Annotated in this window: 188 protein-coding genes and 6 tRNA genes (2 of these 194 running past the window's edge); 73 read left to right on the top strand and 121 right to left on the bottom strand. The window is 72.1% G+C overall.

Going from position 1 to position 230,686, the window contains the following annotated elements; translation table 11 throughout:
• The 9 genes from ABT053_RS04865 to argC all read right to left on the bottom strand — a co-directional run.
• Positions 1-498, bottom strand: the 5' portion of a protein-coding gene (locus ABT053_RS04865) for a DNA-3-methyladenine glycosylase (protein ID WP_350967522.1). It extends 162 nt beyond the left edge of the window; 498 of the gene's 660 nt are visible here — the first part of the coding sequence; its start codon is at positions 496-498; the stop codon falls past the left edge of the window.
• 249 nt (positions 499-747) lie between these two features.
• Positions 748-2,166, bottom strand: coding sequence for an argininosuccinate lyase (gene argH / locus ABT053_RS04860; RefSeq protein ID WP_350967521.1), 1,419 nt, complete (start codon positions 2,164-2,166; stop codon positions 748-750).
• Positions 2,167-2,198: 32 nt separating this feature from the next.
• The gene (locus ABT053_RS04855) at positions 2,199-3,407 is read right to left on the bottom strand and encodes an argininosuccinate synthase (protein ID WP_350967520.1); all 1,209 of its coding nucleotides are present in this window, start codon (positions 3,405-3,407) and stop codon (positions 2,199-2,201) included.
• 223 nt (positions 3,408-3,630) lie between these two features.
• Positions 3,631-4,137, bottom strand: a complete 507-nt coding sequence (locus ABT053_RS04850) for an arginine repressor (RefSeq protein WP_350967519.1) — start codon at positions 4,135-4,137, stop codon at positions 3,631-3,633.
• A 5-nt stretch (positions 4,138-4,142) separates the two neighbouring features.
• Positions 4,143-5,144 (bottom strand): ornithine carbamoyltransferase, encoded by a 1,002-nt coding sequence (argF, locus tag ABT053_RS04845; RefSeq protein ID WP_350967517.1) that lies wholly within the window; start codon positions 5,142-5,144, stop codon positions 4,143-4,145.
• Positions 5,134-6,285 carry an acetylornithine transaminase gene (locus ABT053_RS04840; RefSeq protein ID WP_350967538.1) on the bottom strand — a complete coding sequence of 384 codons (1,152 nt, stop codon included), beginning with the start codon at positions 6,283-6,285 and terminating at the stop codon, positions 5,134-5,136. Before ABT053_RS04840 ends, argF begins: the two co-directional genes overlap by 11 nt.
• Positions 6,286-6,341: 56 nt before the next feature.
• Entirely contained in the window at positions 6,342-7,319 is a 978-nt protein-coding gene (gene argB / locus ABT053_RS04835; protein WP_350967516.1) for an acetylglutamate kinase, read from the bottom strand.
• Positions 7,316-8,470: a bifunctional glutamate N-acetyltransferase/amino-acid acetyltransferase ArgJ gene (argJ, locus tag ABT053_RS04830; RefSeq protein WP_350967515.1), complete on the bottom strand. Its 1,155-nt coding sequence runs from the start codon at positions 8,468-8,470 to the stop codon at positions 7,316-7,318. The genes argB and argJ overlap by 4 nt, the downstream gene beginning before the upstream one ends.
• Positions 8,467-9,489, bottom strand: coding sequence for an N-acetyl-gamma-glutamyl-phosphate reductase (gene argC, locus ABT053_RS04825; protein WP_350967537.1), 1,023 nt, complete (start codon positions 9,487-9,489; stop codon positions 8,467-8,469). The genes argJ and argC overlap by 4 nt, the downstream gene beginning before the upstream one ends.
• Before the next feature lie 292 nt (positions 9,490-9,781).
• Here argC and ABT053_RS04820 point away from each other — a divergent pair, with 292 nt between their 5' ends.
• Together ABT053_RS04820 and ABT053_RS04815 are read left to right on the top strand one after the other, a co-directional pair.
• Positions 9,782-11,443 (top strand): class I adenylate-forming enzyme family protein, encoded by a 1,662-nt coding sequence (locus tag ABT053_RS04820; RefSeq protein ID WP_350967514.1) that lies wholly within the window; start codon positions 9,782-9,784, stop codon positions 11,441-11,443.
• 245 nt (positions 11,444-11,688) lie between these two features.
• The gene (locus ABT053_RS04815; RefSeq protein ID WP_350967513.1) at positions 11,689-12,993 is read left to right on the top strand and encodes an MFS transporter; all 1,305 of its coding nucleotides are present in this window, start codon (positions 11,689-11,691) and stop codon (positions 12,991-12,993) included.
• Positions 12,994-13,243: 250 nt separating this feature from the next.
• On the opposite strand, the gene ABT053_RS04810 is transcribed toward ABT053_RS04815, so the two are convergent.
• The 17 genes from ABT053_RS04810 to ABT053_RS04730 all read right to left on the bottom strand — a co-directional run bounded on the left by ABT053_RS04810 (position 13,244) and on the right by ABT053_RS04730 (position 30,618).
• Complete coding sequence (locus tag ABT053_RS04810; RefSeq protein ID WP_350967512.1) at positions 13,244-13,489, bottom strand: hypothetical protein; 246 nt, start codon at positions 13,487-13,489, stop codon at positions 13,244-13,246.
• Positions 13,490-13,684: 195 nt separating this feature from the next.
• Positions 13,685-16,267 carry a phenylalanine--tRNA ligase subunit beta gene (locus tag ABT053_RS04805; RefSeq protein WP_350967511.1) on the bottom strand — a complete coding sequence of 861 codons (2,583 nt, stop codon included), beginning with the start codon at positions 16,265-16,267 and terminating at the stop codon, positions 13,685-13,687.
• Positions 16,267-17,316, bottom strand: a complete 1,050-nt coding sequence (gene pheS / locus ABT053_RS04800) for a phenylalanine--tRNA ligase subunit alpha (RefSeq protein ID WP_350967536.1) — start codon at positions 17,314-17,316, stop codon at positions 16,267-16,269. Before pheS ends, ABT053_RS04805 begins: the two co-directional genes overlap by 1 nt.
• 121 nt (positions 17,317-17,437) lie before the next feature.
• The gene (locus ABT053_RS04795; RefSeq protein ID WP_350967510.1) at positions 17,438-18,520 is read right to left on the bottom strand and encodes a sensor histidine kinase; all 1,083 of its coding nucleotides are present in this window, start codon (positions 18,518-18,520) and stop codon (positions 17,438-17,440) included.
• Positions 18,521-18,599: 79 nt separating this feature from the next.
• Positions 18,600-19,415: a TrmH family RNA methyltransferase gene (locus ABT053_RS04790; protein ID WP_350967509.1), complete on the bottom strand. Its 816-nt coding sequence runs from the start codon at positions 19,413-19,415 to the stop codon at positions 18,600-18,602.
• Between the two features lie 81 nt (positions 19,416-19,496).
• Positions 19,497-19,880, bottom strand: a complete 384-nt coding sequence (gene rplT / locus ABT053_RS04785; protein ID WP_012892552.1) for a 50S ribosomal protein L20 — start codon at positions 19,878-19,880, stop codon at positions 19,497-19,499.
• Positions 19,881-19,904: 24 nt separating this feature from the next.
• Positions 19,905-20,099, bottom strand: coding sequence for a 50S ribosomal protein L35 (gene rpmI / locus ABT053_RS04780; protein ID WP_030920046.1), 195 nt, complete (start codon positions 20,097-20,099; stop codon positions 19,905-19,907).
• A gap of 130 nt (positions 20,100-20,229) precedes the next feature.
• On the bottom strand, positions 20,230-20,847 hold the full coding sequence (gene infC / locus ABT053_RS04775) for a translation initiation factor IF-3 (RefSeq protein WP_502991701.1): 618 nt from the start codon (positions 20,845-20,847) through the stop codon (positions 20,230-20,232).
• 348 nt (positions 20,848-21,195) lie between these two features.
• The gene (locus tag ABT053_RS04770; RefSeq protein ID WP_350967534.1) at positions 21,196-22,020 is read right to left on the bottom strand and encodes a shikimate dehydrogenase; all 825 of its coding nucleotides are present in this window, start codon (positions 22,018-22,020) and stop codon (positions 21,196-21,198) included.
• Positions 22,017-23,192, bottom strand: a complete 1,176-nt coding sequence (gene mltG, locus ABT053_RS04765; RefSeq protein ID WP_350967508.1) for an endolytic transglycosylase MltG — start codon at positions 23,190-23,192, stop codon at positions 22,017-22,019. The genes ABT053_RS04770 and mltG (ABT053_RS04765) overlap by 4 nt, the downstream gene beginning before the upstream one ends.
• A gap of 163 nt (positions 23,193-23,355) precedes the next feature.
• A complete protein-coding gene (gene mltG / locus ABT053_RS04760) occupies positions 23,356-24,393 on the bottom strand; it encodes an endolytic transglycosylase MltG (protein ID WP_350967507.1) in 1,038 nt (345 codons plus the stop codon).
• Complete coding sequence (ruvX, locus tag ABT053_RS04755; RefSeq protein ID WP_350967506.1) at positions 24,390-24,887, bottom strand: Holliday junction resolvase RuvX; 498 nt, start codon at positions 24,885-24,887, stop codon at positions 24,390-24,392. Before ruvX ends, mltG (ABT053_RS04760) begins: the two co-directional genes overlap by 4 nt.
• 52 nt (positions 24,888-24,939) lie before the next feature.
• Positions 24,940-27,609: an alanine--tRNA ligase gene (alaS, locus tag ABT053_RS04750; protein ID WP_350967505.1), complete on the bottom strand. Its 2,670-nt coding sequence runs from the start codon at positions 27,607-27,609 to the stop codon at positions 24,940-24,942.
• Position 27,610: 1 nt separating this feature from the next.
• A complete protein-coding gene (locus ABT053_RS04745; protein ID WP_350967504.1) occupies positions 27,611-27,865 on the bottom strand; it encodes a hypothetical protein in 255 nt (84 codons plus the stop codon).
• Positions 27,862-28,254: a DUF948 domain-containing protein gene (locus ABT053_RS04740; protein ID WP_350967503.1), complete on the bottom strand. Its 393-nt coding sequence runs from the start codon at positions 28,252-28,254 to the stop codon at positions 27,862-27,864. The genes ABT053_RS04745 and ABT053_RS04740 overlap by 4 nt, the downstream gene beginning before the upstream one ends.
• Before the next feature lie 67 nt (positions 28,255-28,321).
• Positions 28,322-29,716: an isoprenylcysteine carboxylmethyltransferase family protein gene (locus ABT053_RS04735; protein ID WP_350967502.1), complete on the bottom strand. Its 1,395-nt coding sequence runs from the start codon at positions 29,714-29,716 to the stop codon at positions 28,322-28,324.
• Positions 29,713-30,618, bottom strand: a complete 906-nt coding sequence (locus ABT053_RS04730) for a hypothetical protein (RefSeq protein WP_350967501.1) — start codon at positions 30,616-30,618, stop codon at positions 29,713-29,715. Before ABT053_RS04730 ends, ABT053_RS04735 begins: the two co-directional genes overlap by 4 nt.
• A 118-nt stretch (positions 30,619-30,736) precedes the next feature.
• Between ABT053_RS04730 and ABT053_RS04725 the strand changes: the two genes are divergently transcribed.
• Positions 30,737-31,381, top strand: coding sequence for a TetR/AcrR family transcriptional regulator (locus tag ABT053_RS04725; protein WP_350967500.1), 645 nt, complete (start codon positions 30,737-30,739; stop codon positions 31,379-31,381).
• A 275-nt stretch (positions 31,382-31,656) separates the two neighbouring features.
• Here ABT053_RS04725 and ABT053_RS04720 read toward each other — a convergent pair whose 3' ends face one another.
• Together ABT053_RS04720 and ABT053_RS04715 are read right to left on the bottom strand one after the other, a co-directional pair.
• The gene (locus ABT053_RS04720) at positions 31,657-32,967 is read right to left on the bottom strand and encodes a replication-associated recombination protein A (protein WP_350967499.1); all 1,311 of its coding nucleotides are present in this window, start codon (positions 32,965-32,967) and stop codon (positions 31,657-31,659) included.
• A 75-nt stretch (positions 32,968-33,042) separates the two neighbouring features.
• Entirely contained in the window at positions 33,043-33,504 is a 462-nt protein-coding gene (locus tag ABT053_RS04715; protein WP_350967498.1) for a DUF2231 domain-containing protein, read from the bottom strand.
• A 202-nt stretch (positions 33,505-33,706) separates the two neighbouring features.
• Here ABT053_RS04715 and ABT053_RS04710 point away from each other — a divergent pair, with 202 nt between their 5' ends.
• Complete coding sequence (locus ABT053_RS04710) at positions 33,707-34,591, top strand: peptidylprolyl isomerase (RefSeq protein WP_350967497.1); 885 nt, start codon at positions 33,707-33,709, stop codon at positions 34,589-34,591.
• A gap of 451 nt (positions 34,592-35,042) precedes the next feature.
• On the opposite strand, the gene aspS is transcribed toward ABT053_RS04710, so the two are convergent.
• From aspS to ABT053_RS04695, 3 genes are read right to left on the bottom strand one after another with little or no spacing between them, the layout of a single operon-like run.
• A complete protein-coding gene (gene aspS / locus ABT053_RS04705; RefSeq protein WP_350967496.1) occupies positions 35,043-36,779 on the bottom strand; it encodes an aspartate--tRNA ligase in 1,737 nt (578 codons plus the stop codon).
• Complete coding sequence (gene hisS / locus ABT053_RS04700) at positions 36,776-38,041, bottom strand: histidine--tRNA ligase (RefSeq protein WP_350967494.1); 1,266 nt, start codon at positions 38,039-38,041, stop codon at positions 36,776-36,778. The genes aspS and hisS overlap by 4 nt, the downstream gene beginning before the upstream one ends.
• A 4-nt stretch (positions 38,042-38,045) precedes the next feature.
• Positions 38,046-38,792 carry an MBL fold metallo-hydrolase gene (locus tag ABT053_RS04695; RefSeq protein WP_350967493.1) on the bottom strand — a complete coding sequence of 249 codons (747 nt, stop codon included), beginning with the start codon at positions 38,790-38,792 and terminating at the stop codon, positions 38,046-38,048.
• Between the two features lie 147 nt (positions 38,793-38,939).
• Here ABT053_RS04695 and ABT053_RS04690 point away from each other — a divergent pair, with 147 nt between their 5' ends.
• Positions 38,940-39,800, top strand: coding sequence for a peptidylprolyl isomerase (locus ABT053_RS04690; RefSeq protein ID WP_350967492.1), 861 nt, complete (start codon positions 38,940-38,942; stop codon positions 39,798-39,800).
• A gap of 65 nt (positions 39,801-39,865) precedes the next feature.
• The gene (locus ABT053_RS04685) at positions 39,866-41,095 is read left to right on the top strand and encodes a DUF349 domain-containing protein (RefSeq protein ID WP_350967491.1); all 1,230 of its coding nucleotides are present in this window, start codon (positions 39,866-39,868) and stop codon (positions 41,093-41,095) included.
• Positions 41,096-41,345: 250 nt separating this feature from the next.
• On the opposite strand, the gene ABT053_RS04680 is transcribed toward ABT053_RS04685, so the two are convergent.
• The 18 genes from ABT053_RS04680 to pgsA all read right to left on the bottom strand — a co-directional run bounded on the left by ABT053_RS04680 (position 41,346) and on the right by pgsA (position 60,805).
• The gene (locus tag ABT053_RS04680) at positions 41,346-43,541 is read right to left on the bottom strand and encodes a RelA/SpoT family protein (protein ID WP_350967490.1); all 2,196 of its coding nucleotides are present in this window, start codon (positions 43,539-43,541) and stop codon (positions 41,346-41,348) included.
• A gap of 237 nt (positions 43,542-43,778) precedes the next feature.
• Positions 43,779-44,297, bottom strand: coding sequence for an adenine phosphoribosyltransferase (locus ABT053_RS04675; RefSeq protein ID WP_350967489.1), 519 nt, complete (start codon positions 44,295-44,297; stop codon positions 43,779-43,781).
• A 181-nt stretch (positions 44,298-44,478) separates the two neighbouring features.
• Positions 44,479-45,567, bottom strand: a complete 1,089-nt coding sequence (secF, locus tag ABT053_RS04670; RefSeq protein WP_350967487.1) for a protein translocase subunit SecF — start codon at positions 45,565-45,567, stop codon at positions 44,479-44,481.
• Entirely contained in the window at positions 45,567-47,342 is a 1,776-nt protein-coding gene (secD, locus tag ABT053_RS04665) for a protein translocase subunit SecD (RefSeq protein WP_350967486.1), read from the bottom strand. Before secD ends, secF begins: the two co-directional genes overlap by 1 nt.
• A gap of 84 nt (positions 47,343-47,426) precedes the next feature.
• On the bottom strand, positions 47,427-47,795 hold the full coding sequence (yajC, locus tag ABT053_RS04660) for a preprotein translocase subunit YajC (protein ID WP_350967485.1): 369 nt from the start codon (positions 47,793-47,795) through the stop codon (positions 47,427-47,429).
• A gap of 225 nt (positions 47,796-48,020) precedes the next feature.
• Positions 48,021-49,079 (bottom strand): Holliday junction branch migration DNA helicase RuvB, encoded by a 1,059-nt coding sequence (gene ruvB / locus ABT053_RS04655; RefSeq protein ID WP_350967483.1) that lies wholly within the window; start codon positions 49,077-49,079, stop codon positions 48,021-48,023.
• 112 nt (positions 49,080-49,191) lie between these two features.
• Positions 49,192-49,812: a Holliday junction branch migration protein RuvA gene (gene ruvA / locus ABT053_RS04650; protein ID WP_350967482.1), complete on the bottom strand. Its 621-nt coding sequence runs from the start codon at positions 49,810-49,812 to the stop codon at positions 49,192-49,194.
• On the bottom strand, positions 49,809-50,393 hold the full coding sequence (gene ruvC / locus ABT053_RS04645; RefSeq protein WP_350967533.1) for a crossover junction endodeoxyribonuclease RuvC: 585 nt from the start codon (positions 50,391-50,393) through the stop codon (positions 49,809-49,811). Before ruvC ends, ruvA begins: the two co-directional genes overlap by 4 nt.
• A gap of 128 nt (positions 50,394-50,521) precedes the next feature.
• The gene (locus tag ABT053_RS04640) at positions 50,522-51,799 is read right to left on the bottom strand and encodes a cation:proton antiporter (RefSeq protein ID WP_350967480.1); all 1,278 of its coding nucleotides are present in this window, start codon (positions 51,797-51,799) and stop codon (positions 50,522-50,524) included.
• A 74-nt stretch (positions 51,800-51,873) separates the two neighbouring features.
• Positions 51,874-52,626 (bottom strand): YebC/PmpR family DNA-binding transcriptional regulator, encoded by a 753-nt coding sequence (locus ABT053_RS04635; protein WP_350967479.1) that lies wholly within the window; start codon positions 52,624-52,626, stop codon positions 51,874-51,876.
• A gap of 3 nt (positions 52,627-52,629) precedes the next feature.
• Positions 52,630-53,220, bottom strand: a complete 591-nt coding sequence (pdxT, locus tag ABT053_RS04630; protein WP_350967477.1) for a pyridoxal 5'-phosphate synthase glutaminase subunit PdxT — start codon at positions 53,218-53,220, stop codon at positions 52,630-52,632.
• A gap of 170 nt (positions 53,221-53,390) precedes the next feature.
• Positions 53,391-55,082, bottom strand: coding sequence for an alkaline phosphatase D family protein (locus tag ABT053_RS04625; RefSeq protein WP_350967476.1), 1,692 nt, complete (start codon positions 55,080-55,082; stop codon positions 53,391-53,393).
• 164 nt (positions 55,083-55,246) lie between these two features.
• Entirely contained in the window at positions 55,247-56,161 is a 915-nt protein-coding gene (gene pdxS / locus ABT053_RS04620; RefSeq protein ID WP_350967475.1) for a pyridoxal 5'-phosphate synthase lyase subunit PdxS, read from the bottom strand.
• 151 nt (positions 56,162-56,312) lie between these two features.
• Positions 56,313-57,326, bottom strand: a complete 1,014-nt coding sequence (locus ABT053_RS04615; RefSeq protein ID WP_350967474.1) for a DUF3048 domain-containing protein — start codon at positions 57,324-57,326, stop codon at positions 56,313-56,315.
• A 115-nt stretch (positions 57,327-57,441) separates the two neighbouring features.
• Positions 57,442-57,981, bottom strand: a complete 540-nt coding sequence (locus ABT053_RS04610) for a LemA family protein (RefSeq protein ID WP_350967473.1) — start codon at positions 57,979-57,981, stop codon at positions 57,442-57,444.
• Positions 57,978-59,183 (bottom strand): glycosyltransferase family 4 protein, encoded by a 1,206-nt coding sequence (locus ABT053_RS04605; RefSeq protein WP_350967472.1) that lies wholly within the window; start codon positions 59,181-59,183, stop codon positions 57,978-57,980. The genes ABT053_RS04610 and ABT053_RS04605 overlap by 4 nt, the downstream gene beginning before the upstream one ends.
• Positions 59,180-60,175, bottom strand: a complete 996-nt coding sequence (locus ABT053_RS04600; RefSeq protein ID WP_350967470.1) for a phosphatidylinositol mannoside acyltransferase — start codon at positions 60,173-60,175, stop codon at positions 59,180-59,182. Before ABT053_RS04600 ends, ABT053_RS04605 begins: the two co-directional genes overlap by 4 nt.
• A gap of 12 nt (positions 60,176-60,187) precedes the next feature.
• Positions 60,188-60,805 (bottom strand): phosphatidylinositol phosphate synthase, encoded by a 618-nt coding sequence (pgsA, locus tag ABT053_RS04595; RefSeq protein WP_350967469.1) that lies wholly within the window; start codon positions 60,803-60,805, stop codon positions 60,188-60,190.
• Positions 60,806-61,093: 288 nt separating this feature from the next.
• Between pgsA and ABT053_RS04590 the strand changes: the two genes are divergently transcribed.
• The 3 genes from ABT053_RS04590 to ABT053_RS04580 all read left to right on the top strand — a co-directional run bounded on the left by ABT053_RS04590 (position 61,094) and on the right by ABT053_RS04580 (position 67,376).
• Positions 61,094-63,226, top strand: coding sequence for an elongation factor G-like protein EF-G2 (locus tag ABT053_RS04590; RefSeq protein WP_350967467.1), 2,133 nt, complete (start codon positions 61,094-61,096; stop codon positions 63,224-63,226).
• A 158-nt stretch (positions 63,227-63,384) separates the two neighbouring features.
• The gene (locus tag ABT053_RS04585) at positions 63,385-64,965 is read left to right on the top strand and encodes a glycoside hydrolase family 10-like protein (protein WP_350967466.1); all 1,581 of its coding nucleotides are present in this window, start codon (positions 63,385-63,387) and stop codon (positions 64,963-64,965) included.
• A gap of 104 nt (positions 64,966-65,069) precedes the next feature.
• A complete protein-coding gene (locus ABT053_RS04580) occupies positions 65,070-67,376 on the top strand; it encodes a hypothetical protein (protein WP_350967465.1) in 2,307 nt (768 codons plus the stop codon).
• On the opposite strand, the gene ABT053_RS04575 is transcribed toward ABT053_RS04580, so the two are convergent.
• Positions 67,319-67,870, bottom strand: a complete 552-nt coding sequence (locus ABT053_RS04575) for an HIT family protein (protein ID WP_350967463.1) — start codon at positions 67,868-67,870, stop codon at positions 67,319-67,321. The two genes, ABT053_RS04580 and ABT053_RS04575, sit on opposite strands and share 58 nt — an antisense overlap.
• 425 nt (positions 67,871-68,295) lie before the next feature.
• Positions 68,296-68,571, bottom strand: a complete 276-nt coding sequence (locus ABT053_RS04570) for a hypothetical protein (RefSeq protein WP_350967461.1) — start codon at positions 68,569-68,571, stop codon at positions 68,296-68,298.
• Positions 68,572-68,719: 148 nt separating this feature from the next.
• Here ABT053_RS04570 and ABT053_RS04565 point away from each other — a divergent pair, with 148 nt between their 5' ends.
• Complete coding sequence (locus tag ABT053_RS04565; protein WP_350967460.1) at positions 68,720-69,121, top strand: Asp23/Gls24 family envelope stress response protein; 402 nt, start codon at positions 68,720-68,722, stop codon at positions 69,119-69,121.
• Between the two features lie 257 nt (positions 69,122-69,378).
• On the opposite strand, the gene thrS is transcribed toward ABT053_RS04565, so the two are convergent.
• Complete coding sequence (gene thrS / locus ABT053_RS04560; protein WP_350967458.1) at positions 69,379-71,460, bottom strand: threonine--tRNA ligase; 2,082 nt, start codon at positions 71,458-71,460, stop codon at positions 69,379-69,381.
• Positions 71,461-71,529: 69 nt separating this feature from the next.
• Positions 71,530-72,135 carry a glycoside hydrolase family 25 protein gene (locus tag ABT053_RS04555; RefSeq protein WP_350967457.1) on the bottom strand — a complete coding sequence of 202 codons (606 nt, stop codon included), beginning with the start codon at positions 72,133-72,135 and terminating at the stop codon, positions 71,530-71,532.
• Positions 72,136-72,228: 93 nt separating this feature from the next.
• On the opposite strand from ABT053_RS04555, the gene dapD reads away from it, so the two are divergent.
• Together dapD and ABT053_RS04545 are read left to right on the top strand one after the other, a co-directional pair.
• A complete protein-coding gene (dapD, locus tag ABT053_RS04550) occupies positions 72,229-73,206 on the top strand; it encodes a 2,3,4,5-tetrahydropyridine-2,6-dicarboxylate N-succinyltransferase (protein ID WP_350967456.1) in 978 nt (325 codons plus the stop codon).
• Between the two features lie 170 nt (positions 73,207-73,376).
• On the top strand, positions 73,377-73,994 hold the full coding sequence (locus tag ABT053_RS04545; protein WP_350967454.1) for a phosphatase PAP2 family protein: 618 nt from the start codon (positions 73,377-73,379) through the stop codon (positions 73,992-73,994).
• Between the two features lie 169 nt (positions 73,995-74,163).
• On the opposite strand, the gene ABT053_RS04540 is transcribed toward ABT053_RS04545, so the two are convergent.
• The 8 genes from ABT053_RS04540 to ABT053_RS04505 all read right to left on the bottom strand — a co-directional run bounded on the left by ABT053_RS04540 (position 74,164) and on the right by ABT053_RS04505 (position 89,251).
• The gene (locus ABT053_RS04540; protein WP_350967453.1) at positions 74,164-75,060 is read right to left on the bottom strand and encodes a TIGR03564 family F420-dependent LLM class oxidoreductase; all 897 of its coding nucleotides are present in this window, start codon (positions 75,058-75,060) and stop codon (positions 74,164-74,166) included.
• 94 nt (positions 75,061-75,154) lie between these two features.
• Positions 75,155-75,817 (bottom strand): potassium channel family protein, encoded by a 663-nt coding sequence (locus tag ABT053_RS04535; protein WP_350967452.1) that lies wholly within the window; start codon positions 75,815-75,817, stop codon positions 75,155-75,157.
• Positions 75,818-75,954: 137 nt separating this feature from the next.
• A complete protein-coding gene (gene recQ / locus ABT053_RS04530; protein ID WP_350967450.1) occupies positions 75,955-77,898 on the bottom strand; it encodes a DNA helicase RecQ in 1,944 nt (647 codons plus the stop codon).
• Positions 77,899-78,123: 225 nt separating this feature from the next.
• Positions 78,124-81,726 carry a galactose-binding domain-containing protein gene (locus ABT053_RS04525; protein ID WP_350967449.1) on the bottom strand — a complete coding sequence of 1,201 codons (3,603 nt, stop codon included), beginning with the start codon at positions 81,724-81,726 and terminating at the stop codon, positions 78,124-78,126.
• Between the two features lie 1,225 nt (positions 81,727-82,951).
• Entirely contained in the window at positions 82,952-85,948 is a 2,997-nt protein-coding gene (locus tag ABT053_RS04520) for a helix-turn-helix transcriptional regulator (RefSeq protein WP_350967448.1), read from the bottom strand.
• A gap of 54 nt (positions 85,949-86,002) precedes the next feature.
• Positions 86,003-87,085 (bottom strand): ParB/RepB/Spo0J family partition protein, encoded by a 1,083-nt coding sequence (locus tag ABT053_RS04515; RefSeq protein ID WP_350967447.1) that lies wholly within the window; start codon positions 87,083-87,085, stop codon positions 86,003-86,005.
• Between the two features lie 533 nt (positions 87,086-87,618).
• Positions 87,619-88,605 (bottom strand): AraC-like ligand-binding domain-containing protein, encoded by a 987-nt coding sequence (locus ABT053_RS04510; RefSeq protein WP_350967446.1) that lies wholly within the window; start codon positions 88,603-88,605, stop codon positions 87,619-87,621.
• Positions 88,606-89,179: 574 nt separating this feature from the next.
• Positions 89,180-89,251: transfer RNA gene (locus ABT053_RS04505), tRNA-Val, on the bottom strand.
• A 472-nt stretch (positions 89,252-89,723) separates the two neighbouring features.
• Between ABT053_RS04505 and ABT053_RS04500 the strand changes: the two genes are divergently transcribed.
• A complete protein-coding gene (locus ABT053_RS04500) occupies positions 89,724-90,140 on the top strand; it encodes an SsgA family sporulation/cell division regulator (protein WP_184547867.1) in 417 nt (138 codons plus the stop codon).
• Between the two features lie 179 nt (positions 90,141-90,319).
• Here the strand turns inward: ABT053_RS04500 and ABT053_RS04495 are convergent, their stop codons facing one another.
• Entirely contained in the window at positions 90,320-90,952 is a 633-nt protein-coding gene (locus ABT053_RS04495; protein WP_350967445.1) for a DUF305 domain-containing protein, read from the bottom strand.
• Between the two features lie 70 nt (positions 90,953-91,022).
• Between ABT053_RS04495 and ABT053_RS04490 the strand changes: the two genes are divergently transcribed.
• Positions 91,023-92,435: a hypothetical protein gene (locus tag ABT053_RS04490; RefSeq protein ID WP_350967443.1), complete on the top strand. Its 1,413-nt coding sequence runs from the start codon at positions 91,023-91,025 to the stop codon at positions 92,433-92,435.
• Positions 92,436-92,518: 83 nt separating this feature from the next.
• Here ABT053_RS04490 and ABT053_RS04485 read toward each other — a convergent pair whose 3' ends face one another.
• From ABT053_RS04485 to ABT053_RS04475, 3 genes are read right to left on the bottom strand one after another with little or no spacing between them, the layout of a single operon-like run.
• Positions 92,519-93,349, bottom strand: coding sequence for an aminotransferase class IV (locus ABT053_RS04485; protein ID WP_350967441.1), 831 nt, complete (start codon positions 93,347-93,349; stop codon positions 92,519-92,521).
• Positions 93,346-94,365: a chorismate-binding protein gene (locus tag ABT053_RS04480; protein ID WP_350967440.1), complete on the bottom strand. Its 1,020-nt coding sequence runs from the start codon at positions 94,363-94,365 to the stop codon at positions 93,346-93,348. The genes ABT053_RS04485 and ABT053_RS04480 overlap by 4 nt, the downstream gene beginning before the upstream one ends.
• 4 nt (positions 94,366-94,369) lie before the next feature.
• Entirely contained in the window at positions 94,370-95,272 is a 903-nt protein-coding gene (locus ABT053_RS04475) for a LysR family transcriptional regulator (RefSeq protein WP_350967439.1), read from the bottom strand.
• A gap of 57 nt (positions 95,273-95,329) precedes the next feature.
• Here ABT053_RS04475 and ABT053_RS04470 point away from each other — a divergent pair, with 57 nt between their 5' ends.
• A complete protein-coding gene (locus tag ABT053_RS04470) occupies positions 95,330-96,733 on the top strand; it encodes an NAD(P)-binding domain-containing protein (RefSeq protein ID WP_350967438.1) in 1,404 nt (467 codons plus the stop codon).
• A 119-nt stretch (positions 96,734-96,852) separates the two neighbouring features.
• On the opposite strand, the gene hutH is transcribed toward ABT053_RS04470, so the two are convergent.
• Positions 96,853-98,400, bottom strand: coding sequence for a histidine ammonia-lyase (gene hutH, locus ABT053_RS04465; protein WP_350967437.1), 1,548 nt, complete (start codon positions 98,398-98,400; stop codon positions 96,853-96,855).
• A 153-nt stretch (positions 98,401-98,553) separates the two neighbouring features.
• Between hutH and ABT053_RS04460 the strand changes: the two genes are divergently transcribed.
• From ABT053_RS04460 to ABT053_RS04450, 3 genes are all read left to right on the top strand, one after another.
• A tRNA-Gly gene (locus ABT053_RS04460) sits at positions 98,554-98,625 on the top strand.
• A 27-nt stretch (positions 98,626-98,652) separates the two neighbouring features.
• Positions 98,653-98,723, top strand: a tRNA-Cys gene (locus tag ABT053_RS04455).
• 14 nt (positions 98,724-98,737) lie between these two features.
• Positions 98,738-98,812: transfer RNA gene (locus ABT053_RS04450), tRNA-Val, on the top strand.
• A 212-nt stretch (positions 98,813-99,024) separates the two neighbouring features.
• Here ABT053_RS04450 and ABT053_RS04445 read toward each other — a convergent pair.
• A complete protein-coding gene (locus ABT053_RS04445; protein WP_350967436.1) occupies positions 99,025-103,383 on the bottom strand; it encodes a type VII secretion EssC family protein in 4,359 nt (1,452 codons plus the stop codon).
• A gap of 21 nt (positions 103,384-103,404) precedes the next feature.
• On the bottom strand, positions 103,405-103,755 hold the full coding sequence (locus ABT053_RS04440) for a WXG100 family type VII secretion target (protein ID WP_350967435.1): 351 nt from the start codon (positions 103,753-103,755) through the stop codon (positions 103,405-103,407).
• A 166-nt stretch (positions 103,756-103,921) separates the two neighbouring features.
• On the opposite strand from ABT053_RS04440, the gene ABT053_RS04435 reads away from it, so the two are divergent.
• From ABT053_RS04435 to ABT053_RS04425, 3 genes are read left to right on the top strand one after another with little or no spacing between them, the layout of a single operon-like run.
• Entirely contained in the window at positions 103,922-104,287 is a 366-nt protein-coding gene (locus ABT053_RS04435; RefSeq protein ID WP_350967434.1) for a hypothetical protein, read from the top strand.
• A 1-nt stretch (position 104,288) separates the two neighbouring features.
• Entirely contained in the window at positions 104,289-105,149 is an 861-nt protein-coding gene (locus ABT053_RS04430) for a hypothetical protein (protein ID WP_350967433.1), read from the top strand.
• A complete protein-coding gene (locus tag ABT053_RS04425; protein ID WP_350967432.1) occupies positions 105,149-105,862 on the top strand; it encodes a hypothetical protein in 714 nt (237 codons plus the stop codon). The genes ABT053_RS04430 and ABT053_RS04425 overlap by 1 nt, the downstream gene beginning before the upstream one ends.
• A 57-nt stretch (positions 105,863-105,919) precedes the next feature.
• Here ABT053_RS04425 and ABT053_RS04420 read toward each other — a convergent pair whose 3' ends face one another.
• The 5 genes from ABT053_RS04420 to ABT053_RS04400 all read right to left on the bottom strand — a co-directional run bounded on the left by ABT053_RS04420 (position 105,920) and on the right by ABT053_RS04400 (position 113,037).
• Positions 105,920-107,986: a transglutaminase TgpA family protein gene (locus ABT053_RS04420; protein ID WP_350967431.1), complete on the bottom strand. Its 2,067-nt coding sequence runs from the start codon at positions 107,984-107,986 to the stop codon at positions 105,920-105,922.
• Positions 107,983-109,137 (bottom strand): DUF58 domain-containing protein, encoded by a 1,155-nt coding sequence (locus tag ABT053_RS04415; RefSeq protein WP_350967430.1) that lies wholly within the window; start codon positions 109,135-109,137, stop codon positions 107,983-107,985. The genes ABT053_RS04420 and ABT053_RS04415 overlap by 4 nt, the downstream gene beginning before the upstream one ends.
• A complete protein-coding gene (locus ABT053_RS04410; RefSeq protein WP_350967427.1) occupies positions 109,134-110,102 on the bottom strand; it encodes an AAA family ATPase in 969 nt (322 codons plus the stop codon). The genes ABT053_RS04415 and ABT053_RS04410 overlap by 4 nt, the downstream gene beginning before the upstream one ends.
• Positions 110,099-112,210 (bottom strand): serine/threonine-protein kinase, encoded by a 2,112-nt coding sequence (locus ABT053_RS04405; protein WP_350967425.1) that lies wholly within the window; start codon positions 112,208-112,210, stop codon positions 110,099-110,101. Before ABT053_RS04405 ends, ABT053_RS04410 begins: the two co-directional genes overlap by 4 nt.
• A 158-nt stretch (positions 112,211-112,368) precedes the next feature.
• The gene (locus tag ABT053_RS04400) at positions 112,369-113,037 is read right to left on the bottom strand and encodes a hypothetical protein (protein ID WP_350967424.1); all 669 of its coding nucleotides are present in this window, start codon (positions 113,035-113,037) and stop codon (positions 112,369-112,371) included.
• 105 nt (positions 113,038-113,142) lie between these two features.
• On the opposite strand from ABT053_RS04400, the gene ABT053_RS04395 reads away from it, so the two are divergent.
• The 3 genes from ABT053_RS04395 (at position 113,143) to ABT053_RS04385 (ending at position 117,019) form a co-directional block, all read left to right on the top strand.
• Positions 113,143-115,758, top strand: coding sequence for a PASTA domain-containing protein (locus ABT053_RS04395; RefSeq protein ID WP_350967423.1), 2,616 nt, complete (start codon positions 113,143-113,145; stop codon positions 115,756-115,758).
• A 141-nt stretch (positions 115,759-115,899) separates the two neighbouring features.
• Entirely contained in the window at positions 115,900-116,022 is a 123-nt protein-coding gene (locus ABT053_RS04390; RefSeq protein ID WP_350967422.1) for a hypothetical protein, read from the top strand.
• A 79-nt stretch (positions 116,023-116,101) separates the two neighbouring features.
• The gene (locus ABT053_RS04385; protein ID WP_350967420.1) at positions 116,102-117,019 is read left to right on the top strand and encodes an NAD(P)H-binding protein; all 918 of its coding nucleotides are present in this window, start codon (positions 116,102-116,104) and stop codon (positions 117,017-117,019) included.
• A 344-nt stretch (positions 117,020-117,363) separates the two neighbouring features.
• Here the strand turns inward: ABT053_RS04385 and ABT053_RS04380 are convergent, their stop codons facing one another.
• Both ABT053_RS04380 and ABT053_RS04375 read right to left on the bottom strand, forming a co-directional pair.
• Positions 117,364-118,032 (bottom strand): response regulator, encoded by a 669-nt coding sequence (locus tag ABT053_RS04380; protein ID WP_350967419.1) that lies wholly within the window; start codon positions 118,030-118,032, stop codon positions 117,364-117,366.
• A gap of 238 nt (positions 118,033-118,270) precedes the next feature.
• Positions 118,271-119,395 carry a sensor histidine kinase gene (locus ABT053_RS04375; RefSeq protein WP_350967418.1) on the bottom strand — a complete coding sequence of 375 codons (1,125 nt, stop codon included), beginning with the start codon at positions 119,393-119,395 and terminating at the stop codon, positions 118,271-118,273.
• A gap of 555 nt (positions 119,396-119,950) precedes the next feature.
• Between ABT053_RS04375 and ABT053_RS04370 the strand changes: the two genes are divergently transcribed.
• Complete coding sequence (locus ABT053_RS04370; RefSeq protein ID WP_350967417.1) at positions 119,951-121,171, top strand: carboxymuconolactone decarboxylase family protein; 1,221 nt, start codon at positions 119,951-119,953, stop codon at positions 121,169-121,171.
• Here ABT053_RS04370 and ABT053_RS04365 read toward each other — a convergent pair.
• Positions 121,077-122,621 carry an MFS transporter gene (locus ABT053_RS04365; RefSeq protein WP_350967416.1) on the bottom strand — a complete coding sequence of 515 codons (1,545 nt, stop codon included), beginning with the start codon at positions 122,619-122,621 and terminating at the stop codon, positions 121,077-121,079. The two genes, ABT053_RS04370 and ABT053_RS04365, sit on opposite strands and share 95 nt — an antisense overlap.
• A gap of 247 nt (positions 122,622-122,868) precedes the next feature.
• On the opposite strand from ABT053_RS04365, the gene ABT053_RS04360 reads away from it, so the two are divergent.
• Positions 122,869-123,888 (top strand): TetR/AcrR family transcriptional regulator, encoded by a 1,020-nt coding sequence (locus ABT053_RS04360; protein WP_350967414.1) that lies wholly within the window; start codon positions 122,869-122,871, stop codon positions 123,886-123,888.
• A gap of 237 nt (positions 123,889-124,125) precedes the next feature.
• Here ABT053_RS04360 and rfbC read toward each other — a convergent pair whose 3' ends face one another.
• The 5 genes from rfbC to ABT053_RS04335 all read right to left on the bottom strand — a co-directional run bounded on the left by rfbC (position 124,126) and on the right by ABT053_RS04335 (position 130,099).
• The gene (gene rfbC / locus ABT053_RS04355) at positions 124,126-124,719 is read right to left on the bottom strand and encodes a dTDP-4-dehydrorhamnose 3,5-epimerase (protein WP_350967413.1); all 594 of its coding nucleotides are present in this window, start codon (positions 124,717-124,719) and stop codon (positions 124,126-124,128) included.
• A gap of 700 nt (positions 124,720-125,419) precedes the next feature.
• Positions 125,420-126,382: a DUF1996 domain-containing protein gene (locus ABT053_RS04350; RefSeq protein ID WP_350967412.1), complete on the bottom strand. Its 963-nt coding sequence runs from the start codon at positions 126,380-126,382 to the stop codon at positions 125,420-125,422.
• 765 nt (positions 126,383-127,147) lie between these two features.
• Positions 127,148-127,825 carry a LuxR C-terminal-related transcriptional regulator gene (locus tag ABT053_RS04345; RefSeq protein ID WP_350967411.1) on the bottom strand — a complete coding sequence of 226 codons (678 nt, stop codon included), beginning with the start codon at positions 127,823-127,825 and terminating at the stop codon, positions 127,148-127,150.
• Entirely contained in the window at positions 127,822-129,120 is a 1,299-nt protein-coding gene (locus ABT053_RS04340; protein WP_350967410.1) for a sensor histidine kinase, read from the bottom strand. Before ABT053_RS04340 ends, ABT053_RS04345 begins: the two co-directional genes overlap by 4 nt.
• Positions 129,121-129,133: 13 nt before the next feature.
• Positions 129,134-130,099: a hypothetical protein gene (locus tag ABT053_RS04335; RefSeq protein WP_350967409.1), complete on the bottom strand. Its 966-nt coding sequence runs from the start codon at positions 130,097-130,099 to the stop codon at positions 129,134-129,136.
• Positions 130,100-130,516: 417 nt separating this feature from the next.
• Between ABT053_RS04335 and ABT053_RS04330 the strand changes: the two genes are divergently transcribed.
• The 4 genes from ABT053_RS04330 to ABT053_RS04315 all read left to right on the top strand — a co-directional run bounded on the left by ABT053_RS04330 (position 130,517) and on the right by ABT053_RS04315 (position 133,711).
• Positions 130,517-130,669, top strand: coding sequence for a hypothetical protein (locus ABT053_RS04330; protein WP_350967408.1), 153 nt, complete (start codon positions 130,517-130,519; stop codon positions 130,667-130,669).
• Positions 130,666-131,769, top strand: a complete 1,104-nt coding sequence (gene manA, locus ABT053_RS04325; RefSeq protein WP_350967407.1) for a mannose-6-phosphate isomerase, class I — start codon at positions 130,666-130,668, stop codon at positions 131,767-131,769. The genes ABT053_RS04330 and manA overlap by 4 nt, the downstream gene beginning before the upstream one ends.
• Positions 131,770-132,348: 579 nt before the next feature.
• Complete coding sequence (locus ABT053_RS04320) at positions 132,349-132,555, top strand: hypothetical protein (protein ID WP_350967406.1); 207 nt, start codon at positions 132,349-132,351, stop codon at positions 132,553-132,555.
• Between the two features lie 241 nt (positions 132,556-132,796).
• Positions 132,797-133,711 carry a hypothetical protein gene (locus ABT053_RS04315; RefSeq protein WP_350967405.1) on the top strand — a complete coding sequence of 305 codons (915 nt, stop codon included), beginning with the start codon at positions 132,797-132,799 and terminating at the stop codon, positions 133,709-133,711.
• 149 nt (positions 133,712-133,860) lie between these two features.
• Here the strand turns inward: ABT053_RS04315 and ABT053_RS04310 are convergent, their stop codons facing one another.
• From ABT053_RS04310 to ABT053_RS04285, 6 genes are all read right to left on the bottom strand, one after another.
• Positions 133,861-134,136, bottom strand: a complete 276-nt coding sequence (locus tag ABT053_RS04310; RefSeq protein ID WP_350967404.1) for a hypothetical protein — start codon at positions 134,134-134,136, stop codon at positions 133,861-133,863.
• Complete coding sequence (locus ABT053_RS04305; RefSeq protein ID WP_350967403.1) at positions 134,133-134,804, bottom strand: GmrSD restriction endonuclease domain-containing protein; 672 nt, start codon at positions 134,802-134,804, stop codon at positions 134,133-134,135. Before ABT053_RS04305 ends, ABT053_RS04310 begins: the two co-directional genes overlap by 4 nt.
• A gap of 365 nt (positions 134,805-135,169) precedes the next feature.
• Complete coding sequence (locus ABT053_RS04300; protein ID WP_350967402.1) at positions 135,170-135,511, bottom strand: hypothetical protein; 342 nt, start codon at positions 135,509-135,511, stop codon at positions 135,170-135,172.
• Between the two features lie 214 nt (positions 135,512-135,725).
• Complete coding sequence (locus tag ABT053_RS04295) at positions 135,726-137,051, bottom strand: M23 family metallopeptidase (RefSeq protein WP_350967400.1); 1,326 nt, start codon at positions 137,049-137,051, stop codon at positions 135,726-135,728.
• Between the two features lie 24 nt (positions 137,052-137,075).
• On the bottom strand, positions 137,076-137,834 hold the full coding sequence (locus tag ABT053_RS04290; protein WP_350967399.1) for an aggregation-promoting factor C-terminal-like domain-containing protein: 759 nt from the start codon (positions 137,832-137,834) through the stop codon (positions 137,076-137,078).
• A 28-nt stretch (positions 137,835-137,862) separates the two neighbouring features.
• Positions 137,863-138,966, bottom strand: a complete 1,104-nt coding sequence (locus ABT053_RS04285) for a right-handed parallel beta-helix repeat-containing protein (RefSeq protein WP_350967398.1) — start codon at positions 138,964-138,966, stop codon at positions 137,863-137,865.
• Positions 138,967-139,270: 304 nt separating this feature from the next.
• Here ABT053_RS04285 and ABT053_RS04280 point away from each other — a divergent pair, with 304 nt between their 5' ends.
• Positions 139,271-140,017 (top strand): hypothetical protein, encoded by a 747-nt coding sequence (locus tag ABT053_RS04280; protein WP_350967397.1) that lies wholly within the window; start codon positions 139,271-139,273, stop codon positions 140,015-140,017.
• Positions 140,007-141,710 carry a serine/threonine protein kinase gene (locus ABT053_RS04275; protein ID WP_350967396.1) on the top strand — a complete coding sequence of 568 codons (1,704 nt, stop codon included), beginning with the start codon at positions 140,007-140,009 and terminating at the stop codon, positions 141,708-141,710. Before ABT053_RS04280 ends, ABT053_RS04275 begins: the two co-directional genes overlap by 11 nt.
• Positions 141,711-141,848: 138 nt before the next feature.
• On the opposite strand, the gene ABT053_RS04270 is transcribed toward ABT053_RS04275, so the two are convergent.
• Positions 141,849-142,817, bottom strand: a complete 969-nt coding sequence (locus tag ABT053_RS04270; RefSeq protein ID WP_350967395.1) for an NAD(P)-dependent alcohol dehydrogenase — start codon at positions 142,815-142,817, stop codon at positions 141,849-141,851.
• A 264-nt stretch (positions 142,818-143,081) separates the two neighbouring features.
• On the opposite strand from ABT053_RS04270, the gene ABT053_RS04265 reads away from it, so the two are divergent.
• Complete coding sequence (locus tag ABT053_RS04265; protein WP_350967394.1) at positions 143,082-144,650, top strand: protein kinase domain-containing protein; 1,569 nt, start codon at positions 143,082-143,084, stop codon at positions 144,648-144,650.
• A 180-nt stretch (positions 144,651-144,830) separates the two neighbouring features.
• Here ABT053_RS04265 and ABT053_RS04260 read toward each other — a convergent pair whose 3' ends face one another.
• On the bottom strand, positions 144,831-145,721 hold the full coding sequence (locus ABT053_RS04260) for a hypothetical protein (RefSeq protein ID WP_350967393.1): 891 nt from the start codon (positions 145,719-145,721) through the stop codon (positions 144,831-144,833).
• A gap of 502 nt (positions 145,722-146,223) precedes the next feature.
• Here ABT053_RS04260 and ABT053_RS04255 point away from each other — a divergent pair.
• The 5 genes from ABT053_RS04255 to ABT053_RS04235 all read left to right on the top strand — a co-directional run bounded on the left by ABT053_RS04255 (position 146,224) and on the right by ABT053_RS04235 (position 153,129).
• Positions 146,224-147,237 (top strand): LacI family DNA-binding transcriptional regulator, encoded by a 1,014-nt coding sequence (locus tag ABT053_RS04255; RefSeq protein ID WP_350967392.1) that lies wholly within the window; start codon positions 146,224-146,226, stop codon positions 147,235-147,237.
• A gap of 829 nt (positions 147,238-148,066) precedes the next feature.
• Positions 148,067-149,587, top strand: a complete 1,521-nt coding sequence (mmsA, locus tag ABT053_RS04250; protein ID WP_350967532.1) for a multiple monosaccharide ABC transporter ATP-binding protein — start codon at positions 148,067-148,069, stop codon at positions 149,585-149,587.
• Positions 149,584-150,882 carry a multiple monosaccharide ABC transporter permease gene (gene mmsB / locus ABT053_RS04245; protein ID WP_350967391.1) on the top strand — a complete coding sequence of 433 codons (1,299 nt, stop codon included), beginning with the start codon at positions 149,584-149,586 and terminating at the stop codon, positions 150,880-150,882. Before mmsA ends, mmsB begins: the two co-directional genes overlap by 4 nt.
• A 65-nt stretch (positions 150,883-150,947) precedes the next feature.
• On the top strand, positions 150,948-152,069 hold the full coding sequence (locus tag ABT053_RS04240; protein ID WP_350967390.1) for a substrate-binding domain-containing protein: 1,122 nt from the start codon (positions 150,948-150,950) through the stop codon (positions 152,067-152,069).
• A 307-nt stretch (positions 152,070-152,376) separates the two neighbouring features.
• The gene (locus tag ABT053_RS04235) at positions 152,377-153,129 is read left to right on the top strand and encodes a hypothetical protein (RefSeq protein ID WP_350967389.1); all 753 of its coding nucleotides are present in this window, start codon (positions 152,377-152,379) and stop codon (positions 153,127-153,129) included.
• A gap of 62 nt (positions 153,130-153,191) precedes the next feature.
• On the opposite strand, the gene ABT053_RS04230 is transcribed toward ABT053_RS04235, so the two are convergent.
• Positions 153,192-154,091 carry a LysR family transcriptional regulator gene (locus tag ABT053_RS04230; RefSeq protein ID WP_350967388.1) on the bottom strand — a complete coding sequence of 300 codons (900 nt, stop codon included), beginning with the start codon at positions 154,089-154,091 and terminating at the stop codon, positions 153,192-153,194.
• Between the two features lie 79 nt (positions 154,092-154,170).
• On the opposite strand from ABT053_RS04230, the gene ABT053_RS04225 reads away from it, so the two are divergent.
• Together ABT053_RS04225 and ABT053_RS04220 are read left to right on the top strand one after the other, a co-directional pair.
• Positions 154,171-155,430, top strand: a complete 1,260-nt coding sequence (locus tag ABT053_RS04225) for an MFS transporter (RefSeq protein ID WP_350967387.1) — start codon at positions 154,171-154,173, stop codon at positions 155,428-155,430.
• 202 nt (positions 155,431-155,632) lie between these two features.
• Entirely contained in the window at positions 155,633-156,517 is an 885-nt protein-coding gene (locus ABT053_RS04220; protein ID WP_350967386.1) for an SDR family oxidoreductase, read from the top strand.
• A gap of 158 nt (positions 156,518-156,675) precedes the next feature.
• Here the strand turns inward: ABT053_RS04220 and ABT053_RS04215 are convergent, their stop codons facing one another.
• Positions 156,676-157,551, bottom strand: a complete 876-nt coding sequence (locus ABT053_RS04215) for a dihydrodipicolinate synthase family protein (protein WP_350967385.1) — start codon at positions 157,549-157,551, stop codon at positions 156,676-156,678.
• 71 nt (positions 157,552-157,622) lie between these two features.
• Between ABT053_RS04215 and ABT053_RS04210 the strand changes: the two genes are divergently transcribed.
• Positions 157,623-158,567 (top strand): LysR family transcriptional regulator, encoded by a 945-nt coding sequence (locus ABT053_RS04210; protein ID WP_350967384.1) that lies wholly within the window; start codon positions 157,623-157,625, stop codon positions 158,565-158,567.
• Between the two features lie 30 nt (positions 158,568-158,597).
• Here ABT053_RS04210 and ABT053_RS04205 read toward each other — a convergent pair whose 3' ends face one another.
• The 3 genes from ABT053_RS04205 to ABT053_RS04195 all read right to left on the bottom strand — a co-directional run bounded on the left by ABT053_RS04205 (position 158,598) and on the right by ABT053_RS04195 (position 160,662).
• Positions 158,598-159,317 carry a cation efflux transmembrane domain-containing protein gene (locus tag ABT053_RS04205; RefSeq protein ID WP_350967383.1) on the bottom strand — a complete coding sequence of 240 codons (720 nt, stop codon included), beginning with the start codon at positions 159,315-159,317 and terminating at the stop codon, positions 158,598-158,600.
• Positions 159,317-159,652, bottom strand: a complete 336-nt coding sequence (locus tag ABT053_RS04200) for an ArsR/SmtB family transcription factor (RefSeq protein ID WP_350967382.1) — start codon at positions 159,650-159,652, stop codon at positions 159,317-159,319. The genes ABT053_RS04205 and ABT053_RS04200 overlap by 1 nt, the downstream gene beginning before the upstream one ends.
• A gap of 407 nt (positions 159,653-160,059) precedes the next feature.
• On the bottom strand, positions 160,060-160,662 hold the full coding sequence (locus ABT053_RS04195) for a class I SAM-dependent methyltransferase (protein ID WP_350967381.1): 603 nt from the start codon (positions 160,660-160,662) through the stop codon (positions 160,060-160,062).
• Positions 160,663-161,306: 644 nt separating this feature from the next.
• Here ABT053_RS04195 and ABT053_RS04190 point away from each other — a divergent pair.
• From ABT053_RS04190 to ABT053_RS04180, 3 genes are all read left to right on the top strand, one after another.
• Positions 161,307-162,281 (top strand): hypothetical protein, encoded by a 975-nt coding sequence (locus tag ABT053_RS04190; protein ID WP_350967380.1) that lies wholly within the window; start codon positions 161,307-161,309, stop codon positions 162,279-162,281.
• A 201-nt stretch (positions 162,282-162,482) separates the two neighbouring features.
• A complete protein-coding gene (locus ABT053_RS04185; RefSeq protein WP_350967379.1) occupies positions 162,483-163,451 on the top strand; it encodes a GlxA family transcriptional regulator in 969 nt (322 codons plus the stop codon).
• A 397-nt stretch (positions 163,452-163,848) separates the two neighbouring features.
• Positions 163,849-164,490, top strand: coding sequence for a hypothetical protein (locus ABT053_RS04180; RefSeq protein WP_350967378.1), 642 nt, complete (start codon positions 163,849-163,851; stop codon positions 164,488-164,490).
• Between the two features lie 116 nt (positions 164,491-164,606).
• Here ABT053_RS04180 and ABT053_RS04175 read toward each other — a convergent pair whose 3' ends face one another.
• On the bottom strand, positions 164,607-165,554 hold the full coding sequence (locus ABT053_RS04175; protein WP_350967377.1) for a TauD/TfdA dioxygenase family protein: 948 nt from the start codon (positions 165,552-165,554) through the stop codon (positions 164,607-164,609).
• 388 nt (positions 165,555-165,942) lie between these two features.
• Between ABT053_RS04175 and ABT053_RS04170 the strand changes: the two genes are divergently transcribed.
• Together ABT053_RS04170 and ABT053_RS04165 are read left to right on the top strand one after the other, a co-directional pair.
• The gene (locus tag ABT053_RS04170; protein ID WP_350967376.1) at positions 165,943-167,766 is read left to right on the top strand and encodes an ABC transporter ATP-binding protein; all 1,824 of its coding nucleotides are present in this window, start codon (positions 165,943-165,945) and stop codon (positions 167,764-167,766) included.
• 365 nt (positions 167,767-168,131) lie between these two features.
• A complete protein-coding gene (locus ABT053_RS04165) occupies positions 168,132-169,820 on the top strand; it encodes a PQQ-dependent sugar dehydrogenase (RefSeq protein WP_350967375.1) in 1,689 nt (562 codons plus the stop codon).
• Here the strand turns inward: ABT053_RS04165 and ABT053_RS04160 are convergent.
• Positions 169,799-171,169 carry an MFS transporter gene (locus ABT053_RS04160; protein ID WP_350967374.1) on the bottom strand — a complete coding sequence of 457 codons (1,371 nt, stop codon included), beginning with the start codon at positions 171,167-171,169 and terminating at the stop codon, positions 169,799-169,801. The two genes, ABT053_RS04165 and ABT053_RS04160, sit on opposite strands and share 22 nt — an antisense overlap.
• An 82-nt stretch (positions 171,170-171,251) precedes the next feature.
• On the opposite strand from ABT053_RS04160, the gene ABT053_RS04155 reads away from it, so the two are divergent.
• Positions 171,252-172,184: a LysR family transcriptional regulator gene (locus tag ABT053_RS04155; RefSeq protein WP_350967373.1), complete on the top strand. Its 933-nt coding sequence runs from the start codon at positions 171,252-171,254 to the stop codon at positions 172,182-172,184.
• A 41-nt stretch (positions 172,185-172,225) separates the two neighbouring features.
• On the opposite strand, the gene ABT053_RS04150 is transcribed toward ABT053_RS04155, so the two are convergent.
• The 3 genes from ABT053_RS04150 to ABT053_RS04140 all read right to left on the bottom strand — a co-directional run bounded on the left by ABT053_RS04150 (position 172,226) and on the right by ABT053_RS04140 (position 175,484).
• On the bottom strand, positions 172,226-172,549 hold the full coding sequence (locus ABT053_RS04150) for a DUF4387 domain-containing protein (RefSeq protein WP_350967372.1): 324 nt from the start codon (positions 172,547-172,549) through the stop codon (positions 172,226-172,228).
• Positions 172,542-173,966: an acyclic terpene utilization AtuA family protein gene (locus ABT053_RS04145; RefSeq protein ID WP_350967371.1), complete on the bottom strand. Its 1,425-nt coding sequence runs from the start codon at positions 173,964-173,966 to the stop codon at positions 172,542-172,544. Before ABT053_RS04145 ends, ABT053_RS04150 begins: the two co-directional genes overlap by 8 nt.
• A 102-nt stretch (positions 173,967-174,068) precedes the next feature.
• The gene (locus ABT053_RS04140) at positions 174,069-175,484 is read right to left on the bottom strand and encodes an MFS transporter (RefSeq protein WP_350967370.1); all 1,416 of its coding nucleotides are present in this window, start codon (positions 175,482-175,484) and stop codon (positions 174,069-174,071) included.
• 98 nt (positions 175,485-175,582) lie between these two features.
• Here ABT053_RS04140 and ABT053_RS04135 point away from each other — a divergent pair, with 98 nt between their 5' ends.
• The 4 genes from ABT053_RS04135 (at position 175,583) to infA (ending at position 179,739) form a co-directional block, all read left to right on the top strand.
• On the top strand, positions 175,583-176,317 hold the full coding sequence (locus ABT053_RS04135) for a GntR family transcriptional regulator (protein WP_350967369.1): 735 nt from the start codon (positions 175,583-175,585) through the stop codon (positions 176,315-176,317).
• Between the two features lie 343 nt (positions 176,318-176,660).
• On the top strand, positions 176,661-178,334 hold the full coding sequence (locus ABT053_RS04130) for an FAD-binding dehydrogenase (RefSeq protein WP_350967368.1): 1,674 nt from the start codon (positions 176,661-176,663) through the stop codon (positions 178,332-178,334).
• A gap of 258 nt (positions 178,335-178,592) precedes the next feature.
• On the top strand, positions 178,593-179,390 hold the full coding sequence (locus ABT053_RS04125; protein WP_350967367.1) for a GNAT family N-acetyltransferase: 798 nt from the start codon (positions 178,593-178,595) through the stop codon (positions 179,388-179,390).
• Between the two features lie 124 nt (positions 179,391-179,514).
• Entirely contained in the window at positions 179,515-179,739 is a 225-nt protein-coding gene (infA, locus tag ABT053_RS04120; protein ID WP_350967366.1) for a translation initiation factor IF-1, read from the top strand.
• Between the two features lie 184 nt (positions 179,740-179,923).
• Here the strand turns inward: infA and ABT053_RS04115 are convergent, their stop codons facing one another.
• Entirely contained in the window at positions 179,924-180,358 is a 435-nt protein-coding gene (locus ABT053_RS04115; protein ID WP_350967365.1) for a DUF5980 family protein, read from the bottom strand.
• A 963-nt stretch (positions 180,359-181,321) separates the two neighbouring features.
• On the opposite strand from ABT053_RS04115, the gene ABT053_RS04110 reads away from it, so the two are divergent.
• The gene (locus ABT053_RS04110) at positions 181,322-182,146 is read left to right on the top strand and encodes a hypothetical protein (RefSeq protein ID WP_350967364.1); all 825 of its coding nucleotides are present in this window, start codon (positions 181,322-181,324) and stop codon (positions 182,144-182,146) included.
• A 5-nt stretch (positions 182,147-182,151) separates the two neighbouring features.
• On the opposite strand, the gene ABT053_RS04105 is transcribed toward ABT053_RS04110, so the two are convergent.
• Complete coding sequence (locus tag ABT053_RS04105) at positions 182,152-183,393, bottom strand: NsdA family TPR-like regulatory protein (RefSeq protein ID WP_350967363.1); 1,242 nt, start codon at positions 183,391-183,393, stop codon at positions 182,152-182,154.
• 519 nt (positions 183,394-183,912) lie between these two features.
• Between ABT053_RS04105 and ABT053_RS04100 the strand changes: the two genes are divergently transcribed.
• Both ABT053_RS04100 and ABT053_RS04095 read left to right on the top strand, forming a co-directional pair.
• Positions 183,913-183,989: transfer RNA gene (locus ABT053_RS04100), tRNA-Pro, on the top strand.
• A 388-nt stretch (positions 183,990-184,377) separates the two neighbouring features.
• Positions 184,378-184,599 (top strand): tyrosine-type recombinase/integrase, encoded by a 222-nt coding sequence (locus tag ABT053_RS04095; protein ID WP_350967362.1) that lies wholly within the window; start codon positions 184,378-184,380, stop codon positions 184,597-184,599.
• A gap of 83 nt (positions 184,600-184,682) precedes the next feature.
• On the opposite strand, the gene ABT053_RS04090 is transcribed toward ABT053_RS04095, so the two are convergent.
• Positions 184,683-184,759 (bottom strand) — tRNA-Pro (locus ABT053_RS04090).
• Positions 184,760-184,869: 110 nt separating this feature from the next.
• On the opposite strand from ABT053_RS04090, the gene ABT053_RS04085 reads away from it, so the two are divergent.
• From ABT053_RS04085 to ABT053_RS04070, 4 genes are all read left to right on the top strand, one after another.
• Positions 184,870-185,331: a hypothetical protein gene (locus ABT053_RS04085; RefSeq protein WP_350967361.1), complete on the top strand. Its 462-nt coding sequence runs from the start codon at positions 184,870-184,872 to the stop codon at positions 185,329-185,331.
• A 340-nt stretch (positions 185,332-185,671) separates the two neighbouring features.
• On the top strand, positions 185,672-186,382 hold the full coding sequence (locus ABT053_RS04080) for a hypothetical protein (RefSeq protein WP_350967360.1): 711 nt from the start codon (positions 185,672-185,674) through the stop codon (positions 186,380-186,382).
• A gap of 5 nt (positions 186,383-186,387) precedes the next feature.
• Positions 186,388-187,260 (top strand): hypothetical protein, encoded by an 873-nt coding sequence (locus tag ABT053_RS04075; RefSeq protein ID WP_350967359.1) that lies wholly within the window; start codon positions 186,388-186,390, stop codon positions 187,258-187,260.
• Positions 187,261-187,262: 2 nt separating this feature from the next.
• On the top strand, positions 187,263-187,460 hold the full coding sequence (locus ABT053_RS04070) for a hypothetical protein (protein ID WP_350967358.1): 198 nt from the start codon (positions 187,263-187,265) through the stop codon (positions 187,458-187,460).
• 761 nt (positions 187,461-188,221) lie between these two features.
• Here ABT053_RS04070 and ABT053_RS04065 read toward each other — a convergent pair.
• Together ABT053_RS04065 and ABT053_RS04060 are read right to left on the bottom strand one after the other, a co-directional pair.
• Complete coding sequence (locus ABT053_RS04065) at positions 188,222-188,722, bottom strand: ATP-binding protein (protein WP_344746503.1); 501 nt, start codon at positions 188,720-188,722, stop codon at positions 188,222-188,224.
• 74 nt (positions 188,723-188,796) lie between these two features.
• Entirely contained in the window at positions 188,797-189,573 is a 777-nt protein-coding gene (locus ABT053_RS04060) for a SigB/SigF/SigG family RNA polymerase sigma factor (protein ID WP_350967356.1), read from the bottom strand.
• Between the two features lie 195 nt (positions 189,574-189,768).
• Between ABT053_RS04060 and ABT053_RS04055 the strand changes: the two genes are divergently transcribed.
• The gene (locus tag ABT053_RS04055; protein WP_350967355.1) at positions 189,769-190,140 is read left to right on the top strand and encodes an STAS domain-containing protein; all 372 of its coding nucleotides are present in this window, start codon (positions 189,769-189,771) and stop codon (positions 190,138-190,140) included.
• A 230-nt stretch (positions 190,141-190,370) separates the two neighbouring features.
• Here the strand turns inward: ABT053_RS04055 and ABT053_RS04050 are convergent, their stop codons facing one another.
• Positions 190,371-191,090 carry an ANTAR domain-containing response regulator gene (locus ABT053_RS04050; protein ID WP_350967354.1) on the bottom strand — a complete coding sequence of 240 codons (720 nt, stop codon included), beginning with the start codon at positions 191,088-191,090 and terminating at the stop codon, positions 190,371-190,373.
• A 125-nt stretch (positions 191,091-191,215) separates the two neighbouring features.
• On the opposite strand from ABT053_RS04050, the gene ABT053_RS04045 reads away from it, so the two are divergent.
• From ABT053_RS04045 to ABT053_RS04035, 3 genes are all read left to right on the top strand, one after another.
• Positions 191,216-193,075 (top strand): SpoIIE family protein phosphatase, encoded by a 1,860-nt coding sequence (locus ABT053_RS04045; protein ID WP_350967353.1) that lies wholly within the window; start codon positions 191,216-191,218, stop codon positions 193,073-193,075.
• 268 nt (positions 193,076-193,343) lie between these two features.
• Positions 193,344-194,297, top strand: coding sequence for an anti-sigma factor RsbA family regulatory protein (locus tag ABT053_RS04040; RefSeq protein WP_350967351.1), 954 nt, complete (start codon positions 193,344-193,346; stop codon positions 194,295-194,297).
• A 140-nt stretch (positions 194,298-194,437) separates the two neighbouring features.
• Complete coding sequence (locus tag ABT053_RS04035; protein ID WP_350967350.1) at positions 194,438-195,592, top strand: glycosyltransferase; 1,155 nt, start codon at positions 194,438-194,440, stop codon at positions 195,590-195,592.
• A 367-nt stretch (positions 195,593-195,959) separates the two neighbouring features.
• Here ABT053_RS04035 and ABT053_RS04030 read toward each other — a convergent pair whose 3' ends face one another.
• A complete protein-coding gene (locus tag ABT053_RS04030) occupies positions 195,960-196,910 on the bottom strand; it encodes a hypothetical protein (protein WP_350967349.1) in 951 nt (316 codons plus the stop codon).
• 112 nt (positions 196,911-197,022) lie between these two features.
• Here ABT053_RS04030 and ABT053_RS04025 point away from each other — a divergent pair, with 112 nt between their 5' ends.
• Positions 197,023-197,772 carry a glycoside hydrolase family 16 protein gene (locus ABT053_RS04025; protein ID WP_350967348.1) on the top strand — a complete coding sequence of 250 codons (750 nt, stop codon included), beginning with the start codon at positions 197,023-197,025 and terminating at the stop codon, positions 197,770-197,772.
• Positions 197,773-197,956: 184 nt separating this feature from the next.
• Here ABT053_RS04025 and ABT053_RS04020 read toward each other — a convergent pair whose 3' ends face one another.
• A complete protein-coding gene (locus ABT053_RS04020; protein WP_350967347.1) occupies positions 197,957-199,045 on the bottom strand; it encodes a PucR family transcriptional regulator in 1,089 nt (362 codons plus the stop codon).
• Positions 199,046-199,121: 76 nt separating this feature from the next.
• Here ABT053_RS04020 and ABT053_RS04015 point away from each other — a divergent pair, with 76 nt between their 5' ends.
• Positions 199,122-200,048 carry a proline dehydrogenase family protein gene (locus ABT053_RS04015; RefSeq protein ID WP_350967346.1) on the top strand — a complete coding sequence of 309 codons (927 nt, stop codon included), beginning with the start codon at positions 199,122-199,124 and terminating at the stop codon, positions 200,046-200,048.
• Positions 200,048-201,727: an L-glutamate gamma-semialdehyde dehydrogenase gene (pruA, locus tag ABT053_RS04010; RefSeq protein ID WP_350967345.1), complete on the top strand. Its 1,680-nt coding sequence runs from the start codon at positions 200,048-200,050 to the stop codon at positions 201,725-201,727. Before ABT053_RS04015 ends, pruA begins: the two co-directional genes overlap by 1 nt.
• A gap of 287 nt (positions 201,728-202,014) precedes the next feature.
• On the opposite strand, the gene ABT053_RS04005 is transcribed toward pruA, so the two are convergent.
• Positions 202,015-202,428: a type II toxin-antitoxin system VapC family toxin gene (locus ABT053_RS04005; protein WP_350967344.1), complete on the bottom strand. Its 414-nt coding sequence runs from the start codon at positions 202,426-202,428 to the stop codon at positions 202,015-202,017.
• Positions 202,425-202,649, bottom strand: coding sequence for a FitA-like ribbon-helix-helix domain-containing protein (locus tag ABT053_RS04000; RefSeq protein WP_350967343.1), 225 nt, complete (start codon positions 202,647-202,649; stop codon positions 202,425-202,427). The genes ABT053_RS04005 and ABT053_RS04000 overlap by 4 nt, the downstream gene beginning before the upstream one ends.
• A 396-nt stretch (positions 202,650-203,045) precedes the next feature.
• On the opposite strand from ABT053_RS04000, the gene ABT053_RS03995 reads away from it, so the two are divergent.
• The 3 genes from ABT053_RS03995 to ABT053_RS03985 are packed head-to-tail and all read left to right on the top strand — an operon-like array spanning position 203,046 to position 204,839.
• Complete coding sequence (locus ABT053_RS03995) at positions 203,046-203,615, top strand: NADPH-dependent FMN reductase (protein WP_350967342.1); 570 nt, start codon at positions 203,046-203,048, stop codon at positions 203,613-203,615.
• Entirely contained in the window at positions 203,612-204,052 is a 441-nt protein-coding gene (locus ABT053_RS03990; protein WP_350967341.1) for a MarR family winged helix-turn-helix transcriptional regulator, read from the top strand. The genes ABT053_RS03995 and ABT053_RS03990 overlap by 4 nt, the downstream gene beginning before the upstream one ends.
• Before the next feature lie 22 nt (positions 204,053-204,074).
• Positions 204,075-204,839 carry an SDR family NAD(P)-dependent oxidoreductase gene (locus ABT053_RS03985; RefSeq protein ID WP_350967340.1) on the top strand — a complete coding sequence of 255 codons (765 nt, stop codon included), beginning with the start codon at positions 204,075-204,077 and terminating at the stop codon, positions 204,837-204,839.
• A gap of 398 nt (positions 204,840-205,237) precedes the next feature.
• On the opposite strand, the gene ABT053_RS03980 is transcribed toward ABT053_RS03985, so the two are convergent.
• From ABT053_RS03980 to ABT053_RS03940, 9 genes are all read right to left on the bottom strand, one after another.
• Positions 205,238-205,414, bottom strand: a complete 177-nt coding sequence (locus ABT053_RS03980; RefSeq protein ID WP_350967339.1) for a hypothetical protein — start codon at positions 205,412-205,414, stop codon at positions 205,238-205,240.
• A 75-nt stretch (positions 205,415-205,489) separates the two neighbouring features.
• Positions 205,490-205,657 (bottom strand): hypothetical protein, encoded by a 168-nt coding sequence (locus tag ABT053_RS03975; protein WP_350967338.1) that lies wholly within the window; start codon positions 205,655-205,657, stop codon positions 205,490-205,492.
• Positions 205,658-205,688: 31 nt separating this feature from the next.
• Positions 205,689-205,862 (bottom strand): hypothetical protein, encoded by a 174-nt coding sequence (locus tag ABT053_RS03970; protein ID WP_350967337.1) that lies wholly within the window; start codon positions 205,860-205,862, stop codon positions 205,689-205,691.
• Positions 205,863-205,952: 90 nt separating this feature from the next.
• Complete coding sequence (locus ABT053_RS03965; RefSeq protein WP_350967336.1) at positions 205,953-206,135, bottom strand: hypothetical protein; 183 nt, start codon at positions 206,133-206,135, stop codon at positions 205,953-205,955.
• Positions 206,136-206,199: 64 nt separating this feature from the next.
• Positions 206,200-208,365, bottom strand: coding sequence for a peptidase domain-containing ABC transporter (locus tag ABT053_RS03960; RefSeq protein ID WP_350967335.1), 2,166 nt, complete (start codon positions 208,363-208,365; stop codon positions 206,200-206,202).
• Positions 208,365-212,129, bottom strand: a complete 3,765-nt coding sequence (locus ABT053_RS03955; RefSeq protein WP_350967334.1) for a type 2 lanthipeptide synthetase LanM family protein — start codon at positions 212,127-212,129, stop codon at positions 208,365-208,367. Before ABT053_RS03955 ends, ABT053_RS03960 begins: the two co-directional genes overlap by 1 nt.
• A 205-nt stretch (positions 212,130-212,334) precedes the next feature.
• Positions 212,335-215,268, bottom strand: a complete 2,934-nt coding sequence (locus ABT053_RS03950) for a helix-turn-helix transcriptional regulator (protein ID WP_350967333.1) — start codon at positions 215,266-215,268, stop codon at positions 212,335-212,337.
• Positions 215,269-215,308: 40 nt separating this feature from the next.
• Positions 215,309-215,554 (bottom strand): hypothetical protein, encoded by a 246-nt coding sequence (locus ABT053_RS03945; protein WP_350967332.1) that lies wholly within the window; start codon positions 215,552-215,554, stop codon positions 215,309-215,311.
• Entirely contained in the window at positions 215,544-218,579 is a 3,036-nt protein-coding gene (locus ABT053_RS03940) for a type 2 lanthipeptide synthetase LanM family protein (protein WP_350967331.1), read from the bottom strand. The genes ABT053_RS03945 and ABT053_RS03940 overlap by 11 nt, the downstream gene beginning before the upstream one ends.
• A gap of 436 nt (positions 218,580-219,015) precedes the next feature.
• Here ABT053_RS03940 and ABT053_RS03935 point away from each other — a divergent pair, with 436 nt between their 5' ends.
• The 5 genes from ABT053_RS03935 to ABT053_RS03915 all read left to right on the top strand — a co-directional run bounded on the left by ABT053_RS03935 (position 219,016) and on the right by ABT053_RS03915 (position 227,202).
• Entirely contained in the window at positions 219,016-222,003 is a 2,988-nt protein-coding gene (locus ABT053_RS03935; RefSeq protein WP_350967330.1) for an aminotransferase class V-fold PLP-dependent enzyme, read from the top strand.
• A 7-nt stretch (positions 222,004-222,010) separates the two neighbouring features.
• Complete coding sequence (locus tag ABT053_RS03930; RefSeq protein ID WP_350967328.1) at positions 222,011-223,330, top strand: cytochrome P450; 1,320 nt, start codon at positions 222,011-222,013, stop codon at positions 223,328-223,330.
• Positions 223,331-223,369: 39 nt separating this feature from the next.
• The gene (locus ABT053_RS03925; RefSeq protein WP_350967327.1) at positions 223,370-224,827 is read left to right on the top strand and encodes an anthranilate synthase component I family protein; all 1,458 of its coding nucleotides are present in this window, start codon (positions 223,370-223,372) and stop codon (positions 224,825-224,827) included.
• Between the two features lie 211 nt (positions 224,828-225,038).
• Entirely contained in the window at positions 225,039-225,611 is a 573-nt protein-coding gene (locus ABT053_RS03920) for an anthranilate synthase component II (protein WP_350967326.1), read from the top strand.
• A 163-nt stretch (positions 225,612-225,774) separates the two neighbouring features.
• Entirely contained in the window at positions 225,775-227,202 is a 1,428-nt protein-coding gene (locus tag ABT053_RS03915; RefSeq protein WP_350967325.1) for a class II 3-deoxy-7-phosphoheptulonate synthase, read from the top strand.
• 254 nt (positions 227,203-227,456) lie between these two features.
• Here the strand turns inward: ABT053_RS03915 and ABT053_RS03910 are convergent, their stop codons facing one another.
• From ABT053_RS03910 to ABT053_RS03900, 3 genes are all read right to left on the bottom strand, one after another.
• Complete coding sequence (locus tag ABT053_RS03910) at positions 227,457-228,464, bottom strand: glutathione S-transferase family protein (protein ID WP_502991700.1); 1,008 nt, start codon at positions 228,462-228,464, stop codon at positions 227,457-227,459.
• Between the two features lie 196 nt (positions 228,465-228,660).
• Positions 228,661-229,890 carry an MFS transporter gene (locus ABT053_RS03905; RefSeq protein WP_350967324.1) on the bottom strand — a complete coding sequence of 410 codons (1,230 nt, stop codon included), beginning with the start codon at positions 229,888-229,890 and terminating at the stop codon, positions 228,661-228,663.
• On the bottom strand, positions 229,887-230,686 hold the 3' portion of the coding sequence (locus ABT053_RS03900; protein WP_350967323.1) for an NAD-dependent epimerase/dehydratase family protein. It continues 544 nt past the right edge of the window; 800 of the gene's 1,344 nt are visible here — the last part of the coding sequence; the start codon falls outside the window, past its right edge; its stop codon occupies positions 229,887-229,889. The genes ABT053_RS03905 and ABT053_RS03900 overlap by 4 nt, the downstream gene beginning before the upstream one ends.

The following is a 230,686-nucleotide window of genomic DNA, read 5'->3' as shown; positions in this document are numbered from 1 at the left end:
GGGGCCGCAGGCGTCGAGCCCGTTGTGCTCGCGGGTGAGGCCGAGCGCCACCGCCAGTCGTGCCGGCCCCCTGGCGAGATCGTTTTCCCTGACGGGACGGGCGCTTCCCGCGCTCCGGCGGGCCAGGGCGGTCTCGACACCGGAGATCACCTCTCCGGCCCGCAGCAGCACCCCGGAGCCGACCCCCTCGGGAAGGCAGGTGAGGTTGGCGCAGAAGTGCATGCCGTACGTGAAGTAGACGTACAGGTGGCCAGGTGGGCCGAACATCACCGCGTTGCGCGGTGTCCGGCCCCGGTAGGTGTGCGACGCGGGATCCTCGCCCGGCACCCCGTACGCCTCGGTCTCGGTGATCCGCAACGCGACCGGCCCGTGTACGAGCACCCGTCCCAGCAGGTCGGGGGCGACCTCGTGGGCGGGCCGGTCGAAGAAGTCGCGTGCCAGCGGCGTGGACGCGGCGGGCGGTCGCCCGCCGTCCTCGCCGTCCTCGTCAGCGGCCATCGCCCGGACCTCCCGCGGCCGAGCGACCACCACACGGATCGCCGGCGATCAAGCGGCCGTCCCCCAGACCTCCCGCGGCCGGACGACCACCACAAGGATCGCCGATGATCAAGCGGCCGTCCCCCGGCCCCCCTGCGACCGGACGACCGGCGCACGGATCCTCGGCGACCGGACGACCACCGTACAGATCACCGATGATCGAACGACCGGCTCCCAGGCCCCTGGCGGCCGAACGGCCGGCGCCGGGCATCAGCTTCCGCTCGCCCAGGCGGCCTGGGCGTCGACGATGTCGCGCAGCGCGATGAGCTGGTCACGGACCCGGTCGGGGGCCGTGCCGCCGTGCGCCTTGCGGGCGGCCAGCGCGCCGGGCACCGAGAGGACCTCGCGGGAGTCGGGCGTGAAGTGCGGCGATACCTTGGCCAGCTCCTCGTCGGTGAGCTCGCCGAAGTCCTTGTCGTTGACCTGGCACCAGACGACCAGGTGCCCGACCGCCTCGTGGGCCTCGCGGAAGGCGACGCCCCTGCGGACCAGCAGCTCGGCCAGGTCGGTGGCGAGCGCGAACCCGTCGGGGGCCGAGCTCTCCAGCTTGGCGGTGTTGACGCGCATGGTCGCGACGAGCCCGGCCATCGCGGGCAGGACGAGCAGCAGGCTGTCGACGGAGTCGAACACCGGCTCCTTGTCCTCCTGCAGGTCGCGGTTGTAGGTCAGCGGCAGGCCCTTGAGCGTCGTCAGCAGCGCCATGAGGTTGCCGATGAGGCGGCCGCTCTTGCCCCGGGCGAGCTCGGCCACGTCGGGGTTCTTCTTCTGCGGCATGATCGACGAGCCGGTGGAGTAGGCGTCGTCCATCTCGATCCAGCGGAACTCCTGCGAGGCCCACAGGACGATCTCCTCGCCCAGCCGCGACAGGTGCACGCCGATCATCGCCGCGTCGAACAGGAACTCGGCGGCGAAGTCGCGGTCGGCGACGGCGTCCATCGAGTTGGGCGCTGCGGAGTCGAAGCCGAGCTCCCCGGCCACGGCCCGCGGGTCGAGCGGCAGGGAGGATCCGGCCAGCGCCCCCGCGCCCAGCGGGGAGACGGCCGCGCGCCGGTCCCAGTCGCGCAGGCGGTCGATGTCGCGGGCGAAGGCGTGCACGTGCGCCAGGAGCTGGTGGCCGAACGAGACCGGCTGGGCGTGCTGCAGGTGGGTCATGCCGGGGGCCGCCGTCTCGGCGTGCTCCTCGGCCTGGCTCATCAGCGCGGTCTCCAGCTCCACCAGCCGGGACACGATGTGCCTGACGTGGTCGCGCAGGTAGAGCCGCAGGTCGGTGGCGACCTGGTCGTTTCGACTGCGCCCGGCCCGAAGCTTGCCGCCGAGTGTGCCGAGGCGCTCCAGCAGGCCGCGCTCCAGCGCGGTGTGGACGTCCTCGTCGGCGACGGTCGGCCGGAACTCGCCCTCCTTGCAGGCGCGCTCCAGGTCGTCCAGGGCGCCGATCATGCGCTCCAGCTCGTCGTCGCTCAGCAGGTTCGCGCGGTGCAGCACCCTGGCGTGCGCGCGCGAGGCCAGCAGGTCGTACGGCACCAGCCGCCAGTCGAAGTGGACGCTCACCGAGAGCCTGGTCAGCGCGTCGGCCGGACCTCCCTCGAACCGGCCGCCCCACAGCCGCATGGGCTTGCCACCATCAGTCACCGTTGTTCTCCCTCCCCATTCAATCCGCGACCTTAGCCCAATCGGCCCAGCCGGGCGTCCCGGGCCGAGGCAATCTTGGAGGGCAGGCTCCATAGCTCGACGAAGCCCTTGGCCAGGGACTGGTCGAAGGTGTCGCCGGTGTCGTAGGTGGCGAGGCCGAAGTCGTACAGCGACGCCTCGGAGCGGCGTCCTGTGACGGTGGCCCGGCCGCCGTGCAGGGTCATCCGGATCTCACCGGTGACGTGCTCCTGGGCCTCGGCGACGAAGGTGTCGAGGGCCTTCTTGAGCGGGGAGAACCACAGGCCGTCGTAGACGAGCTCGCCCCAGCGCTGGTCCACCGACCGCTTGAAGCGGGCGAGGTCGCGCTCGACGGTGACGTTCTCCAGCTCCATGTGGGCGGTGATCAGGGCGATGGCGCCGGGCGCCTCGTAGACCTCGCGGGACTTGATGCCGACGAGCCGGTCCTCGACCATGTCGAGGCGGCCGACGCCCTGGGCGCCCGCGCGGCGGTTGAGCTCCTCGATGACCTGGAACGGGGTGAGGTGGCGTCCGTCCAGCGCGACGGGGACGCCCTTGACGAAGCTGACGATGACCTCGTCCGCCTCACGCGGCTGCGCCGGGTCGGCGGTGTAGGCGTAGACGTCCTCGATCGGGCCGTTCCAGATGTCCTCCAGGAAGCCGGTCTCGACGGCCCTGCCCCAGATGTTCTGGTCGATGGAGTACGGGTTCTTCTTGGTGGTCTCGATCGGCAGGTTCTTCTCCTCGGCGTAGGCGATCGCCTTGTCGCGGGTCCACGCGTAGTCGCGGGCCGGGGCGATGACCTTGAGCTCGGGGTGCAGGGCGGCCAGTCCGGCCTCGAACCGGACCTGGTCGTTGCCCTTGCCGGTGCAGCCGTGCGAGACGTGGGTGCCGCCGAACTCCTTGGCAGCCGCGGCCAGGTGCTTGACGATCAGCGGCCGCGACAGGGCGGAGACCAGCGGGTAGCGGTCCATGTAGAGGGCGTTGGCCTGCAGCGCGGGCACGCAGAAGTCGGTGGCGAACTCCTCGCGGGCGTCGACGACGACGGACTCCACCGCGCCGCAGTCGATGGCGCGCTTGCGGATGGTCTCCATGTCCTCACCGCCCTGGCCGACGTCGACGGCGACGGCGACGACCTCGGCGCCGGTCTTCTCGGCGAGGAAGGGAATGGCGACGGAGGTGTCCAGGCCTCCGGAGAACGCGAGTACGACCCGATCGGTCATGATGGGTATCTCCAAGATCTTTGTTGGTCACAGGTGCCGGACGATGTCGTCACGGCTGTCGGATGTCGCCGTCACGGGCGCCGGATACAGCCGTCACAGCTGTCGGACGACCGCCGTCACAGGCGTCGGGTACAGCCGTCACAGGCGTCGGGTGCAGCCGTCACGGCTGTCGGATACCGCTGTTACGGGCGGGATGCCGCCGGGGATGGCCCGCGTGAGCGGGCTAGATACGTCGGTCGGCGTGCCGGAGCAGTCCTTCGGCGACCGCCGCCCCGCCCAGCGGGTCGCGGCTGATGACGAGGATCGTGTCGTCTCCCGCGACCGTGCCGAGGATGGACTCCCAGTCGGCGTGGTCGATGGCGGAGGCGAGGAACTGGGCGGCGCCCGGCGGGGTGCGGACGATGACCAGGTTGGCGGAGGCCTCGGCGGAGACGAGCAGCTCCTCCGCGAGCCTGCCGAGCCTCGCGGCCGGGGACTCGCCGGTGCCGAGCCTGGCGAGCCGTATCCGGCCGCCGCCCTCCCCGGGCAGGGCGTAGACCAGGGAGCCGTCCTCGGCGCGCAGCTTGAGCGCGCCGAGTTCATCCAGGTCGCGGGAGAGCGTGGCCTGGGTGACCTCGACCCCGCTCTCCAGCAGGAGCTTGGCCAGCTCGGGCTGGGACCTGACCGGCTGCCGCTGCAGCAGGTCGGTGATCCGCGCCTGGCGGGCGACCTTGGTCATCGGGATCGTCATGCGGGTCACCCGCCTCCGGACGCGTCGCCGCCGCGCGGGAAGCCGTACCCGCTGTCCCGGCCCGCGACCGCGACCAGCCAGTGCAGCAGGGCCTTCTGGGCGTGCAGCCGGTTCTCCGCCTGGTCCCACACCAGGCTCCGCGGGCCGTCGAGGACCTCCGCGGTGATCTCCAGGTCGCGGTAGGCGGGCAGGCAGTGCAGGACGACGGCGCCGGGCGCCGCCCGGCTCACCAGCGCGGCGTTGACCTGGTACGGCATGAGGTCGGCGATGCGCTGCTCCTTGCCCTCCTGTCCCATGGAGACCCAGGTGTCGGTGGCGAGCACGTCCGCGCCCGCGGCGGCCTCGGCCGGGTCGGCGAGGACGGCGACCGAGCCGCCGGTCTCCGCGGCGACCTCGGCCGCCCGCCGGAGGATCTCCGGGTCGGGCCGGTATCCGGCGGGGGCGGCGACCCGCACGTGCATGCCGGCGACGGCCCCGCCGAGCAGGTAGGAGTGGGCCATGTTGTTGGCCCCGTCGCCGAAGTAGGCGAGCGTGATCCCCGCGGTCCTGCCGAAGCGCTCCCTGACGGTCTGCAGGTCGGCGAGGATCTGGCAGGGGTGGAACTCGTCGGTGAGGGCGTTGACCACCGGCACCGAGGACGCCGAGGCCATCGCCTCGATCCGCTCCTGGCCGGAGGTGCGCCACACGATGGCGCCCACCTGGCGCTCCAGGACTCGGGCGGTGTCCTCGATCGACTCGCCCCGGCCCATCTGGGAGGACCCGGCGTCGAGGATCAGGGGGAGGCCGCCGAGCTCTCCGATGCCGACCGCGAAGGAGACGCGGGTGCGGGTGGAGTGCTTGTCGAAGAGGACGGCGACGGTCTGCGGCCCCTCGAAGGGCCGGTAGGCGTAGCGGTCCTTCTTCACGGCCTCGGCCAGGTCGAGCACCTGGGCCTGCTCCGCGGGCGAGAGGTCGTCGTCCTTCAGGAAGTGCCTGACGTGTGCCCGTCCGGCGTGGTTACTGGGCATCTGCGGCCTCGTCGAGGATCGCGGGGAGCGCGGCGACGAAGGTCGCCACCTGGGCCGAGGTGATCACCAGCGGGGGCGCGAGCCGTACCGCGTCGGGCTGGAGGGCGTTGACCAGGAAGCCCGCGCGCTGGGCGGCGGCCTGGACCTGGGCGGAGCGGGCGTCGGTCAGCACGACGGCCCGCCACAGGCCCCGGCCGCGGATCCCGGCGAGCAGCGGGTGGCCGATCGCGGCGACGCCCTCGGCGAGCTCGGCGCCGACGGTGCGGGCGCGCTCCAGCAGGCCGTCCCGGTCGATGGTGTCGAGCACGGCGAGCGCGGCGGCGGCCGAGACGGGGTTGCCGCCGAAGGTGGACCCGTGGTCGCCCTGGGCGAAGACGGTGCCCGCCGCGCCGAAGCCGACGCAGGCGCCGATCGGCATGCCGCCGCCGAGGCCCTTGGCCAGGGTGAGCACGTCGGGCACGACGCCCTCGTGCTGGTGGGCGAACCAGTGCCCGGTGCGGCCGATCGCCGACTGGATCTCGTCGGCGATCAGCAGCGCGCCGGTGGCGTCGCAGATCTCCCTGGCGGCCGTGAAGTAGCCCTCGGGCGGGGGGACGACCCCGGCCTCGCCCTGGGTGGGTTCGAGGAAGACCGCGGCGCACTCTCCGGTGACCGCGCTCTTGAGGGCGTCGGCGTCGCCGTACGGGACGAAGCGGACATCGATCGAGAACGGCCCGAACTGGTCGCGGATGGCGGGCTTGCCGGTGAGGGCGAGCGCGCCGAGGGTGCGGCCGTGGAAGCCGTTCTCCGCGGCCACGAAGTAGGTGCGGCCGTTCGCCTTGGCGTACTTGAGGGAGAGCTTCAGCGCGGCCTCGTTGGCCTCGGTCCCGGAGTTGCTGAGGAACACCCTGGCCGGGGCGCCGAGCAGGCCGAGCAGGCGCTCGGCGAGCAGCACCTCGGGCTCGTGCAGGAAGAGGTTGCTGGTGTGGGCGAGCGTGGCGACCTGCCGGGAGACGGCCTCCACCAGGGCGGGGTGGGCGTGGCCGAGCGAGCTGACCGCGATGCCGCCGATCAGGTCGAGGTACTCGCGGCCGTCGGCGTCCCAGACCCTCGCGCCCTCGCCGCGGGCCAGCGCCACCGGGGGCACGCCGTAGTTGGGCATGAAGGCGGCCTCGAAGCGCCTGGCGAGCGCCTCTCCTGCGGGGCTGTCCTGCGGGCTCACTGGTGGTTCTCCTTCAGCTGGGCGGGGGCCTCGGGCCGCCGCCTGACCGGCTCGGGCGCGGCGGCCGCCTCGGGGGCGTCCGGCAGCACCATGGTTCCTACGCCCTCGTCGGTGAAGACCTCCAGCAGCACCGAGTGGGGCACCCTGCCGTCGAGCACGTGGGCCCGTGGCACGCCGCCCTGGACGGCGGTCAGGCACGCCTCCATCTTGGGGATCATGCCGCTGGACAGTCCCGGCAGGAGTTTCTCCAGCTCGGTGGCCGACAGCTGTTCGATGATCTCGTTCTCGTCGGCGTCGGGGCGCCAGTCGCGGTACAGGCCCTCGACGTCGGTCAGGATGATCAGCTTGGACGCGTCGAGCGCCACGGCGAGCGCGGCGGCGGCGGTGTCGGCGTTGACGTTGTAGACGGTGCCGTCCTCGCTGCGCGCGATGGAGGAGACCACCGGGATCCGCCCGTCGTCCAGCAGGGCCCGCACGGCTCCGGCCTCGACCCTGACGATGTCGCCGACCTGGCCGATGTCGACGCCGACGCCGTCGACGAGGGCGTGCTTGCGTACGGCGGTGAACAGGTGGGCGTCCTCGCCGGACATGCCGATCGCGAACGGCCCGTGCCGGTTGATCTGGCCGACCACGTCGCGGTTGACCTGGCCGACGAGGACCATCCTGACGACCTGCATGGCCTCGGGGGTGGTGACCCTGAGCCCGGCGGTGAAGGTGGACTCGATGCCGAGCAGGTCGAGCTGGGCGTTGATCTGCGGTCCTCCCCCGTGCACGATCACCGGCTTGAGCCCGGCATAGCGCAGGAAGACGACGTCGGCGGCGAACTTCTCGCGCAGGTGCTCCTCGGTCATCGCGTGGCCGCCGTACTTGATGACGACGGTCGCGCCGTGGAAGCTCGCGAGCCAGGGCAGCGCCTCGATCAGCGTGGCGGCCTTCTTCAGGGCCTCGGCCCGTCTCGTCTCAGCGCGTCTCATGAGGAGTACGCCGAGTTCTCGTGGACGTACACCGTGGTGAGGTCGGTGGTGTGGATCGTCGCCGAGTGCGGTCCCGCCGACAGGTCGATGATGATCGTCACCTCGCGCGGGGTGAGGTCGACCTTGGAGCGGTCGTCGCCCACGGCGCCGCCCCGGCAGATCCAGATGCCGTTCATGGCCACGTTGAGCCGGTCGGGCTCGAAGACGGCGTCGGTGGTGCCGACGGCCGACAGCACCCGGCCCCAGTTGGGGTCCTCACCGTACATGGCGCACTTGAAGAGGTTGGAACGGGCGACGGCTCGGCCGACGGTGACCGCGTCGTCCTCGGAGGCGGCGCCGACGACCTCGATGGCGATCGCCTTGGAGGCGCCCTCGGCGTCCAGCAGCAGCTGGCGGGCGAGGTCGGCGCAGACCGCGAGGAGGACCTGCTCGAACTCGGCGAGGTCGGGGACGACTCCGGAGGCGCCGCTGGCCAGCAGCAGCACGGTGTCGTTGGTGGACATGCAGCCGTCGGCGTCGAGCCGGTCGAAGGTGACCCGCGTCACCTTGCGGAGCACCGCGTCGAGCTGGTCGGCGGGCAGGTCGGCGTCGGTGGTGATCACCGACAGCATGGTGGCGAGGCCGGGGGCGAGCATGCCCGCGCCCTTGGCCATGCCGCCGACCATGTAGCCGCCCGCGCCCTTCCTGAAGGAGATCTTCGAGACGGTGTCGGTGGTGCGGATGGCGTCGGCGGCGGCGAGGCCGCCGTCCCTGGCGAGCTGGGAGACCGCGAGGTCGACCCCGGCCAGCAGCGGGTCCATCGGCAGCCGCTCGCCGATCAGCCCGGTGGAGCAGACCGCGACCTCCCCGGCCGAGTCTCCGAGGGCTTCGGCCACCTTCTCCGCGGTGGCGTGGGTGTCCTGGAAGCCGAGCGGCCCGTTGCAGGCGTTGGCGCCGCCGGAGTTGAGGACGACGGCGTGGACCCGGCCCCCGGCCAGCACCTGCGCGGACCACAGGACCGGCGCGGCCTTCACCCGGTTGCTGGTGAAGACCCCGGCGGCGGCGCGCGAGGGACCGTCGTTGACGATCAGCGCTAGGTCGCGCTCGGCGCTGGACTTGATCCCGGCGGCGACACCCGCCGCGCGGAAGCCGAGAGGGGCGGTCACGCTCATGGGGCGACTCCGTTGAGAGGAAGGCCGAGCTCTTCCGGCAGGCCGAGGGCGAGGTTGGCGCTCTGGATCGCGCCGCCGGCCGTGCCCTTGGTGAGGTTGTCGATGGCGACGACGGCGACGACGCGGCCCGCGCGCTCGTCCAGGGCGACCTGGAGGGCGGCGGTGTTGGCGCCGAGGGTCATCGAGGTCGCGGGCCACTGGCCCTCGGGGAGCAGCCGCAGGAACGGCTCGTCCTTGGTGGCGACCTCGTAGGCCTCGCGCAGGACCGCCTGGGTGAGGCCGGGCCTGGCGGGGGCGGTGCAGGTGGCGAGGATGCCGCGGCTCATCGGCACGAGCACGGGGGTGAAGGAGACGGTGACCGGCCCGCCCGCCAGCGGGGAGAGGTTCTGCTCCATCTCGGGGGTGTGGCGGTGGACGCCGCCGACGCCGTACGCGCTGGCGGAGCCCATCACCTCGCTGCCCAGGAGGTTCGGCTTGGGCGCCCTGCCCGCCCCGCTGGTGCCGCTGGCGGCGACCACCACCACGTCGGGCTCGACGAGACCGGCGGCGAAGGCGGGGAACATGGCCAGGGTGACGGCCGTCGGGTAGCACCCCGGCACGGCGATCCTGCGGGTGGCGCGCAGCTCCTCGCGCCGCCCCGGCAGCTCGGGCAGCCCGTACGGCCAGGTGCCCGCGTGGGCGCCGCCGTAGAAGTGCTCCCAGGCGGCGGGGTCGGCGAGCCGGAAGTCGGCGCCGCAGTCGACCACGAGGACGCCGTCGCCGAGCTGCTCGGCGACGGCGGCCGACTGGCCGTGCGGCAGGGCGAGGAAGACGAGGTCGTGGCCGCCGAGGGTCTCGGCGCTGGTCTCCTGCAGGATCCTCCCGGCCAGCGGGGCCAGGTGTGGCTGGTGGGCCCCGAGGGCGGTGCCCGCGCTCGACGCCGCCGTCAGCGCGCCGATCTCGATGCCGGGGTGGGACAGCAGCAGGCGCAGGAGCTCACCTCCGGCGTAGCCGCTGGCACCCGCGATCGCCGCTCTCATCCGTCCCCCCGTTGTCTGCATGCTTATGCATTGTTGCTCATGGACTTACTAGAAAGATTATGCATCGCGGAGGATTGCCATGCAAGCCGATAAGACGCGGGCCCGGCTGTCCAGAAGTACATCACGCGGCGGAAAAACCATGAAGACCATGCTTTATCGGCTCGTGAACAGGGGCACGATCGGCTCGCGAACGAGGACACGAGACCATCGGTCATGTTTCGGCACTGTTGCGCGTACCTACCGGTCGGTATCGTGACGGTTCCGGCCCCTCCACCTCCGGGAGTACGAACGCATGACTGTCACCCACGCCCAGGTCCAGGCCCAGCTCACCGCCCCGGGGCAGCTTTTCGAGACGGAAGAGGTCCTCAGCCACGGCGGGACCGTCAGAACCTGGAAGCACGCGCCCCGCGACTTCCGGGCCCTCCTGGAGACGAGCAGGTTCCACGGGGACAAGGTCTTCCTCACCTACGAGGACGAGCGCATCACCTACGAGGAGCACTTCCGGCGGGCCGCCACGCTCGCGCGGCGGCTGGTGGACGAGTACGGCGTGGTCAAGGGCGACCGGGTGGCGATCGTCATGCGCAACTATCCCGAGTGGGTGATCGCCTTCTCGGCCGCGCTGGCCGCCGGGGCGATAGCCGTGCCGCTCAACGCGTGGTGGACGCCGCAGGAGCTGGAGTACGGGCTGTCGGACTCGGGGGCCAAGGTGCTGATCGCCGACGGCGAGCGGGCGGCCGGGCTCGCGGACCTGGCCCCGGCGCTGATCGTGACCCGGGGGGAGACGCCCGCGGGCGCCCGTTCCTTCGCGGACGTGCTGGGCGAGGTGGAGGCGGACGTGACGCTGCCCCCGGTCGAACTCTCCCCCGAGGACCCCGCGACGATCTTCTACACCTCCGGCACCACGGGCCGCCCCAAGGGCGCGCTCGGCAGCCACCGCAACCTCGGCCAGTCGCCGATGACCGTCGCCTACGGCCTGTACCGCGCCGTGATCAAGGCGGGCAAGGACCCGGGCGACGCGGCCGGGCAGCGCCGCGTCACCCTGCTCACCGTGCCGCTCTTCCACGTCACCGGCTGCTTCGCGGTGATGACCACCACCATGTTCACCGGCGGCGGCCTGGTGCTGATGTACAAGTGGGACCCGGGCCGCGCGCTGGAGCTGATCGAGCGCGAGAGGATCACCGGGCTCACCGGCGTGCCCACCAACGTGTGGCAGCTCCTGTCCCACCCCGACCTGGACAAGTACGACATCTCCAGCCTCAGCGGCCTCGGGTACGGCGGCGCCCCCGCCCCGCCGAAGCTGCTGGAGCGCATCACCGAGCAGCTGCCCAACCGCGCCCCCTCCAACGGGTACGGCATGACCGAGACCACCGCCCTCGCCATCAGCAACGCCGGGGCCGACTACCTGGCCAAGCCCGACAGCATCGGCCTGCCGATGGCCGTGGTCGAGGTGAAGATCGCCGACCCCCTCGGCGGCGAGCTGCCCGCAGGCACGGTCGGCGAGCTCTGCCTGCGCGGCCCGAACGTCATCCTGGGCTACTGGAACCGGCCCGAGGCCACCGCGGAGACCTTCGTCGGCGGCTGGCTGCACACCGGCGACCTGGCCAGGGTGGACGAGGACGGGTTCGTGTTCATCGTGGACCGGGCCAAGGACATGGTCATCCGCGGTGGCGAGAACGTCTACTGCGCCGAGGTCGAGGCCGCCCTGTTCGAGCACCCGGCGGTCGAGGACGCCGCGGTGATCGGGATCCCCCACGACGAGCTGGGCGAGGAGGTCGGCGCGGTGGTCCGGCTGTCGTCCCCGGTCACCGACGAGGAGCTGCGGGCCTTCCTGAGCGAGCGGATCGCCCACTTCAAGGTGCCGGTCAGGTTCTGGGCACGCGAGACGGAACTTCCCCGCAACCCCGGCGGCAAGATCCTCAAGACCCGGCTGCGCCAGGAGGTCCTGGGCCCCTGAGGCCCGCGGACGACACTCCCCGACTCGTCCCCTCGCGTCCCCGTCGCCGTGGCCGCCACCGTCGTCGTCATCGCCGCCGGAGAACGTCACCCCTCCCGGTCGCCCCGTCACCCGTCTCCCGCGGGCGTCCGGCGCCGGGAGGGTCTCTTCACGCCGGACGCCCGCGACGAGCTGCCGGTGACGTGCCGGTGACCTGCCGGAAAATGATTTGCCTTCACGTAGATCACCATCGAAACTAGCTGTTCGTGCCGGAAAACGCCGATCGACCGATCAAGACCCTGCTCCGCCGTCTGGCGATGGATCTCAGCCCCCTCCGTGACTCGCGCGACTTCCGGCTGCTCTTCGGCTCCGGCGTCATCACGATGTTCGGCACCTTCCTGACGCTGGTCGCGGTGCCGCTGCAGATGAAGGAGCTCACCGGCTCCTACCTGGCGGTCGGCCTGGTCAGCGTGGCCGAGTTCGTCCCGATGGTGGTGTGCGGGCTCTGGGGCGGTGCGATCGCCGACGCCCTCGACCGGCGCAAGATCATTCTTCTCACCGAGGTGGGTCTCTGCGTCACGGTCGCGATCCTGACCGTCAACGCGCTGCTGCCGAACCCGCAGGTCTGGGTGCTGTACGTGGTCGGCGCCCTCTCGGCCGGCCTGGGCAGCCTGCAGCGGCCCAGCCTGGAGTCGCTGATGCCGCGCGTGGTCAGGCACGACCAGCTGACCGCGGCCGCCGCCCTCGGCGCCTTCCGGTGGAACCTGGGCGCCATCGTCGCCCCGGGCCTCAGCGGCCTGATCGCGGCCTGGTTCGGCGTCGCCGTCGCGTACGGCATCAACGTGGTGACCTTCCTGGCGTCCCTGGTCCTGCTCTGGATGGTCCGGGCCCAGCCGCGCCCGGAGGACACCCAGGCGGCCTCGATCAGGTCCCTGGTCGAGGGGGTCCGCTACGCCGTGGGCCGTCCTGACCTGATGGGCACCTACCTGGTCGACATCGCCGCGATGATCTTCGCGTTCTCCACCGCGCTGTATCCGTTCCTCGCCGACGAACTGGGCGCCCACGAGGCCCTGGGGCTCTTCTACTCCGCCTCGGCCATCGGCTCGCTGATCGCCTCGGTCACCTCCGGCTGGACCGCGCACGTGCACCGGCACGGCCTCGGCGTGATCATCTCTGCGGCCGTGTGGGGGGTGGCGGTGGCGCTGGCCGCGCTGATGCCCAGCGTCTGGGGCATCTTCGCCTTCCTCGCCGTGGCCGGGGCCGCCGACATGATCAGCGGCGTCTTCCGCTCGACCATCTGGAACCAGACCATCCCCGACGAGTTCCGCGGCCGCCTGGCGGGCATCGAGCTGCTCTCGTACACCAGCGGCCCGATGCTCGGCAACGCCAGGGCCGGTCTGATGGCCGGCATCGGCGGCACCCGCTTCTCCCTGGGCGTCGGCGGCCTGCTGTGCGTCGGCGCGGTGGCCGCGATGGCCGCCCTGCTACCGAACTTCCGCACCTACGACGCCCGCGTCGACGAGCACGCGATCAGGGAGCGCGCCCGCCGCGAGCAGGCCGCCCGCGCCTGACACGGGCACCGGCAACCCCCCTCACGGATTCGACGTTGACATCGACCTGACGAGGATCGACCGGCTCTAGGGTCCGGCCCCGGGGGGCAGCGCTCACCACCGCCCGGGGCGGGCTCCGGCCGCACCGCCCGGGCATCCCCCGCTCACCGCTCCACCCGGACGTTCCGCCGCCCGCGGCGAACTTCCCCGCTCTGCCCGACCGTCACGGGCTCACCTCTCCGCGCGAGAGTCCGCCGGACGAGGCCGCGTCTCACCCGCTCTCGCGCCAGCCCTCGTACTCCTCGGCCAGCGCCTCCAGGCGGGCCACGCCCTCCGGAGGCAGCGCGCCGGAGGGGTCCTCGACCACCACGAGCCACTGGGCGTCCTCGGCGTCGTCCTCGCCCGCGAGGGTCTCCCTGACCACCGCGGGCACGCCGACCAGCGGGAACTCCCCGGCCACGGTCTCGGCGACCTCCTCGGCGTCGTCGCGCTCGGCGAACACCAGCAGATGCCTCATCGCCCCCTCCCGGGGAAAGGCGCTCCTTCGCCCCGGGCGGACGGCCCGCCCCGAGCGACCGGCGGGTACGTCATCGTCGCCTCCTGAAGGGGAATCCACCCGGACCGCGAACCTCCCGGCCGTCCGTACCGCGACATTCCGGCCCGGTACGGCGAAAAGGGGCCCGGGACACGCCCCGGGCCCCTCGTGAACCGGTCAGACGCCGCGCAGCCGCGCCCCGGTGCGCTCCCCGGCCAGGGCCACGGCCGCGTCGCGGGCCGCGGTGGTCTCCTCCACGGTGAGCGTCCGGTCGGGCGCCCGGAAGCGCAGCGAGTAGGCGAGGGACTTCTTGCCCTCGCCCGCCTGGGCCCCGGTGTAGACGTCGAACAGCCGGATCGACTCCAGCAGCGGGCCCGCGCCCTCGCGCAGCGCCGCCTCCACGGCGGCCACCGGGGTCGCCGCGTCGACGATGAGCGCGACGTCCTGGCCCGCGACGGGGTACGCGGAGATCGCCGGGGCCTGCGGCGGACCCGCGGCCAGCGGCTCCAGCCGGGTCAGCTCCAGCTCCATCGCGCAGGTGCGCGGCGGCAGGCCGTAGGCCTCGACGACGCGCGGGTGCAGCTCACCGGCGTGGCCGACGAGCACGTCACCGGCGTACAGCGCGGCGCAGCGGCCCGGGTGCCAGGGCTCGTGCCGGTCGGCGCGGACGTCGAGGGTGACCCCGGCCTCGGCGGCCACCACCCGGGCCGCCTCGACGGCGTCCGCCCAGCCGGCCGCGCGCCCCCTGCCCCACCAGCCGGACGGCTCGAACTCCCCGGCCAGCACCGCCCCGACCCGGAGCGGCTGGGCGGGCAGCGCGGACTCGATCGAGGCGAGCTCCTCCGCGGTCGGCCTGCGGTCGACGCCCAGCACGGGGGCGACGGCGGGCGCGCCGGAGGAGGGCCGGTAGACCAGGCCCGCCTCGAAGAGCGCCACGTCGCCGAAGCCCCGGCCCACGTTGCGGACCAGCGTCTTGAGCAGGCCGGGCAGCAGGGTCGTCCGCATCAGCGGCTCGTCCTCGCTGAGCGGGTTGGCCAGCCGTACGGCCAGGCGGCGCGCGTCACCGGCGGGCAGCTGCAGGTTGTCGAAGTCGCGCTCCCCGTTGAACGGGTAGGCGAGGATCTCGACGTAGCCCGCGGCGGCGAGGGCGCGGCCGACCCGGCGGCGCAGGCGCTGGCTCTCGCTGAGACCGGCGCCCGCGGGGGCGGCGGGCAGGATCGAGGGCAGGTTCTCGTAGCCCTCCAGCCTGATGACCTCCTCGGCGAGGTCGTTCGGGTCGGTCAGGTCGGGCCGCCAGGTGGGCGGGGTGACCGCCAGCATGTCGTCACCGGTGACCGCGAGCCTCGCGGCGATCCCGGCGGAGGCGGCGTCGCCGGTGGCCGCGGTGCCGCCGGCCGTGCCGCCCGTCACCGGGCCGGTCCCGGCGGTGGCGCTCTCGGTGGTGCTCTCGACCGTGCAGCCGACCTGCTCCAGGCGGCGGATCACCGTCTCACGGTCGTAGGCGGTGCCCGCGACCCGGCCGGGGTAGTCGCTCGGGACGGCGACGCGGACCGGCTCGACCGCCACCTCGGCGTGGGTGACGCCCGGCTGGATCGTGCCGCCGCCGAGCTCGGCCAGCAGCCGGGCCGCGCGCCAGGAGGCGTACAGCGGCAGCTCCCTGTCGACGCCGCGCTCGAAGCGCTTGGAGGCCTCGCTGACCAGGTTGTGCCGGCGCGACATGCGGGCGGTGCCGCTGGCGGAGAAGTGGGCCGCCTCGATCACGATGTCGGCGGAGGCGTCGGAGATCTCGGTGTGCAGGCCGCCCATGGTGCCGGCCATCGAGATCGCGCCCGACCCGTCGGTGATCAGGATGTCGTCGGGGTGGAGCTTGCGGACCACGTGGTCGAGCGTCTCCAGCGTCTCGCCCGGCTCGGCCCTGCGTACCACGATCTCGCCGGTCAGCCTGGCCGCGTCGAAGGCGTGCAGCGGCTGGCCGAGCTCCAGCATGACGTAGTTGGTGACGTCGACGGCGAGGGAGACCGGGCGCATGCCGGCCCGCGACAGCCGCGCGCGCATCCACAGCGGGCTCGGCGCGGACGGGTCGAACCCGCGGATCTCGCGGAGCACGAAGCGGTCGCAGGCCGTCGGGTCGGCGATCGAGGCCGGGTAGGACGGACCGTCCTCGGCGGGCGGGGAGACGTCGGCGGGGTCGGCGAACGCCGAGTCGAAGGCGGTCGCGGCCTCGCGGGCCACCCCCCGGATGGAGAGGGCGTAACCGATGTCGGGGGTGATCTCCAGCTCGATCACGTCGTCACGCAGGCCGAGCAGCTCGACCACGTCCGCGCCGATCGGGGTGCCCGCGGGCAGCACGAGGATGCCGGGCGAGGAGTCGGCCACGCCGAGCTCCGCCTCCGAGCAGATCATGCCGTCGGACAGCCGCCCGTAGGTCTTGCGCGAGGCGATCTCGAATCCGCCGGGCAGCACGGCGCCGGGCAGCGCGACCGGGACGCGGTCACCGGCCTCGAAGTTGGTCGCGCCGCAGACGATCTCGCGCGGCGCGGCCTCCCCCACCTCGACCTGGCAGTGCCGGATGGGCTTCTTGAACCCCTCCAGCGTCTCGATGGAGATCACCTCGCCCACGACGACGTTCTTGATGTCGTGGCCGTAGGAGATGACGGACTCGAGCTTGAGCCCGGCGGCGGTGAGCTTCTCGGCGATCTCGTGCGCCGTGACGGCGGGGAGATCGACGTACTCCCGCAGCCATGAAAGCGGGACCTTCATCAGACCTCCATTCCGAACGGAAGGGTGAAGCGGACGTCTCCCTCGACCATGTCGCGCATGTCCTCGGCGTTGTGGCGGAACATCAGGGTGCGCTCGACGCCCATGCCGAAGGCGAAGCCGCTGTAGCGGGCGGGGTCGACGCCGCAGGCGATGAGCACCCTCGGGTTGACCATGCCGCAGCCGCCCCACTCGATCCAGCCCTCCGACCTGCAGGTGCGGCAGGGCGGGTTGCCGGGCACCGCGGAGGCGCCCCGGCAGACGAAGCACTTCAGGTCCATCTCGGCGGAGGGCTCGGTGAACGGGAAGTAGTTGGGGCGGAACCGGGTGGTGATGCCCTCGCCGAACATGACCTCGGCGAACCGGTCGAGGGTGCCCTTGAGGTGGGCCATGGTCAGGCCCTCGTCGATCGCCAGGCCCTCGACCTGGTGGAAGACCGGGGTGTGGGTGGCGTCGAGCTCGTCGGTGCGGAACACCTTGCCCGGCGAGATCACGTAGACCGGGAGCTCCCTGCCGAGCAGTGCCCGGATCTGGACGGGAGAGGTCTGGGTGCGCAGCACCTTGCCGGAGTCGACCGACTCCACGAAGAAGGTGTCGTGCTCCGAGCGCGCCGGGTGGTCGGCGGAGATGTTCAGCGCGTCGAAGTTGAACCACTCCCCCTCCAGCTCGGGGCCCTCCGCCACCTCGTAGCCCATCGCGACGAAGGCGTCGGCGATGCGCTCCTGGAGGGTGGTCAGCGGGTGCCTGGCGCCTCGGGACGCGCGGGCGGAGGGCAGCGTGACGTCGACGGTCTCCTCGACGAGGACCCGCTCGTCACGCTCGGCCTCCAGCTGCGCCTGCCGCTCGGCGAGGGCGTCGGCGACCGCCTTGCGGGCGCCGCCGATGCGCTTGCCCGCCTCGGAGCGGGCCGCCGGGGGCAGCGCGCCGATCTCGCGGTTGGCCAGGGCGATCGGTGAGCGGTCACCGGCGTGCGCGAGGCGCACCTGCTTGAGTTCTTCGAGGTCGCGCGCCGCCTTGACGGCGTCGAGCGCTTCGGCCCGCATGCGCGCCATCTCGTCGGCGTGCAGCGGGGTCACCTCGACCGGGTCGTAGTTTGACAAGAGAGAGCTCCGAATCCAGGGCTTGAGCGGCCATGAGTCTAGTCGGATGAGCCCACCGGGCCGACATTCGCGATCAGGCGAAGTCGGGGGTGCCGGTGGGCACCATAAATCGGAACTCGGCGCCGCCCTCGGGCCCGCGCTGCACGGAGATGGTGCCGCCGTGCGCCTCGATCAGCCCCTTGACGATGAACAGGCCGAGCCCGGTGCCGCCGCGGCGGCGGGCGTTGCCCCGCCAGAACTGCCGGAAGACGCGCGTGACCAGCTCGGGCGGGATGCCCTCCCCCTGGTCGCGGACGGACACGGCCACTCCCCATTCGCTCGGCTCGACGACTATTGTCACCGTACCGCGCCCGTGACGCACCGCGTTTTCCATCAGGTTGGCGAGCACCTGGTCGATCTTGTCCTGGTCGAGCCAGGTCTCGGGCAGCTCGCCGCGCACCTGGAGCACGAAGCGGTCCTCCGGCTCCCCCGCCGCCACCCGTCCCGCGATGATCCTGGAGATCCTGGCCGGGACGTCGACCACCTGGCGGTGGATCTCCAGCCTCCCCGACTCGATGCGCGAGACGTCGAGCAGCTCGGTGATCAGTCGGGTCACCCGGTCGGCGTCGGCGTTGACGGTCTCCAGCATGACGAGCTTCTGGTCGTCGGTGAAGCGGGTCCACTTGGCCAGCAGGGTCGCGGTGAAGCCCTTCACGCTGGTCAGCGGGGAGCGGAGCTCGTGGGCGACGGTGGAGACCAGGTCGGCGCGGCTGCGCTCCAGGCGGGCGCGGGCCCCGGCGTCGCGCAGCGTGATGACCACCCGGACGACCTCCCCGCCCCGCCGGGGCTCGCGCACCAGGCGGGCGGCCACCAGCAGCTCCTGGCCGCCGGGGGTGCGCAGCGGCAGCTCGGGCTGGCGGGCGCGGCTGGAGAGCCCGCCGTAGGTGTCGAGCCACTTCCACCAGTCGCGCCCGTCGTGGTCGCGGAAGGAGAACACGTCGCGCAGGTGCCGCCCCGTGGCCCGCTCGCGGGTGACACCGGTCAGCAGGGCCGCGGCCCGGTTGACGGTGAGCACGTGGCCGTCGCCGTCGGTCACCACGAGGCCGTCGGGAAGCTCGTCGACGTCGATCACAGAAGCGGCATCGGTGCTCCGCTCGCCGGTGTGTTCGCCGTGCACGACCCCGCCTCCTCGACGCTACATGGCCGACAATAGCGGGTTTCCCGCACCGTACGGCAGCCTCGCTGGGCCGGGAGCCTCACGTGGAGCCGGCGCCGGTGCGCTGAGAACGGGCAGATGCGTACAGACAGACCGCGGCGGCGGTCGCGAGGTTCAGGCTCTCGGCCCGTCCGTAGATGGGGACCCTCACGACCTCGTCGGCGAGCTTCAGGATCTCCTCGGGAAGCCCCCACGCCTCGTTGCCGAAGATCCAGGCCGTCGGTCCCGACAGGTCCACGTCGTCGAGGGTCCGCCCGCCCGCGCCGTCGGCGGCGAGCACCCGCAGCCCGCTCCCCTTCAGGTGCTCCACGGCCCGCGCCACCGGGACGCCCGTGCTGACCGGGAGGTGGAACAGGCTTCCGGCGCTGGCCCGCACGCACTTGCCGTTGTACGGGTCGACCGAGGCGTCGGTGAAGACGACGGAGTCGGCGCCCGCGGCGTCGGCCGTACGCAGCACGGTGCCCGCGTTGCCGGGGTCGCGGACGTGGGCCAGCACCGCCACCAGCCTGGAGCCGGGGACGACGGAGGCGTCCAGGGGCACGTGCACGAAGCGGCACACGGCCAGCAGCCCCTGGGGGGTGACGGTCTGGGCCAGCTCGGCCATGACCTCGCCGCTGGCCCGGTGCAGCGGCACCCCCGCGGCGGTGGCGGCGCCGACGACGTCGGCGTGACGCAGCTCGGCCTCGGCCGTGGCGAACAGCTCCACCACGACGCCGTCCAGCGCGAGCGCCTCGCGGACCGCCTGCGGCCCCTCCGCCAGGAAGGAACGGTCGCGGTCCCTGAAGGCCCGCTTCGTCAGCCGCCGCGCGGCCTTGACCCGCGGCGACTTGATGTTGGTCAGCTCAGACCCGGCCATGCCCGTCCCCCAAGAACCCCAAGAATGCGAATGCGGCCCGCAGCGATATCGCTGCGGGCCGCACGGTCGTCAGTGCCTCGCTCAGCCGGCGACCGGCGCGTTCACGTCGGCCGGGAGCGCCTTCTTGGCGGCCTCGACCAGCGTCGCGAACGTGGCGGCGTCGTTGACCGCGAGGTCGGCGAGGATCTTGCGGTCGACCTCGATGGAGGCGAGCCGCAGGCCCTGGATGAGCCTGTTGTAGGTGATGCCGTTCTGGCGGGCAGCGGCGTTGATGCGCTGGATCCAGAGACGGCGGAAGGTGCCCTTGCGGTCCTTGCGGTCGCGGTAGGCGTACGTCATCGAGTGGAGCATCTGCTCCTTGGCCTTGCGGTACAGCCTGGATCGCTGACCCCGGTAGCCCTTCGCCCGCTCGAGAACGACCTTGCGCTTCTTCTTGGCGTTGATCGCCCGCTTCACGCGTGCCATGTGTATCTATCTCCCCGGGGGCGGTTACTTAGCGAGCAGCTTCTTGATCTTCTTGGAGTCGGCGTCGGAGAGCACGACCTCGGGCTTGAGACGACGCGTCAAGGTGGACGGCTTGTGCTCGTTGTAGTGCGCACGGTTGGCGCGGCGGCGCACAAGCTTGCCGGAACCCGTGAGCCTGAACCGCTTCTTCGCACCGCTGTGCGTCTTCATCTTCGGCATCTCAGCCGTCTCTCCCTCGATCGTGCCGATGTCCCGGGCCGGTAACCCAAGTCAAGGGCGTGCCTGACTACGAGACCGGACCCGGTCTCGGACTGATCTCGCGACTACCTGACGATCCAGGCTATGCGAGTTACTCCTGCGGAGCCGCCACCGCTCCGCTGACGGACACCTCGTCGTTGACGCGCGTCTCGCCGTCGGCCGGTGACCCGTCACCCGAAGGGGTCTCGTCATGCCGTGCCTTGGCCGCCGCCTTCTCGGCCTTGGCCTCGGCCTTCTTCTTGTGCGGGCCGATCACCATGATCATGTTTCGGCCGTCCTGCTTGGGCTGGGACTCGACGAAGCCGAGCTCCGTCACGTCCTCCGCCAGCCGCTGCAGGAGCCGGAAGCCCAGCTCGGGCCGGGACTGCTCCCGGCCGCGGAACATGATGGTGACCTTGACCTTGTCGCCGGCCTTGAGGAACCGCACCACGTGACCCTTCTTGGTCTCGTAGTCGTGCGGGTCGATCTTCGGCCGGAGCTTGATCTCCTTGATGATGGTGTACGCCTGGTTACGGCGCGCCTCGCGTGCCTTCATCGCGGACTCGTACTTGAACTTGCCGTAGTCCATGAGCTTGCACACGGGCGGGCGGGCCGTTGCCGCGACCTCGACCAGGTCGAGGTCGGATTCTTGAGCCAGCTTCAAGGCATCGCCGATGGAGACGATGCCCACCTGCTCGCCGTTCGGGCCGACGAGGCGGACCTCGGGCACGCGAATGCGGTCATTGATGCGGGGCTCGGCGCTGATGGGGCCTCCTAGGTTGCGATCCGCGGCCGTCCTGGAGGAGGCCGCAACATGCTCGATCGTGCCGGGAGGTCGTAGAACGCACACCCTGTTGAGGGCGTTCGAACGCAAGATGCCCCGCACGTCACGCATGCGGGGCCACATGAACTCGAAGGCTTCACGCCGTTAAGCTCTCCGGGAATTCACCCCGGTTGTGATCCTGACCTGTCAGCCTTGCGGCCGACGAGGTGGGAGGACGACCTCCGCTTGCGCGTCCAGCAGGCACGCCGGACCGATCGAGTCGTTACTCTACCACAACAGCCCACTCACGCAGAATCATCCCGCCGGGGCGGCACGCCTGACGATCTCGGCCTTTCCCGCCTCGCGCATCGCCTCCACCGGCACGTCCGCGCGGCCGGTCATCATCTCGACCTGCCGGACCGCCTGGTGCAGGAGCATCGGGAAGCCGCCGACGACGATCCCGCCCCGCCCGGCCACGGCCGCGGCCGGGCGGGTGGGCCAGGGCGAGTAGACCACGTCGAAGAGGGCGGGCACGTCCGCCAGCGTCGCGGCGAGGTCGTCGGCCGCGCCGGAGGGCAGGGTCGAGACGACCAGGTCGACCTCCAGCGCGGTGTCGAGCTTGTCGAGGGTCCGCACCGACAGGTCCATGCCCAGCCGCCCGGCGACCTCCGCGGTCTCCCACGCCCTCGCGGGGTCGCGGACCACGAGGGTCGCCTCGCCGAGGCCCAGCTCGCGCAGGGCCGCCAGCGCGGAGGCCGCCGTCGCGCCGCCGCCGAGGACGGTCGCCGCCCTCGGCGGGGCCACGCCCGCCTCGGTGAGCGCCTGGACGATGCCGTACACGTCGGTGTTGTGCCCGTACCGGGCGCCGTCGCGCAGGATCACCGTGTTGACCCCGCCCACCTGGACCGCGAGCTCGGAGACGGTGTCGAGCAGCGGCATCACCGCCCGCTTGAGCGGCATCGTGAGCGAGAGCCCCGCCCAGTCGCCGTCCAGCCCGGCGAGGAGGCCGGGGAGCCCGGCCTCGTCGCACTCGATCGCCTCGTAGTGCCAGTCGAACAGCCCCATGCCCTGGTGGGCGGCGCGGTGCAGGTGCGGGGAGAGCGAGTGGACGATCGGCGATCCCAGGACCGCCGCCCTCAGCACCCGTTCACCTTGTTCCTCTCGTACTCCTGCTTGATCAGGGCGAACTCGGACTCCAGCGTGACGAACTTGGTGATGCCCTTGGCCGGGCAGGTGGTCACGAAGAAGAGCCAGGTGCCCTTGGTGGGGTTGAGCGCCGCCTGGATGGCGTCGTCGCCCGGGTTGGCGATCGGCCCCGGCGGCAGGCCCGGACGGTTGTAGGTGTTGTAGGGCGAGGTGCTCTCGAGGTCCTTGTGGGAGGACTCGATGCCGTACTTGTTCAGCCCGTACATCACCGTGCTGTCCATCGACAGGTTGAGGGGCGGGTCGCGGTCGAGCCGGTTGTAGATGACACGGGCCACCTTGCCCATGTCCTCCTTGGTGCCCGACTCGGCCTGGACGATGCTGGCGATCGTCATGATCTCGTGCGAGGTGTGCCCGAGGGCCTTGGCCTTGCCCTGGAGGTCGTCCTTGTCGGCGGTCTGGTTGAAGCGGTCGACCATCTTGGTGAGGATGTCCGAGGCCGTCATCTTGGGCGTGATCTCGTAGGTGGCCGGGAAGGCGTAACCCTCCAGCTTGCCCCTGGCGTACGGGGGCAGGCCGAGCTCGCGGACGTTCCTGGCGGCCTCCTGGAACTCGCGCAGCGGCTTGCCCGTCTCCTTGGAGAGCTGCTTGAGGGTGTCGACCAGGCGCAGCCCCTCCTTGAGGGTGACCCTCTCCCGCAGCCGCTTGTCCGGGTCGAGGAGCTTGACGGCCTCCGCGGCCGCCATCTGCTTGCGCATGGTGTACTCGCCCGGCTGCAGGGAGGAGCTCTTGCCCGCCGCGCCGACGGCGTCGACGAAGGCCTTGACGCTCTTCACCACGTCCTGGTCCTGCAGGGTCTGCGCGATGTCGGAGGCGCTCTGGCCGTCCTTGATCTCCACGACGACCTCGCCGGACCCCTGGCCGGTGTAGTCGTCGGGGGTCATCACGTCGCGGACCCAGGTGTAGCCGTAGAAGCCGGCGGCGCCGACGCCGCCGATCAGGACGATGATCGCGAGCATGGGGGCGAGGAAGCCGCCCCGGTTGCGGCGGCGCTTCCTGCGGCGGCCGCGCCGCCCGCCGGAGTCGCGGCCTGGGGACGTGTTGGATCCTCGGCGCGACCGACCTTCGTCGTCGGAACCGACCAGGAAGTCCATATCGAGATCGTTCATAGCGTCGCTGGCCAATCTCCCGCTAGAGACGGCCTGGCGTCAAGCGGGTGTGCCGAACCGAAGGAGGGCACCCGTCCAGACGTCCCGGGGCTCCGGGAGCCGTCGTCTGAACCGCGGGTGCGGGTCGCCGCCTGCGGCGGAACGGAGGGGATTCCGCCGGGCATCAACGCTTCCCGAGGTATCTGTTCAGCTCTTCCCGGTATCTCACAAACTCACTCTCTTTGTCAGTGAATTTCGTGATTCTATGCTCCGGATTGGTAGTGACAAACCAGAACCAATCACCTTGGTCTGGCTGGAGTACCGCGATCAACGCCTTCTCCCCGGGGTTCGCGATGGGCCCGGGTGGCAGGCCGGGTTTGAGATAGGTGTTGTACGGAGACCTCACCTCGGTGTCCCTGTCGGAGACCTCCAGGGTCCTGCGCCCCTGTGCGTACAGCACCGTGGTGTCCAGCTGGAGCGGCGTCCGGGCCCTGATCCGGTTGTAGATCACTCTAGCGATCTTCGGATAGTCCGGATCCCGCCCGCCCTCCGCCTGGACGATGCTCGCCATCGTGACGGCCTCCCGGGGCGAGAGCCCCTCCTTCGCCGCTCGTTTCCGCAGGTTTAGCTTCGCCGCCACCTGTTTGTAACGTTCCACCATCGTGGCGAGCAGGGCCGGGGCGCTCGTGCCCGGCTCGATCTCGTAGGTGGCGGGGAACAGGAAGCCCTCGGCGCTCCCGGCGTACCGGGGCAGGCCCAGCGCCCGCCCGTCGGCCGCGGCCCTGACCAGGTCGGCCCGGCGCATGCCGGTCCCCTCGGCGAGCCGGGCGAGCAGCTCGGGCAGGCGGAGCCCCTCGGGGACGGTGACCGTGCGGACCACCCGCGACGCGGGCGCCACCAGCATGCCGAGCGCCGACAGGGCGGCCATGCCCCTGCGGAGCCTGAAGCGGCCGGGGGGCAGGTCGCCCGTCCTGGCCTGCTCCTTCGCCGCCGTGACGAACGCCCTGGCGCTGGCCACCACCCCGGCGTCGGCCAGCACCAGCCCGATCTGGGCCGCGCTCGCCCCCCGGGGGATCTCGACGACGACCGAGCCGGAACCCGGCCCCTCGAAGTCGGCGGGCACGAGATAGGGACGGATCACGAGGAACCCGGCCGTCCCGGTGGCGGCGGCGAGCACGGACGTCCCGGCCACCCACAGCCACATCGGCCGCAGACGGCTCACCGGGCGGTCCCGCCGCCCGGCCGGCCGGCGTCCCCGCCCTGGGGAGGCCCGGCGGGCACCCCGGGGGGCCTGCCGGTGGCGCGCTCGGCGTCCAGCGCGGCCTGGAGCAGCACGATGGCGGCCGCCTGGTCCACCACGCCGCGCTGGTTCCTCGCCTTCACCCCGCTGGCCCGCAGGCCCTGCTGGGCGGTGACGGTGGTCAGCCGCTCGTCGAACAGCCGCACCGGGACGGGCGCCAGCCGCAGCGAGATCCGGTTCGCGAAGTCGCGGGCGGCCTCCGCCGCCTGCCCCTCGCGCCCGGAGAGCGAGGTCGGCAGGCCGACCACCACCTCGACGATCTCGTACTCGGCCGCGATCTCCGCGAGCCGGTCGAGGTCGCCCTTGCCGCGCCGGACGGTCTCCACCGGCGTGGCCAGCAACCCCGAGGGGTCGCTGCGGGCCACGCCGATGCGGACCGAACCGACGTCGACGCCCAGCCGAATGCCGTTTCTCATCGTTCCCGTCTCCGCCCGCGCGCCGGACCCGGCGCGCGGGCGTCGTTCCTGGTCAGGTGAGCGTCTGCGCGATCGCCTGCTCGACGGCGGCGAGCGCCTCGCCGATCGCCTCGGGGCGCACCCCGCCTCCCTGAGCGACGTCATCCTTGCCGCCACCGCCACCTCCGAGCGCCTTCGCGGCGACGCCGACCAGGCGGCCCGCCTTCAGGCCCCGGCCGCGCCCCGCCTCGTTGACCGCGGCCACCACGACCGGCCGGTCACCGGGGACACCGGCGACGACGACCACCGCGGCGCGATCACCCGGGAACCGGCCGCGCACGTCAAGCGCGAGCTTACGCAGGTCGTCGGGGGAGGTGCCATCAGGCGCGCGGTGCGTCACGACGGACACTCCGTGCAGGTCGACGGCGCCCTCCGCCATCTGCCCCGCACCGGCGAGCGCCTGGGCCGAACGCAGCGCGCCCAGCTCCTTCTCCGCGGCGCGCAGCCGGGTGACGATGCCCTCGATGCGCTCGGGCAGCTCCTCCCTGCGGGCCTTGAGCTGCTCCGACAGCTGGGCGACGAGCACGCTCTCCCTGGCCAGGAAGCGGAACGCGTCGAGGCCGACCAGGGCCTCCACCCGGCGCACGCCCGCGCCGATCGAGGCCTCGCCGAGCACCTTGACCAGGCCCAGCTGCCCGGAGCTGGCGACGTGGGTGCCGCCGCAGAGCTCGCGGGAGTATTCGCCGACCTCGACGATGCGGACGGTGTCGCCGTACTTCTCGCCGAACAGGGCGAGCGCGCCCATCGCGCGGGCCTCCGCCTGGGAGGTGTGGAAGGCGTTGACCCGCAGGTCGTTGATGAGGACGGCGTTGACCTCGTCCTCGACGTCGCGCAGCACGCTGGGCGGCACGGCGCCCGCGGCGGTGAAGTCGAAGCGGAAGCGGCCCGGCGAGTTCTCCGAACCGGCCTGCGCGGCGGTCTCGCCCAGCGCGTTGCGGAAGCCGCGGTGCACCAGGTGGGTGGCGGTGTGGCTGCGCGAGATGGCCCGGCGCCGCTCGACGTCGATCTCGGCCTGGGCCTGGTCGCCCACCCTGATCTCTCCCGAGCGGACCTTGCCTCGGTGCACGACGACGCCGGAGACCGGGGACTGCACGTCCAGGATCTCCACCTCGGCCCCGCCGGTGCGGATGACGCCCTGGTCGGAGAGCTGGCCGCCGCCCTCGGCGTAGAAGGGGGTGCGGCCCAGCACGACCTCGACCGACGTGCCCGCGCCCGCGGCGGGCACGGAGGCGCCGTCGACGAGGAGGCCGACGACCTCGGCCTCGGCCGTCACGTGGTCGTAGCCGAGGAACTCGACCCTGCCGGTCTTCTCCAGGAGCGTGCCGAAGATCGAGATGTCGGCGTTTCCGGTCTTCTTGGAGGCGGCGTCGGCCTTGGCGCGGTCGCGCTGCTCCTTCATCAGCCGGCGGAAGCCCTCCTCGTCGACCTGCAGCCCCTGCTCGGAGGCCATCTCCAGGGTGAGGTCGATCGGGAAGCCGTAGGTGTCGTGGAGCTGGAAGGCCTGGTCGGCGGCGAGCGTCGCCCTGCCCTTGCGCTTGGTCTCCTCGGCCGCCACGTCGAAGATCGCGGTGCCGGTGCGGAGGGTGCCGAGGAAGGAGGCCTCCTCGGCGTCGATGACGCCGTGGATCTGCGGGGCGTCGGCCCGGAGCTCCTCGTACTGCTCGCCCATCACCTCGACGGTCACGGCGGTGAGCTCGTGCATGTAGCGCTCCTCGCCCGCGCCGAGCAGGCGCAGGTTGCGGATGGCGCGGCGCAGGATGCGGCGGAGCACGTAGCCCCTGCCCTCGTTGGAGGGCAGCACCCCGTCGGCGACGAGCATCACGCCGGTCCTGACGTGGTCGGCGACGACCCGCAGCGACACGTCGGCGCGCCCGTCGCGGCCGTAGCGCGTCTTGGTGAGGTCGGCGGCCCGGTCGAGGATCTTGTACGTGGTGTCGATCTCGTAGATGTTGTCGACGCCCTGCAGGATCGCGGCCATGCGCTCCAGGCCCATGCCCGTGTCGACGCTCTTGGCGGGCAGCTCACCGGCGATGTCAAAGTCGATCTTGGTGCGTACCGCGCTGAGCTGGTACTGCATGAAGACGTTGTTCCACACCTCGAGGTAGCGGTTCTCGTCGGCGATCGGGCCGCCCTCGCGCCCGTACTCGGGGCCGCGGTCGTAGTAGATCTCGCTGCACGGGCCGCCGGGGCCGGGCACGCCCATGTGCCAGTAGTTGTCGGCCAGGTCACGGCGCTGGATGCGCTCCTGCGGCACCCCGGCCTTGCGCCAGATGTCGGCGGCCTCGTCGTCGTCGAGGTAGACGGTGGCCCAGAGGCGGTCCTCGGGGAAGCCGAACCCACCCTCGGACTCGGGCCTGGTCAGCAGCTCCCAGGCGAACGGGATCGCCTGCTCCTTGAAGTAGTCGCCGAAGGAGAAGTTGCCGAGCATCTGGAAGAAGCTGGCGTGCCTGGTCGTCTTGCCGACCTCGTCGATGTCGAGGGTCCGCACGACCTTCTGCGCGCTGGTGGCCCGCTTGTAGGGCGGCTTCTGCTGGCCCAGGAAGTAGGGCTTGAAGGGGACCATGCCCGCGTTGACCAGAAGCAGCGTCGGGTCCTCGGCGATGAGGCTGGCCGAGGGCACAACGGTGTGCCCACGCTCCTCGAAGAAGCGCAGGAAGCGGCGGGCGATCTCTGCCGACTCCATGTCAGCGGCCATCCTTTACGTTTGAGTGATAGGTGTTTTCCACGGTGTCGAGCCCGAACCTGGACCGCAACTCGATTTCCCGCTCGGCCGCGCCCCGCAGGGCCTCCCCGGCGAGGTCGCGCGCCTGCTCCAGGGCGCCGCCGGCGTTGCGCACGGCCCTTCTGGCCAGGTGGTTCGGGTGCAGCGCCTGGAGCTTGCGCATGACCCATACCGCGCCGAACGCGCCCAGGCCCATGTAGAACAGCCTGCGGATCATCGCGGACGCCTCTCCAGCGCCTGCGCGGCGGGCCTGGCCCGCCGGCGCGAGCCCAGGGCCCTGCGGACGCCGTGGGTGAGGGCCGCGACCTTGATCATCGGCCCGGTGACCAGGTTCTGGGTGACGTCGCTGACCTTGGCCACGTGCCCGCTGACCTGCTTGACGTCCTTGGTGATGGCCTCGATCGCGACCAGTTGCCGGTTGGTCTCGCCGACGGCGGCCGACACGTCCTCCAGCAGCGGCACGACGCGGTCGCCCAGCTGGGAGACCATCTTGGTGGTCTCGGTGAGCAGCCGGGCCAGCCTCACCATGACGACGGCCGTGAAGGAGACCAGGATCGCCCAGGCCATCGCGGCGATCAGCCCCGCGACCTCTCCTGCGGTAAGCATCTGCGGACCCGCTCCCCTCATAGGTTCATAGGTGACCCCGGCCATGGTCGGGCGGATTGGCAAAACCCTATCGTGCCCGATACCACTCATCCCCGCTTACCGCGCGCCCCGGGGACGGGCACCCGGGGTCGGCGCGGACCCTCCAGCCGTTCCCGGCTTCCCCGGGCTCGGCTTCCCCGGGCTCGGCTTCCCCGGGCTCGGCTCCCGCGGGTGCTTCTTTGTCCGGGTCCGGCCGGTACGGCGGGCGCGGCGCTCGCGGGCCGTACCCGAAGGCGTCCACGCACAGCTGCGCGAACCAGGTGATCCCGGGGAGCATCAGGAACCAGCCGGCCAGCGCCCAGCCGAGGTGGATGTGGGTCAGGACGTGCGCGACCGCCGCCACGCCCTGGAACGCCCGCCCGTCCGCGCGCTCGTAGGTGATCCTGCGAAGTCCCCCCGGGCGGTCCCCGGCCGCCAGCAGGCGCAGCCCCGAAGGTTTCCTGGCGGCGATCCACCGTCCCAGCTCCGAGCAGGTGGAGCAGCCGGTGTCCACGTACACCGAGGCCGGGGGCATAACGGGCCGCGGGCGCGGCACCCAGGGGCGCACCGCCCGCCGGTAGCCCGCCCACTCCGCGCCGAAGCGCGCGGTCAGCTGCTCCCCCTCGTGCCAGGCCGCCAGGCCGGCGCCGTAGGCGACGACGACCGGCACCGCGGCGAGGAATCGCGCGTCGAGCACACCGAGGACGAGATAGGCGCCGGCCATCGAGACCTGCATGGGATTGCGCACGTACCCGTAGGGCCCGGTGGTCACCAGCCTTCTCGGAGGGTCGTACGGCAGGGGGGTGCCACGCCCGGAGACCGCGAACTCTCGCGCCGCGGCCACGCCGAGCAGCAGCGGCACGGCGAGCGCCTGGACGAGGAGGCCGAGCGCCCAGCCCTGCTGCCGCCAGACTCCGGTCAGCACGACGGGCAGGACCACTCCCAGCCCGCCCGCGAGGACGACCTGCGCCAGGGAACGGGCGAACAGCCCCCGGTCGTCCACCGTCCAGCGGGCCAGCAGCAACCCCGGGACGAGGCACGCCGCGATCGCGGTCGCCTCGCCCGCGAGCCAGTGCTCGCCGAGGACGACGACGGGCTCGCCCAGCGGCATCACCGCCAGGTCCAGCCAGGCCGCCACGGCGGCCGTCAGCGGCAGCGGCGCCCTGGGCGCCACCAGGACGGGGAGCGCGCCCCACAGCAGCGCCCAGCCCAGCAGCAGGTCCAGCGGGACCCCCCGGTAGACGGCGCCCTCGGCGTGGAAGCGCCACCAGCCCAGGTGCGCGGCGAGGGCGTTGACGGCGGCGAGCGTCAGCAGGTTCCAGGCCGTGGCGACGATCACCGCGGCGACCTCGCGCTCCCCCGGCCTGCGCCGCGCCGCCGCGGCCAGCACGGCGGCGACGGGCACCATGAGCGCCAGGCCGCGGACCAGGGCGGGGTCGCTCACCGGGCGAAGGTCCCGGCCAGGTATCCGGCGGCCTCGGCGGCGGCGTACCGCTGGAGGGGGTCGAAGTACCAGCCGGGGTCGAAGGTGCGGCCGTAGCGAAGTGTCACGGAGAGCCGGTCCCCGCCCCAGGCGAACTCCGCCTCCCGCAGGTCCATCCAGCGCGCCACGGTGGTGTCGCGGACCACCGAGAACGTCACCCGCTCCGGCGACCGCTCCTTGATTCGGAGGGTCATCGAGCGCGGCTCGGGGAGGGCGCCGACGCCCAGGGGGCGGCGCGGGGTGAAGGTGATCTCCCGCTCGTCCCCGACCTCCAGCCCCGCCCCCTCGGCGCGTACCGGCGCGGGGAAGCCCAGCCGCAGGAACGGCGAGCCGACGCGGCCGAACCTCGGGGCGACGGCCAGTGCCCGTTCCACCCGTGCCCCCGAGGCCGGGCGGACGACGGTCACCTCGCTGTCGCGCGGCGGCGCGACCATCTCGCCGCCGCCGCCGAGCGCCGCCAGCAGCACCAGCGGGGCGACGAGGCCGTTGGTACCGCGTCTCCTGGAGTGGTCGACGGCGAGCCCGATCAGCAGGCCGACGAGGTAGAAGATCGGGGCCGCGAAGAGCAGGCAGACGACCCCCTCGTTGAGCAGGGGCCCGGCGATGGCGAGGGCGACCGTGATCACCGCCATGATCAGCCCCGTGACGGTCCTGGGCCTGACGGTGAGCACCACGGTGACGGCGATCACGGCGGGGACACCGACGTAGAACAGCGCCGTCTGCTCCAGGTGGCCCGCGTGCAGCACCCGGTAGGCGAGGAGCCCGGCGAACACGGCGAGCACCAGCCCGGCGAGCGCGCGTCGCGCGCCACGGTCCTCGCCGGGGCCGAGAAGCGGTTCCGGAGTCTCAGGGGGGTCGCTCACGGGCCCTCATCTCTCTTCATCGAACGGTTTAATCAGTCGATTAAACCGTATGCTCAGGAGGGCGGCGGAATCAAGGTGGAATCAGACCGGCGGAGCGAGCCGGAGCGGGGAGACGCGAGTGAGCAGGCAGCCGGGAGCCGAGACGCGCGAGCGGCTGGTCGAGGCCGCGTCGCTGGTCCTGCGGACCGAGGGGTACGCCGGGACCAGCGCCCGCAGCATCGCCAAGGCGGCGGAGGTCAACTCGGCGCTGGTCTTCTACCACTTCGGAGGCGTCGACCCGCTGCTGCTGGCCGCGCTCGACCGTTCGTCGGAGCAGCGGATGGCCACCTACCGCGAGGCCGTGGCCGGCGCCCGCACCCTGGAGGAGCTCGTCGAGGTCGCCAACGGGATCTACCGGGCCGATCTGGAGGGCGGGCACATCACGCTCTTCTCCGAACTCGTCGGCGCGAGCATCGCCAGGCCGGAGCTGAAGGAGGAGATCGTCAAACGCTCGGAGCCGTGGATCGACTTCGTCGAGCAGACGCTGGAGCGGGTGATCGGCGGATCGCCGCTGGCGAGGCTGCTGCCGCCCCGCGACCTGGCCTACGCGGCGATCACCTTCTACCTGGGGGTCAACCTGTTCACCCACCTCGACGCCGACCGCTCGCGCACCGAGGCCCTGTTCGGCCTGGCCGGGCGGGTCGCCCCGCGCGCCCGGCTGCTGACCATGCGGTTCCCGCGTCGCCGCACCCCATCCGCCGGGGACCATCCCTCGGAGGGGTGAGTCCCCCCAGCCCCCGGACCGGGGCCGGGTGACCGGGACCGGACCCGCGCAACGAACCGGTTACCTGGAAGAGCGGACCCGCGCGGCCGGGACCGGACGACCCCTTGGCGGGAGCCGGTGGCCGGGACCGGACCCGCGCGGCGAACCGGGCGCCTGAAAAGGCGGACCCGCGCGGCCGGGACCGGCCGGACCTCGGCGGGAGCGGGACGGCCCCTCCTCACGCGGTACGTCCCCCGCGAGGCATCCCTCGCGAGGTGCCCGAGAGACCCGGAGGGCTACTCGCCGCGCAGGAAGGCGCGGATCCTGGACCAGCGGTCGGCGAGGGCCGCCTCGGCGCCGTGGCGGGTGGGCTGGTAGTAGCGCCGGTCCCTGAGCTCCTCGGGGGCGTACTCCTGGCGGACCAGGCCGTGCTCGAACTCGTGGGGATACTTGTAGCCCCTGCCGTGGCCGAGCTGCTTGGCCCCGGCGTAGTGGGCGTCGCGCAGATGGTTGGGGACGTGGCCGATGTTGCCGCGCCGCACGTCCTCGGAGGCCGCGCCGATGGCGTTGATCACCGCGTTGGACTTGGGGGCCAGCGCGCAGTGGATGACGGCCTGGGCCAGGTTGAGCCGCCCCTCGGGCAGGCCGATGAACTCCACCGCCTGGGCGGCGGCCACCGCGACCTGCAGGCAGGTGGGGTCGGCCATGCCGACGTCCTCCGAGGCGAAGACGACGATCCTGCGGGCGATGAAGCGGGGATCCTCCCCCGCCTCGATCATCCGGGCGAGGTAGTGCAGCGCGGCGTCGGCGTCGGAGCCCCGCATGCTCTTGATGAAACCGCTGATCACGTCGTAGTGCTGGTCGCCCTGGCGGTCGTAGCGCACGGCCGCCTTGTCCACCGCCCGCTCCACCACCTCGACGGTGACCTCGCCGTCGGCGATCAGCGCGGCGGCCTCCAGGTAGGTGAGCGACCTGCGGGCGTCGCCGCCGGCCAGCCGCACCAGGTGCTCGGCGGCCTCCGGGGCCAGGCTCACCCTCCCGTCAAGGCCGCGCGGATCGGTGACGGCGCGCTCCAGCACCACCCGGATGTCGTCCTCCGACAGCGACTCCAGGGTCAGCAGCAGCGAGCGCGACAGCAGCGGCGAGATGACGGAGAAAAAGGGGTTCTCGGTGGTGGCGCCGATGAAGGTGACCCAGCGGTTCTCCACGGCGGGCAGCAGCGCGTCCTGCTGCGCCTTGTTGAAGCGGTGCACCTCGTCGACGAACAGGACGGTCTGGCGGCCGGACATGCCCAGCTCGCGCCGGGCCTGCTCGATGGCCGCGCGGACCTCCTTGACGCCCGCCGACACCGCGGAGACCTCCACGAAGCGGCGCTTGGTGACACCCGCCACCACGTAGGCGAGGGTGGTCTTGCCGGTGCCCGGAGGGCCCCAGAGGAACAGCGACATCGGCGCCTCGGCCTCGACGAGGCGGCGCAGCGGCGTGCCGGGGCCCAGCAGGTGCCGCTGGCCGATCACCTCGTCCAGGCTCCGGGGGCGCATCCGCACCGCCAGGGGCTCCTGGCCGCGATGGGCCTCCTCCGCCGCCGAATCGAACAGGCTGTCCACGCCTGAGACAGTACCGCCGCCCGGCGGGGTCCCCGTCCTCCCGGGCGCCCGCGACGTTTCGGGGGCCGTACGGGCTCAGCTCCCCCAGACCGCGGTGGCCCCGCTGTGCCCGCTCCGTACCACGTAGTAGAGCGCCACGACGGCCAGGACCACGGTCAGCGCCGAGACCGCCAGCTCGACCGGGCGGCCGGACCCGGCGCCGCGCGTGACGTAGACGAGGGCCAGCGACACCACCCCGAGGGCGAAGGTGACGAGCAGCAGGGGGGTGGCGAAGCCCGCGTGCTCGGCGATGCGCTCGCCGAGCTGGCCACTGGCGGAGGAGAAGCGGCTCTCCTCCAGCGCCTCCCCGCTCTGCCGCGCCGCGAAGACGCTCACCGGCACGACCGGGGCGAGCCCGGCCACCGCCCAGGTGAGCACCGGCCGGGTGCGGGGCGCCAGGGCGTACACGGCGGCGAGTACCGCGAGGAGCGGTGTCAGGACCACGGCCGCGTGGACGATCAGGGGGTGGAGGGGCAGGCCGAGGATCTCATCGAACATGGGGGCGCTCCGGTGGTGCGTGGCTCATCATCAGCAAGTACGGGGATCCCACCACGGGTGGGCTATGGGGAGCGTGAAGAGAGCTCGTCTTCCCCTCTGTCCCCATCTGATGAATTCCTCCACTTACGTACAGCACATGTTAGGGCCGGTACTCTTTTCGCCAGCCCGTAACCATGGAACATCAATCTTGGAGGACATAGCGGTGAGCGCCGAGGACCGCCAGAGCCAGCTGGCTCGGGAACACAAAGAGCGGCAGGCGAAGCGTGCCGAGCAGACGACCGCGTCGAAGCGCAACGTCGTCATCGGAGCCGTCGCCGCGGTGGTCGTCGTCGCGGGAGGACTGTTCGCCGGGGTCACCCTCCTCGGGAACGACGGCGACGACGTGCAGGCCAAGCCCGCCGCCACCAGTTCACCGGTTCCTTCGGAGACCGCCGCGACGCCGGAGCCGAGCCTCCCGGTCGCTCCGGCCAACACGAAGTGCTCCTATCGCAAGGACACCAGCGGCAGCCCGATGAAGGACGTGGGCATGCCGCCGGCCAAGCCCAACCTGAAGCTGAAGACCATGACGATCACCACCAACCACGGTGACGTCGTGATCGACCTGGCGACCCAGTACGCCCCCTGCACGGTCAACTCCTTCGCCTTCCTGGCCAGGAAGAACTTCTTCGACAACACCAAGTGCCACCGCCTGGCCACCCCCGAGAACTCCGGCCTGAGCATGCTGCAGTGCGGCGACCCGCAGGCCAAGGCCGACGGGAAGAACCGGACCGACGGCCAGGGCAGCTCGGGCTACGTCTACGACAGCGAGAACCTCGGCGGCCTGCCGTACACCAAGGGCACGGTCGCGGTGGCCCAGGCGGTCGACGCCGTCAACCAGAACGGCAGCCAGTTCTGGATCTCGCTCGGGGACGAGACCGACCAGGTGGAGAAGGCCTACACGCCTTTCGGCGTCGTCGCCCAGGGCATGGAGATCCTCGACAAGATCGCCAAGGGCGGCTGGATCAGCAACCCCGAGGACATCACCGGCGACGGCGGCTCCAACGCCCCCAAGATCCCGGTGATCATCAAGAACGTGCGGCTCTCCTAGCGGGACCCATGGCGGCTCGCCGCCACAGGACGCCCCGCCGGTCGGACGACCGGCGGGGCGTTTCCGCGTCCCCACCCGGACACGTCTCCGCCCAGACACATCTCCACCCGGACACGTCTCCGCTCAGATACGCCGGCACCCCGTACACCCCACACGCCCGCGTCCCCTGGACGGCACGCGACCGGCACGCGACCGGCACGCGCCGGCACACAGCGGACACACGGCCCGGTACGGCCGACGCGACCCCCAGCGCGGCCGTGCGCGGACCGGGGCCGTCTCCCGCCCCCGAAGGGCCCGGCGGCCCCACAGGGCGCCCAGGAGGCCTGTGAGGCGCGCGGAAGGCGTCGTCCCCGCCCACCCCGTCCCCCAGGCCCCGGACACGGCGAGAGCCCCCGGAACACCGTCCGGGGGCTCTCGTCACGTCTGGCTCACATCCGGGGCAGGCCCCGGGTCAGGCGTCGGCCTTGGGCCTGCCGTCGACGCCCGCCTCCTTGCGCTGCTCCACCGTGATCGGGGTGGGCGCGCCGGTGAGCGGGTCGAACCCGGAGGCCGTCTTCGGGAAGGCGATGACGTCGCGGATGGAGTCGGTGCCCGCCAGGAGCATGCAGATGCGGTCCCAGCCGTAGGCGATGCCTCCGTGCGGCGGGGGGCCGTACTTGAACGCCTCCAGCAGGAAGCCGAACTTGCCCTCCGCGTCCTCCTTGGAGATGCCCAGCACGTCGAAGACGCGCTGCTGCATCTCGGCCCGGTGGATACGGATCGAGCCGCCGCCGATCTCCATGCCGTTGCAGACCATGTCGTAGGCGTAGGCCAGGGCCTCGCCGGGGTGGTCCTGGAAGGTGTCGGACCACTCGGGCTTGGGGCCGGTGAAGGGGTGGTGGACCGCGGTCCAGCCGCCCTCGCCGTCCTCCTCGAACATGGGGGCGTCGACGACCCACAGGAAGTTCCAGGCCGACTCGTCGATCAGGCCGCAGCGGCGGCCGATCTCCAGGCGGGCCGCGCCGAGCAGGTCGCGGGAGGCGGAGGCCGCGCCGGCCGCGAAGAAGATCGCGTCACCGGGCGCCGCGCCGACCTTGGCGGCCAGGCCGCCCGCCTCGGTCTCCGACAGGTTCTTGGCGACCGGCCCGCCGAGCGTGCCGTCCTCGCCCACCAGCACGTACGCCAGGCCCCTGGCGCCGCGCGACTTGGCCCACTCCTGCCAGCCGTCGAGCTCCTTGCGGGTCTGCGAGGCGCCGCCCGGCATGACCACGGCGCCCACGTACGGCGCCTGGAACACGCGGAAGGTGGTGCCGGCGAAGAACTCGGTCATCTCGACGAGCTCCTGGCCGAAGCGCAGGTCGGGCTTGTCGGAGCCGTAGCGCGCCATGGCGTCCCGGTAGGTCATCCGGGGCAGGGGCGCCGGCAGGTCGTAGCCGACCGTCTCCTTCCAGATGCGGCCGATGAGCCGCTCGCCCAGCGCGATGACGTCGTCCTGGTCCACGAAGGACATCTCGACGTCGATCTGGGTGAACTCCGGCTGCCGGTCGGCGCGCAGGTCCTCGTCGCGGTAGCACTTGGCGAGCTGGTAGTAGCGCTCGAGCCCGGCCACCTGGAGCAGCTGCTTGAACAGCTGCGGCGACTGGGGCAGGGCGTACCAGCTGCCCGGCTGGAGGCGGACCGGGACCAGGAAGTCGCGGGCGCCCTCCGGGGTCGAGCGGGTCAGCGTCGGGGTCTCGACGTAGGTGAACCCCTGCTCGTTCATCACCTCGTGGGCGAGGTAGGTGGCCCGGGAGCGGATGCGCATGGCGTGCGCGACCTGCTGGCGGCGGATGTCGAGGTAGCGGTACTTCAGCCGCGCCTCCTCCGAGACGCCCGCGGTGCCCTCGATCGGGAACGGCAGCGGCGCGGACTCGCTGAGCACCTCGACCTCGGAGGCGACGACCTCGATCGCGCCGGTCGGCAGCTCGGGGTTCTCGTTGCCCTCGGGGCGGACCCGCACCTCTCCGACGACCTTGACGCAGTATTCGGCGCGCAGGCCGTGGGCGTCGTCCTCCTCGCGGAAGACCACCTGGGCCGAGCCCGAGGCGTCACGCAGGTCGATGAAGACCACGCCGCCGTGGTCGCGGCGCCGCGCCACCCACCCGGCGAGCGTCACCCGCTGCCCGGCGTGCTCCTCGCGCAGTGATCCCGCTTCGTGCGTGCGGATCATTTGTCCAGTCTCTCCTTCAGCATCGTGACGATCTCGGCGAGCGGTACGGCGGTCTGGTCCCCGCTGACCAGGTCCTTGACCTGGGCGACCCCCGCGGCGATGTCCCGCTCGCCGAGGATCACCGCGTAGCCGGCACCCGAGCGGTCGGCGCCCTTCATGGCGCCCTTGACGCCCTTGCCGCCGAACGACATGTCGGCGGCCAGGCCCGCCCGGCGCAGCTCGGTGACGAGCAGGAACATCCGGCGGCGTGCCTCCTCGCCCAGCGGCACACCGTACACCCGCACGCGCGCCTCGGCGCTCTCGTCCCCGAACAGCCCCTCGGCCTCCATGGCCAGGACCGTGCGGTCGACGCCCAGCGCCCAGCCGACGCTGGGCAGAGGGGGGCCGCCGAGCATCTCGCTCAGCCCGTCGTAGCGGCCCCCGCCCCCCACCGCGGACTGCGAGCCGAGCCCGTCGTGGACGAACTCGAACGTGGTGCGCGTGTAGTAGTCGAGGCCGCGGACTAGCCGGGGGTCGTCGGTGTAGGCCACGCCGGCGGCGGTCAGCAGCGCGCGGACCTCCTCGTGGTAGGCCTTGCACGCCTCGCACAGGTGGTCGACGACGAGCGGCGCCCCGGCCAGCTGCGCCTGCACCTCGGGGCGCTTGTCGTCGAGCACGCGCAACGGGTTGATCTCGATTCTGGCGCGGGTGGCCTCGTCGAGGTCGAGGGCGCGCAGGAAGTCCTGGAGCGCGGCCCGGTAGACCGGGCGGCACACCTTGTCGCCCAGCGTGTTGACGAGCAGCCGGACCCCGGTGAGCCCCAGGGAGGCGTAGCCGTCGACGGCGAGCAGGATCAGCTCGGCGTCCAGCGCCGGGTCCTCGGCGCCCAGCGCCTCGGCGCCGACCTGCCAGAAGTGGCGGTAGCGGCCCTTCTGGGCCCGCTCGTAGCGGAACTGGCTGCCCGAGTACCAGAGCTTCACCGGGAGCTGCCCGTTGTGCAGGCCGTGCTGGAGGACCGCCCGCACCACCGACGCGGTGCCCTCGGGGCGCAGCGTGATGGAGCGCCCGCCCTTGTCCTCGAAGGTGTACATCTCCTTGGAGACGATGTCGGTCGACTCGCCGACACCGCGGACGAACAGCGCGGTGTCCTCGAAGACCGGGGTCTCGATGTAGCCGTAGCCCGCCAGGCGGGCGGGCGCGGTGAGCGCCTCGCGCACGGCGAGCGCCCGCTCGGAGCGCGGCGGAAGCCAGTCGAAGGTGCCCTTGGGCGCCTGCAAAGTCATTGTCTCAAAGTCCCCTGCCGGGGCCGCGGTCGTGCCCGGCGTCCGCGGAACCCGCGGGCGCCGCGGGATTCGTGCCCGCGGCAGCCTTCGCCTCCGCGAGGTACGGGTTGGTGGCACGCTCGTGACCGATCGTGGTCTGTGGTCCGTGGCCGGGCAGGACCACCGTGTCCTCCGGCAGCGGCAGGCACTTGGCCGCCAGGCTGCGCAGGATGGTCGGGTAGTCGCCGCCCGGAAGGTCTGTGCGGCCGATGGAGCCGGCGAACAGCAGGTCGCCCGAGAACAGCACGTCCGGGATCTCCTCGGTGCTGGGCAGCCTGAACGTCACCGACCCCCTGGTATGGCCGGGGGTGTGGTCGACGGTGAGCTCCAGGCCGGCCAGCCGCAGCACCTCGCCGTCGGCGAGCTCGCGCACGTCGTCGGGCTCGGTGAAGGTGAGCCCGCCGAACAGCTGCTGCTTCGTCGACAGCGACAATCCCTTGCCCGGATCGGCCAGCAGGTCGCGGTCCTCCGGGTGGATCCACGCGGGAACGTCACGCGCGCCGCAGACCGGGGCGACCGACCACATGTGATCGACGTGCCCGTGGGTGACCAGCACCGCGACGGGCTTGAGCCGGTGCTCGCGCAGCAGGTCGTCGAGGTCGCCGACGGCGTTCTGACCGGGGTCGACGACCACGCACTCCTCGCCCGCGGCGGGAGCGACGACGTAACAGTTGGTCTGGAAGGACCCTGCGGGAAAGCCGGCGATGAGCATCTGCCTCAGCTGATCTCGTCAAGAATGCGGATGGGAATGTAACCGAAGGGTACCGGTGCGGGTCGGCGGGCTGCGAACCATTACCCATTGGCCGATACGATTCGCCCACCTCATTAAGTACTACTCGGCACTCGGGAGGGCGAAGCGGTGAGCGGCAAGGAGCGTCAGAAGCAGTTGGCGCGCGAGCACTACGAGCGGCAGACGCAGCGACGCGTCGAACGTGAGTCCAGGGCCAAGCGCAACGCGATCATCGGCAGCACCGTGGCCGGTGTGGTCGTGGTGGCGGGTGTGATCGCCGCGACGACCCTGTTCGGGGGCTCCGACACGACGGCGACCGCGACCACCGAACCGGCCCCGTCGGACAACGCCTCCCCGGCCGCGTCGGCGGCCACGGGCGCGCAGCCGAAGGCCTTCGACCCGGCGAGCGGCACCTGCGGCTACGCCGCGGAGCCCGGCGGCGGCCCGGCCAAGAACGTGGGCCTGCCCCCGGAGAAGGCCGACCTGACGCCCAAGACGATGACCCTGAAGACCAACCAGGGCGACATCGTCATCAAGGTGTCGGCCGACAAGACCCCGTGCACGGTCAACTCCTTCGCCTTCCTGGCGCAGAAGAACTACTTCAACGGCTCCAAGTGCCACCGGCTGGGTTCCGACCAGTTCCCGATGCTGCAGTGTGGCGACCCGCTGGCCAAGGCCGACGGAAAGAGCCAGACCGACGGCCAGGGCGGCCCCGGTTACCGTTTCGTGAACGAGAACCTGGAGGGCGCCAAATACACGCGCGGCGTCGTGGCCATGGCCAACAGCGGCCCCGACACCAACGGCAGCCAGTTCTTCATCGTCTTCGGCGACGCCCCGCTGACCCCGGACTACACACCGTTCGGTACGGTCACCAAGGGTCTGGAGATCCTCGACAAGGTGAACAAGGCGGGCGTCATCACCCCTGGCCCCGACGGCACCGGGGCACCGAAGGAAACCGTCGAAATCAAAGACGTGACAATGTCCAGTTAGAGCTGACGTAATACATACAAGGGGCGGTAAGTCCCGAAAGGCTGATGAAAGTGCGGGAGGACACGGTGAGCACCGACCCGTGGGGCCGGGTAGACGACGACGGCACCGTCTACGTACGTACGGCTGAGGGAGAGCGGGCCGTCGGGTCCTGGAAGGCCGGCGAACCGGAGGAGGCGCTTGCCTACTTCCATCGCAAGTTCGACGAGCTGGCCGGGCAGGTCGCCCTGCTGGAGCAGCGGGTCCGCGGCACCGACCTGCCACCCGCCCAGGCCGAGGCGACGATCGTCAAGCTCCGTGAGGCGATCACCGACGCGCACGCGGTCGGCGATCTCGACGCGCTGCTGAACCGCCTCAACGCCCTCACGGAGCTGGTCGCCCAGCGCCGTGAGGAGGTCAAGGCGGCTCGCGACGTGGCCAGGGCCGAGGCCAAGGGCATCAAGGAGCGGATCGTCGCCGAGGCCGAGCGCATCGCCGACGACACGACCCACTGGAAGACCGGTGGTGAGCGGCTGCGCCAGCTGATCGAGGAGTGGAAGGCCGCCGAGCGCATCGACCGGGTGACCGAGGCCGCCCTGTGGAAGCGCCTCTCGGCGGCCCGTACGGCCTTCGCCAAGCGGCGCAAGGCCTACTTCGCGGGGCTGGACGAGCAGCGCGAGGGCGTGCGCTCCACCAAGGAGCGCATCGTGGCCGAGGCCGAGACGCTGGCCTCGTCCACCGACTGGGGCGCCACCGCCTCCGCCTACCGCGAGCTGATGCAGGAGTGGAAGACGGCGGGCAGGGCCTCCCGCGAGGTCGAGGACGAGCTCTGGGGCCGTTTCAAGGGCGCCCAGGACCAGTTCTTCCAGGCGCGGTCGGCGGTCTTCGCCGAGCGCGACGCCTCGCTGGCGGCGAACGCCGAGATCAAGGAGCAGCTCCTGGTCGAGGCGGAGAAGATCCTTCCGGTCACCGACGCCCGCGCCGCCAGGGGCGCCCTGCGCAACCTCCTGGAGCGCTGGGAGGCCGCGGGTCCCGTCCCGCGCGAGCAGCGCGACCGCCTGGAGGGTGGCCTGCGCAAGATCGACGAGGCGGTCCGCAAGGCCGAGGAGACGGAGTGGAAGCGCTCCAACCCCGAGGCCCGCGCCCGCGCCCAGAACACGGTCGACCAGCTGCGCAAGTCGATCGCGCAGCTGGAGGGCCGCCTGGCCAAGGCCAGGGACGCCGGCAGGGACAAGGACGTCAAGGACTCCGAGGAGGCCCTGGCCGCCCGTCGTTCCTGGCTGGAGGAGGCGGAGCGCACGCTCGCCGAGTTCTCCTGACCTCCGGCACCGCGTGACCCCGGGGCCGCGGGGACACTCCCACCACGGAGTGTTCCCCGCGGCCCCGCCGTCTGTGACGGGCCGGGCGAGGACCGGCCCGCGCCGGACGTACGCGACACACGGCACACGGCGGGCGTACGCGGCCTGAGGGGTCGTTACGGAACAGCGGGAGCCCATAGGCTCACCCCGGGCCCCGCCTCCGGCCCTCGCGGCCTGAGAGGGCGTACGGGACGGCGAGAGGGGAAGGGCCTCAGGAACCGGCGCCGCTGACCCGGTAGACGTCGTAGACGCCCTGGATGTTGCGGACGGCCTTCAGGACGTGGCCCAGGTGCTTGGGGTCGCCCATCTCGAAGGTGAACTTGCTGATCGCCACCCTGTCCCTGGACGTCGTCACCGACGCCGACAGGATGTTGACGTGCTGGTCGGAGAGGGTGCGGGTCACGTCGGAGAGGAGCCGGGGCCGGTCGAGCGCCTCGACCTGCAGCGCGACCAGGAACACCGAGTCGTCGGCGGCGGACCAGGCGACCTCGACCAGGCGGTCGGGCTCCGACTGGAGCTGGTCCATGTTGGGACAGTTGGTGCGGTGCACCGACACGCCGTGCCCGCGGGTGACGAAGCCCACGATCTCGTCGCCGGGCACCGGGGTGCAACATCGCGAGAGGCGCACCCACACGTCGGAGTCGCCCGCGACGACCACTCCCGCGCCGCCGCTGCCCCGGGGACGCCCGCGCAGCTTGGTCGGCACGGAGGTCTCGGCGATGTCGTCCTCGGCGCCCTCGACGCCCCCGATGGACGTCACGAGCTTCTGCACGACCGTCTGCGCGGCCACGTGGCCCTCGCCGACGGCCGCGTAGAGCGCGGAGACGTCCGGGTAGCGCAGGTCCCTGGCGAGGGCCAGGAGGGACTCTCCGGACATCAGGCGCTGCAGCGGCAGGCCCTGCTTGCGCATGGCCCGGCCGATCGCCTCCTTGCCCGCCTCGATCGCGGTCTCGCGGCGCTCCTTGGAGAACCACTGCCGGATCTTGTTGCGGGCCCGGCCGGACTTGACGAACTTCAGCCAGTCGCGCGAGGGGCCCGCGTCGGGCGACTTGGAGGTGAAGATCTCCACGGTGTCGCCGTTGCCCAGGCGCGACTCCAGGGGCACCAGGCGGCCGTTCACCCTCGCCCCGATGCAGCGGTGGCCGACCTCGGTGTGCACGGCGTAGGCGAAGTCGACGGGCGTCGCGTTCTCCGGCAGGGCGATGACCTGGCCCCTGGGGGTGAAGACGTAGACCTCGGAGACCGACAGGTCGAACCTGAGCGACTCCAGGAACTCGCCCGGGTCGGCGGTCTCCTTCTGCCAGTCGAGGAGCTGGCGCAGCCACGCCATGTCGCTGGCGGGCTTCAGCTTCGCCCCGGGAGGACCCGCGGTGGTCATGTCCTCCTTGTACTTCCAGTGCGCCGCCACGCCGTACTCGGCCCTGTGGTGCATGCCGTGGGTGCGGATCTGCAGCTCCACCGGCTTGCCCTCGGGGCCGATGACCGTGGTGTGCAGCGACTGGTACATGTTGAACTTGGGCATCGCGATGTAGTCCTTGAACCGGCCGGGGACCGGGTTCCATCGCGCGTGGATCGTGCCGAGCGCCGCGTAGCAGTCGCGGACCGAGTCGACCAGGACCCGGATGCCGACCAGGTCGTAGATGTCGTCGAAGGCGACGTCCCTGGCGATCATCTTCTGGTAGACGGAGTAGTAGTGCTTGGGGCGGCCCTTGACGGCCGCGCGGATCTTGGCGTCGCGCAGGTCCCCGGAGACCTTCTCGATGACCTCCTGCAGGAACAGGTCCCTGCGCGGGGCCCGCTCCGACACCATCCGGGCGATCTCGTCGTACCGCTTGGGGTAGAGCATGGCGAACGCGAGGTCCTCCAGCTCCCACTTGATGGTGTTCATGCCCAGCCGGTGGGCGAGCGGCGCGAAGATCTCCAGCGTCTCCCGCGACTTCTGGTGCCGCTTGTGCTCGGGCAGGTAGCGCATGGTGCGCATGTTGTGCAGCCGGTCGGCGAGCTTGATCACCAGCACCCGGATGTCGCGGGACATCGCCACGACCATCTTGCGCACGGTCTCGGCCTCGGCCGCGGCGCCGAACTTGACCTTGTCGAGCTTGGTGACGCCGTCGACCAGCAGCGCGATGTTGTCGCCGAAGTCCGAGCGCAGCTCGTCGAGGCCGTAGGCGGTGTCCTCGACGGTGTCGTGCAGCAGCGCCGCGCACAGCGTCTCGTCGTCGGTGCCGAGCTCGGCCAGGATCGTGGCCACCGCCAGCGGGTGGGTGATGTACGGGTCGCCGCTCTTACGCTTCTGGTCGCGGTGGTGGTAGGCGGCCACGTCGTAGGAGCGCTCGATGAGCCGCAGGTCCGCCTTCGGATGGGTCGCGCGGACCGTCCGGAACAATGGCTCCAGGACCGGATTCATGCCGCCACCCCATGTCCCCCCGAAACGTGCGAGCCTTCGCCTTACCGCCGGCTTCTCCTCGGCGGCTCCGGACATGGCGGAACCGGCATCGCCTGCTGGGACGGCCGTCTCGGGGCCGCCACCGCCGGCGGTCGCGTCGGGGACGACCACATCACGGGGCACTCAGACTCCTTACGTTCGAGTCCAGATCCCTCAGTGTATCCAGACGGGGTTGTGTGCATTTGTCCGCGGGGTCGATCAGACGACGACGAGGGTGTGCAGCTCCACGTCGGTCAGGCGCTCGCGGCCCTTGAGGAAGGCCAGCTCCATGAGCACGGCGACCGCGACGACGTCGGCGCCCGCCCTGCGGACCAGCTCCACCGCCGCGCGCGCCGTACCTCCGGTGGCGAGCACGTCGTCGACGACGAGAACGCGCTCTCCGGGGGTGAAGGCGTCCCGGTGAACCTCGATGGTGGCGGAGCCGTACTCCAGATCGTAGGACGCCTCAAGCGTCTCAGAGGGCAGTTTGCCTTTCTTCCGCACCGGGACGAAGCCCGCGCCCGCCCGGACGGCGACCGGGGCGGCCAGGATGAACCCCCGCGCCTCGATCCCGACGATCTTGTCCACCTCGTACAGCCCGGCCAGTTCCTCGGTCACCGCGGTGAACGCCACCGGGTCGGCGAGCAGGGGGGTGATGTCCTTGAACAGCACGCCGGGCTGCGGGTAGTCGGGCACGTCGCGGATGCGGTCGAGGATCAGGCTGGTCAGCTCGGTCATGGTCGGCGCTCCTGTGGAGGACTCGGGGTGGAAGGCACCGGGGGGCCGGTGCCTTATGGGAAGGAGGCTGCGAAGGGGAGAGGCCGCGGGGGTGAGGGAGGCTACGGGAGAAGAAGGTCGCGGGGTAAGGAAAACGCCTCCGCTCCCTGTGCGGGGAGCGGAGGCGCGGACGTGCTCGTGCTTACTTCTTCCTGCGCTTGTCACCGGCCGGGGAGGTCCTGCCGGCGGCCGTGGAGGCACCGCCGGAGGCCCCGCCGACCGTGGCGGCTCCGTTGGAGGCCCCGGCGGTGACCGGCTGGCGCACCGTCTTGACCCCGGAACCGCCTCCGTGCGCGGCGAGCCTCTTGGCGATCTCCGTGTAGAGGGGCTCGCGCTCCTTCAACGTGACCAGCAGCGGCGTCGCGACGCACAGCGAGGAGTAGGTGCCGACGATCATGCCGACGAACAGCGACAGCGACAGGTCCTTCAGCGTTCCCGCGCCGAACAGCGTGGTGCCGATGAAGAGGATCGCCGCGACCGGCAGGATCGCCACCAGGGTGGTGTTCAGCGACCGGATCAGCGTGTGGTTCAGCGCGTTGTTGGCGGCCTCGGTGTAGGTGAGCTTGGAGGTCCTGCCGAGCTTGGCGGTGACCTCCTTGATCATGTCGAAGACGACGACGGCGTCGTACAGCGAGTATCCGAGGATCGTCAGGAAGCCCAGCAGGGTCGCCGGGGTGACCTCGAAGCCGGACCAGGCGTACACACCGGCGGTGATCACCAGGTCGTGCAGCAGCGCCACGACGGCGGCCAGCGCCATCTTCCACTCGAAGGCCATCGTCAGGTACAGAATGATCGCCAGCATGAAGACGATCAGTCCGATGACGGCCTTGTTGGCCACCTGGCCACCCCACGAGGCGCCGATCACCTGCAGGTTGACCTGGTCCACCGGCAGGCCGAACTCGGTGGACACGGCCTTCTGCATCTTGGTGACCTGGTCGGCCGGGAGGCTCTCCGTGGTGACCCGCCAGCCGTTCTGGGTCGTCTGCGCGATGACCTGGTGCGCGCCGGCGTCGGTGAACGTGGCGCGCACCTGCTCGATGTTGGCCGTCGGGGCCTTGAAGGAGAAGACGGACCCGCCCTTGAACTCCACGCCCAGGTTGAGGCCGTTGAAGACCAGACCGGCGATGGAGATCACCAGCAGGATTGCGGAAAGGGTGTACCAGAGCTTCTTGCGGCCGACGAAGTCGACGTCGACCTCGCCCCGGTACAGCCGGCGCGCGATGCCGGACATCAGGCCTCCTGCGGAACGGTCTTGGGCGTGACGGGGGCCTCGCTCATGCGCTCGGCGTCGAGCCCGGAGAGCTTGTGCCCCTTGGCGAAGAACGGCAGCTTGGCCAGCATCGCGACGAACGGCTTGGTGAACATGAACACCACCGCGATGTCGATGAGCGTGGTCAGGCCCATGGCGAAGGCGAATCCGGCCACGCCGCCGACCGCCAGGAAGTAGAGGACCACGGCGGCGATGAACATGACGGCGTCGGCGATGAGGATCGTCCGCCGGGCGCGGACCCAGGCGACCTCGACGGCCGTGCGCAGCGAGCGCCGGCCCTCCTTCATCTCGTCGCGGATCCGTTCGAAGTAGACGATGAACGAGTCCGCGGTGATACCGATCGAGACGATCAGTCCGATGATGTGCGGCAGCGAGAGGCGGAAGCCCGCGAACGCGCCGAGCAGCACGACGGCCTGGTAGGTCACGACCGTGGCCACCACGAGGCTCAGCACCGACACGATGCCCAGACCCCGGTAGTAGAGCATCGAGTAGATCACGACCAGCAGGAGGCCGATCGCGCCCGCGATGAGACCGCCGCGCAGCTGGTCGGCGCCCAGCGTGGAGGAGACCTCCTCGATGGAGCTCTTCTCGAACTTCAGCGGCAGCGCGCCGTACTTGAGCTGGTTGGCCAGCTCGTCGGCCGTCACCTGGGTGAAGCTGCCGGAGATCTGCGCCCGGCCGCCGGTGATGGGCTCCTGGATGACGGGCGCGGAGATGACCACGCCGTCGAGGACCATGGCGACCTGGTTGCGGGGGGCCTGCGAGTTGAAGGCGGTGGTGGTGACCTTCGACCACTGGTCGGGGCCCTGGCCCTTGAAGGCGAGCTGGACGAGCCACTCACCGGTGGTCTGGTCGACGCCGGAGGACGCGCTGTCGATCGAGGTGCCGGTCACGGCGGCCTTCTCCAGCACGAACTTGGTGCTGCCGTCCTGGCTGCAGCCGACGTACTGCTTGTCCGGCGCGTCCTGGGCGCCCACCCCGGCGTCCTTGGCGCAGTCGAGCGTCTCGAACCGCTTGAGCGCCGCGGGGTCGATCCCGGTGGTGTCGACGCCCGCCATGGGGTCGTCGGGCGACGCGGGCGGGGCCGTCGGCACGGCGCTGGCGTCGGGCGCGGCACTGGCGTCCGGGGCCGCGCTCCTGCCCGGCTTGGCGGACGTGTCGCCGCTCGGCTCGGCGGAGGGCGCGGCGGTGGCGCCGGGGCTCGGGTTGGTGAGCGCCGACGACAGCGCGCGGCCGGCCGGGGAGGCCCCCGTGTCGGGCGCGGCGGTCGTGCCGGGCTTCGGGGTCGCCGACTCGGCGGGCTTGTTCCCCTTGTCGCCCTTGCGCCCGGAGGCGCTGGGCGAGGGAGTCGGCGTCGGCGCCTGGGTGGAGAGCTGGCCCGGGGGCGGAGGCGACCCGGCCCCGATCGCCAGCACTTGGCGGAACCTCAGCTCCGCGGTGGTGCCGACCAGCTTGACGACTTCCTCCTGGCCGGCTCCGGGAACGGAGATGACGATGTTGTCACCGGATTTGGCGACCTCGGCGTCGGAGATGCCACTGCCGTTCACCCGCTCACGGATGATGTTCACGGCGAGGTCGAGGCTCTCCTGCGAGGGAGCGCCGCCGTTCGGCGTGACGGGCTGCAGCGTCACGGTCGTGCCGCCGGCGAGGTCGAGGCCATACTCCGGGGTGTACGCCTTGTTGAGGAGCATCGCCCCGCCCATGGCGAGAATGATCGCCAGAAGCACCAGGAGCATGCGCCCCGGTCTGCTCTGGCCGCTGGTCGGTCGGGCCACTGGTCGTCAGTTCTTTCGGTTATAGGGGGTTGGAGGTGAGGCTACTCACGGCTTCTTGCTCGTCGTGTCGTGGTCTGCACCCTGCTGTTCCGCCGTCTCCACGACAACATCGTGGTCGACAGCCTTGACATTCTCCTCCTCCGCGTCGTCAACCGGAACCAGGACACGGCCGATGGCCGCCTTGACCCAGCGGGTCTCCACGCCGGGGGCGATCTCCAGGATCACGTCGTCGGCGTCGATGGCCACCACGGTCGCGAAGAGACCCGTCGTGGTCATGACACCGGTGCCCGGCGTGAGACTGTTCTGCATCTTGACCTGCTCCTGCTGCCGCTTACGCTGCGGCCGGATGAGCAGGAAGTAGAACACCACGACCATGAGAGCGATCATGATCAGGCTCGAATAGTTGCCGCCCACAGGGCCGCTCCCTCTCTTGAGATTGACCGGCGGAAGCCGGACGTCACATACGGCCACGCCGCTCAGCACGTCAGCCTACACAGCCAGCCAAGGCTCGGAGTTTAGGCGAGCTGTTAAGAGCGCGGCAACGAAGTCACGTTTCGGCACGCAGGGAAGTTCCCATTTCGATACAGTTGTCATCGTTCTGTGATCAATCCTGTACGACTCCCCTACCGACTCCCAACGCTAGATTTGCCCGGGATCATCCTCAAGATCGATGAGAAATGAGGCCCCGAAGGCGTCCGGCGGGGGCACCAGCCCCAGATGGGTCCAGGCCGCGGCGGTCGCGACCCGGCCGCGGGGGGTGCGGGCCAGCAGCCCCTGCCGCACCAGGAACGGCTCGGCGACCACCTCGACCGTCTCCGGCTCCTCCCCCACCGCGACCGCGAGGGTCGACAGCCCCACCGGCCCGCCGCCGAACTTGCGCAGCAGCGCCCCGAGCACCGCCCGGTCGAGCCGGTCGAGCCCCTCGGCGTCGACCTCGTAGAGGTTGAGCGCGGCGGAGGCGACGTCCCTGGTGACGACGCCCTCGGCGCGCACCTCGGCGAAGTCGCGGACCCGGCGCAGCAGCCGGTTGGCGATGCGGGGGGTGCCCCGGGAGCGGCCGGCGATCTCATGGGCGGCGTCGCCGGGGAGCGTGACGCCCAGCAGGCGCGAGGAGCGGTGCAGCACCTCCTCCAGCTCGGCGACCCCGTAGAAGTCCATGTGCGCGACGAAGCCGAAGCGGTCGCGCAGCGGCGCGGGGAGCATGCCGGCCCTGGTGGTGGCCCCCACCAGGGTGAACGGGGCGATCTCCAGCGGGATCGCGGTCGCCCCGGGCCCCTTGCCCACCACGATGTCGACGCGGAAGTCCTCCATCGCGAGGTAGAGCATCTCCTCGGCGGGCCTGGCCATCCGGTGGATCTCGTCGATGAACAGGACCTCGCCCTCGGAGAGGGTCGACAGGATCGCCGCGAGGTCGCCGGCCCGCTCCAGCGCGGGCCCCGAGGTGATCCGGAGGGGCACGGAGAGCTCGGTCGCGATGATCATGGAGAGGGTCGTCTTGCCCAGCCCGGGACCGCCGCTCATCAGCACGTGGTCCGGCGGCCGGTTGCGCCGCAGCGCGCTCTGCAGCACCAGCGACAGCTGCTCGCGCACCCGCGCCTGGCCGATGAACTCCTCCAGCCGCTTGGGCCGCAGCGCCGCCTCGATGTATCTCTCGTCGCCCTCGGCGTCCGGCGACACCAGATCACGCTCGGAACTCACGCCGCCCCTCCCCCGCCGTCCGCCCGCACATGTCCCGTACGGTCTCCCCCGCACCCGTCCCGTACGGCGCGCCCGCCCCCGGAGGACCGGTGAGGCCCGCCCCGCCCGCCCCTCATCGCACGCTCAGCGCGCGGAGCGCGGCCTTGAGCAGGGCCGCCACCTGCGGGGGGCGGCCCTCGGCCAGGTCCGCCTCGGCCTGCGGCTCGACGACGGCGACCGCCTCGTCGGCGTCTCGCCCCGAGTAGCCCAGGCCGACCAGCCCGGAGTGGACCTGGGACCGCCAGGCGGGCACGGCGATGCGGCCGTCGAGCGCGGCGTTGACGGCCTCCTCCGGCGTGCCGAGCTTGTTCTTGAGGTCGACGATGATCCGCTGGGCGCCCTTCGGGCCCACCCCGGGGACTCGGGTCAGCGCCTTGACGTCGGCGGAGGCCACCGCGACCCGGAGCGCGTTGGGGGTGTGCACGGCGAGCATCGCGAGGGCGACCTTGGGGCCGACCCCGCTCGCCGTCTGCAGCAGCTCGAAGATGCCGCGCTCGTCGTCGGTGACGAAGCCGAACAGGGTGAGCGACTCCTCGCGGACCACCAGCGAGGTGGCGAGCCTGGCCTCCTCGCCCGTCCTGAGCGTCGCCAGCGTGCCCGGCGTGCAGTGCACGAGGACTCCGACCCCGCCGACCTCGACGACCGCCCCGTCGGGCGCGATCGCGGTCACCTGTCCTCGCACCGAGGCGATCACTTCGCGGTTCCTCTCGGGTGTCCGGCCCTGCCACGGCCTCGGAAGTAGGCGGCGGGGGTCGTGGTGGCACTCGCCGCCTTCGCGGCGGCCTCGGCCAGCCTGCTCTGGGCCCCGCCCCGCCACACGTGGCAGATCGCGAGGGCGAGCGCGTCGGCGGCGTCGGCGGGCTTGGGCATGGCGTCCAGCCGCAGCAGGCGGGTCACCATCGTGCCGACCTGCTGCTTGTCGGCCGTGCCGCTGCCGGTGATGGCGGCCTTGACCTCGGACGGCGTGTGCAGCGCGACCGGCAGGCCCCTGCGGGACGCGCACAGGATCGCCACGGCGGAGGCCTGCGCGGTGCCCATCACGGTCCTGAGGTTGTGCTGGGCGAAGACCCGCTCCACGGCCACCGCGTCGGGCTTGATCTCGTCGAGCCACTGCTCGATGCCCGCCTCGATCGCCACCAGCCGGGCGCCGATCTCGTCGTCGGCGGGGGTGCGGACGACCCCGACCTTCACCAGGTTCAGCGGCGCGCCTGGCCGCCCCTCGACGGCGCCGAGCCCGCACCGGGTAAGCCCTGGATCGACCCCCATCACCCGCAACTCGGGCAACCGCACCGACACGCCTCCGCTCGCCGAACACCTGTTCGGTGGCAGACTCTACCGCTTGGGAGCGGCCCGCGCACGACTCTTCCCCGGCCCGCCGGAGAGGCCGCGAGCGGGCCCGCGGCTCACAGGTGCTGGGCGGCGGGTTCGGCGTCCCGGCCGTTCCCCGCCCGGTCGCGCAGCCGGTCCAGGCGGTTCATCACCGGCGAGGCCGAGATGCCGTGGATCGCCAGCGAGGCCAGCACGGTGAAGGCGACCACGGCCCAGAGCTCCTCGGCGGGGACGCCGAAGTCGGCCTGGCCCAGGGCGTAGGCGAGGTAGAACAGCGAGCCGATGCCGCGGATGCCGAAGAACGCCGTCGCGACGCGCTCGCGCGGCCCCGCCCTGCCGCCCAGCGCGGCGAGCCACCCGGTCAGCGGCCGGATGACCAGCAGCAGCAACAGGCCGACCGCGGCGCCCCGCCAGGTGAGCGCGGCCAGGCCGCCCACCGCGACGAAGCCGCCGAGCAGCAGGATCAGCCAGGCGGTGAACAGCCGCTCGATCTGCTCGATGAAGCCGTGCAGCACCCCGTTGTAGCCGTGGCTGCGCTCGGCCGCCCTGATGGTGCAGGCCGCCACGAACACCGCGATGAAGCCGTACCCGTGCACCAGCTCGGTGAGCCCGTACGCCAGGAACGTCGCGGCCAGGGCCACGAAGCCGTCGCGGTGCTCGGCCAGGCGCAGGTCGGACTTCTGGGCGCGGAAGAACAGCCGTCCCAGGCCCTTGCCGATCAGCAGGCCGCACACCACTCCCGCGGCGCACCGGTAGAGCAGGTCCACCAGCGTCCACTCGGCGATCCAGCCGACGCCCCCGCTCACGGCCAGCGCGATCGCGGCGTACACGAGGGGGAAGGCGAGGCCGTCGTTGAGGCCCGCCTCGGAGGTGAGGGTGAAGCGGACCTCGTCGTCGGCCTTCTCCGAGTCGACGGGCTCGCCGACCTGCACGTCGGAGGCGAGCACCGGGTCGGTCGGCGCGAGCACCGCGCCCAGCAGCAGCGCCGCGGCGAGCGGCCAGCCGAGCAGGCCGTACGCGGCGGCGGCCACGCCGAGGACGGTCAGCGGGAGCGTCCACCCCAGCAGGCGCCAGGTCGAGGACCAGTTGCGCCGCCCGAAGGGCCGGTTGATGGCGAGCCCGGCGCCCATGAGCGAGATCAGCACGCAGATCTCGGTGGCGTGCTCGACCAGCGCCCGGTGGGCCACCGGATCGGGATCCGGCAGCTCCAGGGGCAGCGCGTAGAGGAGGAGGCCGCCCAGCAGGCAGGCCAGGGGAAGCGAGAAGGGACGCCGGTTGAGGAGCCGGGGCAGCGTGGCCGCGAGCAGCGCGGCGACACCCGCCACGGCAAAAATCAGATCAGGATTGCCCATTGTCCGCGTGATATGCCCTTGACCACGCGGACAAACCTCGCAGACAACACGAGATCACACCGGAATTACCCGGGTCAGGCGTCGAGCTTCTCCATGACCTCGTCGGAGACGTCGAAGTTGGCCCAGACGTTCTGCACGTCGTCGCTGTCCTCCAGGGCGTCGATCAGCCTGAAGACCTTGCGGGCGCCGTCCTCGTCCAGCGGGACGTTCATCGTCGGCATGAAGCTCGACTCGGCCGAGTCGTAGTCGATCCCGGCGTCCTGCAGGGCCTTGCGGACCGGGACGAGGTCGGTGGCCTCGGAGACGACCTCGAACTGGTCGCCCAGGTCGTTCACCTCCTCGGCGCCCGCGTCGAGGACCGCGACCAGCACGTCGTCCTCGGCGAGCTCACCCTTGGGGACGAGCACGACGCCCTTGCGGTTGAACATGTAGGACACCGAGCCGGGGTCGGCCAGCGAGCCGCCGTTGCGGGTCAGCGCGACGCGGACCTCGGAGGCGGCGCGGTTGCGGTTGTCGGTGAGGCACTCGATCAGCACCGCGACGCCGCCGGGGGCGTACCCCTCGTACATGATCGTCTGCCAGTCGGCGCCGCCGGCCTCCAGGCCGCCGCCGCGCTTGCGGGCGCGCTCGATGTTGTCGATCGGGACCGAGCTCTTGCGCGCCTTGGTGATGGCGTCGTACAGCGTCGGGTTGCCGTCCGGATCGGGTCCGCCCGTCCGGGCCGCGACCTCGATGTTCTTGATGAGCTTGGCGAACAGCTTGCCGCGCTTGGAGTCGAGCGCGGCCTTCTTGTGCTTCGTCGTCGCCCATTTGGAGTGGCCGGACATCGCCTAGAGCTCCCTCACCATCTCAGCGAAATATGAATGCACACCGACATCCCCGGTAAGTTCCGGGTGGAAGGACGTGGCGAGCAACGGTCCTTGGCGGACCGCGACGATCCTATCCCCAGGTTCGGCCAGCGCCAGCACTTCGACCTCCGAACCCACGGATTCCACCCAGGGGGCGCGGATGAAGACGGCCCGCATGCCGCCGCGGCCGGCGAAGTCGACGTCGGCCTCGAAGGAGTCGACCTGGCGCCCGAAGGCGTTGCGGCGGACGACCATGTCGATGCCGCCGATCGTCTGCTGGCCCTCGATCCCGCCCTCGATCCGGTCGGCCAGCATGATCATCCCGGCGCAGGAGCCGTAGGCCGGCATGCCCGCCTTGATCCGCATCCGGAGTGGTTCGAGCAGCTCGAAGGTCTCGGCGAGCTTCCACATCGTGGTGGACTCGCCGCCGGGGATGACGAGGCCGTCGACCGCCTCCAGCTCGCGGGGACGCCGCACGGTGACCGCTCTGGCGCCCACCGCCTCCAGGGCGCGCACGTGCTCGCGCACGTCTCCTTGCAGCGCGAACACGCCGATCGTGGGGACGATGGTCACCGATGGTCCTTCCCGTGCGGGTGAGGTGCCCCTTCAGCGTATGGCCACCGGTCGCGGGCTCCCAAACCGGTTCGGAACCGGGCGAACCCCGCCGGAACGCGTCACGGGCGCCCCGGCGAGGATCCGCCGGGGCGCCCGTGGCGTCCGATGACAGGTGGTCGATCGCGTGCTCAGGGACGCTTGGTCTCCAGGTCCACGGTCTCCTGGATCCAGTCGATCCCGGGGGTCCTGGCGGCCGAGGGGTCGACCGGGCGCAGGTACGTCTGCTGCACGCCGGGGACCCGGTCCTCGATCACGAAGGTCGCCTTGGTGTGCGCCGCCGCGCCCGGCCGCGTCACCTGCGGCAGCACCTTGAAGTCGGCGGTGAGCCGGTCGCGCTCGATCCGGGTCAGCACGTAGCCGCGCTGGTTGTTGTAGAACTTCAGGTGCGGGTTGATCGTCAGGTACGGGTGGGTCGCCGGGTCGGAGTCGAGGCCGTCGCCGCCCGTGGTGACGGACGAGGCGACCAGCTCGGAGCCGACCGTGCGGGTGGTGGGGTCGTCGTAGTCGAGCTTGAGGTCGCTCGCCCAGTGGGCGTGCACGTCGCCGGTGAGCACCACCGGGTTGCGCACCTTCGCGTCCACCCAGCCCTGGGTGATGCGCTGCCGGGAGGCGACGTAGCCGTCCCAGGCGTCCTGGCTGGTGATCTTGGCGGGTCCGGCGTTGTTGTCGCGCTGGGCGAAGAAGACCTGCTGGCCGAGCACGTCCCAGCGCGCCTCCGAGCGCCGCATGCCGTCGAGCAGCCAGCGCTCCTGGGCGTCGCCGGTGATCGAGCGGGCCGGGTCGACCGCCGCCGGGCAGTCGCTGTAGCCGTCGCCGCAGCCCTGGTCGCTGCGGTACTGGCGGGTGTCGAGCATGTGGAAGGTGGCCATCCTCCCCCACCGGACGCGCCGGTAGAGCTGCATGTCGACGCCCCTGGGGATGGCGGAGCGCCGCAGCGGCATGTTCTCGTAGTAGGCCCTGAAGGCCGCCTCGCGCCGGGCGAGGAAGTTCGGCTGGGGCACCTCGGGCTTCTCCGGCACCTCGTCGGCCCAGTTGTTGTCCAGCTCGTGGTCGTCCCAGACGACCAGCCAGGGGGCGGCGGCGTGCGCGGCCTGCAGGTCGGGGTCGGTCTTGTACTGGGCGTGCCGCTGGCGGTAGTTGGCCAGGCTCTCGGTCTCCGGCCCCTCGTGGTGGCGGATGTTGCCGCCGGGGATGGTGTAGGTGTCGCGCCGGTACTCGTACTGGTAGTCGCCCAGGTGCAGGATCAGGTCGGGCCGCTCCTCGGCCAGGCGCCCGTAGGCGGTGAAGTAGCCGTGCTCGTACTGGGCGCAGGAGACGAACGCCATCGCCAGGGCCGAGCCGTGGGAGAGGGCGTGCGGGGCCGTCCGCGCCCTGCCGATCGGCGAGACGTACGGGCCGACCTTGAAGCGGTACCAGTAGTCCCTGTCGGAGGGCAGCCCGTTCAGCTCGACGTGGACGCTGTGGCCCCACTCGGGGGTGGCGACGGCCACGCCCCGGCGCAGGAGGCGGCGGCCCCTCTCGTCGCCGTAGACGTGCCACTCGACGGCGAAGGGCCGGGCGGGCATGCCGCCCAGGCCGTCCTCGGCGAGCGGCTGGGTCGCCAGGCGGGTCCAGATCACGAAACCGCCGGCGTCGGGGTCACCGCAGGCGACGCCGAGCGTGAAGGGGTCCGAGCGCAGGCCGCGGGAGGCCAGGGACGCCAAGGACTCAGCGCTCTCCTGGGCGGGCTCGGGCTCCGCGTGCGCGGCGGCGGGGATGCCCGCCGCCGCGCCGGCCGCGATGCCGGTGACGAGAAAGGAGCGGCGGGTGAACTTCGACAAGGGAGACCTCCCGGGTGATCGGGCTCGAACGCCCGTCAGCCTCGCGGAGCACCATGACCGAGGAGTTAACTCCTCCTGTCAGGAAAAAGGCGATCTCCGTGACGGAGATCGCCCTTCCCGGTTTCCGGGGGTTCCCGGGGGGCTTCCGGCGCCCCCGTCCGCCCCTACCAGCCGCGCTCGGCGAGCCGGTGCGGGGCCGGGATGTCGTCGACGTTGATGCCGACCATGGCCTCACCCAGACCTCGGGAGACCTTCGCGATGACGTCGGGGTCATCGTAGAAGGTGGTGGCCTTGACGATCGCGGAGGCGCGCTCGGCGGGGTTGCCGGACTTGAAGATGCCCGAGCCGACGAAGACGCCCTCGGCGCCGAGCTGCATCATCATCGCCGCGTCGGCCGGGGTGGCGATGCCGCCGGCGGTGAACAGCACGACCGGCAGCTTGCCGGTCCTGGCGACCTCGGCGACCAGCTCGTACGGCGCCTGGAGCTCCTTGGCCGCGACGTAGAGCTCGTCCTCGGGCAGCGAGCCCAGGCGCTTGATCTCGCCCCTGATCTTGCGCATGTGGGTGGTGGCGTTGGAGACGTCGCCGGTGCCGGCCTCGCCCTTGGAGCGGATCATCGCCGCGCCCTCGGTGAGGCGGCGCAGCGCCTCGCCCAGGTTGGTCGCGCCGCAGACGAAGGGCACCGTGAACTTCCACTTGTCGATGTGGTTGGCGTAGTCGGCCGGGGTGAGCACCTCGGACTCGTCGACGTAGTCGACGCCGAGCGACTGGAGCACCTGGGCCTCGACGAAGTGGCCGATGCGGGCCTTGGCCATGACCGGGATCGAGACGGCGGCGATGATGCCGTCGATCATGTCGGGGTCGCTCATCCGGGAGACGCCGCCCTGGGCGCGGATGTCGGCGGGCACCCGCTCGAGAGCCATGACGGCGACGGCGCCGGCGTCTTCGGCGATCTTGGCCTGCTCGGCGTTGACGACGTCCATGATGACGCCGCCCTTGAGCATCTCTGCCATGCCGCGCTTGACCCGGGCGGTTCCGGTGACGGTGGTCTCGCTGACTTCGGGCGTGCTGCTGGACACGGTCTCTACCTCACGACGGCTGGCTGCGGATCATGGGCCGTCCTCGGGAGACGGCCATTCGCTCCCATCGTAGGCGCTGGCGGCGTACCCCCTTACACGACGCCTTGTCACCCTTGGACGATCTTCTTGGACAGGATGTAGGGGTTGCGCGTCAGGGAATGACGGGTTTGGCGGAGGCGAGCACGACCCAGACCTGCCCCGGGGCGAAGTTCATCGGCTCGCCCGCCTCGGTGGTGAAGACGGTGCCGTCCTTCTCCTTGGGGCGCGACCAGCGGGCCTTGAACGCCTGGCCGTCGCGGAGCACGATCGCCCTGCCCTTGCCGGTGCTGTGCACCAGCGGGGTGTAGCTCTGGTTCTTGTCGTGGAACTCCGAGCGCTCCGTCTTGGTGTACTGCACGACGATCGTGGGCGCGCCGAGCTGGCCGCCCTCGGCCGCCATGTCCTTCTTGCCGTCCTGCCAGATCAGCCACTTGCCCGCCGTCTCCGACCAGCCGAAGGTGAAGCGCGCCGCCGGGTACTTCACGCTGTACGTCTTGCGCGGCACGCCGCCCTCGGGCGCGTCGCCGAAGGTGAACCCGATGTCCTTCGCCCTGGTCGCCTTGGGCGCCCCGGCCAGCAGTCGCCTGGTGTTGGCGAACAGGTTGTAGGGGGCGAAGCGTCCCGGCTGGCGGAAGTACGCGCCCGGCTCCCTGCTGTCGGAGACGTCGAAGAGGGGGGCCTCGGCGATGAAGGGGAGCATCTTGGTCTGCGCGCCCGAGTAGGCGAAGGCGGGCCTGCCGAACTGCGGGACGATGTGCAGGTCGGAGATGCGGGCGCTGCGGACCGGGCCGACCTTGGCCGGGATCTTCGAGGAGAAGATCGCCATCAGGCGGGTCAGGCCCGCCTCGACCTGCTCGACGTAGACGACGTCGGCGCTCTTCAGGCCGAGCTGCGGCTTGCCCGCCGAGGTGTTCTCGATCTTCACCGCGAGCACCGCCTTGCGGGCCGCGCCGGGCAGGCCGGTGAAGGGGTGCGTCGGCTCCGGCGTGGGGGTCGGGGCCGTGCTCGGCTCGCCTGCCGCGCCCGCGGGGCTGCCCGGCGCGGCCGGATCGTCGGAGGAACAGGCGGCGGGCGCCAGGACCGCGACTCCCGCCAGCGCGACGGCGATCATCCGGGACACCCGCACGGTTCATCTCCTCAGGTCGGCCACTCAGCTACTCGGCCACTCAGCCACGAATCGCCAAGAGCTTACCGGTGTCCGACTTGTCAGATAGTCCGCTTCATGTACGCCTTAATCATCCTTATTCAGCGGCCAGGGCCTTCGGGGGCGCGTCGTCGATCTCGAAGAAACCCGGATACTCGGTGTGCCCGGCGAGCCGCAGCGTGCGGGCGAGCCAGCGGCGCTGCGCCGTCCGGGTGACGCCCACCGCGTTGTTGTAGAACCGGCGGGAGTAGAGGACCTTGGCCACCGCCGCGTCCAGCTCCTCCAGCAGGTCGGCCCCCGCGGGGGTGTCGGCCAGCCGGTCGCGGAAGCGCTCCTGGTCGACGACGGCCCGCAGGGCGCGCGACAGGTCGCTCTCGGCGTGCTCGCGCTCCTCGGGCCCCGCCGTACGGGCCTCGTGGGCCGCCGCGGCCAGCACCAGGCTCGTCGCCGGGTCCAGCAGCCGGGAGGCCGCCAGCTCCAGGCTGACGGCGGTGCGCCGCACCAGGGCGGCGTCCAGGGACTCGCGGGCCAGCTCCAGCCGGATGTGCATCCGGTCGAGCCGCCCCGCCCGCCAGGAGACGTAGACGGCGAGGAGCACCACGATCGCGCCCACCACCAGGATCAGCGTGGTCGTCACAGCGCGTCGTTCCTCCCGGCCGCGGCCTCCCCGGCCCCGACGGCGGCCGTGCCAGCCGCTGTACCCGCCGCCGTGCCCGTCACGGCGTCCTCCTCGACCCCGGCCGTGCTCGCCACGGTCTCGTAGACCCGCAGGACGTCGCGGGCGACCGTCGACCAGTCGTACTTGCGCACGGCGAGGCGGGCCTCCTCCGACAGCCTGGCCCGGCGCCCGGGATCGTCGAGCAGCGCGGCGGCCTCGCGGGCGAGCGACCGGGCGTCGCCCGTCTCGAACAGCGCCCCCGCCCCGCCGTCGTCGAGCACCTTGCGGAAGGCCGGGATGTCGCTCGCCAGCACCGCGGCCCCGGCCGACATCGCCTCGGTCAGCACGATGCCGAAGCTCTCACCGCCCAGGTTGGGCGCGCAGAAGACGTCGACGGTGTGGTAGGCCCGGACCTTGTCCTCCTCGCTGACCATGCCGAGCAGGCCGATCCGGTCGTGGAAGGCGGACGGGACCCGCCCCAGCACCTCGTCGGCGTCGCCGGGCCCCGCCAGCAGCAGCCGCAGCGCGGGCCGCTCGGCGGCCAGCAGGGCGAACGCCTCCAGCAGCACCGGCAGGCCCTTGCGCGGCTCGTCCATCCGGCCCAGGAAGCCGATCACCTCGCCCTCGTCCCAGCCGGGCAGCGGCTCGCCCTCGGCGTAGCGGCTCACGGTCACCCCGTTGGGGATGAGCACGGCGTCGCCGCCCATGAACTCCACCAGGGTCTTCCTCGCCGCGTCGGACACGGCGATCCTGCCGCCGATCTTCTCCAGCGCGCTCATGATCACCGGCACCCCGACCGAGAAGGAGCGGGAGTTGCCGTACGAGGCGTGGAAGGTCGCCACGATCGGCCCCTTCGCCACCCAGCAGGCGAGCAGCCCGAGCGAGGGGATGGCCGGCTCGTGCACGTGCAGCACGTCGAAGCGGCCCTCGCGCACCCAGCGGCGCACCCGGTTCGCCGACAGGAACCCGAACGACATCCTGGCCACCGACCCGTTGAACGGCACCGGGACGGCGCGGCCGGCCGAGGTCACGTACGGGGGCAGCGTGGCGTTCTCCGCGGCGGGGGAGATCACCGAGACGTGGTGGCCGTCGGCCATGAGCGCCTCGGCCAGGTCCTGGATGTGCACCTGGACCCCGCCCGGCACGTCCCACGTGTAGGGGCAGACGATGCCGATCCTCATGGCCTTGTCTCCCCGGTCTCCCCGGTCTCCCCGGTCTCCCCGGTCTCCTGGGATCCCTGGGGCTCCTGGGACTCCTTGGGCTCTCGGGGCTCCAGGTCCTCCAGCCAGAGGCGCTGGAGCATGTGCCAGTCCTCGGGGTGCTCGGCGATGCCCTTCTCGAAGACGGTGGCGAGGCTCTGCATGACGACGGCCACCTTCTCCTTCCTGGTGCCCTCGGCCGGGATCGCGATCTCCTCGTGGAACTGCAGCCCCCAGCCGTCCTTCTCGAAGTAGGGGATCGCCGGGATGAGGGCGGCCCCGGTGTGCACGGCCAGCAGGCCGGGACCGGCGGGCATCCGGGTGGCCGCGCCGAAGAACTGCACCTCGACCCCCCCGGCGGTCAGGTCGCGCTCGGCGGGCAGGGCGACCGGCAGGCCGGCGCGCAGCCGCTGCGCCAGGGTGCCGAAGGTGTGGCCGTCGCCGCCGGTGAGCGGCAGCACCTCCATGCCGAGCCCCTCGCGGAAGGCGGTGTAGCGGTGGAACAGCGACTCGGGCTTGAGCCGCTCGGCGACCGTGGTGAACGGGTGGCCCGTCCCGGCGAACCAGGCGCCCGCCTGGTCCCAGTTGCCCATGTGCGGCAGGGCCATGACCACGCCCCGCCCCTTGGCGAGGTTGTCGTAGACGGGCTCGGCCCCGGTCACGCGCATGCGGGCGACGATCTCCTCGATGGGGATCGAGGGCAGCCGGAACACCTCGTGGAAGTAGCGGAAGTAGGAGCGCATGCCGTCGCGGCTGAGCGCCCGGATCGCCGGGTCGCCGGGCGAGGTTCCCTTCACCCTGGCGAGGTTGGCCTCCAGCCTGAGCACCGACTTCCCGCGGCGCTTCCACAGCCGGTCGGCCGCGGTGCGGAAGGCCCAGGCGGTGAGCCTCTCGGGCAGGCGGGGCACGACCGTCCAGCCGGCGCCGAACGCCGCGGCGACGAGACGGTCCTGGGGGGAGGGCTTGTCGGTCATCGATCTTTCCGATCAGCGGAGGGTGCGGGGCGGGATGGAAACGGCCTGCCGGCGCACGTGCAGCAGGCGCTGGCCGACCGTGACCGCGCTGGCGGCGGCGAGCAGCCAGAGCCCCGCGGCCAGGATGTACGGCACGCCGAGGCCGCCGAGACCGGCGGAGACCAGGCCGACGACCAGGCGCTCGGGCCGCTCGGCGAGGCCGACGTCGCACGTCATGCCCAGCGCCTCGGCCCTGGCCTTGACGTACGAGACCACCGCCCCCGCGACGAGGCAGAACAGCGCGACCCCCGCCAGCACCGGCTGCTCGCTCACGAGGAACCAGAACACCAGCCCGGAGAAGATGCCCGCGTCGCCGACCCGGTCGAGGGTCGAGTCGAGGAAGGCGCCCCAGGTGCTCCCCGGGCCCGTCATCCTGGCCATCACCCCGTCGAGGAGGTCGGCCAGCACGAAGAAGGTGATCACCACCGTGCCCACGAACAGCTGTCCCCGCGGGTAGAAGAACAGGGCCGCGGCGACGGTGCCGAGCGTGCCGGCGGCGGTGACCGCGTCGGGACTGATCCCGCGGCGGGTCAGTGCCCTGCCCAGCGGGGTCAAAAGCCTGGTGACGGCGGGACGCAGAAGTTTCAGCATGGCGCTCCGATCGTAGGCCACCGGGCCCGCGGGCGCGCATCGGCGACGGGGAGCGGCGAGCCACGGCGGAACGGCGTTCGCGGGGGCCGGGCGGAGCCATCCGGACGACCGAATACGTAGCGATCGGGTCCGCCTCTCGCAAGAGGATCGCCACATCCCTCTTGTGATATTCGCCACATGGGTATTTGGTGAACAGACCGAGTCCACGCGGTGAGCGGACTCGGCAGCGGACCCCGGGGGTGTGGCCCCACCAGGCCGCGCCCCTTCGGCAACGACGCGGGAGGCGATGTGGCGGAGAGAGCAACCGGCGGAACAGCGGGAGCCGCGGGGAGGGCACCCGCGGCCGACCGGCCCGGCATGATACGAAACGTCGTGCTGGTCGGCCATTCCGGCGCCGGGAAGACGACACTTGTGGAGGCGTTGCTGGCCGCGACGCGGACCGTCCAGCGGTCCGGCAGGGTCGAGGACGGCACGACCGTCAGCGACTTCGACGAGGTCGAGGTGCGCCAGCAGCGCTCGGTGAACCTGACCGTGGCCCCCGTGGTCCACAACGACATCAAGATCAACCTGCTGGACACCCCCGGCTACGCCGACTTCGTCGGCGACCTGCGCGCCGGGCTGCGCGGGGCCGACGCGGCGCTGTTCGTCGTCTCGGCCGTCGAGGGCGTGGACGGCCTGACCAGGATGCTCTGGGACGAGTGCGCGGCGGTCGGGATGCCCCGCGCGGTCGTGATCACCAAGATCGACCACCAGCGGGCGAACTTCGAGGACGTCCTCGCCGCCTGCCAGGACGCCTTCGGCGACGGCGTCTCGCCGCTGTACCTGCCGGTGGTGACCAACGGCAAGGTGAACGGCCTGATCGGCCTGCTGAGCCAGAAGTTCTACAACTACGCGACCGGCAACCGGACGGAGAACTCCCCCGGCCCCGCCTACGCCGACCAGATCGAGCTCTACCGGGGCGCCCTGATCGAGGGCGTCATCCAGGAGAGCGAGGACGAGTCCCTGATGGACCGCTACCTCTCCGGCGAGGAGATCGACACCAAGGCCCTCATCGAGGACCTGGAGAAGGCCGTCGCCCGCGGCGGCTTCTACCCGGTGCTGGCCTCGGGGGCCGGCGTGGGCGCGCTGGAGATCCTGGAGCTCATCACCCAGGGGTTCCCCTCCCCGCCCGAGCACCCCCTGCCGGAGATCATGTCGATCGACGGCCGGCCCGTCACCGGCATCGCCTGCGACCCCGACGGACCCCTGGTCGCCGAGGTGATCAAGACCACCAGCGACCCGTACGTGGGCAGGATCAGCCTGGTCCGGGTCTTCTCCGGCACGCTGCGCCCGGACATGACGGTGCACGTCTCGGGGCACGGCCTGTCCGACCGGGGGCACGAGGACCACGACGTGGACGAGCGCATCGGCGCGCTCTCCTCCCCGCTGGGCAAGCACCAGCGGACGACCGCCAAGTGCGTGGCCGGGGACATCGCGGCGGTGGCCAAGCTGTCGCGCGCGGAGACCGGCGACACCCTGTCGGACCGGGAGAACCCCCTGGTGATGACGGCCTGGAGCATGCCGGAGCCGCTGCTGCCCGTGGCGATCCAGCCCCGGTCCAAGGCCGACGACGACAAGCTGGGCCAGGCGCTGCAGCGGCTGGTCGCCGAGGACCCGACGCTCCGGCTGGAGAACAACCCCGAGACCCGCCAGCTGGTGCTGTGGTGCATGGGCGAGGCCCACACCGACGTGCTGCTCGACCGGCTGAGCAGGCGGCACGGCGTGGAGGTGGAGAAGACCGAGCTGCGGGTGCCGCTCAGGGAGACCTTCGGCGGCAGCTGCCAGGCCCTGGGCCGCAACGTCAAGCAGACCGGCGGCCACGGCCAGTTCGCCGTCTGCCACCTGGAGGTCGAGCCCCTGCCGTCCGGCGGCGGCTTCGAGTTCGTGGACAAGATCGTCGGCGGCGTGGTGCCGCGCCAGTTCATCCCCTCGGTGGAGAAGGGGGTGCGCACCCAGATGCAGCGCGGCGTGCTCGCCGGGTACCCCATGGTGGACGTGCGGGTGACGCTGTACGACGGCAAGGCCCACTCGGTCGACTCCTCCGACATGGCGTTCCAGATCGCCGGGGCGCTCGCGCTGAAGGAGGCCGCGGCCAAGGTGCCCACGCTGCTGCTCGAACCGGTCGACGAGGTGTCCATCCTGATCGCCGACGACTACGTCGGCGCGGTGATGTCCGACCTGTCCTCGCGCAGGGGCCGCGTGCTCGGCACGGAGCCGGTGGGCGTCGGCCGTACCCTGGTCAGGGCCGAGGTGCCCGCGCTGGAGATCACGCGATACTCGATCGATCTGAGATCCATGTCACACGGGACGGGGACGTTCCGGCGGGTCTTCCTGCGCTACGAGCCGCTGCCCTCGCACCTGATGGACAAAGTCACCGGCTGACGGGGCGGTGAGACGCGCGCCGGACGGTGCCCGCCCCCGGGGTGACGCGCACCGTCCGGCGCACCTCCCCCAGCATGCACACATGTAACAGAGTCATCACGAAAGGATTTCTTTTTTCCGTTCAAAGCACACCGGCGCTGGTGCCACACTGGGGAACCATGCGATACGGACGCCCTCTTCTGGCCGCTGCCGCGCTCGCCGTCCTGACCACGGGAGCCGCCTACACCTTCGGCCCCGACGCCGCGCCCGCCCGGCCCAAGGCCGCGAAGAGCTCGGAGGTCTCGGCCGAGACGGTCGGCTCGACGACCTCGGCGCGGTGCGAGACCGACGCGAGATACCCCAAGCGGCAGCTGCGCGGGGTGTGGATCGCCACGGTCAAGAACATCGACTGGCCCTCGCGGACCGGCCTGTCCCCGGCCCGCCAGCAGGCCGAGTACGTCAAGATCCTCGACAACGCGGTGAAGCGGCGGCTCAACGCGGTGTTCGTCCAGGTCCGTCCCGCGTCCGACGCGCTGTACAAGTCGGACCTGGAGCCGTGGTCGCAGTATCTGACCGGCACCGCGGGCAAGGACCCCGGCTGGGACCCGCTGCCCTTCCTCGTCGCCGAGGCCCACCGGCGCGGCCTGGAGTTCCACGCGTGGTTCAACCCCTACCGGGCGGCCGCCGACGGCGACCTGTCCAGGCTGCCCGCGAGGCACCCCGCCCGGCTGCACCCCGAGTGGATCGTGAAATACGGGGACCTGGCCTACTACAACCCCGGCCTCCCCGCCGTCCGCGACTACGTCACCAAGGTCGTCAAGGACGTGGTGACCCGCTACGACGTCGACGGGGTCCACTTCGACGACTACTTCTACCCCTATCCCGTCCCGGGCGCGAAGTTCGCCGACGGCGCCGCCTTCACGAAGTACGGCAAGGGCGCCAAGCTCGCCGACTGGCGCCGCTCCAACGTCGACAAGCTGGTCGCGCAAGTCGACAAGGCCGTGCACGAGGTCAGGAACAGCGTGAAGTTCGGCATCAGCCCGTTCGGGATCTGGCGCAACAAGGCGGAGGACCCCACCGGCTCGGCCACCGGCGGCATGTCCGCGTACGACTCCATCTACGCCGACGCCCGCCACTGGATCAAGAAGGGCACGGTCGACTACGTCATCCCGCAGCTCTACTGGCCGCGCGGGTTCAAGATCGCCGACTACGACGTGCTGGCACCCTGGTGGGCGAACGAGGTCAAGGGCACCGGGGTGCAGCTCTACATCGGCCAGGGCCTGTACCGGGTCGGCACCACCGACACCGCCGCCTGGACCAGGCCCGGCGAGATGTCCTCCCACCTCACGCGCAACCGCAAGTACGGGCAGGTCTCCGGCGACGTCTACTTCAGCGCCAAGCAGCTCTCCACCAACCCGCTGGGCGCGCTCGACCGCGTCGTCAAGGAGCACTACAGCCGCCCGGCGCTGCTGCCGCTGATGAAGGACCGCGGCGGCCAGGCCCCGGCCAAGCCCGCCGACGTGCGGCTCCAGGGCACCTCGCTCAGCTGGAAGAGCTCTCCGGAGGCCCGCTCGTACGCGGTCTACCGGATCGCCTCGGGCAAGCCGGGAGAGTGCGCCACCGCCGACGCCCGCAACCTGGTCGCGATCGTGCCCGCGGCGGCCAGCGACCGCCAGGCCTTCACCGCGACGGGCGGCGGCACCTACCTGGTCACCGCCCTCGACCGCCTGCAGAACGAGAGCGCGCCCTCGGGGACCTGAGGCCCCGGGCGCGGCGGCCCGCCGGTCCCCGGCACGGCTGGACCCGTGACACGATCTTCCCCTACGGTGCCAGCATTTGGCTGGAGCTGAAGGGGAGGTCGTTCGTGAAGCGGACGCTTGTCGCGCTCGCGATGGTGCTGGGACTGCTGTGGCCGGGGGCCGCGCACTCCGCCACGCAGGCCGACGGACGGGTGATGCTGATCGGCGTCCCCGGCCTGCGGTGGAGCGATCTCAGCCCCACCGGCACCCCGAACCTGTGGCGGCTGGCCGGCCAGAGCGCGGTCGGATCCCTGTCGGTCCGCGCGGTGGGCAGGGTGACCTGCCCCTACGACGGATGGCTGACGGTGTCGGCCGGGGTGAGGTCCGCGGTCGGCTACGGCTGCGGGCTGCCCCCGCTGCCCGAGGCCGGCGGGACGGGCGCGGTCATCCCCGACTACGAGTACCTGCGCGAGGTCGCCGACCAGCGCAACGCGGGCGCCCTCGGCGAGGCCGTCCGCGCCGCCGGTGACTGCACGCTCGCGATCGGCCCCGGGGCCGCGCTGGCACTGGCCGACCGCTCGGGCGAGGTCGACGTCTACGCCCCCTCCCCCGCGCAGATCCGCGCCGACGTGCTCACCAGGTGCCGGGTGATGGCCGTCGACATCGACGACCTGATCCGGCCGTACGTGACCGGCGAGCGGCTGTCGCCGGAGGAGGACCTGCTCACCGCGCAGGAGCGGGCCGCGGCGCTGCGGCTGGCCGACGCCAAGGCGGGGGCGGTGCTGACCGTGCTGCCCAAGGACGTCAGCGTGCTGCTGGCGGGCCTGTCCGACCACGGCGGCAACCCGCACCTGCGGGTGGCCATGATGCGCGACGGGGACGTCTCCGGCCGCTTCCTGGGGGCGGCCTCCACCCACCGCGACGACACCACGATCCTGCCGGACATCACCGCGACGATGCTCTCCCTGACGGGCCTCGCGGCGCCGCCGGGCGTGATCGGGATCCCCTGGCGGGCGAGCGAGCGGCGCACCGGCGGCACCGAGGCGGCGAGCGTCGAGCTGGAGCGGGCCGACGTGGCCGGGGAGACGATCAGGAACGTGGGCGGGCTCTTCTTCACCGCCGTCGCGGTGCTGCAGGTCGCCTTCTACCTGACGGCGTTCCTGATGCTGCGCCGCAGGCGGGGGCTGACCGGCGTCCGGGTGGCCGCGATGGCGCTGGCCTCGGTGCCGGTGTCGACGTACCTGGTGAACCTCACCCCCTGGCACCACGCGGGATCGCCGGTGCTCGCGCTGGTCGGCGGGATCGCCGGATGCGCGCTGCTGCTGGCCACGGCGGCGCTGGCGGGGCCCTGGCGCCGGGCGCCGCTCGGGCCGCTGGGGGTGGTGGCCGGGGTGACCGCGGCGGTGCTCGCGGGCGACCTGCTGACCGGGACGACCCTGCAGCTCAACAGCGTGATGGGCTACAGCGCCGTGGTCGGGGCCCGCTACTACGGCCTGGGCAACATCCCGTTCGCGCTCTTCGCCACCTCGGTGCTGCTGCTGGCCGCCACGATCGCGCACCGGCTGACGCGCGGGGACCGCGTGAACACCCCGGCCGCGCCTGTCGCGCCGGTCGCGGCGACCGCGCCGCCCGCACCGGCCCCGTCGGCCGGGCCGGCCGGGAGCGGTCAGGTGGACGACGTCACGGCGGACCGACCAGCGAGCGGCGAGCGCGCGGGCTCGGCGGCGGGCGGCGTCGCGGCGGGCCGGACCTCACCGGGCAGCCGCGCGAGCATGGTGGCGGCCGTCGTCGTGGCGGTGCTCGGCGGCTTCGCGATGATCCTGGGCGGCTGGCCGGGCGTGGGCAGCGACTTCGGCGGGGTGATCGCCTTCGTGCCGGGCATCGCGGTGACCGCGCTGCTGATCGCGGGCAGGCGGGTCTCGATCGTCAAGCTGGGCGTGTTCTGCGTGGCGGGCGGTGTCATCGTGATGTCCATCGCCTACCTCGACTACCTGCGCCCGCCGGGCTCGCAGACCCACCTGGGCCGCTTCGTCGGCCAGGTGTTCACCGGCGAGGCCATGGAGGTGATCGGCCGCAAGTTCGGCGCGATGCTGGGCACGCTGCTCAGCCCCAACCTGATGCCGGTGGTGATCGCCGCGGTGGCGTTCCTCGTCTACGCGCTGCTGCGTCCCGAGCGGGCGACCGCGGGGGTGCTGCCCGCCGCGTTCGCGCACTCCCCCGCGCTGCGGGCCGGGCTGGTCGGCACCCTGGTCAGCGGGGTGGTCGGCATGCTGGTCAACGACTCGGGCGCCGCGGTGCTCTCGATGGCGCTGGCGCTCGCCGTGCCGCTGACGCTGTCGGCGGGCATCAAGGCCCTGGACGGGGGCGCCGCGCGCTACGACGACCCGGGCCAGGAGCCGGCGAGCAGTTCCCTGGTGTCGCGCAGCAGCTGAGGAAGCACCCTGGTCTGGCCGACGACGGGCATGAAGTTGGTGTCGCCGCCCCACCTGGGCACCACGTGCTGGTGCAGGTGGGCGGCGATCCCGGCGCCCGCCACACCGCCCAGGTTCATGCCCACGTTGAAGCCCTGCGCGCCGCTGGCCTTGCGCAGGGCGACCAGCGCCCGCCGGGTGAAGTCGGCGAGCTCGAAGGTCTCGGCCTCGTCCAGGTCCGTGTAGTCCGGCACGTGCCGGTAGGGGCAGACCATCAGGTGGCCGGAGTTGTACGGGTAGAGGTTGAGCAGCGCGAAGACCGTCTCCCCCCGGGCGACGACCAGGCCGTCCTCGTCGCTCATGCGGGGGATCTCGCAGAACGGGCAGCCGTCCTCGGGGCCGGAACCGGTGGGTTTGCTGGCACCCTTGATGTAGGCCATCCGGTGGGGGGTCCAGAGTCTCTGGAACGCGTCCGGTGTCCCCGCTCCGTGCTGCGCCTCCGGCTCGTTGCTCATGGTCGCCAGCATATTGCCACGCCGATCGCCGCCGTCTTGCGCCTCCCCCGGCCCCGCCCGCGCTCACCGCCGAAGGTCCCGGCAGTGCCCTTGTCCGTGCCCCCGGTTCACGCCCCCTCGTGCTCCCTCGCGCCCCTTCGTGCTCCCGCTCAGGGTCTCGCCGAACGCCTCGCCCGTGCCCCACTCGGGGCTCCGCCCGTGTCCTTGCCCGTGCCACCGGTTCGTGCCCCCTCGTGCTCCCGCTCGGGGCTCCGCCGGGGCCCTTGTCCGTGCCGTCGCTCGGGGCTTCGCCGGGCCCTTGATTCGTACCGCCGTCCGGGAGGCGGACCAGGCAGGATCCGGGGCCGGTACGAAACGGGCGGCGGATGTCACACGGTATTGACGGACGAATGCGGCAGATTTCCGGCAGAATCCCCCCAGCACGATCATCGACTGCCGAGGAGCACCCTTATGACCGACGTCTCCGTCGAGGAGCCGACCGAGGAGACCGCGTCCCCCGGGTCCCCAGCGTCTCCGACGTCCTCCACATCCTCCACGCCTTCAACGGCCTCCACGCCCTCCACGGCCTCCACGGCCTCCACGGAGACCGGCGGGAGGCCCACCCGCCCGTTCTCCCTCAGCCTGTCCCTGTCCGCCGCCACGGAGCCGCCCTCGCCGGAGCCGGTTCCGGTCCCGTCCTCCGGCGAGCCGGTCTTCTCCACGGGTGAGCCCTTCCTCGCCGTGGTCGAGGCGCTCCCCGAGCCGTCACCCGTGTCCGAGACGCCGGACGACGCGCCCGCCCCCTCCCCCGTTCCCGTGCCCGCCAGGACGGCGCCGTCCCCGGTGTCCCCGGTGTCTCCCGTCTCAGCGGTGTCCTCGGCCGTGGTGAAGGGCCGGATCAAGGTCGCCGACGAGGTGGTGGAGAAGGTCGCGGCCCTCGCCACGCTGGAGGTCACGGGCGTCGCCGAGCTGGGAGGCGACGCCGCCCGCGCGGTGGAGCCGATGCGCGAGCGCGCGGGCGTCGCCAGGCGCGGCCCCCGGGGCGTCGACGCCCACGTGCAGGACCGTACGGCGGCCGTGGACGTGACGATCGTGGCGGAGTACGGGCACGTGGTGATGGACGTGGCCAACGAGGTCAAGACCAACGTGGCCCGGACCATCAGCCGGATGCTGGGCATGCGGGTCGTGGAGGTCAACGTCGACGTCGAGGACGTCCGCATGCCGGGCGAGACCGGCTCGAAGGCTCCCGCGGAGCCCGGCGGCGACGCGTAGGACGCCCGAGGCCCCCGGCGAAGGCCGGTAGCGGGACGCGAGACGCCGAAGGGCCTGACGAAGACCGCAGCGAAGACCGCAGGACGCCGGGACACGCCGAAGGGCCCCGGCCAAGGCCGTGGGACGTCAGGACCTGGAGGCCCCGGCGAAGGCCGTAAACCGTCAAAGGGACCCCGAGGGCCCGGGAACGACGTACGGGGGGCCGTGAAGCCCCCCGTACACCCCGCCGGGCGGCCGAGGCCACCCGGCGGGAAAGATCAGACCTGGACCCGGCGCTCGATCGCGTCGACGATCTCGGCGATCGCCTCGTCGACCGGCACCCCGTTCTTCTGCTCGCCGTTGCGGAAGCGGAAGGAGACCGCGCCGTTGGCGATGTCGTCGTCGCCCGCGAGGAGCATGAAGGGCACCTTGGACTTCTGCGCGTTGCGGATCTTCTTCTGCATGCGGTCGTCGGAGGCGTCGACCTCGATCCGGACGCCCCGCTCGCGGGCCTTCTTCGCGATGTCCTGGAGGTAGGGCGCGTGGGCCTCGGCGATCGGGATGCCGACCACCTGGACCGGCGCGAGCCAGGGGGGGAACGCGCCCGCGTAGTGCTCGACCAGGACGCCGAAGAAGCGCTCGATCGAGCCGAACAGCGCCCGGTGGATCATGACGGGCTGCTGCCGGGAGCCGTCGGTCGACTGGTACCCCAGCTCGAAGAGGTGCGGCAGGTTGAAGTCGAGCTGGATCGTCGACATCTGCCAGGTCCTGCCGATCGCGTCACGGGCCTGGACGGAGATCTTCGGCCCGTAGAACGCCGCGCCGCCCGGGTCGAGGACGAGCTCCAGCTTCTCCGACTCGGCGACCTCGCGCAGGGTCTCGGTCGCCTCCTCCCAGTCCTCGTCGTTGCCGACGAACTTGACCGGGTCCTTGGTCGACAGCTCCAGGTAGAAGTCGTCGAGCCCGTAGTCGCGGAGCAGGTCGAGCACGAAGCGCAGCAGCGACTTGAGCTCGTCGCGCATCTGGTCGCGGGTGCAGTAGATGTGCGCGTCGTCCTGCGTCATGCCGCGCACCCGGGTGAGGCCGTGGATCACGCCGGACTTCTCGTAGCGGTAGACCGCCCCGAATTCGAACAGCCGCAGCGGCAGCTCCCGGTAGGACCGCCCGCGGGACCTGAAGATCAGGTTGTGCATCGGGCAGTTCATCGGCTTGAGGTAGTACTTGGCCCCCTCCAGCTCCATGGGGGGGAACATCCCGTCGGCGTACCAGTCGAGGTGGCCCGAGAGCTTGTAGAGCCCCTCCTTGGTGATGTGCGGGGTGTTGACGAAGGAGTATCCCGCCTCCTCGTGCCGCCTGCGCGAGTAGTCCTCCATCACGCGGCGGATCACCCCGCCCTTGGGGTGGAAGACCGGCAGGCCCGAGCCCAGCTCGTCGGGGAAGGAGAACAGGTCGAGCTCGGCGCCCAGCTTGCGGTGGTCGCGCTTCTCGGCCTCCTCCAGCATGTGGAGGTATTCGTCCTGCTTCTCGCGCGACTCCCACGCGGTGCCGTAGATCCGCTGGAGCTGCGGGTTCTTCTCGCTGCCCCGCCAGTAGGCGCCGCCCGAGCGCATCAGCTTGAACGCCGGGATGGACCGGGTGGTCGGCACGTGGGGGCCGCGGCACAGGTCCTTCCAGCACAGCTCGCCGGTCTTGGCGTCGAGGTTGTCGTAGATGGTCAGCTCGCCGCCGCCGACCTCGACGCTCTCCTCGTCGCTGACAGTCAGCTCCCCGGCTCCACCCCCCGTGGGCACCTCGACGCTCTCCTCGTCGCTGACAGTCAGCTCCCCGGCTCCACCCCCCGTGGGCACCTCGACGCTCTCCTCGTCGGCCGCGCCGCCCTTGAGGCCGATCAGCTCCAGCTTGTACGGCTCCGCGGCGAGCTCCTCGGCGGCCTGCTCGTCGGAGACGGGCCTGCGGGAGAAGAGCTGCCCCTGCTTGACGATCTCGCGCATGCGCTTCTCGACGCGCTTGAGGTCCTCGGGGGTGAACGGGTCCCTGACGTCGAAGTCGTAGTAGAAGCCGTTCTCGACCGGGGGGCCGATGCCCAGCCTGGCCTCGGGGAAGATCTCCTGGACGGCCTGGGCCATGACGTGCGCGGTGGAGTGGCGGACGATGGCGCGCCCGTCGGGGCTGCCCACCGGGACCGGCTCGATCACGTCGCCCTCGGCGACCGGGGCCGCGAGGTCCCTCAGCTCGCCGTTGGCGCGGGCGGCGACCACCGAGCGGCCGTCGGCCTCCAGCGCCTCGCCGTACGTCGTGCCTCCCGCCACCACACGCGCGGCTCCGGCGAGGGTGATACGAAGTTCTGGCACGGCGGACACGGTTGCTCCCTGGGAGACGTCGACGGATGGTCTGGGAATCGATGCTACCGGTGTCGGCAACGCGATTTCTCAGGCGTCGCGGCTCCGGCGGTAGCCCAGGGAGGTCAGCTCGGCCCGGGTGCCGCGGAAGACGTTGCGATCGACGGGCTTGTTCGAGTGCTGGTGGATCGTCCACCTGCTCCACGGCCTCGGCACCTCCGGCCTGCCCCGGGGGTGGTCGGGCGCGGCGATCCACAGCGGGTAGGGCTCCAGCCCGGCGCAGTTGCCGCCGCGCGCGAACGACAGGAACGTGTAGATCACCGGCCTGACCCCCGACAGCGCGACGATCGCCTGGCACCAGCTGCGGGCGAACCGCGCCACCCGGTGCGCCGGGAGGTGGTCGTTGGTCTCCAGGTCGAGCGCGAGCAGATCTCCCCGGCGCAGGCCGCCGGCCCGCTGCACGATCCGCAGGAAGTGCACCGCCTGCGCCTCGGGATCTCCGGCGGGACGGGCGAAATGGTAGGCGCCGCAGACGATCCAGCTCTCGCGCATGCCGTTCCAGTTGGCGCCGAACCACTTGTCGGTGAAGGTGCTCCCCTCGCTCGCCTTGGCGAAGGCGAAGGAGACCCCGCCCCTCGCGTGCGCGCCCCAGTTGACGGCGCCCTGCCAGTTCGACACGTCGATCCCCTGCAACATGGCGGCCACGCTAACCACCGGGCGCGGCGGGCACACGGACGACGCTCCCTCGGCGTACTGCCATTGCGGCCACTTTGGCTAGGCTTGGTCGGCGTGAACGAAGCAGCCCAGATCTCCGGCGCGTACGCGGCCGGCATCGCGACCATCACCTCCGGCGGAACCGTGCTCGACACGTGGTTCCCGTCCCCGCGGCTCGGCGAGCCCCCCTCGCCCGGCACCACGCGGCTGACCGAACAGGAGGCGGTCGAGGAGCTCGGTTCCGGGGTCGCCGCGCTGCTCGGCCCCGACGAGGACCGCGGCGTGGAGGTGGTCGCGGTACGCACCGGCATCGCCAAGCTGTCGGAGGCCCCGGCCGACGCCCACGACGCCTACCTGCGCCTGCACCTGCTGTCGGCGCGTCTCGTCCAGCCGCACGGCCAGAGCCTGGACGGCCTGTTCGGCCTGCTCAGCAACGTGGTGTGGACCAACCACGGCCCCTGCGCCGTCGAGGGCTTCGAGGAGGTGCGCCTGCGCCTGCGCGCCCGGGGGCAGGTGACCGTCTACGGCGTGGACAAGTTCCCCCGGATGGTCGACTACGTGGTGCCCGGCGGTGTCCGGATCGCCGAGGCCGACCGGGTCCGCCTCGGCGCGCACCTGGCGAGCGGCACGACCGTGATGCACGAGGGCTTCGTCAACTTCAACGCCGGGACGCTCGGCACCTCCATGGTCGAGGGCCGCGTCTCGGCGGGCGTCGTCGTGGGCGACGGCTCGGACGTCGGCGGCGGCGCCTCGATCATGGGCACCCTGTCCGGCGGCGGCAGGCAGGTCATCTCGATCGGGCGGCGCTGCCTGCTGGGCGCCAACAGCGGCGTCGGCATCTCCCTGGGCGACGACTGCGTCGTGGAGGCGGGCCTGTACGTCACCGCCGGGACCAAGGTGGCCCTGCCCGGGGGGCGGGTGGTCAAGGCGGCCGAGCTCTCCGGCGCCTCCGGCCTGCTGTTCCGCCGCAACTCCACCTCGGGCGCGGTCGAGGCCGTCCCCCGCGAGGGGACGGGCGTGGAGCTCAACAGCGCCCTGCACGCCAACGACTGACCATCCCCGGGGCCGTGGGCCCGTGGATGTTCGTCCCCGGGCCCCTCAGCTGACAGGGTGGCCCCACAGGCTTCACGGGCCTCACAGGCCTCACGGCCCTCATGTCGACGCGGGCGGGCCGCCCCTCGCCGGAAGCCCGGGAGCGGGGACTCCACGCTGGAAGGATTCGGATGACCGGTCAGGAGATGGTAGGCGACGGCGAGAACGCCGCGGGCGCGGCGGCCCGGTGGGTGACCGGGCTGTTCGCGCCGCAGGTGCTGGTCATCGGGCTGCCTCCGCTCGTCGGGCTGATGGCCGACGGCTGGCCGGGCGCGGCCTGGGGCCTGGTGGCCTCGGCGCTGTGCGGCGGGATCCCGGCCCTGGTGATCCTGGCCGGGGTCCGTTCCGGGCGCCTCGACTCCCACCACCTGGTCGACCGGGCGAGCCGGACGGTTCCGCTGCTGGTGGCGGTAGCGGCGGTGGTCGTCGCGCTGACGCTGCTGATCCTGCTGGGCGCGCCCCGGCTCCTGGTGGCCACGGTGACCGCGATGCTGGCCGCGCTCGCGGTCACGGTCCCGATCACCCTCTGGTGGAAGATCTCCTTCCACGCGGCCGTGTCGGCGGGCACCGTGGTGGTGCTCGCCCACGTGCTGCCCGCCGTGCCCACGCTGGTCGCGGGCGCGCTGGTCGTGGCGACGGTGTGCTGGGCGCGGGTCAGGCTCACCCACCACACGCCCGCCCAGGTCGCCGCCGGGACCGTCACCGGCGCGGGAACGGCCTGGGCGGCCCTGAGCGCCTTCGGCGTCTGAGCGGACCGGAAGCGGGCCCTCGAAAACGAGCCCTCGGAAACGAGCTCCCGAAAACGGGCCCTCGGAACCGGGCGCTTAAAAGCGGCGGGCCCTCGAAGGGCGGAGTTCCCAAGGGTTCTCAAGAGCCCTCAAAGGGTCCTCAAGGGTCCTCAAGGGTCCTCGAGAGCCCTCAGAGGAGGCTCTTGAGGAACTCCCGCGTCCGGGTGCCCGGCGAGTACTCCGAGGCGACGAAGTCGGTCACCCCGGCCTTGGCGAGCGCCTCGATCCGCGCCGCCACCTCGTCCTCGTCGCCGATGATCGCCACGTCCGCCGGCCCCTCGGCGCCCTCCCTGTCGAGCACCGCCCGGTACGACGGCAGCTGGCCGTAGATCTCGAACCGCTCGGCGGCGAGCGCCCTGGCCGCCTCGGCGTCGTCGGTGACGCAGACGGGCAGCGCGCACACGATCCTCGGCGCGGGACGCCCGGCGGCCCGCGCGGCCTCGGTGACGGCGGGCGCCACGTGCTCGGCCACCGTCCTGGCGCCGGTCATCCACAGCACGGTGCCGTCGGCCACCTCCCCGGCCAGCTTGAGCATCCTCGGGGCCAGCGCGGCGATGAGCACGGGCATGTCCCTCGGCCCCGGCGTGGTCAGGCCCAGCCGTCCCGTGAGGGTCTCCCCCTCGAAGTCCGCGTTCTCCCCGCGCGCGAGGGGCATCAGGATCGACAGGTACTCGCGCATGTGGCGGGCGGGCCGGTCGAAGCTCATGCCGTACATGCCCTCGATCACGATCTGGTGCGAGAGCCCGATGCCGAGGGCGAGCCGCCCGTCGAGGGCGGCGTTGACGGTGAGCGCCTGCTGGGCGAGGGCCGCCGGGTGGCGCGGGTAGGTCGGGACGACGCCGGTGCCGAGCTCGATCCCGGGCACCTGGCTCCCGATCACGGCGAGCGCGGTCAGCGTGTCGAGGCCGAACGTGTGGGACATCCACACGGAGGAGAAGCCGTCGTCGGCCCCGCGGGCGATGCGCTCCCGCAGCCGTCCGAACGCGTCCGGCTTCTGGGACTCATTGAGGAACAGTCCGAATCGCATCGCTACCGAACTCCATTCTAGTAAGTTCGGCCCAGTCTAGGACGATCACGGCGCGGTGCGGGAGACCCGAAATCACGGGAGACGCCGGGAGGGCTCAGGGCAGCTCAGTGAACCGCTCCACCTGCTCGATCTTGCCCGCGATGACGATCACGTCCCCGTACCCCAGCACGGTCCCGGCGTCGGCGTAGGTGAACTCGTCGTGCTCGCCCTTCACGCAGACCACGGTCACGCCGTACTTGCGCCGCAGGTTGGACTCACCGAGGGGCACGCCGACGTACTCGCGGGGCGGGCGGGTCTTGACCACCGCGTAGTCGCCGTCGACCTCCATGTAGTCGAGCATCCGGCCGTTGAGCAGGTGGGCGAGCCGCTCCCCCATGTCGTGCTCGGGGAGGATCACGTGGTGGGCGCCGACCCGCTCCAGGATGCGGCCGTGCTCGCGGCTGATCGCCTTGGCCCAGACGTCCTCGATCTCCAGCTCGACGAGCAGGGACGTGGTGAGGATGCTGGACTCCAGGTCGGTGCCGATGGCGACCACCGCCCGGTAGAAGTCGGGCACCCCCATCTGCCGCAGCGCCTCGATGTCGGTGGAGTCGGCGACGACGACGTGGGTGAGCTTCCCCGCCAGGCTCTGCACCACCTTGGGGCGGCTGTCGATGGCGAGCACCTCGGTGCCCCTGCGGAACAGCTCGACCGCGAGGGAGCTGCCGAAGCGGCCGAGCCCGACGACCACCACCGGATCGTTCCTTCTGTCAGCCAACGATCGTCCTCTTTCGGGGGTTCGCAGCCACGGGGGGATCCGCCAACGCGAGAAGCCCGGAGGCGGACGACAGCCTCCAGGCTCCTACATGCGTCTCACTGCGCGAGCCATCAGGCCCGAATTCGGCTGATTCTACCTCAGGGGAACTCCAGAAGGGCTTCCTCGCCGCCCCCGGATTCCCGGCCGGAGCCGCCCCCGGACTCCTGTCCGGAACCGCTCCCGGACTCCCCGCCGGAGCCCGCGAGGGTGTCGAGGACCTGCTGGCCGTACTTGGCCAGCTTGTTCTCGCCGATCCCGCTGATCGTGCCCAGCTCGGCGAGGGACGAGGGAGACCTGGTCGCGATCTCGCGCAGGGTCGCGTCGTGGAAGATGACGTACGCGGGCACCCCCTGCTCCTTCGCGGTGGCTCCGCGCCAGGAGCGGAGCAGCTCGAACACCGGCGCCGCCTCCTCCGGCATCTCGACGGGCTCGGCCCGGCGCGAGGTGGAGCCCTTGGAGGACCTCGCGGCCTTCGCCGCCCTCTCCGGCTCGCGCCGCAGCGGGACCTGGCGTTTGCGGCCCAGGACCTCGGCGCTCGCCTCGGTCAGCACCAGCGTGCCGTAGTCGCCCTCGACGGCGAGCAGCCCCTGGGCGAGCAGCTGGCGCACCACGCCGCGCCACTCGGCCTCGCCCAGCTCCGTGCCGATGCCGAACACCGTGAGGCCGTCGTGGTCGTGCTGGATGACCTTGGCCGTCTTCCTGCCGAGGAGGATGTCGATGATCTGCCCGGCGCCGAACTTCTGGCGGCGCTCGCGCATGAGCCGGAACACGGTCGACAGGACCTTCTGCGCGGCGACCGTGCCGTCCCACGACTCCGGCGGCGACAGGCAGGTGTCGCAGTTGCCGCAGGCGGTGGCGCCCTGCTGGCCGAAGTAGGCGAGCAGCCGCGCGCGGCGGCACTCGACCGCCTCGCACAGGGCGAGCATGGCGTCCAGGTGGGTCGCGAGGCGGCGGCGGTGGGCGTCGTCGCCCTCGGAGGTGTCGATCATCTTGCGCTGCTGCACGACGTCCTGGAGGCCGTAGGCGAGCCACGCGGTGGAGGGCAGGCCGTCGCGCCCGGCCCTGCCGGTCTCCTGGTAGTAGCCCTCGACGGACTTGGGCAGGTCGAGGTGGGCGACGAAGCGCACGTCGGGCTTGTCGATCCCCATCCCGAACGCGATGGTGGCGACCATGACGAGGCCGTCCTCGCGCAGGAAGCGCGCCTGGTTGGCGGCGCGGACGCGGGCGTCGAGCCCCGCGTGGTAGGGCAGCGCCTCGATGCCGTTCTGCACCAGGAACTCGGCGATCTTCTCGACCGAGTTGCGCGACAGGCAGTAGACGATGCCCGCGTCCCCGGCGTGCTCGGCGCGCAGCAGCTCCAGCAGCTGCCGCTTGGGCTCGTTCTTGGGGGCGATGCGGTACTGGATGTTGGGGCGGTCGAAGCTCGCCACGAAGTGACGGGCCTTGTCCAGGTTCAGGCGGGAGGCGATCTCCGCGTGGGTGGCCTCGGTGGCCGTCGCGGTCAGCGCGATGCGCGGCACGTCCGGCCAGCGCTCGTGCAGCGCGGACAGGGCGAGGTAGTCGGGCCGGAAGTCGTGCCCCCACTGGGCCACGCAGTGCGCCTCGTCGATGGCGAACAGCGAGATCACCCCGCTGTCGAGCAGCCGCAGCGTGGCGTCGACCCGCAGGCGCTCCGGCGCCAGGTAGAGCAGGTCCAGCTCGCCGGAGAGGAAGGCCGACTCGACGGCCCGGCGCTCCTCGAAGTCCTGGGTGGAGTTGAGGAACCCGGCCCGTACGCCGAGCGCGGTGAGGGCGTCGACCTGGTCCTGCATGAGCGCGATGAGCGGCGAGATCACCACTCCGGTGCCCTTCCGCACGAGGGCGGGGATCTGGTAGCACAGCGACTTGCCGCCGCCGGTCGGCATGAGCACGAGCGCGTCGCCGCCGGACACGACGTGCTCGATGATCTCCTGCTGGCCCTCCCGGAACGAGTCGTAGCCGAAGACGCGCTGCAGGACCCGCGACGCGTCGCTCACCTCGGGGCCGTTCTCGGGGGAAACCATCGGGACATTGTACGAGGATCTTCCCGCTGGTCGGCGGCGAACAGGCGGGATCGGCCCGGACGCCCTCCGGAAACGGCGCGGGGCCGCGCGGGACCCGCCCGGACCGCCCGGCCGGGTCCCGATAGGGAGAGCCGGGAGAACGGGAAAGTGCCGCCGGGAGGGTCGGACCTCCCGGCGGCACCGGTACCACGGGCTCTCCCGCGATCTTCCTATGGGATCACGAGGTTACGGGTTGACGATGATGTTGAAGGTCGACGTCGTGTTCCTGATGTTCTGGAAGTTGTTGCTCAGCTGGAGATTGTTGAACGTGGCCGAGCCGACCGCCGGGCCCTGACCGGGCTCGGGCATCTCGTTGGCCCAGATGGCCCAGCCGGACTTGGCGTCGAAGGCGTCGCCGCTCTTCCTGGCACCGGTGATCGACACGTTCGTGAAGATCGTGTCGGTGACCGGGTTCTGCGGCTGGCCGCCGACGTAGTTGGTCTGGAACATGATGCCGCCGTAGGTCGGGTCCACGATGTCCACGTTGTTGACGCGGATGCCCTGGAAGACCTTGGAGGCGGAGAAGATCCAGATCGCCGGGAAGACCTGCTGTCCCCAGAAGTGCCCGCCGGCGCGGACGATCGAGATGTTCTCGAACCTGGTGGGCGGGCTGGCGCCGAAGCCGTTCATCGGGTAACCGAAGTCCAGCGAGCTGATCGTGATGCCGGAGTAGACCAGCGTGTCGGCGATGTAGATGTTCCTGAAGACGTTGTCGTACCCGCCGTAGACCGCGACGCCCGCGGCCCGCCAGGTCAGGATGGACGTCAGGTTCTCGTAGACGTTGCCGCGCATGTCGGCGCCGCCGGCGTCGATGGCCGAGAACAGCGCGAAGCTGTCGTCACCGGTGGCGCGGGCCTCGTTGTTGCTGACGAGGTTGTCCGTGCTGCCGTTGGTCATGTTGATGCCGTCGGCGAACATGTTGCGGATCCGGGAGTTCTTGATCGTCACCCGGTCGGTGTTGGCGCCCCAGTAGAGGCAGACCATGTGCTCGTTCCAGATGTTGTCGATCACGATGTCGCTGACGTTCGAGAAGTCGAACACCTTGCCCGGGCCGTCGATGCGCGAGGTGTAGTTGCCGAAGTAGGCGAAGTTCGCGAAGGACGAGCCCCTCGCGGTGCCCTCGGCGCGGAAGCCGACGTCGGTGTTGTCCTGCGTGTCGGGCGCCCGGAACTGGGTGTACCAGGGGCCCGCGCCGACTACCTTGACGGCCTTGCCGTAGACCTGGAACTTGCTGGCCGTCTGGTAGGTGCCCGCCGGCAGGTAGACGCCGACCAGGTTGCCGGTGGTGTCCATCCGGACCCGGTCCAGGGCGTTCTGCACGTCCTGGTGGGTGAAGCCGGTGGGGGTCGTGTACCGGGCGGGGTCGGGGTTCGCGACCGGCGAGACCTGCTCGGTGTTGATGAAGTCGATCGCGTACGTCGTGGTGTTGGCCGCGTCCTTCTGCAGCCTGATCTTGCTGCCGGCCGGGACGGTGGTCCCGAGCATGACGTTGGCCTCGTCGTAGATGTGACGCGGGCCGCCGGAGCCGGGCGAGTTGTTGGGACCGGCCTCGGGGCCGTACAGCCAGGCGTACTTGGACGTCAGGTTGATGGGCTTGAGGAAGGTGCCGTTGACGTAGACGTTCAGCGTCGAGTTGATGCCGCCGCCGCCCGCGGAGTCGGGGATGGAGAAGCGGGTGACCAGGGTGTTGGTGCTGGCCTTGGTGGTGAACTCGACGTAGTTGCCGGTGTTGTTCAGCGTCACGGCCCTGCGGCCGGAGGCCTCACCGGCCACGTGGCCGATCTCGCGGTTGGGGCCGACCACGACCGCCCCGCCGCCGACGACGGCGTCCTCGGCCTCGTAGAAGTCGTACGGCATGTTGGCGCCGCGGCCGACGAAGAACGGCTGGGTGCCGGTGTTGTTGGCCCGCTTGACCGGGAGCTCGTTGGCGTCGTCGGCGAGGACCGTCCGGACGGTGAACTTGCCGTTGGCCGCCGTCCAGGTGCCCAGGTTCACCGGGCTGGTGGTGGCGCCCGGCGCGATCACGCCGGTGTGGGAGCCGGTCAGGGTACGGACGACGGTGCCCGCCTCGTTGAGGACGTTCAGCGTGATGCCGTGGGCGCCGCTCGCGGAGGCCACGGTGCCCTGGTTCCTGATCGCCACCGAGAAGGTGACGACGGCGCCGTTGGACGGGTTGCTGGGGGTCCAGCTGGTCGTGGCGACCAGGTCGGAGGTGTCGACCGGCCTGACCACAAGGGGGGCGGAGGCCGCGAAGGTGTTGTTCGACTCGTTCTGCTCGATGACGCCGTTGTCCTCGTCCACCTTGGCGCTCAGCGCGTAGCTGCCCGCGTCACGGGGACCGGCGTTGGCGGTCACCGTGGTGGACGCTCCGGCGGCCAGCGCGCCGACCGAGGCGGTGCCGACCTTGGTGGTGCCCAGGTAGAAGTTGACGTTCGTCGCGCCGGACGCCGCGGAACCGGCGTTGCGCACCGTGGCCGAGAGCGAGACGGAGTCGGTCTCGATGGGGGACGCGGGGGACGCGGTCACGGCGGTGAGCGTCAGGTCCGGGTTCGGCGCCGGGGTGCCGATGACCTGGAACTCGGCGACCTGCCCGGCGGGGGCGCCGGTGTTGGAGGTGATCCTGAGCTGGACGTCGGCGTAGGCGCCGCTGACCGGGATCGTCACCGTGTTGCCGGAGGCGGGGTTGAAGGTGTAGTTCGCCGCCGCCGCCAGGCTGGTGAAGGTGGTCGAGCTCTGCCCGCGCCCGAGGACCTGGATGTTCTGCGTACGCGTTCCCCAGGCGCTGTCGGGGTTCAGCTTCACCACGACCGAGCTGAGGGTGGCGTTCGACCCGAGGGCGACGGTCAGCGTGTTGGGGTAGCTGCCGCCGTTGCCCTCCCAGTAGGTCGCCGTGTTGTTGTCGTTGGCGTTGGCGGGCACGAACGTGAAGACCGAGGAGGAGGCGGTGATCGCCTTGCCGACGGCCAGGTTCGTCCCGGACGGGGTGCTGCCGTTCCGGGTGACGGTGTTGCTGTTGCCCGACTGGTTGTTCGCCGCGTCCTTGGCCTTGACGTAGTAGGACACCGTCGCGGTGGCCGGCTGGGTGTCGGTGTAGGTCAGGACGTTGCCCGCCACGCTGCCGCGCAGGGCGTTGTTGGCGTAGACGTCGTAACCGGTCACGCCCACGTTGTCGGTCGAGGCGTTCCAGGTCAGCCTGATCTGGCCCGAGCCGGGCTCGGTGTAGGCCAGGTTCGACGGCGTGCTCGGCGGCGTGGTGTCACCGCCGCTGACGGGGCCGTACACCTCGAACTCGGAGATCTGGCCGGCCGGCCAGCCCGTGTTCGCGGTGATGTTCAGCCGCAGGTAGCGGGCGCTGGTCGCGGCGAAGTTGATCGTCACCGTGTTGCCGGTCGACGGGTTGAAGGTGTAGCCGGCCGAGCCCACGACCGTCGTGGTGGGCGTGGAGCTCGTGCCCGCAAGCACCGACAGGGTCTGCGTCCTGGTGTTCCAGGCCGCCGCGGGCGGCAGCTTCAGGACGACCTGGTCGACGCTGGCCGCCGCCCCGAGGTCCACCTGGACCCACTGCGGGAAGGCGTTGTTGTTGCTCTCCCAGTAGGTGGTGGCGTTGCCGTCGGTGACGTTGCCGGCGCCGTAGGGGGCGCTGACACTGCTGGACGAGGCCGGCTTGCCCGCCGCCAGGTTGGGGCCCGCCGCCGCCGAGGCCGGTGCGGCGACCGCCCCGGCCAGAGCGAGCAGGCTGGTCGCGGCCATCGCCGCCACCAGCCGTAACGCCAGGTACTGCTTTCTCATTGCGTTCCTCTATCTCTCGTCTGGAACGACAGGGTCGGGAGGGAGGCCGTGGCCTCCGCCGGGCGACGCGCTCGGCACCCGGGGGTGCCTCGCCCACGAGACGCGGATCTCTGACCCTCTTCCTCCGGGTCGTCGGAATCCGGCGTACGGGCCGGCCGGGTGATCTTGTGCGGGCCGATCCGCGAGCCGTGCCTCGTTCGTCGCTGGGGGGTGCTGTTCGCCGTGTACGCCGGCGTTCCTCTCGTGGAGACGACCGGCGGGACGAGCGATGGGTGAACGTCGGGTCGGTGAGCTCTGTCGATGGGTCCCGGACGGGGGACGTCCGGAGCCCCGGGCCCCTTACCGGCTGCGGCGGCGGCGCGGGACGTTCTGCCGGGCGCGGGCCGTGACGGCCGGACCGGTCAGCGTCGGCGCGGGGGCGATGAGTGTCGCAACCGGGGCCGCCATGGCGGCGACCGGCCGCGCAATGCCGAGAACGACATCACCTGGGGCCTCTCCGGAGGGGTGGGAGGGATGTGCCGGCGCAGCACATCACTGCCGTAAGTTGCGGAGAACAGAGAGAATTTAACAGGACTTTGCAATATTTTTGCATTGCGCTGGCCAAATGTTACATACGTGCTACGGCCGCGTCAACGGGTCGAGAAAGGTGGCTTACTTCCCGGTACGGCCCGGCGTGCGATCCGGCCGATCCGCCTGCTGCGGGGGCCTTCGGGCCCTTCCGCGGACCGGCGCGCGAGGGGTGCGCGGCCCCCTCCGGGAGGCCCCCGCGCGGTGGGACGGAGGGGACACCGGCGGCGTGGCGGGACCCGGGGACACGTCCCGGAAACATCGCCGTACGGAACGGCTTGCGCGACGGAGGCAGGTGGGCGCGACTCGCGGGCCCCCGCGCATACCCGGACATCCCGGCCCGCCCGGTCCGCGCCCGGTCCGTGCGACGCGGCCCGTACGTCCGCGGGACGCGGTCCGCGCACCCCTGCGGCGCGGTCCGTGCGACGCCTGTTCCCGTGATCGCCGACCGGCCCGGAAGGCGTCACGCCGAGGCGCCGGGGACACGCGCGGCTCGGCACGAAACCCGGAGGAGGCTAGATAAAGAGCTGTTTTGGACTATTCAGCCTGAAATATGTGGCTTGACGGATAGCAAGGTGAGACGCGGCGATGGTTCACCGTTCGAAGAGGCGCAGCCGGTGGCGTCGTGGCGGGACGCCCCCTACTTCACGGCGATGGTTCATCGTTCGAAGAGGCGCAGCCGGTGTGCCGTCGCCGCCGCCTCGCCGCGCGAGGAGGCGCCCAGCTTGGCGAGGATGTTGGAGACGTGCACGCTCACGGTCTTCGCCGAGATGAACAGCTCCCCCGCTATCTCGCGGTTGCTGCGGCCGGCCGCCACCAGGCCAAGCACCTCGTGCTCGCGCGCGGTGAGCCCGAGCCCGGCCCGCTCGGAGACCGGCTCGGCGGGGGCGGGCTCCCCGGAGAGCGGGATCCGGGCCCGCCTGGCCAGGGAGGCGATCTCGGCGGCCAGCGGCGGGGCCCCGACCCGCGCCGCGAGCTCCGCCGCCCGGGACAGGCTCGGTGCGGCCTCGTCGCGCTCCCCCGCCTCGACGGCGGCCCGTGCCGCGCCGAGCAGGGCGCGGGCCTCGGCGTAGGGCTGGCGGAGCGCGGCCCAGGCGGCGGCCGCCGCGTCCCACGCCTTCCGGTCGGGCGCCCCTTCCGCCTGGGCGGCCTCGGCCGTGAAGGTGAGGCTGTGCGCCCGCTGGAGCTCCCCCTCCACCGGGCCGAGCCGCTCCGCCACGGCGCGCAGCCGGGACAGCGGGGGCGGCGAGGACACTGAGGACGACGAGGACGACGAGGACAGCGAGGACGGCGAGGACGGCGAGGACGACGAGGACGACGAGGACAGCGAGGACGGCGAGGACAGCGAGGACGGCGAGGACGCGGCGACTCGCAGGCAGGCGAGGAGGAGCGGCCAGACGTAGCGGGGGGTGCCCTCCAGGTCCTGCTCGTCCAGGATCCGCCCGACGAGCGCGGACGCCTCGTCGTCCCTGCCCCGCGCCACCAGCAGCTCGATCTCCCTGCGCAGCTGGGGCAGGATCGTCTGGTCCCGGTAGGTGCCCCTGGCGAACACGGCCCGCGAGGACCGGAAGAGCGCGTCGGCCCGGTCGATCTCCCCGCGGGCCAGCGCGATGTCGGCGGCCAGGGCCTCAAGGCTCGCGCGGTAGGGGGCCGGCGGGGTGACCTCCAGGCCGCCCTCGACCACCTCGGACGCCTCGTCCCAGCGGCCGAGGGAGACCAGGGGCTCGACCAGGTTGATCGCCAGGAAGGCGCCGGACGTGCGGGCCAGGCCGTACGCCTCGGCGTCGGCGATGCCGCCGCGGGCGACCTCGGCGGCCCGCTCGTGCCATCCGGCCCCCTCCAGGGCGTCGGACTCGGAGATGACGGCCCGCATCAGCGCGTGGTACGTGCTGGCCCGGCTCGCGATCTCCCGCGCCCTGGCGAACGCGACGACCTGCTCCTCCATCCGGGAGTATCGGCACCTGGCCCAGGTGAGCGTGACGAGCGCGTGGGCCTCGATGTCGGGGTTGCCGACCTCGTGGGCGATGCGCATGGCCTCCTCGGCGAGCGACTCCTTCTCGGCCCAGTCCCCGGGGTGGCTGAGCATGCGCGACAGGTTCTCCAGGACCTGGGCGCGCAGGGCGGTCGGCGGCTCCGCGGGAACGAGCGCGACGGCGGTGCGGAGGTCCTCGAGGAACCCGGCCCTGCCGAGGTCGTACCTGACGAGCCCGCGCTGCCGCAGCAGCCGGGCCGCGCGGATCGGGTCGGTGGCGGTGTCGATCTCCCGCAGGGCCGCCTTGGCGAGGGAGATGCCCCGCTCGAACTCCCCGGCCAGGTGGGCCACGGTGATCGCCTGCCGGAGCACGTCGATGTGGTCGGCCCCGATCCGCTCGGCGGCGTCGGGGATCGTCTCCCACAGTTCCAGGACCCGGGTCAGCATGCGCAGCTGCTCGTCGTAGGCCGCCGTCTTCCGGGCGGCCGCGGCCGCGTGCCAGGCGCTGGTCAGCGCCCAGAGGGGGTTGTGCGCGGCGTGCCAGTGGTGGGCGAGCTCGATGGCCGACCGGGGAGCGGGCAGGATGCCGGGATTGCCCTCCAGGGCCTCGGCGAAACGGGTGTGCAGGCGGGTGCGCTCGCCGGGCAGCAGGTCGTCGTGGACGGCCTCGCGGATCAGGGCGTGCCTGAAGGCGTACGTCTCGCCGTCGACCAGGAGCACGTTGCCCGCCACCGCCGGGCGCAGCAGGCGGGAGAGCTCGCCGTCGTCGGCCCCGGCGACGGCCGAGAGCATCGTGTGCTCGATCCTCGCCCCACCTGCGGCGGCCAGCCGCATCAGCTCCTGGGTCTCCTCCGGCAGGCGCTCGACGCTGGCCAGCAGCAGGTCGCGCAGCGAGTCGGGCAGCGTCTCACCCTCGCCCCCGCTGAGCAGCGCCTCGACGAACAGCGGGTTTCCCTCGCTGCGCGCGTAGACCAGATCGAGGTCGGCGACCGGCTCGCCGTCGAGGATGCTCGCGGCCTGCTGGTCCACCTCCCGGCGGCTCAGCCTGCGCAGGTCGAGGCGGGTGACCCAGTCGACCCGGCTCAGCTCGGCCAGCAGCGGGCGCAGGGGATGCGTGCGGTGCAGCTCGTCGGCCCGGTAGGTGACCAGGGTCAGCAGGGGCACGTCGGAGCGCTGGTAGCGGACGAGGAACGACAGCAGGTCGCGGGTGGAGCGGTCGGCCCAGTGGGCGTCCTCGATGACCAGGATCGTCGGCCGGGTCTCGGCGAGCCGCTCCAGCAGGCCCAGGACCTGCTCGAAGAGCCGGGCCCGCGCCTCGGCGCCCTCCCTCTCCGGCTCACCGAACTCCGGCAGCAGCCGGGCGAGCCCCCGGGTCGCCCCGCCGGGCAGCAGCGCGGCGACGCCGTCGTGGCCCAGGTCGCGGGCGAGCTTGCGCAGCACCGCGGTGAAGGGGGCGAAGGGGAGGCCGTCGGTGCCCAGCTCCAGGCACCCGCCGACCAGCACCAGGGCGTCGTCCGAGCGCTCGGTGAACTCGCGGACGAGGCGGGTCTTGCCGACCCCGGCCTCGCCTCCCACGAACACGGTCGAGGCCGACCCGGAGCGCGCCCTGGCGAGCGCTTCTCCCAGAACGGCGAGCTCGTCGGCGCGGCCGACGAACAGGGGGCTTACCGCGTGGGCTCTCACGCCCCCAGGATGCCACCGGCCGCCGACAGAACCGCCGCCACGAGCCCGCGGGCGTCATTTCACCCTGAGTTCGAGATCCTCGGCGAACTTCGCCCAGGCCGTGGCGAACTCCTTGGCCATCTGGCAGACAAGGTCGACGCGGTGCTCGGGGACCGCGTCGACGAGCTGCTCCCGGCTCGGCGTGAGGCCGGCGCTCGCGCCGAGCATCCGGAGGAGGAGCCGGCCACGCTCCCTGGACCGGATGGACGGGTCTCTGATCAGGATGCTCAACGCCGACGTCCGGTTACGGCCGGGCTTCGGCTCCGGGCGGGGTCCGGTCTCGACATCTGGAAGCGGAACGTTCGCGGCATCCGCCTGGTTCCGGGTGGCCGGCACGGGTGGCGCGGGTGGCACAGGTGGCACGGGTGGCGCGGCAGCGGACCGCAGCGAGCTCGGCAGGGGGTCCTCGCCTCGCCTCAGGCGCTCACGGACGTCCCGTACCGTGCTCGGCGAGATCCCGGACCGCTGTGCGATCTGACGGAGCGAGGCCTGCGGCTCCTCCGCGATCAGTTCGGCCGCGCGTATCCGCCCGGCGGAGCTGTCCAGCGGGCGGACCCGCCCGTCGCGCCCCAGCCGTGCCTCGATCCGGGTGCCCTGGGGAAACGCCGTACGGCGGATGTCGCTCACCACCCGGGCGGACAGTCCGGCGACTCCCGCGATGGCCCTGTCGGACCAGTAGGGGTGCGAGCGCACGATCCGGCCGGCGGCCGCGGCGCGGTCGGCGGCCGACAGCGGCAGGCCGTGGGCGGTGTTCTCCTTCACCGCGACCACGAAGGCGTCGCGCTCGTCGCCGTCGAAGAACCGCACGCGCATGCTCTCCTCACCGCGCAGCACCGCCGCCCGCAGCCGGTGCATCCCGTCCACGACCCGCATGGTGGCCCGGTGCACGATCACCGGGGGCAGTACGGTGTCCAGCCTGGAGAGCACCTTCACGTGCTCCAGGTCCTCCCCCGCGCTCCGCGGCGTGTCCGCCGCGAGCAGCGAGCGGACGGGCACCGTCTCGATTTCCGAGAGCCTGGAGCGGTACTCTCCCTCCGGCGTTTCCTCCCCGGTCCGGTTCACGTGCGACGGGGCCGTTTCCATGGTCTGGTCAGCCATTGCGTCTTCCCATCCGACGAAGCCTTCTCGCTTCCCATTGCTGCATCGGGCCGGCCCACGTCCCCTCCCGGACCTCACGGGCCCGCCCTCCTGTCCTGCGGGGATGTACGCGCGGGTCGGCGATTCACCCCGAACCCGCTCACCCCGAACCCGCTCACCCGAACCCGCGATCGAGTCAGGGACGGTACGCGGCGGGGCCGCCGGGATCAGGGTTCGACGGGCTCGGTGCCGGTCGTGGCGCCGCCCGTACTCGCGCGGGGGAACGTCCGGATCGACGATGATCGGGCGCCCGGGGAGATCACCGGGTTCCTTGACCGGCGGCGAGCGGGTGTAGGCGGCCGCACCGGCCCTGTGAGAGGTCCTGGCCGGGCGGTGGTCTCACATCCGGCACGCGAGGTGCTCGCCGTCCACGTCATCGGCCACGACGAACGCGCATGGATCTCCTTCCCCGAGAGGAGCCACCGCGTGGCCCCTGCGGAAAGTCTGCGTTCCAGCGCTTGTTTTGTCGTTGACCCTCCATGCACGCCTGTTGATCACTTCTGCACGGTCGTGGTGCGGGAAAGGGCGTGCCTGTAGTCGCTGGGGGTCATGTCGTAGCGGGCGCGGAAGGCGCGGCTGAAGTGGGACTTGTTCGTGAAACCCCAGCGTGTGGCGATGGCGTGGATGGAGCGGTTGCCGAGGGAGGGGTCGGCGAGGTCGCGGCGGCAGTGTTCCAGGCGGCGTTCGCGGATCCAGGCGGCCACCGTACGGCCCTCCTCCTCGAAGAGGGTGTACAGATGACGGGTGGAGATCCCGTGGGCGATGGCGATGGCGGCGGGAGTGAGGGCCGGTTCGCCGAGACGCTGCTCGACGAAGGTGTGGATGCGCTGCTTCAGCGCGTGTCTGTGGATCTCCGGGGGTACGGCGTCCGCGGCGTCCACGCAGATGGCGAGGGCGGAGGCCAGGAGGTCCCGGGTGACCTGGGTCAGGGTGGGGACGTCGGCCGGGGTGAACTCACCGGCACGTGCGTTGAGGTCGGTCAGCCAGCGGGCCAGCATCCCGCCCATGCCGCTGCGCCCGTCGATCGGGACGCCGACCAGGTTCCGCATCGTCCTCTCCGGTAGCGGCATCAGCTCGCGAGGACACTGCACGACCAGGTTCGACCAGTCGTCCGGGAGGGCGTGGACGTCGGCGTGGAAGACGCGGCTGCTGTCCACCACCACGAGGTCACCGGAACGGAACACCGCGTCATGACCGGCCTGGGAGACGGTCCCTCCCCCGCTGAGGAAGTAGTTGATCTGATAGACCTCCGAGTCGGTCTGCCGTATCACCTTCGCCGTCCGCGCGATCTCCAGATGCGGGTAGGCCAGCGCGGACACCTGTAACGGCCCCAGGTCCATGACGCGGATCCTGGCGCGGAAGTCGTCGTGGTCGTCGCTGCGGTGCCGGTTGGGCACGTGCGACTGTGCCGCGACCTCCTGCCACAGCGCGAACCGCTCCGGTGCCGCCACGACCTCCGTGGTGAACTCGGTCACCAGCATCCGCCACCCCCAGTGCCCTCGGTCACCCTGCGGCTTTCCGTAAAGCCCGACTTAACGGACATATCAGGATTTGCGATCTAGCGGCAGCGCAATCGCCTTTCGGGCGCTCTTAACCGCGTATTGAGCCTGGTCATCTTGAGGCTGGTCATCCGGGTGCGCGCGGGCGCCCGTCGAAACGACCGCGACGGCGTCCACGGCGAGCGGGACGTCGTCCCACTCCGCCGGGTCCCGGAGGACCGGAGAGGCCCCCCTTCCACGTCGCCCACACTCGACCGGGCGGGGGGCTGTGGTGGCCGCAGCGGAGGGAACGGGCCCGCACGCCTGGCCGGGGGCCGCCCCCGCCACCCAGGGCGCGCACAAGGACACTCAGGGCGCCCGGCTGATCGTTTGGAATCCGGAGGGCAGGCCGGAGGCGGCCCGCCCGCACCCCGGCCGGTGCGGCGGCGATGGATCGATCTTCCCCGGGAGCACCACAGAGGCGTGGTCGCCCAGCCGGTCGCGCGACAGGTCGCGGGCAGACGAAAGCCCCCCGGCCGGTGTCAGCCGAGGGGCTCTGACCTGCGACTTGCTAGTGTGGGCGATACTGGGATCGAACCAGTGACCTCTTCGGTGTGAACGAAGCGCTCTCCCGCTGAGCTAATCGCCCGCCCTGTGCGGCCCCTCACGGTGCCGACGTGGAAAACCATACAGCAATCCGAGAGTGCTCGCGAAGCGGTATCCGCCAATAAAATGATCTTGAAAGACGACACGGTCGGGAGGCAAAGGTCTGAGGATGCATCCGGCGGGGGGCTACGGTGTCATAGCATCGTCCTGATCCGTAGAAGCACCGAACGACCCTCGCTCGACCCGAATCACCCGAGACGCCCCGCCGGGGAGTCGACGGTGACCAAAACGAGACGCAAAACCCTTGCAAATACGGCCCTGTTGGTGATGTTTAGCCAGGTAGATGCCCAAATGTCGCGCTGTGATGTGTGTTACAGAAGGGCGTGGAGGCGGAATCTTTCCTACAGGTTTCTTTGTTCCGCGTGATAGCCCGCGAGGAACGACGCCGTTTCAGAGCAGTGAGAGCAGTGAAAGCCCCGCAGAGGGGACCGACGACGAAAAAGGTTTGGCTGACGATGAACAGCGCCACCGTCTCTGCCGAGCTAGGCCTTCGGCTTGTGGTCCCCGACCGTACCACCGTCCCCCTCCTCGCCGGGCTCAGCTACACGGCCGGTGATCCGTACGCGATCAGGATGGCCTTCCACGTCGGAAACGACGAGCCGGTCGAGTGGATCTTCGCTCGCGAGCTGCTCACGGTCGGCATCGTGCGGCGGGTCGGCGACGGGGACGTCCAGGTGTGGCCGGCGCGCGCCGACGGCGAGCGCACGCTGCACATAAGCCTCACGTCGCCGTTCGGGCAGGCCCTGTTCGAGGTGCCCCTGGCCCCGCTCACGGAGTTCCTGCACCGGACGTACGAGCTGGTCCCCGCCGGTCGCGAGACCGACTTCATGGACCTGGACGCCGAGCTCAGCAACATGCTCTGGAGTTCGTGACGGGCCCTCGGCCCCTCGGCCCCGTCCCCCGGGTTCCGTGGTGACGGCGGTCGCCTGATCGGGGTCGCCCGGCCCCGCCCTGGCCCGAGCGGGTCCGCATATCAAGACCACGCCCTCAGGCCTGAGCGGGTCCCGCACGCCGAGACCGCCTTCCGGGCCCGAACGGCTCCCGCGCCGGGCTACGTCCCCGGCCCGAGCAGGCTCCGCATCCGGGCGATCTCGATGCCCTGCCCGGAGACGACATCCTTCGCGGTGGCCAGCATGATCCGGTCGGTGCCCTCGCGCAGCTGGATCCCCGCCATCGTCACCGCCGCCTCGTGATGAGTGATCATGAGGTTCAGGAAGAGGGTGTCGAAGGCCGCTCCCCTGGCCGCCCTGAGCCGGTTCATCTCCTCCAGCGGGAGGGCGTGCTCGTCGTGACCGCCGTGCTCGCCCGGCGGACGTCCCGCCGCCTCCAGCCACGAGGTGAGGGCCGCGATCTCCGGCCGCTGCGCCGCGGTGATCCGCTCGGCGAGCCTCCGCAGCACCGGTGAGGAGGTGCGGGCCGGCACCAGCGCCGCCATCTCCAGCGCCTGCCGGTGGTGCGGGATCATGCCCTCGGCGAACCGTACGTCGGCCGCGGTGACGCGCGCCTCCGACTCCCCGAGGCTCTCTCCGGGCCGCGCCGCGCGACCGGCCTCCCCCGGGCCGCCCGGGATGATCACGGGCGCGCCGGACTCGGCGACGAGCGGGGTGGAACGCTCCGGCCCGGCCCCCGCGCATCCGCCGAGAACCGCTGCCATCATGATCACCGCGATACCCTGACTCGGCACACGCATCCTCCGCATAGCTTCAATAATGGGGCAAGTGGACCGACGTAATGGGGGCACCGTGCGACCGATCGTGGCATTCGTCCTGGCCGCGCTACTTCTCGTGGCAGGGTGCGGGGCGGATCCGACCCCCGCCGCCTCGCCACCGTCCGAGGCGACCGCGCCCAGCACGGCCCCGGCCACCCCCGAGGGGAGCCCGAGCGTCCCGGAGCAGGCGACGGAGAGCCCCGCCGCCGGGATCTCGGGGGACGGTACGCACAGCGACAACATCACACACCTGGCCAACGTGCCTCCCCGCGCCCCCCTCGACGGGCCCCAGTCGTGGGGCACCGACCTGGCCTTCCAGGGCGACTACGCGTTCGTCGGCAACTTCGACGGTTTCAGCGTCTTCGACATCTCCGACCCGGCGAACCCCGGGATCGCGGCCCAGGTCCTCTGCCCCGGCGAGCAGAACGACATCTCGGTGAGCGGGAACCTGCTCTTCCTGTCGATCGACTCCGCCCGGGTCGGCCCGGAGTGCGACGCCCAGCGCGGTGAGCCCGAGTCGGACGCCTGGGAGGGCATCCGGATCTTCGACATCTCGGACAAGACCCATCCCACCTTCGTCTCGGCGGTCGAGACCGACTGCGGCTCGCACACCCACACCCTCGTCCCCGGCAAGAGCCCGGACAAGGTCTACCTCTACATCTCCTCCCCCGGCCCCGAGCCCGGCACGGCGACCTGCCCGCCCCCGCACAACAAGATCTCCGTGGTCGAGGTGCCGGTCAAGGCCCCGAAGACCGCCAAGGTGGTCTCGCGGCCGGAGCTGTCCGAGAAGGCCGTTGAGGGGGCCATCGGCGGCTGCCACGACCTCACGGTCTATCCGGAGAAGGACCTCGCCGCCGCCGCCTGCTTCGGCGACGGGATCCTGATGGACATCTCCGACCGGGTCAACCCCAAGGTGCTCCAGCACGTGAGCGACAAGGAGAACTTCGCCATCTGGCACTCGGCGACGTTCAACAACGACGCCACCAAGGTCGTCTTCGGGGACGAGCTGGGCGGCGGCGTGAGCGCGACCTGCGACGCCAACACCCCGAAGACCAAGGGCGCCAACGCCGTGTACGACCTCGGCAAGGACCGCAGGCTCACGCTCCGCGGCTATTTCAAGATCCCCAGGGAGCAGTCGCCCGAAGAGAACTGCGTCGCGCACAACGGCTCGCTGCTGCCGGTGCCGGGCAAGGACATCATGGTCCAGTCGTGGTACCAGGGCGGGGTGTCCGTCTGGGACTTCACCGACGCGACCAAGCCCAAGGAGATCGGCTTCTTCGAGCGGGGCCCGGTGCCGGGGGTCGGCGGCTCCTGGTCGGCGTACTACTACAACGGCCACATCTACTCGAGTGACATCACCAAGGGCCTGGACGTGCTCCGCATCGACGACCCGCTGACCGATCCGGCCGCCAAGGTCGAGCTCAAGGAGCTGAACGCGCAGACCCAGGTGTCCTACTAGCCCGCCGGGCGGCCGGCCGCCGGTTCCGGTGGGCACGTCCCTCACCGGAACCGGGAACCTGGAACGGGGCCCGGGAGGCGGGCTCAGGGGTCGAGGTCGGCGGCGGAGCGCTCGGCGAAGACCTGCATGGCCTTGGCGGTGATCGGGCCGGGCGCGGCGGGCAGCACGGTCCGGTCGACCGCCCGGATCGGCTGGATGTCGCGGGTGGTGGAGGTCAGGAACGCCTCCTCGGCCTCGTACAGGGCCGAGAGCGGGACGTCCTCCTCGATGCCCCCGCACCACTCCAGGGCGAGCGCGCGGGTGACCCCGGCCAGGCAGCCCGAGGCGAGCGTGGGGGTGAGCAGCCGCCCGTCGCGTACGACGAAGATGTTGCTGCCGGTGCCCTCGCAGAGGTTTCCCGCGAGGTTCTCGAAGATCGCCTCGCCGCCGCCCCTCGCCTTGGCGAAGAAGAGGGCCTTGGCGTTGTCGCCGTAGGAGGTGCTCTTCACCCCGGCGAGCGCGCCGCGCTCGTTGCGCGGCCAGGGCACGACGGTGACGTCGGCGGTGGCCGGGAACGGCTTCTGCTCGTCGACGATCACCACGGTCGTGCGGCCCTGGTCGCCCCGGTCGGAGCCGAGCGGCCCCGGGCCGCTGGTGTAGGTGACCCGGACGCGGCCGAGCCGCCACGGCGGGGCCTCGGCCAGGCAGGCGCGGATCCCCTCGGCGATCGCGTCCACGTCGGGGTCGGGCAGGTCCATCCGCCGCGCCGAGAGCGTGAGCCGGTCGAGGTGGCGGGTGAGCGCGAACGTGGCGCCGTCCATGCACTTGATCGTCTCGAACACGCCGTCACCGACCATCAGGCCGTGATCGAACACCGAGACGACGGCCTGGTCCGGAGCGACGAGTGCCCCGTTCAGCCATATAGGTACGTTCATGCGACTCCTTCTGAACCTGATGTTGATGCCAGCGCGATGAGCCGGGAGGCCTTCAGCTCGGTCTCGTCCCACTCGCGTCGCGGATCGCTCCCCCAGGTTATGCCCGCGCCCGTGCCGAAGCGGATCTCGCCGGCCGACAACCAGAACGTGCGGATCCCCACGGCCAGCGACGCCCGGCGGCGGTCGGCGTCGACCCGGCCCACGGTTCCACAGTAGGGCCCGCGCGGCTCGGGTTCGAGCTCATCGATGATTCGCAGGGCCGAGGATTTCGGGGCCCCGGTCACCGACCCCGGCGGGAAGGTCGCGGAGAACAGCTCGGGCCACCCGTACTGCGGCGCGAGTCTCGCCCGGACCGTGGAGACCAGGTGCACGAGGCCGGGGTGCTCCTCCACCTCGCACAGGGCCGGCACGCTCACCGAACCGACCTCGGCGACCCTGCCCAGGTCGTTGCGGACGAGATCGACGATCATCACGTTCTCCGCGTAGTCCTTCTCCAGCAGGTCCTCCGCGGTGACCCCGGTCCCCTTGATCGGCCTGGACTCGATCACGTCGCCGTCCCTGGACAGGTAGAGCTCCGGGGAGGCCGACACGACGCTCAGCCCCGGCAGGCTCACCGTGGCGGCGTAGGGGGCGGGGTTGCCCTCCGCCAGCCGTACGGCCAGGGCCAGCGGGTCCGGCGCCTGCCCGGCGGGGAGCGGCGCGCTCAGCACCCGGCACAGGTTGGCCTGGTAGACGTCGCCCCGCTCGATGTGGGCGCGGACGCGCCGCACCCCCTCCTCGTACGCCGCCCGGTCGAGGGAGCTGCGCCACGACGACGGGTGCGGCCCGCGCCAGGGGTCGCGCGGCGCGGGCAGCGGCGCCCGGCGGACGTCCCCGAACCTGGCGCACGTCACCTTGCCCTCGTAGTCGATCACGACGGCCCACCAGCCCTCGCCGTCCAGCGCGGCGAGATCGGTGGTGATGTCCCGGAGGCCGGTGGCCAGATATCCGGATATATGCGCAAAGGAGTCATGCACCGCCCTATTGTCCCGCTCGTCCGGCCAGCAGCCTCACCAGGGTGCGGGCGGCGGGCAGCGGGGTGGGCGGCAGCGCCGCGTAGACGGTCCTGCGCGGCGCGAGGTCGCCGAGGGAGCGGAGCACCAGGTCGGCCGGGACGGTGTAGGCGGCGATGGCGGGGACGAGCGTGACGCCGAGCCCGGCCGCGACGAACCCGAACTTGCCCGTCCACTCGCCGATCCTGACCGTGGCGCGGGGGGCGAACCCGGCGCGGGCGCAGGCCGCGGCGAGCGCGGTGGCCCGGCCCGGCGGGGGCGCCTCGATCCAGGTCTCCTCCCGCAGCTCGCGCAGGTCGACGATCTCCTCCGCCGCCAGCCGGTGATCGCGGGGCAGCGCGACGAACAGCTCGTCGTCGGCCAGCTCGACCAGCTCGATCTCCTCCTCGTGGGGCAGCTCCGACGGGTAGTCGCTGACCACCGCGACGTCCAGGCCGCCCTCCCGCATGCGGCGCAGCAGGCTCCTGCTCGGCCCCTCGACCGGGACGAGCTCGACCTCGGGGAAGTCCGCGCGGAACGCGCGCAGGGCGCCGGGCACGAGCGCGACGTTGGCGGTCGCGAACGCCCCCACCCGCAGCCGCCCCCGGTAGCCGCCGTGGATCCCGGCCAGCTCCTCCTCCGCCCTGGTCAGCCGGTTCAGGACGACCTGGGCGTGGTGGTGCAGCGCCTCACCGGCGGGCGTGAGCCGCACCCCGCGCGGCAGCCTCTCGAACAGCGGGCCGCCCGCGCGGTGTTCGAGCGCGGCGATGCGGCGGGACACGGCGGACTGGGTGTAGTTGAGCCTGGCGGCGGCCGCGGTGAACGACCCGGTACGGGCCACGGTGTCCAGCAGGCGCAGTCCCTCGACGTCGAACACATTCCCCCCTCGCATGGCTCGCATGCAATCTAGTCGCTGGTGGAATGCCTCGCCGGTTCGTAGCGTGGGCGCATGATCTCCTTTCTCGGTCTGGGGCGCATGGGCGCCCCGATGGCCCGGCGGCTCGTGCTGTCCGGGTACACGGTGAAGACGTGGAACCGCACCCCCCGCGAGGTCGAGGGTGCCGCCTCGGCGGCGTCGCCCGCCGAGGCCGTGGCGGGCGCGGACCTGGTCGTCACGATGCTCAGCGACCCCGCGGCGGTACGGCGGGTGCTCGCGGACGCGGCACCGGGACTGCGGCCCGGGACGGTGGTCGCGGAGATGTCGACGATCGGGCCCGAGGCGGTGGCCGGGCTGCGCGGCCTGCTTCCCCCGGGGGTGGGGCTGGTCGACGCGCCGGTCCTGGGCAGCGTGGGACCGGCCGGGGACGGCACCCTGACGGTGCTGGCCGGGGGCCCGCCCGGGGACCTGGCCCGCTGCCGGAAGGCGCTGGAGGTGTTCGGCCGGGTGATCGAGGCCGGCGGCCCCGGCGCGGGCGCGGCGATGAAGCTGGCCGTCATGAGCGCGCTGGTGCCCGCCCAGGTGCTGCTCGCCGAGACCCTCGCGTACGCGGAGGCGACCGGGGTGGACACCGCGACCCTGCTGGCCGTGCTCGGCGGCACCCCGCTGGGACCGCTCGTCGAACGGGTCCGCCCGGCCGTCGAGAACGGCCCGTACGAGACGCGCTACGCCCTCGGCCTCGCGGCCAAGGACGTGGGGCTGGCCGCGCACGGCACCCAGACCCTCGCCGCCGCGGCCGGGACGAGGCTGGCGGACGCGGTGGCGTCCGGGCTCGGCGGTGCGGACCTGACAGCGATCTTCGCGCACGTCGCCACAGCCGGTCCCACAGGGGCGGACCGGCCGGGCACGTCTGGCCAGGTGGGTCGTCCGGGTCGCTCGGGTGATCCGGGACAGGTGGGGAGCGTGGAGCGGGAGGTGCAGGAGGGCCGTACCGGGATGGAGGACCCGGGCCGGGCGGGGGACCGTACCTGGGCGGAGGATCCGGGGCGCCGTGCCGGGATGGAGGCCCCGGGGCGCCGTGCCGGGGTGGAGAAACTGAACCCGGCCACGGTTCCCGCCACCAACGGGCTCTACTCCCACGCCACCAAGGCCGCGGGCCTGCTGTTCGTCTCGGGGCAGGTGGCGCTGGACGAGGAGGGGAGGGTGGTCGGCGAGGGGGACATGACCCGCCAGTCCGAGTACGTGATGGACCTGCTGTCACGCGTCCTCGCCGACCAGGGCTGCGCGTTCGACGACGTGACCCACATCCGGAGCCACGTCACCGACATGTCGCTGCTGCCGGAGTACGGGGCCGTGCGCAAGCGTTTCATCACCGGCGAACCCCCGGCCAGCACGACCGTGGAGGTCTCGGGGCTGTTCCGGCCGGGGCTGCTCATCGAGGTGGAGGTGATCGCCGCCCTCCCCGGGGGCCGGTGACGGCGGCGGGCCGGTTACGGCGACGAGCCGGTGATCGAGGCGGGCCGTGACGGCCGGGCCGCCGCGTCGCCGTACCGGGGCCCGCCGGACCGGGGCCCCAGGACAGCCGGGCCGGAGCCCTACGACAGGGGGCCGGTGACCGTCTCGGCGGCGGCGACGACCGCGTTGGCCGCGACGAGCTGGACCACCGTCTCGATCTCCGGCGCGAGGAAGCGGTCGGGGCCGGGACCGGGGACGGACTGGCGCAGCGCGTCCACCACGGCCCCGGTCGCCGGGGCGGGCCGCAGCGGGGCGCGCAGGTCCAGGGCCCGCGCGGCGGTGAGGACCTCCACCGCGAGCACCCGGGTGAGACCGTCCACCGAGCGGCGCAGCTTGCGCGCGGCCGACCAGCCCATGGAGACGTGGTCCTCCTGCATGGCGGAGCTCGGGATGGAGTCGACGCTCGCGGGCGCGGCCAGGCGCTTGAGCTCGGAGACCACCGCCGCCTGGGTGTACTGGGCGATCATGTGGCCGGAGTCGACGCCGGGGTCGTCCGCGAGGAAGGCGGGCAGGCCGTGGTTGCGGGCCACGTCCAGCATGCGGTCGGTGCGGCGCTCGGAGATGCTCGCCATGTCGGCGACCGCGATGGCCAGGAAGTCGAGCACGTAGCCGACGGGGGCCCCGTGGAAGTTGCCGTTGGACTCCACCCGGCCGTCGGCGAGGACCACCGGGTTGTCGATCGCGGAGGCGAGCTCCCGCCCGGCGACCAGGGCGGCGTGCGCCAGGGTGTCGCGGGCCGCCCCGGCGACCTGCGGGGCGCACCTGAGGGAGTACGCGTCCTGGACGCGGGTGCAGGTGCCGTCCCGGTGGGACTCCATGATCTGCGAGCCGCCGAGCAGGGCCCTGAGGTTGGCGGCGCTGGCCGCCTGCCCGGGGTGCGGGCGCAGGGCCTGCAGGTCGGCGGCGAAGACGCGGTCGGTGCCGAGGAGCGCCTCCACGCTCATGGCCGCGCTCACGTCGGCGGTCCTGAACAGGCGGGCGAGGTCGTCCATGGCGAGGATCAGCATGCCGAGCATGCCGTCGGTGCCGTTGACGAGCGCGAGCCCCTCCTTGGCCACCAGCTCCACGGGCTCGATGCCCGCCCGCTTGAGCGCCTCCGCGGCGTCGGCCCGCTCCCCCGCGGCGTCGCGGACGACGCCCTCGCCCATGATCGTGAGGGCCACGTGGGAGAGCGGCGCGAGGTCGCCGGAGCAGCCGAGGCTCCCGTACTCGTGCACGACGGGGGTGATCCGCGCGTTGAGCAGGCTCTCCAGCACCTTGGCCGTCTTCGGGCGCACGCCGGTGTGGCCGGTGGCCAGGGTGTGCAGGCGCAGCAACATCATCGCCCGGGTGACCTCGATCTCGACCTCGGGCCCCGACCCGGCGGCGTGCGAGCGTACGAGGGACCGCTGCAGCTGGGCGCGGAGCGAGGGGTCGATGTGCCGGGTGGCGAGGGCGCCGAACCCGGTGGAGACGCCGTAGGCGGGGGTGGGGCTCTCGGCCAGCTCGTCCACCCGGGTGCGGACCGCCGCCATGGCGGCCACGGCGTCGTCGCCGAGGCGTACGGGGGCGCCGTGCCTGGCGACCCTGACGACCTCCTCGAAGCTCAGCGGCTCGGGCCCGATGTTCACGACCTCGTCGTCGCGCATGCTGTCAACTCTCTCGCGTAGGGTGAAGCCGTGGTAACTGGTGAAACCCTTGCTGGCTCCTTACATCTCAAGATACCGGTCGTATTCGGTTTGGGGAGTCGCCGGGTATTCGCTAGAGTTCTCACCGTGAGTCCGGGCCGGTCCCGGAGACACGCGGAAGTGGCTCAGTGGTAGAGCATCACCTTGCCAAGGTGAGGGTCGCGGGTTCGAATCCCGTCTTCCGCTCGGAAAAGGGGCATCCGCCCCCCACTCGGTGGAGTGGCCGAGAGGCGAGGCAACGGCCTGCAAAGCCGTCTACACGGGTTCAAATCCCGTCTCCACCTCTGGTTTTCAGCAAGGACGATTAGCTCAGCGGGAGAGCGCTTCCCTGACACGGAAGAGGTCACAGGTTCAATCCCTGTATCGTCCACCAGGTTTTCGCAGGTCGTGAAGGGTCCCGGAGGTTCTCCGGGACCCTTTTTCGATCTTCAAGGAGCATGGAAGCGACCTCACGCACAGTGGTCGTTCTGCGTCCGATCCCCGGACCTTGATCGGGTCCGGGGGCGGGCCGGACCGTGCGACTCACGGTCGGTGATCACGGTTGATCGGGTGAACACCGCCGGAGACACACGGCCGGTTCGGGGACTAGTCCTTCATCCCCGGTATCTGGACCGCGATGCTCCGCCCCCTCCGGATCAACAGGGCCCGGCCCGCCGGCCAGCCACCTCCGGTCGATCGCGGAAGCTTGACGTCGAGCACCTCGCCGTCCACATAGGACGCCGGATTGAGCAGCAGGCCCGCCCGCGCGCGGCGCATGCCGGCGAGCCAGCCACGGTAACGGTGCACCGCGAGGTCTTCGGTGGTGCCGGCGGCGATGACGAGGTTGCCGTCGTCACGTGCCGTCCGGACGATCCGGTCGAGAACGTCGGCGGCGATGCCGTCGGAGAGCCGTTCCGCGTCGTCGACCACCACCGCGAACGGGCCGCGGATACCGGCGACCGCCTCTTCGAACTCCGTCTCACACGACGGACCCCGCACCGTCGCGACGACCCCCGGAAGATTCGCGAGGTCCATCAGCGGTGATCGGCGCGGGCAACAGAGCAGGACGGCGAGCCCACCGGTGGCACGACCGGCCAGCGACGACACGATGGCGGCAAGGGCGGTGCTCCGTCCGGATCCCGGTGGACCGGCGATCAGGAAGGTGGAGTCGGTCTCCGCGAGGTCCACGTCGACCGGCCGCAGGTGGTCGCCGCCGACGCCGACCGTGCAGGTCGTCGCCGTGCGCGGCGTGGCCGCGCCGCGCAACCGCTCCAGCGCGGCCGGGGTGATCGAAGCCGGCAGCCGATCGACCCGGCGAGGCCGGGCCGCCGGCTCGAGTCCCTTCCAGTCATCGGTGAGCCGCGTCGCCAGCCTTTCCACGACGGCCGTCTGCGCGGCGCCATCGGGATCGGGCGCGAGCAGCCCGATCTGCACCTCCGTCCCGGAGGGTACGACCACCGCGCGGCCGGGTGACATGGCCGGCATCGCGCGCGGGTCGGCGCCGAAGACCGCCGCGTCATCGCGATCGGCCTGCCGCAGGACGAGTCTGGTCGTGGCCGTGCTGCCGAGACGTTGGGTGAATCCGGAACGATCCGTGGTGAGCGCGATGAGGACGCCGACGGCGGCGCCGCGCCGGAGCAGGCCGTCGAGAGTCTCGACGAGCCGTCCGCCGTCGGTTTCCGCGTGCCGGGCGAGGAAGGCGTCGTACTGGTCGACGAGAAGGACCAGATAGGGAAGCCGGCCCGGCGGTGCCGTCGCGGCCCGCTGCTCGCGCAGCGACGCGTGCCCGCCCGCGGCCAGGATCCGGGCCCTCTCGGCTACCTGCGATGTCAGGAAGTCGAGGAGCCGCGCGGCTCGCTCGGATTCGGTGCCGTCGACGTAGGCGCCGCAGTGCGGGAGAGCTTCCAGAGAGATGAGCGCGCGGTTGCCGTGGTCGAGGACGTACAGGTGGAGATCGGCCGGGCTGCTGCCGGCGGCGAGTGACGCGGCCAGCGTGCGGAGCGTCGTCGATCGACCGCTGCGGGCCGTGCCGGCGATCACCGTTGGCGCCGCCTGCTCCAGGTCCAGCAGGAACGGCGACTGCGCCTGGCTCGCGGGCAGGTCGGCGAGCCCGATGTGAGCGGTCGGCGGAGTGCCGCCCCGATCGTCGAGGGGGACGGTGAGCTGGTCCGGGAGGGGCGGAAGCCACGGACTCGGCGGCGCCGTGACACCGGTGTGCCGGGCCGCCTCCCGTATCGCCGCCACCAGAGCCGTCAGGTCGGTGTCGCCTGCGTGACCGTCGTCCGTACCGGGCGGTTCGTCCGTGGAGCGAGAGCGGCCGAGTTCGCCGATCCGGCGCCGGGTGACGGTGACGCCGTCCGCGAGGGCGCGGACGTCCGAGGCGTCGTCCCTCGGCCAGCCGACGCGGGCGCACTGGAGGACCGCCAGGTCCCCGTGCCCGGTACGCAGGTAGGCGCGACCGGGGTGGAGACGCGAGACGCGGGCGGCGTCGGGCACGTCGATGACGTCGGTGCTCTCCTCCGGCCGGGTCACCCGCAGGCAGAGGCGGAGGTTCACGTTGGCCCGGAGGTCGGCGTTCACCACACCGCCCGGACGCTGGGTCGCCAGCACCAGGTGCACACCGAGGCTGCGGCCGCGCATGCCGATCCCGACGACGCCCGTGACGAAGTCGGGAAGTTCCTCCACCAGCGTGGCGAACTCGTCGATGACGATGACCAGCCGCGGCAACCGGCCGCCGGTGCGCGCCCAGTAGTCCTCGATGTCCTTGGCCCCGGCCTCGGCCAGGATCGTCTCCCGGCGGCGCAACTCGGCCGAGAGCGAGGCGAGCGCCCGATCGGCCAGCCGGCCGTCGAGATCGGTGACCATCCCGACGCAGTGGGGCAGGTCGCGGCATTCGGCGAACGCGCTGCCGCCCTTGTAGTCGACCAGCACCAGATTGAGCGCGTCCGGGGCGTTGCCGAGGGCGAGCGAGGCCACCAGGGTCTGCAGCAGCTCGGACTTTCCCGCCCCGCTGGTACCGGCGATCAGGGTGTGCGGGCCGTCCCGGCGCAGGTCGACCACCACGGGGCCGGTCACGTCCACACCGATCAGCGCCGCGGTGCTCCGCCCGCCCGGCTGGGCCGTCCACCGCGCCAGCACCTCGTCCCGGTGCGGCCGGGTGCCGAGACCGGCGAGCTTCAGGTAACGCACTCGCTCGGGCAGGTCCCCGTCATCCCCGAAACGAGCTCCGAGCACCCGGATCGGCGCCAGGGCCAGGGCGATCCGTTCGGCCAGGTCCTGCGGCAGGTGATCGGCCAGCACCTCCTCGCCGGGGTGCTCCGCCCCGGATACCCGTACTCGCGCTCCGGGCGAATCGGCCACGACCGTCGTGCGGCACTCGTCCGGAAGGTCCGCCTCCGCCCGGTCGAGGCACAGGGCGTAGATCCCGGCGCTCGGGCCCTGGGACAGCAGGTCGGCCAGGCCCGGCAGGCCACGCAGGCGGCGCGCGCCGTCGAGCACCAGCAGCAGCCGTCGCCCCAGAGGCGCGTCTCCCCGCAGCCCGGCCCGCATCCGGGCGTGTCGCTCCTCCATGATGCGGTGCAGTTCGGCGATGCGGCGTTCCGCCTGTTCCCGGTCGGTGGCGACCATCCGCCGGCACGCCAGGTCGGGGCGGTGCGGGAGGGCGTGCGGCAGCCAGGTCGCCCACTCCCATGCCTCCGCCGCGTCCTCTCCGGCGAACAACGCGATGCCCAGATCGTGCGGCGCGTGGAGCACCGCCGCCTGTGCCACGAGCGCCTGCGCGATCGGCAGGACCGCCGTCCTGTGCCCCGCCACCCCCGCGACACCGGCTCCGGCCAGGTCGAGAGCCACCGGTACGGCGTACGCCGTCGGGAGTCCCTCGGTGTCCGCGCCCGGACCGCTGAGACGCACGTCGGCCGGCCGGTCCGCGAGCCCGACCCTCAGCCGCCCGAAGTCGGCATCGCCGGGACGCCGCTCGAAGAGGCGGACGGTGGGCCCGGTGGCGATCCGTACCACCGCCGCCGGGTCCGGCAGCGCCTCACGACCGGCCCGTTCCTGCGCGACCGCGATCTCGCCGAGCCTGGACCTGGCCGCGGAGATCGCGGTGTCGTACTCGCGCAGCTTCTCGCGGTACTCACGGCGGCCGCCCCGGCGTTCGGTGATGACGTGCGCCACGGCCATCAGCGGCGACAGCGCCAGGAAGATCAGATAGATGGTGGAGCCCGGCATCAGCACGAAGACGACCCCGGCCAGCGCGAGCGGCAGCAGCACCGTGGCCAGCGGAAACCGGATGCCTTTCGGCTGTTCGGGCCGGGCCGGGACAGCCACCTCCGGGCACCGCCGGGACGGCGTGATCCGGGGCGGGCGGTTGAACCGGCGTACGCCGCCCGCCAGGTCGAGTTCGGCGTCACCCGGAGCGGTCCGCCGGACGGTCACCATCGACTCGCCGATCCGTACCAGGTCACCCACAGGAACCGGCGTGCCGGTGCCGAGGCGGTGACCGCGCCAGCCGACACCGTTCCGCGACCCCGCGTCGGCGACCACGACCGTGCCCGCATCGCCCAGGCGCAGCTCGGCATGCCTCCGGCTGACCTCCGGGTCGTCGAGCACCAGGCCGGAGCCGGGCGCCCGGCCGACCACCAGCGCCGTCCCGCCCCCGACCGGGACCCCGGCACCCGCGGCGGGCCCGCCCACCACGGCGGCCTCCCAGTCCGACACCGCGGCCGACGCCGGGTCGGACGCGGGCGCGAAGCTCAGACGTGCGCCGGCCCCCAGAGGTGTGGCGGACAGCGGCCGGTCCGGGGGAAGGTGCTCGGCCCCGAGATACAGCCGCGCGTCCGCCGGTACCGCGATCGGCGTGCGGCCGATCGCCTCGATCAGACCACGGACGGTGGCGGTCTCCCCCGCCCTGATCAGCACGGGTGCCGGCTTTCCACCCGCGTCGGCGATCGTGACCTCGTACTCCACGGACGTTGCTCCTTCGCGGGCTCAGTGAGCGAGGTCGATCGCCTCGGTGTCGCGGGCGTGCGCGTGCATCGCCGCCTCGGCGTCCTTCAGCGCGAGCTTCATCCGCTCCAGCATCGGCGTGAACTCCTGCATCGACTGCTGCATGCGCTGCATGCCCGGCCGGAACTCGCTCTCCCACAGGTTGTCGAACGACGTCGCCCGACGGCCCTTCCAGTCCATGCCCTTCACACCCGACGTAAGCGTGGTGATCATCGTTTGCATCCGGTGGATACCGGCGTTCATGTCACGGATGAGCGCGGTCGTCTCCACATCCGCCTGCTGGCCGAACTTCCGGCCCAACTCGTGCGCCTGCGCCGGATCGAGCTGGTACATGTGTCGTCTCCTGTCCCTCGAACGGCACCGGGGACACCCCGGTCGGATCCAACATTAGGAACGGGACAACGCCACGCGGAATCGGAAGCCCTTCCCAATGCCCCTTCACACCGGGTGGGGAGGGTTTCCGATATCCCGGCCGAACGGCCGCGAGCAAGCTGGGTGCGTGAGCACTGTTGCAACCCTCACCGCGCGCGTGGAGGCCCTGCGCGACGCGGCCGACGAGGCCGACGGCTACGCACAGGCGTGCCGGTACGCGGCCAGGCGAATCCATGGCGTCTCCGCCGCCCTGTCCGGAGTGTCCGTCGACACCGGCGGCATGCGATCCAGGTCCGCCCGGGTCGAACGCGCCAAAACCACGGCCGAGGGCGCGGGCGGCGCGGTCCGCTCCACCCGCGCCGCACTGGACCGGGCGGTGAACGAACTTCAGAGCATCGCCCGCAAGTACGACCGCAAGGCCGACGCCGCCCGAGCCGCTCTCCGGGTCGCCCGGACGCAGCTCGCGACGGCCCTTCTCGACGGGACCGGATGACATGTCGCGATTCAACCTGCGGATCTTCGTCTTCGACGAGCTCTTCTCCGCCGACCAGTCGTTGCGCGGCCATGCTCGGGTGGTGCGCGAGGCGGCCACCGACCTCACCGTCCCGGCCGGTGGGCTGCCCCCCGAGGCGCAGGCGGCCCTGAACGGGCTGGCGGCACTGCGCGGCCGGCTCGAACACGCCGCCGACGCGATGGTCGCGGCGGCCGGGTCGTTCGGGCAGACCGGGGCCGCGGCCAGGAAGGCGGACACGCCCGGCGTGCTGGCCGGCTTCGGCAGGTCGCTGAAGGAGAACGTGGTACCGCCCGGCGAGTACGGCCCGCTCGGCCCGTACACCTGGATGTTCGGGCGGCTGACCTTCCTCCAGGGTGCCCTCGACAAGATGCTGCGCCACCGGTACGGCTATCCCCACGCCAAGGACGGCAGGCCCTGGCGCGTCAACGGCTCCGGGCCGCGGCTGCATCCCCGGCTCCGGACCTGGGCCGACCGGGCGGCCAAGGCCGGAAAGGTGGCCGGCCCCCTCGGCCTCTACGCGAACTCGCTCAACAACCGCTTACGGAACGGCGCGAGCGTGCCGAGAGAGACGGCGGGCGCGGCGGGTGAGGCCGCCACGGTCTTCGCCTGCGCGACCGTCGGCGCCAAGGCCGGTGCGGCCGTGCCCATCCCCCATCCGGCGGCCAAGGTCGGGCTGGCCATCGGCGGCGGTCTCGTCGGCGGGGCCGCCTGCTCCCGCCCCGGCAAGTGGGTGGGCGACAGGGTCGCCGACGGGGCGGACAAGGTCGCCGACGGGGCGAGCAAGGTCGGCGGCTTCGTCAAGGACGTGCTCCCGAAGCCGCCCAGGATCGGGTTTCCGTGATGAGGGAAACCGACGTCATCCCGCTCACCGGCGACGAGCTCACCGCGATCGCGTATGGTCTCGGCGCCGAGGCGTTCCCCGGCGCGCGTTCGAGCTGCTTCGACGCCGCCGATCCCGAACTGCGCCCGATGCTCGCCCACGGTTTTCTCATGTCGCTGGTCGCCCGCGGCCTGCTCACCCCGGACCCCGACGGCGTTCTGCAGCCGTCGGACGAGCTGGCCGTGCTGATCGGCGCGGTGGCGAGTCATCGGGTGCATCTGTCCGTGGAGCAGCGGATGCCCGCGACGCACCCCGGGTCGATCCTGCGATGGGAGATCATGACCGCCGAGGCCGGGACGGTACGTCACCTTGTGGACGACCCGATCCACTTCTTCGCGATCGACCCGGCCGACGGCGACCCCGCCTCGGTGGTGGCCGACCTCGTCGATCGTTCGGCCGGCCCGGGGGCACCTGGGCGCACCCGGCGGCGGGCCGACAGGTCGCGGCTTGACGAGATCGTGCCCGCACCGGACGGCGGCTGGCGCCGGGTGACCCGGCTGACCCGCGGCGGCACGGACGGTCGCGCCCGGATCGACGGCTTCCTGGGAATCCTCGACGGTGGCCCGGGACAGTTGTGGCTGGTGCACGACGACACCGTGGACGAGACGCTGGTCGCGGTGCCGGTCTCGGCCGACGAGGTGGACGCGGCCCTGCGGGCGGCGGCCGCGGGCTGAGACCCTCTGAGACCCTTCCGACCCGAACGGCCCGGCGGTCTCCCGCCGGGCCGTTCGTCATCGGAGCAGCGGCCGGGGGTCGAGGACCGCCCGCAGCCGCCGGACGGGCGGCATCGTGGCACGCACCTGCCCGCGGATCCTGGCCGCGGCCGCCCAGGCGTCCTCGCGGAGTGCCGGATCGGGCTCCTCCGGTGCGTACACGGCCCGGTCCACGACCTCGGCGAGCGTCGGCAACGCCCCGACGGAGCCGGCGGACAGGGCGACCTCGCCGGTGGTCTGTGTCGGCCGGACCGGTACCCCCGCCTCCTGAAGCCGGTCGAGTGTCTCCCGCCACGCCCCCAGGACGGCGAGCCGATCGGAGGGCGCACGGCGGCGCCGGACCCGGCGGACCGCCTTCGCCGCGGGGACCGCCGAGACGAGCAGCACGGCGAGCGCCACGACCAGGCCCGCCACCAGGGGCACGGCCGGCCCCTCGGAACCGGCCGGGCCCGCGCCGGCGGGTTCCTCGCCGTCCTCGCCCGCGGAATCGGGGGTGCCCGGTGGCGGCGGAGGCCGGTCGGCGTCCTGGAGTGGATCTTCCAGTGGTGTGGACCGGCCGGTGGTCTGTGGTGCGTCGGGCCGGGTGCCGATCGGGTTGTCCCGGGGGCTCGGATCCACGCCGACCCAGCCGAGTCCGGCGAAGTGCACCTCGGCCCAGGCGTCCACGTCCTTGCCTTCGGCCACGAAGGCGTCCCCGTCGTAGCGAGGTCGCAGTCCCATCACCACCCGGGCGTCGTAGCCGAGGTGCCGGACCATGGCGGCGTAGGCGCTGGCGTACTGCTCGCTGGTGCCGCGTTTGTCGGTGAGCAGCCGCTGGATGCGGAAGTAGCCGTGTCCGCCGACCGCGTCGGCGGACTGGTCGTACCGGAAGCCGCCTTTCGTGGTGAACGTGCGGTACAGCGCGAGGATCCGGTCCGAACCGGTCGACCAGCCCGACACCGCGGTGTCGACGAAGCTGTTGAGCTGGGCCGGCGGCTTCGGGAGCGGCCCGGCCGCGCGTGTCGGCGTGGCCGTGAGGATCTCGTCGACCGTCGCCTCGGTGATCGCGGACGAGGCCGAGTAACCGGCCGGTGGTTCGGTGTCGTCGGGGACCGCGACGTCGCCGGTCACCTCGTTGACGCCGAGGCCGGGTCCGGAGATCTCGGCGGCCCGCCCCGCGGTGAGCAGCCAGTCGAGTTCACCGGCCTCGACCCGCACCCGCTGCGTCAGGGGGACCCGGCGCCCGGCCGGTTCCTGGCCCACGGGGAGTTTCCGGCCGGCCCGGCGGAAGTCTCCGTCGATCGTCCAGTAGAGGCCGTCGAACCGGGTCAGCGTGGCCATCCGCAGCAGACTGCCGGGACGGGACATGGTGCCGGTGAGGCGCAGCGGCCGGATCCCGTCGCGCAGGGCGAGGTACTGCTGAAGCGGGCTCACCCCCGTACGGAGCCGGACCGGGGCGGCGACGAGGTCGCGTGCGTCGGCGGGAGACCGGCCCGGCACCGGCGCCACGGGCCCGAGCAGCGCTCCCGCCGCGACCGCGACGACCACGATGACGGCACCACCGGCCAGCGCCGCGAGCGGTGGCGGGCCGGTCCGCGCGGCGACGAACAGGGCCACCAGCAGCGCCAGCACCGGAAGCGCGTACCAGCCGGGAAGCGGGGGCCCCGACGCGCCGAGCGCCAGCGCCAGGAGCAGGCAGGCCAGCGGCGGCCCCGCGGCCGACAGGGGCCGCGCACCGTACACGGCGAGCAGGCCGGCGGCCAGCGTCGTCCAGCCGGCGACCACGGCCACGGCGGCGAGCGACGGGCCGGACGGCTCGGCGGGCACCGCGCCCGTGAGCAGCTGCCACGGGCCGTCGACCAGCCCGGTTCCGCTCCCGGTGACCACCATCGCGGTGATCACCACGGCGGCGGCGCCCGCCAAGGTCACCGCGACCGGCGGCACCCGCGTAAGTGTCAGGACCGCCCCCGGGGCCGCCGCCGCGGCGGCCGTCACGGCGGCCAGTGCGATCACGAACGCGCCGGACGCGCCGCCGAACACGGGAGTGAACGCGAATCCGGCGAGCACGCTCAGCGCCACCGCGACGAGTACCCGGACGCCCCTCATCCGACATCTCCGTTGATCATGCGATGCCAGGCGGCGGTGGCCTCGACCGCCGACCGGGCCACCAGCATCGCGATTCCGGGGCGGCGGCGAATTCCGCCGTCCTCGGTGGCCGGATCGATCATCGTCACCACGACCGGCGAGAAGCGGCGGCGCTGCTCGGCCAGCCGCCCCAAGGCGGCCGGCCCGAGCTTTCCGCTGACCACGACCAGCGTGCCGCCGGCGGCCAGGCGGTCCAGCGAACCGATCAGGTCGGCCGCGTCCGTCCGCGCAGCCATGGCCAGGCGGTCCAGCGAACCGGCGGCACCGGCGGCGGCCACGTCCGCGGGAAGCTCCCCGAGGATGTGCAGCGTGACCGGCCGGCCGATCCGCTCCACCGCCCGCACCACCGACGCGGCGAACTCCACGGCCTCCTCGAACGCGTCGTCGCCGAGAACCGAGGGGTGGGCGTCGAGCACGACGGTCGTGCTCGGCTCGGTCGTGTCCACGTGTTCGCGGACGGTCAGCACTCCGGTCCGGGCGGTGGACCGCCAATGGATCCGGCGGGGATCGTCGCCCGGGACGTACTCCCGCAGCGAGGAGAACGTCACGGTGCCCAGCCTGGCGTTTTCGGTGGTACGCCCCTCGTAGTCGAGGACGACACCCACCGGCAGAGGCCGCATCGGATGCGCCCGTGGATGCACCCACAGGATCCCGTCGTCGGTCTGCCGCTGCCGCCACGCGAAGAGTCCGGCGGGGTCGTGCCGCTCCACCGTCAGCGGCCCGAGCCGCAGGCGGCCCCGCCGGTCGGCCCACACCGGAAAACGCACCGTCCGGCGCCCGCGACCGGCGAGCGAGCGGACGGTGAGCGCGACCTCCTTCCCGCCGACCAGGTCGACGGCGGTGAACGGGGGCGCGGGCCGGCGGGACTTGTTGAGCACATCGAGCCGCCCTTCGGCGGGTTCGCCCACGGTGACCCTGTCCGGCCGGACCGATCGGGTCAGCGCGACCGACGGCCGGATCGCGACGGCCGCCGCGGCCACCGCGAGCATCGCCAGCCCGCCGACCGCGAGAACGACGAACAGCCGGTATCCGAGCACGACTCCGGTCGCGTACGAAACCACCACTCCGATCGCCGCGACGATCCCGGTGCCGGTGACCTTCAGCCGTTTCACGTCCGCTCCGCGGCCACCGGCGCCTGGACCCGCACGGTGTCGAGCACCTCGTCCAGCACGACCGCTCCGGTCACCCCGCGGACCTCGGCCTGCGCGGCCACCACGAGCCGGTGGGTGAGGACGGCCGCCGCGGTCGCCTTAACGTCATCGGGTATGACGTAGTGCCGTCCCGCGCACACCGCGTGGGCCTGGGACGCCCGTAGCACCGCCAGGCTGCCCCGGGTGCTGGCGCCGAGGCGGAGTGCCTCGTGACGGCGGGTGGCGTCGGCGATCATCGCGATGTACCGCGCGATCTCCTGGGCGACGTGGACCGTCGCCACGGCGCGGCGCACCCAGTCGATCTGCTCCGGGGAGGTGACGGGGCGCAGGACGGGCAGGGCGGCGCGGGCGCGCCCGGCGAGGATCTGTTCCTCGACCGCCGGATCGGGGTGTCCCAGGGAGATGCGCATCAGGAAACGGTCCAGCTGGGCTTCGGGCAGCCGGTAGGTGCCCTCCATGTCGATCGGGTTCTGGGTCGCCACCACGAGGAATGGGGACGGCACCCGGTGCGTCCGGCCGTCGATCGTGACCTGGTCCTCCTCCATCACCTCGAGCAGCGCCGACTGCGTCTTGGGGGAGGCCCGGTTGATCTCGTCCGCGACGACCACGTTGGCGAACACCGGGCCGGGCCGGAAGTCGAAGACCCGGCGGTCCGGATCCCACACGGAGACGCCGGTGATGTCGGTCGGCAGCAGGTCCGGTGTGAACTGGATGCGCTGGGACGTGCCGCCGATGCTCGCGGCCAGTGCCTTCGCCAGCGAGGTCTTGCCCGTGCCGGGGAGGTCCTCGATGAGCAGGTGGCCTCCGGCGAGCAGGCACGAGAGGGCCAGCCGGATCGCCTCCGTCTTCCCGCGGAGCACCTGCTCGACGTTGGCGGTCACCGCGTCGGCGACGGCGCGGGGGTCGACGGTGGGGTGGGAGGTCATTTTTCTGTGGTCCTCACGTCGCTTGGCGGTTTCACACACGTGGCGGGCGGCGGGTCGGCCGGCGGCGGGGCGGTCACACCCTCCGCGATCACGACGTAGCAGGTCCGGCGGCCGGGTCGCAGGTCTCTCACCCGGTACGAGGTGTCGTCTCCCGGGAGCAGGCCGGGGGACACCGGACGAGGACGGTCCCCGCTCACGTCGGCCACGAGGAATCCCTTGAACCCGGGCAGCCCGGCCGCACTCCCGGTCCAGGTGATCGTTCCGACTCCTCTGGCGTCGACGGCGATCACCGCCGGCACGGCGTACGTCCGTGTCGTCCGGGCCGGCGCGGGCGGTTCGTCGTCCTGCCGCGCCGCGCTCTGCCACACGGCCGCGCCGGTGCCGATGGCGAGACCCGCCACCGCGGTCGCCGCCGCCACAATCACCGGGCGGCGCGGGGAGCGGCGGGGAGGGGGTTCCGGTGGCCGCTCGGGCAGGGGACGGGCCGAGGTGAGTGTCATCCACCCCTCGGGTTCGGCCTGCGGCGGTGTGGTCTCCCCCTTCGGGCCGGACCCCGCGAGCCCGGCCCACCGGGCGGCGGCCTCAGCGGCGGCCGGCCGCTGTTCCGGCGTCTTGTCCAGGCACGCCGTCAGGAGCTCCCAGACGTGGTCGTCGAGGCCGTCGGGCCGGGGCGGCGCCCCCTCGAGGTGCGCGCGCACCAGCGCGTCGACGTGTTCCGCCTGGAAAGGCGGCCGCCCGGCGAGCAGTTCGTAGGCGGTCACCCCGAGCGCGTACACATCGGCCGCCGGTGTGGGCGGCCGGCCGACCACGATCTCGGGGGCGAGGTACGCGGGCGTGCCGATCGGCTGCGTGTGCGCCGCTCCGTTGATCGACCGCGCGATGCCGAAATCGGACAGCAGCGCGGTCAGCCGGCCCTCTCTCCTGGTCACGAGCACGTTGGCCGGCTTGACGTCGCGATGCACCAGGCCCGCGGCGTGCACGGCCGCCAGCCCGTCGGCGGTCTGCGCGATGATCCCCGCCGCCTCCGCGAGCGGCAAAGGTGCCCGCCGGGCCAGCCGCTGCAAGTCCTCGCCGTCGACGAGGTCCATCACGATCGCGACGACGCCGTCCTCCACCACCAGGTCGTGCACCTGAAGCAGGTGCGGGTGGCGAAGGCGCTGCAGGAGCTGGTACTCGCGGACGAAGCGAGCCATCGCCAGTTCGTCTTCGGTCAGGTGCCCGCGGAGCACCTTGACCGCGACCCGGCTGTGATCGCCGGCCCGGTGCCCGGCCCACACCTCCCCGCTGACCCCCGAGCCGACCCGGGTCTCCAACAGGTAGCGGCTGCCCAGCCGCCACGTACCCGGTTCCGGTTCGACCGCCGCGCGCAGCGCCCGCGCGAGCTCTCGCGGTGTGCGGGGCCGGTCGCCGGGTTCGGCGGCGAGCGCTGTGCGCAGCAGATCGGCGATCTTTTCCGGTACGTCGGCACGCATCCGGGGTGGCGAGGAGGCGACGAGCCGGGCCAGCATGGCCGATCGCCCTCCGTACGGCGGCCGGCCGTCGAGAAGCGTCCACAGCAGCCAGGCGCAGGCGTACACCTGCCCGGCCGGGGTCCACTCGTCGCCGCCGAGCACCTCCGGAGGCTCCAGGCCCGTCCCCACGCCGAGCGAGGACTCCAGCTCCGCGAGGGCCGGCGGCAGTGGCGTGCCGAGCGCGATCGCCCCGGGCCGTACCTGGTGGAGGCCCCGCGGCGGCCCGAGCACGCCTCGCTCGGCCAGTGCCGCCAAACCGGTCGCGAGCGCCTCCGCCGCCACGGCCGCCTCCGCGGGTGGGAGCGGTCCGGTCAGTTCAGGGCCGGGCCGGGACGAAAGAAGATAGGGCCGTCCAGCGCCGTCGACGCCGTGATCCACGAGGGGGAGCACGACCTCCGGGTCGACGTCGGCCAGGATCGCCTCCAGCTCACCGCACTCGCCGCGGATACGGCGTGACAGCACGGGATCGAGGTCGGTGGTGACCACCAGGAGCCGCACGGGTTCCTCCGTGGCGGTGTGGACGGCCGAGGCGATGGCGACCGGGGTGCCGAGCGGCTCCTCCAGCAGGCGCACCTCTGGGATGGCGGGTAGCGACATGGCCGGGATGGGCACCTCATTGCAATCGATGTCCGCCAAATGGTGAAAAAGAGGATGGTGCTCACGCAGCATCGTATCGAGGCGGCTGGGGTCCATAGGTACGTGAGATTAGGACTACGAGCGCCCGGCAGATATGGGAATGTCTTCCCAACACGGAATCAACGGCCGATGAGACCTAGATCGTCCTTTGTGATCAAGCCGGTGGTCAGGGAGAACTCGGCGAGAGCGCTCAATGCGTTCCAACCCTGCATCCCCGGTACGCCCGCTTTGTCCAATCGCAGGCGCAGATACTCGATCCGCTTGACCAATGTGGTCCGGGGCCAGCCGAGCCGTGCGGCGGCCGCGGCGTAGGACTTCGGATTCGGGTCGTACCGATCGCCTTCCTGGAGATAACCGGCGAAGAGCGCGACGAGCGCCAGCCTGTCCTGGTCGTTGACCAGCACGCCTTCACCGGCGGAGGTGGCCGTTCCCGTCGCGGCGTCGGCGGAACGCCGTGCCGGCTCCGGGGCGTGCAGCACGAGCTCGTGGCTGTGCGCGCCGTTGACGATCACTCGGACGCGGCCCTCGACCGCCGCCCGGCTTCCGGGGGCGAGAACGCTGCGAAGGCCAAATCGGTCAACAACGGCGAGAGGCCGCTTATCGCTGCGATTACTCAGAAACCAGACGGATCCATCACGTTCCACCGCCCCGGCCAGCCGCGAAATCGCCGTGTCGTCCGGCGTCAGGCGGATGGTACAGGTTTCTCCGCGACCAAAAGTAAATATTTCTTCGGGTGCAACTTCGTATTTCACCCCATTTGCGACAACCAGTAGGTCACCGTCTCCCATGGTGCGCTCCTCGCTCGTTTGGGGACCCTTACCCATTTAGCGGATCGCCTTTGCTTTTGTAACCTGAGCTCCCACACATGAGCAAACTGGGGCGAAGGAGATTCGGTGAGGCTGACGTGGTTGCGTGGACCGAGACGACCCGCCAATCGGGCCGGCGCCGCGCTGCTCGCCGTCGTCATGTTCGGCGGCATTCTCACCGCCGCGGCGGGGATCGGCTACACGGCGGCCCGGCCCCTGCTGGACAACGGGTCCGCGTTCCTGCCCAAGGGGCACACGGCCGCCAGCGTCAACAGTCAGACCGGCGAATCGGAGTCCGAGATCGCCCTGCAGCTCGCCACCGGCAAGGAACAACTCCAGACGGTACGCCTGCCGGGGGGTCGCCTGGCGATCGTCAACAAGGACACCAACGTGGTGACCTACCTGGACGCCGCGACACTGACCCCCGACTCGGACCTGGCCCCGGACGACCGGCCCGGGCCGGCCGGAAAGATCGAGGTGCTGCCCACGGACTCGGACGGCTACCTGATCGACAAGGCGAGCGGCACAGTCAAGATGATCGTCGCACCCGGCACGGCCGCGCCCGAGCCGATGTCCGTCGACGGCGGCATCAAGACGGCCGTGCCGTCCACCGGCTCGATCTGGATCGTCACCGCGAAGGGTGACCTCATCGAGATCAGCGACGGTCGTGAGGCACGCCGGGTTCAGCTCGGCACGCCCCCGCTCGGCGTCACGGTCGCCGACTCCCACCCGATCGCGGTCACCACGGACGGCACCGCTTATGTGATCGACGGCGCGCAGCCCCGGGCCGTCGGCAGGCTCGGCGTCTCCGGTCCGTCGGTGATACTCGGCGCGTGGCGCGGCGCGGGCAGGCAGATCCTCGCCGTCGACCGGGAACGTCATGTGCTGGCGGTGCTCGATCCCCGCACCGGTCGCGCGTTCACCGTCCCGCTCAAAGCGGGCGACCGCGCCGAACTCGCCGCGCCGGTGATGCTCGGCGATTTCGCCTACGTACCCGATCATGCCCGCCCCGGCCTGTGGAAGATCGACCTCCGCCGGGGCCTGGCCGCAGGCAGGCCGCTCGACGTACCCGGCCAGCCGGGTGTCTTCGAGCTCCAGGTCACCAGCGGGCGGGTCTGGGCCAACAGCCAGTACGACCGCAGAGCGCTCATCGTGGACGCCACCGGACATGAGCGCTACGCCGACAAGGGCGCCGGACCCGAACTCACCGACACCGAGGGGCAGACCGGCCCGCCGGCCACGACCAAGCCGACCAGGCCCAGGACCGAGAACCCGCCACCGGTGGGGAACCCGCGGAAGGACACGGGGAAGGAGCCGCAGAGCCACGACGAGACTCCGCAGCGACCGGCGACGCCCGCGAAGACGGTCACCGTGCCGGCGTTCGAGCGCGGCACGCCGTACCAGGAGGCGTGTCAGACGATCACGCTGCTGGGCCTGCGCTGCCAGCCGCTGGCGGCGGGCCAGGAGGAACCCGGGCTCGACGCGGGCGACGTGCTCGACACCCGCCCCGCGGCCGGGCGGCAGATCCCAGAAGGCGGCAGGGTGGTGGTCCGGTACCTCGGCCCGCTCCAGACACCGACCGTCGTCGGTCTGACCTTCAGGGACGCCTGCCGCCGGCTCACCGCCGTGAAGCTGAGGTGTGCTCCGACGGTGGCGTCCGAGGCGGCGTCGGCACCCGAGCAACTCGGCGTGGTGTCCGGCCAGGATCCGGCGCCCGGCACCGAGATCGGCCGGGGCGATACGGTCACCGTCACATATCCCGGCACGATCGCCCTCCCCACCCTGACCGGCCAGCTGGTCGGTGAGGCGTGCGGGCGCCTCAAGGACTCCTACGGGATGACGTGCCGGCAGGTGGAGGGAGACCCGCCCCCGAAGGGCGGGCAGCCCGCCCAGGTCTACGCCCAGGATCCGGCCGCGGGTGAGATCGTCGCGACCGGTGGCACGGTCGTCCTCCGGCACTACCGAGGAACGAGCGCTCCCGGCAACGTCGTCGGGACCGCCATCGCCACCGCCTGTGCCGCCATCCAGGCCGACGGGCTCCAGTGCGTGCCCGTGGAGGGGAACTGCGCGGGGGGCACCGGCCGGCCGGTCGGGGAGGTGTACGCCCAGGAACCGCCCGGGAGCACACCGCTCTCCGTGGGCAGCGAGGTCAAGCTGACGCACTACAGCGAGAAGTGCACGCTGGCGCATTACGTTGAGGCGGAGGTGCAGACCGCCTGCAACGACATCAAGGCGAAGGGGTTCGACTGCAACGCGGCCGCCGCCCTGCATCCGACGCCCAATGTGGTCTTCGCCCAGGATCCGGCAGCAGGCCCGGCTCAGCTCGGCACGCGCGTCACGATCCAGTACTCACCTTGGGCACCGGTCCAGACCGGGCTCGGCGCCGCGGCGTACCCGCCGAACACCGCGATCCCGCAGGGCCGTCTCCTCTACCACTACACCTGTGGCGCCGGCGGCGGAAAATGCCGTGGCCTGGACCGGAACGAGTTCTTCTCCCTCCTGCCCCCCGGCTCGCCCACCGTCGACGCCGATTTCCAGGGCACCCCGCACGCGGTGCTCATGACCTGCGGAACCGCACAGGGACAGACGCGGATGTGGCGTACGTGGAACAAGGGCTCCCCGCGCCGCTACCAGCACGTCCGCTCGGAGACCAGGCCCGCGCTGCCGGACGGCGACAGCGAGGAACTCGGCTGCGTCTGGTAGGTCGCCAACCCCCGCCCGCGTCACCCCCGCCGCGTCCGCTTCCAGACGCGGCGGGGGTGACGCGGGCAGGGGTTCGACACGGAGTGTCGCGCAACGGCCTCGTCCTCGCTCTCGCCCTCGTCAGGAGTCACTCCCAGGACGGTGAACGCCGAGCAGCCCCAGGCCGTCGTGGACATGGTCATGGTCGTCGCCGCGCACGGCGGCCCCGCGCCCGTGGGTGACCGGCACATCCTCGGCGTGCCGGTCGGTCCGGCGACCAGATGATCCCGTGGCGCCGGGTAACGTCTCGGGTGCGGTACGTCAGAACGCCCGGTGCCAACGCTCCTGGGGAGGGAACACAACGATGGCCGACCACGATCCCGTCCTCGTGACCGGTGCCGGAGGGGGCGTCGGGGGTGTCGGCCGCGCGGTGGTCGGGCTGCTGCGCGGGCGTGGCCTGGCGGTGCGGGCGATGGCGCACCGTGACGACGGGCGCGCGGACGCGCTGCGCGCCCTCGGGGCCCAGGTGGTGGTCGGCGACCTCACCCGGCCCGCCGACGTGGCGGAGGCCCTGGACGGGTGTTCACGGATGTTCTTCGGCATGAGCGTGTCGCCGTCGTACCTGGAGGCCGCCGCGACCGTCGCGGCGGTGGCCCGCGCGGTGGGCGTCCTGGAGGCCCTGGTGGGCATCTCGCAGATGACCGTGTCCCAGATGAGCGCGCTGAGCACCGAGGAGTCCCACCAGCAGCGGCTGCACTGGCTGTCGGAGCAGGTGCTCGACTGGTCCGGGCTGCCGGTCGTGCACGTCCGCCCCACCGCCTTCCTGGAGAACCCGATGTTCACGACGCTGGCCGCGCGCTCCATCGCCGGCGACGGGACAATCCGGCTTCCCTTCGGCACCGGCCGTACGTCACCGGTCGCGGCCGGCGACGTCGCGGCCGTCGTCGCCGCGATCCTGGAGGACCCGCGCCCGCACCTCGGGCACGTGTACGAGCTGACCGGACCCCGGTCCCAGGAGATGACCGGCGTCGCCGAGGAGTACTCCCAGGCACTGGGGAGGAAGGTCACCTATGTGGACGTCCCGCTCGACACCTGGGTCGAGGAGGTTCTCTCGCCCGCGGGGCTCCCCGCGCACACCGAGGAGCACATCGTCACCATGGCGCGCCTGCACCGCCTGAACCGCTACGACCGGGCGACCGGGGACGTCGAGGCGGTCACGGGAAGGCCCGCGACGACGGTGGAGGAGTTCGTCGCGGGACGGGCCGCCGACTTCACCCGGTGAGGACCCGCACCGCCCCGGTCCGTCTGATGGCTTCCCGCCCGTTTCACCCGGCGCCCTCATCGCCCGGGTTCGTCTGGCCGGTCACGGGGTGACCTCACCGCTCGGGTTTGTCCGGCCGGTCATGAGGTGCCCTCACCGCCGGGTATGTCCGGTAAGTCATGGGGTGCCCTCGCCGCTCGGGTTCGTCCGATAGGTCACGGGGTGTCCTCACCGCTCGGGTTCGTCCGGTAGGTCACCGGGGGACCTCGCCCGGCCGCGAGCGGGGTTCCCCGCCACGGGCCGCCGGCGGAGGCGGAAGCGGTCCTCGGCGGGTCGTTTCTCCTCGCGAGACCACCGCGAGCGGGTCACGGTGTGCCCGAGCGGGGCACGACCAGGCCCGACTCGTAGGCGAGGACGACGAGCTGGGCACGGTCGCGGGCACCGGTCTTGATCATGGCGCGGCTGACGTGGGTCTTCGCGGTGAACGGGCTGATCACCATGTGCGCGGCGATCTCGTCGTTGCTGAGGCCCCGGGCGACCAGGGCCACGACCTCCCGTTCGCGCCTGGTGAGGACCTTCAGCGCGTCGTCCGTGCTCACGCCGGGGGGCCGGGAGACGTACTGGCCGATCAGCCTGCGGGTGATCGCGGGCGCGAGCAGGGCGTCCCCCCGCGCGGCCACCCGGACACCGTGCAGCAGGTCCTCGGGTTCGGTGTCCTTGACCAGGAATCCGGCCGCGCCCGCGCGCAGGGCGTCGAAGACGTACTCGTCGAGCCCGTAGTTGGTCAGGATCACGACGTGCACCCCGGCCAGGCCCGGGTCGGCGGCGATCCGCCGGGTCGCCTCGATGCCGTCGAGCACGGGCATCTGGATGTCGAGGAGCACGACGTCGGGGACGTGGCGGGTCGCCAGCTCGACACCCCGCAGCCCGTCGGCCGCCTCGGCCACCACCTCGATGTCGTCCTCGGCGTCGAGCAGGGCCCGAAATCCCGCGCGGATGAGCGCCTGGTCGTCGACGAGCAGCATGCGGATCACAGGACACCCTCCGCCGGGACCTCGGCGCGCGTCACGCGGCACCTTCCGACGGGATCCCGGCGCCGGACCGCGGGGTCCTCCGGGGAGAGACCGGCGCGCGTCACGGGGCACCCCCCGCCGGGAGACCGGCGTGGATCACGAGGCCCTCCGACGAGAGCACGGCGCCGGGTCGCGGGGCCCTCCGGCGAGAGCATGGCGCCGGGTCGCGGGGCAGCCTCGGCCGAGAGACCGGCGCGCGTCACGCGGGGCCGTCCACGGGGAGTTCGGCGCGGACGCGGAAACCGCCCTCGGAGCGGGGGCCGGCGCGCAGCCGGCCGCCGAGCGCGGTGACCCTCTCGCGCATGCCGCTCAGCCCCACCCCCGGCACCGGGTCGGCGCCGGGCGCCGCCCTGCCGTCGTCGTCGATCTGCACGGTCAGCTCCTCCGCGCCGTAGGTGATGCGCACCGACGCCACCGCGGGCCCCGCGTGCCTGGCGGCGTTGGTGAGCGCCTCCTGGACGATCCGGTACGCGGTGCGGTCGACGTCCACCGAGAGCGGCCGCCGCTCCCCGTCCACGACCACGGTCGCGGGCAGGCCCGTCGCCCGCGACCGCTCGACCAGTTCGGTGAGGCGGTCGAGGCCGCTGCCGGGCGGCTCGTCGTCGCGCAGCACCTCCAGGGTGGCGCGCAGCTCCCGCATGGCCTCCCCGCTGGCCTCCTGGATGGCGAGCAGCGGTCCGGGCACCTCCTCACCCCGCTTGCGGGCGAGGTGGACCGCGACCCCGGCCTGTACCTTGATCACGGAGATGCTGTGGGTGAGCGAGTCGTGCAGCTCCCTGGCGATGCGCAGCCGTTCCTCGTCCGCGCGGCGGCGGGCCGTCTCCTCGCGGGTGCGTTCCGCCTCGGCGGCGCGGTCCTCCGCCCGCCTCAGGTCGTCCCGGCGGTGGCGGGAGACCACGCCCATGACGCCCGCGGCGACGAACCAGCCGACCAGCAGGCCGGTGGACTGCTGCGAGAATCCCCCGGACCCGGCTTCGGCCTCGGCCCCCGACGACAGGCCGGCGGCCAGGTTGCCGCCCAGGAACACGGCGCCCGCGGTCACCGCGGCGGCGCGGTGACCGGCCAGGACCGCGGTGTAGACGGCCACCAGCACCGGGAAGGCCGTCGGAGGCCCGATGTCCGCCCGTACGGAGTAGACCATCATGCACACCGAGGTGAACAACGCGACCGCGGCCGGGAAGCGGCGCCGGGCGGCGAGCGGCAGGGTGCCGGCGAGCAGCAGCGCGTACTCGACCGGCCCGTGCGGGGCGCCCTGCGAGGGCCCGGCGAGCGTGCCGGCCACCAGCAGCAGGGCGATCCCCCCGGCGAGCGCCGCGTCGGGCACCTGCCCGCGACCGCCCCTTCCGCGCCATCCGTACGCCCGCCCTCGCAACCCGCGCACGCGATCGCGCCACCCGTGCGCGCGCCCCCGCGATCCGCGCACGTGATCGCGCCATCCGCGCATGCGACTCATGCCCGAACAGTAGACCGGGCGCCGCGTTTCCCGCCTCCTCCGTGGAGAGGGAACCGGGGCTACTCCCGGTGGAGTAGCCCCGGGTCCGCTACGTCCCAGGTGCCGGGCCCGAGAGCCTCCACCGGTGCGACGCCCGGGAGCGGGCGGAACGGCGACCATCGACTCACCGGATCGTCCGGCGACCATCGGCTCACCGATCACCGGATCGTCCGGTGACCATCGGCTCAACGGTCCGGTCACCCTTCGGAAACGGGGCCAGGCCGCCGAAGCCGGAGCCGGAGCCGGAGCCGGAGCGAGCCTGTCGCGGCGGGTCCGGACGGCCGGGCGGAGATCGATCCGGGCGACGCCGCCGACATCCGGGGGCGGCGACGTCCCGACCACCCACGACGATGGGAACGACGGCAGATGGCGAACACCTTCCGATACGTGACTCCCGTCACGCCCGAGGCCGCGACCGGCCGGATCGCCGGAGTCTACGGACAGGCGGCCACCGACTTCGGCCTCGCGAGGATGCCGGTCCTCATGACGCTCTCCCCCGCGCCCGACCTGCTCGCCGCGACCTGGGCGCTGCTGCGCGAGTCGCTCGTGGCCGGGCCCGCCTCCAGGACGGGCAGGGAGGTGGTCGCGCTCGGCGTGTCCGTGGCCAACCGGTGCCCGTACTGCGTGGCCGCGCACACCACCCTCCTGCACGCCACCGGCGACCACCGGCTGGCCGAGGACATCGCGCGCGGCGGCACGCCCGCCGACCCCGGGCACGCCGCGCTCCTCCGCTGGGCCACGGCCACCCGCACGACGAGCGCAACGAGCGCGACGGGCACGGCCAGCACGACGGACGCGACGAGCACGGCAGACGCGAGGGGCACGGTAGACGCGACAGACGCGACAGACGCGACAGGCACGGCGGGCGCGGCGGGCGCGGCCAGCACGACGGACGCGGCAAACGCGGCATACGCGACAGACACGACAGACACGACAGACACGACGCGACCGCTGACGGCGCCGTTCCCGGCGGAGCACACCGCCGAGTACGTCGGCACCGCCCTGACCTTCCACTTCGTCAACCGCGTCGCCTCCTCCCTGCTGACCGACAGCATGCTGCCCGGCAGGCTGCAGGACTCCCGGCTGGTCCGCAACCTGGGGGGCAGGGTGCTGGCCCGCACCGTGCGCAGGCGGTTTCCGGCCGGTGAGAGCCTCCCCCTGCTGGCGGGGCCGGTCACGACCCCGGAGCCCGCCTGGGCGGGCGGCACCCCGGTGGGCACCGCCTTCGCCGCGCTGCGGGAGGCTGCGGGCACCGGCCGGGCACTGCTCGGCGAGCGGGCCCGCGCGACCGTACTGGAGGCCGTCAGGGGGTGGGACGGCGAGCATCCCGCGATGGGCGGCGGGTGGCTGGACGGGCCGCTGGCGGGCCTGCCCGGCGCCGACCGGCCGGGGGCGCGGCTCGCCCTGCTCGCCGCGCTGGCGCCGTACCGCGTCACCGACGCCGACGTCGCGGCCTGGCGTGTCACCCACCCGGACGACGCCGACCTGGTACGGCTGCTCGCGTACGGCGCGATCACCGCTGTCGAAGGCGTCGAGGCGTCGATCCGCCGGGCTCTGCCCGTACCGTCCGGAGCAGGATCGCGGCCGACGCCGCCGCCGTCGCCATGAGGGCGGCGCACAGGAGCGCGGCGGCCTGCATGCCGCCGGTGAAGGCGGTACGGGCGACGTCGAGCAGTTCCGCCGCGGCCTGTTCGGGGAGCCGGGCGGCCACCCCCGCCGCCCCGCCCAGGCTCTCCCCGGCCGTCCCCGCGTCGTCAGGGCGCAGGTCCCCGGGGGCCGTGGCGGCGAACCTTGCCCGGTAGACGGCGAGGCCCGCGCTGCCCAGTATCGCGACGCCGAGCGCCCCGCCGAGCTCGGTGGCGGCCTCCAGGACCGCCGACGCCGAGCCCGCGCGCTCCGGCGGGGCGGCGTCGACGATCATCCCGGAGGCCAGGGCCTGTACCGCGCCGATCCCCGCCCCCGGCAGGAGCAGGCCGACGACGAGCGTCCACCGGCCGGAGTCCGCGTCGAGCGTGCTCAGCACCAGGAAACCGGCGGCGGCGAGCGCCATGCCCGCGCCCAGGATGTGTCCGGGGCGGACCCGGCGCGAGAGCCCCGCGGCCAGGAGCGAGCCGACGAGTGCCGCTCCGGCCGCGGGCAGCGTCAGCAGCCCGGCCACCAGCGGCCGCAGCCCGAGCACCAGCTGCAAGTACTGCGCGACGAAGTAGAACAGGCCCACCAGCGCGAAGACGGCGAGCGTGCTCGTGACCAGCGGCAGGGTGAAGCCCCGGTCGGCGAACAGGCGCGTGTCGAGCATGGGGTCGGCCAGCTCGCGCTGCCTGCGCAGGAACGCGGCCCCGAGCGCCACCCCGGTGAGGACCGCGAGCACCGCCACCGAACCCGCCCCGCCGGTGGCGAACTGCTTGATCCCGTACACGACCGGCAGCACCGCCGCCAGCGACAGCGCGGCACCGGGCAGGTCGAACCCTCCCGAGGCCGGGGCCCGGTACTCGGGCAGCAGGAAGGGGCCCAGGACGAGCAGCAGAAGCATGACCGGGACGCTGATCAGGAAGACCGACCCCCACCAGAAGCGTTCCAGCAGCCAGCCGCCCACGATCGGCCCGAGCACGCTCCCCCCGGCGAAGCTCGCGGCCCACAGCGCGACGGCCGTCCGGCGCTGCCGCGCGTCACGGAACATGTCGCGGATCAGCGCCAGGGTCGGCGGCATCAGACTCGCCGCCGCGGCCCCCTGCAGGGCGCGGGCCGCGATGAGCGCCTCGGCGCTGGGGGCGTACGCGGCGGCGACGGACGTGACGCCGAAGACGGTCGCGCCGATCAGCAGCAGCCTGCGGCGGCCGATCCTGTCGCCCAGGGCGCCCATCGCGACGAGCAGTCCCGCCAGCAGGAACGCGTAGACGTCGACGATCCACAGCAGCTGGGACCCGGTGGGCGCGAGGTCCGCGCTCAGGAAGGGCAGCGCGAAGTACAGCACCGTCACCGTCACCGAGACGAGCAGCACGGGCAGCACCAGCACCGCGAGCCCGAACCACTCCCTCTTCCCGGCCGCGCCTTTCAGCATGAATCCCGCCTTTCGCGAGTACGACGTACGCACCTGGACGCATACATCGTACGCACAGCCATTTCGAATCAGCAATGAACCGATCTATATAAGGATTGATAGCTTGATTTATGTAGGGAAAGCCGTCAGCTCATCAGGAATTTCATCACGCCGATCTCATTCGGCTACGACTATTACGTCACGAAAAGCGCGTGCTAGAGTTTCGTCACGAGCGGTTGGAAGTGACGTAATAGAGCGAGGACAACGCATGTCGAGGTGCGTACAGTGCGGGGAGCCTCTGAACGTGGCGCTCCGGGGGCGACGCCCCCGATACTGCTCGCGGGCGTGTCAGGCGCGGGCGTACCGGACCAGGGCGGCCGAGCGGGCCGCCGACCCTCCCGCGTCCTCCCTCACACCCGCCCCCGACGCCTCGGGCACGCTCGCGGACACCCCCGGCACGCTCGCACGGTCCCGGCAGGCGGAGCGGACCGAACGGACCGAGCCGGCAGCGGAGACCGGCCGGACCGTGGAAAGCGACCGGGTGCCGGAGAGCGATCGGGCGACGGAGAGCGGGGCGGGGCACCGTGAGGCTCAGGACGGGCTGAGCATCGGGCGGATCGTCCGCACCGCGATCCATCTCGCCGACGCCGAAGGGCTGGACGCGCTGTCGATGCGCCGTGTCGCGGCCGAACTGGGCGCGGGCACGATGTCGCTGTACCGCTACGTACCGGGCAAGGACAGCCTGATCGAGCTGATGGTCGAGGCTGTCTTCGACGAGAGCCCGCCCCCGGCCCCCCTTCCCGAAGGCTGGCGTGCGGGGCTCGAGCTCGCCGCGAGACGGGAGTGGGCGATGTACTCCAGGCATCCGTGGGTGCTGCGGGTCATCGCCACCCCCCAGCCTCCGCTCGGGCCGAACGTGCTGGCCGACGTCGAACGGTCGATGCGGGCCGTGGACGGTCTCGGCCTGGACCCGATGACGATGCACTGGGTGGCCATCATGGTGAGCGCCCAGGTGCAGGGGTCGGCCCTGCTGCTCGTGAACGAGGTGGAGGCGGAGCGGCGCACAGGCGTCACCACGAAGCAGTGGCGTGCCCTGAAGGCACCGATGCTCCAGGAGATCCTGGAGTCAGGCCGGTTCCCGATGCTGTCCAGGCTCCACGAGGAGCGGGGCGACGCGATCGACCTCGACGAGTGGTTCGAGTTCGGGCTGCGGCGCCTCCTCGACGGCCTCACCGTCCTGATAGAGAGCCGCCGAACGGGGCCGGTGCCCGGCCTGGCCGGGGATTGACGAGCCGGGGCCTGATCAGCCGGTACGCGACGGAGAACCCGGGCGCGGTGAGGTGAGGTGAGGTGAGGTGAGGTGAGGAGACCTGAGGCGGCAGGGGTCGCGGCGGGTGAAACCGGGATACCCCGGGAAACCCCGAAAAGCCTCGGGAAACCCCGAAAGAAGACGAATCATCGTGATGGCGAGACTCCGTGACGACAAGGTTCGTGACGGCAAAGTTCGTGGTGGCGAGGCTTCGCCTCAGGCGCGGAGTTTGGCGTAGAACCGGCTGCACTCCTCGTACACGGGGAGCAGGCCCCGGCGCCGGGCCTCGGCGAGGGTGGGGGCCGTCGCGTCCTTGTCCGACAGCAGCGGCGCCACCCCCGAGGGCCACTCGATCCCCAGCTCCGGATCGAGCGGATCAACCCCGTGCTCGCGTCCCGGCGCGTATCCCTCGGAGCAGAGGTACACCACGATCGCGTCGTCGGTCAGTGCCATGAAGGCGTGGCCGAGCCCCTCGGAGACGTAGACGGCCCGGTGGTCCTCGTCGTCCAGGATCACCGACTCCCACTGCCCGAAGGTGGGCGACCCGACCCGGATGTCGACGACCACATCGAAAACCGCACCTTTGACACATTTGAGGTATTTGGCCTGACTGGGTGGGACGTCGGCGAAATGCACGCCGCGCAGCGTTCCCCGGCAGGAGACCGAGTAGTTCGCCTGCGAGAGGGACAGGGCCTGGCCAGTGGTCTCGCGGAAGGCCTCCACACGGAACCACTCGTGGAAACTGCCCCGGTCGTCGAGGAACACCTTCGGTTCGAACACCCACGCACCCTCGATGCCGAGCGAACGCATGCCCACCTCTCCTTCCGTGGCCCTGCCTCATCCGAGGGGTGACGGTTCCCACCGGCTCGGCGAGAGCGCGAGGCGCCAGGTGATCCCCGCTCCCCCAGCGGAGTCTCCAGGACCCCCGCCCCGTTGTGAACCCGCCACGGCCTGTCATGAAGGCGTACGCGACCTTCCTCGGGACCGTTCCAGAGGTCTATGGGCGGGTTGTTCCAGGTAGACCCCCATCAGGCCGCTGACCGGCCGATCTGTCCACTTCCGGCCACCGGAGACGGCGAAGGGTGCCACGCGGTCGCGTGACACCCTTCGAGGACCTCTTCCGAGCGTCCCGGCTCCCCCGGACGCCGCGTCACCACGCTCCCACCGACAGGGCCGGACGATCGGCCGACCAGCCCGGGATCGCCCACCGGCCCCAACCCCGGCTCCGGTGCGGGCCTCGGCTCGGGCTCCGGTTCCAGTCCGGGTTCGATCCTCCGGCTCCGGCTCCGGCTCTGGCTCCGGTTCCGGTTCCGGTTCGGCTCTCGGTTCCGGCTCCGGTCCAGGGCCGGGTTCGATCCTCGGCTTCGACTCCGGCTCCAGCTCCGGTTCGAGTCCAGGCTTCGACCCCGGCACCGGTTCCGGTTCGCCCGCCCGCGCGGGTGACGGCCGGGGCGGGCCTTCACGCCCCGGCCGGGAACCGTCGGGGTCCATCGAGGTCCGTCGGGATCCGTCAGGGCTTGTGCTGGTCGTAGCCGACGCCGTTGCACTGGCGTCCGCCGTTGATGCAGTGCTTGACCAGGGCCACCTGGCGCTGCTGGTCCCAGCCGTTCATGAAGTCGTAGTGGAAGGAGTAGCTCACGCCCGAGGAGAACGACAGTCCCTCGGTCCTGCCACCGGGAAGCTTGTAGGGGACCTTCATCTCCAGCATCGGCACCGCCACCGGATGGCTCGCCGGGCACACCCCGTTCACCGGATACGTCACGTGACTCTTGTGGTTCGCACTGTCGAGGTCGGTACCGTTCCAGCAACTCGGAGCCTGGTGCCGCATGATCAACGACGACCCCGAAGGGCACGACGCCGGGAAATCCTTCGACTTCGCGTTGCCGCAACTCCAGTAACCCTTGAAATCCGCGGCCGACGTCATCTTCGTGTCACCGACGATCAACCGGAATCCCACCGGGAACGGCTTCACCGTCCGGTAATCCGAGACGCCCGACTTGTAGTAGATCGTGGCCCTCTCCGGCTTGACCGGCTTTCCCGCCTGCAACAACGTCGGCGACCAGTAGGCCGAGCCGTCCTTCGGATCCTGGCAACTCGTCGCCCCGGAGACAAGGGACGCGTTCGTCGACCCCGCGTCCGTCCCCTTGTTCCCGAAGAACGTGTGATTGTGGGCCGCACCCGCCAGGCCCGGATAGACGATCGGGTCGTCCGGCAGGTAATGCGTCGCCGTGCAGTTCGCCGCGAACTCCCGGTACTGCGCCCGCGGCGGCGGCCCGGAGAACGTCGGGCTCGGGGACGCGGTGGGCTTGGGGGTGGGAGTAAGGGAGACGGTGGGCTTAGGGGTGGAAGTGGGAGTCGGGGACGCGGTGGGCCGTGCCCGCACCCGCTCCCCCTTCGCGAGGTACGCGGGCGACGCGGCGGCGGCCAGTTCCGTCGTCCCGGCAGCCAGGACCGCGTCCGGCGATGGGCTCAATGGGCTCACCGCTACAGCCAGACCGGCGGCGAGGAGGGCTGCCGCGGCGATCCGGCCCAGGCGACGTCCCCGCGGCGCGAAGGCCCGGGCCCCGGAGACTCCCGCCGGATCCGCCGAATCGGCCGGATCGGCGGCCCGAGCCTGTCGTCGCTTCTGGTCGGCCATGAAGGTCCTTTCGGATGACTGTTACGAGGTACGAGGCATGCCGGTGGGCTCGCGGGCCCGCCGGAGGAACATGAGGCCGCCGCCCGGCCAGGGTCCCGTGGTCGGCCGATCACCGTTCCGTGGTCGACTGATCACCGTTCCGTGGTCGACCGATCACCGGAGACACCCTGCTGCGTCCGGTGGGCGAGCACCCCGTGCGGCGGCGGGTCGTACGCTAACGGCGAGCGGAAGGGTACGAACCGGGCCAAAGGTCCCGGTCCGGCCGACGACCACGGCCTACTTCCCGGGCCCGTCCCCGCCTCCGAAGTACATGTCCGCCTCCGAAGCGTGCGCCGCCTTCCGGTTGAACGGCCGCTTTGGAAGTACGCGCCCGTCCCCCAAGCCCGCGCCCTCCCCCGAGCCGGTGTTTCCCCGGGCCCGTCTTCCCCCGGGCCGATGTTTCCTCCGGGCCCGTCTTTCCGTGGGCCCGCGCCCGCCTCCCGGGCCCGCCTCCGGAACGCCCGTCTCCCGGGCCCGCGTCCAGAGCGCCCGCCCCCGGGCCCGCGTCCGGAGCACCCACCTCCCGAGCGCCCGTCTCCCGGATCCGCGCCCGGCAGGGCGTCAGCCCGGATGGTCCCCCGTCCAGACGATGACCGCCTCGGTCCTGCTGCTCACCCGGAGCTTGGCGAAGATCTGGCTGAGGTGGTTCTTGACGGTCTTCTCCGTCAGCCCCAGGCGCACCGCGATGGAGGCGTTGGACAATCCCTGGGAGAGCAGGGTCAGCACGTCGCGCTCGCGCCGGGTGATCCCGTAGCGGGTCTGCGCCGCGCGACGGCGCTCGGCGCGCTCCCGCTGCTCGCGCTCCTGTTCCGCCTGGCTGCGGAAGAGCGAGGTGGCCACGGACGCGGCGGCGGGCGAGAGCCAGCCCCGTCCGGCGGCGACGGCCTGGACGGCGCGGAGCAGGTCCGGCGGGTCGAACTGGCCGTGCACCAGGTAACCGCGCGCCCCGCCGCGCAGCATCGCGGTGATGAGCTCCTCCCCGGAGTCGCTGGTGAGCACGAGGACGGTCGTGTGGAGGGCCAGCTCGCCCAGGACGGAGAGCCCGTCCGCGATGGGCATGCGATGGTCCAGCAGGGTGACCGCCGGGTTCAGCCGCTGGGCGGCGGCGAGCGCCTCGCGGCCGTTGCACGCCTCGCCCACGACCCGCACCCCCTCACTGGCGTCCAGGAAAGCGCACATCGCGGCGCGGACGATCGGGTTGTCGTCGACGACCAGCACGTCGATCACCACGTCGATCACAGGGACGGCTCCACGGGGTTCGGCGGCGTGGACGTGAAGGAGGTGAAGGAGGTGAAAGAGGTGAAGGGGGCGGGAGGGCCCGCGCGTCGCGGGAACTCTCCGGCGTCCGGCTCGCTCTCGGAGATCGGCACACGCAGCGTCACCACCGTACCGCCGCGCGGGCCGGACACGACGCGCAGCGAGCCCCCCAGGGCTCGCGCCCGCTCCGACATGCCGACGATCCCGAAGTGCCCGCGGGCCTGCAGCCCGCCCAGCTCGCGCGGTACGCGGAAGCCGACGCCGTCGTCGGCGACGGTGAGCTCCAGGGACCCGTCGAACCGGGTGAGCCGTACGACGACCTCCCGGGCGCCCGCGTGCCGCTGCACGTTGGCGAGGGCCTCCTGCAGGATGCGGGTGACCTCGTAGCGCACCGCGACGCCGGGGTCGCAGCGGGCGGCGGTGATCCGGGCGGCGACGCCGGAGCCGCGCGACCAGGAGCGGCACAGCCCGTGGATCGTCTCCTCGAACGCCTGGTCGGGCACGTCGCTCCGCAGCCCCTCCAGCAGCTGCCTGGCCTCCCTGGCCGCGGCCTCCGCGCCCCGGGAGACGGTGTCGGCCAGCTGCTCGGCGAGGGCGGGCTGGCGGCGCAGCGAGGAGGGCAGCGCGAGGGCCGCGAAGGACACCCCGCGCAGCGTCTTGCTGACGGAGTCGTGCAGTTCCCTGGCCAGCCGGGCGCGCTCGTCGGCCGCCGCCGAGCGCTGGGCGGAGGCCACCACCTCCACGGCCAGGTCCATGTAGCGGACCAGGGCCGCGGTGGCCACCGCGCCGCCCACACCGGCGAGGACGCTGGTCATCGGGAAGGCCATCACGAAGGCGGCGACGTCCGGCGGGGGCGTGCTCTCCCGCAGGGCCCAGGCCGCGGCCGCGAACCCGCACGCGGCCTGGGCCGCCCAGATGGGCAGCGCCCGCATCCCCAGCAACGCGCCCCCCAGGGCGGCCGAGCCCGCGGCGTAGCAGAAGTAGGCCATCCCGCCCTTGCTGAGCGCGAGGACGGCGAGGGCGACGAGCCAGTCGGCCGCGATCACGGGCAGGGCCCGGCGTACGACGGCCGGCCACCGGGTCAGCACCGTCACCTCCGCGACCGTGGCGGCGACGGTCACGGCCAGCACGGCCAGTACCCGCCAGCGGTCGGTCACCAGGAGCAGGCCGGCTCCGGCCGCGGTCAGCACGACCGCGGCGCGGCCCAGCATCACCGCGCGGCACAGTGCCGCCGCCGCCACCACGGGGTCCACCGCGTAGGCGTGCAAGCGTGTCACCGTACGGCCCCCCTCAGCCCCTGAACACGATGTCGTCGACGAAGAACTCGTACGCCTGCGGCATCTGGTCGGTGGCGATGGCCAGGTCGACCCGGCGCAGCCGTCCGGGGGACAGCGCCCCGACGCGCAGCGTGAAACTGGACCAGCGGAGCGGGGGCGCCTGGAGGACCATGGTCCGGGTGCCCGCGCGATCGGCGGACGGCGAGGCGGAGACCCGCAGGATCGTGCCGAACTCCCTGCCGCCGAAGACCCGCAGGCGCAGCGTGGTGTTCCGGCCGACCGTGAACGGCGAGGAGGCGAGCAGCGTCACCGTCGCCGGATCCTCCCGCCTCTCGACCCTCTTCTGCACCCTCATCGCGGTCTGCTCGCCGCCGGGCAGCTTCTGGCCGGGGGTGACGTTCGTCCCAGTGCCGAGGGCCTGCCACCCGGTGCTCAGGACGGTGGTGTAGACGGCGCAGGAGGGCCGGGCGGAGGTGATCTCGACGGTGCCGTCCGTGCCGGACCCGGCGGGGGCGACACAGGAGAGCCCCGAGGAACCGGAGGAGCGGGGAACGGACCGCGCGGTGGGCGAGGCCTCCGGCCGGACGGCCGGCCGGGACCCCCGCGACGCGCCGGGGGAAACGGCGGGCGTGGCGGGGGACGTGACGGGAGGCGTGGCGGGGGACGTGACGGCGGGCCCGGTGGTGGACGCGGCCGTGGAACCGGCGGTGGATGCGGCCGTGGAACCGGCGGTGGGCCGGTCCGCGGTCTCCCCGGAGGTACGGCCTCCCTCGGACGGGGCGGGTGGCGTGAGCGCTCCGGACGGGACGTTCCGGGGCCGCGCGGTGAACGGGCCGTCCTGCCCGGGGGTCAGCAGCGGCGGGACCCCGACCGCGACGGCCCCCACGGCGACGGCGAGGACCACGTACCTCGTCTGCCGGCCCCAGGGGTGACGCCCGGGGAACCCGCGTTCGCGATTCGCCCGGCGGCCTGTTCCCACGGTGATCCTCCTGTCCCCTGACACGCGGCGAGCGACGGTCCGTCCGTGCTGCGCAGACCTGCAGTAAACACCATTTTCACCACGTCTCACTCTCCTCTCACGGGAGCTCCGCGACCCGGTTTCACCCCGGCCCTCCCCGTCCGGAAACCGGGACCCGTCCGCTCCGGAAACCGGGACTTTCGTCCTGGTCGTCCAGGCGGGACGGGCTGCTAGGGTGCCCGCCCGCGACTCCGCCCGGCACGCCCCGGCGGCCGTACGGAACCGAGGACGCGTAACATCGGCGTTCTGCGGCACCCATCGGATTCCCGCTCACGGGCCCACCCGGGCCCACCCGGGCCCACCCGGGCCCACCGGGACTCACACGGACTCACACGGACTCACACGGACTCACACGGACTCACACGGACTCAGAGGATCATGAACGACTCCTTCATCCCCGCCGCCCGCGCGGCGGCAGGCAAGGCCGGGCCCGGCGGCACGCCCACGCGGCGGTCCTCCCGGCCGGAGAACGGCCGCGGGCGTGCCGCCAGGCTCGGCACCGCCGCGTACGCACCGGTGGAGGCGTCATGACGGACCTCCTGCGCAACCCCGTGAAGAACTACGACTGGGGCTCGCGCACGGCCATCGCCACGCTGGCCGGGCGCCCCTCCCCCGCGGAGCTGCCCGAGGCGGAGATGTGGTTCGGCACTCATCCATCAGGCTCCTCGTCGGTGCTGCGCCGGGGGACGTGGCACTCCCTCGCCGAGACGGTGGCCGCCGACCCGGTGGCCGAGCTGGGGAGGGAGACCGTCGAGCGGTTCGGCTCGCGGCTGCCGTACCTGCTGAAGCTGATCGCGGTGGATCTGCCGCTCTCGCTCCAGGTCCACCCCTCGCAGGAGCAGGCGCGGGAGGGGTTCGCCCGGGGCACCTACGTCGACCCGTTCCCCAAGCCGGAGCTGATCTGCGCGCTCACCCCGTTCACCGCGCTGGCCGGGTTCCGTCCTCCCCGGGAGGCGGCGGCCCTCATCGGCGGGCTGGGCGTCGCGGAGCTGGAGCCCGTCGTCGCGCCGCTGGCCGCCGGGGACGCCTCCGCCGCGCTCCGCGCGCTGGTGGAGTGGCCCAAGGACGGCAGGGCCGACCTCGTGGCCGCCATCACGCGCGCCGCCTCGGCCGCCGGCGGCCCCGACAACGAGCTGGTCGTACGCCTGGCGGGGATCCACCCGGAAGACCCCGCCTGCCTGGCCCCGCTGTTCCTGCGGCGCCACGAGCTGCGGCCCGGCGAGGCGCTCTTCCTGGGCGCCGGGGTCCTGCACTGCTACCTGAGCGGGCTCGGCGTGGAGATCATGGGCGGCTCCGACAACGTGCTGCGCGCGGGCCTGACCGGCAAGCCGATGGACGTGGAGGAGCTGCTGCGGGTCACCGACCCCTCGGTCCCGGCTCTGCGGGTCGAGCCGGTCGGCAACCTCTATCGCACCCCGGTCCCCGAGTTCCGTCTCGGTACGGCCGTCCCCGGTTCCGGCCTCACCCTGGAGGGCGGGGTGCCGCGCATCCTGCTGTGCACCGAGGGCGAGATCGAGACCGGCGAGCACACCCTGCGTCCCGGCGACTCCGTCTTCGTCCCCGCCGCCCACGGGCCCGTCGAGGCGCACGGCTCGGGAACGCTCTTCTGGGCCGAGCCCGGGATCGGCTGACCTCCTCCCCGGCCGTCCCCGAGGACGCCGGGACCGGAGGGCGGGGGCCTCGCACGGGACGCCGTGCGGGGCCCCGATGTTCATACCGGCCTGGTATGGCGGATACACCCCCGAGGCGGGCGGGGCGTCCCCACCAGCGAGGCTGGAGGTATTCGATGACACCGTCCGACGACCTCACGGATCAGGACCTCCATCTGGAGCTGATCCTGGTCGAGGTACTGCACCACGAAGCCGAGCACCTCGCGACCGGCTGAGCGCCCCGTTCCCGGCTCCAACGGGGGAGCCGGGAACGGGAACGGCCGGGCGCCCGCCGCGCCTTGGGCATCGTCCCGCTGAGACCGGGAATGGCCGGGTTGCCTATCGCGCCTTCGATGGTTTCGGCACCTTCGGCGCCTTCGACACCTTTGTGCAATGCCCGGCCGGACCGCTTCCCCTCCCCAAAACACCACAAGAGGGGTAATCACAATTGCGCGGGCCGCCGCAACCGTTATGAGCAGGCGATATACCGACCACCGAAACGCAACGCGTCGACACGAACGCGAGGTGTTATGAGGGAAGGCCTCATGAAACCCTCACCAGGTGGAGTTCACCGTGGAACCCGCGTTGCTCATCCTCGCCGTGTTCGTCATATGGGTCATCTCCGATTGGATCCGTAATTACCTCTCGAAATGCCGCAAATGCCGAGGTTCCGGCACGTTGAAGGCCACCTTCTTCCCTCGTCAGTACCGCCCCTGCCCGCGCTGCACCAAGGGCGAGGTCAGGCACGGATTCGCCCCCAAGAAGTGACCGGGAGGCAGGACGTGGACAATCCCCCGGCGGCCCCGGCCGCTCCCCGCAGAAAAGCGGGCCGTCCTCCGCCCCCGCCCACTCCCCGTGGGAAAGCGGGCCGTCCCCACGGGAAGGCAGGTCGCCGCCCGGCATCCCACACGTACACGGAAATGTCGCGAAAAGTCCCCGCACCGGCGGGACGCACAGCCCTTTTCCACCGCCTTCCGAACCTTTCCCAGGGGATTGACGTTTCAGTGTCGTGAGGCTTCTCCACGGTGTCCGCGTCGCCCTGGCCGTGACGGCGGCGTGCGGGGCGGTCGCGCTGATCTCACAGGCGGTGCGCGCGCCCTCGCCCGCGCCGGTGTCGTGCCCGGAGCGCTGGGGCGGCGACCGGCCCGGCGGCTGGGTGCCCGCCGTCGCCGACCTCGACGGGGTCGAGGAGTCGCTCGTCCCCGGAGAGCCGATCACTGCGATGATCTGCGCCTACCCCGGCGACGGCACGCGCCCGGGAGGCGAGCGGCTCGCCGGATCCCGGCTCCTGACCGGCGGGGCCGGGGCCATCGCCCGCGACCTGGGCTACCTCCCGGTGACCACGGCCGATCCCGGCGGCCCGTGCGCGCGACGGGGCGGGGCGACGACGAGCTATCTCATCAGGTTCGCCTACCCCCGCGGGAAGGCCCTGTGGGTGGGCAGCGCCGAGGAGGCCGGCTCCTGCGTGACGACGACGAACGGCACCGTCGGCAGCCGCTCGTACGTCGGGCGGGACATCACCGCCGCCTACCGCACCGGGACGTGGAATCCCGTACGGCCCGGCGACCCCTGCCTCGGGTTCCCCGGGCGCCGGGGTCAGTACGAGCGGATGGTGCCCGGCGGGCCCGTCTCGGTCCTGGTCTGCGGGCAGGCCTCGTACGACGGGCCGGCCCCGCGCCTGGAGCACGGCAGGGAGACGGCCGAGGCCCTGGCGGCGACGCTCAACTCCCTGGACACCCTGCCGAGCGAGAAGGCGTGCCCCGAGACCGAGGGCGTGCGACTCCTGTTCGGCTACCCGGACGGGCCGCCCGCGGCCGTCCGGATCCTGACGGCCTGCGAACCCGGTGTCGACAACGGGCTGCTCCGGGCGAACCTCGACGAGAACACCCGCGACCAGCTGATGCGGCTCGCGCCACCGGCCTAGACACCCGGACACCTCGCACCACCGGCCTAGACACCTGGATACCCGGACACCTCGCGCCACCGGCCCGGACACCTCCGCCGACGGCCCCGGTCCCGGCCCCGGCACGTGACCGGGGCCGGGGCCATTCGCCAAGGCCGGGACCTGCCGGATCAGCCGAGCCCGCCGGGAAGGCCCGCCTGGATGGCGGCCAGCACCGCCTCGTGCATCTCCTCGCCGGTGTGACCGGCCAGCGGGGCGGGACTGCCGGTCAGGGTGTACCACTCCTCCGCGCCGAGATACTGCACCGCGACGTGTGCCTGGTCGTCGCGGACCTCGGTGCGTACGGCGAGATCACCGGTGATGACCCCCATCTCGTCGGTCATCACCCCGCCGGGCCCGGCGAGCACCTGGTTGTCGTAGTGTTCGCGGCCGGCCACCTCGCTCACTTATCGTCCTCACCGGCCGGCTGGGGACGGCAGGTGTCGAGCATCTCGGCGAGGGCGGCCTTCTCCTCGGCGGTGACGGTGAGACGGTAGTGGTACTTCACATCCGCCCAGGCACGGGCGTACATGCAGCGGGAGGCGGCGAGCGGCGGCCTCCACGCCTCGGGGCCCTGATCGCCCCTGCTCTTGTTCGAGGTGGCGGAGACGGCGAGCAGCTGCGGCCGTTCCAGATCGTTGGCGAAGTTCTTGCGCTCGACGTCGGTCCAGGCGTCGGCGCCGGAGCGCCAGGCGTTGGCCAGCGGCACGATGTGGCTGACGTCGACCTCGGCGGCCGAGCTGAGGGTGCGCCCGTCGTACGGCGAGTACCAGGAGCCCGACACCGCCCGGCAGGTGTCGTCGCGCTGCACGTTCTGCCCGTCGCGCGCCAGCACCGTCTCGCGGGCGTCGCAGGTCGGGGTGCGCAGGCCCCAGTACGGGAAGCGGTCCCGGCTGTAGCCGTCCATCGACCGCGGCTCCGCGACGGTGAGCAGGTTCAGCTCGGCGCGGGCGATCGGCGGGACCGACGGCTCGGGCAGCTTGACCGCGGCGGCGGCCGGCCCGGCGAGGGCGGCGAGGAGGGCGGGCAGGGCTGTGAGGATGGCGACCGTGTGGCGCCGTTGTCTTGTCAGCATGTGCCACCACTACCAGCAGTGATCGCTCGGAGTAACGAGAAACGCCGCCCCCACCACAGAACGTAGCGGATATGTGGGAGAACACCCCGCGACCGCGCGAGCACCCGGACGACCGGCCCGGCACGCCCGGACGACCTCCCGGCAAGCTTCGCCGCCCGAGGACCCACCGCGACCGGGAACGCGACCGGGAACACGTGAGCGGCGGCGGGGAAAGCTCCGGTAAGGCGCGGAGATTTATTGATCAAACTCGGTGTGGGACCGGTGACCGGGCCAGGGAAACCAGGCGAGAACCGGGGCGCGAAGACCGGCAGGGGCACGGCAGAGGGGCATGGCGAGGGGGCGGCGGAGGACACGGCGAGGCGTCGTCACGCCTCCCGGTCGCGTGAGGTCGTGGGGACCAGCACCTTCTTCGCCCTCGCCATCAGCGTGAGCGCCACCACCGCGAAGGCGAGCGCGAGCAGGGTGAAGCCGGTGAGCGAGAGCTCGTCCGTCCAGCCCAGCAGCCGGGGCGACGCCGTGGAGAAGGCGAAGAACGCGAAGAACAGCATCGACCAGGCGTACAGCCGCACCCGCAGGACCCGGCCCGGCCCCGAGACCAGGCGCGGAGCCCGGCCCGTCACCAGCACCTGGACACCGTGCGCGGCCAGCACGCACCCGATCGCCAGAAGGGCCCAGCTGAACGCGACTGACAGCGTTTGGACGCTCATCGGGATCGCACCTCCCTCGCCGCCGACGGTGAGCGGAACCGATATTTCCGATCACCGGCCGCCTGCCCGGCGAGAGGTGCGGCAAACCATCCGCCCGTACGGCGACACCACGCCCGCCGAAGATCTCGTCCGCGTGTTCCGGGCGACACGCGAGCGCCGGACAGCCCGGTCGCCCGCCGGTGCGGGACACCGGGCGGGCGATCGGGCCGAGCGCTCAGAAGATCGACGTGGTTCCGCCGGGATTCCCCAGCCAGGGCGTGCCGTACGCGTAGTGGCCGCCGCCGGTGGAGATCATCACATATCCGTGGGCACCGTCCGTGCGGTAGCTCACGTCGGAGATCTCACCGGTGATGCCGGGCGGAGAGCCGCCCGTGTACCGCGCGCTGCCATAGGCGTAGATCTCACCCGCTTTGCTGACCATCACGTATCCCTGGCCGTCGCGGGTGGGTGACATGGCGACCACCGCGCGGCTGAATCCCGTCGGGCTGCCGCCCCAGTACTGGGCGTTGCCGTAGGCGTAGACCTGGCCCGCCGAGGTCAGCAGCCAGTAGCCGCCTCCGTCCGGCGTCATCTCGACGTCGACGAACCGGCCGGTGTAGCCCGTGGGAGCGCCGCCACGATGGACGGCCGAGCCGTAGGCGTAGACCTGCCCGGCCGCGCTCACCATGACGTAGCCCTGGGCGTCGGGCATCGCGGCGATGGCGACGATCTCCTGGGAGTAGCCGGTGGGGCTGCCTCCCTTGTAGGGGGCGTTCCCGTAGGCGTAGACCTGACCCGCCGAGGTCAGCAACCAGTAGCCTCCCCCTCCCGCGGTCACCTTGGCGTCCACGAACCGCCCCGTGTATCCGGTGGGAGAACCCCCGTGGTGACCGCCGTTCCAGGCGTAGACCTGACCCGTGCTGGAGACGTCGGTGTAGGAGTTGGGGCCCGTGATGTGAACGCCTCCGCCGTTCACCACCCCCTCCGGGGTCGCGGGGGTTCCCACGCTGACCGAGGTCGGCCGGCGTGCCGTGATGGTCGTGCCGCGGCCGGCGTTGGCCGGGCACTGCAGGCTGCCGTTCCTGCGGATCTCGAAGTGCACGTGCAGACCGGTCGAGTCACCGTTGACGGCGGTGTGGGCCAGCAACTGGCCGCGGGTGACCACCGCGCCGTTCGGGACCAGCGGTTCTTCGACCGACTCCGCCAGATGCGCGTAGCGGGTGGTCCATCCACCGGAATGGACGACGTCCAGGTGGTTGCCGTACCCCCCGGAATCCGCGTCCCTCCAGACGACGGTGCCGTCGTAGGCGGCGTAGACCGGGGTCGACGAGGGGCGGGCGATGTCGACGCCGGCGTGCCTGTGCGGTGTCGGAGTACTGCGGGCCTCCCCACAGGCGCCTGAGACGATGCCGTCCGCCGGCCACCAGAGATATCCGTCGGGCGCGGCCAGCGCGGGGGCGGCGGTAACGGCTGGGACCAGGATGAGGGTGAGGGCGGCCAGAAGCGTGGTGACGCGTTTGGATCCGGGCCTTTCGGTGAACGCCCTTCGGGGGATGGGCATGGCTGACTCCGTTCTCCGTGCCGGTCAGTACCAGTGCGGTGTGCGATCGGACCATTGCCGGTACGCCTCCTGCGGTGAGCCGTACCTCTGCCTGATGTACTGCAGGCCCCACCGGATCTGGGTCGCCGGGTTGTCGCGCCAGTCGGCACCGGCCTCGGCCATCTTGGACGCGGGGTAGGCCTGCGGTACGCCGTACGCCCCGGAGCCGCGGTTCGTCGCGTTCCACCGCCACCCGCTCTCTCCGGTCCACAGGTTGTCCAGGGAGGACCAGTGGGAGTCGGGCCACCCGTTGCCGCGCATGAGGACGTAGCCGTGGTAGCGCACCTGGCCGGTGTTGTTCCGGTCGGTGATGGTGGCCGACGCCCAGCGGGCCACGTGGCCGTCGTCGGTGTACAGCACGGCGTTGCCGTCGCTCTGCAGTTCGAGGTGGAGGCGGCCGCCGGTGCCCGTGGCCCAGACGGCCACATGACCGGGGGCGTAGACGACGAGGTTGCCGTCGCCCTGCATCTCGGCGCTGGAACCGTTGACGTGAGTCCCCGTGGCCCACACGGCCCGGTTGCCCGGGGCGTACAGCACCAGGTTCCCGTCACCTTGCATGACCAGCACGTACTGCCCGTCCGGGGAGACGAGCCGCTGGCCGGACGACAGCGTCTCGCCCGCCGCCAGCGAAGGGGTGTTCGGCGCCGCTCGCGCGGGACCGGTGAAGCCGAGCCCCGCCAGCAGCACGGCGGCGAGTATCCCGGCGGTGAAGGAGCGGGGCAGGTGGCGTACGAAGATGTTCATCGTGTTCTCCCGGGGTGCCGGCGGCGGGTCAGAGCCCGGCGGACACGTTGACGCCTGTTCCGAAGAGCAGCGGGCTGGTCACGCCGCTGACGGCGTTGCCCGATGAGACGACGGTGAGCTGGTTGCCGCCGCGCTGGTAGGAAAGACCGACGCCGGAGCCGTTGCCGCGCACGACGTTGCCGGTGACGGCGACATGGCCGGTGCCGTAGTTGACCTGCTTGATTGCCAGATACGTGGTCCCCGCTCCGCTGAACTGGAAGACGCGGTTGCCGACGACGGTGCTCGCGGCGTCGCCCTGGACGGTGACGCCGATGCCGTTGGTGACGAAGTCCTCGACGTAGTTGTCGCTGACGCTGGTCGCGAAGAGACGGCTCGCGTTGATGCCGGAGCCGCCGACGCCGTAGACGTGGTTGCGTTCGACCGTCCAGCCGGCGGAGTTGTCGAGCTTGATCGCGTCGCCCCCGCTGGCCGCTACCCAGCTCTCGGTGAGGTTCCAGTCGGTCACCGAATTGCCGGTGTCCTGGACGTAGATGCCGTGCTGCCCGGAGTTCTCCACGAACAGGCCGCGAATGCTGCCGTTGACCATCGTGTTGGTCAGCGTCGTGCCGTTGCGCGAGGTGTTGGTGACACGTAGTCCGTGGGCCCTGGCGTTCCGGATGTTGAGGCCTTCGACGGTGCTGCGCCAGGAACGGATCACGACCGCGTCCCCGCCGGTGGGGTTGTTGGCCGCGTTGGCGTCGATCGTGAGACCGCGCAGGGAGATCGGCTCTCCGGCGAAGGCGTCGTTGTTGATCCACGAGTCGGAGGCCAGCACCGCGGCGAGGTTGCTGCCGTTGCCCTCCCTGAGGAGGGTGGACGGGCTGTCGCCGCGGTACGCCCGGTTGCCGCGCAAGATGACGGTGCTGACGATCGTGCACGGCCCGTCGATGACGATCTCGTCGCCGGCCGCCGAGCCGTCGATCGCCGCCTGGATGACGGCGGCGTCGCCGTTGTTGTTGGCGCAGGTCGCGGTGACACGCGCGGCGGCCGCGGGACCCGCGCCGGCGAGTGTCGCGGCGACGGCACCGGCCGCGATCACCACAAGGGACGTGACCGTCAGGACACGACGACCGGCGCGTCTCGGATTCGTCATGGGTTCTCCTCCACTTCCGCGGACGCCCGTGATCCGGGCGATTCCTTAGGAGTGAACGGGGAGACCCGGCGGGGCGGTAGTACACCCCCGCACCATCGGGAGGGCACGCGGCTTCTCCGGGAAACGCCACGACATTCATCGCGAACGTCCTCCGCGCGATCGCGGGCGCCTCCTTCGTCCTTACCATTCGCGCATAAATCGCTATTATTCAAGTCACCCAGTAAACGCCGAGCACGATCAATGAGTGCCAGAGTCGCCCACTCACGCGAAAGCCGGCCGGAATATGACTTACACGATGACCGGTATGCCCGACGAATCAGTCGACGAGGTACTGGTCGCGTTCAAAGGCGATAAATGGACGGTGGCTCGCGGGCGGTTGCTGACAATGGGTCGCAGCCGCGCGTGCGACGTGCACCTGCCCGACGACGAACACCTGTCACGGCGGGCGGGTTCACTGCTCGTCCTCAACGACTGCGTTCTGGTACGCAACGACTCGCGGCACAAACCCCTCGTCATCCGGCCGCCGTCCGGTGAGGACCGCGTCGTCGAGCCGGGGGCGGCGATGACCTCCCTGCCGTTCATGGTCTTCTCCGTCGTCTTCACCGGCCGCGGCGGGTCGACGGTGACGGTACGGGTGGACGCCCGGTCGGTGACGCCGTCCGCCGGCCATCACCCGGGCGAGGTGGTGACCCGTGCTCCCGAGACGGTCACCTCTCCCATCGTGTTCACCAGGGTGCAGCGGATCGTGATCGCCGCGCTGTGCGAGCCGTTGCTGAGGAGGACCGGCCCGCGGGCGGTTCCGGCGACGTACGCCCAGATCGGCAGGCGGCTGGGCAGGCGGCCCCAGTACATCCGCAATGTCGTCAAGTCGCTGCGGGAGAGCCTGGCCGGCCACGGGGTCCCAGGAATGACCATGGACGACGAGCAGGCCGTGCACGACGATTTCCGATGGGCGCTGGCCCGCTGGGCGATGCGCAGCGCGGTCGTCGGCGCGGAGGACCTCGACGACCTGCCGTCCGACCCGGAGGCCGGGGAAGACGATGGAATCTGACCGCCACGACCCCCCGCCGGGCCGCGAAGCGGACACCCGGGGCGGGCCGGACCTCCCCACCTCGGCGTCCGGCACGGACGTCACCGGCGGCGCGCGGGCTCGGCCCGCCGTCCCCGCCGACGAGCCCAACGGGTTGTTCGTCGGCCCGGCGGACGCGCCCGACCGGTACGAGCTGCTGGGCGACGGGATACCGGGCGGGCAGGGCGTCACCTGGAAGGCGCGCTATCACGGCGATCTGACCTCGCCCCTGCCGCTGGCCGTCAAACTCCTCCATCCGCCACACGACGCGGGGCCCGACTGGCCCTCGTCGCGCGACCGGCAACGCTGGCGCGACCACGCCGTACTGCTACGGCACCTGAGGCTGGACCACGTGGTGCGGCTGGACGAGGTGTTTCTCGGCGCGGCACCCCATCCGTACGACAGCCCGCCGCCCGAGGCGACCGCCGTCACCACGACCATGGCCTACCTGGTGATGGAGTGGGTCGAGGGAGCGACGCTGCAGGACCTTCTGGCGGGCGACCGGGCACGCGACGACACGGTCCGCGACCGTCTTCTCCACGTGGTCCAGGCCGGCGAGGCGCTCGCCGGCCTCGCCTCCATGACGCGATCGGGCGGCAACCCGAGCCTGCACCGGGACCTGAAGCCTTCCAACTGCATCGTGCACGCCAGGCGTGGCCTGGTGCTCATAGACGTGAGCACCCTGCGTCTCGTCGACGACGGATACGACTTCACCGGCTGGCACACGCCTCCCTACACCGCGCCGGAGGTACTGGCCGCACCGCACCTTCCCCGGACCGTCGCCGCGGACGTCTACTCGCTCGGCGCGCTCGCCTTCTTCTGCCTCACCGGGCAGGACCCTCCTGCCGCCGACGTTCCCGACGGTGCCGCGTACATCGAACTCGAGCTTCGTGCCGTGGCCGGGGAGGCGGGGGTCGGCGACCGTGACCGCCTCACCTCGCATGTCCTGACCGCCCTGAACGTCGACGCGTCACGCCGTCCGGCCGACCTGCGAAGGTGGAGCCGTGGCCTGCTCGAGGCCGCGCACCCGGCGGCCGGCGGCTCGGAGCAGGCACCGCCTGCCGGCGTCGGCGGCGCGAAGGAACGGTCACGCCCGCGCCGCCTCGCCGCCGCGATCGCCGCCCTGGCCGTCACCGGCACCGCGAGTGCGCTCCTGCTGTCCGGCTTCCCGGCGCGCACCACGGGACCGTCGGCCTCGTACGCCGCCCCCACCACCGCGACGCCGACGCCCTCCGGGCTGGCGGCGACCACCGGCGACGCGGCGGACGCCGCCGGGACGATCACCTCGCCGACCGACCGCTCGGCTGTGAAGCACTGCTCCTACTTCACCGGAACGGCCAGGCTCCGGCCCAGCACCACGCTCATCCTCGCGATGCAGAACCTCGACAACGGCGACCCCGCGAAATACATCCAGTTCGTCCACGGATTCGAGAGACCGGGCAGCCTCTCCACGTGGAGAGGCGCGCAGTTCTTCGGCGGGCCGCGCACGGGCGTCGGCCAGCGTTACCGGGTCGAACTGATGGCGGTGAGTCTCGCGTCCGCACGACGCGTCCACGCCTCCGGCAGCGAGGTCGACGAGGCTCTCGTGAAATCGGCGACCTCACTGGCGAGCGTGCGAGTGCGCCGGATCGACGGCATGGGGCCGAACGGGTGCGTCGGCCCACCCGACGGTTGAGGGCCCCGCGCCCGCCGGGAACCACGTCCGCGCACGTCAGACGGGCCGCGTCGCATCCGATCCCGAGTCCGCGCCGGGCCGGTGGTTCCGGCGCCCGACGGCTCCGATGTGCTGCGGCCCTTCCGATGCTCGACGGCTCTAATGTTCGACCGTGATCACTACATTTCCCGTTTTCTGGCCCGTTTCGACATATCGATAGGCCTCGACGATCTCGTCCAGTGGATATCGCCGGTCGATGACCGGTGTGAAACCGCCGGACTCGATGAGTCCCTTGAAATGCCGTGCGATCTCCGGGTCGTTCTGCTTCGGGATGGGGAACATCACCTTCCTGCCGCGCAGCAGCGGGGTGACGAGTGCCAGGACCAGGTTCTGCGACAGGGTACCCAGGTCCGACGCGAGATAGATCCCGCGCGGTTTCAGCAGCCGCCTGCACCGGCCGAACGAGCTCTTGCCGACCGCGTCGATGACGATGTCGTACTCCCGCCCGTGCCTCGTGAAGTCCTCGGCCGTGTAGTCGATGACCCGGTCGGCCCCCAGCCCCCTGACCAGCTCGACGTTCCTCGTGTCGCAAACCGCGGTCACACTCGCGCCGAGTCCTTTCAGGAGCTGGACCGCCGCCGAGCCGATCGCCCCGGTCGCACCGTAGACGAGGACGTCCTGCCCGCTCCGGACCTTCGCCGTCCTGATGATCGTGAGGGCGTAGTGCGAGCCCTCGGTGCTGGGAGCGGCCTCCTCGTAGGTCAGGCCCTCCGGGATGAGCGCGATCGCGCCGTCTTGGGAGATCGACATGTACTGGGCGTGGGCCCCGAATCCGCTCTCGTTGTATCCGAACACCCGGTCGCCGGCCGTGAAGGACGTGACGCCGCCGCCCACCGCCTCGACCTCTCCCGCGAACTCGTTTCCGAGAATTCTCACCTTCGGCCTGACGAGCCCGGTGAAAAGTCTCCAGACGAAGGGCTTCGCCGCCCTCAGAGCGCAGTCCGTGCGATTGACCGTCGTCGCGTGGACCTTGACGAGGATCTCGCCGTCCTTGGGCGCCGGTTTCTCGGCCTCTGCGAAACGGACCACTTCCGGTGGGCCATACCTGGTGCGGACCGCGGCCTTCATGACTGAATTATAGCGATCACCCGAAAATCCGGACGAAATCCCGCCCTCGCCATCCGCACTCGCCATTCGCGCTCGCCATCCGCACTCACCGTCCGCACTCGCCATTCGTGTTCGCCATTCGCGTTCGCCATCCGCACTCACCGTCTGCGCTCACCGTCCGGCCTTGCCGGTCGGGCGCCGGACGCGGCCGTGGCCGGGGCCGTGGCGGCCCGGCCGCCGCCGTCGTTACGCTGGGCACCCGCGCCGACGTGCATGGAGGAACTCATGGCCGCTGGCCCGCTGGAGCCGGACGACCCGCGCACGCTGGGAGCGTTCCAGGTCGTGGGACGCCTGGGCGAGGGCGGGCAGGGGATCGTCTACGAGGGATGGGGCGCGTCCGGCGACCGGGTCGCGATCAAGGTCCTCAAGGGCGGCGCGAGCCCGGACGTCCGCCGCAGGCTCGCCAGGGAGCTGGAGTCGGCCCGCCGGGTGGCCCCGTTCTGCACGGCCCGGGTGCTGGCGGCCGAGCTCGACCGGCCGGACCCCTACGTGGTGAGCGAGTTCGTCGCCGGTCCCTCGCTGCAGGAACGGGTGCGCGACAACGGCCCGTTGCGGGACGGCGACCTCGACCGGCTCGCGGTCGGCACGGCCTCCGCCCTCGCGGCCATCCACGGCGCCGGGGTGGTCCACCGGGACTTCAAGCCGGCCAACGTGCTTCTCGGCCCCGACGGGCCGCGCGTGGTCGACTTCGGCATCGCCCGGCCGCTCGACGCCGGGACGACCTCCTCGGCGCTGTCGGGCACCCCGCCCTACATGGCGCCCGAGCAGCTCAACGGGGTCCACGGGTCGCCCGCGGCCGACGTGTTCGCCTGGGCCTCGACCATGGTCTACGCCGCGACCGGCAGGTCGCCGTTCGGCGGTGACACCGTCGCCGCGGTCTTCAACCGCATCCTCACCCGGGATCCCGACCTTTCCGGCGTTCCCCGGGGGCTGCGCGAGGTGCTGGCCGCCTGCCTGTCCAAGGACCCGGCGACGCGTCCCTCCGCCCGGTCGCTCCTGGTCCGCCTGGTCGACCCCGGGGCCTCCACCGTCACGGTTCCCGACGTCGGCCCGGTCCCCAGCGCGTACGTCCCCGACGACTGGCCCGGCCACACCCGGGCCGAGCCGCCGCCCGCGGCCGTCCCGTCCGGAACGCACCCCTCAGCGCGGCATCCGCCCGGCGAGCCCGCGCGGGACGCGGCGGCCCTCCCCCCGCGCGGGCCCGCGTCTCGCGGCGAGGCCGGTACGACTGGTCGTGACACGGCGATCTCCACGCCACCGCGCGGCGAGCGGGCCACCCGGCGGGCCGGGCGCGCGGTCGTCCCGGTGGCCGCCGTCGTCGTCGCGGGTCTCGCGACGATCGGTGTGCTGTACGCGACGGGGACCGTCGGAGGCGCTTCCCCGGGCGTCGGGGCGACGCCCCTGGAGGAACCCGGCGGGACCGCCGGCCCGGTAACGGTCTCCGGATCGGCCTCGGCGCCGTCCACGGCCGAGGGCGCCGGAATCCCGGCGGCCTTCGCGGGGACCTGGGCGGGAAGGATCGTCTCGCAGGACGACCGCGCGCGCACCGCCGACGTCACGATCACCCTGAACCGGGACGGGTCCGCCGGGACGTGGGTGACCGGCGACTGCGAGCAGCGGGTCACGCCGACCCGGGTCCGGGGCGACACCGTGCTCGACCTGACCGTGGCGCAGCGCGACCAGTGCGTGAGCGGGGACATGACCCTCACGCTGAGGGACTCCCAGACCTTGGACTGCGTGAAGCAGGAGGGCGGGGGCTCGCTGGAGTACCACGGAAGCCTGCGCCGCTCCTGATCGCCCGGCCCGTTCCCCCGCCCTCCTCGGATCGCCTCGCCCGCACCCTTCCTGGGTATTCGGCCCGCTCTCCCGCTCTCCCCGGGGTCACCCGGCCCGCTCCCCTGCCCCCTTCGGACAGCCCGGTCCATTCCCTTCCCGATCGCCCGGCCCGCTGGGGTTCGCTGCGGGCCGGACCGTTCAGCCGGCGCGCATGATCTGGAAGGAGTACGTCCCGGTCCTCGCCGCGGGTGATCTGACGACCAGCGCGTAGCGCCCGTCCCCGCCCGGGAGCGACAGGTCGAACTCGTTGCCGCACAGCGGGTAGGGCTGCCGGGGGTCGGCGACGCTCTTCTCGGCGGCGTCGTAGATCTCGACGTCGACGGCGGTGCACGGTCCGCCGCCCGCGACGACCCTGATGGTCGTGGCGCCGTCCGCGTCGAACTCGAAGCGGTCGATCCGCCCGGGGACGTCCAGCGACCCCGCCCCGGCAGGACTGCCCTCACCGATCTTCAGGCCGATCGTCGCGGGGAAGGTGCGGACCTTCACCGTCGCGATCCGGAGGCTGTACGCCCCGATGACGTCGGTTTTCCCCCAGACCTCCAGCCGGTGGCCGCCCACCTTGGTCAGCTTGTTGCTGAGCGACGTACCGGCGCTGAGACTGACGGCGGCCGGGCTCAGGGGTTCGTCGTCGACGTCGGAGAACACCTGGAACTGGATGTCGTCACCCTCCATGTCGGTGACGTAGAACTCCCTGGCGTCGCCCAGGTCCAGCGCGAACCTGTGCCTCTCCCCCGCGCGGGTCAGCTCGGCCGAGACCGTGCTGCCGTCGAAGAGGGTGCCGCCGGGTTCGACGGCCGCCGAGGGCCGGTCCTGCTCCCCGCCCCCGGCCCCGGCGGTTGCCCTGGTTGCCGTGGTTGCCGTGGTTTCCGCCTGGGGGGTCGCGCTGCTCGTCACCTCCGCGGGAGCGGCGGCACCGCTCCCGGTCCCACCGCCGGTGAGACCGCATCCGGTGAACGTCACCAGCGCGAGGACGAGAAGGGCGCCGTACCGTACCGGCGCGAAGGGGCGTGCCGAGGGGAGATCCGTCATGGATCCCATTCTTCGAAGTCCGCTTACAACCTGGTTGCCCACCGCTTTCTCGTTCCCGAACTCCCGGAGTCGCGCATTCCAGAGTCCCGAGTCACGAAGTCGCGAGTCCCGGAGTCCCGAGTCACGGAGTCCCGACCCCCGGACTCCCGGCGGTCTCTCCTTGTCGCCTCCGGTGCCGGGACATGAATCCCAGACCATGCGGGAGGCCGCCGACGGGACGTGAGGGATGGTGGGCTCGCGGAGGGGCGTACCCGGGGGTGGATCGCGGCCCGACGTTCCCTTTCCTGAGACAACGTTGTCAAGTGCTGGTCGCGTGTCCGCACGGGAACCGAACCTCCTCCCGGGCCGCCCGGCGGGGTCGCGCGGACGAGGCGACGTCACGGCCGACGAGCGCGACCGCCGCTTGCCCGGCGCCCGGCGGCGATACCCTCGGCGGTGACCAGGCGAGAGATTCGGACAACGTTGTCACCATGTGAGACGGTGTGTCGGTATGGTTCCTGGCATGACCAGCGACGGCGGCCGTACGAGGCGGCCCACCATGGTGGACGTGGCGACCCGGGCCGGAGTGAGCCTGAAGACCGTCTCGCGGGTCGTGAACAACGCGCCGCACGTCCAGCCCGAGCTGGTCGAGCGGGTGCTCGCCGCCGTGGCCGAGCTGGGCTTCCGCCGCAACCACCTGGCCAGCTCGCTGCGCTCGGGACAGGCGACCGCCACGATCGGGCTGCTGATCGAGGAGATCGCCAACCCGTTCTACGCGACGATCGCGGGAACCGCCGCCGAGGTGGCCCGGCAGCGCGGCACGATGCTCATCATCGCCAGCTCCGAGGAGGACCCGGCGCGCGAGCGGCAGCTGCTGCGGGACATGTGCGCCCGACGCGTCGACGGGCTGCTCGTGGTGCCTGCCGGCGACGACCACTCGTTCATGCGCGCCGAGGTCGAGCTCGGCACGCCGGTCGTCTTCCTCGACCGGCCGGCCGGCGGGCTGCTCGCCGACACGGTGCTGCTCGACAACCGCGGGGGCGCGCGGGCCGGGGTGCGCAGGCTCGTCGAGGCGGGCCACCGCAGGATCGGCATCCTGCTCGACTCGATCGGCGTCTACACGATGCGCGAGCGGCTCGACGGCGCGCAGGACGCGCTGGCCCCGGCCGGGGCGCCCTACGACACCCGGCTGGTCCGCGACGGCGTCCGTGATCCGGCGGCGGCGGCCCGGGTCGTCTCCGAGCTGCTCGACCGGCCCGATCCGCCGACCGCCTTCTTCAGCCTGAACAACCGGATCACCCTCGGGGTGGTGGAGGAGCTGCACCGGCGCGGCAGCGACGCCGCGCTGCTCGGGTTCGACGACTTCGACATGGCCAGCCTGGTGCCGTACCCGCTGACGGTGATCGCCTACGACACCCGCGAGCTGGCCAGGACCGCCGCCGAGCTGCTGTTCCGGCGGATCGAGGGAGACCGGTCGTGGCCGCGCACCGTGGTGCTTCCCACCAAGCTGGTCGACCGGGGCATCCCGCCGCGCTGAGCCGGGCCACCGCGAAAAGCCGGGCCACCGCGAAAAGCCTTGCTACCGCGAGGAGCCGGGCCACCGCGAAAAGCCGAACGACCGCGAGGGAGCCAGGCGGCAGCGGCAGCGGCAGCGGCAGCGGCAGCGGCAGCGGCAGCGGCAGCGGCAGCGGCGAGAGGATCGTGTGCCGTAAATCTCACTTGGCGTCACGATACGTTACAAAATGGCCACATTGGGAGGGGGCCAATTGACACGCCCGTAACGCGGGTGGAGTCTCTACCCGCTGCCTGTTGACAACGATGTCATGGCCGATCGGAGGGAACCGGAATCGTTATGATCGCTGACTCCCGCCCTCCCGCGGCCTCGCGTACGGCCTGGAAACGCGCTCGGGCACGGAAACTCCCGCCGGTCGGCGCGACGGCCGGACACCGTCACCGGCCCGCACGGCGAGGTGGCCGGGCCCGTCCCTCGACGACGGCCGGGCGCGGCGCGTGACCACGCACGACGAGGTGGCACCCGTGCGAACGAGGCGGCGCGCGTACGACCGGGGCGGCGGCACGCGTCACCGTCCCACGAGTGAATCGCGCGAACGATGAATTAATTTAGATTCTGCGGAAAGTCCCACTCTTTCCACATGTGGTTCAGGCCACAGCGAAGTGCACGAACTGATGACGAACCTCCCGGAGGCAACCATGTCGGTGGTGACCTGGCGCGGTCCCCGGCAGCCGGACCCGCGCGGATCCCGCTGCCGGCCCAGAGACGGCGACGCCGCCGTCCCGAGGCCGTGTCCGGCACGGGTCCCGACCCGGGCGGGCCGGTCGTGAGCGGCGCGCCCGTCCTGCTGGAGATGCGTTCGATCACCAAGGAGTTCCCCGGCGTCAAGGCGCTCTCCGACGTCAACCTGGTGGTGCGGGCCGGCGAGATCCACGCGATCGCCGGGGAGAACGGCGCCGGCAAGTCCACCCTGATGAAGGTGCTCAGCGGCGTCCACCCGTACGGCACCTACTCCGGCCAGATCCTCTACCAGGGCACCGAGAGCCGGTTCTCCGACATCCGGGCCAGCGAGAACTCCGGCATCGTGATCATCCACCAGGAGCTCGCCCTGGTGCCCGGGATGTCCATCACCGAGAACATCTTCCTCGGCAACGAGCCCGGCCGCGGCGGCGTGATCAACTGGAAGGTCGCCAACCGCCAGGCGCTGGAGCTGATGGCCCGGGTCGGCCTGGAGGAGGACCCGGACACGCTGATCAAGGACATCGGCGTGGGCAAGCAGCAGCTCGTGGAGATCGCGAAGGCGTTCGCCAAGGACGTGAAGCTCCTCATCCTCGACGAGCCCACCGCCGCGCTGAACGAGGCCGACTCCCAGCACCTGCTGGACCTGCTGCGCGACTTCAAGCAGCGGGGCATCACCTCGATCATCATCTCCCACAAGCTCAACGAGATCGAGCAGATCGCCGACACCATCACCATCCTGCGGGACGGCCGGACGATCGAGACCCTCGACATCAAGGCGGACGGCGTCGACGAGGACCGGATCGTCCGGGGCATGGTCGGCCGGGAGCTGCACAGCCGCTTCCCCGACCACACCCCCGAGATCGGCGAGGTCTTCTTCGAGGTCCGCGACTGGACGGTCCGGCACCCGATCTCCGCCGAGCGCCTGGTGGTGAAGAACTCCAGTTTCACCGTGCGCCGCGGCGAGATCGTCGGGTTCGCCGGCCTGATGGGCGCCGGGCGCACCGAGCTGGCGATGAGCGTCTTCGGCCGGTCGTACGGCACGTACGTCTCCGGGAAGATCTTCAAGGACGGCCGGGAGATCGTGCTGAGGTCGGTGTCGGACGCCATCGCGCACGGCCTGGCGTACGTCAGCGAGGACCGCAAGTCGATCGGCCTGAACCTGCTCGACGACATCAAGACCTCGATGGTGTCCGCGAAGCTGTCCAAGGTCTCCACCCGTGGCGTGGTCGACCCGGTGCGGGAGCACAGGGCGGCCGAGGGCTACCGGACGAGCCTGCGGGTCAAGGCCCCCACGGTCGACGAGGGGGTCACCAAGCTCTCCGGCGGCAACCAGCAGAAGGTGGTGCTGGCGAAGTGGATGTTCACCGACCCCGACCTGCTCATCCTCGACGAGCCGACCCGGGGCATCGACGTGGGCGCGAAGTACGAGATCTACGGCATCATCCAGCGGCTCGCCGACCAGGGCAAGGGCGTCATCGTCATCTCCTCGGAGCTGCCCGAGCTGATCGGCCTGTGTGACCGGATCTACACGGTGTTCGAGGGGACCATCACCGGCAACATCGACCGGCGAGACGCCAACCCGGAACTCCTGATGAAGCAGATGACCTCAGCGAAGAAGGCACGCCGACCATGAGCCGTGTGAAAGAACTCCAGAAGTCCCTGTTCGGAGGGACGACCTCCAACGCCCGGCAGTTCGGGATGATCTTCACGCTGGTGGCGATCGTCCTGCTGTTCCAGATCCTGACCGACGGCCTGACGCTGAACTCCGGCAACCTCATCTCGCTGGTGAGCCAGTACTCCTACATCCTGATCCTGGCCATCGGGATGCTGATGGTCATCGTCGCCGGGCACATCGACCTGTCCGTCGGCTCGATCGCCGCGTTCGTCGGCATCGTGGTCGCGAAGGTGATGCAGGACTACTCGGTGCCGTGGTTCCCCGCCATCCTGATCGGCCTGGCGGTCGGCGTCCTCATCGGCACCTGGCAGGGCTTCTGGGTGGCGTACGTCGGGGTGCCGGCCTTCATCGTCACCCTGGCCAGCATGATGCTGTTCCGGGGCGGCAACCAGTACATCGGCAACGCCGACACCATCCCGGTGCCCGAGGGTTTCCGGGTCATCGGCGCCGGCTTCCTGCCCGAGGTCGGGCCCGACACCGGGTACAACAACCTCACGCTCCTGCTCGGCCTGCTGGTGTGCGTCGCGGTGGTGGTCCGGGAGTGGAAGGCCCGCAAGACCCGGCGGGAGATGGGGGCCGACGTCGCCCCGATGTGGATCTCGGCGATCCGGGTCGCCGTCCCGGTCGTCGTGGTGGTGTTCGCGAGCCTGCAGTTCGCCGGCGGCCGGATCGGGACCAGCTTCCCGATCTCCGGGATCATCCTCGGCGTCCTGGTCGTGATCTACGCGTTCATCACCCGCAACACGGCCGGCGGCCGGCACATCTACGCGGTCGGCGGCAACGCCAGGGCCGCCGAGCTGTCCGGCGTGAAGCTCAGGCGGGTCAACTTCCTGGTGATGATGAACATGTCGGTCCTGGCGGCGCTGGCCGGCATGATCTTCGTCGCCCGTTCGGCCGCCTCCGGGCCGCAGGACGGCATCGGCTGGGAGCTGGACGCGATCGCCGCCGTCTTCATCGGCGGCGCGGCGGTCTCCGGCGGCCTGGGCACGATCAGCGGGTCCATCGTCGGCGGCCTCGTCATGGCCGTGCTCAACAACGGCCTGCAGCTGATGGGCGTGGGCTCCGACCGGGTGCAGATCATCAAGGGCCTGGTCCTGCTGCTCGCGGTCGCGCTCGACGTCTACAACAAGAAGCAGGGACGCTTCTCGGTCATCGGATCGCTGACGCGCCCGTTCCGCCGGGACGCGCCGAGCGGCCCGGCGTCCGGCACGGAAACGGATCAGGAACGCGGCAAGAGTCCGGTGGCCGGCTGACGGCCACCCCCGGCGGGACGGAAGACCTCCGCCCCGCCCCACTTTGAAGAAGGGCACCTCTGAAAATGCGCAATATCCTCGTCAAGGGCGTGGCGGCCGGGGCCATCGCGCTTCTGTCGCTCACCGCCTGCGCCTCCGAGCGCTCGCAGACCCCCGCCGCCGGTACGGGCGCCTCCCCCGGTTCCACCGAGGCCGCGAAGGGCTTCCCCGCCGACTCGCTGATCGGCGTCGCGCTGCCGTCGAAGACCTCCGAGAACTGGGTCCTGGCCGGTGGCCTGTTCACCGACGGCCTGAAGGAGGCCGGCTTCAAGTCCGACGTGCAGTACGCCGGCTCCTCCACCACCGTCGCCGACCAGCAGGCGCAGATCTCGGCCATGGTCACCAAGGGTGCCAAGGTCATCGTCATCGGCGCGACCGACGCCGCGCAGCTGAGCACCCAGGTGGAGGCCGCCAAGGCGGGCGGCGCGACCGTCATCGCCTACGACCGGCTCATCAAGAACACCGACGCGGTCGACTACTACATCGCGTACGACAACTTCAAGGTCGGCCAGCTCCAGGGCCAGGCCCTGCTGGACGGCATGAAGGCGAAGAAGGCCGACGGCCCGTACACCATCGAGCTGTTCTCCGGCTCGTCGGACGACAACAACTCGGCGGTCTTCTTCGACGGCGCGATGGACGTGCTCAAGCCGAAGATCGACGACGGCAGCGTGGTGGTCGGCTCCGGCCAGACCGACGTCAAGCAGACCGCCACCGACGGCTGGAAGGCCGAGAACGCCCAGCGCCGCATGGACTCGCTGCTCACCTCCACCTACGGCAGCAAGACCCTCGACGGGGTGCTCTCCCCCAACGACACGCTGGCCCGCGCCATCATCACCTCCGTCAAGGGTGCCGGCAAGGACCTGCCCGTGGTGACCGGCCAGGACTCGGAGGTCGAGTCGGTCAAGTCGATCGTGGCCGGTGAGCAGTACTCGACGATCAACAAGGACACCCGCGAGCTGGTCAAGCAGACCATCCAGATGGCCAAGGACCTGCAGGCCGGCAAGGCACCCCAGGTCAACGACACCAAGTCGTACAACAACGGGGTGAAGGTCGTCCCGTCGTACCTGCTCGAGCCGCTGATCGTGACCAAGGAGAACGTCGTGGAGGCGTACGCCAACGACCCCAAGCTGGCCCCGCTCACGAAGTAGCGGCGCCCGGCCGGAGTCGGCCACACCCGTGGGTCCCCGGAAGCTTCACGACCGGGGGCCCACACTCGTCTCCGGCGTTGCCGCACTGGTGGCGGCTCCGGCATTCCCGCACGACCAGCGGCGAACCCCCGGCGTTCCCGCACGACCGACGGCGACCCCCGGCGTTCCCGCGCGGCCGGTGGTGGCCTTCCGGGGCACCGCCCGGCCGGAACTTCACGTCCGCCCTGTCCGTCCTTCCTGTCGAACGGGGAACCGGGCGGCACCGATCGGCCAGGTGCCGGCCGCAGTCGGCCAAGGACGGGGCACATTGATCAAACTGACCGCACGTGTCCGGGCACTCGCCGGACGGGCCGCGACGCTCGTCTCCTACAGCCACCCCTGCGAGGACAGGAGGGTGCACGGCGTGGCCGTCCTGGACGAGGACGAACTGGTCCTGTTCTCCGCGCCGGGGGCCATGCCCTGGCACGAGCTGGAGGAGCTGGCCAGGGACCACGGGCTGGCCTGCGAGTCCCGCCGGTACGCCATCGACGCGGAGGCGAGGATCGCCCTGGCCCGTCGCGCCTCGGGCTGGCACGGCCCCCGCCCCACCGGCCCCCCGGAACCCCGCGACTCGGCGCTTCCGCCCGTGCACCCGCTCGACATGGCGAACAGCATCCGCTTTGCCCGGATGATCACAAACATGTGGCGGAACATGCGAGCCGGCCGCGCCCATGCCCGGCTGAACCGGCCCCGGGTGGCCCGCGGCGGCGAGCTCCCGCGCCTGGACGGTCAGGCCTGCCGCCTCCTCTCCCGGAACGGCGGGCCGGCGCTGGAGTCGGAGTACGGCCCGCACCTGATCTCCCAGGCCGACCTGCTGCTGCGCTACACCCTCGAACCGGACCTCCGTGGCCTGATCGTGTTCGGCGGGCCCGGCCGGCCTCTGGTCCATCTGCCCGGCAAGTGGGATCCGGAGAAAACGCGTCACTTCGCCGTACGCAACACGTTGGGGTACGAGGCGCGCGCCCTGTCACGCGAGGAGTATCTGGCCCTGACGGATCAGGTGCTGGACGCGGTTCCCTGAGGACCCCCGGCACCCGGGTACCACGGGCGGACCCACCCCCTCGATCGGCCGGGCACCCGGCGTCACGAGTCCGGTGACCCCGAGGACTCCGTCGCCTGGACACCGAGGCCGGACAGGAACGCCGCGGCGGCGGGCGACGGGGGGAAGGCGCTCCAGACGAGGTGCTCCATGCGGGCGGGGGCGTCACGGACCTGGAGGACGGGCAGGTCGGGGAGTTCCGGCACGAAGGCGGCGGGCAGCATCCCGATGCCCAGTCCCTGCCGGATCAGGCGGGCCATGAAGTCCATGTTCGTCACCTCGAAGGCGACCTCGCGCCGGACTCCGGCCGCCGCGAACGCCTCGTCCGTCTGGGCCCGCGCGGCGGTGCCCGGCGGGAAGTCGACGAACGGTTCGTCCGACAGCTGCCGAAGCTCCACCCGTTCCGTGACCGCCAGCGGGTGGCCGGGCGCCACCGCGGCGACGAGGTCGCCGCGCGCCAGCTCGCGGCCACGGACACCCCTGGGGCGTACGCCCACCGGCAGTCCCAGGAACGCGACGTCCAGGGTGCCCTGCCGCACCCGTTCGGTCAGCTCCTCGCTCGCGCCCGAGCGGAGGCTGATCCGCACCTGCCGGTGCCGCAGGTGGAACCGCTTCAGCGCGGTGGGGAGGTCGACCGCCGCGACGGTGGGAATGGCGCCGACGGCGAGCCGGCCCCGGATCTCACCGGCGGCGGCGGCCACCTCGGCGCGGGCTCGTTCGGCGGCGTCGAGGGCCTGACGGGCCGCGGGGAGGAACGCCTCGCCCGCGGGGGTCAGCCGGACGCGGCGGCTGGTGCGGTCGAACAGCTTGGCGCCCAGCTCGCGTTCCAGCCGGGCGATCTGGTGACTCAGCGCGGACTGGACGACCAGGCACCGCTCGGCGGCGCGGGTGAAGTTGCTCGTCTCCGCGACGGCGACGACGTAACGCATCTGCTGGAGCTCCACGGATCAATCGTGATGCACGATCGGTCCGATGACAAACATGTGTTGGACTCATCGATCGTTCATTGCCGAAGCTGGGCGCATGACGACGAGACCTCACACGGACGGCGGCCTGGCGCGCGGGCTGCTGCTGCTCATGTCGGCGGCGACCGGGCTGGCGGTCGCGGGAAACTACTTCGCGCAGCCGCTGCTCGACCTGATCGGCCGGGAACTGGGGATCGGGCCGTCGTCGGCGGCGCTGGTGGTGACGGCCGCGCAGGGCGGGTACGCGCTGGGGCTGGTCCTGCTGGTGCCGCTCGGCGATCTGATGGAGCGGCGCCGGCTCGCGGTGTCGCTCTACGCGGCGACCGCGGTCTTCCTGCTGGTGTCTGCCACCGCGGCCGACGGCACGGTGCTCCTGGCCGGTACGGCCCTGACCGCGCTGACCTCGGTCGGAGCGCAGGTGGTGGTGCCGTTCGCGGCGACGCTGGCGGACCCGGCCGAGCGGGGCCGGGTGGTCGGCACGGTGATGACCGGGCTGATGCTCGGCCTGTTGCTGGCGCGGACCGCGTCCGGGGCGTTGTCGGAGCTGGGCGGCTGGCGGACGGTCTACTGGGTGAACGCGGTCCTGATGGCGCTGATGGCCGTGCTGCTGCGTGTCTTCCTGCCCCGGCTCGGCCGGGACGGGGGACGCCTGTCCTATGCCGGGCTGCTGCGTTCGACGGTCGCGATGTTCCGCCACGAGCCGTTGCTGCGGTGGCGGGCGGGTGTCGGCGCGTTGGGCCTCGCCTCGTTCAGCGTGCTGTGGACGGCCCTGACCTTCCTGCTGGTACGGGCGCCGTACGGCTGGACGGAGTCGGCCGTCGGCCTGTTCGCCCTGGTCGGTGTCGCGGGCGCGCTGACCGCCACGGTGGCGGGGCGGCTGTCCGACCGCGGGCACGTCCAGCTCGTGACCGGCGCCGGGACGATCCTGCTGCTGGCCTCCTGGTCGGCGATCGCGGCGGGGGCACGCTCGCTGGCCTGGCTGCTCGTCGGCGTGATCGTGCTGGACCTGGCGCACCAGGCGGTGCTCAACAGCAGCCAGAACGTCCTCTACGCGCTCCGGCCCGAGGCCCGCAACCGGATCAACTCCGCCTTCATGACCTCCCTGTTCCTCGGCGGCGCGGCGGGCTCCGCGCTGACCTCGGTCGTCTGGGTGAACGCCGGCTGGACCGGCGTGTGCCTCCTGGGCGCCACCCTCTCGGCCGGGACCGTCGTGCTCTGGGTCCTGGAACGCGTCACCACCGGCCGGTCGGCGGGCAGGCCCCCGAAGTCCCCGGCCCACCAAAATGACGCCCCGGCACCGGCCGCACCGGCAAAATGACGCCCCGGCACCGGCCGCACCGGCCACCTCGTCCGGCTGATCCGGGGACCCGGGCCACGCGCGTCATCGCGTCCGGAGCTTCCGGAACGGCAGGAAGCGCGGGTGGTCACGTGGTGGCCGGGACGCCCGCGACCACCGATTCACCGACGCGACCCGGCCCGCACCACCACCGCCAACTACCAACCACCGAGGGAGAACGAGCGTGACACGCACCGTACTGATCACCGGGGCCACCGGAACCGTGTCCACCGCGCTGACGAAAGCGCTGGCAGGAGCCGATGTGGACCTTCGTGCCCTCGTCCGCGAGGGGTCCGGAGCGGACGGCCCGCGCGAGCGGGGCGCGGAGGTCTTCGTCGGCGACCTCGACGACGCCCGGTCGCTGGCGCCCGCCTTCGAGGGCGTGCAGGACGTGTGGCTGCTCACCCCGAACGGCCCGCGCGCCCCGGAGAACGCCATGAACGCCGTGTGGGCCGCGCGCCGGGCCGGTGTGGAGCGCGTCGTGCGCCTGTCCGTCGTCGGCGCGGCGCACGACGCGCCGAACCGCAGCGGCAGGCTGCACGCGCTGTCCGACCGGGAGACCGAGCGGTGCGGCATGCGCTGGACGATCCTGCGTCCGCACTGGTTCATGCAGAACCTGTTGAACGAGGCGGGCGACGTCGCCGCCACCGGCACGTTCTCGCTGAACATGGCCTCGGCGCGGATCGGCATGATCGACGTGCGCGACCTCGCCGAGTGCGCCGCCCGCGTGCTCCTCGACGACCCCGATCGCCACCACGGCCAGACCTACACCCTCACCGGCCCGCGCTCGCTCACGTTCGACGAGGTCGCCCGCGAGCTGGGGCGCGCTCTCGGCAGGTCCGTCACCTACCTGCCGGTCGGCGACGACGCCAGGCGCGGGACACTGCTCGGCCACGGCGTTCCGGGATGGATCGCCGACATGCTCGAGGAGTACGCGCGGGCGTACGCCTCCGGCTGGGGGGACCTCACCACCGGCACGGTCGCCGGCCTTCTCGGCCGCCCCCCGCGCGACGTCTCCGACTTCGCCCGTGACCACGCCGCGGCGTTCACCCCGGCCGGTGACGACTGAGACCGCGATCCGCCGACCCGCCGACCCGCCGACCCGCCGATCCGCCGGTCAGACGGTCGGCCGGCCGGTCAGCCGGTCAGCCAGGCAGCCGGTCGGCCGCGAGATCTCCGCGCCTCGGCGCCGCCGGTAAGCGGGCGTCGGCGGATCGGGGTCGCCGGTCAGGCCGGGGCGGGGAGCGGGGCTCCGGCGTGGCGCAGCGCGGCCCGCGTGGTGTCCGGGCGGGCCGGCAGGAGCGGCGGCCGGACCGCGGCGGTGGGAATGACGCCGCGCGCGTGCAGGACCGCCTTGACCACGGCGGGGTTGGGCTCGGCGAACAGCGCCGCGGACAGGGCCGCGAGGCGGTGCCCGAGAGGTCGCGCCCGTGCCACGTCGCCGGTACGCCACGCCTCGACAAGCTCCGCGAACCGCGCGGTCGCCACGTGCGCCGAGGCCAGGACCGCGCCGTGCGCGCCGAGCGCGAGCAGCGGCGAGACGAACACGTCGTCGCCCCCCAGCACCGCGAAGCCGTCCGGGAGATCGGCCATGAGCGCGACGGTGTCGTCGTCGATCCCGCCGACCGCGTACTTGACGCCCACCACACCGGGCAGCGCGGCCAGCCGCCGCACCGCGTCCGCCGACAGGCACTGCCCGGTCCGGTACGGGACGTGGTAGACCACGAGCGGTACGGGACCGGCCGCGAGACGGCGGAAGTGGGCCAGCACCCCGGCCTCGCCCGGACGCGTGAACGGCGGTACCAGGCTCAGCGCCGCCGTCACCTCCGGCCGGTCCCGCAGCGCGTCCAGTTCCGGCGGGGTGGCGGCGCCCACCAGGAGCCGCGCGCCGCGTTCCGCGCAGACCCGGGCCGCGAGGTCCACCACGGCCCGCCGCTCCGGGCCGCTGAGCGCGCCGGGCTCCGCGGTGGTGCCCAGCGCGACCAGACCGGTCGCCCCGTCGTCCACGATCCGGTGCGCGAGAGCCTCCAGCGCGTCGAGAGCCACGGCTCCGGCGTCGTCGAACGGGGTGATCAGGGGCACGTACAGGCCGGTGAGCGTCATGGGTCCAGGGTGCTCCGCCCCGATCGGCAAGGTCCAGTTCAGGTTTGTACACGAACCCGTAAGCTGAGCTTATGCTCGATGTCCGGCGGCTGCGCCTGCTGCGTGACCTGGCACGGCTGGGTACGATCGCCGCCGTGGCCAGGTCGCACACGTACACCCCCTCGGCCGTCTCCCAGCAGCTGGCCGTGCTGGAACGCGAGGCGGGCGTGCCGCTGCTGGAGCGGACCGGGCGCCGGGTCGTCCTCACCCCGGCCGGTGTCGTCCTCGTGCGGCACGCCGAGACCGTGCTGGCCGCCCTCGACGACGCCGGTGCCGCGCTGGCCACGGCACGCGGCGAGCCTGTCGGCCCGCTGCGCATCGGCGCGTTCCCCAGCGCCGTCCGCACCCTCCTGCCGGGCGCGCTGGTCACGCTGGGGCTCGACCATCCCGGCCTCGAACTGATGGTGACCGAGCTCGACCCGGTCGCCGTGCCCGAGGCGCTGCGCGAACGGCGGCTGGACGTGGCCCTGGTGAACGACTACGACGTCATGCCGGTCGAGCCCGACCCCGCGCTCGACGCGGTGCCGCTGCTGGACGAGACGGTGTTCCTCGCCATGCCCGCCACCGGCGTGGCCCCCGGCACCGGTTCCGGTTCCGGTTCCGCCACCGGCCCCGGCAGTGACCCCGGCGCCGACCCGGTCGGCGACGCCCGGCACGCCGCCTGGATCGTGGGCAGCCCCGGCACCGCCTGCCACGCCGTCACGCTGCGGGTCTGCCGCACGGCCGGCTTCATCCCGCTGGTACGGCACCACGCCGACGACTTCGCCGCGGTGCTCGCGCTGGTGGCGGCGGGCCAGGGTGTCTCGCTCGTGCCGCGGCTCGCCACGGCGCTGCCACCGGCCGGGGTGCGCCTCGTCCCGCTCGCCGCCCGCCGGCGAACCCGCGTCGCCTACCGGCGGGGCGCGGCCACCCATCCGGCCGTGGCCGCGTGCGTCACCGCCCTCCGCGCCTCCACCAGGGCCTACCTCGACCGGTGAGCGCCTCGCCGGGCGTCTTGGGCGGTACGGCTACCCCGGCTGTGCGGGACAACAGCCGTCGGAGCAGGTTTCCGCGGCCGGGCCGGTGAGGGTGACGGGGGTGGTTGGGCCGGTGGGCTGCGGGACGGGGGCGCAGCAGGTGTCGCCGCGCCAGGTCTGGCGGCCCTCCCTGACCGCCACCGCGGCGATGACCAGGGCCGCGATCGGGTCGGCCCAGGACCAGCCGAGGGTGCTGTTGAGCACCAGGCCGACCAGCAGCACCGCAGACAGGTAGGTGCACAGCAGGGTCTGCTTGGAGTCGGCCACCGCGGAGGCGGAGCCGAGCTCACGGCCGGCCCGCCGCTGCGCGTGGGACAGGAACGGCATGACCAGCAGCGACAGGGCGGCCAGGACGATGCCGGCGGTGGAGTGCCCGGCCTCACCCTGGCCGAACAGGGCGCGTACGGCGTCGAAGCTGACATAGGCGGCCAGCGCGAAGAAGGAGAGCGCGATCACGCGCAGCGCGCTCCTCTCCCGCCGCCCGGGGTCGGCGGCGCTGAACTGCCAGGCGACGGCGGCGGCCGAGGCGACCTCGACGACGGAGTCCAGCCCGAACCCGATCAGCGCGGCGGAGGAGGCGAGGGTCCCGGCCGTGATGGCCACGACCGCCTCGATCACGTTGTAGGTGATGGTCGCGGCCACCAGCAGCCGGATCCGCCGGGTCAGCAGGGCGCGACGGGCCGGGCCGGGACCGAGTGTGACGGCGGCCATCAGCAGCAGCCCTTCTCGCCCGCGTCCGGGCAGGTGGCGTCGGTGGCGACGGCGACCACCGCGGCGCGCAGGTCGTCCAGCGCGTGCCCGAGCCGCACGTCGGCCAGCTCGTATCGGGCGCGGCGGCCGACCGGCACGGCGACCACCAGGCCGCAGTCGCGCAGGCAGGCCAGATGGTTGGACAGCCGGGTGCGGGAGACGCCCAGTCTCTCGGCCAGGTCGGCGGGGTGGGCCGGAGCCTCGCGCAACGCGAGCAGGATCCGGCAACGGATCGGATCGGCCAGCGCCCGGCCGAACCGCGCGAGCACCTCGACCTCGGAAGCGATCGTCAGCATACGCTCACGGTACATGGAATCCTGAATTCAGGAAATGGTGTATCAATGATCGCCCGGTGACCGAGATGACCGATGCCGGCCGGACGCGGAGGGGTAAGGGACGCGGAGGGGTAAGGAGTGTCGGCAACGGCCGGGCGCGGGGTCACCGGCAGCGGCCGGGCGTTCCCGAAGGGGTCGCGCGTCGCGAGCGCGCTTGAGACGGACCCTCTTCAAGCGAGCGCGCTTGAAAGAACCGCGCTTGAAAGAACCGCGCGTGGAAGGACCGCGCGTGAAAGGCCGTGCTTGGAAAGGCCGTGCTTGGAAGGACCGCACATGGAAGGGCCGTACTTGAAAAGGCCGCGCGTCGTGTCACCGGCGGCAGCCAGGCCCCCCGAAGGGGCTCAACGCCCCGGCGCGGGCGGGCCCGCTCAGGCCCGCGGCTTGCGCCAGGTGATGCTGTAGCGCAGCAGCAGGTGGCGGCGGTACCGGGAGCCGGGCAGGATCTCGGCGGCCAGCGCTCGCATCTGCGGATAGGTCACCGGCGGCGGCCACACAATGGGGGACGGATGCTCCCAGTGCCCCTTCACGACGCGGTGGAAGGTGCCCACGGCGACCCCGGCCAGGTCGCGCGGCAGGTCGCGGGGCATGGAGCTGCGGGCGAGCCCGACGACGGCCAGGACCCCGCCGGGGCGCAAAAGGTCACGCATGCGGGCCAGCCCCGTGGCGGCGTCCACGTGGTGCAGGGTGGCCACGGACGCGACGACGTCGAACGAGGCGGGCTCGAAGGGGTGGGTGAGGAAGTCACCGAGGACGTAGTCGACGTCGTCCGGGTGCTCGCGGGCCTGGTCGATGCTGGGCGCGTCGAGGTCGATGCCGGTGACGTGCGGTACGGCCCGCCGCAGCTCGCGGGCGAGCATGCCCTCGCCGCAGCCGATGTCGAGAGCGCGCCGGGCGCTGCCGGGAACCGCCCGGAGGACACGGGGGTGGTAGTGGATGTTGTGGTTCCATCGCCTGTCGTCCTTCACCGTCATGCGATCATCCTGCCGAACATCTGACGGCGGGACGCGCCGCCCGGCAGACCCGCCGGATGGGACTGCTCAAGGCCGTCGGCGCCGCCCCCGGCCTCGTCGCCGTCGTCTTGCTCACCGAATACCTCACCCCTGCTGGTATTCCACGCCGGCCCCCTGGAGGACTGGGACCTGGGCTCCGTCACCCTGCCCGACCTGAAGGACGACCTGACGCTCGGCCTCCTCCGGGGGGTCGCCGCCGCGTGGAGAGGCACCCTCGGCCGGTGGCGCCTCTCCACGCGGAGCGGATGGACACGTAACCGCCCGAGGGACCCGGGCACAGCGGATCGCGGCCCGGCGGCGCATGGGGCGCGGTCCTCCCCGGCTCACCGGACACGGTCGTCCCCCGGGGAGGAACCCGCCCGTACGGCGCCAGGACGAGGATCCGGCCGCTCTACGGCACGGGGAGTATCCCGAAGATGGGACGCAGCGCCGATGAGGGGGATGTGGCCCGTCCGTAAAGTGCTGATTCGCGGTTGATCGCAACGGGCGCACGGCACACCGCACACGCCACACGGCACACGCCACACGGCACACGGCACCGCCCGGCGTCGGCCCTCGCGGTGGCTCTCGCCACCGTTTCAGCGCACCCCCACAGGAGGCATCCCATGCTCGACACGCGTGTCACGACCCGGCGCCGGCGTCTGCCGGCGCGTCCGGCGCCACTGGTCGTCGCCCTGTCACTGTCCCTGTCCCTGTCCCTGTCCCTGATGGCCTGGATCGCCGTCGGCGTCGCGGGGTCGTGGCCCGCCCAGGCGCAGACCGGGAACCCGCACCGGTACCTGGGGACGTGGAACTACGACCAGCCCGTACGCGAGAGCATGCGGAACGTCGCGGTCATCAGCTGCCCCGAGGGGAGCACGACCTGCTCTCCGACCCCGCCGATCCACGTCCCGCAGATCGGGGACATCGTGTTCTCCAGGGCGGCCGGCGGCGGGGTCGTGGGGCGTACCGACCGGGGGTGCACGTGGACGTTCGCGGTGCGCCCCACCTCGCTGGAACTGGATCCCCCGTCCCAGAACTGCTTCAACCATGTCATCGGCTCGGCGTACACCATCACGAAGTGGTCGGTCACCGTGTCCGGGAACCGCGAGCGGGAGGCCATCGTCGCCGTCAGCCACCAGCCGAACGGCGACTACGAGTTCCGGCTCGACAAGGGCAGCCGCACCAAGGTGACGGGAGGCGCCTGGGCCCAGGCCCGCAGGGTCTTTCCGGGAACGTGGCGGTACGACGCGTCCGACCCGCGGTCCCGCGTGAACCTTCTCACCACCCGGTACACCGACCCGGACGGCCAGGTGCGGTCGGTCCAGACGCCGCAGCAGGGTCTCGTCACGTTCACGAGCGGCCGCAAGAACGTCATGAGGGCACGGACCGAGAACGGATGCGACTGGACGCTCACCGCACGCGGGAACACGGCCAAACTCGAACCGGCCGTCCAGACCTGCGAGACCGCGCTGGGAACCACCACACTCTCGTTCTGGACGATCGCGAGCGACGGCGGGCAGCAGGCGTCGGTCATGGCCGGTGTCGACGAACGCGGTGGGAACTTCCTGCTCAGCGTAGGCAGCCTGACGAAGCGGTGATCCACGGTCGTCCGCGACGAGCCGCGACGAGCCGCGGTCGGCGCACATCGCGGCCCCGGTGGCCGCGCGGCCTTCCCCTCGCCTCTCCGATCCACCGGCCGGTCGGTCGGTCGGTCGCGCGAAGCGTGATCAGCCACAGTCTTGTCGGTGAACGTCGGTAAAATCGGGATCCGTGTCGGTTCCTCGACAGGATGGGCACCTATGGACGAGCGCCTGACCGTCGTGATCGGGTATCCCCAGTCGGAGCTGCTGGACATCGCCTCGGTGACCACGCCGCTCCACATGGCCAACCAGCTGGGAGCGGATCCCCCCTACCGGATACGTCTCGCCACCTCGGGTGGCGGCCCGTTGTCCTGTGACTCGGGCCTGACGCTGGAGGGCCAGATAGCCCTCGAACGCATCACCGGGCCGCTCGACACCCTGGTCGTCTCCGGCGGGGTCGGGCACGAGGCCGCCGCGGGCAACCCCGTGTTCCTGGCGCACATCCGCCGGCTGGCCGCGGTCAGCCGGCGGGTGGCGTCGGTGTGCACGGGCGCCACCCTGCTGGCCGCCGCCGGGCTGCTGGACGGGCGCCGCGCCACCACGCACTGGAGGTACGCGGGAACGCTCGCCGCCCACCATCCCAACGTCATCGTCGACCCGTGCCCGCTCTACATCCGCGAGGGGCACGTGTCGACCGCGGCCGGCGTCACCAGCGCCCTGGACCTGACGCTCGCCTTCGTCGAGGAGGACCACGGCCCTCGCCTGGCCCGCTTCGTGGCGCGTGCCCTGGTGGCCTACCTGCAGCGGCCCGGCGACCAGGCGCAGATCAGCATGTTCGTGGGCGCGCCCCCGCCGGAGCATCCGCTGGTCCGGCAGGTGGTCGACCACGTCGTCAGCAACCTCGACGGTGATCTGAGCCCCGCGACGCTGGCCGCCCAGCTGAACGTGAGCGAACGCCACCTGACCCGGCTCAGCCTGGAACACCTGGGCAAGACCCCCGGTCGTTTCGTCAGGCAGACACGTACGCGGGCGGCCGAGCAGCTCCTCGTCTCGTCGTCGCTCTCCGTGGCGGACATCGCGGCCCGGTGCGGGTTCGGCTCCACCGAGAGCCTCCGGCAGTCGTTCGTCACCGAGTTCGGCGTCTCCCCCACCCGCTACCGCCAGGCCCGGACCCAGGACCCCGGCTGAGGAATCCCGGGAACCCGGGGAGCTCGGGAAGCCCGAGGAGCCCGGGGAGTTCAGGAAGCTCGGGGAGCCCGGGGAGCCCAGGGAGCTCAGGAAGTTCAGGAAGCCCGAGGAGCCCGAGAAGCTCAGGAAGCTCAGGAAGCTCGGCGAGGCCGGGGAGCCTGGGGAGCCCGGGAAAACGTGCTGTTTCTCCTCCCCACCCTTCCTCACCCTGACCAAGGCGCCCCGCCCGGACGGGGACCGCGCCAGGACGGACGCCCCTCCGCGAACGCGCCGCGCCGCGCCGCGCCACCGGGGCCGCGTCCGCACCCGCCCCCATGCCTATTCCCATGCCCGCAGACCGCACGGTCCGCAGGCCACATGACCGCGCGACCGCGCGACTTTTCCGTATGGTGGGGTCATGTTCTTCGAGCCTCCAGCGGCACAGGAAGAATCGACCCGCCCGTCCAGACCCGGGCTGCCGGCCTGGTACGCACCACCGGCCGGGGAAATGGGCGCGACGATGATCAGCGACCTGGTGCTGGCCCGCACCCCGAACGTCGCCATCACCCTGCCGACGATCCAGGCGTTCGGCACCGGCTGCCTGCTGAACGTGAACATCGTCATGAGGCAGCACACTTTGTCCCCCGACGACTTCCAGGCCCTCCAGCTGTCCGTGTACCCCCACATGGTCGCCGGTGTGGGCGCCGGCCGGTTGCCGGACAACCTGCTGCGATTGGGCGTCCGCTTCGCCGACGGCACCAAGGCCACCACCGTCGGGCAGCGGTTCGACATGGCGGGGCTCCCGCAGGATCCGCCCCCGGCCCCGCGGCTCTCCCTGCTGTTCGGCGGCGCGTCCGTGCGCAGCGGCGACGAGGGCGCCGGCGTCGCCACGATGGGGCTGTGGCTCTGGCCCTCGCCGCCCCGGGAGACCTTCGAGCTCGGCGTGGAGTGGCCCGCGGGCGGGATCGAGCTGAGCATCGTCCTCCTGGACGGCGCGGCGATCGCGTCCGCCGCCGAGCGGTCGGTCCCGTACTGGCCGGACTCCCCCCGGAGCGAGTGACCCCGACCGGCGCGGATCCTCCTCGTCGGGCGCGTCCAAACGGGACTCCGTACCGCGTCCCTCTCCCCCGAGGGCGGGCAGGCGAACGCCCCGAGCGTCCGTGAGCAGGCCGCCGCTCAGACGGCAATGGGCGAGTACGCCCCGGCGTCGCCCTTGCGGACCACGCTGGTGTCGCCGTTGACGCCGATCGGGATGTCACCGGCCAGCGTGATGCGGTGCAGAAGCCGGGGCAGGTCGTCGTAGTCCGCGACGGCGTAGTGCTGGGTGGACCGGTTGTCCCAGATGGCGATGTCGCCGTCGCGCCAGTTCCACCGCACCGTGTTCTCCAGGCGGGTGACGTGCCGCTGCAGCAGGGAGAACAGGTCGTGGAAATCGGCGCTGCTCAGGTCCGTGAACGACCTGACGAAGTGCCCGAGCAGCAGGGACGGCTCGCCGGTCTCCGGGTGGATGCGGACCACGGGGTGCTCGGTCTCGAACTCGCGGCTCCGGAACTGCTCGCGATACTCCTGCTCCCTGACGTCGATCCCGCCGATCTGCGGGCGCTGCGCCGCGTAGTCGTACAGGTTCGAGTGCACCGCGCGCAACCGGCCCACCAGCGCCTGCAGGCCGGGGTGCAGGCGCCGGTACGCCTCCACCGTGTTGGCCCACACCGTGGTCCCGCCGTAGGGCGGCAGCGTGATGGCGCGCAGCACGCTGATCGCCGGGATCCGGTCGACGAAGGTCACGTCCGTGTGCCAACTGTTGGCCTTGCCCTGCTCGGAGTCGATCGGGAGCACGGCCTCACCGTCGCCCGTCACCGTCGGGTGCGGCTTGGTGGGGGTGCCGAGCAGCCCGGCGAACGCGTGCTGGTCGGCGTCGGTGGCGTGCCCCTGGTCGCGCAGGAAGACCACGCGGTGGCGCAGCAGCGCGGCACGCAGTTCGGCGACCGCCGCCGCGTCGACGTCACCGCCCACCCTGATGCCGCCGACGACCGCGCCGATCACGCCGCCGACTCGCGTGACGTCGATGTGCCGGTAGGAGCCGTCGGCGACGACGGGCGTCTCGTGGTCATGGAGCTGGGTCATTCCCTGACACCTTTCGATGGCGATGTACGGGTGGGCCGTACCACAGCGTGTGCCGAGAGAGGGATAATGTCAACTATCCCTGTAGGTTAACTAGGGAATTTTCTCGCACTCGTCCCGGTAACCGCCCATCTCACCGCGTTCTCCCCCCAGGAAACCGTGCCACCTCCCCGGGAAGCCCGGTCCCACTCCCCCGGCGAGCCGGGTCCCGCTCCCCCGAGAAGCCGGGTCCCGCTCCCGCGAAAAACGTGCCCCACCCCCCGGAAGCCACGTCCCACCCCCGGAAGTCCCCCGGGAAACGGACTCCCGCCCCCGGGAAAACCGTTCGCCTGCCCCGCCCGCCCTGAGCCAACATGGCCATAGCCGTGAATATCCAGAGGGGAGGATGCCCGTGCCGGGATCACCTGACTCCCCCGAGGACAGGCCGCCCGCACGCAGGTCGGCCGTCCTGCTGGCGCTGCGCTATTACAACGGGGAGCTGCGGCGCCAGTGGCGGGTCGCCGCGCCCGCGCTGACCCTGCCCGCGCTGGGAAACACCTGCCTGTTCTACCTGGCGCCGCTCGCGGTGGGCGCGCTCGTGGGCCGCCTGGCCGGCGACGAGGACGCCACCGTCGCCGTGCTCGTGCCGTACGTGCTCGCCTTCGGCGGGCTGCTGCTCACGGGCGAGATCCTGTGGCGGGTGGGCCTGCACTTCCTGAACCGTACGGAGGCCCGGGGCATCGAGCGGCTCGGCGTGACGGGCATGGACAGGCTGCTCGCCAAGGACGCCGCGTTCTTCCACGACAACTTCGCCGGCTCGCTGACCAAACGGGTGCTGAGCTTCTCCAGCGGGTTCGAGGGCTACGTGGACGCGCTCACGTTCTCGATCATCTCCAAGGTGGTGCCGCTGGCGTTCGCCTCGGTGGTGCTGTGGCGGTACCACCCGCTGCTGGTCTTCGTCCTCGTGGGCCTCATCGTCTTCACCGCCTTCCTCATCACCCCGCTCATCCGCCGTCGCCAGAGGCTGGTGGACCGGCGCGAGGCCGCCAAGGTGCGGGTGTCCGGGCACGTCGCCGACGTGCTGGCCAACATGGAGACGGTCCGCGCGTTCGCCGCCGAGGACCGCGAGGCCGCCCAGCACCGGGCCCGGGTCGCCGAGCAGCGCAGGCTGACGATCCGCTCCTGGGACTACGGCAACCTCCGGGTGGACACCGTCGTCGCCCCGCTGGCGGTCCTCACCAGCACGGTCGGCCTGATGCTCGCCGTCAACCTCCGGGGCGGCCTGGGCGTGGAGGCGATCGTGGTGACGTTCAGCTACTACACGACCTCGATCGGCATCATGTTCGACTTCAACCAGATCTACCGCCGCCTGGAGAGCGTGCTCACCGAGTCCGCCCAGTTCACCGAGCTTCTCCTCGCGCCGCCCGGGGTGGTCGACCCGGACGACCCGCAACCGCTGCGCCCCGCCGACGCCGGCGTCCGGTTCGAACGGGTGACGTTCGCGCACGCCGGCCACCCGCCCCTGTTCCACGGCCTGGACCTGCACATCCCCACCGGCACCAAGATGGGCCTGGTCGGCCGGTCCGGCGGCGGCAAGACCACCCTCACCCGGCTGCTGCTCCGCCTCACGGACATCGACGGCGGCCGGATCCTGATCGGCGGCCAGGACATCACCCGGCTCCGCCAGGCCGACCTGCGCGGCCTGATCGCCTACGTCCCCCAGGAGCCCGCCCTGTTCCACCGGTCGTTGCGCGACAACATCGCCTTCGCCCGGCCGGGCGCCACCGACGCCGAGATCCGCCGGGTCGCGCGGGCGGCGCACGTCACGGAGTTCGCCGAGGCCCTGCCGGACGGCTTCGACACGCTGGTCGGGGAGCGCGGGGTCAAGCTCTCCGGCGGCCAGCGGCAGCGCGTCGCCCTCGCCCGCGCCATCCTGCGCGACGCGCCGATCCTGCTGCTGGACGAGGCCACGAGCGCGCTCGACTCCGAAAGCGAGACGCTCGTCCAGGAAGCCCTGTGGGGCCTGATGCGTGACCGCACCGCCCTCGTGGTCGCGCACCGGCTGAGCACCGTCGTCCGCATGGACAACCTGGTGGTGCTCGACCAGGGCCGCGTCGTGGAACAGGGCGACCACCAGGAGCTCCTCCGGGCCCAGGGACCGTACGCCCGCCTGTGGCACCACCAGTCCGGCGGCTTCCTGGTCGAAGAGGACACCCCGGACGCCGTCCACCGCTGACGCGCGCGGGTGTCCCTGTCCTCCCGTCCGTAGGAGGGCATCGCACCGGGCGGCCCCGCCCCCGGAGCGAGTCGATCCGCGAGGAGAAGGACCAGGAGCACCGGGCACCCACGCCGCCCTCGCCACCGGAAACCAAGAAACCGGAGAACCGGAGAACCCAGGAGCCGGGGAACAAGAGCACCAGAGAACCGGCACATCCGTCGAGCGCAACTTTCGCCGCCCGAGTGAAAGTTTCATCCCCCGCGACGCCGTACTCCCAGATCATCAAGGCGGGCCGATCGCGGTGTTTGAGGTTCCCCGGCCCGCGTGCCTACGGTGCTGGCATCCACACAGTGATCCGGTCGAGGAGTCCCGAGGAGTCCATCATGCGCGCCCGCGTCGTCCCGGCCCTGATTCTCGCGCTGCTCGCGCTGTTCGTCACCGCCCCCGAGGCCCGCGCCCAGGTGGTGGGCGGCTTCGACTTCTCCCGGGCGCAGGTCTCCGTCACGGGCCTCCAGGTCCCCTGGGGCCTGGCGTTCCTGCCGGACGGCAGCGCGCTGGTGTCCGAACGCAACACCGGGCGCATCCTCCAGGTGCGGCCGGGCCAGACGCCCACGACGGTCGCCACCGTCAGCGGGGTGAGCGCCTCGGGTGAGAGCGGCCTGCTCGGCATCGCCGTGTCGCCCACCTACGCCCAGGACGGCTGGGTGTACGCGTACTTCACCAGCACCGCCGGGGACAACCGCCTGGTCAGGCTGCAGCTGACCGCGCCCCAGACGCAGCCGGTGGTCTTCTCCGGGGTCCCGAGCAACACCTTCCACGACGGCGGCCGCATCGCCTTCGGGCCGGACGGCATGCTCTACGTGGCGACCGGCGACGCCGGCAACACCGCCAACGCGCAGAACCTCAGCAGCCTCGCCGGGAAGATCCTGCGGATGACGCCCACCGGCGGCGTGCCCGCGGACAATCCGATCGCGGGCTCCCGCGTCTGGACCTACGGCCACCGCAACGTCCAGGGCCTGACCTGGGACTCCCAGGGCAGGATGTACGCCGCCGAACTGGGGCAGAACACCCGGGACGAGGTCAACCAGATCGTCGCGGGCTCCAACTACGGCTGGCCGACGTGCGAGGGCACCTGCACCAACCCCTCCTTCCGCAACCCGATCGTCACGTGGACGACCGCCGAGGCGTCGCCCAGCGGGCTGGCCTGGGCCAACAACACGCTCTTCGTCGCCGCGCTGCGCGGCCAGCGGCTCTGGGCGGTGCCGCTGACCAGCGGCGGTACGGCCGGCACGCCGCTGGCCGAGTTCCAGTCCGCCTACGGACGGCTCCGCACGGTCGCGGTCGGGCCGGACGGCTGGCTCTGGGTGGCGACCAGCAACCGGGACGGCCGCGGCAGCCCGGTGGCGCAGGACGACCGCATCGTCCGCGTCCCCCCGGCCACCACCGGGGGCGACACCACCCCGCCGTCCGCGCCGGCCGGCCTCGCCGCGTCGGGGACGACCTCCACCGGCACCACCCTGGCCTGGACCGCCTCCACCGACGACACCGGAGTGACCGGCTACGACGTCCTGCGCGCGCCGGGCGCGTCCGGCGGCACCTTCACGCAGGTGGGGACCTCGGCCGCCACCTCGTTCGCCGAGACCGGGCTCACCGCGAACACCACGTACCGCTACCAGGTCCGGGCCCGCGACGCGGCGGGCAACCTCTCGCCGGTGTCGAACACGGCGACGGTCACCACCCTCCCGGGCGGCGGGGGCACCGGCGGGTGCTCGGTGACGGCGACCGTCCAGACGCAGTGGGGCAACGGGTACGTGGTCCAGCCGGTCACGGTCGCCAACACCGGCACGTCCGCGATCAACGGCTGGACGGTGACCTTCACCCTGCCGAGCGGCCACACCGTCACCGGCTCGTGGAACGCCACGCTCGCCGTCAGCGGGCAGACCGTCACGGCGCGGGGCTCCGGGCACAACGGCACGCTCGGCCCCGGCCAGAGCACCACCTTCGGCTTCCAGGCGAGCCGTCCGAACGGCAACACCCAGACGCCGTCCGGCTACCGGTGCACGAGCCCCTGAGTCCCGGACGCTAGGCCCGTCCCACCTCCCGCGGCGCGCTCGCGGCGCGGGAGCAGGAACGGGGTGGCCAGGAGAAGGACTCCGGCGGTCGCGATCGCGGTGCGGGGGCTGGTGACGGCGGCCAGCAGGCCCCACACCGCGGTCAGGGCCGCGATGGCGAGGCTGCCGCTGACCGACCACGCCGACAGGGTACGGGCGACCCCGTCCGGGTCGGTGTGGTCGAGCCGGTAGGTGGCCAGCACCGGGTTGAACACGCCGCAGCAGGTCACCAGACCGAACTGGACGGCGATGACGAGCACCATCCCGGGGACTCCGGGCTGGACGAACGCCAGCCCGACGGGCCAGCACGCGCGCAGCGCCCCGGCGGTGAGCATCACCCCGCGCTGCCCGAACCGCGCCACGAGCCCGCGCGCCAGCCGCGCCCCGACGAGCCCGCCGACACAGGGAAGCGCGAACGCGAGGCCGTACTGCCAGGGCGCGAACCCGAGATGCCCGAGCAGCAGTACGGCGAGCAGCGGCTCGGTCGCCATGATCAGGCCGTTGACCAGGATCGCGTTGAGGAACAACCGGCGCAGCGTCCGATGGGCCAGGATGCGGCGCCACCCTTCGAGCAGATCCCCGGCACGCGACCCCGGCACGTCGGCACGCACGGTTCGCCCGGCACGCGACCGGAATGCGGCAGCACGCGACCCCGATGCCTCGGCACGCGCGGGGCGCGGCTCGCCTCCGCCGATCGCGCGGACGCACAGCGCCGACAGCAGATAGCTGACCGCGTCGGCCGCCACCGTCACCACCGGGCCGAACATCCCGACCGCGGCCCCGCCGAGCGGCGGTCCGACCACGATCGCGGACCACGTCGTGGACTCGAACCGGCTGTTCGCGACGAGCCGGTCCTCCGGCGGCAGGAGCGCCTTCAGATACGCGCCACTGGCCGCGTTGAAGGCGATCTTGGCCGCCGTGACGACGACGGAGACGACGAGGAGCTGCGCGAATCCGAGCAGGCCGAACGCGAACGCGACGGGGATGCTCAGCAACGCCGCGAACCGGGTCAGGTCCATCGCCACCATCACCGGCCGCTTGCGGCGGAACTCCACCCACGGCCCGAGCGGGACCGCGAGCACCGCCCCCACCGCCAGCCCCACGGCGGACAGCGCCGACACCTGGGCCGGCCCGGCGTGCAGCACGAGGACCGCGATCAGGGGAAACGCCCCGAACCCGAGACTCGTGCCGTACGAACTGACCACGTACGCCGCGTACAACCACCCGAACCGCCGCCCCAGTGCCCGCCTGCCCGCCACGCCCGCCCCGCCTCTCGCCGACCCGGACAACCAGATGTTGACCACTGGCATCCAACCGACGCGGGGGCGGCGAGATCAAACAACAGATCCGCCGGTTGATACAACCGAACGTTGTGCGGCTACCCTTTCCCGGGTGGATCTCGACGCCGTACGCACCTTCGTGGCCGCCGCGGACGCGGGACGGTTCCAGGACGCCGCCGACGAGTTGTCGATCACCCAGCAGGCCGTCTCCAAGCGCATCGCCACGCTGGAGAGGAACCTCGGTGTGCGGCTGTTCACGCGCACCCCGCGCGCGACGCGGCTCACCGCCGACGGGCAGGCGTTCCTGCCCCACGCCCGCGACCTCCTGCGGGCCGAGGAGCGGGCGCTCGCCTCCGTCCGTCCCGGCCACCGCGCGCTGCGCGTCGACGTGATCGGCCGGCGGCTCGCCCCGGCCGCCCTGCTGGGCGACTTCCACCGCGCGCGGCCCGACGTCGAGCTCGACGTCGTGACCCTCTTCGACGCGGACGCGGCCGTCGCCGCCCTCCGGTCCGGCACGATCGACGCGGCCGTCCGCGCCGTCACCATGCCCGGCAGGCGGCTTCCCGACGACATCGGGGCCGTCCGGGTCCTCGACGAGCCCGTCCAGCTGCTCACCGGACCGGCCCACGAGCTCGCCAACGCCGGCGCGGTCACGCCCGCCGAGCTCGCCGGGCACCGGATCTGGATGCCCGGCATCGTCCCCGGGACCGAGTGGGCCGCCTTCTACGACGACCTCGCCGCCGCGTTCGGGCTCACCATCGAGGTCACCGGCCCCGACTTCGGCACCGAGCCGCTGCTGGACACCATCGCCGACTCCCGGTCACTGGCGACCTTCGTCGGGGCGCGGACCCACCTCGTCTGGCCCGCCGAGCACGACCTGCGACGCGTCGCCGTGCGCGACCCGGCACCGGTCTACCCGCACTCGCTGGTCTGGCACCGCGACAACCCGCACCCCGCGCTCGCCGCGCTCCGCGACCACCTCGGCTCCGGACGGCCCGGCCACTCCGGCGGCGAGGTCTGGACACCGGCGTGGGCACAGCGGTAGCCGGTAACCGGTAGCCGGGGAGGAGACGGACACGTGAGCTCTCATGGGGGCACAAGCGCCGCCAGGGGGACGTGGTGCTGGCCCGCGTGGATGTCCCGGTCGCGCAGGCTGCCCTGGGGCACCGGCCGGGGAAACGAGATCTTCACGACGTTGAGGGCGGGGATGCGGAAGATCTGGACGTCCGCCGCGTCGAGGCCGTACAGCCGCGCGACGACCTCCTGATTGATGAAGTCCTCGTCGGCGACGGTCGCGTAGTCCCCCGCCGTGCGCATGAAGAGTTCCATGGTGACCCAGAACGGGCCGGCGTTCTTCGAACGGACCTCCAGCGCCAGTTCGCCCAGCGTGGGCCTGCGGTCGTCAGTCACGGGAGCCGTCCTCGGCGATCTCGACGCGGAACATGGCGGTGGGCTCGTCGACGTCCACGACGTGGTTGAGCGCGAACCGGTAGACGGGACCGCGCTCGCTCTCGGCGGGCGAGGTGGCGAAGGCCAGGCTGGGCAGGTGGTCCATGTCGGGAGTCGGGAGATGGAGCATCAGCGGATTCGCGATCTTGGCGATCGCGGTGGCCGTGGCCTGGTCGGGGGCGTGGACCAGCATCATCACCCCGACCTCCCGGGGCGGCCCGGAGGCCGGGTCGATGCTCCCCAGCACGGCGTCGTACCCGTACGGGCGGATGTCCACGGCGTACCCGGAGGGTTCGAGCTCCAGCGTCTGCCGTACGCGCCCGGCGAGGACCTCGTACATCAGCGCGACCCACTCCTCGATCCTGGCGAGGATGTGCGGATCCCGGATGGCGGTGAAGGACATGGTCTCGTAGCCCGTGACGCCGGCCCCTTCGAGTTTGATCGTGTACTGGTCGGCGAGTTCGAAACGCGACCCCTCGACGCGCACCCGGCGGTCGTCCAGCGCGGTGTGAACCGCCTCGGAGACCACCAGCGTGCCCGCCGGCTCCCGCATCTCGAACGGGTTGACCGTCTCGTAGAGCATGTGCGCCGCCACCGACGTCGTCGTGCACGCGGCGGCCGGGTCCAGCGGCTCGACGGTGAAGCCGCCCCGGTCGACGGTGGCGAGGACACCGCCGGTGCGCGGGTTGGTGGTGCACTGCCCGCCACACTCGACGATCTTGGAAGCGTGCCAGACGGGCCCCGCCGGCATGCCCCTCATCAGCGGGTACGCGGCGGCGACGGCGGTGTCGGTGGCCCGGCCGGCGAGCACCACGCCGGCCCCGGCCTCCAGCGCCGCCACGATGGGTTCGTGGCCCATCATGCCGACGATGTGGCTGCAGCCGTCCAGCGTGGCGGCGTCCAGGTCGCCCGCCGGCGCCAGGGGGTGGATCCGTCCCTCGTCGAGCCGCTCCTTCAGGGCGGCGGCCGTCTGCTCGCTGTAGATGCGCGCGACCCTCAGGTCCAGGCCCTCCTCCCGCAGGATCCCGCCGACGATGCCGGCGACCCAGTCGACGCCGGAGTCGGTGCCGCCCGTGCCGCACGAGCCGACGATCAGCGGGATGCCCGCGCCCGCCGAGGCCCGCAACAGGATCCGCAGGTCACGGGCGACGGCCGCGGCGGTCGTCTTCGCCGTCCCCGAGCCCAGGTAGTACGGCCCGGAGTCGGTGGAGCCACCGTCGACGGCGATCACGTCGGCCCCGAGCGCGATCCCCCGCTCGACCGTCTCCGGCGGGAACCCCGCCCCGAGCATCCCACTGGGAACCAGGATCCTGACCGTCTCCTCCTGCTCTTCCGCCTCCTCACAAACGCGATCCTCGGCCGCGAACGTACCCGTCATGTCGTCGTCCTCATCTCTATCTCTGTCTCTTCGGTGACCACTGGTCGTACCGCCGGCGCCGCGCGGGAGGCCCTCCACCCCGGCACCAGGTGGGCGGTGTGCTCACCGGACGCCGCCCTCCCCGGGGGCGCTCGCGCGCCGGAGCCGGTCGGCCCGGACGACCGGCAGCACGGCGACGAAGGCCAGGACCGCGATGTGCAGGAGCATCGGCCGCCACCCCGTGACGTCGACCGCCAGGCCGACGAGCGCCGGTCCGGCGAATCCCCCGGAGGCCCACCCGACCGTGTACAGGCCGGTGTACGCGCCCAGGACGCGGCTCGACGGAGCCAGGTTCCACAGCACGACGACCGCGTTGACCACGAACCCGGCCGCGCCGACGGTCGCGAGGCACAACGCCACGACGGTGACCGCAGGCGTCTGGACGACGGCCCCGAGGATCGCGCCCGCGCCGAAGACCGCTATCCCGGCGGCCATGACCCGCAGCCGCCCGAAACGCTCGGCGAGCAGCGCGGCGGGGAAGGCGGCGAGGATGAAGACGATCCCGCTCGGCAGCGTCAGCCCGCCCGCCTCGCCGTCGGACAGGCCGAGGACCTCCACGCCGTAGGGGGTCATCAGGGAACGCGAGGCGAACCACGCTCCCCCGAAGACGAACACGGCGACGATCAGCAGCAAGCGGCTCCGGTCGGGAGCGAACACCAGGTCGGCGACGACGGTCCTCAACCTGACCCTGCCGTCCGTGTCGCGCGCCCCGGTAACCCCCGACGCCCCGCCTACCGACGTTCCGTCCGCCTGTGCCCCGCCCACGGACGCCCCGCCCACCGACGCCCCGTTCACCGGCGCCCCGCCCGCCGACGCCCCGTTCACCGGCGCCCCGCCCGCCGACGCCTCGTCCTCCGCGAGGGCGGCCTGGTAGGCCGGGGAACGGCTGTCGCGCACCCGCCAGACGAGCACCGCCGCCGCCACCAGCATGAGACCGGCCGGGACGGCGAAGGCCAGCCTCGGGTGGTCGTCGACCAGCAGCAGGCTGACCAGCGCGGCCACGACGGTCGTCAGCGCCGAGGCGATCTTCACGACGGCGTTCGCCCGGCTCCGGCGCGCGGGCTCGATGAAATCCGGCATGAGCGATTCGCTCACGGGCTTGAAGCTGTTCATCACCAGCGCATAGAGGAAGATCACCGGGATCAGCCGGCCCAGGGACGTCGCCTGCGGGATGAGCAGGAACAGCGCGGCGCCCACCGGCATCATGACCGCCAGGTACGGGATCCGGCGCCCCCAGGCCGTCCGGGTGTTGTCCGACCGGTTGCCCATGTAGGGCTGGACGAAGATGCCCAGCAGGTTGTCCATGCCCATGAGCAGGCCGATCACGGCGGCACTCGCGACGTGGTCCCGCAGCAGCTCGGGCACCCGGTTGTCGTAGAAGTTCCAGGTCGACTCCTGGGCGAACACCGCGAGGGCCACGTAGAACGTGATCCTCCCGGTGCCGGCCGAACGGCTTCCGGCTCGCGTCGCGCTGGCCATGGCGCCCTCCTCGTGTGACAGCAGTCACACTATTTGCCATAGCAAAAATGTCAACACATAGCATCAGGCAGTGCCATTGCGGCTGTTATCGTGAGCCCATGACGGTCAAGTCGACGGCGGACCAGCCGCACGCGCGCGGCGGGACCCGGGCCGATCTCGCCTACCGGACCCTCCGGGAGGCGATCGGGGCGGGCACGCTGCGCCCCGGCCAGAAGGTGACCGAGCGAGGCCTGGCCGAGCGGCTCATGGTGAGCCCGACCCCGGTGCGCGAGGCACTGCTCCGGCTCGAACACGACGGGCTCATCCAGCGCACGGGGCCCCGGACGGTCGTCGTGGCCGACATCGCCGGGCGCGCCATCGACGACCTCGCCGAGGTCGAGATAGGCCTGCGGGGCCTGGTCGCCCGGTTCGCGGCCCGCAACGCCACCCCCGAACAGCTGGACGCCCTCGACGCGATCCTCGACGCCGCCGACGACCTGCTGATCGTCAGCGTCACCCGGCACCGCAACGGCGAGAACGTCGACCGGCACGTCGCCGCGCTGCTCGACCGGATGCAGGAGTTCAACGAGGCGGTGAACGCGTGCGCGGCCAACCCGATGCTGATCCGGCTCCTCGAACAGTCCCAGGTCTTCTCCCAGCCCGAGCGCCGCTCCCTGCGCCTGGAGAAGATCGCCGAGGACGACCGCTTCGGGCTGGACCGCTACGCCGGTCACCGCGCCCTGGTGCGCGCCCTCCGGCAGGGCGACTCCGCGACCGCGGAACGACTGGTCATCGAGGACGCCCAGGGCGGGCTGGCGGCCCTGAGAGCCCGACCCGGCGAGAGGGACCGATGAAACGGGAGGAACCGACAGCGCGAGAAGATCCGACGACACCGGAGGAACCGACAGCGCGGGAGGAACCGACGACGCGAGAAGAACCGACAGCGCGCGAAAAACCGACGACGGCGCCCTCGTACCGGATCGCCGTGATCCCCGGCCTCCGCGGCCTCCACGGCCTCCGCGGCCTCCACGGCTGGGGCACCACCCTGGACCCGGGGCGGGCGATCGCCGCCCGGGCTGGGCACAGGTCCGCCGCCACGTAGCGATCAGGCCGGTTACGTGGTGATCAGGCGATCGCCTTACCATCGACACGCCCCCTGACAGGACCGACGGGGTGCTCGAACAAGGGAGTACCGCCATGGACGCGGACGTCATCATCGTGGGCGCGGGCCTGTCCGGGCTGGTCGCGGCGCAACAGCTGACGCGCCGGGGCCGGAAGGTGGCGCTGGTGGACCAGGAGAACGCCGCCAACCTGGGAGGGCAGGCGTACTGGTCGTTCGGCGGGCTGTTCCTGGTGAACACCCCCGAGCAGCGCCGCCTGAGGGTGCGCGACTCCTTCGAGCTGGCCTGGAGCGACTGGCAGGCGAGTGCCGGGTTCGACCGCCTGGGGGACGAGGACGTCTGGGCGGCGCGCTGGGCCCGCGCGTACGTCGAGTTCGCCGCGGGTGAGAAGCGGTCCTGGACGGAGGCCCACGGCATCAAGCTGACCCCGGTCGTGGGCTGGGCGGAGCGCGGCGGCCTGCGCGCCGACGGTCACGGCAACTCCGTGCCCCGCTTCCACGTCGCCTGGGGCACGGGAACGGGCGTGGTGGGCCCGTTCATGCGCGCCGCCGAGCAGGCGGCCGGCGCGGGACTGCTGACGTTCCACCACCGTCACCGGGTCGACGAGCTCGTCCTCCAGGACGGCGCGGTCACCGGGGTGCGCGGAAGCGTCCTGAAGGACGACTCCTCACCGCGGGGGGTGGCCTCCAGCCGCGAGGTGACCGGCTCCTTCGAGCTGACGGCGCAGGCGGTCATCGTCACCAGCGGCGGGATCGGCGCCGACCACGACCTGGTACGCCGCCACTGGCCCGCGCGTCTGGGCACCGCCCCGCGGCACATGATCACGGGCGTGCCGGCCCACGTGGACGGGCGGATGCTGGCCATCAGCGCCGCGGCGGGGGCCCGGATCGTGAACGAGGACCGGATGTGGCACTACACCGAGGGCGTGCGCAACTGGGACCCCGTCTGGCCCGGCCACGCGATCCGGATCCTGCCCGGACCGTCGTCGATGTGGTTCGACGCGCTGGGCCGCCGCCTCCCGGCCCCGTACCTGCCCGGCTACGACACCCTCGGCACCCTCAAGTACCTGCGCACCACCCCCGACATCGCCGGGTACGACCACTCGTGGTTCGTCCTCACGCAGAGGATCCTCGAGAAGGAGTTCGCGCTGTCGGGCTCGGAGCAGAACCCCGACATCACCAGCGGGGACCGGAGGGCCGTGCTGCGGAACCGGATCTTCGGCAAGGGCGCGCCCGCTCCGGTGGACGCCTTCAAACGGCGCGGCGCGGACTTCGTCGTCGCCACCACGCTGGACGAGCTCGTGGCGAAGATGAACGGCCTCACCGACGAACCGCTGCTCGACGCCGGGGAGCTGCGCCGCCAGATCGTGGCCCGGGACCTGCAGATCGGCAACCCCTACGGCAAGGACGCCCAGGTGCAGGGCATCCACAACTCACGGCGCTTCCTCGGGGACCGGCTCAGCCGTACCGCGACCCCGCACCGCATCCTGGACCCGCAGGCCGGCCCGCTGATCGGGGTCAAGCTCCACATCCTGACGCGCAAGAGCCTCGGCGGCATCCAGACCGACCTTAACTCCCGCGTCCTCGGCGCGGACGGCACCCCGATCAGCGGCCTGTACGCGGCCGGGGAGGCGGCCGGTTTCGGAGGCGGCGGCGTCCACGGCTACAACGCCCTGGAAGGCACCTTCCTGGGCGGCTGCCTCTTCTCCGGCCTCCAGGCCGGCCGCGCCGCCGCCCAGGCGGTCGCGTAGAACGGCCGGAACACCCGGAACGCCCGAGCGGTGGCAGGTGCGCCGGAGGTTCCAGAAGATCACTGTATCGGCGGGAAAATGGTTGGACGGGACGATATTCAGGCCGATAACGTTCTGCGGACCGTGACATCACGCGAGGAGGTGAGACCCATGAACGCTGCATCGACATGGGTGCTCCCCCTCGTCGTCACGGTCGGGCGATTGACGTAGGTGTCGCCGGGAGCGCCTCGACAGGGCAATCCCGAAAGGCAACGACCTATGAATTCTGTGCATTTCACCTCGAACGCGGACGAGCATGCCGTAGTGATCGCGCGGGTCGCGGAGAGCCGATGGCACGCCGTGGAGGACGACCGGGTGGTCGGCCGCGGCGACACCTCACGCAGGCCCGACGGGCGGATCTTCCTCAGTGTCGACGCGTGGCACGGCGCGGTCTTCGACCGGCTCGCCGACGCCATGCTGGCGGACCTGCCGAGGCCGCTGTACACGGTGGTAGACGAGGCCGACCCCGACGTGACGTCTTACTGGGAGCGAGCCGGCTTCACGACCCGGCGCCGCGAGTGGGAGTACCTGGTGCCCACCGATCCGCGGATCACGGGACTCGGCTCGGCGCCACCGCCGCCGGACGTGACGACAGTGGCCGCCGGCGAGGCGGAGGAGGGCCCTCTGCGCACGCTGGACCGCGTGATCCGCGACGAGGTCGAGGCCGGCGTCGGATGGCAGGAGATGCCGGCTGAGCTGCTGCCCCACCTGGACGGCGCCACCCTGCGGGACCCGTCGAAGTACGCGGTGGCGGCACAGTCCGGCGAGTACGTGGGACTGGTCCGGGTGGTGCGGGTGACCCGGCGGCCACGGATCGGCCTGATCGCGGTCCGGTCCGACCGGCATCGCCGCGGCATCGCCCGGGCGCTGCTCGCCCACGCGCTGGGCTCGCTGCACCACGACGGGATCGAAACGGCATCGGCCGAGGTGACCGAATCCAACCAGGCGGCCACGGCGCTGTTCGAGGGCGTCGGCGCCCGGCGTGCGAGCAGCAACCTGGAGCTGGTGCTCCGCTAGACGCCCCACCCCGTCCCCCCGCGAGGGGACGGGTCCCGAAGCACGCGCGGCACAGGCCGAACTGAGCCGCGGAGTTCGTTTCCCCACACGACCCCCCGGTCACCGGCCGGAGAAGGACGAGAACGTGACAAGAACATCAGACGGCATCGAAGTCGAGGGCACCGTCATCGAGTGCCTGCGCAACGCCACCTTCAAGGTAGAGCTCCAGAACGGGCACAAGGTGCTGGCGCACATCAGCGGGAAAATACGGAAGAACTACATCAAGATCGTGCCGTACGACCGCGTGCTCGTGGAACTCAGCCCGTACGACCTCACCCGCGGCCGGATCCTCTTCCGATACAGGACGTAGCGGCGGGCAGGACGCCCGAAACATGAAAGGAAGCCTCCGATCCGGACCGGAGACATGCCCGACGCGGGAATCGGAACCGACGACTCGACCCGATTCCGGTCCCCGCGGGCTCGGCCCAGCGGCGACACCGTGCCGGTGATCGCTCGGCTGATTCATGACCAAGCGGCACATGCGAAAGGCGAGGCTAGTAGCAGCTCTCCTTCACGTTGACGGTGACGGGGACGGACTGGGTCTCCGTACCGTCCGAGGCCGTCAGCAGCGGGGTGTACACCCCGACCGGGAGCGGCGCGATCGATGCCTGAACGAAGCCGTTTACCGTTGTCGCCCCGTTGCCGGGGTTGGGGTAGTTGGATCCGGGTGCGATCGGTGTGCCGCCCGCGCTGGTCGAACCCGGAGGCAGGTTCCGCAGTCCGATCTGGACGGTCGTCGACCAGCTTCCGACGACCACGGCCACGAAGTACGTGCTGGGGTGTCCACCGCTCGCCGTGACACATATCCGCTGCTGGAGGTCGCGCAGCTCCCACGTCGCCGCCGAGGCCGGTGTCGTGCCGGACAGCGCTAGCGCCAGCCCGGTCGTCGCGCCGAGTGCCAGCCTGGCGGCACGGTGGATCGTCTTCACGGCTGCCTCCTTGGTGCTTGTGCTCCGGACACTTACTTACATCGTCAATTGTTAACAATTAAAGTATCTATGGCAAGTTTCTGCTTAACTTCGAAACTTTCATTCTCCGGGAGCACGTCCTCGTCAAAGCAGCAAAGGCAGCAGCCGTCAGATCCCAGCTGATCGACACTGAAGGGAGCCCGGGGCGTGAGCACGGCACACGCCGTTCGCCGAACCTCTGGTCGACGGCTTGTCCCAAGTCGTGCCCTGCTGACACAGCAGGAAGAGCATGCGGCCAGCCGGTTCGAGATCGGACTTGCCTTGGGACTGTCCGGGATCGTGGATGTCGCGCCCTCCCTCCTCATCGGTGCCCGGACCGAGGAATCACAGACGCCCGTCCGGCCGGAGACGAATCTCGACGGCAACCCCGGCACCGCCGCTCCCCTGAATCACCGTGCGCCGCCCCGTACGCGAGAACCACCGCGCCAAGCCCTGCCTGGAGGACATGGCGCGCCTCGTGGACCACCGCGAAACCGCCGTGACAAAGGCGGTCTACCGAAAGCAGCCCCGCCGTGGCCTGCTCAGCCGAACGAAGACGACGAACCGAATCTTCACGCGACGGGAGCCATAGTCACCCAGAACAAAGAAAGGGCGCCTCCCTTTCGGGTAGCCCCCTGCCGACCAGCTAAAACCTGGCCGGGACGACAGGATTTGAACCTGCGCTCCCTTAACCCCAGGCAACCCGAGCGGTTCCCCAACCAAGGTTGGTATTGGCTCTGACCTGCAGTTATCGTCTCTGGCTGCCCGTCGGCATCCAGCCCTGTCCATGGTGGTTGTCACCCAGTTAGTCACCCAGAAACAATGGCTGCCAACAAGCGTCCTCATCGATGCCGTCAGGCGTTCCCTCGCCGATTGGTGTCCAAGCTCCCATTGCCAGCGCTGGCTGCGATCATGCCACTCACATGACGGAGGAAGGGCTGACGGATGCAGAAACCAGGCGCTTCGGGAACGGATGGCGGCACGAGTAAGGCCGATCTGGACGTACGCGCCCATCACAAGAAGGTCCAGATCCGACTGGCCGTGGCAAGCGATCCCGCCACGCCCCCCGAGACCCTCGAAGCCATGGCGACAGACCCCTCCCGCACGGTCAGGCGTGCCCTGGCGGCTCGGACCGACGCGCCGGGCAAAGTCTTGCGTGCACTCGCTCAGGACCCGGATCTGAAGACCCGCCAGAGTCTGGCCAAGAATCCCTCCTGCCCATCCGGTGCTCTGATCACCCTGGTCGAAGACCCTCACTGGTCGGTTCGATGGTCCGTGCCGGAGCATCCGGCCGCCAACGTCGAGGCCCGCCGCACCATCTGCCGGTCTGCGGATGAGGTTCTACGCGGGCTGCTCGCCGAGCAAGACGGACTGGACGAGGAGACGAACTCGGTACTCGCCGTAGACCCCTCTCCCAACGTCCGAGCGCGCCTGGCGGCTCACACCGACGCCCCGGACATCCTCGCTGCCCTGATAGCCGACGCCGACCCCAAGGTTCGTGCCGGTGCGACTGAGAATCCGATCACCACGACGAACCAGCACCGTCTTCTCTCAACCGACAAGTTCGCAACCGTGCGCAAAGCCGCACTAATGTCGGAAAAGCTCCCTCGCGACGAATTACAACGCCTAGCTCATGACCGGTCGGTCGAGGTGCGGTGGCGTCTGGCCATATGGCCCACGACGCCGGAGACTGTCTTACGAGTTCTCGCTGAGGATCCCCACCCCGATGTGGTGGCCTCGGCCCGAGCCAGACTCGGCGAGAACACCTAGCCCACTCAGGCACTCATGGGGTAGCGGGTCAGTAGCTCTCGTACCTCGGGAACGTCGGCGTAGGGCTTGAGCCGTGCCAGGACCACGCGGGCGCGCTGGGTGGTGCGGTCGCTGCTGAGGTCGGCGGACATGTCCAGCATCCGCGCCGCCGTGTGCGCCGCCTCCTCGGGCTCGTTGGCGTCGGCGAGGGCGACGGAGAGCCACGACAGGTACAGCGCGAGTTCTCGAACATGGGTGGCGTCGTAGCGTGTCAGAACCTCGGTGAGCAGAGGGACGGCGCGCAGCGGGCGGCGCAGCTCGGTGTAGGCGCGGGCTTCCATGATCTGGAGCTCGTCGGAGCTGACCCAGTACAGGTACGACGGTTCGTCGGCTCCGGCCGTGCTCGCCAGGGCGGCGCTCGCCTCGCCCAGTGCTCTGATGGCGGGCTGGGCCTCTCCGGCGCGAGCGTGCGCCCAGGCGAGGCGATCCCAGGTCAACGCGCGGATACGCGGTGAGGCGTGCCGTCCGGCCGCGTCCAGTGCGGCACGCGTCAGTGCCACGCTTTCCTGCGCGTCGCCGACGTTGGCGATCTGGTAGGCCAGGGAGCCGAGAAGGTTGGCCTCCAGGGAGCCGTCTCCGGCTTCGCAGGCGGCGCTGATACCCAGTTGGTAGGTCTGGGCGGCCTGGTCGTGCTGGCCAGCGTCGCTGGCGATCCATCCGACGATCTGTGCCAGTTCGCCGATGTTGACCAGCAGCGCCCGGCCTGCCTCCTCGGTGTGAGTGCCGCACCGGTAGAGCCGTACCGCCGCGTCAAGCTCGCGGAAGGCGGGCCGGATCAGGTCGCTTCCGGCGATGACGTCATCGGCGAGCCGCAGACTGTGAACCCGTGCCGCCAGATCCTGCACGGTGCCCATCCCGACCCTTCGCCCTGCCCCGGCGGGAAGGCGAGACAGGGGATCGCCTTCGGGCATGATCGCGGCGAGCACCTGGGCCGGTGACTTGCGGGCCGTCTGGTTCGTCAGGTCGAACAGCTCGGCCTCGGGGAGATCGAACACCCGGCAGTACAGCATCCGGTAGGGGTCTTTGGGCTGGTGCCTGCCCTTCTCCCAGTCCTTGATCATGCGGATCAGGGACTCGCGGGTCGGCAGGTGAGCGCGAGTGCTCTCATCGGCCGCCTCGGTGAGTGCTCGTGCCATCTGCCGTTGCGACCACAGCCGCTCGCGTCGCTCGGCGCGCAACCTCAGCGCCCAACCCGGAATCTCGTCCATCACCGCGCCCTGGGGGAGACATGGGAGACCTGCCGTCCCCCCAGTCTCCCCTACAGCCTCCTGTGCGAGCACGTGTATGGGCGATGTCATGGGAGGACCGCGAAAAGGCGGAACCCGCAGACGCGGGCGGGCCTGCTGCGGGCGGACGTCACCAACCTCGAACCGCTACTGAGGAACCACCACTGTGAGAAACCGTCCGTCTACTCCATCGCTTCGTACTACGAGTTCACGGCGGCCGACTCACTGGCGATCACCGTCCACAGTGACGCCCTGCTGGTGATCCAACCCCGACGGTCTCCTTGCGAGGACACCGGCGTCGCCCCTAAAAGCCGGTACGGCATCGCACCTTCCCAAAGATGCGATGCCGTACCTGACCAGTTCTTCCGTCGGCACTCCCCCTGAACTTCCATCACGTGCAGCGGGCGTTCCGGAAGATCGTGAAGGACATTGGACTGCCTGCGAAGCCCCCTCGATCTGCGCTAAGGTCATGACGTCCCGCCCGCAAGGGCGTAGGACAACCGGGACGTAGCGCAGCTTGGTAGCGCACTTGACTGGGGGTCAAGGGGTCGCAGGTTCAAATCCTGTCGTCCCGACCAGGTTTTAGCTGGTCGGGCGGGTGTCTCCCAAAAGGGGGCGCCCTTTCTTCGTTCTGAGTGACTACGACTCCCGTCACGTGAAGATCCGGCCCATCGCCTCCGCCCCGCCGAGCAGAACCGGACGGATCTGCTTCCGGTAGACCGCCTCCGTCACGGCGTCCCGCTGTGGCCGACGAGTCGCGCGATGTCCTCCAGGGTTATGCCGGAGTTTGAACCTGCAACCTTTGCCCTCAGCCACAAGTCGGGGGTTTGGAACAATCTGAAGGCGTTGGACAGAGAGCCTTCTACCTGGGAAAACTTCCGTGGAGGTCGGAAGCCGTCGGAACCGGTTTGAAGGCGTTGACTCCCTAAATTGGCCCCTTGCCCCTGGGACGTTGGAGTAGACGTTTTGGCAGGGCTCGGCGAGGACTGGACGCCTCGCGAACTCCGCCACAGTTTCGTGTCCATCCTGAGCGCACACGACGTGCCGGTGGAGGACATCAGCGATCTCGTGGGCCACGTCAGCACGCACGTGACCGAGACGATCTACCGTCATGAGATCAGGCCCGCGCTCACCAAGGGCGCCCAGGCCATGGACAAGATCCTGAAGAGGCAGAGCCGGTCCGCGTGACCCAGTGGCTCCCCGTTTGGCTCCCGAAGATCGAGAAAGGGGCTCCGGAGAGACTCCGAAACCCCTGCCGACCAGCTAGAACCTGGTCGGGACGACAGGATTTGAACCTGCGACCCCTTGACCCCCAGTCAAGTGCGCTACCAAGCTGCGCTACGTCCCGGTTGTCCTGCGCCCTCTCGGGCGGGACGTCATAACCTTAGCGCAGATCGAGGGGGCTTCGCACACGGCGACGCCCGCGAGGGCAGGCGATCGCGCGAAGGGCGAGGGCACGTGGGGCGTAAGGCGTTGATCGACCAGGAGGAGCTGCGGCGACTGGCCGGGCAGGGGTTGTCGAACGCGGAGCTGGCCGCGCGGTTCGGGGTGAGCGAGTCCGGGATCTTGCAGGCGAAACGGGCGGCCGGGCTCTCGAAGCCGATGCTCGATCACTCGCGGGCCATCCCGTGGAAGCTGGACCGCGCGCACAACCAGTCCGGGCCCGCGACGAACCTGCGGAACCTCTCGTCCGTGGCGCAGGGGCGGGCGATCCCCGCCGAGAAGCTGAACACGGCGCTGCGCTGGGCCGGACGGCTGGTCGCCTCCGGCATGGACATCTCGTACGAGCCCGGCAGGGGGTTCCTGGAGGTTCCCGCCTCTCCCGGGGACTGGCTGGCCGAGAGGATGCTGAACGAGGCCCGGAAGGCCGTCGACGCCGCCGAGGTATCCGACTCCGCCGGGGATCACGCGGAAGGGTGAGCACGAGCGTGGATCCGTGAGGTCTACGACGCCGCCGAGGATCATGCCTAGGAAGAGGATCATGCCTAGGAATGAGCGCGGAAGGGTGAGCGACGAGAAGCGGGTGCGGGGAACAGGCGCGGGTGCGGGCCCGGTGGAACGAGTACGGGCCCGAGGGACGAGTGCGGGCTCAAGGGCCGCGATCGGGGGCTTGGTAAAGGGATAGTCAGTACCCGACAAGTCCCGGTAAAACGTTAAATCCAGATCGAATAATGGCACGCCAGAGATGTCGGCAACCGGTTTCGAGCCTTGACCCCAGGGCAGCGCACGGGTACAAGCGCCTACACAACCGGAGGCAGACATGTCCACCGTGATCTGGGTGGCCGTCGTCGTGGTCGCGGTGGCGGCGATCGTCGCGGTCGGCTATTTCGTGCTGCAGCAGCAGCGCCGACACCGACTTCGCGACCGCTTCGGCCCCGAATACGAACGTACCGTGCAGGAGCGTGACAACAGGCGCGATGCCGAGCAGGAGCTCATCGCTCGCGAGCAGCGCTTCAGCTCCCTCGACATCCGCGCCCTGGACGCCGGGACGCGCGAGATCTACACGAAGAAGTGGATGGAGGTCCAGGAGCGTTTCGTGGACGCTCCCGGCTTCGCGGTGACGGAGGCCGACCACCTGGTCACCTCGGTGATGGCGGAGCGGGGCTACCCGACCGAGGACTTCGAGCAGCGGCTCTCCGACCTGTCGGTCGCGCACGGCCGCACCCTCGACCACTATCGGCAGGCTCACGAGATCAGCACCCGGGCCGCCCACAAGGAGGCCTCCACCGAGGAACTCCGGCAGGCCATGGTTCACTACCGCGCCCTGTTCGAGGAACTGCTGGAGGCTCCCGGCAGCTCGGCCGACGACAGCCGGGCCTCCCGGCGGGTCGAGACCGTCGACGGGGACCCCGGACGGACGGGTGCCACGGCTCCCGCCGACCGGGACGTCCCCCGGGCGGATTCCACCGAGCCCGAGACCGCCGACGACGACGCCGAGCGAGCCTCCCGACGCGACACCCAAGGACGGTGACCGACATGAACGACCGATTCAACCCGGACAAGGACCGACTGGTCCACAAGGCGGACGAGGACGACTCCCGGACGGTACGCAAGTTCGACGAGGACGACCTGAACGCGCCGAAGCACGACCAGGACGTGGCTCCCGAGTTCCAGGAGCCGCGCCACGGTGACACCGACCGCACGGACACCTCGCCCCTCGACCCGGACACCGGTACGCGCGACCCGCTGATCGGCGACCGCGACGACGTCCTCGTCGTCGAACCGGACGACGACCGGCGTACCACCACCGCCGGCACGGGCACCTCGTTCGACGACGGCAGGAACGACGTGCCGGGTGATCTCGACGACGACGGCAGGAACGACAGGGACTACCGGAACGACAGCCCGTTCGCCCACGCCCAGACCTCCGCCGCGACCCCGGTCACCCCGGCCACGCCGGTGACCGGCACCGCCGCGCACGACGCCCCGGCGACCGGCACGGACTCCCCGGTGACCCCCGGTTTCCCCGAGAACACCGCGGACCGGCCGGACGACGTGACGGACGAGGGTACGGGCTTCACGCCCGCGCAGACCGACCAGACGCCCGCCGCCACCGCGCCCGCCACCGCCGGAGCCCTGTTCGACCAGGACGCCGACGACGTACGGCGGCGCTGGCAGGAGGTCCAGGCCGGTTTCGTGGACGACCCGCGTGACGCGGTCGAGCGGGCCGACTCCCTGCTCGACGAGGTCACGAGCTCCCTGCGGAACGCGCTGGAGACCCGGGCCACCGAGCTCCAGGGGCGCTGGAAGGACACCGAGAAGAACGACACCGAAGACCTCCGGACCGCCCTGCGCGACTACCGGGCGACTCTGGAACAGCTCCTGAACATCTCCGCTGGAACGAGGTAACCATGCTCGCAATCGCCGCCGCCGTCGTCTTCGGCCTCGGATTCCTGCTCGACCTGATCAACACCAGGCTCGGCCCGCTCACCGGAACCGGTTTCCTGCTTCTCGGACTCCTGCTCCTCGCACTGCACCAGGCCGGGATCGGCTCGGCCGGCCCGCGGACCACCACCGGTGGCGGGGGCGGCTGGCGCCGTAGGCGCTAGACCTTCCTGAGGCGGCCCCCACAGGGGAGCCCGTCCTCGGGAACCTGTTGAAACGGGAAGGGGCCCGTCCACACGGACGGGCCCCTTCCCGTTCGCCCGCCCCGCCCTGAGCCCCTGAAAGACCGCTCATGAGCCTCTGAAAGACCTGCCTATAAGGAGCCCCCTGGGACCGCCCATGAGCCCCTGGAGGACCCCCGGAGCCCTCCGGAGGAATCGGCACTCAACCCCCATACGAGGACGTATCCACCCGCACGAACCGCCTGACCGAAGGCACGCACACCTGCCAGGTCCGCCCGTCGTGGAGGTGGTACGCACACCGCGGTATCCGCCTCTCCTGAGACATCCACGAAGCCCTGTACTCATGGACATCGCATGATCAGCCCTCCACAGCGGCACAAGCCCGCCCCGCGGAGGCCTGGACCGTACGAGCTGGGTCGGAGAGCCGGGCAGGCCACCGGCCGCGACCAGACGGATCAAGGGCCAGGAAACCGGGTGGGCCGAGCCAAGGAGCCGCCCCGCCAAGGAGTCCCGGGGCAAGCGGTCGAAGGGCACGCGGGGACCTCCACGGTGCCGCCCCGGCGTCTCCGGCGGGAGTCCCCGGCATGACAAAACCGGCGTCGAAGGCGGTGGTACGCGCCTCGCGCCGGCGAAGGTGGAGCAGTGGGAAGGGAAGAGGGGGAAGGTCGGGGGGCGGCGTACGTGGCCACGTAGCGCCGCCCGCGATCCCTGTACGGGGCCTCCGGGCGGAACCCGGAGAGAAATCAGACCTTGAACGACATGGTGATGAACGTTCCCGAGGCCCCGGTCTCGAATTTGATGTCGGAGCTGACCATCCGGGCCACCCACAGGCCCATGCCGCTGGTCGCGTGCGGCCCGGGGGGCGTCTCCCCCGGGTTGGGGCCCGGGTCCCACCGGCCCTCGTCGTGGATCTCCACGACGAGGGTCCGGCCGACCGTCCACATCCGCAGCACGGCCTTGGCGGTGGTGTGACCGTGGGTGACCGCGTTGGTGGCCACCTCGTTCAGCGCCACCAGGAAGTCGGCGAGGCCCTCCTGGGACATGCCGCTCCGCACCGCCTGGGCGGAGGCGAAGTCGCGCACGTCGGGGAGGTCGGGGAGACAGAAGGCGAGTTCGGCGACAGCGGCTCCGGCCGGGATCATCGGGGAACGGCCGCCACTCGCCGTGAAGCGGGCGGGACGAACACCGTCCTCGTTCACCCGAGATCCGCCTCCCCTGTCCCAGTCCGCCGTTGTCCTCAGCATCCGGGATCCATTCAAACGCACCTTACGCCACGTCCGTTGTCGCCGACTTGGGTGCCCTGTAACGAGCGGTGTATTCAGCATTCGGCGACAAGTTCCTCACGGAGCTGGTCAAGCACCTTCCGCAGGATACGGGAGACGTGCATCTGGGAGATCCCGAATTCGGCCGCTATCTCGGCCTGGGTCATGTTGCCGAAGAAACGCAGCAGGAGGATGTTCTTCTCCCGGTCCGGGAGCTTGTCGATCAGCGGCTTGACCGCCTCGCGGTCCACGAGGGTGCCCAGCGCGTCGTCCTCGTCGGGGATCACGTCGCCCAGCGCGGCGGCGTCGTCGTCGGCGCCGAGCGGGGCGTCCAGCGAGAGGGCGCTGTAGGCGGCGGAGGCGTCGAGGGTGAGGAGGACGTCCTCTTCCGAGATCTTCATCTTCACGGCCAGCTCGGCGACCGTGGGGGCGCGGCCGAGGTCCTGGCTGAGGTCGGAGACCAGGCGGTTCAGCTCGGCCCGGCGCTCCTGGTAGACGCGGGGGACGCGGATGGCCCAGGTGCGGTCGCGGAAGTGGCGCTTGACCTCACCGGTCATGGTGACCACGGCGTAGCCGCGGAAGGGGTGCCCGAGGGTCGGGTCGAAGCCGTTGATGGCCTTCATCAGCCCCACGTACGCGGCCTGCAGGAGGTCCTCCAGCGGCTCGCCGCGGTAGCGGTAGCGGCGGGCGATCTCCATGGCGAGGTGGCGGTGCATCTCGACGATGCGCTCACGCAGACGCTCGGCGCGGTATTCGGAGATCTCAGGCAGGGACATCTCGGCGAGGAGGTCCTCAGCGGTCATGTCGGTGATTGCGAGTGCCTGAACAGACATTGCTGCTCCCTGGTATTACTGTCGGGCGAGCCGACCACGGAAGCAACATCCGGGCAGACGGCATCGCCTCGACCAATTTTTCGAGGCGAGGCCCTCTGCTGGACCTCTGGTTCCATTATTGCCCGGAATCCTGGAGTATTACTCGCCCCCAGGTAACAGTAAGGTTGCTAATCGAATGGCACGAGGAGGCCCTGAGTGACGGTGTCGGATAACGGCGAGAGATCGGCAGCCCTGACTCTCACGTCGGCGCTCGTCAGTGGGATCAACGTGATCCGGGTGACGGGTCTGCTGGACGCGACGACGAGGGATCAGTTCGCCGACTACCTGGCGGCGGAGACCGGCGAGCACGGTCTCGACATGGCGCTGGACCTGAGCGGGGTGACCTTCATGGACTCGCGCGCGCTGGGGCTCATCGTCCACCACTGGCAGGTCAGCACCACCGCGGGCGCCAAGTTCGCCCTCATCGGCGTGGAGTACGCCAAGACCAAGGTGATGTGGATCACAGGTCTGGCGCAGCGGCTGCCCCTGTACGACACGATCGACGACGCGATCGCCGCCTTCGGGTAGCGGCCGATCGCCCCGGCCGGCCGGGAACCCTCCGAAGACCGCCCCGGACACCGATCCGGGGCGGTCAGGGCGGCCGGCGGGGCGATCGTCAGGAGCGGGAGGCCTCGCCGAGGAGCCGGTTGTCGAGGCGTGGGCGGTGGCCCTCCGGCGAAGGACCGGTACGCCGAAGGCGGCGGCCACAGAAGGGCCCGGAGCGCTTGAGAGGGCCTGAGAAGGCCTGAAGAGAGGACTCAGTCCTCCTTCTTCGCCTCGCGGTTGCGCTGGTGCTCCTCGACCAGCAGCTTGGCCAGGTCCGCGACCTTCACCTGGTGGTGCTGCGAGATGCGGCGCAGCTCGTCGAAGGCGGCCTCGGCCGAGCAGCCGCTGGACTTCATGATGATGCCCTTGGCCTGGTCGATGATCGCCCGGCCGGCGAGGGCCTCCTGCATCTGGGCCGCGTCGGTGCGGACCTCGTCGTAGTCCCACATGTTGGCGAGGGCCACCCCCACCTGCTCGGCGAGCATCTCCGCCAGCGGCGGGACGTTCCTGGCCGCGAAGACGCCGGGGCGCACCCCGTACATGCCGAGGACCAGGACGGCGTGCTCGATGACGATGGGCATCGCCAGGACCGAGCGGACCCCGCAGCGGACGGCCATCGCGGTGTACGAGGGCCAGCGGGCCTCCCGCAGGACGTCCTGGAGGATCACGTGGCGCCCGGTGGCGCGGGCCTCGGACGAGGGGCCCTCGCCGATTTCCTCCTCGCTGTCGAGGAGCACGATGAGTTCGCTGTGGGAAGCTGAGACGACCATCCGTTCCTGGCGCCAGAGCTCGGCGGAGCCGCCCGCGCAACCGGGCACGCCGCCCGCGAGGGTGGCGGTGAGGCCGCGCAGCACGCTCTCGCTCGACGTTTCCTCGCTGACCCGGCCGAGGACCGCGAGGTCCCGGGCGAGGACGGGGGTGACCATGTCCATCTCGCGACTCCCCTTACCTGTGTCGCTAACTTAACCACTATCCGACCGCGCATCGATCCGGCCCACCGGGTGGCGTACCGTCTACGACGGGACCAGCCCATTCCGGCCCCTGACGAGGACGAGCATTGACCGACGCCATTGGCCTTCAGACCCTGGAGCAGGCGCTGACCGCGCTGACCGCCAGGGTCTCCTCCCTGCGCGAGGCGAAGTCCGCCTACCCCGCCGACCCCCGGTCCACACTCGACGCGGCGCTCGCGGAGCTCGACACCGCCCGCGAGCTGCTGGACGCCTCGGTGCGCGAGCTGCGCAAGGCGCCCAAACGGTCGGGCGAGCGGGAGAGCGGGTCGCAGCGGGAGCTCAAGCTACTGCGGCAGGTTTTCCGTACGTTCCCCATCCCGGTGGTGGTGCTGGACGCCTCGGGGGTGGTGCGGCGGATCAGCGCCGAGACCTCCCGGATGCTAGGCAGCCCCGCTGGATACCTGATCGGCCGCTCGTTCCCGCTGTTCGTCGACGTCTCCCGGCGGGCGGCGTTCCGCTCGCACCTGACGGCGGTCCAGCAGGGCGGCCAGACCGCGACCCTGCAGACGCGGCTCGCCCACCAGGGCCGCGCGCACACGGTGCAGCTGGCCGTCACCCGGCTCACGATGCCGGGCGAGCCGCAGGAGATGGTCGCGGTCATGATCCTGCCGCTGGAGGCGCAGGTGGCGGGGCCGCCCCACGGCCCGGCCGACCGCTCGGACGCCACCCTGGTCATGGCCGCGGCGCGCCGCCAGGAGCTGCTGTCCAGGATGACCCGCCTGCTGCTCGACGAGGAGAGCCTGCGCCAGCCGGTGACCGTCACCAGGGCCTCCCGGCTGCTGGCCGCCGAGTGGGCCGACTGGGTGATCGCCGACGTGGTCCGCGACGGCATGCCCAGACGGGCCTGCGTGCTCGGCCCGAGCGACAAGCCGGTGACCCAGCTGGTCCGCCTCGCCGAGGGGATGAACCCGCTGACCGCGCCGGCCCTCGCGCACGTGCTGACCGGCGGTTCGGGCGTGGTGCACGAGATGCTGGAGGACGACGCGCTGCTCGGCGACGTCCCCGGCGGCCCGCCGCTGCTGCGGGTGATGGGCGCCGCCTCGGTGCTGATCGTGCCGATCGGCGGCGAGAACGGCGTGCTGGGCTCGCTGACCCTGGTGCGGCTGCGCGACCGCGAGCCGTTCTCGCTGGCCGACCTCGGGCTGATGGAGGAGATCGGCGCCCACCTGGGGCTCGCGCTGCGCGCGCGGCGCAGCTTCCAGACCCGCTCGCGGGCGGCCGACGCGCTGCGTACCAGCGTGGTGCCCCGGAGCCTGCCGGACATCCCGGGGTTCGAGGCGGCGGCGATCTACAACGCGGGCTCAAGCCCGGTCGGCGCCGAGTTCTACGACGTCTTCCGCTCCGGCGAGGGGTGGGGGTTCGCCCTCGGGGGCGCCGCGGGCAAGGGCGAGGAGGCCGCGTCGGTCAGCGCCATGGTGCGCAACGGCCTGCGCGTGCTCAGCGTCTGGGAGACCGACCCCGGTGAGGTGATGCGCAAGCTGAACCAGGCGCTGACCGCCCAGCACAACGGCATGTTCGTGATGGCGGTGACCGGGTTCGTCAAGGCGCGCAAGATCAGGCTGGCCAGCGCGGGGCACCACCCCGCCGCGCTGCTGCGGCCCGACGGCGGGGTGCGGTTCACCGCGGGGGGCGGCGTCCCGCTGGGCATCGCGCCCGAGGCGGAGATGTTCACCGAGGAGCTCACGCTGACCTCGGGCCAGACCCTGGTCTTCTACTCCGACGGCCTGGTGGCCTCGCAGAACGAGCTGGGCGAGTCCTACGGCGAGACCAGGCTGGCGGACGTGCTGGCGCGCTGCGTGGCGCAGTCCCCCGCCGAGATCGTCAAGACCGTGGAGGAGGACCGGCACGCCTTCTCCGGCGGGAGAGTTTGGGATGAGATCGTGATACTCGCCCTCCGTGTCGTATAGCTTGGTTGACTCGGGGTGACCCACCGGTCTCACCGAGCGACGAGGGACCGCACCCGGCGGTACCCGTGTTCGACGGAGTGGTGCGAAGAATGAGATCGCTTCGGGATCGGTCCCCTTCGGGCCGGATCGAGCCTCCCCACTCTTCCCGCACCGGTCCGGCCGGGGCCGGAGGGCGCCCGGGGGCGCGACCGGCCGCCTTGCGCGCCCACGCCCCGATCGGGACGACCGGCCGGGACGCGGCGCCGGGCCCGCGCGGGGGCGGTCCCGCATGACCGCCATCCACCAGGCCGCGGTGTACGGCTCCGACGGGCGCTTCCTCGCGATGGCGCTGCCGTTCGTCCGGGACGGGCTGGCCAAGGGCGACCCGGTGATGGTCGCGACCACCTCGGCCAACCTGGAGCTCCTCGGGGACGCCCTGGGCAGGGACGGCCGCCTGGTCGACTACGCGGAGACCGCGTTCCTGGGCCGCCGTACGGTGGAACGCGCCACCGCCTTCCACCGCTACTGGCAGCGGCGCGGGCCCGAGGCCCCGCGCGGCGGGCACGTGCGGATCCTCGCCGAGCCGGTCTGGGCCGGGCGCGCGCCCGCCGACACGCGAGCCTGGCAGCGCATGGAGTCGGGCCTGAACCTGCTGCTGCGCGCCACCAACGTGTGGATGATCTGCCCGTACGACGAGCGGACGGCGGATCCGGCGGTGGTGGCGGCCGCGCGGCGCACCCACCCCACCCTCTCCGAGGACGGCGTCTCGATGACCTCCTGCCCCGAGTACGCCGATCCGGCGGGCTTCATCGGAGAGTGCGACTCCTTCCCGCCCCTCGAACCGCCGGGCGACGCGACCTCCGCGCGCGTGGAGACGCTGCACGCCCTGCGGATGTTCGTCACCGGCCACGCGTCCTTCATGGGGCTGAGCCACGACCGCGCGAAGCTGCTCTCGGTCGCCGCCTACGAGGTGGCCGCCCTGCTGGGGACGCCCGTGACGGTGCGGATGTGGGAGCGGCTGGGCGCGATCACCTGTCACGTCGACCGCCGGGGCGGGCGGGTCGCCGATCCGGTCGCCGGGTTCCTCCCCCCGGGTTCCGTGGCCGGTCCCGGCGACGGCCTGTGGATCGCCCGGCAGCTGTGCGACCGCCTCGACATCCACAACGACCAGGGCGGATGCGTGATCCAGCTGCACGTCCCGAGTGCCAGGGCCGAGGAGTCTCGGCAGAGCAGGTCTTATTGAGAACCTCGACTCCGCGCCAAGGGTTTGGCTTTGGCGGAGATCGGGGTATGGTTGACCCCATACAGACGTGTGCCTAAGACGCAGGCACCCCTGAAGGAATCACAGGCTTTCCATGCCTAATCTCCTCCCAGAGGTGTGCCGTGAACATTGCATTCGTCTCCTCCGAGGCTCTCTCCTCCACCCAGGACGAGTCCGACCTCGCCGCCCAGCGCGCTCACCTGATGGCAGTGGCCCGTGAGCTCGGCCGCGAGCACAAGGTCACGATCTACAGTCGGAGGAACTCCGACTCGGAGAAGGCCAAGGTCCGCGTGTCGCAGGGCGTCACGCTGGAGAACCTGACCGCAGGGCCCGCGCAGAACCTTCCCGAGGACAGCGTCCTTCCCTACCTGTCCGACCTGGGCGACCAGCTGATGCACCGCTGGGGGCAGGACCGCCCGGACGTCATCCACGCGCACTCCTGGACCGGCGGGCTGGCCGCCATCGCCGGGGCGAACGGCCTGAACGTGCCGTTCACCCAGACGTTCAGCACCGAGAACTCCCGCGACGCCAAGAAGGTCCGGCTGCAGCGGGCCATCGGGCGCCGGGCCAGCGCGGTGATCGCCGGGTGCGGCGACGAGGAGAGCTCGCTGATCCGGCTGGGCGTGCCGCGCCGCAACATCTCGGTCATCCCGTGCGGCGTCGACGTCGAGCGGTTCCGCCGCCAGGGCCCGGCCGCCGCGCGCGGCACCCGGCCCCGCCTGCTGCACGTCGGCCCGCTCTCCGCCGACAAGGGTGTTCACACCGCGATCCGCGCGCTGGAGGGCATCCCCGAGGCCGAGCTGATCATCGCCGGTGGCCCCGCGTCCGTGGACCTGGAGCACGACGCCGACGCGCACCGCATGATGCTGCTGGCCAAGGAGATCGGCGTCGACGACCGGATCACCGTCCTCGGCCACGTCCCGCACGCCTCGATCGCCAAGCTGATGCGCAGCGCCGACGTGGTCGTCTCGCTGCCCAGGGAGGCCCCGGCGGGCGTCGTGGCGCTGGAGGCCATGGCCTGCGGCGTCCCCGTCATCGCCTCCGCGGTGGGCGCCCACCTCGACTCCGTGGTCGACGGGGTGACCGGCCTGCTGGTGCCCGCCGACCGCCCGGCGCAGACCTCCCGCCTCACCCGCGAGCTGCTCGCCGACCCGACCCGCCGCACCGCGCTCGGCTTCGCCGGCGCCGACCGCGCCCGGTCCCGCTACTCGTGGGAGCGGATCAGCCAGGAGCTCGTCCACGTCTACGAGACCGCGCTGTCCGGCTCCGCCCGCTGAACGCACCCGGCCGCGCCGGCCGGACACCGCGGTCCGCGCGGAACACACCCCGAGACCGGGGGCCCGGAAAAGGGCCCCCGGTCTTCGTGTGTGCGGGGCGTGTGACGACGCCTACGTCTACGACCGGCCGGGGCGCGCGACGCCCGCGGCCCGGCTCCTCCGATGCCCGAGACCCGGTGGTACGGGGGCCCGCGACCGGTTCGCGCGAGCCCCGCGACCGGCCGGCGTGACGTCTACGGACCGGCCCGTACGACGCCTGCGGCCGGGTCGTACGGGCGCCGCGATCGGCTCGCCTGACGTCTACGGACCGGCTCACGTGACGTCTATGACCGGGTCGCGTGACGCCTGCGACCGGGTCGCGTGACGTCTACGGCCGGGTCGCGCGGCGGTGCAGGACGACGCCGAGGCCGCTGGCGGCGAGCAGGACGGCCCCGGCCAGGACCAGGATGACCGCGCCGCCCACGGCCCCGTCCGTCCAGTCCCAGACGGCCTCGGGGACGGCGAGCGTCAGCCCGGCCACGCCGCTGACGATCAGGACCCAGGTGCGCCACCGCCCGTACAGCGCCAGGCAGGCCAGTGCGATCAGCGCGGTGAGCCAGTATCCCCAGGCGCCTCCGTCCCACAGGACGGGCCACTGGCCGCCGAAGATCGCGATGGCGGCTCCCATGCCGAGCCCCAGGTCGCGCGGGACGAGGAACCCGGCCAGGGCGGCCGCCAGGATGAGCGCGCCCAGCGCGACGTAGGCGAGGCCCCAGCCCGGCCCCTCGTCCGCGGAGGCGTCCATCAGGCCGGTCAGCGCGACCAGGGCGAACCCGCCACCGGCCAGCAGGCCGATCGCGGTGGGCAGCAGCACGTAGGCCGTCACCGCGACCACCAGCCCGGCCACTCCGGCGACGAGCACCTCCTGGCGGTCGACCGCCACCCCGGCGCACAGGGCCGCGGTGCCCGATCCCAGCGCGGCGAGCGTGGCGGCGACCCTGCCCTGCACGGCCGCCGTCCTGCCGGTCGCCGACCGGGCCGCCGCGCCGAGCCCCACGGCCACCGCGAGCAGGAGGAACGTGACCACGGCGAGGACCGTGATTCTCGCCGGCTCGGTCATCCGGTCCCAGCCCAGGGCGACGAAGGCCGCGGCGCCGGCCAGGACGAGCCCCCCGCCGACGTACGCGAGGATCTCGCTCCACCTGACCCGCTCCGCCGCTCCCGGCTCGCGCAGCGCCTCGCCGACGGCGAGGGCGACCGGCTCCACCTGCTCGGCGCGGAGCTCGCCGGACTCGACCAGCCGGGCCAGCGCCCGCCGTACGGCGTCAACGTCGTCCATGGGCGGCATCGTGGCACAGCCGGACGGGGCGCGGCACCCCCCGAACCCCTGGGACGTATGCGAAAACGGGATACCCCTGTTACTGGAGTGCGATCGTTGCTTTGATGTCCCCATGTCGATTCGTGGCACGTTCCTGGGCGTCCTGGCCGCCTCCCTCGCGTTCTCCTCGCTGACCGCGCCGGGCGCGTCCGCGGCGGCGGGCCCGTCCGCCGCGCCCGGGTGGGGCGCCCCGGTCCTGGTGGAGAACTTCAACGGCACCCGCGTCGACGGCCGCAGGTGGGTCGTCTACCACTCCCCCGGCGCCGAGACCAACCCGCGCACCGGGCGGGCCACGAGCGTGGGCGGCGGCGCGCTGCGGCTCAAGGGTGGCTTCTACGGCGGCAGGGACCTGTCGGGAGGCATCGCGACCCGGAGCGCGCAGCGGTACGGGCGCTGGGAGGTGCGGCTGCGGGCCGAGCGCGGCGCGGGCTACACCCCGGTCGCCCTGCTCTGGCCGTCCGACCAGGGCGGCGGCGAGTACGCGGAGGTCGACTTCGCCGAGATCATCGACCCGGCCCGCAGGTCGGGCGGGATCTTCGTGCACCGCGGCGACCGGCCCCAGGCCCAGCGGCAGATGCGGGCCGACTTCACCCGGTGGCACACGGTCGCGGTCGACTGGCTGCCCGGGCGGCTCACGTTCTGGCTGGACGGCAGGAAGGTGTGGGACTACCGGGGGCCCAACGTGCCGAGGAGCCGCTCCATGCACCTCACGCTCCAGAACGACGTGACGTGCAACGAGTGGTCGCCGTGCCGCAACCGCTCCACTCCCCCGACGGTGAGCATGTACGTGGACTGGGTGAAGGTCTACCGGGCTCCCGTGTGAGTCCTCGTCGAGCCCTCGTCGAGCCCTCGTCCGAGCCGGGGCCGCCTGACCGGGGCCGGTGGGTCGGGGCAGGAGGGCGGCCCCGGAGGTGAGGTGGGCCGGTGAGGTGGACCGGCCAGGTGAAGATCCGCCGGGCCGCCGTCCGGGCCGGGCCGTCTGACCGGAGCGGGTGGGTCGGGGCAGGTCAGAGCAGGTGAGCGGCCTTGAGGGCGAGGTGGATCAGCAGGCGGTCCTCGCCGTCGGCCAGGTTCCTGCCGGTGAGCCGTTCCGCCTTGGCCAGCCGGTAGTAGAGCGTCTGGCGGTGCACGCCGAGCGCGGCGGCGGCCTCCTGGACGTGACCGGCGTGGTCGAGGTAGCCCTCCACGGTCCTGGCCAGCTCCGGGTCCTCGGCCAGCCCGGCGACCTCCTCGGCCAGCTCCCGCAGCCCCGCCGGGGACATCCGGGCGAGCAGCCGGTAGACGCCCAGCCCCGGCCAGGTGGCGACGGGGGCCAGCGCGGGCACCCGGCCGGCGACGCCGAGCGCGTGCACGGCCTCCCGCCAGCTCCGCCAGGCCTGCGCGGGCTCGTCCCTGGGGGCGCCGACGCCCACCACCGTCGCGTACATGCCCTGGATCCGGCCGGCCAGCTCCTCCGCCTGGCCCGCCGGGACCAGGAGGGCGGCCAGCGGCTCGCCCCGCACCGGGAACGCGGGGTCGGCGAGCACGGCGCGCGGGAGCGTCCAGAGGGCGGCGACCCGGTCCGTGGAGGTGCGGGCGGCGATCGCCGTCACCGGGCCGCGCACGTCGTCCAGCCTCGACAGCGCCCGGGAGCGCTCCTCGGCGTCGGGGGAGAACAGCTCCCGCAGGTTCGCGCCCAGGTCCTGGCGGCTGCGGGCCTCCTGGGCGAGGGCGGTGGCGGCCCGGGAGACCAGGTCGCCGGCCGAGGCGAGGGCGTCGTCGCCGAGCGTGCCGTCGTCGAGGAGCCACAGGTAGCCGTAGGTCACCTCGTGGTGTCGCAGCGGCACGCACACCCGGGCGAGCACGCCCAGGTCGGCGTCGGCGGGGATGCGGACGGGGCCGCGGGCCACGGCGATGCCGTATCCCTCGAAGTAGGCCCGCACCTGGTCCGTCGCGCGGCGCCGCAGGATCGACTCCTGGCGCACCACGTCGATGTCGCCGCTCTGCGCGGCGTAGGCCAGGAGCTGGAAGGCCCGGTCCTCCAGGGTGGCCGAGGCGCCCAGCCTGGCGGCGATCTCGTCTACCGTCTCCTGCAGCACCTCACCATTGTCGTACATATGTATGAACGTCCCGCCCGTCGGTCGTGGCAGATGCACATGACGGCCGGGCGAGCCGAGGTTTTAGGGTGGAAGCATGCTCGGTTCTCTCCTTCTCGGCGCATCCCGGTTGCCGCTCGTGCGGCGCGCGGTCTCCGGCGTGCCGCTGACGCGCAAGGTCGTCGATCGCTTCGTCGCCGGTGAGACGCCCGGGGAGGCGGTCGAGGCGATCCGCGGGCTCGCCGCCGCCGGTCTCGCCGTCACCGTCGACCACCTGGGCGAGGAGACGCGTAACTCCGCCGCCGCCACCCAGACGGCCGGGGCGTACGTCACGCTGCTCGCCGCGCTGGACGGGCTGGGGCTCGGGGACCGGGCCGAGGTGTCGGTGAAGCTCTCCGCGGTCGGCCAGGCGCTCGGTGCCGACGGCGACAAGATCGCCCTGGAGAACGCGCTGCAGATCTGCGAGGCGGCCACCGCCTCGGGGGCGAGCGTGACCCTCGACATGGAGGACCACACCACGGTCGACTCGACGCTCGCGATCCTGCGGGCGCTGCGCGCGGACTTCCCCTCCACCGGCGTCGCCGTGCAGTCCTACCTCTTCCGCAGCGAGGCCGACTGCCGCGACCTGGCGTACGAGGGCTCGCGGGTGCGCCTGGTCAAGGGCGCCTACGCCGAGCCCGCCTCGGTGGCGCACCAGAACAAGAGCGAGGTCGACAAGGCCTACGTGCGCTGCCTGCGCGTCCTCATGTCGGGCGCGGGCTACCCGATGGTGGCGACGCACGACGACCGGCTGATCGCGATCACCGAGACGCTCGCCGACCGGTTCGCCAGGTCCCGGGGCGAGTACGAGTACCAGATGCTCTACGGGATCAGGGCCGACAAGCAGCAGGCCCTGGTGGGGGCGGGTCACACCGTGCGCGTCTACATCCCGTACGGAGACGACTGGTACGGCTACTTCATGCGCCGGCTGGCCGAGCGCCCGGCGAACATCGCCTTCTTTCTTCGTGCCCTTGGAGGCAAGTGATGGATGCCATCTCCACCGTTCCCGCCCCGTCCAACGAGCCGGTGCTCGGTTACGCGCCCGGCAGCGCCGAGCGCACGGCGCTGGAGAACCGCGTCAAGGAGCTGGCCGGGGCCCAGCTCGACCTGACGATGACGATCGGCGGCGAGCGGCGGATGGGCGGCGGCGCCCCGATCGACGTGGTGCAGCCGCACAACCACGCCTCGGTGCTGGGCCGGATGGCGGACGCGAACGCCGGCGACGTGCGCTCGGCGATCGACGCGGCGCTGGAGGCGGCGCCCGCGTGGCGCGCGACGCCGTTCGACGAGCGGGCCGCGATCTTCCTGCGGGCCGCCGACCTGCTCTCCGGCCCCTACCGGCAGACGCTGAACGGCGCGACGATCCTGGGCCAGTCCAAGTCCGCCCAGCAGGCGGAGATCGACGCCGCCTGCGAGCTGATCGACTTCCTGCGCTTCAACGTGGACTTCGCGCGGCGGCTGCTCAGCGACCAGCCGGTCTCCTCGCCCGGCGTGTGGAACCGGATGGAGTACCGGCCGCTGGAGGGCTTCGTCCTGGCGATCACGCCGTTCAACTTCACCGCCATCGCCGCGAACCTGCCGTCGGCGCCGGCCCTGATGGGCAACGTCGTCGTCTGGAAGCCCTCCCCCACCCAGCAGTTCTCCGCGCACTTCACCATGCGCCTGCTGGAGGAGGCGGGGCTGCCACCGGGCGTCATCAACATGGTGACCGGCAACGGCGCGGCCGTCTCCGAGGTCGCGACGACCCACCCGGAGCTGGCGGCCATCCACTTCACCGGCTCCACGCCGACCTTCCAGCACCTGTGGTCGACGGTCGGCGCCAACATCGCCTCGTACCGCTCCTACCCGCGCCTGGTCGGCGAGACCGGCGGCAAGGACTTCGTGCTCGCCCACCCCTCGGCCGACCCCGCCGTGCTCACCACCGCGCTGGTCCGCGGCGCGTTCGAGTACCAGGGGCAGAAGTGCTCGGCCGCCTCCCGCGCGTACGTGCCGCGCTCGGTCTGGTCGGTGATCCGCGACGAGCTCGTGGGCACCGCCGAGTCGCTCACCGTCGGGGACGTGGCCGCGGACCTGTCGGCCTTCATGGGCGCGGTCATCGACGAGCGGGCGTTCGCCAAGCACAAGGCGGCGATCGACCGGGCCCGCTCGCTCGACTCGATCGACGTGCTGACCGGCTCGTACGACGACTCGACCGGCTACTTCGTGCGGCCGACCGTCCTGGTGTCGTCCGACCCGACCGACGAGATCTTCGTCAAGGAGTACTTCGGGCCGATCCTCGGCGTGCACGTCTACGACGACGCGGACTTCGACACGGTCCTGGACCAGATGGAGGGCGTCTCGCCGTACGCGCTGACCGGCTCGTTCATCGCCAGGGACCGCTACGCGATCACCTCGGCGTCGGAGCGGCTGCGCTTCGCGGCGGGAAACTTCTACGTCAACGACAAGCCGACCGGCGCGGTCGTCGGCCAGCAGCCCTTCGGCGGGGGCCGCTCGTCGGGGACCAACGACAAGGCCGGGTCGATCCTCAACCTGACCCGCTGGGTGAGCGCCAGGACCATCAAGGAGACCTTCGTGCCGCCGATTGTCAAGGGACCATACAGGGGTGACGTCCCGCAGTCCGGCTGGCAGCAGCCCGGCCTCACGTCGCTGGGCTTCCCCGAGTAACCGCCTCGCGGCAAAGCGATGCCCGGGTCTCGAGTCAGAGGCCCGGGCATCGGTGTTTTCGACCACGGTGCCGCTCATCCCGCCCGTTGATGGGGCCGACAGCGCGGGTCGGCGCCTTTCTTCGAAACCGGAGCGATACGCGTAACGGTTGGTCGTGCTTCGTCCAAGTAGGGGCGTTTTCGGACGCACGACAAAGGGAGTGACGCTTGTGCGCCTCAGACAGGCGGGGCTGGCGAACATCGCCGATGACCCCGAGGCATTCGAATGTCAACGGACTACGGGAGGATCTACACCAGTGGTGGCGGGTAGCGGTGGATCTCCGCCCGGTGCCCGGTCGAGCCGGCGAACTTGGCGTCGTCGGTGAGCAGCGGCACGCCCAGCAGCTCGGCGAGGGCCACGTACATGCCGTCGTAGGCGGTGAGGTTGTGTCGCAGTTCCAGTACCCGGGACTGCAGGGGCAGCATCGGATGCCGGACGATCTTGAGCTGGGCATAGCGCTCCAGCATGACCTGGGCCCGCGCCGGGGAGATGCGCACCTCCGGCTTGCTGGTGATCACATGTCCGCGCACCACCGAAGCGATCTCCACGTCGATCAACGCCGGGGCGTGCACCTTGCGAGCCAGCCGCTGGCGGAGAAGGTCGTCGCCTTTCACGTTGGCCAGGAGGCGAAAGACGATGGAGGCATCGACGACCAGGCTCACCGGTGCCCCTCACGCATCGTCTCGCGGACGAAGTCGGGGTCGTACGGCACCGGCTCATCAGTAGCGATCTTGGCCATCACCTCGTCCAGCGTCGGAGTCGAGGCCTCCTCGTTCAACAGGTCGCGCACGTACGCCGTCAACGACTTGCCCTCACGCTCAGCCCTCGCCTTCAGCGTCAACTCGGTCTCAGCGGGGACATCCCGAATCTGCATAGTTCCCATGCCTGCATTTTAGCATGCAGCGTGCATGCACTTCGAATGAAAGGCCAGGCCATCCCGGCTCAGGGGCATCTCGCCAACCTGAGCCATCTTCGCGCAAGCCCGTGAAGGAGACCTCTGTCCCCCCGGCCGACCACCGTTACCCGCACATGGGCTGACGTTCCCCGGAGCGACCGGCCTCGGCACGGCCTCGGGCCCGTTCCTCGGAGCGACCGGTCCGGGCCCTGCCTCGGGCCGTTCCCCGGAGCGACCGGCCTCGGGTCGCGGGGCCTTCCCTGGTAGCCGCCTCACGGCGAAGCGATGCCCGGGTCTCGGATCGGAGACCCGGGCATCGGTCTTGTCTCCCCTGGGTCGCCGTAGGTTGTGTCATTTACATAGCCGACTATAAGATAGCCGACTATGGAAATAGTTGACGTACTGGCGATCTGCGGGAGCACCCGGGAGGGATCGCACAACCGGTCGCTCCTCCGGGCCGCGCAGCGGTTGGCGGAGGCACCGTTGCGGGTGGAGGTGTGGGACGACCACGCCCGGATCCCCCGCCTGGACGCCACCCGCGGCCGTCCCTTTCCCGAGGCGGTCGCCGCCCTGCGCGAGCGCGTGGCGGCGGCCGACGTGCTGCTGCTCGTGACGCCGGAGCTGAGCCGCGGCATCCCGGGGCAGCTGAAGGACCTCGTCGACTGGCTGTCGATCCTCGCGCCCCCGCGCCCGCTGGCGGGCAGGCCGGTGGTGCTGATGAGCGCGTCACCCAACCGGTTCGGCGGGGTCTTCGCCCAGTTACAGCTCGGCGACATGCTGCGGCGGGCCGGCGCCGAGGTGCTCTCCGACTTCGACGTGGCGGTCGGCTTCGCCCACCGTCACATCGACGCCGACGGAGTCCTGACCGAGGAGGAGGCGCGAGGCGACATCACCCGGCTGTGGCGGCGCGTCCTCGCCCGCGTCGCGGACGACCGGCCGGCGGTGCCGGCGTGACCGCCGGGCGGCAGGTCGCGGCCGAGCAGGGGCCGATCGGCTACGCCCTCGCCGAGGTCACCAGGGCGCACCGCGCCGAGATGCAGCGCCGGATGGCCGAGCTCGGCCTGCACCTGGGCCAGGAGCTTCTCGTCGTCGACCTCCACCACAATCCCGGGACCACCCAGGCGGACCTCGTCCAGCGCATCGGCATCGAGCAGCCCACCATCGCCAAGGCGATCACCCGCATGGAGCGGGCCGGGTTCGTCGAGCGCGCCCCGGACCCCGGTGACCGCCGGGTGACCCGGTTGCGGCTGACCGAACGCGGCGAGTCCGTGGTCGACGCCGTCGTGGCCGCGTGGGCGCGGGTGGAGAGCCGGGCGAGCGCCGGGCTCGGCGAGGCCGACGCCGCGCGACTTATCCGGCTGCTGCACACCGTCCGCGACAACCTCACCTGACCGGCACCCACGGGGAGAACACATGGAACTCGGACTCGCAGGAAAAGTCGTCCTGGTGACCGGCGCGAGCACGGCCATCGGCAGGGCCACCGCGCTGGCGTTCGCCGAGGAGAAGGCGCACGTCGCCGTCGGCTACCACACCAACCTCCGGGCCGCGGAGGAGACCGTCGCCATGGCCGGGCAGCGCGGGGCCCGGGCGATCGCCTGGCGGCTCGACCTCGGCCGCCCCGACTCGCTGGAGGCGGCGGTCGCGCACGCCCGCGACCGGCTCGGGCCGATCGACGTCCTTGTCAACAACGCCGTCCGCTGGCCGGACTGGCCGGAGCCCGGCGAGCTGTTCGAGACCGCGCCGCCCGAGCGGTTCACCACGTCGGTGACCGCGAACCTGGTCGGCCCCTACCTGCTCGCCCGCGCCGTGCTGGCCGACATGCGGGCGAACGGATGGGGCCGCGTCGTCAACGTCTCCACCGGGCTGGTCGAGGACGGCTTCCCCGGCAACGTCTCCTACGTGGCCGCCAAGGCGGGACTGCACGGCCTGACCCGGGTGATGTCCAGGGAACTCGCTGCCGCCGGGATCCTCACCAACGTCGTCATGCCGGGCTTCACCCCCGCTGACAAGGCCATGCCGCAGCACCTGCTCGACAAGGCGGGCGAGGCCGCCGCGACCAAGCGCGTCAGCCACCCCGACGACGCCGCACGCATGATCGTCTATCTGTGCTCGGCCGCCAACACCAACACCACCGGCGAGGCCGTCAGGACCGACGGCCACTTCCTCACCCCGGGCTGACCCTTCGGCTCCCGGAGCCGAGGACTTCCTCACCCCGGGCTGACCCTTCGGCTCCCGGAGCCGAGGACTTCCTCACCCCGGGCTGACCCTTCGGCTCCCGGAGCCGTGGACTTCCTCACCCCGGGCTGGCGCTTCGGCTCCCGGTGCCGTGGACGAACCGGCCGCGCCTCCGGCCACCGCCACCCGCGCGCGGGCCGGCGTTCCGCGGTCCGGCGCGAGGGGGCCCGCCCGGCTGTGACGGTGACGCCTGGGCCCCGCGTACGGGACCCAGGCGTCACTCGTTTCCAGCGTTTCCGACTACGGCCCCGGCCCCGGCCGCGCCCGCGATGTGCCGCCGCTCGCGTCCGGCCGGTCTCGGTCCGGCCCGTACGCCGGCCGGGTACCGGTGCCGGGCGGGACTACACCGGGCAGGAGAGCGTGCTGGTGCCGCAGCAGCCGATGCTGATGAAGTGCTCCGTCCGCGGCTCACGGCCGCCGACCAGCTCGTCCAGGTTGATCTCCCCGGCGGGGTGGGCCAGGTCCGCGGTGCGGGCCTGCGGGTTCTTCCACTGACGGATCAGCTCGTTGTCAGACATTCCATGTCTCCTTATCGAGATTGGCCGAGATTGGCCGAGATCGGTTGGGGTCGGTTGGGGTCGGTCGAGATCGGTTCAGCAGTAGGAACCGGTGCGGCAGCAGCCCCAGGAGGTGAGCCCCTCGGTGGCGGGCTCGCGTCCGCCGACCAGCTCGTCCAGGCTGATCTCCCCTGCGGGGTGGGCCAGGTCCGCGGTGCGGGCCTGCGGGTTCTTCCACTGACGGATCAGCTCGTTGTCGGACATCACATGACTCCTCGGTGTGGGCTAACGGTGATCAGCAGAAGATGCCGGTGGGGCAGCAGCCGTAGGAGATGGCGTACTCGGTCCGCGGCTCGCGCCCGCCGACGACGCGGGCGTCGTCCAGGGCGATGTCCCCGGCCGGGTGGGCCAGGTCGGCGGTGCGGGCCTGCGGGTTCTTCCACTGACGGATCAGCTCGTTGTCAGACATTCCATGACTCCTTGGTGAGATTCGATACTTCGGGAAGCTCCGGCCGGAACGGCGCGGAGGTGGGCCGGGGGCCCTTCGCGGTGGGGCGGCTCAGGAGCCGTCGCACCACATGCCGGTGGGGCAGCAGCCGTAGGAGATGGCGTACTCGGTGCGCGGCTCGCGCCCGCCGACGACGCGGGCGTCGTCCAGGGCGATGTCCCCGGCCGGGTGGGCCAGGTCGGCCACGCGGGCCTGCGGGTTCTTCCACTGACGGATCAGCTCGTTGCCGGACATGCCGTGTCCTCCTTCTTGATCGGGGTTTCGTGGTTCGGAATCGGTCCGTGGGACCGGGCGCGCCTCACGCGTTCAGGGCCCCGGCGCGCTGCCGGGACGCCGCGTCGTGCGCGAACAGCTCTCGGTAGGTCCCCTCTCGTGCGATGAGGTCCTCGTGCGTGCCCCGCTCGACGACGCGGCCGCGGTCGAGCACGAGGATCCCGTGGGCGTCGCGGATCGCGCTCAGCCGATGTGAGATGACGATCCGCGTGACCTCCAGCCCGGACAGCGCCGCGTCGACGCGGCGTTCGGTCTCGGGGTCGAGGTGGCTGGTGGCCTCGTCCAGGATGAGCAGGCGAGGCCTGTGGACGAGGGCGCGGGCCAGGGCGACCCGCTGGCGCTGCCCGGCCGAGAGCGCGGCGCCGGCCTCGCCGACGAGGGTGCCGTACCTCATGGGCATGGCCTCCACGTCGTCGTGCAGCCCGGCGATACGGGCGGCGCGCACCACCTCCTCCTCGGTGGCGTCCTCGCGGCCGAGGGTGAGGTTGTCCATGATCGTGCCGTTGAACAGGTTGAGGTCCTGCAGGACGGCCCCGCAGCGGGAGCGCAGGTCGTGGACGTCGAGGTCGTCCAGCCCGTGCCCGTCGTGGCGCACCGCGCCGGCGGTGGGGCGCAGCAGGCCGAGGACCAGCAGGGCGACGGTGCTCTTGCCGGAGCCGGTACGGCCGACGATGCCGAGCTTGGTACCGGGCGGGACGGTGAAGGTGAGGTCCCTGAGCACCGGCGGGGCGTCGGCCTGGTAGTGGAAGACCAGCCCCTCGACCTCGATGCCGCTGGCGGCGTGCGCGGGCAGGCGTACGGCGCCGGTGGGCTCCTCGTCCGCGTCGACGATGTCGTAGACCCGCTCGATCTGGCTGCGCAGCATCGGGTAGCTCTGGCCCGCGCTGGCGAGCCCCTGGAGGGGGGCGAGCACGGCGAGGGCGACGGTGCTGGCGGCGAGCGCGGTGCCGATCGTCATGCCGCCGTTCAGGACGAGCGCGAGCCCGGTCAGCAGCAGGAGCAGCGGGGCGGCGACGGTGAGGGCCTGGTGGAAGGACTCCAGCCCGGCGGTGATCCGGCCGCGGACGACCAGGGCACCGCGGTAGGTGTCGAACAGCCCCGCCCAGTGCTGCTCGGCCCGCCCCTCGACGCCGTTGGCCTTGACCGGGACCACGGCCTCCAGGGTCTCGGTGAGGTAGCTCTGCTCCTCGGCCTTGGCCGACAGTTCCCGCTGGTAGACGGCCGCGACCCGGGAGGAGACCCGTACCACCAGCAGCACGTGGGCGGCGCCCAGGGCGAGGACGACGGGCACGTAGCCGGGGGCGAGGACGGCGAGGCCGATCAGGTAGCCCACCAGGAGCGCGGCGTCCAGCACGAGGATCAGCAGCCGTTGCGTGACGGTCTCGCGCGTGGTGGAGACGCTGCCGAGCCGGGCGAGCAGGTCTCCCCTGCGGCGCTGGATGAAGAACGACAGCGGCAGCCGCAGCATGTGGCGGATGAGCTGCCGCCCCAGCGTCGCCTCGGCGCGGACGCGTAAGGCGAGCACCGCCAGCTCTCTCAGCAGGGTCGTCAGCCCGGCCAGCACGGTGGTGCCGAACACCACCGCGGCGAAGAGCGGCAGGATGTCCGTCCGCCGGTCGGGGGCGAAGCTGTCGACGACCTGCTGGGTGGCGAGCGGCAGCACCAGGGCGAGCAGTTTCAGCACGGTCGCGCAGGCCAGCACGGCGGCGAGCAGGCCCCGGCTGCCGGGCATCGCCACGAAGTCGCGCAGGTAGCGGAGCATCAGCCACTCCCGCATGGGAGTGCGCCGCCGGACGAAGTCGGGGCCGGGCGAGACGTGGATGAGCACGCCGCCGAAGCGCCGGTCGAAGTCGTCGCGACTCTGCCACTGGCGGCCGCCGGCCGGGTCGGCCAGGCGGACGCGCCGCGCGCCGACCTTCTCCACGACGACGAAGTGGTGGTCGGCCAGGTAGGCGATGGCCGGCCGGTCGACGGGTCCGAGGCGCTTCATCCGCTCGCTCCGCGCGTGCAGGCCCATGCGGGGGGCGGCGGCGATCAGGTGGGCGGCGGACACGCCGTCGCGCCCGATGCCGAGCGTCTCCCGGCATTCGGCGACCCGGGTGTCCCGGCCGTGGAAGCTGGCGATCATGGCCAGGCAGGCCGCGGCGCACTCGGTGGAGGTGAGCTGGTGCCGCAGCGGGACCCTGCCCATCAGCGCTCACCTCCGGCGGGCGCGTCGAGCAGCGGCACGGACGGGACTTGGCCGGGCCCGGCGGGCGCGTCGAGCAGCAGCACGGACGGGACGCGGTCGGGCCTGGCGAGCCGGAGCAGGCCGTACCCGATGCCGGCCAGCCCGTTCATCAGGCCGGGGGTGGGGGCGGCGCCGGGCGCGCCGCAGCGGGGGCCTCGGCGGGCCAGGTCGTCGAGGAGGTACGCGGTGCGGGCCGCCAGCAGCTCCGCCGCCTCCGGCCGGTGGCGCAGCTGGAGGAGCAGTTCGAGGTTGCCCAGCTCGCCGTGGCAGAGGCTGTGGTTGGCCATCGGCCCGCGCGCCAGCTCGGCGTCGAGCGCGCGGCCGAGGTCCCGGTCGAGGTGCCTGTCGGGGTCACGGTCGAGGTGCCGGTCGGGGTTCCAGTCGGGGTCACGGTCAAGGTCCCGGTCGGGGTGTCTGTCGGAGTCCCGGCCGAGGTTCCGGCCGAGGTGCTGGCCGAGGTGCTGGCCGAGGTCCCGGTCGGGGTGCTGGTCGGGGTGTCTGTCGGGGTCACGGTCGAGGCGCTCGGACGCCGGGCCGTCGGCGCGCGACAGGCCGATGCCGGGTGATCCGTGGCACCAGGCGTGGAGCATGTCGTCGCCGCCCTGTCCCCGCCGGTAGTCGGGCCAGCCCCGCAGGTCCGGCCGGTAGTGCTCGCTCTCGTAGGCGAAGGCGGCCAGGGCGGTGTCGCGGGCGCGCGGGTCGCCGCCCGCCTCGGCGTAGCGGCGCAGCGCCCAGCCGATGCCGCCGGCGCCGTGGGAGAAGCCGGTCAGCGGCCGGTCCTCGCTCATGGGCGTGTGCCAGGCCACTCCGGTCCCGGTGGGGACCGCGGTGGCCAGCAGGCGTTCGGCGCACGCCTCCGCGGCGCGCCAGGCCGCGGGTGACCCGTTGGCCCGGTGGATCGCGAGCATCGTGGCCAGGGTTCCGGCGCCGCCGAGGATGACGTCCAGCGCCTCGTCCTGACCGGCCGCCTTCGCGCACGCCTCGGCCAGGTCCTCGACCGGCCGCGCCAGTACCGGGTCGTCCAGCAGGACGGCCAGGTGGGTCAGGGTGTACGCGACTCCGCCGAGGCCGGTGAAGGCGCCCATGACGCCCTCCTCCGGCGGGTCGTCGGCCAGCCTCGCGAGCGGGACGACCGCGCGCCGTGCCAGGTCGGCGTACCGTTCCTCACCGGTGACGGCGGCGCACTGCGCCAGGAAGAGCGCCACGCCGGGGTAGCCGCCGTACAGGTCCCAGCTCAGCGGCTGCGACCTCCAGTACTTCTCGTCGATCAGCTCCAGCCCGAGCCAGTTGACGCGCCCGCCGGGCCCGGAGGAACAGGTCTGGCGGTCGATGAGGTCGGCGACGTCCCGGGCGGCGGCGATCAGCCGGGCCTCGTCCAGGGGGACGGCCGCGGAGCCGGGGGCGATCAGCTGGGCCTCGTCCAGAGAGACGGCCGGGGAGGGGGAGACGATCAGCCGGGCCTCGTCCGGTGGGACGGCCGCAGAAGCGGGGGTGATCAGCCGGGCTTCATCCGGCAGAACGTTCGCGGAGGCGGGGACGGCCAGCCGGGCCTCGTCCGGCGGGACGGCCGCGGGAGCGGAGACGGGGGCAGGGGCGGGGGCGGGGGCGATCGGTCGGGCTTCCTCCAGCGAGACGGCAGCTGAGGCGGGGACGGGGGTGGGGGGCGGCGTGCCGGCGGCGAGGGCGGCGAGGCCGGAGCGGTCCCGGGTGACCATGGAGGCCCGGATGATCCACTCCTGGCGGGCGCGGTCCTCCCGGCCCATGCAGAGGACCTTGCGGACGGCGCGGCTCAGGCTGGGCTCGGGCAGGACGTCCGGGATCCGGACGCCGCCGGAGCTCCACAGGTCGCGGCTGCCGGGCCGGGTCGTGAAGATCGGGATGTCGCCCGCCCAGAGGTCCTCCGCCTCGTGGGCGATCAGCCGCTCGCGGGTGCGGTCGCCGTGGGTGATCGCCCACAGGTGGTCCAGCACGCGGTCGCGGTCGAGGCCGTGGCGGAGCACGTCCGGGTGGGTGGACTCCGTCATCAGCTTGCCGTACGTGAGGGTCGCCCGCGGGACGACGCGGACCTCGTCGCCGGAGAACGTGGTCAGCAGCCGGACCAGGGCGGGAGCCTCGGCCACGATGGCCTCGTAGCCCCGGCCGAACCCGGCCAGCAGGTCGTCGAGGTGCTCGGCGGGGTCGGCCTCGTCCTCGCCCAGGCGGGGACGGTTGCGCACGCCGGGAAAGGCCAGGTGTTCGCGGACCAGCCGCATCTCGTCGGTGCCCTGCCCGGCCCAGGCCGGCGTCTTCATCGGCAGCACGGCGTCCTTGTCGCCGCCCATGCCGGACAGGTCGATCACGCCGCCCTCGCCGACCATCAGCTCGGGCAGCAGGCCGCTGCGGCTCACCGACGACTCCAGGGCCAGCGCCGCCGGGTCCTCCATGAGGCGTTCGATCCCCGCCCCGGGCACCAGCGGGTGCAGCAGGGCCTCCAGGTCGACCAGCACGGGCTGGTCCCCGGAGGCGATCAGGTTCTCGCAGTGGAAGTCGGCGCCGTCGAGGGCGTGCAGCAGCGCGAGCAGCGCGCCGAGCCGGTGGTAGTAGCGGGCGACCTCCTCCCGGTCCCGGCACGGCAGGTGGGGCGCGAACTCCACCCAGCCGTACGGGCCGCGGTCCAGCACGGTCAGGCGGATGAGGTCCAGGCCCGCGACGCGCTCGTCGAGCCAGGCCAGGGCGTCGTTGAAGTGCCGGTGGACGGCCTGCGGGCGCGGCTTGTAGACCACCCGCGCGCCGCTCTCGAAGGTCAGGACGCTCACCGCGCGGCCGCCCTGGTGGGTGTCGCCGCCGCCCTCGACCGCCGTCAGCGGGCCGGGGTCGATGCCGCCCAGCAGCCTCCGTACGATGCCGGGACGGTCCTCGGCGTAGCGGGTGAGCATCTCGATCCCGCAGGCCGCGAACCGGTCGGCCGTCTGGGCGAGCAGCCGGGCCAGCACCGGGTACTCCTCGCACAGCGCGGCGAGCGCCTCGGGGCGCCCGAACCACCGGACGAAGTCCGCGAACCGCTCTTCGGGCGTCTCCCCCTCGAGCAGGCCCGAGACGCGCATGACGTTGAGCTCCAGCACCAGCGTCCGCGACGCCGGCGCCGCGAGCCGCTGCCGGAGCTCCGTGCTCCAGGCCGCGAGCAGGGCGTCCGCCCGGACGGCCGGGCCGCACGCGTCCAGCGCGTCGCCCAGGCGCCGCAGCGCGTCCTCGCCGAACGGCGCCACGATCGCCGCGAACCCCTCACCGGCGGGCATCCCTTCCGCGAAGACGACCGCCTCGGTGGACGCCGTGGACGCTGCGGACGCCGTGGACGCCGTGGACGCTGCGGACGCTGCGGACGCTGCGGACGCTGCGGACGCTGCGGACGCTGCGGCGATCGATTCCGCGGCCTGTACGGCCCAGTCCGGCCGGGCGGTACGGCCGGCCAGCGCGGCGGGTTCCTCGTCCAGCAGCGCGGCCAGCTCGTCGACGGTCAGCCCGGCCGCGGCGAGCCGCCGGTCGAACTGCCCGCTCTCCAGCAGCCCGTGAGCGTTCTGCCACTCCCGCAGCCGCCAGCGCGCGGTCTCGCCGGCCGACTCGGGCGACCGGGCGGCGGGGAGGTCTCCGCCGGTCCGGTCCAGCCGCTCGGCCAGCGTCAGTCCGCCCGCCCACCACGCGGCGCCGAGCTCGGGCGCCGCCCCCGGGGTGTTTCCGTCTCCGCTCATGGCTGGCACTCTGCCGACGCGCGGCGCCGGTCACATGCGGGCGCCGCCCCCATATTCGCGCGGGCCCGTCAGGGGTCATGGGGGCATCGGCCGCATCGGGCGGGACCGCGACGCGTCGACTCGGCCGCGTGCCCGTACACCGGGGCGGCGTGAAAACGTCGGCCGCGTGCTCGTACGCCGGGGCCTCGTGGGGGTGTCGGGCGCGTCAGGTGGGGCGTAGCAGGTCGGCCGCGTGGTCGTACATGGCGGCGCGGTCGGGCAGGCCCGTTTTCTGCAGCAGGCTCGCGACGTGCTTCTCCACGGTGCGGGGCGAGATGAACAGCCGCTTGCCGATGTCGACGTTGCCGCGCCGCTCGGCGAGCAGGGCGAGCACCTCGTACTCCCGTACGCTGACGCCCTGGGCGCGCAGCCCGCTCGGCACCTGTTCCCGTCCGGTGCGGCGCTGCGCCACGGCCGCGCCGGCCCCGCGCAGCATGGCCCGGCAGGCCCCGGTGACGGCGGGGACGCCCGCCCGGTGGAAGTACTCCTCGGCGGTGCGCAGCCAGACCAGCGGCTCGCCCCAGCCGTCCGCCAGGGCGGCCTCGGCGACCAGCCGCAGCCCCAGGTGGTGGGCGAGGGGGAAGGGCCGGGCGGCCTCGGCGGCCCTGCCGAACGCGGCGAGCGCGCCCTCGGGGTCGCCGCCGCGGCCCAGCAGTACGGCCCTGGCCAGGTGGAGGAAGGTCTGGTTCCAGGCCAGTTCGGCGGCCGAGGTGGTCTCCGCGGCGTCGCACCCGGCGGCGTCCGCCCGGCCCGCGAGCACGTCCATGAGCACGCCGAGGCCGTACCTGCCGGTGAGGTAGTAGATGGTGGGGTTGTCGTCCTCCCACTCCCGCGCCCTGGTCAGCATCTCGCCGCACAGGTCGCGGTCCTCCTCCAGCAGCGCGCACATCGCCTGGCACAGACCGTGGACCACCGGCATGTGCAGGCTGCTCTCGCCGCCCCACGCGCGGAACCGCTCCAGCGCGTCCTCCATGTCGGCGCGCCTGGCCCGGTGGGCCGCGAGCGTGGCCTGGGCGAGCAGGAGGTACTGGGTGTAGGCGGTGTGGCCGAGCCGGATGGTGGACTCCACGCACGGGACGGCGAGCTCGTGAGCCTCGCCGTACTCGCCGCGCAGCACTCTCGTCATCACCAGGGACGCACGGGCGGCGTGGACGAGGCTGATCGCGCCCACCTGGGCCGCCGCCCTGTCGACCTCCTCCAGCGGCTCCCGCTCGCCGGTGCGCAGGGCGTGGTTGCCGGCCAGGCGCAGCATCGCCCGCAGCTTCCACAGCCTCAGGCCGTGGGCGTCGGCGATGGACACCACCCGCGTCAGGCACCGGTCGGGCTCGTCGAACCCGCGGGTCCGGGAGAACATCGCCATCCGCTCCCACGCCTGGCAGGCCACCTCGGGGAGCGGGACGCGTTCGGCGACCTCCACGGCCCGCCGTACGAGGGCCTCGGCGGCGGCCATCCGCTGGGGGCTCTGCTGGAGGACCCCGTGGTCGGGGACGATGAGCTGGGCCTCGATCACGTCGATGGCCGCCGTACGGGCCTCGTCCGGGTTGATCTGGAGGAGCCTGCGGAGCGCCGCGACGTGGGCCAGGCCGTCGGCGGTGCCGCCGATCTCGGCGGCGACCCAGGCCAGCTTGGTGCGCAGGTCCATCTCGTGCGAGATGGTCATCGCCGGGTCGCCGCTGATCGGGAGGTCCTTGGCGAGGGCGAAGGCGCGGTCGGCCTGCCCGCTCTCGGTCAGCGCGTGCAGCAACCCCTGCAGGACGCCCGCCCGCAGGTCGGCGGGAGCGGACCCGAGCAGGGCGTAGGCGCGTTCGAGTAGCGTGACGGCCAGGTCGGCGGCGCCGTCGTCCAGCAGGCGGCGGCCGGCGCCGGCGAGCAGCCCGGCCGCGCCGGGGGTGTCCCCGGCGGTCAGGCGCAGGGTGGCCGCGATCTGGCACCACTCGCCGGGCAGCCCGGGGTGCAGGCGCTCCAGCGCGTCGGCGGCGCGGCGCGCGATCGACGCCCGCTCGGCGGGGAGCATCGAGGAGCGCAGGGCCTCGGCCGTCAGCGCGTGGCGGAAGGCGTACCAGTCGCCGGCGGAGTCGTCCGGCGTGACGAGCCGCGCCCCCGTCCCCTCGCGCAGGAACTCCATGACCTCGCGGCCGGCCAGGCCGGTGGCCTCCTGGATCGCCGGGACCGGGAAGCGGGAGCCGAAGACCGCAGCCGTGTGCAGCAACTCCTGGGCGGCGGGGCTCAGCTGGGCGGCGCGCAGCGTGACGCTGCGCACCAGCGTGGTCGGCACGTCGATCGCGGGGTCGCCGTTCAGCCGCCACCGCCGCCCGTCGCGTTCCAGGGCTCCGACGTCGGCCATCGCGGCGAGCAGTTCCTCGACGACGAACGGGACGCCCGCCGTGTCACGTTCCAGGCGGTCGAGAAGCGGCCGGGGCAGGTCTTCGGGCGGGACCTCCAGGCAGGCGGCGGTCAGCCGGGCGAGCTGCTCGGGCGGCAGGGGCGCGAGCTCGACGAGGGCCGCGGTCCGCCGCTGGGCGCAGGCCTCGGCGACGGACCGGGCCGGCCCAGCGTGGCTGCGCGTGTTGGCCAGCAGGAGGGCGGGCACCCCGGCGAGGTTGTCGGCCAGGTACTCGACGACGGCGAGCGTGTCGGCGTCCGCGTCGTGCAGGTCCTCCAGGACGAGCAGGCAGCCGCCGTCCCGCCCGATGACGGCCAGCAGCCGCAGCACCGCCTCGGCCAGCACCATCACCGACTCCAGATGGTCGGTGACCCCCGCCCGGCGCCACTCGGGGACCAGTGTGGTGAGCGCCGGAAGGTAGGGCATCAGGGCCGGGTCGTCCGGCGGCTCCTTGGTCCTGGTGTAGGAGAGCAGCGCCTCGCACAGCGGTTTGAAAGGGATGTCCGCGCTGGCACCGCCGCCCCGTCCCCGTAACGTGGTCATCCCCGTGTCGAACGCCTGGTACGCGCACTCCGCAGAAAGGCGGGACTTGCCTATTCCGGGGTCGCCGAGCAGGAAGACCGCGCCACCCCGGCCCTCTCGCGCGGCGGCCAGGCGCCGGTCGAGCTGCTCGAATTCCCTTTCGCGTCCGACCAGAATGGGGGAGGTAAATGACATGACGACAGGTTAACTGCCGTCATGTCACGAAAAATGCTATTTAGCGGGCACTCATGGAGATGGGGTCGATGGTCTCGTCCCCGCCCATGGCGAGCACCGTGTGCGCCGCGGTGTCCGGTGAGCCGAAGGCGATCGTCGCCCCCGTCGTCAGGCCGGCCAGCACCAGCGCGCGGGTCACCGGGGACACCCCGGCCAGCCTGATCATGATCGATCCGGCCGGGGCGCCCAGCCGGTCCTGCCACGACGCGGCCTGCTCCCCGGTGGTCGAACGGTTCTCAGCGTCCATGGGTCTCTCCTTCGTCGGCCGGCCGCAACAGCAGCACCGGCGGTGTCATCTCGGGAAGGGCCAGCCTGAGCAGACCGTGGCCGATACCGGCCAGACCGTCCAGCAGGCCCGGGGTCGACGCGTGGCGGGGGGTACCGCACCGCGCTCCGTGGGTGTCCAGCGAGGCCAGCAGCCTGCCGGTGTGGCGGTGCAGCGACCGCCGCGCCGCGGGGTCGCCTCGCCGGGCGAGGGCGCTCAGCGTCTCCAGCCGCCCCGCCTCGCCGTGGCACAGGCCGTGTCCCCCCAGCGGCACGCCGGAGACCGGGTACGCCGCCGGATCGCCCGGGAGGACGGCGTCCCCACCCGGGGCATCACCACCCGAGGCTTTACCGTCACCCGGGAAGGCGCTACCACCTCGGAGAGCGGCGTCACCACCCAGGAAAGCGCTACCACTCCGGAGAGGGGCGTCGTCACCCGGGAAGGCGTCGCGACCCCGGCGGGCGGCGTCATGCCCCGGGAGGGCGGCGTCATGACCCGGGAGGGCGGCGTCGTCACCGGAGAGGGCCACGTCGTCGTTCGGGAGGCCGGCATCGGACAGGGCCAGGAGCGCTCCCGCCCGGCCGTGGCACCAGGTGTCGCCCTCCGCCGCCCGTGCGGCGCGGGTGAGCAGACGGGCGCCGTCCGCGCTCGGCCCCCACCTGAGGAGCGCCCACCCCACGCCCGCGGCGCCGAAGGCGAAACCCGGCGGCAGCTCCCCCACCGAGGACGCTGAGGCTGCGGAGGGCGCTGAGAGCGCCGAGGGCTTCGAAAGTGCCGGGGGTGCTGAGTGTGCTGAGTGTGCCGAGGACGCCGCGGCCGCCAGGCGTTCCGCGCACGCCGCCGCCACGCGCCCGGCCGCGGCCGCCCCCGGGCCGTGCCGGACGGCGAGCATCGCGGCCAGGCACCCGGCCAGGCCGTCGTGGATATCCAGCGGCGCCTCGTCGGTGACCGCCGCGCCCGCCGCCTCCACGGCGGGCTCCACCCAGCTCGCCACCTCGGCGTCGCCGAGCAGGACGCCGAGGTGCGACAGGCCGTACGCGATGCCGCCGAGACCGCCGAACCCCCCGCAGCCCACGGCTCGCAGCAGGGCCTCGTGCGCGGCGATCCGCTCCAGCAGCTCCGGCAGGGGCCGTACCGCCATCCGGGCGAAGTCCATGTAGCGGGAGATCCCGGTGGCGCGGCTCGCCTGCGCCAGGAACAGCGCGACGCCGAGGTACCCGCTGGACAGCCCCGCGCCCAGCGGCATGATCGTCCACCGGCCGTCCTCCACCGGCTCCAGTCCCAGCCAGTTGACGGTACGGCCGTCGCGGTGCGCGGTCGCGCACAGGCGGTCCGCGATGCCCCGCGCGGCGGCCAGGAGCGCCGCCGGACGGGGCACCGTGGCCGGTAGCGGCGCCCTGGACGGCTCGCCGGGCGCGTGCCGCCCGCCCCGGTGGCGGGCGGCCATCGACGCCTGGACGATCCACTCCTGGTTCTCCCGGTCGGCGGCGCCCAGCCGGGCCAGCTTCGCGGCCACGAGGTCCAGCCCGCTCTCCCCGGGACGCCACGGCAGTGCCCCGCCCGCGCCGTCGCGGATCTCCCGCTCGCCGGGGAACGCGCTGAAGTACGGGATGTCCCCCGCCCACAGGTCGGCCCGCTCGGACGGCACCGCGGCCGACCGCGCGGGGTCACCGGCCGACACGGCGTCCAGCAGGCCGAACACCTCGTCCCGGTCGGCGGTGGACCGCATCACGTCCGGATGCGTCGACTCGGTCAGCAGCTCGCCGTAGAAGCGGGTGGGCCGGAGCAGCACGCGGACCTCGGCCCGGCCGAACCGCGCCAGCGGCCCGCGCAGCAGCTCGTCGCGGCCCCCTGCGATGGCGTCGTAGGCGCGCCGGAAGCCGGCCAGCAGGCTCGGCAGGTGGTCGGCCGGGTCGGCGTCCACCCCGTTCAGCGTGGGGCGATTGGCCGCTCCGGCGAAACGGGCGACACCGCGCACCAGCCGCATCGTGTCCGTCCCGGCCTCCTCCCACCGGGGGGCCGGGAACGGGTACGCCCCGCCCTTGTCCCCGCCCAGGCCGGAGACGTCCAGCGCGCCCCGCTCGCCGACCATCATCCTCGGCAGCAGCGCGGCGCGCTGGACGGAGTCCCGCAGGGCGCGCAGCGCCGGGTCGGCGGACCCCTCCGCGGGCAGCGCCGGGTGGAACAGCGTCTCGACGTCGACCAGCACCGGCCGGTCCCCGCAGGCGACGAGGTTCTCGTAGTGCACGTCGATGGCGTTCAGCGCGTACAGCAGGGCGAGCAGCGCGCCCGCGCGCGTGTAGAACCGCTCCACCCCGGCCGCGTCCGCGCACGGCCCGGCGGGCACGAACTCGGTCCAGCCGTAGCCCTCCCGCGGCACCGCGCGCGGGACGCGCGGGCCGAGACCGGGGAGCCGTTCGTCGAGCCAGCCGAGCACCTCGGCGAAGCGCAGATAAGCCTGGACTGGTCTCGGCCGGTAGACGACCTTCGCGCCGCCGGCCAGGGTCACCACGGAGACGGCGCGCCCCCCGAGGTGGCCGTCGCCCGCGGCGGAGAACTCCACCAGGTCCCCGGGCTCGTCCCCCAGGAGTTCCCGCAGGTGCTCGCGATCCGCCGCGAAACGCGTCAGGAGTTCCAGCCCCGCCTCCACCGCCTGGTCGGCGGCCTGGCGCAGCAGGCGGGCGAGGACGGGGTACTCCCCCAGCAGCTCGGCGAGCCCCTCCTCGCCGCCCACCCGGCCCACGAAGGCGGCGAACCGCTCGGCGGGCGTGGCTCCGGGCAGCTCCCCGCGTACCCGCCGCGCGTTCAGCTCGAAGACCAGGACGCGGGAGGCGATCCCCGTGAGCCGGGCCGTCAGGTCCGCCGCGAACCGTTCCCGGACCGAGGCGCCCCCGCCCCCACCTTCCAGCCGTTCCACCGCCTGACGGACGAGCGGACGCACCGCGTCCGACAGGGCCGCGTCCCGGGGCCGGGGCGGCGCGACGACGGACGGGCTCGCGGAGTTCACAGCCGTCAAGTATGACGATCACCGCGAACGGCGACATGGGGGCGATGCCCCCATATTTTCGACAAGCCCCGCTCTCAATGAGACCCCGGTTCTCGATGAGCCCTCGCTCTCAATGAGCCCTCGCTCTCAGTGAGCCCCCGTTCTCGACAGGCCCCGCTCTCGATGAGACCCCGGTTCTCGATGAGCACCGTTCCCGGCAAGCGCCCGTTCCCGGTGAGCCCCCGCTCTCGGCGCGTGCCCCGCGACGGCGGCCCGGCGCACGCCACGGGCCGCTCACCTCGGCGTGCTCTTGTTCGTTTACCTCGTCGTGCTCTCGTTCGTCTCTCGTTCCGCTCCGCGCCGGTACGGAGAGTAAGGCGAGAGGGCGGCGAGAGATGCCGCTCATAGCGTCGATCTCAGGCTTTGACAGGACTCCATCGAACGGGGAGGAGACGCGATGCTGGCAGCCCGGGATGCGCGGGTGACGATCGTCGGCGCCGGACCGGTCGCTTGTCTGGTGGCGATCGAACTGCGGAAACGATCATTCGAGGTGAGTCTCTACGAGCGTGGCTCGGACGTGCGCCTGGCCACCGGAGCCCGAGGACACTCTTTCAACCTGACCCTGACCAGACGTGGGCTGACCTCTTTGGACGCCCACATCGTGGACATGCTCTACCGCAACGGGGTCGTGCTGCCGCAGCGGGTCATCCACCACGTGGACGGGACGACGTCCTGCCAGCCCTACGGCACCGACCCCGACCTGCACCACCTGTTGTCGATCCCGCGGGGCCTGCTGCACGAGATGCTGCTCGACGAGGCCGAGAAGGCCGGTGCGCGGCTGAACTTCGGGTTCGAGTGCATCGGCGTCGAGCCCGCGTCGGGGTCGGCGACGTTCGTGGACGGCGGGGCGGGGATCGTGCGGACGAGCGCGGACCTGCTGGTCGGCTGTGACGGCGCGAACAGCATCGTCCGTCACGAGATGTTCCGGCGCGGGGCGCAGATGCGGATCTCCCAGGACTACGTCGCGGACGGCTTCGTGGAGATCCACATCCCCGCTCTCGCCGGCGGCGGCCACGCGCTGCTGGACGCGGCGCGCGACCCGGAGCGCCCGCGCCACCCCCGGCACGGGCTGCACATCTGGCCCCGCGGCGAGTTCATGTTGCTGGCCCAGCCGAACGTGGACGGCACGTACACGGCGGGCCTGTGGATGCCGATGGCCGGAGGGGACGACGGCGAGGGCGGCGAGCGGCTCGGGTGGGACCGGGTGCGCACGCGGAAGGACGTGCGCGCGCTGTTCGAGGAGCACTTCCCCGACGTGGTGGACCTGGCCTCCTCGTACGCCGAGGACGTGCTCCAGTGGTCGCCCGCGCCGCTGAAGACCGTGCGGTGCGACCCCTACCACCACGGCCGGACCGTGCTCATCGGCGACTCGGCGCACACCCTGGTGCCGTTCTTCGGCCAGGGCATCAACTGCAGCTTCGAGGACGTGCGCACCTTCTTCGCCCTCTTCGACAGCAACCTCGCCGACACCAAGACCGAGAGCGAGAGCGAGGCCGAGAACGACGCCGTGGCCGCGCTCGCCGCCACGCTGCCCGCCTACACCGAGTGGCGCAGGCCCGCGGGCGACACCATCGCCGACCTGTCGCTCGCGATGGCCTCGGAGCTCAAGGACCGCAGCGGGGACGTCGCCTTCCAGACCCGCAAGAAGCTGGAGAAGGAGCTGCACCTGCGGCACCCCGGGCTGTACGTGCCGCTCTACCACGCCGTGGCGTTCACCGACACCCCCTACCAGGACGCGGTGGCCCGCCACGAGCGGCACCGGGCGGTGCTCGACGAGCTGTGCTCGCGCCACGATCCCGCCGACGAGATGGAGCTGATCATCGCGGCGTACGCGGAGGCGATCGGCCGTACCGACCCCGGCCCCGCCCCGCTGAACGGGCACCGGGCGGTGGAGATCGGCCACCTCGTCCCCGCCCCCCGGACGGAACAACGACCCGAAACCGAGAGTGGAGCGGGGACGGGGACGGATCTGCACCTGGACCCGGCGCAGCAGAAGGAGCTGCTCGACGTCGTGACGTCCCGTCTCATGGACTTCCACGAGGACCTGAGCAAGGGCAACCACCCCGCCTGGTACCGGGTCGCCGCCGCGGAGCCGCCGCGGGCCGAGCAGCGGGCCCCGCGCGACGGCACGGCCGTCGCCACCCTGCTCGACGAGATCTTCGACTCCGCGCTCCCCGACGGGATGATGCACCCCCACCCCGGGTTCATGGCCCACGTGCCCTCGGGCGGGCTGTTCCAGGGGGCCGTCGGCGAGTTCGTGGCCCGCAGCCTCAACCGGTTCGCGGGCGCCTGGGCGGCCGCGCCGGGGTTCGCCCGGCTGGAGGCCAACGTCATCGACTGGTTCTGCTCGCTGATGGGGTACGGCGAGGGCTCGTTCGGCTACCTGACCACGGGCGGGTCGATCGCGAACTTCATGGCGCTGCGGTGCGCGCTGGAACGCCTCCCCGAGCACCAGCACCACCGGGCGACCGTGTACGTCTCCGAGCAGGGGCACTTCTCGGTGGCCAAGGCCGAGCGGCTGGCGGGCATCGGCGCCGGAGGACACCGGTCCGTGCCCACCGACGGCGCGTACCGCATGGACCTCGCCGCGCTGCGCGAGATGATCGAGCGGGACCTGCGCTACGGCACGCCGCCCGCCTGCGTCGTGGCCACCGCGGGCACCACGAACACCGGCGCGGTGGACGACCTGCGGGCCGTCGCCGCGCTGTGCCGCGAGTACGGCGTCTGGTTCCACGTCGACGCCTGCTTCGGCGGTTTCTTCCGCCTGACCCGGCGCGGGCGGGTGCTGCTGGACGGCATCGAGGAGGCCGACTCGATCGCGGTCGACGCCCACAAGTCGCTGTTCCTGCCGCACGGCAGCTCCGCGTTGCTGGTGAGGGACAAGAGCACGCTCAAGCAGGCGTTCGCCATCCCCGACGCGGCCTACATTCCGGAACTGTCGCAGGACGACGACCGCCCCGACTTCATGGACTACGGCCCCGAGCTGACCCGCGAGTTCCGCGGCCTGACCGCGTGGCTGCCGATCAAGATGCACGGCATCGACGCCTTCGAGCGGTGCCTCGACGACAAGCTCGACCTCGCCGAGGACCTGGCCAGGAGGCTGGCCGGGGTGGACGGGATCGAGATCGTCTCGCGGGGAGAGCCGCACCTGCCCACGGTGGCGTTCAGAGTGTGTGCGGACGACCCGGCCGAGGCCGCCCGGCTCACGGAGCGGGCCTGCGAGCTGATCTGCTCCCGGGGCAACATCTACGTGGCCACCTCGGAGCTGCCGCACGAAGGACAGGTGATCCGCGCGTGCATCATGCACCACCAGACCGACGCGGGGGTCATCGACCAGTTCGTCGAGGACGTCCGCTGGGCCCTGCGCAGGCTCGGAGAGGAGTGAGAGGACGATGTTGACCACCACCACCCCCGTACGACAGCTTCCCCCCGGCCCGGACGGGCCGGTCGCCGAGCAGCTGGCCGCGTTCGAACGAGACCCCTTCGGGTGCGTCGAGCGGACGGCCCGGCGGTACGGCGACGTGTTCACCCTGCGCCTGGGCGCGCTGGGCAACGAGGGCCTCACCGCGGTCGAGCACAGCGGCGACTGGGTGTTCCTGACCCGGCCGGACCAGCTCAAGGTGATGTACGGCTCGGACGACCGGACCAGCGGCGCCCTGGCGAACAAGGTGTTCTTCGGCACCGAGGAGGAGTCCGTCGGCTACATCGACGGCACCATGCACCGCAGGCGCCGCGCCCAGCTGCACCCGGCCTTCAGCGGCAACCGCGACTACGCCTCGATCACCGCGAACGCGGTCGACGCGCACCTGGCGCGCTGGCCGCGAGGGGTGCCGTTCGACCTGTTCACCGCGTTGCAGGCGCTGACGAGCGAGATCATCGTCGAGGTGGTCTGCGGCGGGATGGACGCCGAGGACAAGGCCGCCCTCGCCGCGCTGCTGCTCCCCATGGAGAACGCCGAGTGCGGGCGCGAGGAGATCCTGGAGGCCGACCGGGCCGTCCGCGCCTTCGTCGACGAGCGCCTGCCCGGCCACCTGGACCGCTGCGCGGAGGCGGGCGTGGACGACGTCTTCGCCGCCCTGCTGCGCCACGCCGCCGAGGGCGACGGGACCCTCACCGACGAGGTGGTACGGGACGAGGTGTTCAGCCTGCTGTACACCGGTTTCTCCACCACGGCCAACACCCTGTCCTGGACGTTCCTGCACGTGCTCGACGACGACCGGGTGCGTGAGGAGCTGGGCCACGAGCTCGGCGACCGCTTCCGCTCCCGCCCGGTGCGCGCCCAGGACTTCCGCGGCCTCGACTACCTCGACGCCACGATCATGGAGGCGTTGCGGCTGCACCCGGTCTCGGCGCTCAACGGGGTGCGCATGGTCGTCTCGCCGATGCGGATCGACGACTACGAGCTGCCGCCGGGGACGTTCCTGGTCCACTGCGCGTACCTGCTGCAGCGCGACCCGGGCCTCTACCCGGACCCGTCGCTGTTCCGGCCCGAACGGTTCGTGGACGCCTCCGTCGACCCCTACGTGTGGGGCGCGTTCGGCGGGGGTTCGCGCACCTGCGTGGGACGCGGGTACGCCCGCGCGGAGATGCGCATGATCTTGGCGATGGTGCTGTCCTCGGTCCGCATGCGCGCGACCGGGCCGATCCCCGCCGCCCGGCAACAGGGGATCTTCATGGCGCCCGAGCGGACCCGATGCGTTGTCGAGGAGTAGGCCCTGATGACCCTTTCACCCGCTTCACACGCTTCACCCGTGCGTGCCGCCTTCGACCTCGACACCGTACCCGGTTGCGCCGAGGCCGCGGCCCTGGCGCGCGACCACGCCGTCGTCCCGGTGTACCGGGAGTTCCTGGCCGACGCGCTGACCCCGATCACCGTGTTCGACCGGCTCTGCGGCCCCGACGACACCGGATTCCTGCTGGAGAGCGTGCCCGTCAGCGGTGACATCGGCAGGTACTCCTACATCGGGTACCGGCCCCGGCTGCTGGACCCGCCGGTGGGCGACCCGCTGGCCGCGCTGCACGAGATCGCCACGACGCGGGCCGCCCCGGTGCCCGGGGCGCCGCCGTTCCACGGCGGTGTCGTCGGCTATCTCGGCTACGAGGCCGCGAGCCGGTTCGAGCGCCTGCCGGTTCCCGACGGCCCGGCGCCCGGGGTGCCGGAGTCGGCGTTCATGACCGCGGAGGACCTGGTGGTGTTCGACCACGCCACCCGCAAGCTGCTGATGCTGACGCTGTTCCGGCCCGACCGGGAGTCCTACGGGGACGCCGTGGAGCGGCTGGACCGCATGGGCGTGTGCCTGCGGTCCGCGCCCTCGGCCCCCGAGCTCGTCGGCCGGGCCGCGCGGCCGCGTCCGCGCACCGCGCCGGACAGCGAGGGGTGGCACTCCAACGTCACCCGGGAGGAGTTCGAACGGCGGGTCCTGCGGGCGCGCGAGTACATCGCCGCGGGCGACGCGTTCCAGATCGTGCTCTCGCAGCGCTTCTCCCGGCCGCTGCGCGTCACCCCGCTGGACCTGTACCGGCACCTGCGCGCGGTGAACCCGTCGCCGTACATGTACCACCTGAGCCTCGGCGGGGGACGCCACGTCGTGGGCGCCTCCCCGGAGCTGCTGGTGCGCACCGACGGCCGCACCGCCCGTACCAAGCCGCTGGCCGGCTCCCGGCCCCGCGGCGCGACCCCGAACGACGACCTGGCGATGGAGCGGGACCTGCGCGGCGACGCCAAGGAGTGCGCCGAGCACGTCATGCTGGTGGACCTGGGCAGGCACGACCTCGGCCGGGTGTGCGCCCCCGGCACCGTGCGCGTGGAGCGCCTGATGGAGGTCGAGCGCTTCTCGCACGTGATGCACCTGTCCTCGACGGTGGCCGGAGAGCTGCTGCCGGAGGCGACCTGCCTGGACGCGCTGCGCTGGGCCTTCCCCGCCGGGACGCTGAGCGGCGCGCCGAAGATCCGCGCCATGGAGATCATCGCCGAGCTGGAGGCGGAGCGCCGGGGCGTGTACGGCGGCGCGATCGGCTTCGTCGGCGTCGGCGACAAGGCCGACCTCGCCATCGGCCTGCGGACCATGGTGATCGCCGACGAGACGGTGTACGTCCAGGCGGGCGCCGGGATCGTCGCCGAGTCGGACCCGACCGCCGAGTACCTGGAGACCCTGCACAAGGCCGGCGCGCTGTTCAGCGCGGTACGCGAGGCGGAGGCCGCGACATGAGCGCGACCCTCGCGGACACGCGGTCCGGCGCGGCACGCGAGACGCCCCCCGCGACCCCGCGGTCCGGCGCGACGCGCGAGGCAGAGACCGCGAACACTCCGCCCGGCGCGATGCGCGAGACGGAGGCCGCGAACGCACCGCCCGGCGCGGCACGCGAGGCGACCCCCACGAACGCGCCCCTAGGCGCGACACGCGAGACGGAGGCCACGACATGAGCGCGACCCCCAAGGTGGCGGTGATCGACAACTACGACTCCTTCACCTACAACCTGGTCCACTACCTCGCCGAGCTCGGCGCCGCGGTGTCGGTGTTCCGCAACGACGAGACGACGATCGGCGGGCTGGCCCGTCACGACATGCTGGTGATCTCCCCCGGCCCCTGCAGCCCCACCGAGGCCGGCCTGTCGGCACCGGCCGCGCGGGCGCTCACCGGCCAGATGCCGGTGCTGGGCGTGTGCCTGGGCCACCAGGGCATCGCCGCGGCGTACGGCGCCGAGGTGGTGCGGACGGCCCCGATGCACGGCAAGGCCTCGACGATCAGGCACGACGGCACGGGCGTCCTGGCCGGGCTGCCCAACCCGTTCACCGCCACGCGATACCACTCGCTGACGGTGGACCAGGCGAGCCTGCCCGACGAGCTCGTACCCACCGCGTGGGCCGACGACGGCGTGCTGATGGGACTGCGCCACCGGTCGCACCCGACCTTCGGCGTCCAGTTCCACCCGGAGTCCGTGCTCACCCCCATGGGAAAGCGGCTCATGGCGAACTTCCTGAGGAGTGGATGACCGGCCCGCCGTGGAGGCGGGCACGCGACGGGAGCACCCCGGCCTTCCCGGCCCCGGTGGCTCCCGTGGCCTTCGTGCCTCCCGCGGCCGAGAACGGCGACCGCGACGCGTCCCCCCGGAGCGGGCGCGATCGCGCAGATCTGGTGAAGGAGTTGTCAGCGGCATGCAGATGATTGATGTTCCGACCCTTGGTGCCCCCGCCCCCGTCCCGGCGCCTGCCCGTACCGGCGCGCACCTTCCGCCGGCCGGCTGGCGCCCGGACTCCTGGCGCGGTCTGCCCATCTCCCAGCAACCCGACTGGGCCGACCCCGGCGGGCTGGGCCGCGTCCTCGACGAGATCTCCCAGCTTCCGCCGCTGGTACTGCCCGGCGAGATCGAGGACCTGCGCGCGGGACTGGCCCGCGTCGCGGACGGCCGCGCCTTCTTCCTGCAGGCGGGCGACTGCGCGGAGCGGTTCGCCTCCTGCATCGAGAACGGGGTGCGCGGCAAGCTCCGGCTGATCCTGCAGCTGGCGATCCTGCTGTCCTACGGCTCCGGCCTGCCGGTGGTCAAGGTCGGCCGGATCGCCGGGCAGTTCGGCAAGCCGCGCAGCAGCCCGACCGAGATCGTCGACGGCGTCGAGCTGCCCGTGTACCGGGGCGACATCGTCAACGACACGGCCCCCACCCCGGCCGCCCGCACCCCCGACGTCCAGCGGCTGCGCAGCGCCTACCACCACGCGTCGGCGACCCTGAACGTGCTGCGCGCCCTCCTGCAGGAGGGCTTCGCCGACCTGGAGCAGGTGCACGCCTGGAACCAGGAGTTCGTACGGCGCAACCCCGCGGCCCGGCAGCACGAGGACGTCGCGGCCGACATCGCGTGGGCGCTGCGTTTCATGGCCGCGTGCGGCGGGGAGCGGACGGACCGGAGCGCGCCGCAGGACCACCTCTACACCTCGCACGAGGCCCTGCTGCCCGGCTGGGAGGAGGCGCTGACCCGGCCCGACGAGGAGACCGGGGCCTGGTACGGCACCAGCGCCCACATGCTGTGGGTGGGCGACAGGACCCGGGGACGGGACGGCGCGCACATCGAGTACCTGTCCGGGATCGCGAACCCGGTCGGGGTGAAGATCGGCCCGGACGTCACGCCCACCGAGCTGCGGCTGCTGTGCGAGCGGCTGGACCCCGGCCACACGCCCGGCAGGCTGGTGCTGATCAGCAGGCTGGGCGCCGACCGGGTGCTCGACCTGCTCCCGCCGCTGGTCGACGAGATCCGCGCCACCGGGCGGCCGGTGGTGTGGGCCTGCGACCCCATGCACGCCAACACCTTCCGCTCGCGGAGCGGATACAAGACGAGGCGGCTGTCGGACATCACCCGCGAGGTCGCGGGGTTCTTCGCCGTGCACCGGGCCGCGGGCACCTTCCCCGGCGGCATCCACCTCGAACTGAGCGGCGACGACGTCACCGAGTGCCTCGGCGGGGTGGAGGAGGTGCTCGACGTCGACCTCGGGCACCGGTACGAGACCGCGTGCGATCCGCGGCTGAACGCCGGTCAGTCCATCGAGCTGGCCTTCGCGGTGGCGCGTCTGCTGCGTCAGCACTGCACAGCCTGACCCTGCACTCCCCCTCCCCTCCCCTGACCTTGACCCTGATCCGTCCCGGCCCCAGCCTCTCCGGAGCCGGGACGGATCAGGGACGGATCAGGGAACGGGAGCTCGGGATCGGCCACGGGACACCGCGAAGAACAGGCCAAAACCTCAGGACCAGCCACGGGACACCACACGGAACAGAACGGGCCGGAACCTCAGGACCGGTCACGGGATGTCACGCGGAACAGAACGGATCAGAGGACGCCGGGACGGTCGCGTCAGGCCACGCGTCCCCGGGGCGGCACGGCCTCCGCGCCGGGCGGCGGCCCCGGCGGGGTGCCGTCCCCGAACGGCCTGCCGCCGAGCCCCTCACGGCCGTGCGGGGTGAGCCATCCGGACAGGTCGGGGCCGCCGGGCACGATGTGGTGGGGATTGCCCTCGTCCAGAACGAGGTGGTAGTGGCGCTTGATGTGGTCGAAGTCGACCGTGTCCCCGAAGCCGGGGGTCTGGAACAGGTCACGCGCGTACGCCCACAGCGCCGGCATCTCCGTCAGCTTCGACCGGTTGCACCGGAAGTGCCCGTGGTAGACCGCGTCGAAGCGCACCAGCGAGGTGAACAGCCGGATGTCGGCCTCGGTGATCGTGTCCCCGACCAGGTAGCGGCGGGTCCGCAGCCGCTCCTCCAGCGTGTCCAGGCGGGCGAACAGGGCGTCGTAGGCCCGCGAGTACGCCTCCTGGGAGGTGGCCATGCCCGCCTCGTACACCCCGGCGTTGACGTCGCGGAACACCAGCTCGTTCAGCTCGTCGATCTCCGCGCGCAGCGGCTCGGGGTACAGGTCCGGGGCGCCGGGGCGGGCGAGTGCCGTCCACTGGGTCGCCAGGTCCAGGGTCATCACGCCGAAGTCGTTGGTCACCAGGCGCCGGGTGGCCACGTCGACCATCGCGGGCACGCTGAACCCGCCGTCGTAGTCCGCGTCGGCGGCCAGATACGCCTCGCTAAGGTAGCGGTAGCCGAGGACGGGGTCCCTGCCGCCGGGATCGAGGCCGAAGTTCCAGCCCCGGTCGTCCTGGATGGGGTCGACGAGGGCGAGCGAGATCGCGTCCTCCAGGCCGAGCAGCCTGCGGCTCACCACCGCCCTGCTGGCGAACGGGCAGGCTCGGCTCGCGACCAGCCGGTAGCGGCCCGGCTCCACGGGCCAGGCCGAGCCCGGATCCGCGGTGATCCGGGCGTCGAAGTGGCTGGGAGACATCACGGACTCGGACTCTGCTTCGGACTCTGCGCTCAATTCGGCTCCATGGAATCGTGTCGGTCTCTCCGACGGTGACCTTCCCCGTACGCGCCGGGGCATCCGGGCATCCGGGGCATTACAACTTCGAGGACTCGCGACGTCGAGGATTCACCGTCTCAGAGGATTCACGGCCTCAAGAGAGGCCTCGCGAGAGGGTTCACGGCCTCAAGAGAGGTCACGGCCTCGGATGAGATCACGGCTTCGAGGAGTCCACGGAGACCGGGGCCGAGTCCGGGGCCGCCGGGGCGCGGCGCGACCGCGCCCTGGCGGAGAGCGCCACGGCGGTCGCGACGTTGACCGCGGCCATCGCCAGGCAGAGCAGCGGAAGCCCGCCCAGGGAGAGCAGCGGCCCGGCCAGGACGAGACTCCCGGCCGCGGCGGCGGCGCCCATGGCGAGCTCGCCGAGCCCTTCGGCGCGGTTGCGCAGCGCTTCCGGCGTCACCTCCACCAGCCACATGCTGCCGCTGACCAGGTGCAGGTTCCAGGACACCCCGACCAGCGCCAGCAGCGCCAGGTCGGAGCCGACGCCGCCGCCGAGCACGCCGAAGGCCAGCGAGCCGGTCATGCACAGCGCCGCGGCCAGCGCCACGGGGCGGGGGCCGAACCGCCTGCACAGCGCCGCCGAGACCGGCGCGAAGGCGAACATCGCGCCGATGTGCAGGGCGGCGAACATCCCGACCGCCTGCAGGTCCCACCCGCTGTGCTGCAGGTGGTTCGGCGCGGAGCCCATGATCGCCACCATGGAGAGGTTGCCGGTGCCCAGGACCAGCAGCGGCAGCAGCCGCCCCGTCCCGCGTCCGGCGGCCGGGGTGTCCGCCGTGGACGCCTCCGGCCCGCCGCCGCCGCGCAGCCTGAGCAGGATCAGCGAGGCCAGCGGGAACACCACCACCGCGAGCAGGTGCAGCCCCGTCTGCGGGGGCAGGCCCGCCGCCTCCGCCACCGCGCCGGTCGGTCCGAGCAGCACGGGACCGAGGACCGCGCCGACGGTGACGGCCGCGACGGCCAGCCCCATCGCCTGCGGGGCACGGCGCTCGTCGACGAGGTCGGTGGCCAGATAGCGGCCGAGCATCACGCCGGTGGTGCCCGCGCCCAGGAGCACGGTGCCGAGCAGCAGGCTCGCCAGCCCCCAGTTCACGGAGAACACGACAACGGCCGCGCCCGCGGTCGCGCAGAGGTTGCAGGCGGCCGGGCCCCACACGCGCCCGAGCCGCCGCATGATCGCGCCCGCGGCGGGACCGGCCAGCGCCGATCCGGTGACCAGCGCGCCCATCGCCGTCGGGCCGTAGGCCGCGGATCCGGTGATCAGTTCGGCGAGCAGGGGGCCCGCGGTGGCGCCCGCGGCCAGGCCGAGCGATCCGACGATCTGGCTCAGGCACAGCAGCAGGACCGTTCCAGGAAGACGGTTCCGTCCGGAGGTGCTCATCGCGCCGCCCACCACCTGACGCGGTCGTTGACCATGCGGTCCGTGGCCGTCATGTGCTGGCGGTGGGGTTCGCTCAGGTGCGCGACGCGGCGTACGACGGATCGTGGCGTCTGCGCCAGGTTGGCCTCCAGCAGGGTGCGCGCGAACCGGTCGAACGCGTCGGCCATGTCGTGCTCCCGGGTCCCCAGGCAGAGGCTAGCCAGATGGTCGAGCTGCCGTACGGCCGCCGCGGGCAGCCGGAACCGGCAGGCCACCACGTCGACGTCCGGCGAGACCGAGCGCTCGGCACCGGAGGCCTCGAAGGCGTTGAACAGCGGGCTGATCCCGGTGAGGCCCGCCTGGCCCGTCAGGTCCGGGCAGTGCTGGGGCGGTCTGCCCGTAACGTCGTCGGCGATGCGCATCGCCGTCACCCCTTCCTCTCTCATCACCCCGACCGCAAGGTCCAGGGGGGTCGCCGGCAGGGCGAGGTCTCGGACGGCGTGCACGGCCGCCGCGCCGTCGCGGGCGCCGGTCGCCGCCACCAGCAGCAGTTGCGCGGCCTCCCGCGCGGACTGCAGGTGGAACCGCCGGGTCGGCGCCGGCAGCCACAGCACCGTCCCGTCGCGGCACGAGCGGCGGAAGCGGCGCAGCAGCGGCGAGTCGTCGGCGACGTGGGCGAGGCGCGCGATGACGGCGTTCACCCGCCCCCGGGCCGCGGCGTCGGCGACGATCAGTTCGATGGCCCGCTTGCTGGCCGAACGGACGTCGTGGGCGTACAGGAGCAGCGACTCCTCGGCGGAGGCGACGACCAGGACGC

This window comes from Streptosporangium sp. NPDC002524, from assembly GCF_040295985.1.
Classification (GTDB): Bacteria; Actinomycetota; Actinomycetes; order Streptosporangiales; family Streptosporangiaceae; genus Streptosporangium.
Note: the sequence above shows the minus strand (reverse complement) of the source record. Positions and strands in the feature narration are given on the sequence as shown.

What these genes read in the sequence shown, in the direction of transcription:
- ABT053_RS04855 (WP_350967520.1), bottom strand. Translation starts at nt 3,407, where the DNA reads ATGACCGATCGGGTCGTACTCGCGTTCTCCGGAGGCCTGGACACCTCC.
- ABT053_RS04850 (WP_350967519.1), bottom strand. Translation starts at nt 4,137, where the DNA reads ATGACGATCCCGATGACCAAGGTCGCCCGCCAGGCGCGGATCACCGAC.
- argF (WP_350967517.1), bottom strand. Translation starts at nt 5,144, where the DNA reads ATGCCCAGTAACCACGCCGGACGGGCACACGTCAGGCACTTCCTGAAG.
- ABT053_RS04840 (WP_350967538.1), bottom strand. Translation starts at nt 6,285, where the DNA reads ATGCCCAACTACGGCGTGCCCCCGGTGGCGCTGGCCCGCGGCGAGGGC.
- argB (WP_350967516.1), bottom strand. Translation starts at nt 7,319, where the DNA reads ATGAGACGCGCTGAGACGAGACGGGCCGAGGCCCTGAAGAAGGCCGCC.
- argJ (WP_350967515.1), bottom strand. Translation starts at nt 8,470, where the DNA reads ATGAGCGTGACCGCCCCTCTCGGCTTCCGCGCGGCGGGTGTCGCCGCC.
- argC (WP_350967537.1), bottom strand. Translation starts at nt 9,489, where the DNA reads ATGAGAGCGGCGATCGCGGGTGCCAGCGGCTACGCCGGAGGTGAGCTC.
- ABT053_RS04820 (WP_350967514.1), top strand. Translation starts at nt 9,782, where the DNA reads ATGACTGTCACCCACGCCCAGGTCCAGGCCCAGCTCACCGCCCCGGGG.
- ABT053_RS04810 (WP_350967512.1), bottom strand. Translation starts at nt 13,489, where the DNA reads ATGAGGCATCTGCTGGTGTTCGCCGAGCGCGACGACGCCGAGGAGGTC.
- ABT053_RS04805 (WP_350967511.1), bottom strand. Translation starts at nt 16,267, where the DNA reads ATGAAGGTCCCGCTTTCATGGCTGCGGGAGTACGTCGATCTCCCCGCC.
- pheS (WP_350967536.1), bottom strand. Translation starts at nt 17,316, where the DNA reads ATGGCGCGCATGCGGGCCGAAGCGCTCGACGCCGTCAAGGCGGCGCGC.
- ABT053_RS04790 (WP_350967509.1), bottom strand. Translation starts at nt 19,415, where the DNA reads ATGGCCGGGTCTGAGCTGACCAACATCAAGTCGCCGCGGGTCAAGGCC.
- rplT (WP_012892552.1), bottom strand. Translation starts at nt 19,880, where the DNA reads ATGGCACGCGTGAAGCGGGCGATCAACGCCAAGAAGAAGCGCAAGGTC.
- rpmI (WP_030920046.1), bottom strand. Translation starts at nt 20,099, where the DNA reads ATGCCGAAGATGAAGACGCACAGCGGTGCGAAGAAGCGGTTCAGGCTC.
- mltG (WP_350967508.1), bottom strand. Translation starts at nt 23,192, where the DNA reads ATGAACGATCTCGATATGGACTTCCTGGTCGGTTCCGACGACGAAGGT.
- ruvX (WP_350967506.1), bottom strand. Translation starts at nt 24,887, where the DNA reads ATGAGAAACGGCATTCGGCTGGGCGTCGACGTCGGTTCGGTCCGCATC.
- alaS (WP_350967505.1), bottom strand. Translation starts at nt 27,609, where the DNA reads ATGGAGTCGGCAGAGATCGCCCGCCGCTTCCTGCGCTTCTTCGAGGAG.
- ABT053_RS04745 (WP_350967504.1), bottom strand. Translation starts at nt 27,865, where the DNA reads ATGATCCGCAGGCTGTTCTACATGGGCCTGGGCGCGTTCGGCGCGGTA.
- ABT053_RS04740 (WP_350967503.1), bottom strand. Translation starts at nt 28,254, where the DNA reads ATGCTTACCGCAGGAGAGGTCGCGGGGCTGATCGCCGCGATGGCCTGG.
- ABT053_RS04715 (WP_350967498.1), bottom strand. Translation starts at nt 33,504, where the DNA reads ATGTTCGATGAGATCCTCGGCCTGCCCCTCCACCCCCTGATCGTCCAC.
- aspS (WP_350967496.1), bottom strand. Translation starts at nt 36,779, where the DNA reads ATGATCCGCACGCACGAAGCGGGATCACTGCGCGAGGAGCACGCCGGG.
- hisS (WP_350967494.1), bottom strand. Translation starts at nt 38,041, where the DNA reads ATGACTTTGCAGGCGCCCAAGGGCACCTTCGACTGGCTTCCGCCGCGC.
- ABT053_RS04695 (WP_350967493.1), bottom strand. Translation starts at nt 38,792, where the DNA reads ATGCTCATCGCCGGCTTTCCCGCAGGGTCCTTCCAGACCAACTGTTAC.
- ABT053_RS04680 (WP_350967490.1), bottom strand. Translation starts at nt 43,541, where the DNA reads ATGAATCCGGTCCTGGAGCCATTGTTCCGGACGGTCCGCGCGACCCAT.
- ABT053_RS04675 (WP_350967489.1), bottom strand. Translation starts at nt 44,297, where the DNA reads ATGACCGAGCTGACCAGCCTGATCCTCGACCGCATCCGCGACGTGCCC.
- secF (WP_350967487.1), bottom strand. Translation starts at nt 45,567, where the DNA reads ATGTCCGGCATCGCGCGCCGGCTGTACCGGGGCGAGGTCGACGTCGAC.
- secD (WP_350967486.1), bottom strand. Translation starts at nt 47,342, where the DNA reads ATGCTCCTGGTGCTTCTGGCGATCATTCTCGCCATGGGCGGGGCGATG.
- ABT053_RS04640 (WP_350967480.1), bottom strand. Translation starts at nt 51,799, where the DNA reads ATGGGCAATCCTGATCTGATTTTTGCCGTGGCGGGTGTCGCCGCGCTG.
- ABT053_RS04635 (WP_350967479.1), bottom strand. Translation starts at nt 52,626, where the DNA reads ATGTCCGGCCACTCCAAATGGGCGACGACGAAGCACAAGAAGGCCGCG.
- ABT053_RS04605 (WP_350967472.1), bottom strand. Translation starts at nt 59,183, where the DNA reads ATGAGGATCGGCATCGTCTGCCCCTACACGTGGGACGTGCCGGGCGGG.
- ABT053_RS04600 (WP_350967470.1), bottom strand. Translation starts at nt 60,175, where the DNA reads ATGACCGACAAGCCCTCCCCCCAGGACCGTCTCGTCGCCGCGGCGTTC.
- pgsA (WP_350967469.1), bottom strand. Translation starts at nt 60,805, where the DNA reads ATGCTGAAACTTCTGCGTCCCGCCGTCACCAGGCTTTTGACCCCGCTG.
- ABT053_RS04585 (WP_350967466.1), top strand. Translation starts at nt 63,385, where the DNA reads ATGCGATACGGACGCCCTCTTCTGGCCGCTGCCGCGCTCGCCGTCCTG.
- ABT053_RS04575 (WP_350967463.1), bottom strand. Translation starts at nt 67,870, where the DNA reads ATGAGCAACGAGCCGGAGGCGCAGCACGGAGCGGGGACACCGGACGCG.
- ABT053_RS04555 (WP_350967457.1), bottom strand. Translation starts at nt 72,135, where the DNA reads ATGTTGCAGGGGATCGACGTGTCGAACTGGCAGGGCGCCGTCAACTGG.
- ABT053_RS04545 (WP_350967454.1), top strand. Translation starts at nt 73,377, where the DNA reads ATGACCGGTCAGGAGATGGTAGGCGACGGCGAGAACGCCGCGGGCGCG.
- ABT053_RS04540 (WP_350967453.1), bottom strand. Translation starts at nt 75,060, where the DNA reads ATGCGATTCGGACTGTTCCTCAATGAGTCCCAGAAGCCGGACGCGTTC.
- recQ (WP_350967450.1), bottom strand. Translation starts at nt 77,898, where the DNA reads ATGGTTTCCCCCGAGAACGGCCCCGAGGTGAGCGACGCGTCGCGGGTC.
- ABT053_RS04525 (WP_350967449.1), bottom strand. Translation starts at nt 81,726, where the DNA reads ATGAGAAAGCAGTACCTGGCGTTACGGCTGGTGGCGGCGATGGCCGCG.
- ABT053_RS04515 (WP_350967447.1), bottom strand. Translation starts at nt 87,085, where the DNA reads ATGGCTGACCAGACCATGGAAACGGCCCCGTCGCACGTGAACCGGACC.
- ABT053_RS04510 (WP_350967446.1), bottom strand. Translation starts at nt 88,605, where the DNA reads ATGCTGGTGACCGAGTTCACCACGGAGGTCGTGGCGGCACCGGAGCGG.
- ABT053_RS04500 (WP_184547867.1), top strand. Translation starts at nt 89,724, where the DNA reads ATGAACAGCGCCACCGTCTCTGCCGAGCTAGGCCTTCGGCTTGTGGTC.
- ABT053_RS04485 (WP_350967441.1), bottom strand. Translation starts at nt 93,349, where the DNA reads ATGAACGTACCTATATGGCTGAACGGGGCACTCGTCGCTCCGGACCAG.
- ABT053_RS04475 (WP_350967439.1), bottom strand. Translation starts at nt 95,272, where the DNA reads ATGCGAGGGGGGAATGTGTTCGACGTCGAGGGACTGCGCCTGCTGGAC.
- ABT053_RS04470 (WP_350967438.1), top strand. Translation starts at nt 95,330, where the DNA reads ATGATCTCCTTTCTCGGTCTGGGGCGCATGGGCGCCCCGATGGCCCGG.
- hutH (WP_350967437.1), bottom strand. Translation starts at nt 98,400, where the DNA reads ATGCGCGACGACGAGGTCGTGAACATCGGGCCCGAGCCGCTGAGCTTC.
- ABT053_RS04440 (WP_350967435.1), bottom strand. Translation starts at nt 103,755, where the DNA reads ATGTACCAGCTCGATCCGGCGCAGGCGCACGAGTTGGGCCGGAAGTTC.
- ABT053_RS04430 (WP_350967433.1), top strand. Translation starts at nt 104,289, where the DNA reads ATGTCGCGATTCAACCTGCGGATCTTCGTCTTCGACGAGCTCTTCTCC.
- ABT053_RS04425 (WP_350967432.1), top strand. Translation starts at nt 105,149, where the DNA reads ATGAGGGAAACCGACGTCATCCCGCTCACCGGCGACGAGCTCACCGCG.
- ABT053_RS04420 (WP_350967431.1), bottom strand. Translation starts at nt 107,986, where the DNA reads ATGAGGGGCGTCCGGGTACTCGTCGCGGTGGCGCTGAGCGTGCTCGCC.
- ABT053_RS04410 (WP_350967427.1), bottom strand. Translation starts at nt 110,102, where the DNA reads ATGACCTCCCACCCCACCGTCGACCCCCGCGCCGTCGCCGACGCGGTG.
- ABT053_RS04405 (WP_350967425.1), bottom strand. Translation starts at nt 112,210, where the DNA reads ATGTCGCTACCCGCCATCCCAGAGGTGCGCCTGCTGGAGGAGCCGCTC.
- ABT053_RS04400 (WP_350967424.1), bottom strand. Translation starts at nt 113,037, where the DNA reads ATGGGAGACGGTGACCTACTGGTTGTCGCAAATGGGGTGAAATACGAA.
- ABT053_RS04385 (WP_350967420.1), top strand. Translation starts at nt 116,102, where the DNA reads ATGGCCGACCACGATCCCGTCCTCGTGACCGGTGCCGGAGGGGGCGTC.
- ABT053_RS04365 (WP_350967416.1), bottom strand. Translation starts at nt 122,621, where the DNA reads ATGCTGAAAGGCGCGGCCGGGAAGAGGGAGTGGTTCGGGCTCGCGGTG.
- ABT053_RS04360 (WP_350967414.1), top strand. Translation starts at nt 122,869, where the DNA reads ATGTCGAGGTGCGTACAGTGCGGGGAGCCTCTGAACGTGGCGCTCCGG.
- rfbC (WP_350967413.1), bottom strand. Translation starts at nt 124,719, where the DNA reads ATGCGTTCGCTCGGCATCGAGGGTGCGTGGGTGTTCGAACCGAAGGTG.
- ABT053_RS04330 (WP_350967408.1), top strand. Translation starts at nt 130,517, where the DNA reads ATGAACGACTCCTTCATCCCCGCCGCCCGCGCGGCGGCAGGCAAGGCC.
- manA (WP_350967407.1), top strand. Translation starts at nt 130,666, where the DNA reads ATGACGGACCTCCTGCGCAACCCCGTGAAGAACTACGACTGGGGCTCG.
- ABT053_RS04305 (WP_350967403.1), bottom strand. Translation starts at nt 134,804, where the DNA reads ATGCTGACAAGACAACGGCGCCACACGGTCGCCATCCTCACAGCCCTG.
- ABT053_RS04300 (WP_350967402.1), bottom strand. Translation starts at nt 135,511, where the DNA reads ATGAGCGTCCAAACGCTGTCAGTCGCGTTCAGCTGGGCCCTTCTGGCG.
- ABT053_RS04295 (WP_350967400.1), bottom strand. Translation starts at nt 137,051, where the DNA reads ATGCCCATCCCCCGAAGGGCGTTCACCGAAAGGCCCGGATCCAAACGC.
- ABT053_RS04290 (WP_350967399.1), bottom strand. Translation starts at nt 137,834, where the DNA reads ATGAACATCTTCGTACGCCACCTGCCCCGCTCCTTCACCGCCGGGATA.
- ABT053_RS04285 (WP_350967398.1), bottom strand. Translation starts at nt 138,966, where the DNA reads ATGACGAATCCGAGACGCGCCGGTCGTCGTGTCCTGACGGTCACGTCC.
- ABT053_RS04280 (WP_350967397.1), top strand. Translation starts at nt 139,271, where the DNA reads ATGCCCGACGAATCAGTCGACGAGGTACTGGTCGCGTTCAAAGGCGAT.
- ABT053_RS04275 (WP_350967396.1), top strand. Translation starts at nt 140,007, where the DNA reads ATGGAATCTGACCGCCACGACCCCCCGCCGGGCCGCGAAGCGGACACC.
- ABT053_RS04270 (WP_350967395.1), bottom strand. Translation starts at nt 142,817, where the DNA reads ATGAAGGCCGCGGTCCGCACCAGGTATGGCCCACCGGAAGTGGTCCGT.
- ABT053_RS04265 (WP_350967394.1), top strand. Translation starts at nt 143,082, where the DNA reads ATGGCCGCTGGCCCGCTGGAGCCGGACGACCCGCGCACGCTGGGAGCG.
- ABT053_RS04260 (WP_350967393.1), bottom strand. Translation starts at nt 145,721, where the DNA reads ATGACGGATCTCCCCTCGGCACGCCCCTTCGCGCCGGTACGGTACGGC.
- ABT053_RS04255 (WP_350967392.1), top strand. Translation starts at nt 146,224, where the DNA reads ATGACCAGCGACGGCGGCCGTACGAGGCGGCCCACCATGGTGGACGTG.
- mmsA (WP_350967532.1), top strand. Translation starts at nt 148,067, where the DNA reads ATGCGTTCGATCACCAAGGAGTTCCCCGGCGTCAAGGCGCTCTCCGAC.
- mmsB (WP_350967391.1), top strand. Translation starts at nt 149,584, where the DNA reads ATGAGCCGTGTGAAAGAACTCCAGAAGTCCCTGTTCGGAGGGACGACC.
- ABT053_RS04240 (WP_350967390.1), top strand. Translation starts at nt 150,948, where the DNA reads ATGCGCAATATCCTCGTCAAGGGCGTGGCGGCCGGGGCCATCGCGCTT.
- ABT053_RS04225 (WP_350967387.1), top strand. Translation starts at nt 154,171, where the DNA reads ATGACGACGAGACCTCACACGGACGGCGGCCTGGCGCGCGGGCTGCTG.
- ABT053_RS04215 (WP_350967385.1), bottom strand. Translation starts at nt 157,551, where the DNA reads ATGACGCTCACCGGCCTGTACGTGCCCCTGATCACCCCGTTCGACGAC.
- ABT053_RS04210 (WP_350967384.1), top strand. Translation starts at nt 157,623, where the DNA reads ATGCTCGATGTCCGGCGGCTGCGCCTGCTGCGTGACCTGGCACGGCTG.
- ABT053_RS04205 (WP_350967383.1), bottom strand. Translation starts at nt 159,317, where the DNA reads ATGGCCGCCGTCACACTCGGTCCCGGCCCGGCCCGTCGCGCCCTGCTG.
- ABT053_RS04200 (WP_350967382.1), bottom strand. Translation starts at nt 159,652, where the DNA reads ATGCTGACGATCGCTTCCGAGGTCGAGGTGCTCGCGCGGTTCGGCCGG.
- ABT053_RS04195 (WP_350967381.1), bottom strand. Translation starts at nt 160,662, where the DNA reads ATGACGGTGAAGGACGACAGGCGATGGAACCACAACATCCACTACCAC.
- ABT053_RS04190 (WP_350967380.1), top strand. Translation starts at nt 161,307, where the DNA reads ATGCTCGACACGCGTGTCACGACCCGGCGCCGGCGTCTGCCGGCGCGT.
- ABT053_RS04185 (WP_350967379.1), top strand. Translation starts at nt 162,483, where the DNA reads ATGGACGAGCGCCTGACCGTCGTGATCGGGTATCCCCAGTCGGAGCTG.
- ABT053_RS04180 (WP_350967378.1), top strand. Translation starts at nt 163,849, where the DNA reads ATGTTCTTCGAGCCTCCAGCGGCACAGGAAGAATCGACCCGCCCGTCC.
- ABT053_RS04175 (WP_350967377.1), bottom strand. Translation starts at nt 165,554, where the DNA reads ATGACCCAGCTCCATGACCACGAGACGCCCGTCGTCGCCGACGGCTCC.
- ABT053_RS04165 (WP_350967375.1), top strand. Translation starts at nt 168,132, where the DNA reads ATGCGCGCCCGCGTCGTCCCGGCCCTGATTCTCGCGCTGCTCGCGCTG.
- ABT053_RS04160 (WP_350967374.1), bottom strand. Translation starts at nt 171,169, where the DNA reads ATGCCAGTGGTCAACATCTGGTTGTCCGGGTCGGCGAGAGGCGGGGCG.
- ABT053_RS04145 (WP_350967371.1), bottom strand. Translation starts at nt 173,966, where the DNA reads ATGACGGGTACGTTCGCGGCCGAGGATCGCGTTTGTGAGGAGGCGGAA.
- ABT053_RS04140 (WP_350967370.1), bottom strand. Translation starts at nt 175,484, where the DNA reads ATGGCCAGCGCGACGCGAGCCGGAAGCCGTTCGGCCGGCACCGGGAGG.
- ABT053_RS04135 (WP_350967369.1), top strand. Translation starts at nt 175,583, where the DNA reads ATGACGGTCAAGTCGACGGCGGACCAGCCGCACGCGCGCGGCGGGACC.
- ABT053_RS04130 (WP_350967368.1), top strand. Translation starts at nt 176,661, where the DNA reads ATGGACGCGGACGTCATCATCGTGGGCGCGGGCCTGTCCGGGCTGGTC.
- ABT053_RS04125 (WP_350967367.1), top strand. Translation starts at nt 178,593, where the DNA reads ATGAATTCTGTGCATTTCACCTCGAACGCGGACGAGCATGCCGTAGTG.
- ABT053_RS04110 (WP_350967364.1), top strand. Translation starts at nt 181,322, where the DNA reads ATGCAGAAACCAGGCGCTTCGGGAACGGATGGCGGCACGAGTAAGGCC.
- ABT053_RS04105 (WP_350967363.1), bottom strand. Translation starts at nt 183,393, where the DNA reads ATGGACGAGATTCCGGGTTGGGCGCTGAGGTTGCGCGCCGAGCGACGC.
- ABT053_RS04080 (WP_350967360.1), top strand. Translation starts at nt 185,672, where the DNA reads ATGTCCACCGTGATCTGGGTGGCCGTCGTCGTGGTCGCGGTGGCGGCG.
- ABT053_RS04075 (WP_350967359.1), top strand. Translation starts at nt 186,388, where the DNA reads ATGAACGACCGATTCAACCCGGACAAGGACCGACTGGTCCACAAGGCG.
- ABT053_RS04070 (WP_350967358.1), top strand. Translation starts at nt 187,263, where the DNA reads ATGCTCGCAATCGCCGCCGCCGTCGTCTTCGGCCTCGGATTCCTGCTC.
- ABT053_RS04065 (WP_344746503.1), bottom strand. Translation starts at nt 188,722, where the DNA reads ATGCTGAGGACAACGGCGGACTGGGACAGGGGAGGCGGATCTCGGGTG.
- ABT053_RS04060 (WP_350967356.1), bottom strand. Translation starts at nt 189,573, where the DNA reads ATGTCTGTTCAGGCACTCGCAATCACCGACATGACCGCTGAGGACCTC.
- ABT053_RS04050 (WP_350967354.1), bottom strand. Translation starts at nt 191,090, where the DNA reads ATGGACATGGTCACCCCCGTCCTCGCCCGGGACCTCGCGGTCCTCGGC.
- ABT053_RS04040 (WP_350967351.1), top strand. Translation starts at nt 193,344, where the DNA reads ATGACCGCCATCCACCAGGCCGCGGTGTACGGCTCCGACGGGCGCTTC.
- ABT053_RS04030 (WP_350967349.1), bottom strand. Translation starts at nt 196,910, where the DNA reads ATGGACGACGTTGACGCCGTACGGCGGGCGCTGGCCCGGCTGGTCGAG.
- ABT053_RS04025 (WP_350967348.1), top strand. Translation starts at nt 197,023, where the DNA reads ATGTCGATTCGTGGCACGTTCCTGGGCGTCCTGGCCGCCTCCCTCGCG.
- ABT053_RS04020 (WP_350967347.1), bottom strand. Translation starts at nt 199,045, where the DNA reads ATGTACGACAATGGTGAGGTGCTGCAGGAGACGGTAGACGAGATCGCC.
- ABT053_RS04015 (WP_350967346.1), top strand. Translation starts at nt 199,122, where the DNA reads ATGCTCGGTTCTCTCCTTCTCGGCGCATCCCGGTTGCCGCTCGTGCGG.
- pruA (WP_350967345.1), top strand. Translation starts at nt 200,048, where the DNA reads ATGGATGCCATCTCCACCGTTCCCGCCCCGTCCAACGAGCCGGTGCTC.
- ABT053_RS04000 (WP_350967343.1), bottom strand. Translation starts at nt 202,649, where the DNA reads ATGGGAACTATGCAGATTCGGGATGTCCCCGCTGAGACCGAGTTGACG.
- ABT053_RS03995 (WP_350967342.1), top strand. Translation starts at nt 203,046, where the DNA reads ATGGAAATAGTTGACGTACTGGCGATCTGCGGGAGCACCCGGGAGGGA.
- ABT053_RS03985 (WP_350967340.1), top strand. Translation starts at nt 204,075, where the DNA reads ATGGAACTCGGACTCGCAGGAAAAGTCGTCCTGGTGACCGGCGCGAGC.
- ABT053_RS03980 (WP_350967339.1), bottom strand. Translation starts at nt 205,414, where the DNA reads ATGTCTGACAACGAGCTGATCCGTCAGTGGAAGAACCCGCAGGCCCGC.
- ABT053_RS03975 (WP_350967338.1), bottom strand. Translation starts at nt 205,657, where the DNA reads ATGTCCGACAACGAGCTGATCCGTCAGTGGAAGAACCCGCAGGCCCGC.
- ABT053_RS03970 (WP_350967337.1), bottom strand. Translation starts at nt 205,862, where the DNA reads ATGTCTGACAACGAGCTGATCCGTCAGTGGAAGAACCCGCAGGCCCGC.
- ABT053_RS03965 (WP_350967336.1), bottom strand. Translation starts at nt 206,135, where the DNA reads ATGTCCGGCAACGAGCTGATCCGTCAGTGGAAGAACCCGCAGGCCCGC.
- ABT053_RS03960 (WP_350967335.1), bottom strand. Translation starts at nt 208,365, where the DNA reads ATGGGCAGGGTCCCGCTGCGGCACCAGCTCACCTCCACCGAGTGCGCC.
- ABT053_RS03955 (WP_350967334.1), bottom strand. Translation starts at nt 212,129, where the DNA reads ATGAGCGGAGACGGAAACACCCCGGGGGCGGCGCCCGAGCTCGGCGCC.
- ABT053_RS03950 (WP_350967333.1), bottom strand. Translation starts at nt 215,268, where the DNA reads ATGTCATTTACCTCCCCCATTCTGGTCGGACGCGAAAGGGAATTCGAG.
- ABT053_RS03945 (WP_350967332.1), bottom strand. Translation starts at nt 215,554, where the DNA reads ATGGACGCTGAGAACCGTTCGACCACCGGGGAGCAGGCCGCGTCGTGG.
- ABT053_RS03935 (WP_350967330.1), top strand. Translation starts at nt 219,016, where the DNA reads ATGCTGGCAGCCCGGGATGCGCGGGTGACGATCGTCGGCGCCGGACCG.
- ABT053_RS03930 (WP_350967328.1), top strand. Translation starts at nt 222,011, where the DNA reads ATGTTGACCACCACCACCCCCGTACGACAGCTTCCCCCCGGCCCGGAC.
- ABT053_RS03920 (WP_350967326.1), top strand. Translation starts at nt 225,039, where the DNA reads ATGAGCGCGACCCCCAAGGTGGCGGTGATCGACAACTACGACTCCTTC.
- ABT053_RS03915 (WP_350967325.1), top strand. Translation starts at nt 225,775, where the DNA reads ATGCAGATGATTGATGTTCCGACCCTTGGTGCCCCCGCCCCCGTCCCG.
- ABT053_RS03905 (WP_350967324.1), bottom strand. Translation starts at nt 229,890, where the DNA reads ATGAGCACCTCCGGACGGAACCGTCTTCCTGGAACGGTCCTGCTGCTG.